Origin of the sequence: Bradyrhizobium sp. 191 (assembly GCF_023100985.1) — a bacterium.
In the GTDB taxonomy this organism is placed as follows: Bacteria; Pseudomonadota; Alphaproteobacteria; order Rhizobiales; family Xanthobacteraceae; genus Bradyrhizobium; species Bradyrhizobium diversitatis.
This window is the reverse complement of record NZ_CP064692.1, coordinates 2442768-2671778: the sequence shown is the minus strand read 5'-3', so window position 1 is coordinate 2671778 and position 229011 is coordinate 2442768. Positions and strand designations below refer to the sequence as shown.

Sequence of the window (229011 nt, the reverse complement as noted above, 5' to 3'; positions counted from 1 at the left end):
GATGGGAACGGCGAGCGCGGCCTGGTACTGCGCGAACTGGCTGGCCTCGCCCGAATGCAGGTAGCGATTGAGGAAGTAGACGGCATTCTTCTGCGAGCGCGACCATAGCGCTTCGCCCGCGACATAGGCGCGGACCGACGACATCACCTCGAGGCTGAATCCCGCGATCGTCGCCTGGAGCACGACGACCATCACGAAAGGCGAGACGAGCTTGATGACGTGAAGGAAGCAGCGTCCCTCCACCGACGTCGCTGTTCTGCGAAACACCTTATTCCCCAAGTCGATCAACGATCCCAACGGAACGTTGCGCCTGCAACGCCAAGTAGACGGGATGGTTGCTTAACTCGACCTGAAAGGTGCGAAGGACTCCGTCGCAGGGTGAAGCCGTCGTGAAGCAGGTGCCCGCAAATCGCTTCAAATGCCGGCGAACCGGGACCGGCGCGGCACCGGCGAGCCGATGCAGCGCACTCGTGGTGCGCGATTCACCTGATCAAGGGGAGATCGGCTAGACCAGCACCGGCTTGCGGACGCGGCCCGCGTCACCGAACACGCGCAGGTAACGCTCGATCTCCGAGGGAAGGCCGGTCGCCTTCTCCGGATTGTCGGAGAGCTTGACGGCCGGATGGCCGTCGACGGACGAGACCTTGCAGACCAGCGAGATGGGATCGAGGTTGAACGAGCCGTCCGGCGTGCAGCCGACGAAGTCGTTGGTGAGGTTGGTGCCCCAGCCAAAGGAGAGCCGCACGCGCCCGGTGAAGTGGTGGTAAGTCTCCTCGATCGAGCCGACGTCCATCGCGTCGGAAAAGACGAGCAGCTTGTCCCTGGGGTTGCGGCCCTTCTTGTCCCACCAGGCGATGATCTCCTCGCCGGCCTGGATCGGCGGCGCGCTGTCGGGGCGGAAGCCGGTCCAGTCGGCGACCCATTCCGGCGCATCGCGCAGGAAGGCCTTGGTGCCGAAGGCGTCGGGCAGCGCGATCAGGAGGTTGCCGCCATAGGTCTGGCGCCACTGGTCGAGAATGCGGTAGGGCGCCCAGCGCAATTCCTCGTCGTCCCTGGCGAGCGCGGCCGCGACCATCGGCAGCTCATGCGCGTTGGTGCCGATGGCTTCGAGATCGTTGTCCATCGCGAGCAGCACGTTGGACGTGCCGATGAAGGACGAGCCCAAGCCTTCCTTCACCGCCTCGACGCACCAGCGCTGCCAGAGGAAGCCGTGGCGGCGGCGGGTGCCGAAGTCGGACAGGCGCAAGTTCTCGAGCTTGCGCAGCCGTTCCACCTTGGTCCAAAGCTTGGCCTTGGCGCGGGCGTAGAGCACGTCGAGCTCGAAGCGGCCGCGGCCCTTCATTGCCGCACGCGAGCGCAGCTCGTTGAGGATGGCCAGCGCCGGAATCTCCCACATCGTGGTGTGGGTCCAGGGGCCGTGGAAATGCAGCTCGTACTGGCCGTCGACCTTGCGCAGCTCGTATTCGGGCAGGCGGAATTCCGCCAGCCAGCGGATGAAATCCGCCGAGAACATGTGGGTCTTGCCGTAGAAAGTGTTGCCGGCAAGCCAGATCAGCTCTTTCTTGCTGAAGCGGATGGTGCGGGCGTGATCGAGCTGGGCGCGCAGCTCGCCCTCGTCGATGATCTCGGCGAGCCGCACATGGCGCGAGCGGTTGATGACCGAGAAGGTCACCTGCTGATCCGGATAGTCTTCCCGAATCATCTGCAACATCAATAGCTTGTAGAAGTCGGTATCCAGCAGGCTGCGGATGATGGGATCCAGCCGCCAACTGTGATTGTAGGTCCGGCTCGCAATGTCGGTCACTGTCATAGGGGGATTTTAGCGTGGCTCCCCTTGCGCAACCAGTGGGTTTGGCGGGAATCAGGTTTTGCAGCGGAGGGCCGGCCGTTCAGGCGGCGGCCGTCGCCGCGACAGTCTCGAGCTGGCTCCTGATCCAGCGATGGGCCGGGTCTTTCTGATAGCGCTGGTGCCAGACCATGAACATCGGCAGCTCGGCCAGCGTTCGCGTGCGGGAGGCCAATGGTATTCGCGTTTGCGCGAAACCGCGCATTACGCCGGGCGCGAGCAGGCTCGGCATGCTCGCCAGCATCTGCGAGCCGCGCAGGAACGAGGGCACGCCGGAGAAGCTCGGCACGGAGATCGCGATGTCGCGGTGCAGCCCGTTCGCTGCCAGCCGGCGGTCGAAGTCGAGCCGCTCATTATCGGTATAGACCACCGTGATGTGACGCGCCGCGAGATAGGCGTTGCGGCTGGCAGGCGCGGCACGCGCCTTTGCATCATAATAGCAGACATAGTGATCCCTCAGCAGCCGCTTCTGCACGATGTCGACGCCGGAGGGCGGCAGCGGCGTGATCAGGAGGTCGCAGCGGTTCTCGCGCAGCATCGCGGGCGAAGGCGATTGCGAGGGGATCACGCGCAGGTTCAGGCTCTTCACCTGTCCCGCTACATGATCGAAGAAGCGCGGCAGCAGCAGGTCGCGCTGGAAGTCGTTGGCGGCGATCGTCAGCGATAGCTGGGCCTGCGCCGGCGCGAAGCTGACGCCGCCGGCAAAGCTGCGCATCTCGTCGATCAACGCGCGCGCCTTCGCGGCGAGGGCCTGGGCGTGCGCCGTGGCGACGATGCCGCGGCCGGATTTGGCGAACAGGGGATCGCCGGCAATCCGCCGCAGCTTGTTCAGCCCGTGGCTGACCGCCGATTGCGTCAGGCCGAGCCGTGTCGCCGCCGCCGTCACCGAACCTTCCTCCAGCACGGCGAGGAACAGCTCGAGCGCGTGGCCGTCGAGGGCCAAATGATCGATTTCCTTCATGCAATTCATTATAATCGATCTATTTATCTTGAGAATAGACCGTTCCATGATCTCCCGACAAGCCGCGCGCCCGGACCCGGGCGCCACAGGGAGAGACAACGCCGATGAATGCCCAGGCGCCAGCCTTGCGGGATCCCCGCCTCAATCGTCCCGAGCCCTTTACGCCGCCGCTCGGCGACGGCGGCTTCTTCCAGCGCGACCGTTCCATCCATCCGCCGGCGCATGCGCCGGGGTACAAATCCTCGGTGCTGCGCTCGCCGCGCCAGGCGCTGTTGTCGCTGGAGAACTCGGTCTCGGAGATCACGGGGCCGGTGTTCGGGCACAATGATCTCGGCCCGCTCGACAATGACCTGATCCGCAACTACGCCAAGGACGGCGATCCCGTCGGCGAACGCATCATCGTCCATGGCCGCGTGCTGGACGAGACCGGCCGCGGCGTTCCGAACACGCTCGTCGAGTTCTGGCAGGCCAATGCCGGCGGCCGCTACCGGCACAAGAAGGATACCTATCTGGCGCCGATCGATCCCAACTTCGGCGGCTGCGGCCGCGCGCTGACCGACGACAGCGGCTACTATTACTTCCGCACCGTGAAGCCGGGCCCCTATCCCTGGCGCAACTACGTCAACAACTGGCGCCCGGCCCACATCCACTTCTCGGTGTTCGGCTCGGGCTTCGCGCAGCGCCTGATCACGCAGATGTATTTCGAGGGCGATCCCTTGATCCCGGTCTGCCCGATCCTGACGACGATCCCGGACAAGGACGCGCTCGACCGCCTCGTGGCGCCGCTCGACCTCAACGCTTCGACGCCGTTCGACTCGCTCGCCTACCGCTTCGACATCGTGCTGCGCGGCAAGCGCTCCACCTATTTCGAAAATCGTACCGAGGGGAACTGAGCCATGCCGCAGCCGCTCAACTATCTCAAGGAAACCGCCTCGCAGACGGCCGGGCCCTACGTCCATATCGGCTTGATCCCGGCGATGGCCGGCTTCGACATCTTCGAGAAGAACTTCTCCAACGTGCTGGTGACGCCGAACACCGCAGGTGAACGCATCACGCTGGAAGGCAAGGTGCTCGATGGCACCGGCACGCCGCTGCGCGACGTGCTGCTGGAGATCTGGCAGGCCAATGCGAGCGGTCGCTACAACCATCCGGCCGATCGCTCGGCGGGCGCGCTGGAGCCGGAGTTTCGCGGCTGGGGCCGCGCCGGTTCCGACTTCGAGAGCGGCCTCGTCACCTTCGAGACCATCAAGCCGGGCGCGATCACCGACAAGGCGGGCCGCAAATGCGCACCGCACGTCAATGTCTGGATCGTCGCGCGTGGCATCAATATCGGCCTCAACACGCGGCTCTACTTCTCGGACGAAGAGGCGGCCAACGCCGCCGATCCGGTGCTCAACCTGATCGAACAGCCGACCCGTCGCAAGACGCTGATCGCAACGCGCAGCGAGCGCGCCGGCAAGATCGTGTACTCCTTCACGATCAATTTGCAGGGGCCCGAGGAGACGGTGTTCTTCGACGTCTGAGGTGCCGGCGGGGCCGTCCCCGGTTCATTCCACCCGGTCGCTCCGAATGATTGATCCGCGCGCGAGGAATTGCGGTGGCTGCCGCACCTCGCGCGTTGCCGGCCGGTCGATCGGATCGCGCGCCACTTTCGGTTTTAGGTCTGCCAGGTCGATGAACACGTCCGCCTGCCGGCGCAGGTCGTCGGCGACCATGGGCGGCTGAGTGGAGAGTGTGGAGACGACCGTCACGCGGACACCGCGGCGTTGCAGGGCCTCGACCAGCGACCGAAAGTCGCCATCGCCCGAGAACAGCACGATCTGATCGACGTGTTCGGCGAGCTCCATCGCACTCACGGCAAGATCGACATTCATGCTGCCCCTCACCTTACGGCGGCCGGTGGTGACGTCGACGAACTCCTTGGTGAGCTTGGTGACGACGGTGTATCCGTTGTAGTCGAGCCAATCGATCAACGGGCGGATTGACGAAAACTCCTGATCCTCGACGACGGTCGTGTAGTAAAAGGCGCGCAGCAGCGTACCCCGGGCTTGAAACTCGCTGATCAACCGCCTGTAATCGATGTCGAAGCCGAGCGCCTTGGAGGTGGCATAGAGATTGGAGCCATCGATAAAGAGCGCGATCTTCCCAAACGAAGACATTATGTACAAATCCCGAGTTCGACACGACGCGATCCGGCCGAAATGGCGCGATGTGTCGGCCGAAAAATACTGAAGGCGCCGATGGCTTGCCGAAAAGGCGGCGCAGACGACCGGACAGGGGGGTCGCCTTGCGCCGAGGTTAGGGAGGTTCCATGCCACCAGCGCCAGGGCGCCGAATGCAGACACGCTAAGGCGCGCGCATTCGCCGCTCAATTGTACAGAGGTAAAGGACCTATATACGAAGGTAAGTGGGGCGCGCCGGCAACCAACGCGACTGCGGCGTGGCCTCCGACCATCAGCGCGCGTGGTTTTTCGTCCGGTGGTTCAGGCTTCGCCGTCATGCAGCTGCGCACGAAACGCGCGCGGCGACAATCCCGTGGCGGCAGCATAGACGCGGCTGAAATAGGCGGGGTCCTCGAAGCCGAGCGCGTAGGCGATCGTCGAGACCGGCAGGTTGGTGTAGACGAGGTTGCGCCGCGCCTCGCGGATCAGCCGGTTGAGGATCAGATGCGAGGCGGTGTCGCCGGTCGCTGCCCGCGTGATCCGGTTGAGATGGGTCGGCGTGATCGACAGCGCGCCAGCGTAGTCCGAAACGCTCCAGCGTTCCAGATGGTGCTGTTCGAGCAGCGCCTCGAAGCGGCGGAATAGGCCGGATTCGGCAGTGCCATTGCCGCCGCTCTGGCCCGCGAGCGCGCGCGCCACGAGCCCGATCATGGCCGACGACAAGGCGCGGAGCACGTGGGCGCGGCCGAACTCGCGCGCGGCGTGCTCGGCGAAGATCTGCTTCATCGTCGCGCGGATCTGCGGCGTGCCGCGCACCACGGCCGACCGCGACAGCGCCCCGCGCAACCCCTCGGCGGCGAGCAGCGCTTCATCTAGAATCTCGGCGGCGATGGTCAACACCCAGCCTTGCGTATCGGGCACGAAGCGGAACCCGTGGACGTGGCCGACCGGCACGTTGACGATCTGCATCGGCTTGAGCGGCACCGCGCGCCCGTCGAGCGTCGCCTCGCCGCCGCCGCGCTCGATCAGCAGCACCTGGTGCAGCCGGGCATGGCGATGCACGGCCAGCGTCCAGTCGTGCAGCACCGAGCGCGACGCGATCGTCTCGCAATGCACGACGTCGGGCAGATCGCCGGATTCGCCGAACAGATTGTAGACCCGGATCGCCGGGGCGGGGGCTGCGCTTCTCATGTTCGAATAGTACAAGACAAAGGCAAAACCCTCCATCGGTTTGCAGCGCCCGATCTGCAAAAAAGTGCCGACGGGAGGATGCAAAAATGAAAGTTCAGGTCTGTATCATCGGCGGTGGACCGTCCGGGTTGTTGCTGTCCCAGCTTCTGCACCTGAAGGGCATCGACACCATCGTGCTGGAGAAATACAGCCGCGAGCACGTGCTCGCCCGCATCCGTGCCGGCGTGCTCGAGCACGGCTTTGCCAAGCTGATGCGCGAGGCGCAGTGCGGCGAGCGGATGGACCGCGAGGGCGAGATCCACCAGGGCTTCGAGATCGCCCATGACGGCGTGCTCTCCAAGATCGACCTGCACAAGCACTCCGGCGGCAATTCGGTGCTGGTCTACGGCCAGACCGAGCTGACGCGCGACCTCTACGAGGCGCGCGACCGGCTTGGCGGCAAGGTCGTGCACAATGCCGAGGACGTGACGCCACACGATCTGACGTCGGACCGGCCCTACGTGACCTATCGCTCGAACGGTGAAACGATCCGCATCGATTGCGACTACATCGTCGGCGCTGACGGTTTCCACGGCGTCAGCCGCAGGTCGATCCCGAAGGACGTGCTGCGCGAATACGAGAAGGTCTATCCGTTCGGCTGGCTCGGGGTGCTGTCGCGCACCAAGCCGGTGTCGCCGGAGCTGATCTATGTAAAGCACGATCGCGGCTTCGCGCTCTGCTCGCTGCGCTCGCAGGTGCTGAGCCGCTACTACATCCAGGTGCCGCTCGCCGACAAGGTGGAGGACTGGAGCGACGATGCGTTCTGGGCCGAGCTGAAGCGCCGCCTGCCGGAGCAGGTCGCCGGCCGTCTGATCACGGGACCCTCGATCGAGAAGAGCATCGCGCCGTTGCGCAGCTTCGTCGCCGAGCCGATGAGCTATGGCCGGCTGTTCCTCGCCGGCGATGCGGCCCACATCGTGCCGCCGACCGGCGCACGCGGACTGAACAGCGCCGCTTCCGACATCTACTATCTCTACCACGCCTTGCTCGCGCATTATCAGGGCGGCGACGATTCCGGTCTCAAAGGCTATTCCGCCAAGGCGCTCGCGCGGATCTGGAAAGCACAACGCTTCTCCTGGTGGATGACGATGCTGCTGCACCGCTTCCCCGACCGGCTCGAATACGAGGACCGGCTTCAGCAGACGGAGCTGGACTATCTGCTCACGTCCGAGACGACGCAGCGGTTGCTCGCGGAGAACTACGTGGGCCTGCCGTTTTAGGCGATCATCACTCTTACCCTCCCTGGAGGGGGAGGGTCGATCGCGCGCAGCGCGAGCGGGGTGGGGTGACGGTCTCTCCGCATCGAACAATGCCGGTGGGGAGAGATCACCCCACCCCGGCTCACATTTCGCTGCGCTCCATGTGAGCCGACCCACCCCCTCCAGGCAGGGCTATCGCATTTGCACCTTCACCAGAGGTCGTCATGCCCGGGCTTGTCCCGGGCATCCACGTTCTTTGTGCTGCGTGGCAAGGCGTGGATGGCCGGGACAAGCCCGGCCATGACGATGTGGAGATTGTCGTGCCCAAAGGTGTACTGCTCATATGCGATAGGCCTGCCCACAAGGGGAGGGTAAGAGGTGAGCCGCGCTACTTTCCTTCCAGCGTATTGACCGGTGTCCAATCCGGCGGCGGCGGAGTCTCCGTCAGCACTTTCGCGCGCCTGGCGAAGCGGGCTGACGCAGGATCGATCTTCGCGACGCCGTCGAACACATCAGCCGCTTTCGCAAACTCCCTTGCCCGCCAGCATGCCAGCCCTTCCGCATACGCCGCGGCGACCTTCGCCTGCTCGTCGCTCTCTGCGTCCTTCTCCGCCAGCGGCTCGAACACCCTGATCGCCTCGCCGCGCCCCTGGACCCTGATCGCATCGAGCTCGCGCCAGGCGAAGGTATCGCCGGTCTGCGCCATCGTGGTTTCCGATGCCATGATCGCGGTGCCGTAATATTTGTTGGCGCCCTCGAGCCGCGAGGCGACGTTCACGGTGTCGCTCATCACAGTGTAATTGAAGCGGCGCCGCGAGCCGATATTGCCGACCACGGCTTCGCCGCTGTTGAGTCCGATGCGATGCGACAGGCCGTGACCGGCGAAGGCGGGATTGTAGGCATTGAGCTCCGCCAGCTTCTCGTGGCACTTCAGCGCGGCACGAACCGCATTGCGCGCGTGCGCGGGATCGTCGGCCGGCGCGCCGAACATGGCGACGATGGAATCGCCGATATATTTGTCGACGTAGCCGCCATGGCTTTCGATGATGTCGGTCATGGCGGAGAGATATTCGTTCATCAGCGTGACCAGCTCGACCGGCGTGATGGTCTCCGCGATCGAGGAGAAGCCGCTGAGATCGGAGAAGAACATCGTCACGTTGCGCATCTCGCCGCCGAGCGCCGGCATCTTGCCGGACGCCACCATGTTATCGATGACCTCGGGCGCGAGATAATAGGCAAAGCTCTCGCGGAGGAAGCGCTCGTCGCGATCGGCCAGCACGAACCGGTAGCCGATCATCATCGCCAGCGCGGCGAGGCTTGCCAGGGCCGGTTCGGCAAGAGGCAGCGCCAGCGCATGCGCGAACGCACCGACGGCGAAGGCTGTGTAAATGGCGATGACGGCGAGCCAGGCGGTCATTGCGCCGACCGGTGCAAGCATGCAGGCCACGCAGGCGATGATCGCCGCGAGCGCAATCGTGAGAGCGGTCCGCGCGGCAAAGCCGGGCTCGGTCACCGCGTCTTGCTCGATCAGATTTCGGACCGCAGCGGCATGCACGAACACACCCGCGATGTCGCTACGGGCCTGCTGCGCGGTGCCGGCGCGGGCGGGCAGGGCGCATCGTGGCGCGGGCGAGCCGTCATAACCACCGGACAATCGCATCGAGGTCAGCTTGCGGTCCTCGAAATTGAGGATGGTGCCGAGCAATACCACCTTGCCGTCGAAAGCGCGGCGGAAGAAATCGCGGTCGCCCTTCTCGGCGCAGGCGCGCAGGTCGGCGAAAGAATAGGTCGGGACGTCGCGGCCCAGGCCGCGAAAGTTGAGCGTCAGCGTGTTGGGCACCGCGCTGGGAATCGCATAGCTGGACAACTCCATCGCGCCGGATGGGCCGATCTCGGGTTTGGCGCCGAGTGCCCGCGCGGCGAGTTCGACGGCCATCGTGGGCACCGGCTTGCCATCGATGGAGAAACTCAGCGGCATCCGCCGGATCACGTCGTCGGGGTCGGTATGGACGTTGAGAGCGCGGATGTTGTTCTTCACCGCCAGCTGCTGCGCGCGGTAGGGCCTCTCCGGGTGGTCGTTGCTCAGGATTTCGCCGAGCACCAGCTTGCCGGTGTCGGAGATCTGCCGCAGGGCTATCAGGTAGTCCCGGTCAAAGCCCTTCATGCGCGTGCCGAGCGGCGCGTCGCCAAAGGAAATCTCGGATTGCTCGATCGAGCTCGGAAAGATGACGTCGAAGCCGATCACCTTGGCCCCGCCCTCGGCGATGCTCCCGAGCACCCGGCCGATCTCGCGCGTCCAGGTCTGGGTCGGCGATCCCTTGAAGGGCGGTGTGTCGTAGGTCTCTCCGTCGATCGCCACCACGACGACGGGCGAGGTGGCGGGATCACGGCGATCGCCAATGATCTTGCCGCGCAGCGCCGTGAGGATGTCGAGGGAGAGACCTTGCAGCGCCTGAAGCGGCGGTGACGTGAAGACCGCGCCCGCAAGGAGCGCAATCAGGATCGTCGCAACGATGTCCCGCCTGCCGATCCGCCGCATCGCGCCTTCGCGGAGCCGCCTATTCGAGCCGCAGCAGGCGGCCGATGATCGGCGTCGGCGATGACGTGGCGCTGGCGTCGATCTGGAAGGCGTAGCGCTTGGCGCCGAGAATGGCGAGATAGCTGCCGCCCGGGGTCAACGATTTCCCGGCCTTGGCGAAGTCATAGAACTTGCCGCCGACCATGGTTTCGTTCCTGAGCGGCACGGTGATCGTGGGCTCCTTGCCGTCGGTGCGTTCGATCACCAGAGTGCTCCCGCTCCTCGCCTGCACCAGTGGTGCGACACCGTAGAGCGTCGGCAGCTTGGACGGGGTGCTCTTGGCGTCCGGCCCCACGCTGCGGAAGGACGTTGCGGCACTCTGGTTCGCCTGGCGCTCCGACAGTTTTGCCGCATTGGTATCGCAGGGCACCTTCTCCCGCTTGACCTCGCCCAGCTGTACGATGCTCTGCTCGGTGCCGACCAGAACGACGCCCTCGCTGATCGTCTCGCGCTCACACGATTTGAGGTAGCTGAGCGTGATGCTGGCCTTCGGTCCGAGCTTGATGATCTTGCCCGGCGCCACATAGTCCATGAACGCGATGCCGTCGACCTTGCCTTGAACGTCCTCGACGATCGCGGCAGGAGTCTGTGCCAAAGCGGGGGCCGCAAGGCAGAACGCGCCGACGAAGGCGCCGATCAGGCTTTTCATGGGAAGTCTCATCCAATTCGACGATGCTCTATCGGCCCGTCCCGGTTCGATGCCTACAGCAGGGTGCCCCAAGCAAGTGTGACCAAAATCACTCTTAGTTGTTGGTGCCACTCTAGCAGGAACAGGTTCAAACCGGCGACTAGAGAAAAAATGGAGCCGCGACAGGCTGTTGGCCGGCTGATCAGGTCACGCGGTCGGGGCGGCCCCGGCCGAACGGCCCTCGGTCGAACCGCTCTCCGCCGCACTCACTGCGACGGAGCGAGAGGGGCCTCGGTCCACTGAAAAGGAGTCGTCCGCTGGCCGGCGGCGATCTCGACCACCTCGTCCCAGCGCGACAGGAAGGCCTCAACGCAGGCTGGATCGAACTGCCGCCCCGCGTTCTCAGCCAGGTAATTGCGCGCCGCCTCGAGCGGCATCGGCTCCTTATACGGCCGCCGCGTCGTCAGGGCATCGAAGACATCGGCAACCGCAACCACGCGCGCGGCGACCGGGATTTCATCCGCCTTGAGGCCGTTCGGATAGCCCGCGCCGTCCCAACGCTCGTGATGGCCTGCGGCAATTTGCGCGCCGAGCTGGATCAGCTCGCAGCTGGAATCGGCCAGGATCCGCTCGCCGATCGTCGCATGCGTCCGGATCACCGCCATCTCGTCGTCGGTGAGCTTGCCCGGCTTGAGCAGAATATTGTCGGGAATGGCGACCTTGCCGACATCGTGCAGGGGAGCGGCCAGATAGATGTCGCGGCACAGCCGGGCCGGCAGGCCGAGCTGGTGGGCGATGATACGGCTGTACCTGGCGACCCGCAGCGTGTGCTCGCCGGTGTCGTTGTCGCGGTATTCGACCGCGAGCGCGAGTCGCAGGATGATCTCCTCCTCGCGCTCGCCGAGCTTTCGCGTTGCTGCTGCGACGTCACTGGCCAGATGTGCGGCGCGGTCGTTGAGCTTGCGCACGGCTGCACCAAGCTGAACCAAATTCCGAAGGCGCACCGTCATCTCGAGGCTTTGTGGCTGCTTGGGTAAAAAATCGGTTGCACCGGCCTGCAGCGCTTCCATCTTGACGTCATCGGTCTGACGCGAGGTGATCATCGCGATCGGGATGTCGGTGCAGCCGGGAAGCCTGCGAAAGGCGCGGATGAAGCCGATGCCGTCCATATGCGGCATTTCGTAGTCGACCAGCACCAGATCGAAGGGGCGCTCCTGCGCGCAGGCCAGCGCCTCCACGGGATCGAGGAAGGTGGTGGCCTCGACCAGACCTTCAGCCTCGATGTGACGTTTCAGAAAGTTGAGGACGGAGCGGCTGTCATCAACCACGAGCGCTTGGGTCAGCATCGGTGGCCGGGGCTCTCTTCGCTGGCAAAGACACGAACCCCAGCCATAGCCCAGGCGAATTTAACGCGAAGCAAACGGCCGCACGGATGCGCACGTCTCGATGACATCTCAGCAGGTTGTGCACGCTTGCGTACAGTTGCGCGAATTCCGAACGAGTGTCACCCGTAGTTGTACGGATGCCCGTGTTAGGGGTTTGCTCACTCGATTCGCGTCAAACGAGTGTCGGAATTTTAGCAAAGGCGGGGCAGCGATGGCGCTCAATCCGACGGAGCCGAAGTGGTCGTTGCGGTTACCCGCGGACTGCAGCATCGCAGCCATTCGCAACGTGTATGAGCTCATTCGCGAGGCGTTCGGCCGCCAGGAGCGACTCGAGATCGACTGCTCCAGCGTCGACAAGGCCGACGTGACCTCGATCCAGCTTCTGCTATCGACCGCCAGGACGGGCGAGGCCCAAGGCCGCCCGGTGGTGCTCACATCATTCTCTCAGTCTCTGCGCAACACTCTTCGCCGCGCCGGCTTCGCCAGCGAGGCGATGATCGATCAGCACTTCCCGCAAAAGAAAGATGGCACCTGATGGCCACGATTCTTACCGTCGACGATTCCCCCAGCATCCGGCAGATGATCAAGGTCGTGCTCGAGCCGGCCGGTCACAACGTGATCGAGGCGGGCGACGGCGCCCAGGGGCTCGCCAAGGCGCAAGCCGGCAAGCTCGATCTCGTCATCACCGATCTCAACATGCCGGTCATGAACGGGCTGGAGCTGATCCGGGCACTGCGCAAGCTGCCGAGCGCAGTCGGCATGCCCATCGTGTTCCTGACCACCGAATCCAACGACACGGTGAAGCAGGAAGCCAAGAGCGCCGGCGCTACCGGCTGGATCACCAAGCCCTTCAAGCCTGAGCAGTTGCTCGCCGTGGTCGCCAAGCTGGTGCGCGCATGAGTGCGATGGATCCGACCGAGATCTTCCGCCAGGAAGCCAGCGAGCTGTTCGAGGTTCTGGAAGGAGCCCTGCTCGACCTCGGTCAGCGTCCCGACGACCGCGAACTGGTCGATTCCGCCTTCCGCGCCCTGCATACGATCAAGGGATCGGGCGCCATGTTCGGCTTCGACAAGGTCGCCTCCTTCACCCACGAATTCGAGACCGCATTCGACCGCGTCCGCAAGGGCGAGATCAAGCCGACGCAGGAGCTGATCTCGGTCGCGCTCGCCGCCAAGGACTACATCCGCGCGCTGATCGAGGATCCGCAGTCGACCGACGACGTCATCGGTGAAGCCATCCTCGACGACCTCAAGCGCTTCGTTTCGTTCGACCAGCCCGCCGCTGCGGTCGTCGAGATCGCCGAGGCGCCGCCGCTGGCACCTGGCGGAAGCAAGCAGGCCGGCTGGCACCTCTATCTGGAGTTCGAATCCCACATCCTGCGCAACGGCTCGAATCCGCTCGACCTGTTGGAGGATCTCTGCAAGCTCGGTCCGTGCTTCGTCGTGCCTGTCACCGACGGCATCCCGTTCCTCGACGAGATGGAGCCGGAAGACTGCTACCTGAAATGGGACGTCAAGCTGCACGCGGCCTGCGACAAGGACGCGATCGACGACGTCTTCATGTTCGTCCAGGACGAGTTGAAGCTCACCCTCTCGCCGCTCGAGCATGTCGAAGCGCCCGCGCCTGCACCGCTCTTTCAGCTCCTCGACGAGGAGCCGGCACCCATGGCCGAGATGCCTGCGCCCCCGGTCGAGCTTCCCGCCGCGCCGGTCGCCGAGCAGCCCGTCGTCAAGTCCGAGCCCAAATCTGAACCGAGGCCGGAGCCGAAACCCGAAGCCAAGCGCGAAGAGCGCGGCATCGCCACCGTCCGCGTCCAGGCCGAACGCCTCGACGAGCTGATGGACCGCGTCGGCGAGCTCGTCATCGCCCAGGCGCGGCTGACCCAGCTCGCCGCCTCCGGCTCCGACCTCTCGATCAAGATGATCGCCGAGGAGATCGAGCGCCTCGCTTCCTCCTTGCGCGACACCACGATGGGCGCCCGCATGGTGCCGATCGGCTCCTTGTTCGGCCGCTTCCGTCGGCTGGTGCACGATCTGTCGCGCGATCTGTCCAAGCCGGTCGAATTCGTCACGTCGGGCGAGGACACCGAGCTCGACAAGACCATGATCGAGTGCTTGGCCGATCCGCTGGTGCACCTCATCCGCAATGCCATCGACCACGGCATCGAAGACAACGCCACGCGCGCTGCCAATGGCAAGACCGAGCAGGGCCGCATCGAGCTCGCCGCCGTGCATTCCGGCGCGCAGGTGCTGGTCACCGTGAAGGACAATGGCGGCGGTCTCAACACCGCGCGTATCCGCGCGAAGGCGGAAGAGCAGGGGCTGATCGCGGCCGGCGCCGTGCTGACCGATCACGAGATCCACCAATTCCTGTTCCATCCCGGCTTCTCGACCGCCCAGACCATCTCGGCGCTGTCGGGCCGCGGCGTCGGCATGGACGTCGTCAAGCGTACCATCGAGAACATGCGCGGCTCGATCGATTTGTCGACCAGGCCGGGCCAGGGCACCACCGTGACGCTGCGCCTGCCGCTCACACTCGCGATCATCGAGGGCCTCCTGATCCGCGTCGGCGAAGGCCGCTACATCATTCCGCTGCCGGCGGTTGAGGAGTGCGTCGAGCTGACGGCCGAGGACGAACGTTCGCGCGGCCGCAACTTCCTGAATGTGCGCGGCAATCTCGTCCCGTTCTTGCGGCTGCGCGAGATCATGTCTTCGTCGGGTTCGCCCGACAAGCACCAGAAGACGATCATCATCTCTACAGGCGAGACCCGCGTCGGCCTCGTCGCCGACCAGATCATCGGCAACCACCAGACCGTGATCAAGTCGCTCTCCAAGCTGCACTCCGACGTCACGATTTTCTCCGGCGCGACGATTCTCGGTGACGGCACGGCGGCTCTGATCCTCGACGTCGCGCAGCTCGTCGCAATGGCGCAGTCGAAGGTCGAGAAGCAGCATATCAGCGAGGCGGCGTGATGGACGGGAATTTGGCGGGCGAGCATCAGAGCGGCGCAATGCAGGTCGTAATGATCGGCCTCGGCGAGGAGAAGTTTGCGCTCGATGCGGGTCTCGTGCGCGAGATCATCGATCCCGTCCCGGTGACCAAAGTGGCGGGGGCGCGTGCCTTCGTTCCCAGCGTGATCAACGTGCGCGGCAACGTCATTCCGCTCGCCGACCTGCGCATCCGCTTCGGCATGCCGCAGCTCGACAATTCGGCCGACACACGCATCGTCGTCATCGAGCTCGATTTCGACGGCGAACCGGTTCTGGTCGGCCTCACCGCCGACAAGGTCTATGAAGTCACGGAGATCGCGCAGACGGATGTGCAGCAGACGCCACGCGTCGGCATGCACTGGAAGCCGGAGTTCATTCGCTTTATCGCGAAATGGCGTGAAGAGTTCGTCATCGTTCCCAACATGGAACGCATTCTGAATTGAAATGAGGTCTCGGGCGAGACTTGGGTAGGGGCTGGAAATGAGATTTACCGTCAAGGCAAAGCTGGCCAGTGCGTTCGGCTTGATCATCGTCCTGTCGGGAGTGGCGGGCGGCGTGGCCTACTTGAAGCTCGGCGACATGATGGCGACCGCTGACAACATGGTCCTGCGTGCAAACCGGATGGAGAAGGCAACGCAGATCGAAAAGGACATCCTGCTTCAGCTTCGCGCGGAAAAGAATTCGATCCTCGCTACCGATGCGCAGACCGAACAGTTTGCCGCCGAGGCAGCCAGACTTCGCGAGCACGTGACGAAGACCAAGGATGAAGTCTACGCGTTGGCGAGCGAGGGGGGCCGGAAGCTACTCGACAGCTTTGCAGCCACATACGCGAAGATGAATACGTATCAGGAAGAGACGATTCGGCTGGCGAAGACAGACAAGACGAAAGCTACCGAGCGTTCGACAGGCGACGGCCGGAAGGCCGTCGCAGATGCGATGGAGGCGATGGGTGCCTACGTCGTCAACACGAAGAAGCAGCTGGCCGAGCAGGCGGCTCGATCCAAGGAAGAAGGACATCAGGCCCAGTTCCTGCTGATGACGTTGATCGGCATCTCGCTGGCGATCGCGATTGGGGCCGCGCTGTGGATCTCCATCTCGATCAGCCGCTCGCTCGGAAGAGCGGTCGGCCTTGCGGGCGCCGTGGCGGACGGCGATCTCAGCCAGACCATTCCCTCGGCGAGCAACGATGAGATCGGAGATCTCGTCAGGTCGCTGAACGTGATGGTCGAGAAGCTTCGGCAGATCGTCACCGAGGCGATTACGGCGGCGCAGAACGTTTCCGCCGGGAGCCAGGAGCTGTCCGCGAGCGCCGAGCAGCTCTCCCAGGGCGCGACCGAGCAGGCTTCGTCTGCCGAGGAAGCCTCCTCTTCGATGGAGGAAATGGCCTCCAACGTGAAACAGAACGCCGACAACGCCAACCAGACCGAGAAGATTGCGGCGCAATCGGCCAAGGACGCCGAAGCCAGCGGTGTCGCCGTCGGTCGTGCCGTCGAGGCGATGCAGACCATCGCCGAGAAGATCACGATCGTGCAGGAGATCGCGCGCCAGACCGACCTGCTCGCGCTCAACGCGGCGGTGGAAGCGGCGCGCGCAGGCGAGCACGGCAAGGGCTTTGCGGTGGTCGCCTCCGAGGTGCGCAAGCTCGCCGAGCGCAGCCAGGCGGCCGCGGCTGACATCGGCACGCTCTCGACCGAGAGCGTCAAGGTCGCGCAAGAGGCGGGCCAAATGCTGTCCAAGCTCGTGCCCGACATCAAGAAGACCGCGGAGCTGGTGCAGGAGATCACCGCGGCCTGCCGCGAGCAGGACGTCGGTTCGGCCCAGATCAACCAGGCGATCCAGCAGCTCGACAAGGTCGGCCAGCAGAACGCCAGCGCGTCCGAGCAGGTGTCTTCCACTTCGGAGGAACTCGCTTCGCAAGCCGAGCAGCTCCAGTCCACCATCTCGTTCTTCCGGATCGAGCACGCGGCACGCAAGGCGATTGCCGCGGCCGAGCCGATCGACCGCGCCGTCGGTCAGCTCCGGGCCAAGGCTGCGCACATGGCGGCTGTGGATCGCGAGACGAAGAAGCCGGCCCCCGTCCGCAAACCGGCACGCGCGATGAAGGTCGCCGGTGGCGGTGGTGGCTTCGCCTTCGACATGCACGACGGCGAAGACGACCGCGACGCCGACTTCCAGCGCTGATCAGCCGGTCCGGCCTTTATGCCGGACCGCATTCATTTGCCAACCTTCGGATCATTGGACTGCATCATGGCCGCAACCTCGCAATATCTGACGCTCGGGCTCGCCGGCGAGACGTTCGGCATCAGCATCCGCAATGTCCGCGAGATCCTCGACATGCGGCCGATCTCTCGGCTTCCGCACGCTCCGAACTTCCTGCTCGGCATGATCGACGTGCGCGGCAGCGGCTATCCGATCGTCGACCTCCGGACCAAGCTCGGCCTGCCCAGCGTGCCGGCCACCGAAGCCACCCGCATCATCATCCTCGACGTGTCGATGAAAGGCCGCCTGGTCGGCGTCGGCTTCGTCGCCGACTGCGTGTTCGAGGTCACCGACATCGACGAGCAGGCGATCGAGCCGATTCCCGAGGTCGGCGGTAGATGGCAATCCGATTATGCCTCCGGCATCGGCCGCAAGGGCGAGAAGTTCGTCGTCATCTTCGACCTCGCCAGGCTGATGGCGAACGACAGGATTCCGGATGGGCGCGATGCCGGCGCGGATGCGCCGCGCGCCGCCTGAGTCTGCAAGAGTGAAGCGTAGTCGCGCGTAAGCACCCCAATTCGAACCAACGAGACTGACATGAGATTCACCGTCAAAGCCAAGCTTGCCACCGCCTTCGGCGTCGTCATCCTGCTGTCCATGATCGCCGGTGGCGTCGCGTATCTGAAGCTGAACGACATGGTCGCGACGGCCGAGCATCTGTCTGCCCGTGCCGGCCGGCTGGCCAAGGTTGGCGAGCTTCAGGAGGCCGTCCTGCTTCAGGTGCGGGCCGAGAAGAACACGATCCTCGCGGCGGAAGCCGACCAGGACAAGTTCATCAGCCAGATCGCCCAACTGCGCGAACGTGCGATGAAGGTAAAGGACGAGGTCTACTCCAGCGCGAGCGAGACCGGCAGGAAGTTGATCGATACTTTTGCCGTTGCCTACGCGAACTCCAACGCGGTACAGGACCAGACGCTTGCGCTTGCCAAACAGGACAAGGCCAGGGCGACCGAGCGGTCGATGACCGAGGGCCTGAAGGCCTCCACGCCGGCACTCACGGCGGCGAGCGACTACATCAATTATGTGAAGAAGCAGATGGCCGCGGAGAGCGAGCAGGCCAAAGTCGATGGCGGCCGCGCCACCCTGATTCTCATTTCCCTGATCCTCGCGTCGCTCGTCATCGCCATCGCGGCGGCGGTCTGGATGGCTCTGAGTATCAGCCGTTCCCTTTCCAGCGCGGTCGGCCTTGCCGATGCGGTGGCGATCGGCGATCTCAGCCAAAAGATCGATTCGTTCAGCAATGACGAGATCGGCGACCTCATCAAGTCGCTGAATACGATGACGGTCAACCTCAACCAGACCGCGGCCGTCGCCAACGAGATTGCGCAGGGCAACCTCACGGTCGAAGCCAAGCCGCTGTCGGACAAGGATACGCTGGGCCTCGCGCTCGAACGCATGATCGAGAAGCTTCGCCAGATCGTGTCGGAGGCTTTGACGGCCGCGCAGAACGTTTCCGCCGGCAGCCAGGAGCTCTCCGCGAGCGCCGAGCAGCTCTCGCAGGGTGCGACCGAGCAGGCCTCCTCCGCCGAGGAAGCCTCCTCCTCGATGGAGGAGATGGCCGCGAACGTGAAGCAGAACGCCGACAACGCCAACCAGACCGAGAAGATCGCCGCGCAGTCGGCCAAGGACGCGGAAGCCTCGGGCGCAGCCGTCGGCCGTGCCGTCAGCGCGATGCAGACCATCGCCGAGAAGATCACGATCGTGCAGGAGATCGCGCGTCAGACCGATCTGCTCGCGCTCAACGCCGCAGTGGAAGCCGCGCGCGCAGGCGAGCACGGCAAGGGCTTTGCCGTGGTCGCCTCCGAGGTGCGCAAGCTCGCCGAACGCAGCCAGGCGGCAGCGGCCGAGATCGGCACGCTTTCGACCGACACCGTCAAGGTGGCGCAGGAGGCCGGCGCCATGCTGTCCAAGCTCGTTCCCGACATCAAGAAGACCGCTGAGCTCGTCGAAGAGATCACCGCGGCCTGCCGCGAGCAGGACGTCGGTTCGGCGCAGATCAACCAGGCGATCCAGCAGCTCGACAAGGTCGGCCAGCAGAACGCCAGCGCATCCGAGCAGGTGTCCTCGACCTCCGAAGAGCTCGCCTCGCAGGCCGAGCAGCTCCAGTCCACCATCGCGTATTTCCGCATCGACCACGGCACAAAGAGCCAGGCGGCCGCGCCGATCGACCGGGCGGTCAACCAACTGCGCGCCAAGGCGGCCACCATGGCGGCGGTCGAACGTCCGGCGAGGAAGCCGCTGGCCAAGCCGGTGCGCGCCGCGAAGGTTGCCGGCGGCGGCGGTTTCGCGTTCGACATGAACGACGGCGAAGACGATCGGGACGCGGATTTCCAGCGCTAGGATTCTGACGGATCGGCCCCCCATCGGCGGGCCGATCCGTCTTCGGCAATTTTAGTTAAAGTGTAGGATTCAAGATGCTCCGTATGGCCGGTTATGCAATGCAGGCGGCCGTCCCGGACGGGAGCCGCCGGCCATGATGCCTGCCATGCAGGATACGGCCGTGCACCTGTCCGACCGCCATTTCCGGACCATCGCCGAATTGATCGAGGGCCAGGTCGGCATCAAGCTGCCGCAGGGCAAGCGGCTGATGCTGGAGGGGCGGCTGCACAAGCGCGTGCGCGCGCTGAATTTCTCCGACCTCAATGAATATGTCGAGAACCTGTTCGAGGCGGACCATTTCGACACCGAGCTCACCCATCTCATCGATGTGGTGACGACCAACAAGACCGACTTCTTCCGCGAGCCGCAGCACTTCACTTTCTTGCGCGAAGTCGCGATTCCCGCCCTGCTCAAGGCGCGTGGACGGAGGAACGCGAATCTGAAGATCTGGAGCTCGGCGAGCTCCACCGGCATGGAAGCCTACACGACCGCGATGGTGCTGGACGACATGACGCGGAGCGGCTCGCGCTTCCAGTACCGCATTCTCGGGACCGACATCTCGACCGCGGTGCTGCGCCTCGCCAGGACGGCGATCTACAGCCGCGACGTGCTCGCCCCGGTGCCGGAGCAGTTCGTGAAACGGTATTTTTCGTCGTCGCGGGACAAGTCGCGCGGCGAAGTGCGGATCGTACCTGAGCTACGGCGCATGACGCACTTCATGAGGATGAACCTCATGGACAAGTCCTATCCCGTCGACCGTGACGTCGATATCATCTTCTGCCGCAACGTCCTGATCTATTTCGAGCGCGAGACCCAGCGCAAGGTGGTGGAGCAATTGTGCAGCCATCTGCGTCCGGGCGGCTATCTGCTGGTCGGGCATTCGGAATCGATGATTCACAGTGCAGTGCCTGGGCTGAAGCAGGTTCAGCCAACCATCTTCCAGGTCTAGCCGGAGCGCAACCAGAATGCCGAGGGAGAAAGTTCGCGTGCTGATCGTGGACGATTCGGCGTCGGTGCGCCAAATCCTGCTGACGATCCTGAGTGAAGACCCTGATATCGAAGTGATGGCGACCGCGTCCGATCCGTTCGTGGCGGCCAAGCGGCTCGAGAAGGAGCTGCCTGACGTCATCATCCTCGACCTCGAAATGCCGCGTATGGACGGCATGACCTTCCTGCGCAAGATCATGGCGCAACGTCCGATACCGGTGATCATCTGCTCCTCGCTGACCGAGGAAGGCTCGAACGTGATGTTCGAGGCGTTCGAGGCGGGGGCGGTCGACATCGTGCCGAAGCCGAAGATCGACACGCGGCAGGCGCTGCTCGAATGCTCCACGCGGCTGCGTGAGGCCGTGAAGTCGGCCGCCCGCGCCCGGGTGCGCCCGCGCGCGGAGCGTCGCGCAATCGAGAAGAAGCTGACCGCCGATGCCATCATCCCGCCGCCGGTGCAGGGCAAGGTCCGGCCGACCACGGAACGCATCGTGTGCATCGGTGCCTCGACCGGCGGCACCGAAGCGCTCAACGACGTCCTTGAAATGCTGCCACTGCACTGTCCGCCCATCGTCATCGTCCAGCACATGCCGGCAGGCTTCACCGCGGCCTTTGCCAGGCGTCTCGACGGCGTCTGCCAGATCCGGGTCAAGGAGGCCGAGGACGGCGAACCGGTGCTGCCGGGTTGCGCCTATATCGCGCCGGGAGCCCGCCACATGCTGCTCCAGCGCATCGGCCTGCGCTACCAGATCGCGATCAAGGATGGGCCGCCGGTGTCCCGGCATCGCCCGTCCGTCGACGTGTTGTTCCGTTCGGCGGCCCAACATGCCGGCGCCAATGCGCTCGGCGTGATCATGACAGGCATGGGCGATGACGGCGCGCGCGGAATGCTGGAGATGCGCAAGCTCGGCGCCTCGACGCGGGCTCAGGATGAAGAGAGCTGCGTGGTGTTCGGCATGCCCAAGGAAGCCATCGCCCATGGCGGCGTCGAGAAGGTCGTATCGCTGCACCATATCCCGCGCGAAATCATGCTCTGGTATCAGACCGGGCACGTTGCGGCGGCAGGTTGAGCGCAATGTCAGTCATTCCCGCCGACACGCTTGCCGAGGCGATCGCCGCAATCGAGGACGTCTCCTCGCGTATCGAGGACGTGTTCGCGCGCGTCGGTCACGAGCTCGGGCGCGGACATCTCATCTTCAAGGAGCTGAACCAGGGCCTCGCAACGCTTTCCTCGGAACTCTCCGGCGCAGAGATCGAGGGCGCCGCGACCGCGCTACAGGAAATCGCAGCGCGGCTCAGCGACCTGGCGCAGGCGCTGCCGGCCGAAAGCGCCCTGCTCGAGACGATCGGCAAGAGCACGGCGGAGGCGTCCGCCTTGCTCAAGCCGTTGTTCAAGCACATCCAGATCATCACCATCATCGCCCGCAGCGCGCGGATCGAGGCAGCCGCGCTCGACGGCGATCGCGAGGGCTTTCTCGCCTTCACGCAGGAGGCCTATGATCTCGGCAAGGCCGTGCAGGGCGCGATCGAGGGCTGTGCGCGGGATCAGCAGCGCCTCTCGGAGGCGGTCGCCACCGCATTCGGCCGGCAGAAGGAGTTCGAGAGCCGCTACCGGAATCAACTGGCGGCGGAGAGCGCCGAACTCGGCTCCGCCTATTCCGGATTGCATGACCAGCGCCGCAACAGCAGCCATCTGGCCGACCGCGCAGGTTCCAGCACCTGGAAGATCGCCGAGGCGGTCGGCAGCGCGATTGTTTCCCTGCAGGCGGGCGACAGCACGCGTCAGCGTCTCGAGCATGTCTCCCACGGTCTCGGCCTTGTGGCTGGAGCCGCCCCGAGCCTCGTTCCCGGGCCGATCGCGAGCGATGACGGCGCGCGTGCGATCTGCCAGCTGCAGGCGGCCCAGCTCAGGGATGCCCAGCGCGAGTTCGGCGGCGACATCGGCCAGATCGTTCGCGCGCTGACCGCCATCCTGCACGATGCGGGCAGCGTCGTCGGGCACGGCCGCACGTTGTTTGGCGGCGAGGATGGCGGCTCGTCGTCGTTCCTGACGCGCATCAAGCAGACGCTGGCGCACGCATCGACCCTGATCGCCACCTGCGAGGGGGCGGGCCGCTCGGTCGACGAGGCGCTCGCGATCGTCGAGGATACGCTGACGAAATTTCGCCAGGCGATCGCCGGGCTGGCCGAGGCGACGATCGACATCACGCTGATCGGAATGAATGCGGGCCTCAAGGCCAGCCATCTCGGCAGCCGCGGCAGCGCTTTCGTCGTCATTGCCAACGAGCTCAAGGCAACGGCCGACCATGTCTCGGTGGGAGCGGGGCGTTTGAAGCCCGTGCTCGACGGCATCGAGCGATCGGCCGGGGAGCTGAAGGAGCTCCGTGTGCAGGGCGATCCCACGCAGCTCGCCAAGCTCGAACCGCAGATCCTTCAGGCACTGCGCGAGGTCGAGGCCGGCAATGAACGGCTCGGCAAGCTGATGAGCCGGCTCGTCGATGAAGGTGCGGAATTCGAGGGCCTGATGAATTCGGCGCTAGGCCTGATGACCACGCTCGGTGAAGGCTCCGCGGCATTGCCCGCGGTCGCGGCGCGGCTCGAGACCGCGAGCGCCGCCGCGCAGCAGCCGCGGCCGCAAGCGCAGGACGAGGCGGTGCTCGACCAGCTCTTTGCGCGCTACACGATGGAACGCGAGCGCGACGTGCACCGGGAGTTCCTGCAAACCTTCGGGCTGGCGTCGAGAGCCGCCGTGCGCTCGGTCGAGGCAGTCGAGACCGCGGACGACGGAATAGAGTTGTTCTGATCCTGCTGCGGGGCGCCGCCTCCCGCGCCGGTGGAAATTTGACGGATTGACTTTGCACGGCGTTAACCGTGGCGGAATGCTCGCCGCGCCGGTCATTGTCGCGGCCCCACGGTTCGTTGCAAATACGCATGGAATTCATGGGTGGATGTTTCCATGCTGAAAGAGGGCAATTACGCGGCGTGGTTCAGAACCGCGCAAGCGCAAGGCACCGGTATCGTGCATGTGGCCCAGGGTCGGATTTCCGGCAGTGACAGCTTCTTCACCTACGGCGGCTCCTATCAGTTTCACGACGACCAGCGTTTCACGGCCGTTCTAACCACACGGCGACATGCCGACGGCCCGCCGACCGTGTTCGGGCTCGACGAAGTCGAGGTCGAGCTCTCCGGTGTGTATACCGGCGCGATGGCGACCTGTTCGGGAACGGCCCGGGAAGCGCCTGACGTGAAGTTCGAGGTGACGCTGATCTACAGTCAGGAAGATCCGCCGGTTGCCGACGCCCGCAGCGCGGTCGTGAAGCTCAAGTCCGACAAGTTGCCCAAGGGGCTCGACGGCCGTTCCCGCCCGCGGCGTCCTTTCACGGCTGGCTCGCCCAAGTAAGAGCCAGATCGATGACGATCCGCGCAGCGCCACACGAAGCTCGCACCTGTCGCCCTGATTAGCGTTGCATTGACGTTGTTGTCTCGAAGTCGCGTCGCAGCCGCGCTGAAGCAATGCTGCCTTTACGACCGAGAGCTAGTATTGCGGCCGGTCAAGCGTGGTGGAAGAACATGCCTCAAATCTGGATGACATACGACGAACTCGGTGCGCTTTGCGGCTGCGGCGCCATGGAGGCCCGGGACCGTGCCATCCATTTGTCACTCGATCGTCGCAAGAGCCGCGATGGGATGACACGCGTCAAACTCGATCCGGCGCTGATGGTCGAATTCTTTGCATCCATTCGCGAGACGGATTTCGATCTCGATCTCGCCATTGAAGCGCTGCAGAACACCCATCGGCAGATGGCCGGACTCCTCGCTCCCTCCGAGTCCCGCAACAGGCGCGGGGTGGCTTGAGCCGGCCGCCTTAGGAAGGTGGTCTGGGCAAGAACGCCAAGATCATCTGGGCGAGCATGACGCCCACGGTGCCTCCCGCCGCCTTCTGCAACACGTCGAGGAAACCCGGATCGCGGTCGGGTATGAACGCCTGCATCAGCTCCAGCCCCATAGCGACCGCGACGACGAGAGAGCAGGCAAGAGCGAACCGTCCGGGCAGCAGGAAGGAAAGCAGGAAGCCGAGCAGCCCGTAGGCGCTGAAGCGCTCGATCACGACGACCCAATAGGCCTCGTGATGCCCCATGAGTGCGGGTCTACCCGCCAGCCTTGCAAGGGTGGCATAGACGATCAGCGCAAGACAGATGCTCGCAGCTGCTATGAGGTGGTTCCTGCGCATGACGCCAACATACAAGGTTTGGTTGTCCGTCAGGTTCGAAAGCCGAAAATATCGTTAAAGGGGTGTCTGCTGCACACGCCTGCTTTCAACGTGATACGTTCGGGCAGTTCAACGTTGCTGGCTCCGCGCAGCGACGGACTGTGAGGCGCGAGGCGAGCGCTGTCGCGCCGAAGTCAGGTCTTCTTGCCCGTCTTCGGCTTTAACGAAAGGCCAAGCCGTAGCGCCATGCGCTTGACTGCATCGGGTGAGCGCCCGAGAATTTTCGCTGCTTGTTCCAGCGAGGCTGAAGACTTCGCCAGCTCCATGAGCCGGCGGTCTTCCTTGAACGACCAGGGCCTGCGCGCCATAGCGAAATGATCCTCTCGTCGACACAACGACAAAGCCGCCAAGCGGACCCATTCGCTCGACGGCTTTGCTTGGGCGGGGCCGGGCCTTGGGGAAGCCCGGTGCGAGAGATGGATAAGGAAAGCGTGAAAATTCGCAACAAACAACGCGGATTAAGCTAACCTCTCAACCTTACCGGGATGAAGTTGGTGAATGACGCTCCGTATACCACGGATGTTTCGTTAATGTCGTCTGCAACCGGGCAGCGACCGCATTCGAAATCCGTCGAAGCCGTCTTCATCAATGCGAAGAGCAGACGTGCTCGGCCACCGTGCGCTTGCCGCTTGCGGCCGCTTGCCGAGAGGAACACGGGATTCGGCTTCCGTCTTATGTCCACCCATGCCTAAGATCTTCCGCACATGAATGAGGGAGATTAGGGGCTGCCGCCGCGGACGAAGTTCGATGGCTCCAGCGTGATTCCAAGCAGGAAGAGGCTTGGCTGGTCTGGATCGCACAAAGCCGGTTGGGCGGGTGCAAGCTTTAAGCTTTGTTAACTATGCCTGACCGATGGTAGCGGCCCAGATCTCGAATGTGGGATGGCCCAAATGTTTCAGCTGTTCCTGAGAGCGCGCGCACACAATCTTCTCGGCTCCCGCCGCGAGGACAAGGGTTTCAAGGCCCGCTCCGTCGAGCGTGATGCGGCAACCGACCGCGTGCGGATCGGTGCCGTCCTGGCGGCGATCGATACGGCATTGCAGGAGTCGGAGAGGGAGCAGGCCGGGCTCAACCGGCGCGTTGACGATGCCCTCGCGCGTGCATCCGTCACGTTCGGAAACGGGACCGATGAATATCTCGAGCGGGAGCCGCTCGACAATCATCATCAGGATCTCTTCGCGGCCGACATCTCGAACGGCCAGCGCCGGCTCAAGGAATTGGCAAGCGCCATTGCTCACTTGAAGTTCGTCAAGACCGCGATGCTCACGCGTTTCCCGGACTTCAAGCCGCCGCAGCTCGATAGCTAGTATTGCGGATCTTGCTGCGCGCTCTGCAGCCATCGCTCGCCTCGAGATGAGGACGGAGTGCGCGACAGCAGTTTCAACGGCCACGGACGCCGAATGGCCTCATCCTGAGCCGCCAGCGCCGAAAGCGGACGCTGCACATGGAGAGGAGGCGCGTAAGCGCCGTCTCGAAGAACAGGCGTGCCGTCAGGATGCCGCCAAGAGTCCTATGCGGCACCCAGGGTAGAGCGCGTGACAATTCAGCATCGCTTTGCGGTTTGGTGCTGCGGCCCTTTTTGCTATGGTTCCGGCAAGCATTCACGGATTTGAAGGAGAGCAGAGGTGCCGGTCAAAAATCTACAGACGTTGGTTGGATTGGCAGGTGTGTTGACTCTGGCTGCGCCGGCGACGGCTTCGGCCATCACCGCCGAAGTGGCGCGCGCATGCGATGCTGCGGTCGCCAAGGCCTTTCCGCCCAGACAAATCGGCAATCCCGCAGCCGGCAGCGCCAAGGGAACGGGAAAGGATCAGCGCGAATACTTCCAGAAATGCGTCGCCAATAACGGCAAGGTCGGCGACATGCCGGCGGATGCGCCAAAGGACAACAAGCCGTCCAAATAGAAAACAGAAAGGCGGCGAGAGCGTTTTCGAGCGAGTGGATGACGGCTCGCTTGAAGAAGACGTATCGAGACAGGAATCGAGGGCTTCGGTTCCGAGACAATCAGAACCCATGTTGCTCTAGCTTCGTGTTGCTCTAGCGTCGTGTTGCTTTAGCGTCGTGGCGGCGGACAGGGCGAGTAGAACGCGCCGTTCGCCGCATTGATGCGTTCGACGCATTGATTGGGATCAGTGACCGTTCCGGCGACCGTGAAGTCGTAGCCCATCCCCTTGACCACGACGATGTAGCGGCCGGGAGCGAGCGTGAAGCCGTCCTGCTCCGGCTGGAGCAACAGCATTCGCGACTGCTGTTCGATCGGACCTACCTTGTAGGGGTACGACATGCTGCGGATGACCCAGGAATCGCCGGCGTTGACCATGGCGGCTTTCCCGCTGGCATCGACGCCCAACGCCCGGGAAACTTTCGCGACGACCCGAACTTCAGTCCCGCTTGCGTCGACGCCCCCATCGGGCCTGAACACGACGAATTTGACATCGCCGTCCATCAGTGTGGTCACGCTCGGCGCGTTGATGGCTGCCGAGATCGCGACGCGCCGGTCCGGAATCTTTCCGGGCACCGGCTTGAGCTCATGGAGTTGGCCCTCGCTCAAGGCGTAGACGCCGAACGTCGTCGGCAAAGGCATCGAGGGGTGCGCAATCGGCGCCGGCTCCTTTGGATTCTCCGGCGTTCGTTCCAAGGTCTCGCCCAGCGAGGGACTTGGAATCGTGGTCGGTTGAGGCTCCGAAGTCTTCGCCCGCTCGGACGGCGGCGCTACCTGCGACAATGCGGTCAGTTGTGTCCTCAGCCGTGGCCAAGAGACGATCGCGGTCCCGGCGCCCGCAATGAGCAGGAGGATGGCGGTCAAGCGAATGAGAGAATTGAAGGCCCCCCGCTGTTTGGGATGGTCGGGCGACCTCGGCGATGCGACAGGACGACGTGCCGTTTCCGCAGCCATGGAAGGGGTCGGGGAAGCCAAAGCAGGCGACGTTGGAAGGGGCGGAGGAGTAACCCGCGCGTGAGGAGGGACATCCACTTGCGGAGAATGCGACGCGACGGTGGCACTCGCCTTTGCTGATGAGGAAGTTCCGTCTCGCTCAAACGACCGCTCGACCTCCCGAATGGCGCGTTCGAGGACCTGCTGGAGCTCTCGTGCTTCCCACGCACTGGCGGGGGTGAATTGTTCCAGAAGCTTGACGCGGGCCAACTCGTAGACGATATCCCGCATCTGCCGCGGGTCGTCGGAGATCTCGCGGATCCGCTCCGATAGCAGGCGGACGAGTCCGGCCTTGATCTCTTGCGCCTTCGAGGCGTTGGCTGCTGTGTCGCCGGTCTCGGTCATCAAGGCCGATCAACTAGCCCGGATATTGCTGTTTCGCTAGGCTTTTCACCCCGGCTCCCCTCGGCCGGGGTGAGCGCTTTATGGCCGCCCTGCAAAGGTCCTGCGCGATCGTCTCGAAGCGCTTGCTTTTGGGCAGAAACCTGTGACATTTCGCCCGGCTCCTCATTCCGGTGTTTGACCATGCGCGGCGTTTTGACAGCAACCATGTTTTTGGCCTTCCTGGTTCAGTCCGCTTCTGCGCAGGGGACCAAGGATCAGGCCAACACCACCAGCTCCAGCATCATCACGACCCCGACGAAAAAAGCGCAGACCACCCAAGCTGCGTCCCGGCCGACCGCAATCCGGAACGTGACGGGGAGCCTTCCTGCCGGAAGGGCCGCCCAAGGCGTTTGGAGGGATGGCAAGCTGGTCGCCGTGCCCAGGTGAGGTCACGCAACGAACTGTCAAGCAGCCGTGAAGGAACGGTGTCCGCCTCCCTGACGTTGTTGATCGGGAGATATCGCATGAAACGATTGGTTTTGATCATACTCGCGTTTGCCGTGCCTGCCAGCGCTTCGGCCCAGGGCGTCAATGACCCCTCGTCGCCCAATCGCAACGTGATCATCGTCAACCCCTCGCAGCCCGCGCCTCCCAACGCGACCCGGAATATTCCGAGCCGCATCGAGCCGCCGGTCACGAGCGGCGGACGCGCCCGGCCCTATCACGGGAACAGAACCCGGGGGAGCGGGTCGAGCCGCTATTAGCCGCTTCGGCGGCGCTGTGAGACAAGCTTTATTGCGGGTTGACCTCGACCTCCAGGGTCGAGGTGCCGGGGTCGTGCCGGTTCTTGCCCGAGATCAGCAGCGTGAACCTGTCGGCACCGCGCGCCGTGCTTTCGGCCGAATAGCGGAAGCCTGACCCGACCACCGCCAATTGCCCTCGCGATGGTCCGCTCACGACCGAGACGTTGAAGATCTGCATGTACGACCAACGTAGCCCCTGGATGCAGTCGGCTCCGGGTTCGATCGACATCGTCCATCTCACCGTATCCTGCGATAAGGCGAACGGCGTCCGTTCCTTGATGCAGAGGGGGCTGGCGTGCGCCGCGGGGCCAGATATGACCGCAGCCGCAACGACGACACCTGCCAGCAATACCGGACTTGCGCGCATTCTCAGCAACTCCACGGGGCGGATGCCGAAAGTTAGCAGCAATGACCTAATGAGGTCTTAGAGCAGAGCCGTCTGCCCTTGGGCCGATCCCGTGACGCGGATCTCAGGTCCTTCGGTCATCCGGTCGACCGCTCTCCGGACCATGCCATTCTGCCCCTGTTTTGCCCGACAGGTCAATTTCATTTCGGAAAACTGTAACCCATTGATCCGACTGGCTCCGGCTACTGTGCATGGGGTTGTTTTTCGATTTTTGCGGGAAGGCCCCAGGGAAGTTCGCCCGCGAACTGGCTTTCCTGCCATCGGCAAAGGTGTAGGCTGAGGAATGGAAGACGAGGACATTGGCCGATGGTCGTCCTTATCGTTCTGTCAGGGAGGCACCAGCGTGCGAACGGGTCGACGTGGCCACTGTGAAAAGCGGTTTGGGAAGCTGTCTCGGACGGTCGCAACCATCGCCGGTATACTCGGCCTTGGACTCGCCTGTCCGGCCTTGGGTCTCGCTCAGACCGAACTGGCGCCCTCACTCAACGACTATCTTCCATCCAGCGAGCCGGAAGTCACGCGCGACGAATTGCGCCAGCGGATCGAGGACGCACGGCGCCGCGCCAAGGACGTCTTGCGCGAGCGGCGGGAGCATCCCGAGCTCTCCAAGCCCATTCCGGTAGATCCGGACCTTGTCGCGACCGAGAGCCTGCTCAACGATGAAAGCCTGCAGCGAGGCGACATCGTTGCGACCAAGAAGGGCATGTTCGTCTACAAGGGGCGATCCGATCAGCCGCGCCGCGACGAGGACTTTGTGCCCGTCAATCCGAAATCGGTACGCTGAAGAATTCGCTGCAGCCCCGGATGCGATAGCCACAAGGCTGGCGCGGCTCAGTACCGCCGCAAGATCTCGTTGAATTTGGGATCGGTGATCTTCGTCGTCTCCAGCAGCAGCGATTTGCCTTGCGGTGTTGCCTGCACATAGGCCGCGATCAACAGAGGCTCGTAACGCGAGCGACTGGCCAGCGCCGACCGGATGTCCGATTGCGCCAGGAGCTTGATCTCCTCATCGGTCGCCGCCGCGCTCGACGTCACGGTCCGGACGCGAGAGAAGGCAACGTCGATCGGCACCGATCCGGTCAAGTAGGACATCTTCACCGCCGGCGTGACCGCTTCGCCGGATTGGGCCTGTAGCATGCCGAGCGTGAGCCACAGCGCGGGCCGGATCGGTGAGATTTTCAAGGCAGCCAAGACGGCGGCCTGGGCTGCCTTGTTCTCGCTGGCCCTGCCGCCCGCCGCGGTCGACGGACCTTGAAGAACGTCAGCGGCCATCGCCGCCGCGTAGTTCGCAAGCAGATCGCCGTCCCATGAAAACGCAGCCAAGCCAGCGGCGGCTGCCAGCTTCGCCTTGTCGGGCGGAAGCTTGCCCGAGAACAAATCGCCGGCGCGAAAGTTCGGCCTTGTCAGATCGCCATAGAACGCCATGCCGGCGTGAAGCGCCAGCACGATTGCGGTGCAGATGCCGACGACGCGAAGCAGGATCATGCGGTTCATGGAGGAATTGACGAGGCCTGTGCGGGCGGGCCCGACGACGGGACCGAGGTCTAGCCAGAGCCCTTTAAATTGCCAGCAGACTATCGCCCTGGATGGTCAGCAGCGTCAAGTTTCCGGTCGCGTAGGCTCCGGTGTCGATGTTGATGCGGTTCGGGCGGATATCGGGCGCGCTGACCGGCGTATGACCGTGAACGACATATTTGCCGAAGCGCTCCTCGGAGGTCAGGAATTCCTCGCGGATCCAGAGCAGATCCGCATCCTTCTGGCGATCGAGCGCGACGCCCGGCTTGACGCCGGCATGGACGAAAAAGAAGTCGCCGCAGGTAAAGGAGGAAGGCAATTGCTGGAGGAAGGCCAAGTGCTCCGGCGGCAGCGCACGTTTCAGTCCCTCGATCAGTTCGACCTGCTGCTCCGCGGACGGATTCATGGTCGGCGTGATGCCGTAGGAGACCAGCGTCAGCAGGCCGCCATAGTGGCGCCACTCCTGCAGGCGGGCCGGGTTCTTGAGGACCTCGAGCAGGAAGACCTCGTGGTTGCCCTTCAGACAAACCGTCTCGTGCGATTTCGAGCGTTCGATCAAGAGATCAAGAACGGCGCGGGAGTCCGGGCCGCGATCGACATAGTCACCGAGAAAGACCTGAATGGCCCGTTCGGGGGCCGAGCGGGCGAGATCGACGTCGATCACGGTTAACAGCGATTGAAGCAAATCGGCGCGGCCGTGCACGTCGCCGATGGCATAGACGCGAACGCCGTCGGGAAGCCGAGGCTTGGCCTTCTTTCGAAAATGGCTGGAAAAACCCATCAGGTCGGTCGAATCGCTTCTGGCGTCACGAGCGGATCATCGCGACCGCTCTTAGCAGAAAAGTCACACTTCGGTATTCTTAATTATTTCCGACCGCTTAGCCCGCATTTTGATTAAAGGGTCGCGCGGCGTTTGAGCCGTATTTCAAGGCGTCTCACGTACCGTCCCCTCAACAAGAACGGGGAGCGCAACATGCGCAAAGTCGTGAAATTCCTGGCGGCCGTGGCCGCAATCGTCGTTGCTGCGGGGGTGCAGCAGAATGCGGACGCAGCGTTCGTCGGCGCGCCCATGGGGCTGCGCGGTACCATCCAGTACATCAAGTTCGACCGGCCGACGCTGGCGCCGATGGCATTCACCATCTTTTGCCTGAAGTACAAGGACGAGTGCAAACCGCGGCCGCAACAGATCGTCTTCCGCGGCGGACGCCTGAAGCTAACGGCCCAACGCCTGGCGCAGATGCAAGAGGTCAACCAGCGGGTCAACAGCGCGATCCGTTCCGAACCCAATCTGGAAGGGCTGCGCGGCGAAAAGTGGCTGCTGCATCCCGCGAGCGGCGACTGCAACGACTATGCTGTGACAAAACGCCATGATTTGATCGCCAAGGGCTTTCCGGCGCGCTCGGTGCTGCTCAGCGAGGTCGTGACCACCTGGGGCGAGCATCATCTCGTGGTCGTGGTGCGGACCTTCTCCGGCGATCTCGTGCTCGACAATCTCTCCGGCCATATCATGCCATGGTCGAAGAAGCCCTATCGCTGGGTCCGCATTCAATCGCCCAAGAACCCGAACTACTGGGCCTCGCTTGGCGATCGCGCAGTCTGATCACCCGCGCTCTATCGTGATCCGGATTGGCTGACGCTCTGCGACAGCCCCAGCCCCACGATCACCGAGAGACACAGGATTGCTGCCGGGCGCAGCAATCCGGGACCTGCAAAGCTCTGGACGAGCGCAAAGAGAACACAGGCCGCGGCTGCCGCGGGAAAGAACGAGTCGCGTCCGCGCTGCAGAGCGCCGAAGAATAGGCGGACCAAAGCGATCAGGCTCACTGCTATCATGGCAGCCAACCCAATCCATCCCATCCCCGCAAAGACGGCCGTGGCCGCCGAGGGCGCGTTCAAGACAGCTCCGGCATCGCTCTGATAGATCCTGCCCACCGCAGCAAAGGTCCCGGCACCAGCGCCGAACCAGCGCGTGTCGGCCAACATGCGCTCGAGGGCGGCCTTGGTCTCGGCTCCCATCTCCGGGACGAGCCGCATCAGGACCGGTCCGGAGCTCTGCTCGAACAGGAAGGTGAGCACGATCGCGGCGCCGACCAGGGCTGCCACCGACAATGCGCTCGCGGCCAATGGTGACAGATCCAACCTGCGGATGACGAGGATCAGCAGCATCAGCACAACGCCAAAAGCCGCTGCGATTGCGCTGTTCGTTCCGGAAAACCCAAAGATCGCGGCGGCGCTGACCAAAGCTCCGACCAGGCCACAAAGGCCGATCGCGGCCGAGCGCAGTACCGAGTGATGCGTTTCGGCCCGTTCAGCGGCGAGCTGAATGACCGCCAGATTGAGCATGAGGCCAAGGCCGGCCAAGGTCGTCGTGAGGTCATGCGGTATGTCTGCAGCAAACGCCGGCAACAGCCGATGCAAGTCGAGAATCAAGGCTGCGACCGCGGCGACGCCGCTCAGCACAAAGAGGATCAACTGGGCACGGCTGCGGTTGCGCACGACTAGGACGGTGACGCCGAGCAACGAGATCGCCGCAAGCGCCAGCAGCAGCGCGTTCAGGGTCAAGCCGATGTCGGCTGTGATCGGCCCGAGCGGCAGACCGCCGAGGACATCGTGAGCGCTCGCCCAGATCGGATGCGCCGAGCTGAGCGGAAGAGGGACCAGTTGGGCGGCGATACACAGCGGAATGGCGATCAGGAGCCACCGGCCCCACGAGGTCGCGCGAACACAGTGATCGTAGCCGGCCTTGCGCGTGCTCGAGGCTGCCGCCAGCAAGCTCAGTGCTGCGGCCATCGTCGCGAACTGTGCCCCGAACTTGACGCCGGCGATTTCGAGAGCGGAAGCGGAAACGATGGAAACGAGGAGGGTAAAATAAGCGAAGGACAAACGGCGCTCGAAGGGAATCCTGAAACGGTCAGGTCACCATACAAGCGAGCGGTGGGTTTTCAAGCAGAGGTCTTTGCCGGCAACCCGCCTGGCTTTCGCGCGGCCTGCGAAGGCTGGTGGCAGCCTCAGCCCGGCGTCATCAGCGCACAGACTTGACCGGGCGGGCGAATACGCGCCCGGTACGCGCGGCAGCAAGGCCAAAGCGGGCCCCTGACCCGAAGAGATAGCCACCCTGCAGGGCAATGGCTGCGAACACCATGCCTTTCAGGCTCTCGATCACCGTGAGACCGATCATCAAGCCGACCGGGACGGCGGCGAGCAACATGACGAAGGTCAACGGCACCAGCACCAGGACGCGAAAGCGCTGCCCCAGCACGGCACCGACGAGAAAGCTGAAAATCAAAAACGCGGTCATCCGAAACACTCTCCGTGCTCCGGACACTAGGTTCCCCTCCCTAAAAAGACCCTTAAGTAGTATGGCTAAATTTGGCCTATTGGCTGCAACTTGCCAGCAGCGAATGATAGGCCTCTCGCAGCCCGTTCAGCGCTACTACGCCCCTGATTTCGCTGTCGCCTTCGCTGACCGCCACGGACAGCGAGGCCGCTGTCTGCCACTTGCCGGCGGCAAAGGCAGAGACCTCGTCCGGTAGCAGCACGGTAGCGCCTGCGGCCGCCACGCGCGCGTCGAAGTTCAAGGTGCCGCCGCCGGTCGCGGCGATCGTGACCTTCGGGCGGCTCCGTGGCGGGAAGGGCCGGATCAAGGCCACCATCACGTCGATCTTGCCCTGTGGCGCACAGCGGACGATCAGGCCGGCAAAGTCCGGGTCCGACTGGGCCGTATCCGCGGTCTTCATGATGGCGGCGAAGCTCTCGCCGTCCTTGGCCCCCTGGGTCCGGGTGAATTTCCAGACGGAGGAGGGGTCCGGTTGGGCGACCGCAACAAGTGGCGCTTCGTGGCACGACGATTCTGGGCTGCCGGGGCAGGGGGCGGGAGGGCTCCAGGGGCGACCAGCGGCGCCAAGGAGGGAACCTGCCAACAGCGGGATCAGAAGGAGGCCAGACACGGGGGAGTCCTATCCTGAATGGACCCAGCTTTGGCGAAGGGCGGCGAGGCCTCCGCCCGACATGCTGAGGCCTCAACTTGCGCATTTTGCCCGCCCGCCGGGCACACGAAATACAACAAATAGTCACAAAGGGTTAAACCAAGCCTCCAAGAGTGGCTCGCAGGCAACACTAGCCAACGGATCGCTCTGTTAACCGCCCGGAACGCTTGTCGCACCCACCCCCTAGGCCGTACCAACTTACGTCAATTGGGACTATCGGGCGCGATTCATGTCATCTATTGCCAAGACCTATGTTTTGAAGCCTGCGTTTCTGGCGGTCGCTTTAGCGCTCGGGGCCTGTTCGACCAATCCCGGCTCGGGTCCACTGACGGACGACGTCAACAACAAGATCCAGACTGAGAACGCGCCGGCCTACGAGCTGGTGCCGCTCAATCCGGCTACGGTGAAGATCCTGCACACCCATGAGCCCAAGGGGCTCGCCGGCGTGTTCACCGATCGCCGTCCGCCCGCCAGCATCGTGTTCGGCATCGGCGACGTCGTCAGCGTCACCATCTTCGAAGCCGCGGCGGGCGGTCTGTTCATACCGGCGGAAGCCGGCGTCCGTCCGGGTAACTTCGTGACCATCCCGGACCAGGCGGTGGACAATGACGGCTTCATCACCGTGCCCTATGCCGGCCAGGTCAAAGCCGCGGGCCTTACAGCGGTCCAGATCCAGCGCTCGATCATCGAGAAGATCGGCAACCGCGCCATCGAGCCGCAGGCGGTCGTTGCGATGTCTTCGCAGCGCACCCAGCTCATCAGCGTGCTCGGCGAAGTCAATTCGCCGGCGCGTTATCCGGCGAGCGCGGCGGGTGCGAAGGATCGCGTACTCGACGCGATCACTCGCGCCGGCGGCATCAAGGGCCAGGGCTTCGAGACCTGGGTCATGCTGGAGCGCGGCGGCAAGCGGGCGACCGTGCCGTTCGAGAATCTCGTGATGGCACCCGAGAACAACGTCTACGTTCGTCCCGACGACAGCATCTACGTCTATCGCGAACAGCAGAAGTTCCTGGCGTTCGGTGCCAGCGGCCAGAGCGGCGAGTTCAACTTCGATGCCTGGCGCATCAACCTCGGCGAAGCGGTCGGCAAGGCCGGTGGTCTGCTGGATGGCCAGGCCGATCCGGCTGCGGTTTATCTCTATCGCCGCGAACCGCGCGAGGTCGCTGCCCAGCTCGGCATCGACGTGAGCAAGTACACGTCAGAGACGATCCCGGTCATCTTCAACGTGAACTTCCGCGATCCGGGCGGCTTCTTCCTCGCCACCAAGGTCATGATGAAGAATCAGGACATCATCTACGTCTCGAACTCGCGCAACGTCGAAGTCGCCAAGTTCCTGACCTATCTGCGTGTGATCATGGCGACCGGCAGCGATGCCGTGAACCTCTCCAACGATGCCCTGATCTTCCGCAACAACATCAAGCTGGCGCCGTAAGACGCCAACTTGATCGACCAAGACCGATGGCACCGGGCCTTTGTCCCGGTGCCATTTTCGTTTAGCAATCGAAGCGGTTCTGCCGGGGCTACCAGTTCGGGATTTGGATCAAGGCGCCACTGAACGCGGCGTGCCGGTCGTCGGTCCACCCCGCAGTGTTGCAAGAGGCTTCATGCGGTTTCGAGCATTCTGGCGTCTTCTGGCGCTCGTTCTTCTCGCCTTCGGGCTTGCACCGATCGGAAAGGCTCTCGGGGCTGCCGCGGAGCTGGGCGTCCGCCATCGGATCGACGTGCTGGTCTCAGCCGAGCCCGATGCTCCGATCCTGTCGCGCCTGAGGGGGGCCAAGGGCGAGCTGTCCTTGACCGTCCGTCTCTCGGCGAACTCCAAGGAGAGCAAATTCTTCGGAATGTTGCGCCCGTCTTTTCCCGATATCGTCGTTCCCGATGGCGCCGGCAAACCGCTGGTGCAACAGACCAAGCTCTGGGAGGAGGATGTCTGCCATCAGCGCCGCGGGCTGCCGAAGGTCACCGTGACCCAGGTCAGCGGGCATTTTGCGGACGGCGAGGGGCGGATCGAGATCTCCGCCCTCAACCGGCACATCGGCCTTCTGGTCCCGCCCGACGAATTAACCCCCGGAATAAAACTCGACCCCGGGAACGATAGCCTCGGGGCGTTCTATGCCTTCCGGGCACAGACCCGGAACAGCCGCCTGAATGTGGATCTTAGGATCTACTCGATCGATTGCCCTCTTTAGTTCGGGCAAGGCGCAATCAGCCTCGGCAAATGAGCTGGCGCTTCCCGATCTGATCTGCTCCCGACGCGCTATCGCGCTGCGTGCGTGTCGTACCAACCCGCTGGAGGAAAGTCCGGGAAGCGGTAATCCTTTCGCCCGGCCGCGCGCACCAGCGCGGCCTGAATCCCGCCAAGCATGCGGAATACGCTCTTTCGTCCCTGGAAGATGCCGGCGTCTCCCGCCAGCGCATAGCCGCGGAAGATCCCCTTGTAGACCTCAAGCGCATCGAACATGTCCATCCACCGCCCGGGCAATTCGTTGCCGAACAGTCCGCTGCTGCCTTGTTCGAATCTGTGCGGCTGGAAACAGCCTTCGGTCGCTGGCTGAGGCGGCTCCTGCAGGGAGACGAGGCTTTGATCCACGATCTTGTATTTGGAATAGCCCAGGTTCCTGAGCAGTTCGAACTCCCTTACGAGATCATTCCAATTCTTCTTCTCGGACTCGATCGACACAAATCGCGGCGGTTCGGAAATGTTCTCGAGCGATGACAATGCGTCAAAATCGTTCCCTTCGATATCGATCTTGCAATATCTGGGAATGCCGTGGTCGCGCATGATATCGGCCAGCCGCTCGGCTTTGACCGTTATCTTTCGCACGCTCGCTGCGCCCAGCATCTGGTTTCGCTTGACCCACTCGAGATTTGCCGTTCCCCAAACCGAGTGCTCGGTGTTGACGTAGAAGTCGATATTCCCCGGCGTCCTGGCGACGGCCAGGTTGAGGATCTTCAGTTGCCCTGTGGCAACCTGCTGGGAAAACTGCTGGCCAAGAGCGCTACAGAATTCCGGTACAGCTTCGATGGCAACGACCTTGAATCCCTTTTTGAGATAGAACCCGGTGTCTTCACCCTTGTGGGCGCCGAGATCGTAAATGAGGTTTTCGTCAATCATGGTTTTCGTACTCGTGTCCAGAGCGTGATGAGCGTCGTGCGCAATGCGTTTCTAAAGCGCGATGTGATTAGGGCTAATCGTCATGGCGCTTTAGTTGTTGTTTAAGCATGGTCTTTCGGAAAACCGCTGCTCGCTTTTCCGGATCATGCTTCAGCGGTGGAAGGACAAGATGTTGGTTGGATGAATTGATCCGGCAATCACATCCGCCACTGCAGCCATGTTTCCGGCTAGCCTGCCTCGATAATCGATCATCGGATGCTCGCGAAATGAGCGCAGCGCGTTGGACGCGAGCGCTCGTGTCCAAAAGTATGCGCATTTTCCGAGGGTAATTGTTCCTTTGCGCGCAAGGTAGAGCGGATTGGCGAGCTGCGAGTAACCATATTTGTAGCCGCTGACCCGTCCGGACTTTGACCCGAGATGTACACCGGTCAAGTTTGAAGCTCGATAGATGTCCGAGAACTTCCTGATCTGTCCGGAAAAATCCGTATCCTCCAGCCATCCATAGAGCGGCAGATTCTCGTCGAATGCACATTGGTCGAAGACTGTCGCTCTGAAGGCCATATTGCACCCGTACAGGCCCTCCTTCGACTTGCTGTATCCGGTCTGATCGCTCGCCCGAGGCAGCGCCAGCGCATCGGAAGCCTGATCCTCGGTGATTGCGATGCTGCCTCTTGCCCCGTCCATGATCACCGCTCCCGTAACGGCGAGGACCTGTGGACTTGCAGCAAACAGCGCTTCGCATTTCTGCAGCCAATCGGCTGCGGGCCTGAAGTCATCGTCGAAGAAGACAATGATCTTCGCAAGCCAGGCCTCGGGAGTGCTTATCTTCTTGGCCGTTTGTACGCCGTGGTTTCTCTGCGACGTCAGTCCCGGTCGAGGAGAAACCAGTCGGTGCACGCTCGGATCATTCGGGACGGCGGCAGCATCGGGCAAATCCTTGGGTTCAGCGCCCACAAGCATGACGCGATCAGGCGCGCGTTCTTGAAGTCGAAGCTGGTCTAGAAGAACTTGAACGTCTGCCGGTCTGCCGCGTGTCGCTAAGATGACGTCAATATTCAATTTACCCTCGCAGAGCTACGGCCAGCAACGCTGGTCGTCTGACATAAGAACTTCGTGGAAACGTTCGATCGGAAGCAGGAATTCTCCCGGAAACAATCCGCCGGCAATTGGCGACGTGGGCTTTCGCAAGCCTGGGGATACGGTGCGGGCGAAGCACTACTGGACCACGTTGCGGAAATCCAGCGTAGACGATTGAAATCGGGACCGTCCAGCCCCTTCATCGGATGAGATCCGCGCTTGGGGCGAACCGTCCTGTTAACGAACTCGAGGCCGCCAGGATGGGGACGCATTGCGGAGCAGGGCCGGCAAAGCGTTCTCCCTCTTTACTGTGCTCCCGCATGAGTTGACGCCGGAAATTAACCTCTGTAGGCGGGGTACGGTTCAGAATGGATCATCCACCGCCGTCTCTGCCGAGTGCGGCACTTGCTGGACGCCTGCGGGATCATCCGCTCTAATGTATTCTCCACTGGGAGGCGTCAGACGAAAGCGATGGGCCGTGTTTCGATGAACATTCGCTGGTCGGCCGATCTCGTATCCAGCTGTGTGCTGTTCTTTGTTGTAGCGAGCGCGCCGTTCCCGTTTGGGTCGACCAACAATCTTGCCATTGCCTTCTGGTGCGCTTGTCTGGGAACTGCCCTGGTCTTTGCGCCGGCGAACGCGCTGCGTCGTCCCCATCTCTGGATCATCGCAGGCATCTTCATCGTTGTCGCCGCTTACGGCTTCGCGCTGCACGAACAGTTGTCTGACAGCCCGTGGATTGCGCCATATCATCCGATCTGGAAGCAGCTCGGCTCGCTGTTCGATACGGCCGTTGCGCCATCGGCCTCGATTGTCAGGTACGAAGCTCTCTTTGCTGTGGGGGCGCCACTTGCAAACATCTTGGCTATTCTGGTGGGGCTCGTCATTGGCGCCGACGCGAGGCGTGCACGCCAGGTAATGCTGGTGATTGCGCTCTCAGGCAGCTTCTACGCTGCATATGGCGTCTTCTCGTTTCTCATCGAACCGACCATGATTCTGTGGCGCGACAAGACCGCCTATCTCAGCAGCGTCACCGGCACGTTCATCAACCGCAATACCGCCGCGGCCTATTTCGGCTCATGTGCGGTCATCTGGATACTTCTGCTTCTTACGGACGTGCGCCGCCACCTTCCCGGAGGACGTTTCAGATGGAGCAATCTCTCCCGCGATCTGGCTAAAATTCCCCAGGCTTCGATAGCTCTGAAATTCGCCGCGCTCCTGATCTGCGTCATGGCGATGTTCATGACTGGCTCGCGGGCGGGCGTGGCTGTTTCGCTCCTCTCCATGATCTTCGTCTTTGTCGTCTTCCTCCGGAAGGACCTTCGGCCGCGCACCGGCGTCTGGATGGCCTTGGCGGCCGCCGCCTTGGTCGCTCTCGTTCTCTTGGAATTGCTCGGTGGTCGTGTCGTGGGCCGCTTCGATAGCCAGGGGCTGACCGATAGTGGCCGGCTTGAGGGGTGGAAGTCCTCGCTGCTCATCATCGCCGATACCCCCTGGTTCGGTACTGGGATGGGGACTTTCCAGTCGGCCTTTCCAGCCTTCCGCAGCCCGAATATTTCTATGCGCGGTACCTGGAATGCAGCCCATTCGACCCCTCTGGAGGTCGCTTTGGAGGCCGGAATTCCGATGACGCTCCTCCTGGCGTCTGCTTGGGCGGTCATGCTCACGGTGCTTGCGCGCGGGGTGCTCAGCCGCAAGCGTGACGCTTCGATTCCCCTGGCTGCCATCGGCACTGCGCTGCTGGCATTGCTCCATTCCGGCCTCGATTTCACGTTGCAGATACCGGGTTACAGCATCCCCTTCTTTGCGCTTTTCGGGGTCGGCCTGGCGCAATCCTTTCACTCCGGCGAGGGGAGCATCGAGCCGAAAGGGGCTGCGGCAAATGCGCTGTCGACCCGTGCTCACACTTCGGGATCGCCAAAACAGTCCTCTTTCCAGGTACTTGGGCCTTAACTATTCCTTTAGATTTGGTGGACAGGACTGCCTCTTTCGACTACTTTCTCATCGTTTCGTTCGGGCCATAAAGGCAAACTAGTTGTTGAGGAAATTATGAACCTTATCAGGTTTACGGTTCGAGCCGCTGTGGTGATTGCGATCGCAAGCTCGATATCCTCCGCCGCCAGCGCGGCTGTTTATCCGCCCAGCCGGCAACTGCAGGCTCAGATCATCTCCGATTTCAAGGGATCTCCTGCAACGCTTTTGCAGCAATATCCTGACGGCGGTCCGCAGTTGATTTCGCGCGTCCGCGACCTTGGAGCGTCGGATCCGACGACAGTGCCGGGTCTGATCGAACTGTTGAAGAACCCGGCGACATCGAAGGACCAGTTGCGCGCGATCGTCGCTGGACTTGCCCAGGTCGCCCGCATGGCGGCACAGACCGATCAGGCGTTTGCCAATGAGATTCAGGCCGCCGTCGCCGGAACAAACAATCCGGACGTGATTGCTGCCTATCAGGCCGCAACCGGTGATGTTGCAATCGCTGCGGCGGGCGGTGCCGGGGGTGGTGGCTCCGGTGGTGGGGGCCCGACGACCGGCTTCGGATTTGCCTTTGGTGGCAGCGGCTCCGGTGCCCAGAACTTTGGTGGCCTGCACTACCCGAACAGTGTGACGACTTATACGGGTTCGGTGACTCCCTCGACCGCCTATCCTGCGGTCAGTCCGACGCAATAACGTCCGGGCCTCTTGCGCCGGCATCCCCTTAGAGAAAATAAACCAAGGCAGCGTGTCACGCGCTGCCTTTGATCTTCCGCGATGACTCGCACGATATACTGCCCGTGAAGCACGTGGTGCGTCCATGCTTCGATGACTAGGCGTGATTGCGGACACGTGAAATCACGTCGCCGCGCGCTTGTCGGCCCAAGTACGGGCATTGATTGATTTCAGGATTTACCGGATGTTGCAGCTGAACAAGTCCACCTCAGAGATCAATCGCGAATTCGCCGAGACTCAAGGCTCCCCGTTTCAATCGCTGACTCTGCATTTGGATGTCATCCGGCATCAGTTCCCAACAATTGTCGCGATCATATCCGCCTCTGTGATCTTGGCGCTTCTCTATCTCTTTACCGAAGCTCCGCAATTCACCTCTACGGCGTCGATCGTCATCGACACCCGCAAAGTACAATTGTTCCAGCAGCAATCGATGCTCGGTGACGTGGCCCCGGACTCCGCGTCGGTGGAAACGCAGGTCGAAATTCTCAAGTCCGAGAATATCAGCTTGGCGGTCATTCGTGACCTGCACCTGACGGAAGATCCGGAGTTCCTCGGCAACGGCGGAAGCTTGATCGGGTCCATCGGCAATTTCTTTTCCGATCTGTTTTCCAGTGGCCGTGCCGGTTCCGAGTTCAGATTGCAGCGCAAGGCTCTGCAACGCTTTGAGAGCAATCGTACCATCAAGCGTCTCGGTCTCACATACGTCATGGAGATCGGCTTCACGTCGCGTGATCCAGCGAAAGCGGCGCAGATCGCCAATGCGATCGCTGACGCCTACATTGTTGACCAGCTGGAAGCCAAGTACCAATCGACGCGTCGCGCCAGCGTCTGGTTGCAGGATCGCATCAAGGAGTTGCGCGCTCAGGCATCCGCGGCACAGAAGGCGGTTGTCGATTTCAAGACCGCCAACAACATTGTCGATACCGGCGGGCGCTTGATGAACGAGCAACAGCTCGCCGAAGTGAATAGCCAGCTGGTCGGGGCGCATGCCTCGACGGCCGAGGCCAGGGCGCGGCTGGACCGCATCAACGATATTCTGAAGCGCGAAATACCGGACGCGGCAGTGGCGGATGCTCTTCGGAACGAGACCATCGTCAAGCTGCGAGGCCAGTATGTCGACATGGCCGCCAAGGAAGCGATCTGGGCCGCCAAGTATGGCCACGATCATCTTGCCGCGGTGAACCTGCGTCGCCAAATGGACGAGATCAAGCGGAACATGATCGACGAGCTCAAGCGCATTCAGGAGTCTTACAAGAGCGACTATGATATCGCCGTCACGCGCGAGGAGAGCATCAAGGCCAGTTTGGCCACCGTGGTCTCGGAGTCTCAGCTCACCAATCAGGCGCAGGTTCGGCTACGCGAGCTCGACAGCAATGCGCAGTCGTATCAGGCGATGTACGACAATTTCCTGCAGCGCTACATGGAATCGGTCCAGCAGCAATCGTTCCCCATCAGTGAAGCGCGCGTGATCAGTGCAGCAACGACACCGCTGGTCAAGAGCTATCCAAAGACTCTCATCGTGCTGGGCGTGGCTCTTTTTGGCGGTTTGGTGCTGAGCTTCGTCCTGGCGATCGTGCGTGAAATGATGGACCGGGTGTTCAGGACGACTCAGCAGGTCGAGGAGGTGCTCGGCGCGAGTTGTATAGCGCTGCTGCCGACGGTGAACGCAGCTGCGACCAAGGACGCAAGGCCGAAATTGCTGCGTTATGTCGTTGATCATCCTCTCTCGCGCTTCTCCGAAGCGGTGCGCTCGACGAAGGTGGCGGTCGATCTGAACTCGATTGTTCGAGAGAACCGCGTGCTGGCGGTTACGTCGACTCTTCCGAATGAAGGCAAGAGCACGCTGTCTGCCAACTTGGCGCAATTGATGGCCCATGGCGGTGCGCGCGTCCTCCTGATCGATTGCGATCTCCGCAATCCCTCGCTCTCTCGCGCGCTGACGCCCGACGCGGAGTTTGGTTTGGTCGAGATCCTCGCGCATAAGGCTAAACTGGAGCAAGCGTTGACGGTTGATGCGCAGACGGGGCTCTCGATCTTGGCTGCAGGTACGACCTCCAAGCTTCTTCATACCAACGAGATATTGGCATCCAAGATGATGCATGGCCTGATTGGCGAGCTGAGGGACAAGTTCGATTACATCGTGCTCGACATGCCGCCCATGGCGCCGGTCGTGGACGTGCGCGTGACGTCGACTTTCGTTGACTCCTACATATTCGTCGTGGAGTGGGGCAAGACCCTGATGGACGTCGTCAGGCACAATCTGCGTGGTTCTCAGGAAATCCAAGACAAGCTGCTTGGCGTCGTTCTCAACAAGGCAGATACGAAGCGCCTTGCTCGCTACGAGTCGTACCACAGCCGTTACTATTACAAGAAGAACTATGCCCGTTACGGCTACGTCGATTAACGTGGGCGGGATCTGGCGGAAATGTTGCAGGGGCGTATTGCTTCTGACGGGTATCGCTGGAGTAGCCTGGTCACTGGTCGTGTTGCCATCGTTCTGGACCGATCTGCAGGTCAGCTCCATCGCCACGCATATTTTGGTCGGTGAACAGCTCAAGCCGGGGATCGTGGAGTCGATCGCGGTTCGTATGGACGCGGACTCGCCATCGAGCCTTCCCTACCCCAGTCTGGTACGAGCCCGAGCGCTGATTGCGCTTCGCTCGGCCGAGGAGGGCCTGCAGGGTAAAGGTTCCCAGGACCTGGAGCGCAGATTGTCGGCCGCGGAGACCAAGCTGAAGTCGTCGTTGATGCTCGATCCGGCCGACGCTTTTCTTTGGCTGTTGCTGTATTGGGTGAAGAACGAGCGAGACGGTTTCGACGCGGGAAATATTCGCTATCTTGAACAGTCATACGCGGCTGGACCATACGAAGGCTGGATCGCGCTCCGTCGCAACAGGTTGGCGCTGGCGATATTTCCACTGCTTGGGGAGCAGCTGCAGCAAAAGGTCGTTGCCGAGTTCGCTGGCATGGTCGAAAGCGACTTCATCGATGATGCGGCACGCAACCTGACGGGAGTCGGCTGGCCTCAAAGGGATAGATTGCTGGCGAGCCTCGGGGGCGTTCGCCTGGTCGCCCGTGAAGCTTTTGCGAAGCGGTTGGCATATGACGGCGTGAAGGCCACTGTGCCGGGAGTCGAATTACCTGAAAGGATGTGGCGGTAATGGTTCGATCGCTCTTTCGGCTTGTCCTGCTGATCTGCATGGCTCCGGCCTGGACATTGATCCAGAACGTTCCGTCGGCTCACGCACAAAGCACGAAATCAAAATTCACGATGCAGGGCGCCGCCGACACATCGGAATCGCCCGTCATCCGTGACGGCGCCAATCGTCCCTGCCTCAATGTTGAGGCGGCTGCCAAGGGGCACGTCCAGAACGGCGAGCTGATGGATCATATCGTGAGCGTCAAGAACAACTGCTCTCGAATGATCAGGGTCAAGATCTGCTACTACCATAGCGATCACTGCAAGGATGCGACCGTCTACGGCTATCAGCGCGTCGACACGATTCTGGGAACGATGAAGATGTCGATGTTTCGATATTCACTGTCTCAAAAATGAGCTCGCCGAGCGCCCTGCTCATCTGATCGCGGGGGCCCCGAAAAGGTCTACGAACTTTCTCGCGTCATCTTCGCGCTGAACGAGCAGCGCTGCGCGATTACGCTCGGCCTCGTTCAGGGCGGCTTGAAAGTCAGCGACCGACTTTTCCCACGCGAGGATTTGTTCCGCGATCCCGTCGAGATCTGACGCGCGCGGATCGAGCAGCAGTTCTTCCGGCACCATGTTGGCGATGCATCCGCGGTTGGAGGCAGCGACGATGACACCCGCCATCTGCGCCTCATAGATCACCACAGGCTGCGCCTCGTTGACGTATCTCGTCGGAAATACCAGGACGTCGATCGAGGAGAGAAAGTGGACCTTGGCGTCGTCATATACGGGCCCCACATACTCGATCCCACCGATCTCGTTCGCGCGGCGCTTGATGTAGTGCTCAATCTCGAGATCGGCGCAGGGACCAGCGATTCGTGCCGTCAGGCCGGATCCACTCTCTCGCAGTCGAGCCATCAGGTCGAGAAAGCGGTCGATGCCTTTTTCGAGCGAGATGTTCGATAGATAGCCAATCGAGCCGAATGTCCGGTCACAGCTCCGTAGTTCGACGGCGGGCAAATCGATAAACGCCAGGTTGGAAATGACGAGCGTCCTTAGATGCTTGCCATACAGCTCCGAAAGTGTCGTGGCCATCCTGCTACAGAGCGCGATATGAAACTGGTTGGCGCCGGCCATGCGAACAATGGACGCCAAGATGGCGCTACGCTTCGTCAGGTAGGCGAAGCTGTGATGATGGAACGCGATCGTCTTCCCCGCCCACCGCGCAAGGATGACGACCAGCAGGTCATAGAGCAGTCCATAGCCGCCGGACAGAGAGAGGTAGAGTATCGAGGCCTCCGGGTGGCGAAGGACAGTTCGTCCGCATCGGACGTATGCGCGTGCGCGATTGAAATGATGCCGCCACCGATCGGGAGCATCGCCTGGTGAGGTGTTGCCGAACGCGAGTTGAAATCCGGCAGCGCGCAGAGTGTCGGCCGCCCGCTTGGTGATGAGAGCTGCGCCATGAACCGGCGGAGGAAGGGGGCCCGCCACAACGATCATTTTACCGGGCACGAGGTCGTCGGTCCTTCAGCAATGTTAGCCAATGAATAATTGGTGGCGAGCGCAGCATTTGGCGGAGCAGCGCCGCGGATCCCTGATGTCGCCCGACGGGCCGTGGAGGCCAAATCATTGTGTGCGACACGTGGGCCGAGCCCGGGATACGGCTACGAGCCGCGTTTGAATATCAGGTGACCGTGAAGGCCGTTCGGTGAAAGATCTTTGCGGTCTTGGGGATGTCTCGCTGGTGAACCGCGGGGTTGCCGCCGATCATCGAGTATTCTTGGGGCGCGACGTGGGTCACGACGGCGCCCGAAGCCACAACGCAATAGTCCGGGATGGTGACGCCCTGCAGAATGATCACGCCGGTGCCGATCATCGTGTAGGCTCCTATCGTGATTGGAGAGCAGGTCTGCCGGGCGGACATTGGATTGACCCCGTGGGTCAACAACTGGCTGCGGAATCCGGCGAGACCGCAGAATTGACGAAACTCGATCCGGTCGGTGCAATCAATGTAATGCTGGCTCATCACCAGACTCGCCTTGCGCATGATAAGATCTGAACGTCGCTTCGTCCTGTTTCGGAAGGCCGGCGAATTCAGGCGAGTTGACAGTCCACCGATCCAGTTCAGATTGCCGATGACCGCATCTTCATCCATCTGCAACCGATCAAGCCGGCCGATATAGTTGAGATGACCGATGTAGGTCTTCGCTTCCAGGACGCATTCGTCGGCCAGAATCAAGGACAGACCGATCCGCGCGTCGCGATGGATCGAAAAACCGGGGATCGCGTTGAGGACCAGCCGACGGACTCTCCAGGGGAAGAAAAGAAACAAAACTTGAATAACAATCTTCAGCATAGTCGTTCCTCGCGCCCACCCAAAATAACCGAAAGTGCTGCGGTTTGGTCAAGATCTCGGCTTTAAGGTTTATTTCGATAGTGTATCGCCTCGAGGACGCGAATTCACCAGCGCACCAGCTAGGCGGCTTCCGCCGGACAGTCGAGCTTCTTCCGGATGAAGACCATCAAGACGGTCTTGAAGGCCTGAGGCGTAAGCGACTGAACGAGTTGGAACGCACGGTAGAGGCCACGGTTGTTGGCGTGGTAGGATGGCTCCGCATCCCAAGCATATACAAAATGGTCGAAACGCGCGGGTGGGAAATACCTCCGTAGCGTAGCCGGCGTATTCAAACGATAGACCGCCGGAAAAATGTCCTCATCCTTGCGCTCGGGTTGTGCCGAGCTGAGTATAGTGCGGCTAATTCCGCTGGGGACCAGGCGGTTGGCCAATGCGATGTAGCCGTACCTGTTTGGAGTTCGCGCGCAGATCCAGCCGCCGGGCTTCAAAAGTCTGTCCATCTCGGCGGTGCTTTGAGCCGGATCCGGAATGTGCTCGAACGTGTAATCCGACAGGATGATGTCGGCGCAATTGGCAGGCAGCGGCGCACGTCCCGTCGGATCCAAGAGCATCGCCTCGTCCAGCGACGGATTGGTGAAGACGGCTTCGTCGACGTCCAGTCCGATGACTTCGGCAACGCGTCCCTTGAAATTGCAGAGATTGCGCCGGTACTCCGAGCTGGCGTCTTCATGGATCGAGCCGCGGCCTGCGCCGAAATCGATCATTCTGGTGCTCGGCGTCACGAGGGCATTCACGCGTTGGTAAAACGCGATCGTGCCGTCGATTCTGGAAAATCCGCCGGCAGCCAATTCCGGGAAGAAAGTTGAATGCATGGGACTCACTAACGCTGGTGCGCTCAAGAGAAATGACGGCCAATATCCAGGCAGTCCTCGCCTGAACCACGACCGGAATATTCTAGACCGGTGGACGGGACGACGATCCGCCGTGATACAGCAAATCCTGATAGGCCGAGGTCTCACGAATTTCGAACGCGCTCGGGAGGTCTATGACGCTGGCGTCTCCGCGGCTGAGGCGAAAACTCACTTTGCCCGGCACCAGCGGAATTCGAAACGACGTGATTCCAGCTTTCGCCTTCAGGCTCTTCGCGCCTTTCGCGGTCACTATCGTGAGCTCGCCCGGCTCCTTCAAGAACGCAAGCAACTCAATGTCGTTCTGAGGCGGATCGGCAAAGCGGCTGACCAGATTTGTCGCGAACCTAAACGGTTGAGCAGAGCCGGTCCCAGCCGCCTCGGTGGACTCGATTCGGTGAAAATAGTAGAGCACGTCTTCGGTGATCGGCGGCATCGTGCCGTTCTTGAACCAAGCGATATAGAACGCAGCGAGATCATAAAAAGCATATTGAATGCTGGTGGACGGTCGAATTTCGGATCCTTCGGAATAGTCGTTCCAGGTGGCGATGTTGACCGCGTCGGAGCCGATTTCCATCGCCGCGGCCCATGAAGCCCGGAATAATTCACTGTTGTGGCATTCCGAGAACCAGCGATTGTGCGGCCGGAAGTCCTGGGGCCACACCACGGATGCCCAGACCTTACCGGCCTGCTTCGCCAACTTTCCTACTTTCTTGAGAAGAGGGATGTCGCTCAGTTTGTCGACCCCCCACATCGATGCGCCATCGATCAAATCCATGAAATCGATCGTTCTGCGCACATCGAGAAATGTAGGATAGAAGAAGACCTTCTCTCCGCTGGCCGTCAGTCGTTGCAACAGTTCCTTCCATCGGCCAACGTCCCATTGCTCGGGAGAAAAGGCCCCCAGGATCAGTCGGCCGTCGGATTGACGCGCAACGTGGGAGTTCCGCGCCAGCTTGAGGATTGCGTCGGCGATCGCGTCGACCGGTGTCTTCACCAGAATTACGGTATCGATCGATAGTATGACTTCAAATCCCGGCGGGCCCTGTTTGGCGGCCTCGAGCATGTTGCGCAGGTGGATCATGTACGGGGAGCCGTCGTCTATGCCTCCCATGTTGAACAGGAAACCATCCAGCCCGATGTGACGAGCGGCTTTGATCTCATCGAGCATGTCGAGCACAGCCCAGTTTGCCTCTGGGCGTGGAGGTCGAGGCAGGGGCCGTTCGCGAACGAAGCCGCCTTCGGCCCGAAGTTTACCTTGGGTCCCGTCTGGCGACATATAATCGGCATACTGATCTTTGTCCGCCGGCCAGTTATCGAACGAGGTCGGAAACCAATGCCAATGAGCGTAAACTTTCTTCGCCTTTGCTCCTGAACTTGTCGCGGCCGCCACCGAGGCCGGCATTGAAGATGCTCCCGCGAGGAGGATGCCGGCGGAGAGAAGCCGACGCCGGTCCATACGGGCGTGCAGCTTTAGGTCGTCGTTAATCCGGGCCGGAAAAAAGGACATTCAAGTAAGTATTCCGTTGATATCTTCTATATATTACAAGGATATCTCACCTGAGATTTGGCCGCAAGGTGAGCGAGTTCGAAGCGTTAACGCGACCGAGATATGTATTGTACGATCTGCACCGAGGCTGAACTGCGGTGGGATGTGCTCTTTCCAGAGCCGGCGCCGCAACGTGGAGCTTGGCGAACTCTAATGTTTTTTAGGTTATGAACCAGTTCTCGCGTAGTGCAGCCGCTTCCCAGTTGTATGTGACGCCGAAGAGCGTCTTCGACTATGTCGTTATCGGCTCGGCCGGAGCCTACTTGCTCCTCTCGTTCGCCCAGGCCTGGTCCAGCCCGCGTGCTTCGTTGATCGCTGCCATGATACTGGCGGTGAACGGGATCGTTTCCCTATTCGGACTGAAGATTGCTCTGGCCAGATCTTACCTGCTGTTCGTTGTCTTCTTCGTCTTCAACCTTCTGTTTCTGGCCGTGGCGCCTCTTCAGCAGATCGGAAACGACTTCGATCCAATTCTGGCTGATGTAAGTCTCGTTGTGCCGGCCAGCGTCCTTTGCGCATTCATGACGATCGTGGGCCTCTGCTTCGTCGTCTATCGTCCCTCTCGAGCTCCCGAACCCCGCCATAACCGGTTTCTGGACAGAAGCCTCGCCGCCGAGCCGAACCCGAACTACACCCTTCTGGCCGCTGCCTCGATGGTCGTATCGCTCGGATTGGTTGGTTATCTTGGCTCGTCATTGCTTCAGGTGAATCGCGAGGCCTTTGGTTCGGTGGTTGGCGAAAGCAAGATGATCAACATTCTGGTCACGGCATTCTTCCGGCCATTCACCCTGGTTGCTCCCGTTATCGGTGCCAGTGTCGCCTTGGCTCGCCGGAACACGGGCTGGGTGACATGCTTTGCAGTTCTGCTTCTGGCGGGTCTCTTCATCAACAATCCGCTCATTTCCGCACGTTTTCGCTCCTCGACATTGATCGTATTCTGCGTGCTTGCGATATTTGGTCCAAGAAGCGTTCGTCTGTTTCTTGTCACCTATTTCGCCGGATTGCTGGCGTCGCCCATATTCGGATCCATTTTCCGGTACGCAAACGTCTCTCTCGATCAGCGGCCGTTCTCCCAGTTCTTCGTCCATCCTGATTTCTCAGGCCTGGATCTGTTCTGCTATGCCATCATGTGGGTCGAAATGAAGGGCTTGGAATGGGGATCGAACATCATGGGGGCACTGCTGTTCTTCGTTCCGCGCGATCTTTGGGCGGGGAAGGGAAGAACAGTCGGCGAGATCATGCATGACTACATCTTCATCCTGAAAGGCTTCGGCACCGATAACGTTTCGGCTCCGCCGCCGATCGAGGGCTATTTCAGCTTCGGGATTGTTGGGGCGATGCTGATGTCGGTTGCGATCGTCTATGTTCTCGATCGGGTAGAACGTCGCGGCCTCGCTGCCCAAAGGCTGTCGCCGCTGTACTTCATTCTCTGTCTTTCGCCGATGCTTTGCATGATCTTGCTTCGCGGCCCGTTTCAAGTGGGGTGGTCGGAATGGGCAATCCATAGCTCTACCGTCGTTGCTTCGGCGGTCATGCTCCTCCTCACCAAACGGACGGTCCATATTCCTGCGCCCCCCTCAATTCGCCGCGGCTCAATGCCGGAGACGTCGCAGAATTGAGCGGCTAACCGGGCTGCGTTCGGATACGGCCCGAGGTTCCCTTGACTGCCACCCAAAGCGCCGCGGCGCCATTGGCAATCGCGAGCGACACGAACGCGCCGGTAACGCCAAGAGCCAGGCAACTGGGAATCGCGATGACGGCGGTGATCGCCGCGGAGATCAAGCTGCCGGCCTGCATCAGGCCGAGCCGGTGATTGGCCCTCAGCCACATGCTCACGGTCGCGAGTGCGAGGGCGAAGCTCGTCGAAATCAATGCAACGGGGATTGATCCTCCGAGCGCGACATACTTGGCTCCGAAGATGAGAGAGGCCGCGTCGCTGCCGAACCAAATTGCCATGACGGCCAACGGAAGCGGAGCAAAGACGATCAGAGCCAGGATCAGCAGGTGAGGCGTTTCAATCTGGCTGATCCTCGCGACCGCAATGCGCGGCGTGATGAATCCTGAGAGCCCGCCAAGCAACTGCGCGAATGGAGCTATCACGGCGAACATCAGCCGATAGCTTGCAACGGCTTCAGGCGAGTTCAGAAACACGAACACGAACGGATAGATATTTGTCGTCGCCAGGCCGAGGAGGTTGTTGATCAGGAACGAATATCCCGCCCGGAAATGGGACTTCAGGGAGATGTTCTGGTTGTCGTTGAGCTTGCGTGGGATGTTTCGCCAAGCTGAGACAAGGAAGACCAGATTGCCGAGGATGAACGGTACGGTATATGCAAAGTGCGATTCCAGATTGACGTGGGGCAGCATCCAGGCTGACACGATCAGGACCGTTGCGTAAGCCGCTGCTGCGACGGCGGATGCCTGCACGTGTCCCTGAATGTGCATAATTCGCCGAACGAACTGGACCGGACCGGCAAAGCTGAAGAACAGGCAGGCGAGAGCTACAACGGTGAGCGTTTGCATCTCGTGAGTGCTGCTGGTCAAGACGAGTGCGCATCCTGCGGCCAGTGCCAGGCAGCAAAAGGATACATTGATCGTCCACAGGCGCCGTAACAATGATCGTTGACTGTCCTGTGCGCTGATTCCGGTCGCGATGATGGGATCGCAGATGACCGCGTGATGAGCGCCGATGAGAATGAGATAGCAGGTATATCCAAGGCTCAGCTCGGCGAATTCGGCCAGCGGCAGCCGGCGCGCGACCACCGCCAGGTAGAAGAAATTGGAGAAGCTGAAGATGACCTGCTCGCTGCCCAGAACGAAATATTTGATGAGGTAGGTTTTCATCTTCCTGAAATTGGATTGCTGCTGGCGGGCGCTAGGGCCTTAGCGGTGGTGCCCTCTTTGCGCAACGTTATAGGATGATGCGCAGCCCCGATGCGAGCTTGTTTGAGGACAGAGTTAATTGCCTGATTCTCATTCTGGGCGAACGAATCCACGATCAGGCGCGTGCCCATACGATTGGCGGCATCGCTGAATGAATGGAATGCCTCTACCGGATGGGGCGGGACAAGACATCAGTAGGCCACGGGATCGCGAGTCACTTGTACCACGGTGCGCAAGATGATCTTCGCGTCGAGCCAGATGCTCCAGTTGTTGATGTACCACAAGTCCAGGTCGACCCTGGATTTCATCATGTTGACGGTCAGCGTTTCGCCGCGGTAACCGTTGACCTGGGCCCAGCCGGTGATGCCTGGTTTGACGTGTTGGCGAAACGCGTAGTTGCTGATGACCTGCTCATACTCCGAGTTGTGCGCAGCCGCGTGGGGGCGGGGGCCGACCAGCGACATGTCGCCCAGCAGGACATTGAGGAGCTGCGGCAGTTCGTCGATCGAGGTCTTACGTAGCCATCTGCCGACCGGGGTTACGCGAGGATCGTTCCTGCGCGCCTGCAGAATGATCGGTCCATCTTCCAGCACGCGCATCGTCCGAAACTTGTAGATCTTGAAGGCGCGACCGTTGAAGCCGTTCCGGGTCTGCCGAAACAGCACCGGGCCGGTCGACGTGCATTTGATCAGGATCGCGGTCATCAGCATGACCGGTGCGAACACCAGCAGGCCGAGGCTGGCACCGATCAGGTCGAACGCGCGTTTGAGAGCCTGTTCTTGTCGCGAAATTGGTGCACGCCGTATCTCTGCAATCATGCTGCTTCCGGCAGTCGTGACCGGGTAGCGCAAGAACCTCGAGACATCCGGATCGGAGACGAGATTTACCGGTATCGGAAGGATTCTCAGCGCGTCCGCGATCATGTCGATCGCGTGCCAATGATCCCACTTGAGCAGCAGGAACACCTGTTCGATCTGGTTCTCCCGCGCGTAGGCGATGAAGTCGTCGAGGCGCGGTCCGATCGACGGGATCAGCGCCGGCGAAGTCAGGCACTCCGGGCGGAGCTCCATGATCCGCGTGATCCGGTAGCCATGCTGTGTGAGCTCTGCCATTGCCTCCGATGACAGCAACCCGCGCTCGGCGATCGCCACGGCGCGGCGCCTGGCGAAGGCACCACCGTTCCGCAACGCCGTCGTGACAAATCGCGCAATGGCTGCCTTCGCCAGCAGAAGCAGGACTGGAGTGACCAGGTAGAACGAGATTATCGTGCCGCGCGAGACTTGATTGCTGGCCTTCATGGCGAAGGTGATAACGATCAGCGCGCTGAACAAGGCGGTCCACGTTGCCAGTGTCTTTTTGAATAGCCGCGGCAGGTCAGTAAAGTTTTTGAGAGCGTAGCCGTGCTGAACCTTGATCAGAAGTATAAAGTTGAGCGCAACGAGGAAGCTGAGTGCGGTGTAGACGTCGAGTTGGTCGTGCTCAGGCCGTGCATAGATCTGGTATCCGGCAGCGCAGCCGACGCCGCTTGCGACGATGATGATAGCGTCGGCCACAAGAGCCAGCAGCTCGACAATGTTGGGTCGCCACCATCGCACGACTAAACTTGCACGTGCCGGATTCGTCTCATCGAGAACGTGAATCTCTACCGGACTGTCCGCGGCGCAGGTCGGGCGAGCCGATGCAATTGTCATAATATCAACTCAGAAAAAGGAAGATCCGGTTGGGTGCTATCAGGAAAGGCCGTAGTCGAAACAAGACGAATGAAAAAATAACCTTACTTCTTGTGCTCTTATTATCCTAATTCTGCCATTTGGAATACAAAATTTCGAAGGTCGGAAGGGGATACGTTCATGCGTCACCGACGACGGCGATCGGGATCAACGGTGACGCGCCGGGTGGCGATCGGTCTCGCGGCGCTGTCCGCAACCGGCCTTGTTGTCTTCGCCTTGATTCCCGACGTTGCGCCCGTCCATACCCCCGCCGATTCCTCGTTTCACGCCAGCTTCTTCCTGGATGGGCCCTACTCCGCTCGCTTCGCCGGCGAGATGATTGCTGCCAAGGAGGGCTATTTCAAGCGAGGCGTCGCAATGAGAGCCCTTCCAGACGATCCCAATTTCGTCGAAACGGTTGCGAGGGAGAACGCAATCGGCGTGACGACGGGCCAGAAGTTCTTGCTTGCGGTTTGGCGAGGGGCTCCTGTCACTGCCTTTGCAGCCAGCTTCCTTGACACCTCGGTGGCGATTTTCGCGCTGGAGCGGTCGGGCTTGCATCGGCCGGATGACCTCATCGGCAAGCGCATCGGTTGCCGCGAGGGGAGTGAGGCAGAGGTCGTCTTCGACGCCATGATGGCCAGGCTTCGATTGCCACGTAGCCAGATCGTCAAGGTTTCCGACCGGGCCAGCTTCCAGGCACTGAGATCTGGGGATGTGGACGCGATCGTTGTCCCGATCGATCAGCAGCCTAGCCAGACAAGCGCGGACTACGTCCCATTGAGCGTCATGAAACCCCAGGACTACGCAATCCACGTGCCTGGGCAGGTTTATTTCGCCAGCAATGATCTGATTCGAGAGCGGCCGTCCGCAATTGCCGATCTGTTGCACGGCTTGGTTCGGGGGTGGCAATTTGCCTATGCCGATTACAGCCGGGCGATTCCGATCATTGTCGATTTTGACCGGTCCGGCCTCGCTCCCGAGCGCGTCAAGTTCGAAATGGAGCAGCAGCGGTCGCTGGTGCTGCCTGTCGGCGCCCGAATCGGCGAATACGACGAAAGTCGGTGGCGAACCCTGCGCGATATCCTGGTCTTCGCGGGTCTTGGCAGGGAGAACGCCCCGCTGTTTCAGGCTGTCAGCACACAATTCATCAGGGGCGAGTACCGGCGAGCGCCGGAAAAGGAGGGTGCCGGCGCCTTCTAGCGGCCCCGATTCGATATTCCGGGCTGGTGGATGAATACGCTATGGTCCGTTGCCTTTTTCCGATCCCGTTGATAAATAATCTGCTCGATATCCGGCTGAATTTTGAAATATTCTGATTTGGCGCATTTCGTCGCCGGTTGGCGAGCGCAGGGGAAGGTGATGGCAAAGCAGACTATCCGGCGTTTGGGGTTGTTGGTATCGGCAATGGTCTTGTTGGCCGGGCCGCAGGCAATCGCTGCGATGCAGTTGCCGGCACCCGTCGTCCCGACGCCGGCCGAACACGTATTCCCGGTTACCTTCTGGGCTCAACCATATCCATACCGCTATGTGCCGCGGCGGCGTTGCCCTCAAGTCCGCGTGGAAACTCCCTACGGTTGGTATTGGGATCGGGTCTGTATAGCGGAGACCAGCCCGGTCCTTCGCCGGCCTTACTAGGCGGGGCGTTTCTCGGAGAGCTTGCGTTGCTTGTCGCGCTTGACGGCTCTTGACGGTACGCGTTCATCATTAAAATGATCCTTTCTTTACTCCGTTAATGAGAGCTGCCACCACCTCGCAAGCGAAAGTGCGGGGAGCGACAGACTGGTACCTTGCGCAAGCGCACGTACTGGCCCGGAGCGAAGTTTTTCTTTCCGACGATTGGCGGGCCTTACCGAGCGTAGTCCCCTCGATTTCGCACCGGAGTTCAAGCGGCGATTAGCCGCCGCGGCAGCGATCGTTTCAGCGGAGGCTGCGAAGCCAAAGCGGTGATCCTTGGCTGTCTCGGGTTCTTTGGATACGAGTTATCGTTTAGGATTTGGATTGAATGCGTATTCTTTTGGTCGGCATCAATTACGCTCCCGATCTGATCGGCGTGGCCAAATACAATACGGAGCTTTGCGAAAGCCTTGTTGCCGAGGGCCACGAGGTGAGGGTCGTTACGGCGCCTCCCTACTATCCGGCCTGGAGCATCCCAGCCGGTTTGAGTGGCTCCTATTTCAGGCGCTCGATGATGGGGGGCGTGGGCGTCATGCGAGCGCCGATCTACGTTCCCAAGCAGCCGACTGGTGCAAAGCGTCTGATTCACCACTTGTCCTTTGCACTGACAAGCTTGGTGCCGGCGCTGATCGATGCATATTCCTGGCGGCCCGACATCATAATTTCCGTCGCGCCGTCGTTGATGTCGGCCCGGTTTGCTTCCTTTGTTGCTCGTCGCACCGGTGCTAAGTCGTGGCTTCATGTGCAAGACTTCGAAATTGATGCCGCATACGGTCTAGGACTGCTCCGGAATGCTTCCCTACGGAAGGTGATGCTCAAGGCGGAGGCGGCGGTCCTCAGGTCGTTTGATCGAGTTTCCAGCATCTGTCCGCAAATGGTGGAGCGTTTGTGGGACAAGGACGTCGATCCGAAAAGAACGACCGAGATCCGAAACTGGATCGACACGGATGTGATATTTCCCCGTCCGAAGCAGACCAAATATCGCGCATCCCTGAATATCGACGAAGATGACGTCGTTGCTCTCTACTCCGGGACCATGTCGGCCAAGCAGGGACTCGACCTCCTCGTCGAAGCCGCCGCTCTTCTTCGGCGTAATCCGCGACTGCATTTCATTCTGGCTGGTGAAGGGCCGCACAAGGCAAGACTGGTGGACATGGCCTCTGAGAATCCGAGAGTTCATTTCCTGGGACTCCAGTCGAACGAAAGTTTCAACGAATTGTTGGCGACGGCTGACCTTCACGTAGTCCCGCAGAGGGCGGAGGCGGCCGACCTTGTATTGCCGTCCAAGTTGGGGGCGATGTTTGCGTCCGCGCGCCCCGTCGTCGCGATGGCAGAACGGGGCACGGGGCTTGCTGCCGAAGTGCAGGGTGCCGGTTTGCTCGTTGCGCCGGGAGACGTTCGATCGCTTGCAGATGCCATTCTTCAGCTAAGCGAAGATCCTTCTCTTAGCGAGAGGCTTGGCGCAGAGGGACGAAAGCGTTCCATCGAACGTTGGGACCGCCGCACCATCGTGCGTCGCTGGATCGAGAGCATGAGTTCGATTTGCGATCTGCCGGGTAGATCTGAACACGGGACGGGTGTGGTTTCCGAGAAGGCGACGACATCGATCAATGACGCTCTTCGTCTGTCCTGACGTGACACGTCAGAATGTCTCCGGCGTTAATGATCAGTCCCTGCCACGATTGACCTGCATGGAAGGTCGCTTCTACATGACAACGGTGGTTGAGCCGTTCCATCGTTATCGTATTTGTTTCCAATCCCGGCGGTCAACGGCAGGTTTTCGCATATGAGTGGGCGTGTTGCGCTAATTACGGGCGTCACTGGACAAGACGGTGCGTATCTCGCCGAGCACCTTATATCGCTCGGTTATGTCGTTCATGGCATCAAGCGGCGTTCGTCTTCCTTCAATACTGCTCGTGTCGATCATTTATATCGCGATCCGCACATTGGCGATGTGCCGTTCCTGATGCACTACGGCGACATGACGGATTCCACCAACCTGATCAGGCTCGTGCAGCAGATCAAGCCGACGGAGATCTACAATCTCGCGGCGCAGAGCCATGTCGGCGTCAGTTTCGAGAGTCCCGAATACACCGCTAACGCCGACGCAATCGGGGTACTGAGGCTTCTGGAGGCGATCCGCATCCTGGGCATGGAGAAGGAGACGCGGTTCTATCAGGCATCCACGTCCGAACTGTATGGGCTGGTGCAGGAGATCCCGCAGAGGGAGACAACGCCGTTCTATCCGCGCTCGCCCTATGGTGTCGCGAAGCTCTACGGATACTGGATCACGGTCAACTACCGCGAGGCCTACGGGATGTTTGCCAGCAACGGCATCCTGTTCAACCACGAGAGTCCCATCCGCGGTGAAACGTTCGTAACCCGCAAGATCACGCGCGCCGTGGCCCGCATCGAGGTCGGGATCGAGGATACGCTTTACCTGGGCAATCTCGAGGCGAAACGAGATTGGGGGCATGCCAAGGACTATGTCGAAGGGATGCACTTGATCATGCAGGCGGACAAACCGGACGATTTCGTGCTTGCCACTGGCGAGACCCGCTCGGTGCGCGAGATGGTCGAACTCTCCTTCAGGGAGGTAGGACGCGAGATCGAATGGCGCGGCAAGGGCGTTGATGAGACTGGCATCGACAGAAGCACCGGCAAGACGGTGGTTCGAATCGACCCGACCTATTTCCGCCCGACCGAGGTGGACATTCTGGTTGGCGATGCGAGCAAAGCGAACAGGGTGCTGGGTTGGAAGCCGAAGCGGACGTTCGGCCAGCTCGTGCACGAGATGGTGGCAAGCGATCTGAAGGATGCAAGGCGGGAGCTATCGAGTGCCAACCACAAAGTTTGATCTGAATGGCAAGAGCGTCTACGTCGCCGGGCATCGGGGGATGGTCGGCGCTGCGCTCGTGCGCAGGCTCGCGCAAGAAAACGTCCGGTTGCTCACCGCGAAGCGAACCGAAATCGACCTGATCAACCAAGCTCAGGTGTCCGATTGGTTCGCAAGGATGCGGCCGCAGGTCGTGTTCGTCGCAGCGGCCAAGGTGGGAGGAATTTCGGCGAACGACAAGCTTCGCGCCGAGTTCATCTACGAGAACATCGCAATCGCGGCTAACGTCATCCACGCTGCGCATACAAGCGGTGCCGAGAAGCTGATGTTTCTCGGTTCATCCTGCATCTATCCAAAATTTGCGCCTCAGCCGTTGCGCGAAGACTCGATCTTGACTGGTCTGCTTGAGCCGACCAACGAGCCCTATGCGATCGCCAAGATCGCCGGCATCAAGATGGCAGAGGCTTATCGGCGCCAATATGGCTCCGACTTCATTAGCGTGATGCCGAGCAATCTCTATGGCCCCGGGGACAACTATCACCCGGAATATAGCCATGTCGCAGCGGCCCTGATCCGACGCTTTCACGAAGCCAAGGTCGTCGGAAGCAAGAGCGTCGTGGTCTGGGGAAGCGGTTCGCCGCGTCGCGAGTTTCTCTTCGTCGACGACATGGCGGACGCCTGTATTCACCTGATGAAGAACTATTCCGACGAGATGCCGATCAACATCGGGACCGGCAGCGACATCACCATCGCTGCGCTCGCCCGTATGATCGCCGGTATCGTCGAGTATCGGGGGGATATCGTCTTTGACCCGACACGCCCTGACGGAACGCCGCGCAAGCTGCTTGATGTCAGTCGCCTCTCAGCACTCGGGTGGCAGGCCAAGACTCCGTTGGAGGCCGGGATCCGGCGCGCCTATGAGGCCTACCTGACGACCCAGGCATCCGCCATAGACGACCGGTGAAACATAGTCCTCCCTCTGTCGGCCGAACTTACCAGAATGCGCGAGTTTCAGAAGCTGGATCAGTTTCGTGTACCGCCGGGGTTTCGCGGACGGGGAGCGGTCGTCGTGCTGCTTTGGCAGGTCGTTCAATCGACACTCTTTGCACTTTCGCCTCAGCCCTTTTTTGCATGGCGGCGCTTTCTGTTGCGCCTGTTCGGAGCAAAGATCGGCCGCAAGGTGCTGCTGCGCCCGACGGTGCGCGTGACCTACCCCTGGAAGACTGAGATAGGGGACTATTCCTGGATTGGTGATCACGTCGAGCTGTACAGCCTGGATTGCATTTCAATCGGTTCTCATTCGGTCATTTCGCAGCGATCCTACCTCTGCACGGGATCGCATGACATGGCCGATCTCGCGTTCAGCTACATCACCGCCCCGATCACAGTCGCAGATCAAGTTTGGATCGCCAGCGACGTATTTGTTGCGCCGGGCGTGAAGGTCGGCAGGGGCGCCGTCGTCGGCGCGCGGAGCACCGTACGCGAGGACGTTCCTCCCGAGGTCGTGGCCATTGGCGAGCCCGCGCGGGTCGTGCGCGATCGCCTCGCGTCCGATGGGGACAAGTCCTGCAATGCAATCTCGGAGCCATCCGATCCGTGCCGCTGATTGGCTCGAGCCACGGGCCTCGGATTCCTGATCCTGCGTCGTCTTCCGGTGGACACGTGCAGATCATGATGCAGATCCAGTACAACCTGGCTGACCAAAGGGCCGTTGATGTGCCAACCATGGAGCGATTGCCTGGAGCGGCGATGCGATCAATAAGCTCGGGCGTCTAGGCCGACTTCATCGCAGAGATCCATATGAGCAGTAGCGGTTCGTCGCGGCTTTCGGCGCTTCGGTCGTGGCGAAATCGACGACCGGACGGATGCCGCGCTGCGCCTTCAATTCCAGAGCGCTCACGGACCGGCACAGGTCTGAGTTGCAATCGGTTATGAATTCAATCTTAAGCTATATATGTAGGCGGCTCCTGGGACCTGTTCTCAAGTCGAGAAATCTGCAGCAATCTTGTTGCCCTCGTGGTCCGGATCCGGCGGCCCCGTTCCAGATCAAAAGTTGCGTCGCAGCCGTCCTCGTTTGACCTCAATCGAGAAATAAGGATATCTACACCTAGAAATGCAACCTGCGGTGATGTCTGAGCGACGATCCATGCGCCCGAGGCGAGTGAATGCCTGTTGATCGCTACGCCGAATACACGGAAAATCGAAATGGGCTAGAGGCAGAGCCGAGGGAACGGCTGATGCCAAGAACTCTGCAGGAACAGCTGGACCAGGTTGAGCGCGACATCAAACTCTTCACCGAGTTTGATAGGGCAGAGAAAGCTCGGTTGAATTGCGAGTCTTACCTGTGGACTGCCGAGGACCGCATCGAGTGGCAGGAGACGCAATCTGACAATGCTCGACGACTACGAGAACTTCTCGACGAGCGTGAAGCTTTGCGCCGCCAACTGAATCTGTAAAACCGGCGGTTGTGGATGCTGCAAGCCGCAAGGGAGAAATGGCAGCCCTCCCTGGTCCTGCTTCAAGAATGTCCTCGATTCGATCTTACCCGCATTCGTCTTTTGATTGCTTTGCCGTGAGCGATGTTCTTGGGAGGCACGCGGCACCCCGCAATCGGAATTGATTGATCAATCCGGCAGCGGACCGCCGCCGACGGATGGCGATCGTCAGTGCGGATGATGCGGGTTCGAGCGCACCTGGTCGCGCAGGCGTACGATCTTGAGAAGGTCGATGACGGCAGCCGGATACAGCTAGCCTTTTCAGTCGGGATGCAGGTGATATCTGTGAGCCAGAGCCGACCCCGGGGCGGTGAAGTCGCGCGCCATGACGTATTGCGCATGACCCACCTCAAGTACGATCCGTCGGTCCATGCCTTCGGGTTGCAAGCCAGCCTGCTGGCACTTGCGAGGCATGTGGGCGATACTGGCCCCGAGCCAGAATGACGAGAAGCAGCCTTGGAGAATGCGCTGGCTCAAATCCGGCGACCGCTCCCCGGTCAATCCAGCGCCTTTGGCGTTTAGCGCAAAGTCGCTCAAGTCAATTCGCTTCGGTCTCCTACCGGACGTACCAATATCCCCACCAGCGCTGGGACACCGGGCGCGCCTGTGCCTTCATGGCCGCGACTTCCTCGACCGGGCGAAGCTGGGGGCCGTAAATTGCGGGCGGGTAGACGTCATCCCATAGCACAACTCCGCCTTGAACGTGGGCTGCCCGCTGATGTGCCGGAGCAAGGGCTAGCTCGGCGGCTGGAGCCACCGATACCGTCAAGCCGAGGCCGAGGGCAGACAGGGCAATGGATGGAATAAGGACGCGGACCTGCATTGGATTGAATCCCCTCGTGAGTAAGATGCGAAATAATGCGACGGGTTCCAGATGGTTGCAAGGGCATGGGCTGGCCCGGTTGTCCTAAATTTCATTGCGCGAGGAAGAGGCGTTTGCTCGACGGCAACAGGATACGAAGGCCAAGAGCACACTCTCTATATCAAGAGCACACTCTCTATATAGAGGGTGGCCCTTTTAGAAAGATCACGAACGTTGCGGCCGAGATGAGATGCACGGGAGGCCCACAGGGCCGCCACTAGCGCTGCATGCTCACGAGAGGTCACGCCTGAACAATCTTTCGGCGCCAGGAATCGCCGAGAACCATGATGTCGACACACTGCTTGGCCTTGATAAGTCCTGCACTATCCGGGACGACTCCTATGGCTTCTGCACTTGTCTCCGCTTCCATTTTCGGCACAGGCCTCATCTTGGGATACGTACTGCGCGCCTGGCGCGTCCAGCGAGGACCTGCGAACTCATCCCGCGGTACTTCGCGTCGAGCGGCCCAGCCGAATCCCACCTCGACATTCGGCCATGCCCGGCGAGCCTTTTAGGTAAGGTCAGGCATCTGGGGTCTCACTGACAGAATGGGGCATGAGGTATGAGTGAACCCAAGAAGGACGCGCCTCGGCGCTACATCGTCGATGGCGCCGGACAACGTGTGCTTGTTGGGTTGACGATCTCGGAGACGATCGAATTCGAAACCCTGGACAATCCTGATGCCCGCTTGAGCGCTGGTTTGGCTGGCGAGGAGCGTTGTGTTCGCGAGGGCGAGAACGAGCGTTGGCTCGAGCTCTACGTCAAACATGAGCGGGCCTGGAACGATTGGATGGCCGAAACCCGGGCCCGGGTAGAGAAGCCCCGCTTGCTCAACTAGGCGAAGCGTTTCGCCATGGCGGCACGCCGCGTCCGTATCACACCGCGAGCATGCGGCTTCCCTGGATGCTCATCAGCGTGAGGTTGCCGGTCGCATAGGCGCCGGTGTCGATGTTGACGCGGTTGGTCAGGAATTCCGCGCTGCGCACCGGCGTGTGACCATGGACGATATACTTGCCGAACTGCTCTTCGCTCCGGAGGAATTCCTCGCGAATCCAGAGCAGATCGCGCTCCGTCTGCTCGGCCAACGGCACGCCCGGGCGAACGCCGGCATGGACGAAAAAGAAGTCTCCGCAACTGAAACTCAACCGCAGATTGTCCAGGAATTCCAGATGCTCGGTCGGCATCGCGCGAATCAAATCGCGCAGGATCGATGCCGGCTCGTCGCGCTTGAGGTCCGGCGGCGCAAGCCCGTAGGACATCAATGTCTGGGTCCCGCCGACGGCAATCCAGTCCTCGAATAGTGAAGGGTCTTCGAACACCCTGACCAGGAAAGCCTCGTGGTTGCCCTTGAGGAAAACCGCATTTCCTCGGCGGCTCCGCTCGATCAGGATGTCGAGGGTGGAGCGCGTATCCGGGCCGCGATCGATGTAATCGCCCATGAAGACTTCGACGGCATAGCGTGGCCGGCTGCGCGCGACGTCGGCGTCGATCACCCGCAGCATCGGCTGGAGCAAATGCGCGCAGCCGTGAATATCCGAGATCGCATAGATCCTCACTCCGTCCGGCAATTGCGGTTTGGGAGCGGGCGGGCGTGGTCGCACGAGGGATATCATGGCGCTCAATCGATCCGGTGGTCGAAACAATATCCCCAAGTCGTCGGCACCGGAGAGCTTCCATCCAACTCGAATAACGTGAATTCGGTGGGGCCGCGTCTTGTTCTCCGACCTGATCACGCCAAAAGAAGGGCGCGGCATTTTTTGCCGGCCTTGGGTCGGGGGCGCAGGAACAGCGCATGCAGGAACAGGAGCGATCCGCGGGAATTGCATCGCTGCGCCGAAGCTTGCGGCAAGTCTGCATCACTCGGCAGAAATCTTCGCATGCATCCACAGATTGAAGCCCGAGGAGATTCTCGTGTCGACCCGGCTTTGCTTTCGGCGGAAGCAACGCGCCGCCTCAAAGTTGAGCGAAGTCGCGTGATGCAACGACTGGCATCGCATTGGACGCGGAACTTGATTCAAAATAGGGCAGTCCGTCCGCTCATATGTCAGCACTGTGACGACATTTTCAGCGCGTCGAATTTCGCTGCGCATTTCAACACGACGCGTCATCCGTGCGCCGCAAAAGTTTTGCGTGCAGCGCCACAATGTCGCTGCGATCAAACAACACTTTCACTGCGGGGAAGTGACGAGTCTTCAGCATCACGATGAGCGTCAGGCACTCTCTCGATAGGCAGAGGTTCGAATGGCTGTTGCAACTTATGGTTCTGAGAATGCTCATGCGCTGTCATCTGCGCGCGGCAGCGCTCTTCAGAGGCCTTTTCAGATCGTCGTCATCGGTGCTGACTTTCTGTTGATCCTGCTGAGCTATGCGGCGGGTGCTTCGCTGTATGGTATGGCCGTCGCTTCGCCTCCCGATGGCGCGTCGGTGGGAGCCGGATTGTTTGTCGGCGTGGTGTTCGTCGGGGTAGCCTATTTCCGCGACGTCTATTCCACGCACCGCCTGCTCAATCTCGTATGGCAGCTTCGAATGGCGGTGTTTATCTGGCTGACGTCGCTCACGATCCTAGCCGTTGCGGCCTTCTTGCTGAAATCGACCGACAACCTATCGCGTGGCGCCGTCATCGTGTTCGCCTTGATCGGCGGCCTTGGCTTGATCAGCCTCCGCTTCGGCTGGCAGGCCGTGTTCGGCATGAGCTTTGCGAGAAGCCGGCTGGTCGACCGCAAGGTGATCCTGCTCAGCCTGAAGCCGCTCGACTTCACCTCGAACCGCTTCAAGGATCTGCGGAGGAATGGCTTCGACGTCACGCGCCATTTCGTGCTCGGAGCCGACCGGGATGATGGGCACTGGGAGCGTCAGATCCGCGACGTCATCCGCCAGTCGCGTTCGGCTGATGTCGATGAATACCTGCTTGCGATCGACTGGAACGAATTGCCGATGCTGCGCAAGCTCGGGCCATATTTGCGCGCCGTCCCGCAGCCCATTCGCCTGCTGCCGGACGACCCGGTCGCTGACTTGGTGACCCGTCCCTTTCTGCCGGTCAGCGGAACCGTCGCGGTCGAGATCCAGCGGCCCCCGCTCACTATCCTCGAGCGGCTGCAGAAGCGCTGTCTCGACGTCGGCATCGCTGTGTTCGCGCTTGTGATGCTGACGCCGCTGTTGCTGACCGTTGCCGTGCTGATCAAGCTGGATTCCCCGGGAACCGTCATATTCCGGCAGTCGCGCCGCGGCTTTAACGGCAGGCCGTTCGAGATCTGGAAATTTCGGACGATGACCGTCAGTGAGAACGGCGAGACAGTGACGCAGGCGACCAAGAGGGATGCTCGGGTCACCAAGATCGGGCGCTTCCTGCGCATGACGAGCATCGACGAGCTGCCGCAGCTCTGGAACGTGCTGCGTGGGGACATGTCACTGGTTGGCCCGCGCCCGCACGCGCTCGCCCACGACAATTACTACGACGAGCTCATCAGCAAGTACGTCTACCGCCATCACATGAAGCCGGGCCTGACCGGCTGGGCCCAGGTGAACGGATTCAGGGGAGAAACGCCGACGATCGACCTGATGGAGAAGCGGGTCGAGTACGACGTCTGGTACGTCAGCAACTGGAGCATCTGGCTCGACCTGAAGATCATGGCCCGCACTGCGTCCGCAGTGATGTTCCAGGAAGCCTATTAGTCGGTCGATTTCTGAATTGGCTGGAACCTCCGGCCTGAGGGCCTTAGGTTCCGCTGCGCGGCGGCCTGCCGAAGAGCCGCATGATTGCATCGCGCAGGGCGAGCAACGGCGGCACGAGCACGAAGAAGGCCCCCATTGCAACGGAGACGATGACATGGCGGATCGAGAAGGGTTCGTCATGCTCGATCTCACGCTGGCTTGGGTCGATGGGCGCCGGTGAGAGCGTCGTCGTCATAGGTTGCCGAAGCGGCTTGCGCGGGGGAACTACAATCAACACGAATAGAATGTTGAGCAGAACCCAAATCGTCAGAATCGTAAGTACGATCAGCATCCGAGCCACCGGAAAAGGAACTGCGAATATGAGGCGAGATTAGCCTCAGGATACCGAGAAAGAAAGATGCCTAAAGTTTCAGCATTTTGAGGCATCAAGGCCAGGATTGTCTCGTCTTTTCCGACGGAGGTCGCGCCGATGGTGGCATTGTCTGAGCCACCATTTTGTCGCCAATCCTTGCTTTTGGCTAGAGCAATAACCGCAAGTTGTGGATTCCGGACGAATACGGAGGCCCGAGCAGCCCGGGCGTGCCTGGCACAATCTCCTATCGCCCGACGGGCTCGAGCTGTCTCGTGCGCGAAGACGCACCCGATGGCCTTTCGCGCGGCAATCCCGCTAAGCACGAATAAGGCCCGCCGCCAACCGGTAACGGGCCCGGGGTCGTCCAGTTCGGCTAAAGCGCGATGAAATGAGGATTGATCGGCTGCGACGACGGTAGTGGCCCCCTCTCTCGCTTGCGGGAGAGGGGGGTTCCGCAATGGGACAATCCCCAAGAGGAGAAGCCCTCACCCGGCGCTTCGCCATAGCCGAGGCTTTGCCTCGGCGTCTTTTGAGACGACGGCCGCTGGAGGCGGCCTACGCCTCTCCCGCAAGCGGGAGAGGCGACCGACCCGCGGCAATCAATTCAACCTAAAGCCAGTCGCCGCGCCTGCGCTTCAGGCATGCTCGACGTAATAGCTGTTGTGGTGCTTGCCCTTGTAGGCCTCGATGCGCTTGAGCATCTTCGGGTTGGCGCGGTTGAGCACGGCGCCGAGCAGTTTCTTCTGAAGGACTTCCGAGCCGGAAACCGACTCCTGAAGAGCGCTTCGTGTCGTCTGTCCCCATTCGATGACGTAGACCATGGCATCGATCAGGAAGCTCACGGCCTTCGAATCCGCCACCGGCATCACCGGGGCAAGATCGATCACGATGTACTCATAGTGGTCTCTCAGCACCTTGAGCAGTTCGGCCATCGCCTTCGATCCGATGACGTCGGCCGAATTCACCATGCGGGAAGCTACGACGGAGGGGAGGAAATCCAGTCCCGTTTCCTTGCTCCGCTGCACGTGGTAGCCGAGGCTCGCGGGATCGTTCAGCGCCTCCACCAGTCCGCTCTTGGCATTGGGCGCGAGCTCTCGCGTCAGCGAGCGCGTGTGCAGATCGCCGTCGATCAGAACCGTGCGGTGCCCCGTCAGGGCGACCAACTGCGCGAAATTGGCGGCGACAGTCGTTTTTCCTTCCTTGGGAAGGGAAGAGACGATGCCGATCACCTTGATCTCGCGGGTCAGGCGGGCAACGTCGATCGACACCTTGATGTTGCGCAGCGTCTCGGCAAACCGCGAGAATGGGTGGTCAACGACGTAGCGGGACAGATCGGATGGGCCGGCCTTCGTGGACGACCGAATATCGGGCAGGACGCCGAGACATTTCACGCCGAGCTCGTCCTCGACCTCGCCGGGGGTCCGCAGCACGTCGCTCAGCAGCTCCCGCGCAAAAGCGACGCCGAAGCCGAGACAGAGACCGCCCACCAGGCCTCCCACCAGCGCCAGGACCGTGCGCGGCGAACTCTTGCGATCCGGCTTGGCGGCGGTGCTGATGAGACGCGCCTCGCTGAGCGGGAAGCTCTGGTTCTGCGTCGCGCTCTGCAGCTTCTCGAGGAAGTTGTTGTAGAGATTGCGATAGGTGTCGGCGGCGCTTTCGAGATCGCGCAGCTTGACTTCGGCCTGGCCGGTGTGGCCCGCCTGGGCAACGAGCTCCTTCACGTTCTTTTCGAGCGACGCCTCGCGGCTCTTTGCGATCTCGTAGTCGCTGCGATAAGCGTCGCCGATCCGACGCAGCTCATCGGCGATATTCTTGCGCAGCTCCTCCATCTTGTTGGCCAAATTGACCGCCGCAAGATGTTGCTTGCCGTAGCGCCTGGACCAGTCGGAATATTGGGCCTGGAGGTCGAGATATTGGGCGCGGAGACGGGTAATGACCGAGTTGTTGAGAGCGTCCGTCACCGTCGGCTGGGCGAGATCCTGATCGGAGATTGCGTCGATCCGGTCGAGCCGGGCCTTGGCCTCGGCGGTCGCAGCCCGCGCCTGAACCAGCTGCGTGTTCAGGTCCGACAATTGCTGCTCGGACATCAGGCCGCGGCTGGTACCGACGATGTTGTGCTCGGCCTTGAAGGTCTGCACGGCGCGGTCGCTGGCCGTCGCCTGCTCGCTCAGCTCGAGGCTGCGCTGCTGAAGCCACTCGGTTGCCCGCTTTGTGGATTGATATTTGGCTTCGAGGGCGCCGACAAGGTAGGCATTGGCGACGGCGTTGGCGATCTTGGCGGCCTTGTCGGGGCTCCGCGAGCGATAGCTCAGCGACAGGACATATGTGGCGAGGACGCGCTCCGTTCGCAGGTCCTTCTGAATCTGCTCGACCACGGCATGTTCGATTCGTTCCTGGGACGCGGGCTCGCGGGAGCCGAATAGCGACGTGACCTTGCCGATGATGAGGGAGAGGAGGCCCGGACTCGAACCATTGAACTCCGGATCCTCCGTCAGCTTCAGGCGACGGACAACGGACAGAATCAGGTCGTCCGAGTTGATGATTTCGACCTGGCTGTCGACATAGCCGGTATCGATCAGAGCGCTGCTGGTGTTGCTGTCCTTGTCCAGCACCTGCGCCTGACGCGTATCCATCATGATGCGGGCATTCGCCGTATACATGGGTTGCGCCGTGGCCAGGTACACGATCACCAGGGCCAGCGAAGCTCCGACGCACGCCGCAATGATCGGCCACTGGCGGCGCAGCACATCGGTCACGCGCTCGAAGCTGAGGACCGCTCCGCCGAACTCGATACCGAAACGGTGGCCCGACTGAAAGTGCTCTCTAGGCTGATACATCTGTGAATTCGCTGCCTTTGACGGTCGCTGATCAATTCGGAAGGGGGACGGGTTTGAACGGGTCGGCCAGCTTGGTCTTCCATTCGCCCTCGAGAAGGGCTCCGCCTCGGCGCGGCTGTGCAAGTCCCTTGCCTTGCGATTGGGCCTGCTGGGCGCCGGAGTTGTCCTCTCCCGCTGCGGAATAGCCTGCTTGCACGTTGAGATCTCCGATCCGCTGTGCAAAATCCCTGATCTTGCGCGCCGCGTCAGGCTTCGTCGACGTGCACCGCCCTTCGGCTATCCGCAGCGCGGCGCCGATGCCTGTCCGATCGGCTGAAGCCGATGCGGAGATGAGCGTCTGCACGGACGGCAACACTGATGGATCCGTCGCGATATAGGTGGAGAGCCGAAATCGCAACTTCTCCTTGTCATTGCGCAGCCGCTCCAGCAGCGAGGAGGGCGACTTGACGAAGGTGTCGAGTTCGAGCTGCGAGGCGCGGTCCGAGAATTCGACGCACTGCGCATGGCAAGCATCGACGCTGATGAGAATCAGGGCAGAGCCCGCGAAGGCGATCGGGAGCCATCGCGGCTTCATGTGACGACGTGTCGCTCCGCAGCCCATCCGTGTCCCTTCGTCGTCCCTGTTGCAGTAGGAGAACACGCGAAACTTGCCAGTCAACTGTGTCAATTTTTGTGCGGCGCAAAAGCTCGATACACCGATCGCCCACAACGAATGCGTTAGCTGCTTCCGATCGGTTGCAAGAGCGGGAGATGCAATGCCTGCGAGATCGGCATGCTTGCGCCCAGGAATGTTGCAACCTGAAAACAAATGAGGCGTTCGCCCGTCAAAGCGCCGCAAGCACGCGTCGCAAAACGGACACAAGCGCCATACGCGGACATTGTTCCCTTCCTGCCGAAAAATGTCCGCGCGACATATGCGACATCTGCATGCGAAGAGATCCGGGATCAATGTCGCTGCGCCCCACCGCAACAGCGCCGAATTTCGCGCACACTTTCCACGCAAATACTCGCAATCATCACGGCTCATGAAATTTGCGCCCGAAGCATGCGCGCCCTCGAACAAAAAGTGGCGTGAAGTTGGCGCTCGCATGTCGGAATGATCTGCGAGCATTGAAACTATCGTCGATCGTCATGCATCGAGCGCGAGTCCGCGATCGCGAAGATTGAACATGCGCGAGACCTGATACACACTGCTGCGGTGCAATAGCTATGGAATGTTGATGTGACGGAGTCGGTTCATCGTGAGAAGACGCATGTCCTGCCGCTCGACAGCATTCGGGGGATCGCCGCGACTTCGGTGGTGATTCACCACCTGCTGCTGATGCCGACTTTCCTCGCGGCGTTCCCGCACAATGCGTGGATCAACTGCTCGTTCTTCAGGAGCGCTTGGCTGTTGGTCGATTTGTTCTTTGTTCTCAGCGGGATCGTTATGTCGCTCAGCTATGTCGAGAGCGACTTCGGGCGCTTCTCGTTGCGCGAATTCATGGTGCGGCGCCTGGCGAGGGTCTATCCGCTGCACATCGTCATGCTGTTGGCAAATCTGTTGTTTCGCCTCCTGCGCATCAGCCTGGTCATGGCCGGCGTCGTGGTGGCCGCGCCGGCGGCCTTCGAGGTGAACAACGCCTATTCCTTCGTTCTCAACGTCCTGCTGCTGCACTCCATGGGGTTCATCGACTATCTCAGCTGGAACGCGCCGAGTTGGAGCATCAGCGTCGAGTTCTATACCTATCTGGTGTTCGGTCTGATCGTACTGCTGGCCCAGCGCATGCGTTCCTTGTTGTGGTTCTACGTCCTGTGCGGGGCGCTTGCCGTCGGCAGCCTGGTCTTCATCATCTTCGTGCTCGACAAGAGGAGCCTCGGGCTTCAGACCGATTTCGGGATCCTGCGCTGCTTCGTGAGCTTCTTCCTGGGCGTGCTGACGGTCAGGATCGTCGATCGCCTGCCGGCGAAGCCGGGTCCTGCCGTGCAGGGCATGCTGCAATTCGTCGCCATGATCGCCAGCATCGTCCTGGTGTCCCTGGCGGAGACCAATCCTGCGGCAACTTTCCTCGCGCCGGTGACGTTCGCGGTCTTCCTTGGCAGTCTGCTGGCCTTTCCGGATGCGCTGCTGGTGCCGCGGATGCTGGTGGCCAAGCCGCTGGTCTGGCTCGGTCGCCGTTCCTACTCCATCTATATGGTGCACGCGCTCGTGGTGCTGCTGGCCGAATATTTCGTACGGGCCGTGGGAGCCGGGCGGATCGCTGCGCTGGATTCGGTCTGGGCGGGCCTGCCGGCCACGCTGAACCTGGTCGTCTCGCTGGCCGCGGTGCTCGTGGTTTCGCACTTCACTTATCGCTACGTCGAGATTCCCGGCGGCAAGTGGATGCGGAACGCTCTCGGGAGCCGGACCGATTTCTCCGCCTCACCGGCGCCATCGGCGCGGCCGACGAACTGAGCCGGACATGACCATCCTCGCGCTGAACCGGCCGAAAATCACGCTGATCAGCCTCAACATCGAGGCGATCGCGCTCGGCGCCTATCTGGTCCGCGACGCCTTCGGCGGCGTGATGCGCTACTATACCAGCATCTATCACATGGATGCGCTGTGGTATGTGCCCGACGGCGTTGCGCTCCTGTGCCTCGCCCAGTTCTTCGTCCATTGTGTCCTGCGCAGTCGCAGCACGCTGGCTCTGCTGGTGCTCGTGCAGATCATGCTGTCGCTCGTGCTGGGCTACTTCATGATGGGGACGATGAACGCAGCGATCTCATCGTTCAAGATGATGCTGCCGGTCTTCGTCGGATTCTGCTTCTGCGATTCGAGCCTGGGCTCATACCGAAAGCTGCTGTCGGTCATCGCTGTGACTTTCTACCTGTCCGTGATCGGCGTTTTCCTGACGAAGTTCTACCTGATGCCTTGGGTGGGCTACAAATACGAGGCCTTCGGCGCCGTACGCGAGGCCGGCCGGTTGTGGTGGGCCTATGGCGGCGACGACCAGCGCCTCATGGGCTTTGCAGCCGACAATACCATGGCGGCCTTCTTCATCCTGGTGTCGTTCGCGATCACCTCCATTCGCATGAGCACGACGTGGTGCCTCCTGTTCGGCTCCATCGCGATCTATGCCACCAAGCTGACCACGAGCAAGACGACCATGATCGTCCTCGTGCTCTATTTGCTCTTGCTGGTGTTCGTGCGGATGTTGCCGGAAAGATCGCGCTTCCCCGCGATCCGGTCCATTGCACAGTGGTCCTTCGTCGCGATCTTCGTGCCGTTCTTCATGATCGTGGTCGCCTCCGGCACCGCCGCCGTGCCGCACTCGACCTTGTTCAGCATTCTCGATCGCATCAACAACAGCTGGCAGTTGCCCTTCGTCTATATGAGCCAGCTCATGCCGATAGGCCTCGTGACGGGTTGCGGCGCGGGCTGCTTCAACTATCCGCAGAAGCTGTTCTCGCCGCTTTCGCCCTACTGGGTGCCGGTCGACAATTTCTACATCGGGACGTACCTGATGTTCGGTCTTCCCTTCGTCGCGTTCATGGTGATGGTGTTTCGGGCAACGTTCGGTGCGACCGACGTGTACAAGCTGACGCTTCTCTTCGTCGTCAACCTGTTCACGATCACGGTCCTGAATTACGGCCCAGCCTCCGGCCTGCTGATCATCGCATTGAGTTTCAGCGAAGTGTTCTCGCGGCGTGCCACCTCCGCACGCGGGGCCGACGCCGTGCCGATCGTCATGCGGCCGCCGATACGACCATTGGATGGCTTCGGTCCGGATCTACCGGCGGCGAGCGGAAGCAGGTGAGAACGAACGATGCATAGACGGCTCGCATTCATCGACACGCTGCGCGGCATCGCCGTGCTGTCGGTCCTTGTTCAGCACGTATTCGAGGTGATCGTCGAGCAGCACCCGACGGGCGCCTTTTACCGGCCCATCCATGACGTGTTCGGCTACTACATGAACTTCGGCCGGTTCGGCGTCGTCCTCTTCTTCTTCGTCAGCGGCTTCGTCATTCCGTTCAGCTTTCCGGACAGCGCCACGCCCGTGCGGGACTTTACGATCAGCCGCTTCTTCCGGCTCTATCCGGCCTACTGGACCTCGCTCGTCGTCGGGCTCGTGACGATGCAGCTGCTCAATTCGAAAGTCTATCCGCTGGGGCAGGTCGCCGCCAACGTGACGATGCTACAGACCTTCGTGAACGTCCCGAACCTCTGGGTGTTCTACTGGACGCTGGCGATCGAGCTCTTGTTCTACGTCGGATGCACGATCCTCTTTGCGATGGGACTGTTGAACCAGCGCTTCACGGCGGTGACGATCGTCGTCGCGGCCGCGCTGGTCGGAACGACCGCTGCGCTTCTGATCGAGAACAGAACCGTATCCTCCGTGATGGAGGTCGGGTTGAACCTGTCGGCGATGTTCCTGGGCAAGATCATCCGCGACACCGTCATTGGCGGCAAGCTGCGATGGACCCATGTGGCCGTCTGCACGCTGCTGTATGCGATCTTCGCCGCCGCCCTGTCCGATCGGCGTTTCGGAGGCGTCTATCACGAGAATTTCTTCTACAGCTATTCGATCGGATCGGCCTATGTCTGCGCGGCGCTGGTCTTCATCGCCTTTGCCGTGTTCGGCGAGCGAATGGCGTGGCGTCCGATGGCGTTCGTCGGTGTGATCAGCTATTCGGTCTACCTGATGTCGCCGTTCGTGATCGTGGTCGTCCACCGCCTGTTCTGGTTCGGCGACGGGCCGCTGGGATGGTCGATCTTCCTGGCCGTGATCCTTGCGTTGTCGATCCTGGTCAGCTGGATGACATTTGCCTTCATCGAGAAGCCCAGCATTTCCTTCGGGCAGAGGTTCCGCTCGGCGCGGAGAAAACCTGTCATTCTCGAGCCGGCCCTCAGCACCCAGGGTGCCGCAGAGTGATCAAAACACCCCACCAGCCGGGCACTGCCTATGACGGATCGTTCGTTCCGTCGGTCCAGGGCCTTCGCGCGATCGCTGCGCTGAGCGTGCTGATGGATCATTTCTACGACATGCCGAAGGGGGGCATGTACGACATCCCGGATCCCGGCTTCCTGCCGCCGCTCTGGCCCTGGCTGCAATCGGTGATCAATGTCGGCGGGCACGGCGTCGAACTATTCTTCATGATCAGCGGATTCCTGATCCCGGCGAGCCTGGTGCGGCACGGGTCGCTGTCACGGTTCTTCTTCGACCGCGTCCTGCGCATCATGCCGGTGTTCGTCGTGCTGCATCTTGCGCTGTTCGCGATCGGTCCGATCGTGGCCTACAAGTTCTTCCGCGGCATCGATCTGAGCAGCTACCTCGCGATCTTTGCGGCCAATCTGTTCTTCGTGCAGGACGCGCTCGGCCTGCCCATCGCCCAGCAGAACGCCTGGACATTGACATACGAGTGGGCGTTCTACATCTGGTTTGCGCTGACGTTCTCGGTGTGGCGCACCGGTGGCAGATTGCTGGCGGCGCCCCTGGTCCTGCTTGGCATCGCCTGCCTGATGCACTGGCCGATCACCGCCTTCTTCTGCATCGGCATGCTGTTCAGCGCCACGGGATTCCGCATCTCGATTCCGGGACGCATCGGCTTGCTCGCGGGCCTTGCTTGCGGAGCTGCGCTGTATGCGAGCCTGGTGCTGTTTCACCCCTTCGTCGGGCTCATTCCGGGATTTCTGCTGTTTGGCATGGTGCTCGCTCCGGACTCGGGCCTCGGCAGGGCTCTGAGCCTACCGGCGCTGCAATATGTCGGCAAGATCAGCTACAGCCTCTATCTGGTGCACCCCTTCGTGCTGTTCCCCCTGCAGGTGATCGGCCTGAAGCTGGTCGCCGCCGGCGTCGACCGCTGGCTGCTGTGGACCGCCTTCATCGGGCTTGGGCTGGTGGTGTCGCTGGTTGCAAGCGCGATCAGCTATGAGCTGATCGAGGTCAGGCTAAGGCGATTGCTGGACGGCGCGATCCGCAGCATGTTCTCCCGGCCGCAGATCGAGCAATCGGTTTGAGGGCGCCGCTGAAGCGCGATGCGATAAGGATGAATCGTCATCGCGCTTTGGATTGTCGTTTGAGCATGAGCTTTTCGGAAAACCGCTGCGTACTTTTCCGGATCATGCCGCTCAGCTCACGGTGCGACCGGCGAGCTTGTGATAGGACCCCAGCAGACCTTCAGCGATGCGATCCCAGTTGAGGAGGCCGGCCGCGGTTTGCCGTGCGCCTTCGGTCAATGTCTCGGCCAGAGGCTTGGAGGTCAGCACGCGTTCGAGCGCGTCGGCCAGTGCCGTGGCATCGCCGGGCGGGACCAGCAGCCCGTTGACGTCATCGGTCACGACGTCGGGAATGCCGCCGGTCGCGCTGGCAACGACGGGCCGGGAGTTGCCATAGGCAGATGCAAGCACGCCGCTCTGCGTTGCATCCTTGTAGGGCAGGGCGACAACGGTCGCGGATTGAAACAGTCGCCCGGTATCGGCAGGCGAGATGTAGGCGTTGATGGTCTTGACCGTCGGCATTGCCTCCATCCGCGCGCCGAGCCGTGTCATCTCGGGGCCGCGGCCGGCGACGATCGCTTCATGGGCCACACCGCGCCTGGCCAACATGTCGAGCGCATCGATGAAAACGTCGAGACCTTTGTAAGCCCACATCCGCCCAAAAAACAGGATGCGTGCAGCTTCAGGCGCGGTGACCGCACTCCCGGCCGGTGGAACCATGAGCACGCCGTGCATGCTGGAGACGGTTTCGCCTTTGAAGTCGGGCGAGGCGCGGCGAAAATCGGCGATGCAGCTCTCACCATGCGTGGTGACGACGGATGCTGCTGCCCGCATGCGACCCCGCCATGAATCTTCACGCGGCGACGTACCGGAGCCGCCTTCCGAATGCGGGATCGCATCGTGAACGGTCAACACCAGCGGAATGCCGAGCGGACGAATTAGCTGGATCAGCCTGGACGTGTAGATCTCCGGAACTTCGTGACAATGAATCACGTCGGGACGAAAGGAAATTATGTCCAGGAAGGAGGCCGGGATGCCGATCGCGCCGCCGCGGCGCAGGCTCAGGTCGCGAACTCTCGTCTCGAATGGAGCGGTCACGGCGATATCGGCCAGTTCCCATTGCTGGTTCGCGTCTTTGCGGTTGAGCGCCAGCCGGACGTCGCAATGGCGAGCCAATCCCGACGCGAGACGATAGGAATATTCCGCAAAATGCGGTGCGTAGATGGCGACGCGGAGGCGCTTGGCCATGTCAGCTGTTTCCGCTCCAGAGGTCGATCGGGAATGCACTCATCAGGGCACGATGATCGAAGTTGAGGCGCTCAGCCCCACCCATTTCACGACCTTCGTCAATGCTCGAGGCAAACTCGACGGCAAACCGGCCGGTGCCTTCGTAATAGTCACGATACTTGAACTCGGATTCTCCGCTGCTCAGACGCACGTAGCGAGCCGGTATCCCGAATGCCTCGGCGACAATGATGCCGTGGAGCGAGCTTGCCAGAACCAGCTCCGCTTCGAGAATGGCGTCAATTCGTCGGTTCCATGATCCCAGCGGTGAGACCACCGTATCGGCGCCACGGTCGATAAGACTCAAATCGTGCAAATTCGGAACAAACACCCACGGCTTCTTGGCGGTGGGGCGAAAGCGATTCGGAAACAGCTGAGGGAGCAGCAACGCAGGGTCCCCGAACACTTCGGGTACCGCGATGCCCCGGCGCCGCAAAATCTCCTGTGTACGAGGGCCGCGCACCGCTCGCACGTCCAGGTTCTGCACGCGGCGATTGAGGTCATCCTGGCCGGGGCGTCCGTTCACGCCGCTGCCCCAGATCACATCGTCATTTCGCGCGTAATGGAGCACGGAGCCGATCGCGAACAAGCGCGTTTGCCGCGGCACCTCGTCGGCGAGCGTATAGCCGAAATGCCGCAAGAGATGGTCAACGACGACGACCGAAAGATAGTCACCGAAATTTATCGTTCCGTCGTCGGGACGCCAGAAGAACAAGTCCACGTGCGGATACGGCAGCTGATGAATAAAGTCGCAACCGACCTCGTTCATCAACCGTCGTAGATTGGTCCGAAAAATCATGCTGCCTCGGATTGTAGCTGCTTTCTTGCCGTAGTGTCCTCGTAAACAAGGCGACTATTGGACCATTGCAGCCAATGGCTCAACGACGAAAGTCGGCCTAACCGGAAATTGTGACAGGCCTCCAATTGCGCCACGAGAATATCAAGCCGCGCTCGATCGTTTCGGGCGTCATTTGGTCCGCACTCGATTCCGCAGTCGGGCAGGCTCTCACGCTCGCGATCTACATGATCATGGCGCGGCTGCTGTCGCCGCAGATTCTCGGCATCGTGGCAACGGGGGCGCTGGCGCTCGAATTCTGCCGGGCAGTCCTGATCGAGAGCATCGCGATAGCGGTCCAAGCGCGTGCCGAGCCGAAGGACGAGGATTACACTGCCTCGTTCTGGCTCATCGCGGGCCTCTCCTTGTTTGCAGCGCTCGCACTGTTCGCCTCGAGCGGCGCAATCGAACGATTCTCGGGTCTTTCGGACATTGCCATCGTTCTCAAGGGGTTCTGCATCGTGGTGGCCGTACAGGGCCTGTCACGGACGCACGAAGCCTGGTTGATGCGCAATCAACTGTTTCGATCCCTCGCCATCCGCTCGCTTTCTTCAATCTCGGTTGGCGGGGCGGTTGGGATCGGGCTGGCGATCCAGGGGTACGGGGTCGTTGCGCTGGTCGGACAGCTCGTTTCGACGTCGTTGATCTCGCTGGTCAGCCTTTGGATCCTGACGCCCTGGCGCCCTCGGCTCAGGGTCAGCCGGCAGGCAGTGATCGAACTCCTGAGCTATGCGCGCTACGTGGCGCTGACGGGAATCACGAACTTCGCCAATGCCAATTCCGATCTGATTTTCGTTACCTGGTATACCGGCGCCGCCGGCGCGGGCTTGTACAGCCTGGCCAAGCGCCTGGTCAATGCCGTGAGTACCGTGATTGGGAATGCGTTGAACCGGGTGTTCTTTGCGACCATCGCTGGCCTCCAGCATGACCGTGAAGCATCGCGTTCGACGCTGGTTGCCTTCGTCATGTACACGTCGCTGCTGACGGCTCCGATCTTCGCCGGCATAGCGGTTCTGGCGCCGGATCTGATCACTGCTTTCTTCGGGTCCAAGTGGAGCGAGGCCGCGCCTCTGCTCGCGATCATGTCGGTCACCGGATTCCTGACCACGATTGGCCTCTACAATCACTCCGTTATCCTGGCGTTCGGCAAACCGCATTGGCAAACCTGGCTGACGCTGATCTACGCGGTTTCGAACATAGCAATCTTCATCCTCGCTGCGCCGTTTGGCCTTATCGCGATTGCTGTCGGCTACGTCGCTCGCGCCTTGTTGCTGTATCCGCTATCCGCCGGAGCCTCGATGCGGATCCTGTCACTCGGTATCAGGCCCTATGCCGCGGCGCTGATGCCCGCACTTGCGGGCTCCGCGGTGATGGCATGCGCGGTGGCTGCTGCCTCCGTTGCGATGCCGGCCACGTCGCCATGGCTGCGTCTCGCGGCGCTCGTGCTGCTCGGTTCTTCGGTATATCTCGTCGTTGTTGTCGCGATCGCCCGGCCGGCCGTGGTGCGGATATGCCAGGAAATCCTGGGCCGTGTGCGGCGATCCTCGAGAACCTAGCTGCAAGATCCGCCCTGCAGACACCTAGCTCGCGTTGGCCGCTTGCCGGGTCTCCGAAAGATCGAGCGGCTCGGCCTTCGGGATGCGGGCCGACCTTGCATCGCCCGGCGCAAGCCGGTTGATCAATTTTCGAGCGGGATTCTCGACATAGTGATACGTCACGTCGGCGACGACCGTCAGAATGATGCAGCAGACCAACGCAAACACTGGAAACATGCTTGGTTGAAGTCCGAAATAGTGCCACGCTGGCTTGAAAAGCAGGATCAGCAGCACTTCGTGAACCATGTAGATCGCGTATGACGTGTTGCCGAGGCGGCCGAGCCAGTCAGAGCCGGGAAACCGGGCGAAGGCGCTCTCTCCGGTGGCTGTGACGAGAATCGCGAGAGAGAACACTATGATTGCAAGGTCGGGCTTGGCATAGAGGTTGAGGATCAGGACCGAGCCGGCGAACAGTGCTATTCCGGCGAATGCGACGGGCTTCCTGCGATAGTCGCTCGAGAGCCTGAACAGGACGGTCAGGAGAATCCCGTTCAGGAAGCTCGGAAGGGCCCGCAACATCCCGAAATCGAAGGTTGCTCCGTACATCTGCGAGCGTTCCTGCCAGATCGGCAGGTGAGCGTGGGCGAGGATTCCGTAACAGAGCGCGACGATGATCGCGAGCATCAGCGGCGAGACCCTGCCGGCCAGCAGCATGAACAGTGGGAATAGAACGTAACAGAACAGCTCGGCGCTGATGGACCAGGCCGGCGAGTTGAAGCTGAGGTGATCTGTGACGCCCCACGCCTGCACGAGGAGGAGGTTGTGAAGGAAGTCCAGCCAGCTCGCGTGCGAGGTCGGCCCGGATATACCCACGAGAGCAAGGACCGCGAATATCAATAATGTGAGCAGATGCAAGGGGTAGATTCGCGCGATCCGCCTGACGAGGAAGCGCACATAGGTGCGCAGGCCTGTCGAGGTCGCGGGATAGGAATAGGAGATCACGAAGCCGGACAGGATGAAGAACATGTCGACAAACAGGCCGTAAGAGCCGTTCCAGACCGGCGAGATGCCTTTGTCGATGTTCTTCAGATGAAAGATGAAGACGCCTAGCGCGGCGATGAACCGGTAGAAGTCGAGAAGAACGAATCGCTTTGGTTCGCGGACTTCCATGTCGGCGTCGATATCCCTGCAGCAAGAAGGTCTCTTCTAGACAGCAATTGTGACGCAAGTTCGCAACCAGCGCCAATCATGTGAAGTGCTGATGTGCCTCTGAACGAGCCAGGGTCGGTCCGGAAGTATCAGGTGAGTAGGTCGAAGGCGATCCTTGCCTGTTGAAAGGGCATTGGCTGTCAGCTGTGCGTGGGAGAGGGGCTCCTCCCATCCCACGCTGTCTCGATGGATGCCAATCTGCCGCGATTCTAGACGAACAGGAAATCGTGGCTTGTCAGGTTGCTGACATACACGTTCTTCAGCAGGATCGAATCGTTGGCCGAGAACGTGATGAGCGCATTCGTGCCGGACTGCGTCATCTGCAGGTGACTGTAGTCTGCCGCCAGCAGCTTCGAGATCTGGATCACGTCGTGAGTCGTGCCGTCGCCGGCCTGGAAGTTGAGGATCTGGTCCTGGCCGTGATCGTAGGCGATGGTGGTCGAATTCGGCGCGGCCGAGAACACGTCGTTGCCGGCTCCGCCCTGGATCGTCACGCCGCTCCCAACCGCCGTGACGTTATGGGTGCCGTCGGTCTTGGTCTGATCGATGAACTGCAGTGCATTGGCGGTGTTGTAGTTCTCGTGCTGCGTCGTGCCGGCCTGTCCGTTGAAGTTGAACAGGAACACGTCCCTCGAGCCGTCGGCGTTGTTGGCGATCTCCTGGGTCTTGACGCCGGCGCTGTTATAGATGTCGGTCAGCTTGCTGCCGTCGTCGTGGATGACCTGGGTATAGTCCAGCGTGCCGTCGGCATGGGTCCGGGTGAGCTCGACCAGCTTGCCCGAGGCATCGAGGTGCTGGTGCTGGGTCGTATAGGACTGCCCGGTGACGTTGTAGTTCCAATTGTCCGACGTGCCGTCGGCGTTCTTGATATAGGCCGCGGTCTTCACGCCGCCGGTATAGACGGTCGTGGAGTTATAGCCATCGCTCTTGGTCGTCACCTCGCTGGTGATGACACCCTTCGCGTCATACCACTCGGAGGTCTTGGTGCCGTCAGCGCTCTGCACCAACGTGAATGCCAGGCTGTTGTCGGCGTGGGTGCGCACGATGTGGGTGAGGAAGCCGGTGGAATCGTAGGTGTCGTGCTCCGTCGTGTAGTTCTGACCGACGACGTTGAAGAGATGGACATCCCTCGACCCGTCGGCGTGATAATCGGTCTCCGTCTTCTTGATGCCCGAGGCGTCGTAGTTGGTCACCACGCTGCTGCCATCGCTGCCGACGACCTCGGTATAGTCGAGCGAGCCGTCGGCATGCCAACGGGTTACCTCGGTCGTCCGGCCGGCCGGATCGATGTGCTGGTGCTGCGTGGTGTAGCTCTGGCCGGTGATGTTGTATTTGTGAATGTCTTGGCTCTGGTCGGCATTGGTGATGTAGGCCGCAGTTTTGAGGCCGTTGGAACAGGTCGTTGTCGAACTGTAACCGTCGGCCTTCGTGATCACCTCGCTGGTGAGGACGCCCTTGGCATCGTACCAGTCCGTCGTCTTGATCCCGTCCTTGCTCTGCACCAGCTTGAACGCCATGCTGCCGTCGGCGTGCCTGCGGACCAGCGTGGTGAGGAAGCCGGTCGCATCGTAGATGTCGTGCTCGGTCGTGTAGTTCTGGCCGGTGATGCCGAAGAGATAGACGTCCTTGCTGCCGTCGGCGTGATAGTCGGTCTGCTTGGTTCGCACGCCTGCAGCGTCGTAGTTGGTGATGACGCTGCTTCCGTCGGCATTGATGACCTGCGTATAGTCGAGCGTGCCGTCGGCATGCTTGCGGGTCACCGCGGTGACCTTGCCGGACGGATCGATGTGCTGGATCAGCGTGGTGTAGCTCTGGCCGGTGACGCCATAGGCATAATTGTCAAGACTACCGTCGGCGTTCTTGATGTAGGCCTTCGTCTTCACGCCATTGCTGTAGAGGGTCGTCGAGGTGAATCCGTCGGCCTTTTGGACCACCTCGCTGGTGAGGCTGCCGGAGGCATTGTACCAGTTGGTCGTCTTGGTGCCGTCCGCGGTCTGCATCAGCTTGAAGGCCAGGCTGCCATCGGCGTGCCTGCGGACCAGCGTGGTGAGGAAGCCGGTCGCATCGTAGACGTCGTGCTCGGTCGCATAGGTCTGGCCCTTGATGTTGTAGGTCCAGACGTCCTTGCTCTTGTCGGCATGATAGCTGGTCTCGACCAGCTTGACGCCCGTGGCGCTGTACAACGCGATCACGCTGCTGCCGTCGCTTTTGTAGACCTGGGTCGAATCCAGCGAGCCGTCGGCATGGCTGCGAACGACCGAGGTGACCTTCCCCGACGCGTCAAGGTGCTGAACCTGTGTGGTAAAGCTCTTTCCGGTGATGTTGTAGGAATAATTGTCCTGCGAACCATCGGCGTTCTTGACGTAGGCGGCGGTCTTCACGCCGTTCGTGTAGAGCGTGGTGGAGTAATAGCCGTCCGACTTCTGCACGATCTCGCTCAGAAGGGTTCCGGCCGTGTTGTAGGTATCGGTGGTCCGGGTCGCATCGGTGCCGACATGAACGAATTTCGTCTTCACACCATTGGTGTAGCTGATCAGGTCCTGGGAACCATCGCTGTAGACGACGGTGGTCGAGGTCGGCTGTCCACTCGAATTGAGGCCGGTGTCGGACTTCGACAGCAGCTTCCCGCTCGCGTCGTAAGTCTTCGTGTTGGTCCAGGTCGCGGCGGTATTCGTCACGGAGAACGAGTAGCCGCCCTGGATCTTGGACAGCGCGCTGCCGTAATGGGCAATGATGTAGTCCATCGTCGCTTTCGAAGCGACCGGCAGGACGTGCGAATCCGTCAACGTGATGGTTTGCAGCGCCGTCGACTCGCTCAGGTCGGACAGTTGCGGCACGATCTCGGCAGCCGTGCCCGTGACGCTGGCCCGGCTGTCAGGCGGAGTCGGCGTGGTCGGAGGCGCGTCGATCTCGATGATCAACGGGTGATCGCTGACCGGAATCGTGATCGAGCTGACGTCGGTGTAGCTGGCGATCGCCGTGGTTCCCGTCAGCGTGTCGTAGACCTTCACCGTATGATGCACGCCGCCGAGATTCACCGTGACCGTCTGGGTGCTGTTGGTTACCTCGGTGTCGGTGGCGTCGTTCCAGAGCTTCGGCTCGGCCCAGACGACGAGCTCGTAGGCGCCATTGCTCTTGCCGAGCACCATGCTGTTGCCTGTGGCCGGTATGTTGCTCAGGGTGTAGTTCAATGGATCAGTCGGCTGCAGGCCGCCCTTGCCGTCGTCGGCCAGAATGGTCGTCAGGTTGTGAATCGCCGTCGCCGCGAGCTTCGGCGTGCCGTCGGAATTGAACAGTCCGAAGTTCGCTTCCGGGTTCGTATTGGCGGCCGACGAGTCACGGTCGAACAGCTCGTAGAGATAGGTCGCGCTGACACCGGCCTTGTAGGCATCGACCAGTGTGTTCAGGATCGATTTGGCCTGCACGGTCTCGTTGACGCCGAGATATTGGGTGTTGGCTTGCGTGGTATAGCCGGTCTCGGTGATGACGACGGGCTTTCCAGGTGCTGCGGTCATGACGGCGCTCAGCGTCGCCGCAATGGAGCTGCTGGGGGTCAGGCTGGTGCTGACATAGGCGTGGGCGTTGGCATAGTCGACCGAGCCGGACATGTTCCCGAGCTGGTTGTAGCCCTGGGGATCGTTGTAGGCCAGTGACAGATTGTAGACGGGAATGCGGCCGAGGGCGGCGTTGGCATTGACCGCTTGATAAAGCGCGCTCTGGAACTGGGCTGCGGCACTCAGGCTGGAGCTGCCATTGTAGCTGAAGGGCTGGTGATTGGCCTCGTTGAGACCCTCGATGGCGCTGATGCTGCCCGGATGGCTCGCCACGAATTTCTCGAGCGACACGATATACTTCTGCAGTCCGGTCGTGCCCATCTGGGGCAGGGCGGACGATACGAGGAAGTCGAACTTGTAGCCGGCAGCGGCGAGTCCCTCGACCACCGGTTGCGCAGCCGGGCTGGTTCCCATGGCGTCGCGGAGATGGGTGACGCCGAGATACTCCAGATTGTCGACCATCAGCGCGAGATTGTTGTAGCCGGTCCACCCGAAGCCGGCATGTGTATTGACGCCGATGGAGTTGATGAAGCCGCCGGCGGAGAGGATTGTTTGATCAGGCATTGCACACTCGATTTCAGCGCGAACCAAATTGCTCGCAGGGATTTGCGTTCAAGCTTCTCTGGCGAGTGTGAATTTCAGATAAAAACCAAAGCTACAAATAGCGAGCGAAACGTGTTCCTTGTGCAGGAACAGACTCGCTCTGTTGCAGCAGAACGTTGACTGCGATGCCGGAGCAGGATGGCGTGAGGAAGGCGCTTTCAAGAATTTTGTCGATCTGATTGCTGAATGTATGCGCAGCATATGCCGATTGGATCCATGCGACAGGTCGGGAAGGGGAACGATGCTGCACGCTTGCAGTGCGTGATGTCGGCAAAGGGTTGTGCAGCGTCCGCAATCCTACGGAGTGTCATCCGCTCTTCGTGAAACTTCCTGCACAGAACGTTTGCAGATGCCGTTTCTATGGTCGTTTAAAATATAGGATATACCCGGTATGGTTGTGGTCGCTCGTGACGGTGCACGCACCCGCTGCGGCAGTTGGTAGCGAGGCCCGGTTCAGTCTCGGACGTCGGATCTGATTTTGGCAGACTTGCGGGTGCGGCGAATCAGCCGCGGCGAGCCAGCATGAGAAAGTCCCCGCGCCATGCGATGATCGCCGTTGCGAGCGCGGCGATCATGATCTTGCCGGCGAGCCATGCAGCGGGCTCCGTCGGCATCGAACCGAGCGATCCGATCAGGATCGCGGCCACCAGCGCCTGCATGACCAAGGACCAGCGCGGGAATGCCTCGAACCGCAGCGTAGGACCGAGCGCGACCAGAATCGTTGCGAGGGTGGCGAGCGAAGCACAGCCCACCGCCGCTCGCGGCGACAGGCCGGCCGACACGGCGACCAGGGAGAGGGCGACAACGAGGGCGAGCTGCCCGGCGGCGACCAGGACCAGCCTGGTCGCCAGCTTCTCGAGGTGGGGGACAACGGCTATCGTCGCCTGCAAATGGGTATGCAGGAAATAGAAGGCGGCGATCGCCGGCGCCGTCGCCAGGAAGCCATCCAGGCTCTCCCGGGGCACCAGGATGCGCGCGGCATCCGGAATGAAGCCGACCAATCCGCCGAGTAGCACGAGGGTCGTGCAGATCATGAACTCGAACATGCGGCGTGCAGATTGCAGGGATTTTGTGCCGGTCCCGTGCTCGAAATCGTTGACCACTTCGGGATAGCTCACGGTGTGGATCGCTGCATTGAGGACCCAGAAGGGACGTTGCAGCAGGTCGAGCGCGATCGAAAATCCGGCGCCAGCCCCCGTCGCACCCAGCCGGCCGATGACGATGACACGGAGCAGCACCGGCACCGACAGATGGATGACCGACGCGCCCGCGGCGAGCATGCCGTAGCGGGAGAAATCCTTCCAGTCGGCGAGCGTCGTTTGCAGCGAAGCGCGCTCCAGGGGAGTGCGATAGACCACCAGCCCGGCGAGAAGGCCCAGCATGTGGCCGGCGGCAACGCCGAGCAGCGCCGCTTCGGCCGTTCCCGAGATCGCTGCGCCGGCGGCGGCCGCGGTCAGAAGAGCGGTGGCACGAAACGCAAGAAGAAAGGACGCGATGCCCAGCCGATCGGACAGGCGGACCGACAGGAAATAGAGATCCGTCAAGCCCTGGAGCACGGATATGCCGAGGCCCAGGGCGACGATCCCTGTCGGGAGCACGCTGGCCAAGGATGCGCAGCTCCCGACGAGGACGAGCGCGCCCGCACTCGACAGGCCCGCCGCAAGCAGCGACCATCTCAACCGAGCCGCTTCGTCTTCCTTCGCTGCCGCCAGAAAGCGCAGTCCGGCGAGTTGCAGCCACTCGAACATCAGGACGCAGAGCAATTGGCTCGAGGCCAGTGCCAGGGAGAAATTGGTATAGTCGGCGGCGGGCAACAGGTGACTGATCGCGAAGATCAGGACGATCGCCGCGGCGCTTTGATAGACGTAGCCCGCCATCGCCAGGAGGCGTGTCATCTCGGAATGAGGCGCTCCTTGCCGACGGTCCGTCCCAGCGGCGCCTCGGCCGTTGCTGCGCGCATGCGCGACATCCGTTGTTCGCGCAATTGCTCATACAGGTTCTTGTATGAAGACAGCACGTCGGCAAATACCCATTTGTTGGTATCCGCAATGAGGCGCCGGCTGATCTCGTCGATCTTGTGCGGATCCGCCGCGATTGCGAGCATGCTGTCGGCCAGGGAATGCGGATCGGCTTCGGTCAGCCAGCCCGTCACGCCGTGCTCGATGACCTCGGGCATGCCGCCAAAGGGCGTTCCGAGCAGCGGCCTGCCAGCCGCCTTGGCGTCTGCGACGACGAGTGGACCCGGGTCGTGCCAGATGGATGGCGCGACCACCACATCGACCTGCCTGTAGAAATCGTCCGGCGCCACGAAGCCCATGAACTCTATTCGCGCATCCCGCGAGAGGCCCCGGAGGCGTCCCTGCTCCTCGTCGCTGACCCGGCCGGCGATCATCATGCGGATGCGATCGCGGGGCAGCAGAGCAAGAGCGCGCATGAGGTTGTCGATGCCCTTTTCCTCCGTGAGGCGGCCTATGAACCCGAACGTCACTTCAGTGGTGCAGATCGGACGAGGATAGGGCTCACGTGGCGGCTCGGTCGAGGCGTTGCGGATCACGGTACGGATCGGCGTCTCGGTGAACATGCCCATGTCCGTATGAATGGACAGAACGCGCTCGCTCACGCCGACCACGGCACTGAGCCAATGCGTGGCGCGCTTGCGATGATAGCTCAGGATTCCGCAGCTCGTGCAAGTGCGCTCGCAAGACCGTCCCTTGTCGAAACGCGAGCAGCGCGGACAGGTCAGATAATAGTCGTGAAGCGTATGGAGCACCGGGACGCCGAGCTGGGCGGCAACGCGCCAGATCGCGGTGGTGAGACCCGACAAATTGTTGGAGTGCAGGACGTCCGGCTTGAAGGCCCGGACTCGTTCCGCGATCAGGGGCGCCTGCATCTGCCAATCGTCGACCGCGTGCCAGATGCTGCGCAGCGCGATGTTCTTCTGTTCGGTGAAAGGCAGATAGATATTTTGCACCGGCGCGGAATAGATGTCGATGCCGTTGCAGGATTCGCGAGCCTGGTGGGGTGCCGGTGCGGCCCGTATCACCTCGACCTCGTCTCCGCGCTGCACCAGGCCTTCGGCGAAACGTCGGGCGAAGACCTCTGCACCGCCAACGATCTTTGGTGCCTGAGGTGTCGGATAAAGCGTGGACGTCAAAAGAACTTTCATCGCGTAACCTCGTGTTTTGCAAATTCACGCCTACCGCGCCGGCCGGATCTCCAGGGCGGGAATGGCACCGTTGTTGACTGCAATAAGAACCGGTGTGCTCGAAACCGGAATCCAGGCCCTGGACGCCGGTCTTGCCGCCGAATCGCACGGCATCGCAAAGGTTGCTCCTTCCTGATCGTCCTTGAGCCGGATTTCGTAACGTCGGTCCGGGGCCTCGGACCAGACTGCAATTCTGCCGCCGGAAGCCGTTGACGCATTGATCGACACGACGCCGCTGGCGAGTTCTCGTCGCTCGGCACTCAGGCTGGAGCGAATGAAAGCCCAGGCGCCCTGGGCCGCACAGGCGACGGGTTTGGGCGAATTGTCGAAACGGTAGAGGCCGAAATTGTCCTCCAGCTCCGATGGATTCCTGCCGCTGTCCTTGAGCTCATAGAGCCACATGCCCTTGAGCCAGCGTGCCGCGGTCGACGCCCACAGGATGAGCTGTGCCGTATTGTCGGCCTGGGCCTGTTCGCTGACGCCGCATTTGTTGGTGGCCGTGGTCCAGCCGGTCTCGGTGACATAGATCGGGAAGTCGGCGTTTCCGCTCGCCTGACTCACGAGCCGATGGAACGCGGTGAGCCGATCGATGATCTCGGCGGAGGTGCGTTTGCTTGGGCCCATGCAGAAATTGTAGAGATGGATCGAAGCGCCGTCCGCGTACTGGAGAACGCCGGTTCGCAGCATCTTCTCCGTCCATGTCCAGCCCGGATCGTCGCCGAGCGCCCCGACCAGGAAAGGCGCATTCGGCGCGACCCGCTTCACCGCCGGGCGTGCGACCTCCGCGAGCGCCAGATAGTTTTCCGGTGAGAACGCGGCATCTTTCTTTGCCGCCAGGTTCCATTCGTTCCAGAGCTCGAACAGGGGGTGTTGCGCCACGACCGATTGCGCCGCGGCCGCAGCATAATCGGCGAATCGCTGCCGGGCTTCGTCGGTCGTCGGTGGCGAGGAATTCGGAACGAGATGATGGCCGAACGCAAGGATCAGGAGCGGGCGCGCGACGCCGGACCTCACCTGCGCCTCCAGCCTGCCGAGTCTGGGCGTGAAGCCCATCCGGCGTCCTGCCGTTTCGAACTCGGACCAGGGGAAGTCGTCGCGGAAGGAATTGAGGCCGAGTTGCTTGATCTGGGCGACGTTCTCTGCGGGTACGTACCCGCGCGCGCTCACCGGCCCGCCCAACCCCTGATGGGTGCCGACACCCAGCAGGAATCGGGCATCGAGCGGTTGAGCGTGCTGAGCGCAGGCCGGCACCGACAGCAGAATGGACGAGATGAAGCCCGCGAGGCGGACACTGTCGCGAATCAAGGTGCGTGGGCGTGTCATGGTCTAGGTCATGCCCACGCGCGATACACCGGCGGCGACACCAGACCGGGCTCGGTGGATCGCCATCGCGATCTCCGGCATCTGCGCGGGCAAGCGTGCATGCTGTTCGTCACTTTGAGAGATCCGATTGCAGCCCCGCCTTCGTTGCGACCGGTGTCCGGTCGTCCTGAAGCAGCTCGGCATAGACCTGCTGCAATTGTCCATGCGTCTTCTGAACGTCATACAGCTGCTTGAAGCGGTCGTAGCCGCGCTGCCCGAGCACCTTGAGATCGAGATCCAGTGCTCGCCGGAAACCGTCGACCAACGGCTGGACGGCGACCGGCTCGCACAGCACGCCGGTGACGCCATCGACGACGATCTCGGGCAATGCGCCGCTGCGGAACGCCAGAATGGGCTTGGCTGCGCGCATCGCCTCCAGGGCAACGAGGCCAAAGGCTTCCCATCGTGACGGGATCACGACGAGGTCGGCGGCCTCGAGCTGGGTCTCGATGGTTGGGCGGTCCAGCCAGCCCAGCAGGGACACGTTGGAAGGGACGGTCGGGCCTTCATATTTGTTGACGACGGAGGCGCCGATCATGCGGACGTCGAGGACATCCTCAAGCGAGCGAGCTGCTTCGATCAGGAGATCAAAGCCCTTCTGCCGGTCCAGACGACCGATGAAGAGGACCTTGACCTTCTTGGAAGTCCATTCCGCCGCAACGGGCTGCAGCGTGCGGCTCTTCGAGATGCCATTGTGGACGACGGTGAGGCGGTCGGCGGGAATTCCGGCGCGGACCGCCTCGTTGAACTCGTCGACGGAGATGCAGATGATCCGGTCCGACGTGCGCGCGAGAAGGTTCTCCGCCGCCTTTGTCACCACATGACTGAGGCGGCCGGTCTCACGCGAAAACGCCCAGCCGTGCGGACAATAGACGACGCGCGGTCCGTCCGAGCGGGCCGCCAGCGCGGGCCGGAGCACGAGGCCCGCAAACGAGGAATGCAGGTGCACCACGTCCGGTCTGAAGGCATCCAGCGTCTGCATGCTTGCGCGCAGCATCTGCAATAGCCCGGCGATGCTGCGGCCGGATCGCTCGAACGTCGTAATCTGTTTGTCATCGACGGCGGCGAGATCGCCTCGATGATCCGAGGGAACGACATAGTGCACGTTCTCGGCGCCGAAGCTCGCCTGTTGCTGCGGATGTAACTCATTCAGGTAGCTCGCAATCCCGCCACGAATCGTCTCGGCGACGTGCAGCACCTTCATCGTCTGTCTTGCATAAGGCTGCGTCGGAGAGCCGGGCATCGTGCATCCTCGTTCTGAGCTTCACTGCTGGCGGAACAGTTCCTCGAATACGTAGCGATATTGGGGCAGCGATGTGGTGTTGTTGCGCCGCGATAGCTGCAAGAGCGAAAAAAGTTTCTCATGGAACTGTGCAGGGGAGCCGCGAGTTGCAAATGGTTTGTGCAAGAACCATTGCGCGCAATAGGCGAGCTGCGCCGAGCTTCAGGCAGCGCTGGCGATGTGCGCCGGTCGTTCGAGGTGATCGAGCAGCGCCTTCGCCGACTTTTTCCACGAATAGAAGGCAAGGCGATCCTGCTGCCGCATGCGTTCCTGGTCCGAGATCGCGCCGATTGCCAGTCTTTCGAGCATCAGCTGCTTCAGCGCGTCGGCATCGGTGGCGCGAAAATACGCAGCCGCGTCACCGCACGTCTCCACGACGGCGTCAGCCGTCGAGGCGATGACCGGACAGCCGAAGATCATGGCCTCGAGCGGCGGTACGCCGAACCCCTCGTAGAGCGAGGGAAACACGAATGCCGATGCATGCGCATAGAGAGCTGCAATCTCGCCGTCCGTCAGACGCCCGGCAAGCAGCAGGCCGGAAACCCCTTCGCCCGAATTGTCCTGAAAGACCTTGCTGTTATCGCCTCCGACGATGACCAATGGAACGTCGGCCCGGTCGAGCAATTGGACGGCGCGAATCGCAACGGAGAGATTCTTGTTCTTGGTCTTCGAGCCCACGAACAGGAAGAATTTCTGCGGTTGAATGCCCAGTCGCGAAAGGATGCCGGGATCGGGCTTCGTGGCGGCGAAATGTTCGGCACTGTTGGGGAAGACGGGAATGTTCGTTGCCGATAGATTCAGCACCTCGGCAAGTTCTCTGCGGGAAAATGCCGACACCGTCGCGATGGCTGCGTGACGGGCGAGTAGCCGCCCCATTGTGCGATGAACGGTCAAGTAGCGCCAGTTGAAGAAGTCGGGTCTGCGAAAGACCTGGGCATCGTGGAGCACGACAATGTGGTCGCGATGGAAGACGGGGCCGGAATTGGCCAGACTGATCAAGCGGCCTCCGGCCGCGACGCGAGCGAGGTCAATCTGATCCCAAGCGTGCCCATGCAACCGGCCGACCGCGCGAATCTTGATCCGATCGAGTTGAAGGGTCTCGCTTGCATCCGCTGGCGTCAGCAACTGCCACTCGGCGTTGCGCAGCGAGGCGGGAGTCTGCTCCGACGCCAGCAGCACGTCGATCGCCTTGACCATTTCAGCGGCATAACGCTGAACGCCGGTGAGCTTTTGCGACAGAAAGCGGCCGTTGATGAAGAACTTCAATTGGCTACCACGGGATTTCATCGGCTTCAGATCGGATCGGCCTCGGGGAGGCAGACGGTGATTGAGCCAGCAGAGCAATCGTTGGGTACGGAAATATGACGTAGCGCTCGATCGGCGCCAAAACGCTCGAGTTGCATGATCGGCGCTGCCTTGCTGCGGGTGGGTTGGGGGTGTAGACGTCCGGACATGCGTGACGATACCTATTCTCTCCGCAGCGGCTCCCTCACGGCGACCATCAAGGCGCACGGTGCCGAGCTGTGCTCGCTGAAGGACGACAGCGGCATCGAATTCGTTTGGCAGGCGGGGCCGGAATGGCCGCGCCACGCGCCGCTGCTGTTTCCGATCGTCGGGCGCCTCGCCAACGACGAATTGCGGCACCGGGGCAAGACGTATCGGATGACCCAGCACGGCTTTGCCCGCGACAGCCGCTTTGCGTGGGCGGAACGCGGCGAGAGCCGCTGCACCCTGGTGCTCGATGACAGCGCGGCGACGCACGCGCTCTATCCGTTCGCTTTCCGGCTCACGGCCGCCTACGCCATCGATGACACCGGCCTCGACCTGACGTTCACGATTGCCAACACCGGCAAGGAGACATTGCCCGCGTCGCTTGGTGGTCATCCCGCCTTCAATTGGCCGCTCCAGCCCGGTCTGGCAAAGGAGAGCTATGCGCTGACTTTCGCGCGCGCGGAGTCGTCTCCCGTCCGCCGTCTCGATGGTGGGCTGCTGCGGCCGGCAGCGGAGCCGAGCCCGGTCAAGGGCAGCTCGCTTCCTCTGTCCGACTCCCTGTTCACCGACGACGCCATCATCTTCGACCGGATCGAGAGCACGTCGGTCCGCTATGCCGCGGGGCAGGGTGCATCGACTGGGCCGTGGCTGGAAATGTCCTGGCGCGGCTTCCGCGAGCTCGGCGTCTGGTCGAAACCGTCAGGCGCGCCGTTCCTCTGCATCGAGCCGTGGCGCGGCCATGCCAGTCCCGCCGGCTTCGACGGCGAGTTCACCGACAAGCCGGGCCTGATGCACATTGCGCCGGAGGCGCAAGAGCAGCTGTCGTTCCGGATCGAGGTCGGATCGTCCTGAGGCCGGACGGCCGATGGTCTCAGACCTCGATCCGCGTGAGATCCTCGCCGAGCACGACCGGCCCTGAATAGTCCTGACGCACATCGTCAAGCAGCGCCTTCAGCATGGTGTCGTCGGTGCGCGGCCGGTGATGGGTCAGCGCGAGCTTCCTGACGCCGGCCTTGGCCGCGACCTTGCCGACCGTGTCACCACAGGCGATCGTGTATTTCGCAAGGCGGCGGAGGTGCTCGTTGTTGATCTCGGGCGTTGCGAGGAAGCAGCACTGGACGAGCAGGTCGGCGCCCTCGGCCAGCCGCTCGAGACCGGGGCAAGGGACAGTATCGCCGGAAATCGCAATGACCTTGCCTTCCGCCTCGAAGCGGTAGCCGAGACACATCCAGCGCGCGAGGAAGGCCGGCGGCATGTCGAGGCCGTCGCCGTGCGAGACCGGCTCGGCCCTGATCTTCCAGCGGCCGGTGTCGAGAACAGGACCCGGTACGATGTCCGTTGCAACGACAGGCTTCCAGCCGCCGAAGGCGGGCTCGCCCTTATCCCGCCAAATGATGTCCTTGTCGTAGACCTGCGTGATCAGCGTGCTGACGAGCCGCTCGGTATCCGGCGGTCCATAGATGCGCAGCTCGTCCTTGCGCCCGTGCATCCATGAATTCAGCATCACATCATAGAGGTCGCCGATGTGGTCGAAGTGATGGTGCGTGAGAAAGACCGTGTTGATGGTGCCGAGCGGCACGCCGGCCTTGCTGAGCTGCACCACGACGCCGCGGCCGGCGTCGAACAGGATGTTCGCGTCGCCGAGCCTGATCAGCGTGGTGGTCGCCATGCGGTGCGGGTCCGGGCGCGGGCCACCGGTGCCGAGCAGTATGACCTCCATGACGCGACCTCCAGGTACGTAACTTTTGCGACACACAGTAGATGCGGAGCTCGCGGCGGGGCAAGCCGGCTCGCCGTCAACGCGATGCGACGCGCTTCCATCTGGCTTCGATGCGCGCCTTGATCTGGCTGATCCGGGCCTCGTGCGCGGCCCAATAGGCGCGGCTGGCGGCCGCGGTGCCCTGACGATAGCGGGCATAGACCGCTTTGGGCTGCACCGGCATCTTCGGGCGGCTCGCAGGTTTTGCCGGAGCCGCAGCAGCGACCGGGGACGCCGCATCGGGGGCAGCCGCAGCTGCGGTCCCTGGCGGCATCGCGTTCATGGCGAGGAGACGGTTGCGGGCTCGGTTGCAATAGACCTGCGACCGCGTGGTCATCTCTTCTTCGCCGTGACCTGCCCGGTACTTCATCAGGGCGCGGCAGAGATCCCCGCCCGCCAGGTGCCAGGCCCGGCTGAGATAAAGCACCCCGTAATGGATATTGACGTCCAACTCCGCGAGTTCCGCATTGCTTCCGCGGAATCCCAGCATCGCCGCCGTCTCGGGCCGCACCTGCATCACGCCGATTTCGCCAACGCTGCCGATGACCGCCGGGTTATAGCCGCTTTCGACAAAGACGACGGCTTCGGCGACATCGGCCGGCAAATTGGTCTTTGCGGTTTCTCTCTCGATGATCCTTCGGATCATGGCCCGGGATGACGGCGTCTCGCCGGCGCCGAGGTCGGTCCCGGCGCTGGAGATCGTCGAAATCGTGCGCGGCCCGTCGCTATCGCCGTCGCTCGCATGTGCGCCGATCGGGGCCGACAACAGCAGCGCGACCGCCACGTGCGTCCACGTTGCGCCGAGATTGAAGCGTGCCCGATCCCACAGCATGGCTCTGTCATAGAGCTCCGGAGTTAACAAACCGGCCATTGGCGCAGTCACTGCCGCGCGCGGGCGCTCACCCCAAGGAACGCCTTCCCTGTCGTGCGTGTTGTGGCCTTGGCGGGGGCGCGGCCGATGCTATGGTGTCCCGCTATTTCCGTGACGACAGGACGAGGATATTTCAGTGGCTGATGTTCATCCCGCGGCGGGCAAGCAGGCCTCGCCGGACGCGCTCACCAATATTCCACGGCTGGTGACGGCCTACTTCGCAGGCAAGCCCGACGCATCGGATCCGGCGCAGCGCGTGGCGTTCGGCACCTCGGGCCATCGCGGCACCTCGTTCAAGAACACGTTCAACGAAGGGCACATCCTCGCGACCACGCAGGCCATTTGTGATTACAGAACAGAAAAGGGGCTGACGGGTCCCCTTTTCATCGGCATCGACACCCACGCGCTGGCCGAGCCGGCACTCGTCAGCGCCATCGAGGTGTTCGCCGCCAACGGTGTCGATGTCATGATCGACAAGGACGGCGGCTACACGCCGACCCCCGTCATCTCGCACGCCATCCTCACCTACAACAAGGGCCGCAGCTCGGGCCTCGCCGACGGCGTCGTCATCACGCCCTCGCACAATCCGCCGGAGGACGGCGGCTACAAGTACAATCCGCCGCATGGTGGCCCGGCCGATACGGACGTGACCGCTGCCGTCGAGAAGCGCGCGAACGCCTACCTCGCAGGCGAGCTCGAGGACGTGAAGCGCATCGACTATGCCAAGGCGCGCAAGTCCGCGAACGTCCACGCCTACGACTTCATCACCCCTTACGTCGCCGATCTCGGCAATGTCGTCGATCTCGACCTCGTCAAATCCGCCGGCGTCACCATCGGCATCGATCCGCTCGGCGGTGCCGCCGTGCATTACTGGCATCCGATCATCGAGCGCTACGGCCTGAAGGCGACGGTGGTAAACGAGGCGATCGACCCCACCTTCCGCTTCATGACGGTGGACTGGGACGGCAAGATCCGCATGGATTGCTCCTCGCCCTACGCCATGGCGAGCCTGATCGCGATGCGCGACCGCTTCGACGTCGCCTTTGCCAACGACACCGATGCCGATCGTCACGGCATCGTGACGCGCACCGGCGGCCTGATGAATCCGAACCATTATCTGGCGACCGCGATCTCCTATCTGTTCGCGCACCGCCCGCATTGGGGCAAGGATGCCGCGATCGGCAAGACCGTGGTGTCGAGCTCGATCATCGATCGCGTCGCCAAAAAGCTCGGCCGCAAGCTGGTGGAGACGCCGGTCGGCTTCAAATGGTTCGTCGACGGCCTCCTCACCGGCGGCTTCGGCTTCGGCGGCGAGGAGAGTGCAGGCGCCTCGTTCCTGCGCCGCGACGGCACGGTGTGGACCACCGACAAGGACGGCATCATCCTCGGCCTGTTAGCTGCCGAGATCATGGCGAAGACTGGCCGCGATCCCAGCCAGATCTTTGGCGACCTCACCGCAGAGTTCGGCATGCCCCATTACGCGCGCATCGACGTCGCCGCGACCGGGCCGCAGAAGAACATCCTGAAGTCCGTCACGCCCGAGCAACTCGGCCTGAAGGATCTCGCCGGCGATCCGGTTCGCGCGACGCTGAGCAAGGCGCCCGGCAACGGCCAGCCGTTCGGCGGCATCAAGGTGGAGACCGACTATGGCTGGTTCGCCGCGCGGCCGTCGGGGACGGAGGACGTCTACAAGATCTACGCCGAAAGCTTCCGCAGCACCGAGCACCTGAAGAAGATCCAGGAAGAGGCGACGGCGGGGCTGGCGAAGGTGTTCGGGGCGTAGCTGCCCTAAGAGCAGAACAAGATCACATGCGTTCACGATAGGTCGTCATGCCCGGGCTTGTCCCGGGCATCCACGTTCTTCGTACCGCGTGGCAACGCGTGGATGGCCGGGACAAGCCCGGCCATGACGCTGTTGAGGCGCGAGTGCCTACGCTCGCAGGCCTCGTGCGGTGAGGCTGTATACCAGATACTCATTAAAGGTAATTCAGTAAGGAAATACAAGCTTGTGCGGCCTATCCTCCGCTGATATTGTATACATAACGCATACATAAAGCCGTGGGAGCGAGACCGATGACAAAGCCCTTCCCCATGAAGGCCTGGTACGCCGCCGCCTGGGACGCCGAGGTGAAGGCGGCGCTGCTGCCGCGGACGATCTGCGGCAAGCATGTCGTGATGTACCGCAAGGCTGACGGCACGGTGGCCGCGCTGGAGGACGCCTGCTGGCATCGCCTGGTGCCGCTGTCCAAGGGCCGGCTCGAAGGCGACACCGTCGTCTGCGGCTATCACGGCCTGAAGTACAATGCGCAGGGGCGCTGCACCTTCATGCCTTCGCAGGAGACCATCAATCCGTCGGCCTGCGTGCGCGCTTATCCCGTGGTCGAGCGTCACCGCTACATCTGGCTCTGGATGGGCGATCCCGCGCTGGCCGATCCCGCGCTTGTGCCGGACATGCACTGGAATCACGATCCGGCCTGGGCGGGCGACGGCAAGACCATCCACGTCAATTGCGACTACCGCCTCGTGCTCGACAATCTCATGGACCTCACCCACGAGACTTTCGTGCACGGCTCGTCGATCGGCAACGACGCGGTCGCCGAAGCGCCGTTCGACGTCACCCATGGCGAGAAGACGGTGACGGTGACGCGCTGGATGCGGAACATCGAGCCGCCGCCGTTCTGGGCCAGGCAGCTCGGCAAGCCCGGCCTCGTCGATCGCTGGCAGATCATCCGCTTCGAGGCGCCGTGCACCATCGCAATCGACGTCGGCGTGGCACCTAGCGGCAGCGGCGCGCCCGAAGGCGACCGCTCGCAGGGCGTCAACGGCTTCGTGCTCAACACCATCACGCCGGAGACCGAGAAGACCTGCCACTATTTCTGGGCCTTCGTCCGCAACTACCGCATCAGTGAGCAGCGCCTCACCACCGAGATCCGCGAGGGCGTCTCCGGCATCTTCCGCGAGGACGAGCTGATCCTCGAAGCCCAGCAGCGGGCGATGGACGAGAACCCCGATCGCATCTTCTACAATCTCAACATCGATGCCGGCGCGATGTGGTCGCGCAAGCTGATCGACAAGATGATTGCCAGGGAGAATGCGCCGCAACACCTCCAGGCCGCGGAGTAGGGACATGGCCGAGCGCGAGGTCGACCGCTCAGTCTCGCAGACCGTGAAGGCGCAGCTCGCGCTGCGCGACCAGATCCTGTCGGGGGCGTTGCGCCCGGGCGAGCGCATCTCCGAGCTTCAGGCGGTGGAGACCACCGGCGCCTCGCGCACGCCGGTGCGCATGGCGCTGGTGCGGCTGGAGGAAGAGGGCCTGCTGGAGGCGATCCCTTCCGGCGGCTTCATGGTGAAGGCGTTTTCGGAGCGCGACATTTCCGACTCCATCGAGCTGCGCGGCACGCTGGAAGGCCTGGCTGCGCGCTTTGCGGCCGAACGCGGCGTCTCCGCGCGCGAGCTGGAGCCGCTGAAGGAATGCCTTGCGGCGATCGACGAATTGCTCCGCCAGGTGCCGATCTCGGTCGATGCCTTCTCGTCCTATGTCACGCTGAACGCGCGCTTCCACGCCGTGCTCACGGAATTGTCGCGCAGCCCGCCGCTGATCCGCCAGATCGACCGCGCCTCGGCGCTGCCGTTTGCCTCCCCGAGCGGCTTCGTGATGGCGCAGTCGGCATTGCCCGAGGCGCAGCAGATCCTGATCATCGGGCAGGAGCACCATCGCGTCGTGATCGACGCCATCGAGAACCGCGAAGGCGCTCGCGCCGAGGCCGTCATGCGCGAGCATGCGCGGCTCGCGGTGCGAAACCTGCGGCTCGCGCTGCGCAACCGGACCCATCTCGACCTCTTGCCGGCGCTCGCGCTGATCAAGACCGCAACCGATTGAGGGCAGTCATCATGCGCTTCATCGAAACCTGGATTCCTGCAACGCTCGTCACGACCCGCGACCTTGCGCCCGGAATCCGCGAATTCCTGATCAGGCCGGATCAGCTCGACGTCACGGCCTATCCGGTCGGCAGCCACATCAATGTCAGCGTGACCATCGACGGCCAGCCGGAGACGCGGTCTTATTCGCTGGTCGGCGAGGCCGCTCCGCGCGGTTTCAGAATTGCGGTGCGCCGCACTGATGATTCCCGCGGCGGCTCCCGCTACATGTGGTCCCTGCAGCCGGGCGCGCGGCTCGACATCACGCAGCCCGCCTCGCTGCTCGCCGTGGACTGGACGCGGCAGAACTATTGCCTGATCGCCGGCGGCATCGGCATCACCCCGATCCTCGGCGCGGCGCAGGCGCTGGCGCGCCGCGGGTCGGATGTCGTGCTGCACTATGCGATGCGCTCGCGCCGCGAAGCCGCCTATCTCGACGAGCTCGCTGCGATGCTTGGCGATCGCCTCGTCGTCCACGCGAGCGACGAGGGCAGGCGGCTCGATCTCGACGCGTTGTTCGCCTCATTGCCGCAAGCAACGCTGGCGCTGTTCTGCGGCCCGATGCGGCTGCTGGACGCCGCGCGTCATGCCTGGATCGGCGCCGGCCATGCGCTCCCCGATCTCCGCTACGAGACCTTCGGCTCCAGCGGCACGCTGCCGACCGAAGCGTTTCGCGTGCGATTGAAGGACTCGAATATCGAGCTCGAAATCCCGCGCGAGCGCTCGATGCTGGACGTGCTCAACGCCAGCGGCCATGACGTGATGTTCGACTGCAAGCGCGGCGAATGCGGCCTGTGCGTCATCGACGTGGTCGAGGTCGACGGCGAGATCGACCACCGCGACGTCTTCTTCAGCGACCACCAGAAGCACAGCAACCAGAAGATCTGCGCCTGCGTCTCCCGCGCCCGCGGCACCATCACGGTGGACACGCTGCTGCGGGCGGACGCGGTCTGATCGAGCCCGGGGCGGAATTTTCGTTGGAGCAATCGGGCGCCGCGGTCTCCACCTCTCCCGCTTGCGGGAGAGGTCGCGCCAAAGACGCGGGTGAGGGCTCTCCCCTCTGGGGGAATCCCGCCGTGGAGACACCCTCTCCCCAGCCCTCTCCCGCAAGCGGGAGAGGGGGCTCACCGCCGCCGTGGCTGCTACTTTGCGCCAATCACCTACGCCGCGTAAGTCGCCCGATACTTCTTCGTATCCAGCAACGCCAGCACGCCATTGGCCGACACCGGCCGGCTGATCAGATACCCCTGCACCTCGTCGCAACTGATCTGGCGCAGGCATTCGAGCTGGTCGGCAGTCTCGACACCCTCCGCCACCACGCCGATCCGCAAATCGCGCGCGAGCCCGATCACCGACTTGACGATCGCGGCGCAGTCCGGCTGCACCAGCATGTCGCGGATGAAGGACTGGTCGATCTTGATGCGGCTGAACGGCAGCTTGCGCAGGTAGGTCAGCGAGGAAAAGCCGGTGCCGAAATCGTCCAGCGCCACCGTGACGCCGAGCTCCAGCAGCGCGTTCAGGACCGTCGCGGCCGAGCCGTATTTCGACAGCAGCATCGATTCCGTGATCTCGATCTCGAGCCGGTTTGGGGCGATCCTGGCATCGGCGAGCGCCTGCACGATGATCTGGAGGATGCCTGTGTTGTGAAATTGCGCTGCCGAGAAATTGACGGCGACCCTGATGTCTTCCGGCCACTCGGCAACACTTGCGCAGGCACGTCGGATGACCCATTCGCCGATCTCGTGGATCAGCCCGGTCTCCTCCGCGATCGGGATGAATTCGCTTGGCGGCACCAGCCCGCGCGAAGGATGCTGCCAGCGCAGCAGCGCCTCCAGGCCGGTGATCCGGTCGGTGCCGAGATCGAGGAATGGCTGGAACACCAGGAACAGCTCGTTTCGCGCGATCGCACCTTCGAGGTCTGATTGCAGCGCCTTGCGGTCGCGGGACAGCCTGTCGTCGGCTTGTTCGAAGAAGCACACCGTGCCCGGCCCTGCCTTCTTGGCGCGGTAGAGCGCCGTGTCGGCGTTCTTCATGATGTCGAGAGCGGTGTTGCCATCGCGTGGCGCCAGCACGATGCCGACGCTGGTCGCGCCGACGATCTGGCGGCCCTCGATCCGGAACGGTTCGGTGAAGGCCGCGACGAAGCGCTCGGCGATTTCGAGCGCATCCTCCGGCCGCGCCAGATTCATGACCAGCGCGAACTCGTCGCCGCCGATGCGCGCGACGTGCTCCGCCGCGCGCGTGCAGCGTTGCAGGCGGCTTGCAACCTGGACCAGGAATTCGTCCCCGGCGGGATGACCGAACTGGTCGTTGACCTCCTTGAAGCGGTCGAGGTCGAGCAGCAGCACCGCGAATTCCTCACCCGACAACGCCAGCCGTTTGAGCGCCGCATCGAGCGTTTCGTTAAAGGCGACGCGGTTGGGCAGATGGGTGAGGGGATCCTGCCGCACCGTGCGCTCGGCTTCGATCTGCCGAATCACGCGCCGCGCGAACGCGAACGAATTGACGAACACGCCGCGCAGCAGCACGCTGCCATAGACCACGACGAGAAAGGCGATCAGCAGGAAGGCCAGGTCGCCGTTCCTGCCGAGGCAGATCGCGATCCCGACGAAGATGGGAGCCGTGAAGGCGATAGCCGCGATCGGGATGGTGGCGAAGGCCAGCGCGCCGCCGGCCAGCATGCCCGAGCAAAGGCAGGTGATGACGAGCTGGCCGCCGGTCGAAGCGTCGGCGAAGAAGGCGACCGGGACAGTGCCCCAGGCGGCGCCGAGGATGAAGGCGTTGCGCACCAGCCGGTGCATCGCGCGACGCGAGACGAATTGCGGTTTGGTGATGCGGCGTGACGCGCGCGATTGCAGGCCGAATCCGATAGCGGCGGCGGCGACGGCGCCGGCCCAGATCAGGGCAAGGGTTCTGTCCGGCGACTGCCACAGTGCGATGGCGAGAACGATGGCGTTGCAGGCATTGGCGAGCATGATGCCGACCGAATAGCCGAGCACGAGCGACATCTGTTCGGCCCGGATATGCCCGGCCACGGCCTCGTCGGTTGCGGGACCGCCAAAGGCCGACAGATCGCCGGCGAACAGCCGTGCGACATAGTTGGTCGTTTGAGTCCGCATGCGATGGCCTAGCAGCACCGGCCGTTGTCCGGCTCGATCAGGAGAATTCGTTGCAAACCTTTGACGAACTATGAATTATCCCCGTTTGCCACGACCGGCGTGACCACATCTGCGTGTTCAATTCACGGTATCGGTAACAAAATCGATACAACGCGCGGCGACCGCGCCGTGCTCGTATCCTCCTGAACTCGTGCGGCAGCAGCCCGGGCGACGTTCGCTTGACCCTGGCCGCGAAGCCCCGCAGGTCACCGCGAGGGGGCGTCCGGGATCAAATTGAGCGAGCGCGCGGCCTTACTTGTGTGATGCCGACCCCGGAAATCGCGAGCAGCCCGCCGATGATCAGCTTTGGCGTCATGCGTTCGCCAAGAAAGACAACGCTCGAAAGCAACGCAAATACCGGAAGCAGCAGACCGAAGGGCGCGACGCGAACCATCGAGCAACGGGCGATCAGCCAAAACCAGAGGCCAAACCCAATGATTCCGCCGATGAAGACCGTGTAGGCGAGCGCCAGCCAGCCCCGCTCGCCTGCCGTCACGAGGCTCGCCGCCTGTCCATATTCGAGCAGCAACGACATCAACATGACCTGCGGCACCGTGAGCAGCGACGACCATCCCATCAGCATCAAGGGATCAAAGGGGCCATAGCGTTTCGTCAACACGTTGGATACCGCGAAGGCGAAAGCTGCTCCAACCACAAGCAGCAGCGGAAGCGGGTTGGCGGACTGGCCCGGCTCCGCTGCCAGCACGGTCACGCCGACGAATGCAAGCAGCACTCCGGCACAGGTGGCGAGTGACGGCCTCTCCGCGAGCAGCGGCCAGGCCAGCAGGACGGTGAAGGGCGTGGCGAGTTGGTACGCGACCGCCGACATGCTTCCCGAGCCGAGTCCAAGGCCCACATAGAAGAGCCCGAAATTCAGTCCGCCAAGGAAAAGCGAAATGGCCGCGACAGGGCCGAGCTGCCGACGCGTGGGCCTGTCGACGAACGGAACAAGCAGCAGCGTAATGGCCAGAAAGCGCAGTGCGAGGAAGAAGAGCGGCGGAAACTCCGCAACGCCCACTTTGATGGCCACGAACTGATAACCCCAGATCAGGGGAACGGCGACCGCGCAGACGATCTGGATGGCAGACATGGCGCACGTCCCTTTCAAGACCGATCAGTCCAAATATAAGCCCGGCATCAGCGGAAGCGTTGCGGTGTCCTTACCTGACGAAACGGCCGATGAGAGCGTCGACGGCGGCCTGCGATGTCGTCCGTGTCGGTGCCGTCTTGCCGACCACGCGCAGCCCTTCAACGAAACAGACGAGAACCCGGGCGGCCGTTGCCGGCTCGACACCATCGGCCAACCTGCCCGCCGCTTTCGTGCGGGACAGTGCATTGGTCACTTTGGCCTCCATCGCCTTGAAGAAGCCCGCAACGCGTCGACCGACTTCGGCATCCCCGCCAGCCAATTCCATGGCCGTGGCCACCAGGAGGCATCCGCGCCGGCCGTTGCTCCCGCTGGTGCGATCGACGTAGCCGGCAAGGTAGGCCCGCAGGCCGTCGACCGGGTCGTTTCGGGGATCGAATTCGAGATCCATCCGCGCCAAGGCATCCGCAATGTAACGATCAAGCGCGCGCAAGAAGAGCGAATGCTTGCCGCCGAAAGCGGCGTAGAGGCTACCCCGCGACAGCCTGGTCGCACGAAGGAGATCGGGCAGCGCCGTGGCGTGATAGCCGCGCGACCAGAACACATCCATCGCGCGTTCGACTGCGGCGTCCATGTCGAAACTTCGCGGCCGGCCACGGGCCAACGGCGCTGGGGTGTTTTGCCTCATGCTGATATATAGACCGACCGGTCCTTAAATGACAAGCCCCGCGCAGGCATCGCCGGGCACCGAGCTTCGGGTGATCTCCAGCCTCCGGTCCGGGCGTCAACACCGCCGTCCGCGCTGATGTGTGCCTCGCGTCAGCGTCCGAGCTGCTTCGGATCGTAGTAGAAGCGCTCCTCGACCAGTTTGTCGCCCCGCCAGGTCTGCCAGGCGATCTCGTCCAGCGTCCGCGTGACGCCTTCGGCATTGGTGAAGCTGAAGCGCCAGCGGGTTGCGACATGGTCGCCTTCGATCAGGCTCGGTCCCACGCGGACGGCCTTGACCTCCCTGGACGCCGCCAGCACGCCGCGCTCCTTGGCGACGAGCTTGTCGCGCCCGACCGTCGGGGCGGCGTTGTTCTCGTAAGTCACGGCATCGGGCGTGCAGGACTGTTCGATGGCACCGATGAAGTCCCCGACTTCCAGCCGTTGCGCGAAGGCTTCGACGACATCGCGGCTCGGCATAGCGTGCTCCCGGGAAAAACCGACTGATGGTCGGTAAATACCGACCAATGGTCGAAAAGTCAACTGGTTGGCTTCGCTCAATTGGACTAAAGCGAGAGTGAGTTGAATCAATCCGGGCCGAGAACACAGAACGCCTCTTCCGAGCGGGAGAGGCGAAACTCAGACGAGAGTGATGGCGAAGCAAGCGGAGCGACGGGCGGCGACCACCGAAGCGATCCTGACGTCGGCACGCCGTCTGTTCGGGACGCAAGGATTCGCAGCCACCACCATGGACGAGATCGCCGAGGCAGCCGCCGTCGCCAAGGGGGCGGTCTATCATCACTTCAAGACCAAGGAGGCGGTGTTCGAAGCCGTGTTCAACGAGGTCTCGCGCGACCTCGTTGCCGAGATCGACCGCACCGCACGGGCCGAGAAGGACGTCCTCGCCGCAATGGTTGCCGGCACCCAGCATTACTTTGCGGCGACCGCGAAGGGCCCGACCGGCCAGATCATTTTGCGCGATGGTCCCGCCGTGCTCGGCTGGGAACGCTGGCGCGAGATCGACGCCAGGCATTTCGGCGGCAAGCTGCCGCGCGCGATCGCGGCGGCGATGGAGGCCGGCCTGATCGCCCGTCAGCCGGTCGAGCCGCTGGCGCGGCTGCTGCTCGGCGCAGTCACGGAAGCGGCGGTCGCCTGCGCCGGACGCGCCGACATCGCAAGGGCAGGCGCGGAATACGCCCGTGCGTTCAAGTCGCTGGTCGAGGCGCTGCGCGTGCGCGAATGATTGTGCTAAGTGAACGACGGAAACGCCCACACCAACAAGAAGAACAGTAGCGCATGAACGCAAATTCCTCCCCCGCGCCGGCCGATCCCGAATTCGACTACGTCATCGTCGGCGCCGGCTCCGCCGGCTGCGTGCTCGCCAACAGGCTGTCCGCGAGCGGCAAGCACAGCGTGCTGCTGCTCGAAGCCGGCCCGAAGGATTCCAACATCTGGATCCACGTCCCGCTCGGCTACGGCAAGCTGTTCAAGGAGAAGACGGTCAACTGGATGTACCAGACCGAGCCGGAGCCCGAGCTGAAGGGGCGCCAGGTGTTCCAGCCGCGCGGCAAGACGCTGGGCGGCTCGAGCTCGATCAACGGCCTGCTCTATGTCCGCGGCCAGCACGAGGACTATGACCGCTGGCGCCAGCTCGGGAATACCGGCTGGGGTTACGACGACGTGCTGCCGTATTTCAAGAAGGCCGAGAACCAATCGCGCGGCGCGGATCAGTATCACGGCACGGGCGGTCCGCTGCCGGTGTCCAATATGATCGTGACCGATCCGCTGTCCAAAGCCTTCATCGACGCCGCGGTCGAGGCCGGTCTGCCCTACAATCCTGATTTCAACGGCGCCACGCAGGAGGGCGTCGGCCTGTTCCAGACCACGACGCGCAACGGCCGGCGTGCCTCGACCGCGGTGGCCTATCTCGGGCCCGCCAAGACGCGCGGCAATCTGAAGATCGAGACGTCCGCGCTCGGCCAGCGCATCCTGTTCGAAGGGCGTCGCGCGGTCGGCGTCGAATACCGCCAAGGCGCGGCGTTGCGCCGCGTGCGGGCGCGGAAGGAGATCGTGCTGTCGAGTGGCGCCTACAACTCTCCGCAGCTGCTGCAGCTCTCCGGCGTCGGTCCTGCCGACCTCCTGCGCAAGCACGGCATCGATGTGGTGCTGGACGCAGCTGGCGTCGGGCGCGACCTCCAGGACCACATGCAGGTCCGCATCGTGATGCGCTGCTCGCAGAAGATCACGCTGAACGACACCGTCAATCATCCGCTTCGGCGCACCATGGCCGGCGCACGCTACGCGCTGTTCCGCAAGGGCTGGCTGACGATCGCGGCCGGCACGGCGGGCGCGTTCTTCAAGACCAGCCCGCGGCTCGCCTCGCCCGACATCCAGGTCCACTTCCTGCCGTTCTCGACCGACAAGATGGGCGAGAAACTGCACGATTTCTCTGGCTTCACGGCGTCTGTGTGCCAGCTCCGGCCCGAGAGCCGCGGCTCCTTGCGCATCAGGAGCGCGGACCCGAGCGTGCCGCCGGAGATCCGCATCAACTACATGTCGACCGAGACCGACCGCACCACCAACGTCGAGGGCCTGAAGATCCTGCGCAAGATCCTGAACGCGCCGGCGCTGAAGCCGTTCGTGGTCAGCGAGTACGATCCCGGGCCGAAGGTATCGACGGACGCCGAGCTCCTGGATTATTGCCGCGAGCGCGGCAGCACCATCTATCATCCGACCTCGACCTGTCGTATGGGCAACGACGCGCTCGCGGTGGTCGATCAGCGGCTGAAGGTGAGGGGGCTCGACGGCCTTCGCGTCGTCGACGGCTCGATCATGCCCGATCTCGTCTCGGGGAACACCAATGCGCCGATCATCATGATCGCCGAAAAGGCTTCCGACATGATATTGGAGGACGCGCGCTGAGCGCGCGTCCCCGATGGAGAACGACTTGGCTACACGACTCAGGATCGGCACCCGCAAGAGCGCCATGGCGCTGGCACAGACGGAAGAAATCGCGCGCCGTCTGACCGCCGCCGTGCCCGGTCTCGATGTCGAAATCGTCAAGTTCGACACCACGGGCGATCTCGACCAGACCAGCAAGCTCTTGCCGCATGGCGGCAAGGGCGGCGCCTTCGTGGCGCAGATCCGCGCTGCCGTGCTGTCGGGCGAACTCCAGGCAGCGATGCATTCGCTGAAGGACATGCCGGGCAACGAGGATACGCCCGGCCTCGTCATCGGTGCCACGCTGTCGCGCGATCCGCCGAGTGATGCGCTGGTGCTGCGCGACGGCGTGACCCTTGAGGCGCTGCGCCAGTCCCGCGGCAAGGGCTTCAAGATCGGCACGAACGCGGTGCGCCGAGCGGCCTATGCGCGGCGGTTGTTTCCCGATGTCGAGGTCATCCACTTCCGCGGCGCCGCCGACACGCGCGTGCGCAAGCTCGACAATGGCGAGAAGCAGCGCCTGCCGGATGGCGGCGGGGTGGGGCCTGCCGATGCGCTGATCATGGCGCGCTCGGGTCTGGACCGTGTCGGCCTGTCCCATCGCATCGCCTACGAATTCTCCGCGGCGGAGATGCTGCCGGCGGCGGGGCAGGGCATCGTCGCCGTCGAATGCGCGGCACAGGATTGGCAGACGCGGCAGATCCTGTCGTCGATCGACGATCCCGCCGCGCACGCCTCGGCCGATGCCGAGCGCGAGGTGCTGTGGGTACTCAACGGCCACTGCAATTCACCGGTCGCGGGGTTCTCGACCATCACGGGCGATCAGATGTCGCTCACCGCCTCCGTGCTCGACCTTTCCGGCAACACCATCATCGAGGCCTCGCGTACCGGGCCCGCCAACCGTCCGCGCGAGCTCGGCCGCGCGGTGGGATTGGACCTGCTGGCGAAGGGTGCGGGGGAGATCATCGAGCGCAGCCGGCCTAGGTAAGCCCTGCCGAAATCACGATTTTGATGATGCCATTCTGCGCCTGTTTTGCCCGACAAGTCAAAACGCACAGGCGCGTCATGCCCGTCCAAGGTTTTCAATGACTTGGCTACTGTGCATGGGGTTGTTTTCGCACTTTTTGTAAGACCCGATCACAACGGCTCGTCATGCCCGGGCTTGTCCCGGGCATCCAAGTTCTTCGTGTCGCATGGCAAGTCGTCATGGCCGGGACAAGCCCGGCCATGACGACGTGGGTAGACGGCTTGTCTTGTCCCTCAGCCCCGCACGCGCCGGATCATCTGCTCGACATGGGCGATCGGCGTTTCCGGCTGGATGCCGTGGCCGAGATTGAAGATCAGCCGTCCTTGCGCAAAATTGGCCAGCACGTCGTCGACCGCGCGGTCGAGCGCGGAGCCGCCTGTGATCAGCACCAGCGGATCGAGATTGCCCTGCACGGCGACCTTGCTTTGCACGCGCTCGCGGACGAAGGCCGGCTCCGCGGTCCAGTCGATGCTGACCGCATTGACGCCGGTTGCCTCGACATAGCCGGGCAGCAGCGCACCGGCCCCGCGGGGGAAGCCGATGATCTTCGCGTCCGGCACCCTGGCCCTCACGCCCTCCACGATGCGCCGCGTCGGCTCGGTCGACCAGCGCGCGAACTCGGCGGGCGGCAGCACGCCGGCCCAGGTGTCGAAGATCTGTAGCGCGTCGGCACCGGCGGCGAGCTGCGCCAACAGATATTCGATCGAGCTGTCGACCAGCACGTCGATGATCTTCGCAAACGCCTCCGGATGACGGTAGGCCATCATCCGCGCCGGCGCCTGGTCCGGTGTGCCGTGGCCGGCGACCATGTAGGTCGCGACCGTCCACGGCGCGCCGCAGAAGCCGATCAGCGCGGTCTTCGGGTCCAGCGCGCCGCGCACGATCGTCAGCGCCTCGAACACCGGCGCGAGCTTGCCCAGGTCGGCGCGCGGCGCCAGCGTCGCGACCTTGGCTGGATCGTCCAGCGGCTCGAGCCGCGGGCCCTCGCCGACCTCGAACCGCACCTCACGTCCGAGCGCGTAGGGGATCACCAGAATGTCGGAGAAGATGATCGCCGCATCGAAGCCGAACCGGCGGATCGGTTGCAGTGTCACCTCGGCGGCAAGCTCCGGGTTGAAGCAGAGATCGAGGAAGCCGCCTGCCTTGGCGCGCACCTCGCGATATTCCGGAAGGTAGCGCCCGGCCTGGCGCATCATCCACACAGGCGGGATGGTCTGGCGCTGGCCGGAGAGCACGTCGATGAAAGGCTTTTTTGCAGACTGGGGCACGAATGGTCCTGAAGAAGGTTATCGCTCCTGATACACCGCCGCGGCCCTCAGCGGAACAGGGGAACCTGTGCAATCGGACCGCGTTGACAGTCCATGGAGGAGATCATGGCTGAGACATTCAATCCCGCGCCGCACGACAAGCATGCCGACGATCTGCACGAAGCCCTTGCTGCCGACCGGCAATCCAAGCTCGACGCCGGGCTGAAGGATACGTTCCCGGCTTCCGATCCTGTGAGTGCCGCGCAACCGACGCCCTCGAAGGCCGATGCCGATGCCGACCATCCCTCGCTCTGGGACAGGGTTAAGGCTATCTTCAGCTAGTGGCATCGGGCGCGCCGGTTTCCGATAAGCCTGCTAATGTGTTGTTAGCGATGCGCCGACCGCCGCGTCCGTAGGACTACTGGAAAGGGCGGGAATCGCCGCGTAGTCCGGTAGTGACTTCAGGATTAAATAACAGAAGCGGCAGAGTTTCCGAGCGATCGGAGGACCTGCCGCATGAGTGCTACCCAACGAGCCGGATGGAGCCGCTTGCCACTGCGCGCAGCGGCTTTCGTCGCGCTGACCTGCGCGACCATCCTCGGCGTCAGCGGTTGGCGTGAATGGACGGCCCGCGATGCGGTGCTCAAGGACGCCGAGCTGGAGATGGCGAACGTTGCCCGTTCGCTGACCCAGCATGCCGAGGACAGCCTCGATCTCCTGGATTCCGGCGTCGTCGGCGTGGTCAGCCGGTTGGAGATGGACGGCACGGCACCGGTCACGATCGCGAAGCTGCGTATCTTGCTGGACGCGCGCAAGAAGGCGATCGCGCGCATTCACAGCCTCGCCATCATCGACGATCAGGGCAACTGGCTGACCTCACCCGGTACGATCGGCGCGACCCTCAGCGACGGTGCCTTCTTCCGATATCACCAGCTCTCGCCGAAGCGTGAGGCCCATGTCGGCCGTCCCGTGAAGAGCCTGCTGGATGGCGAATGGGTCGTGACCCTGTCGCGCCGCTTCAGCAAGCAGGACGGTAGCTTCGGCGGCGTGGTGGTCGCGACCATCAGCTCGAAATATCTCTCGCACTTCTACGAGCAGTTCGAGATCGGCCGCAACAGCTCGGTGTCACTGGCGCATGGCGACGGACTGATCGTCGCGCGCAATCCCAGCAACGAGACATTCGTCGGGCGTAGTGTCGCCGACAAGCCGTTGTTCCGGGAGCCGAGCCTGCAACGGCCGAGCGGCGCCTATCATTTCACCTCGCCGCTCGACGGTGCCGAACGCGTCAGCTTCTTCAATCGCAGCAATCGTTTCCCGCTCCTCCTGCTCGCCACCGTCGACAAGGACGAGCTGCTCGCGCCCTGGCGCGCGGCGGCAATCTCCCGCATGCTCTACGTGCTCGCGCTGGTGATGCTGATCGCGGTGATCGGCGGTGTGCTGGTGCGGCAGTTGCAGCGCGGCCAGCGCATGGCCGTCGCGCTTGCCGAGACCGAGGCGCATTTCCGCCTGCTGGCCGAAGGCTCCAGCGACATGGTGACCCGCATCGGCCTCGATGAGCGGCTGCGCTATGTCTCGCCCTCGTCGGCACGCGTCGTCGGCTGGCGTCCCAATCAGCTGATCGGTTCGCCGGCGCTTGCGGGTGTCAATCCGGAGGATCTGCCGGAGGTCCAGGCGATCGTCGACGCCATGAAGCGCGGGGAGAGGGAGGAGGCGCGTCTCACCTATCGCAACCAGCACCGGCAGAACGGCGAGATCTGGCTCGAATCGACCATGCGGGTGACGCGCAGGGACGATGGCCGCGTCGACGGCGTGGTCGCGATCTCCCGCGACATCACCGAGCACAAGAAGCTGGAAACAAGGCTCGAGACGCTGGCGATCGAGGACAGCCTCACCGGCCTTGCCAATCGCCGCCGCTTCGACGAGCGCCTGAAGGAGGAATGGGCGCGCGCCTATCGCGACCGCTCCAGCCTTGGTTTGCTGATGATCGATGTCGACCACTTCAAGGCCTACAACGACGAATACGGCCATCCCGCGGGCGATGCCTGCCTGCGCCTGATCGCCAAGATCATCGCGGCCGAAGCGCAGCGCGCCAGCGATCTGGCGGCGCGTTATGGCGGCGAGGAGTTCGCCATGCTGTTGCCGAATATCGATGCCGCCGGCTGCGCCCGGGTCGGCGAACGGATCCGCAGCGCCATTCACGAGGCCGGCCTCGCGCATGGCAGCAATCCGGCGGCTGGATGCGTCACCGCGTCGCTTGGCGGCGCAGTCTGCCGGCCGGCCTTCGAACGAACCGCAGGAGTCGCTGCCCTGGTCGAAGCTGCGGACCAGGCGCTCTATGCCGCCAAGGCCGCAGGCCGCAACCGCCTGCTGATGTCCGGCGAGGTCATGGACCTGCTGCCCAAGGCGTCCGGCCAGTAACGCCGCTCAATAGTGCGGCGGAGGCTCGTTGGCAGGCCCCGGCGCATTGGCTTCGGCCTCCTGCAGCCGAGTATTGAGCTCGGTGATCTGCCGCGTCAGCCTGTCGATCTGCTTCCACTGTGCGGTGATGGTCTGGTTCAACGTCTCGATCGTGTCGTCCTGGTAGGCGAGGCGCGTCTCCAACGTGTCGATGCGCTCGCTCAGCGTCTTGATCTCATTCGTCACGCGTTACGTCCTTATTTCGCTCGCGCAGACCGTGGCCGAGCGCCACGCGCTCGTCGAACACGAAGCATTCGCCGCGCCAGCGGCTCTCAAGCTCCGGCACCTGCTCGAGATATTTGAGGATGCCGCCTTTGAGGTGATAGACCTCGGTAAAGCCACGCGCGAGCAGATGCGCGCTCGCCTTCTCGCAGCGAATTCCGCCGGTGCAGAACATCGCAATCCTGCGGTGTTTGGCCGGATTAAGCTCAATCGCGGCGAAGTCCCTGAACTGGCCGAAGCTCTTGATGCCGGGGTCGACCGCGCCCTCGAACGTCCCCATGGCCACTTCGAAGGCGTTGCGGGTGTCGAGCAGCAGCGTGTCGGGCTTCGCAATCAGCGCATTCCACTCGGTGGCATCGACATAGGTGCCGACCTGGCGGGTCGGATCGGCAGTCTCGTCACCGAGCGTGACGATCTCCTTCTTCAGCCGCACTTTGAGCCGCCCGAACGGCATCGCCTCCGCGGTCGAGAATTTCAATTCGAGCTTGTTGAGCCTGCCGCCGAACATGTCGCCGTGTGCGAGTTCATGGGTGAAGGCATCGATCGCCTCCGGTGCACCGGCGACCGTGCCGTTGATGCCCTCCTGCGCCAGCAGCACGCTGCCCTTCAGCCCGAGGCCGGCGCAGAACGCGCGCAGCGGCTCGCGCAGTTCGCGGTAATCGGGGAGGGCGACGAATTGATAGAAGGCCGCGACCTTGGTCGCCGAATTCAGATCAGACATGGCGGCTCGTTTAGCAGGCGGCAGCCATCCGGAAAACCCGCATGGCTGCCGGCGTCGAAAACTCCATACGCCCAGCAGATGGCAGCCATTTTCCTGGTATGCCAGCATTGCCCCGCCGGGCCGGAATGTGTCATGTAGACGCGGTTTTCGAGATGGCGCGCCACTCGCGCCCACGGCCAAGAGAGCAAGAAATTCGATGAGAAACTTCCATTTCCCCGGCAGGTCCACGGTCCACGCCACCAACGCGATGGTTGCGACCTCGCATCCGCAAGCCTCGCTCGCGGCGATCGAGGTGCTGCGCGATGGCGGCACGGCAGTCGACGCGGCCGTTGCCGCCTCTGCCCTGCTCGGCGTGATCGAGCCGCAATCGACCGGCATCGGCGGGGACTGTTTTGCGCTGATCCAGCCGCGCGGCGAGGGCAAGATCATCGCCTATAACGGCTCCGGCCGTGCGCCCAAGGCGGCGAACGCCGACTGGTATCTCGAGCGCAAGATCAACTCCGTGCCGTTGACCTCGGCGCATGCGGTCTCGATTCCAGGCGTGATCGATGCCTTCGCGACGGTCCTGCGCGACCACGGCAAGTTCGGCTTCGACCGGCTGCTTCAGCCCGCGATCAAGGCGGCCGAGGAAGGCTACGTCGTCGCGCCCCGCATCGCCTTCGACTGGAAGAACCAGTTCGAGAAGCTGAAGAATGGCACCAACACCGTGCGCTACCTTCTGCCGGGCGGCAAGCCGCCGGTGGCCGGCGACGTCATTCGCCAGGCCGAGCTCGGCAAGACCCTGCGCGCGATCGCCAAGGACGGCCGCGACGCCTTCTACAAGGGCGCGATCGCGGAGGATATGGTCGAGACCCTTAGGGGCATCGGTGGCCTGCATACGCTCGACGATTTTGCCGCGCATACCACTGAGGTGACGACGCCGATCGGCACCATGTACAAGGGCTACGACGTCTGGCAGTGCCCGCCGAACGGACCGGGCCTCACCATGCTGCTGATGCTCAATATCCTGTCGCGGTTCGATCTGACCAAGTTCGCGCCGCTCAGCATCGAGCGTTTCCATCTCGAAGCCGAGGCCGCACGCATCGCCTACATGCAGCGCGAGGTGCATGTCGCCGATCCCGACCATATGCAGACCGAGGTCGCCAAGATACTCGCCAAGGAGTTCTGCGACGAGCACATCGCCAAGATCCGCATGGACGGCATGCTCGACCTGCCGAATGTCGCGCCGCCGATGAACCCTTCGACCATCTACATCACGGTCGTGGACAAGGACCGCAACGTCTGCTCGTTCATCAACTCGATCGCGCACTCCTTTGGTTCCGCCATCGTGTCGAACAAGACCGGCGTCTTGTTCCAGAATCGCGCCGGCGGCTTCCGCATCCAGCCGGGTCACCCCAACTGCATCGAAGGCGGCAAACGTCCGTTGCATACGATCATGCCGAGCCTGCTCACCAAGGGTGGACGCTCCGTGATGCCGTTCGCGGTGATGGGCGGCCAGTATCAGCCGACCGGCCAGACCCATGTCTTGACCAACATCCTCGACTATGGCTGCGACGTGCAGGAGGCGATCGACATGCCGCGCGGCCTGCACTACGAGGGCCAGTATCAGCTCGAGGACAGCGTGCCGGCTGCGATCGTCGAAGGCTTGAAGAAGCTTGGCCACAAGACCACCAGCGTGGTCGGCCCGCTCGGCGGCGCCCAGGCCATCTGGATCGACTGGGACAAGGGCACGCTCACCGGCGGGTCCGATCCTCGCAAGGACGGCTGCGCGCTGGGTTATTGAGCTCGCAGCGGGGGGGCCGCGCGAAAAGATCAGGAAAAGTTGACGAAGGGCGGCGCGGTATTTACTGCGCCGCCCTTTCTCATTCGGAACTGCGCTCATTGCTCAAGGTTAAGGGGCGATGAGCGGTGCAGGTGTGCGCTGCTCTTGCAGATAGCGGCGGAGGCCGGCCCATGTCCGACAAATCAAGTTCCAGAACATCGACATTCGATCGCCGCGCCTTTATGGCCGGTGCTGCCGGAACTGCGCTGGTTCCGATGACGGCGCGCGCGGCTGCGCAGGATGCGAATGTGCCCGTCGCGCGGGATCCGTCACTTCCCGTTGAGGTCACGCTGCGCGTCAACGGCAAGGACAAGCGCCTGCTCATCGACGCGCGCACCACGGTGCTCGATGCGCTGCGTGAACATCTCAAGCTCACCGGCAGCAAGAAGGGCTGCGACCACGGCCAGTGCGGTGCCTGCACGGTACTGATCGATGATCGCCGCGTGGTGTCGTGCCTGACGCTGGCGCTCGCAGCCGAGGGGCAGGAGATCACGACGATCGAGGGTCTGGCCACCGACGACCGCCTGCATCCCATGCAGCAGGCCTTCGTCGACAACGATGCGTTCCAGTGCGGCTACTGCACGCCCGGCCAGATCATGTCTGCCGTGGCCTGCGTGAAGGAGGGACACGCGGGGAGCGAGGCCGACATCCGCGAGTATATGAGCGGCAACATCTGCCGCTGCGCTGCCTATCCCAACATCGTCGCTGCCGTGAAGCAGGCCGCACCCGAGATCATGAAAGGCTAGGCGCATGCGATCGTTTTCGTATCAGAGAGCATCAGACCCCGATATGGCCGTGCGGGCGCTCGCCGCCGGTGCCGCCAACGATCCGCTGACGAAGGCGGCGGCACAGCCGCTTGCCGGCGGCACCACGCTGATCGATTTGATGAAGCTCGACGTGATGCGGCCCGCCGCAATCGTCGATATCAATCCGCTGGCCCACGCCTGGTCGGCGATCGAGCCAGGCGGCGGAAGCTTGCGGCTCGGCGCGCTCGCAAGGATGTCCGACGTGGCCGCGCATGCCGAGATCCAGCGCAGCTATCCCGTGATCGCGGATTCGCTGAAGCTCGCCGCCAGCGCTCAGCTGCGCAACATGGCGACGCTCGGCGGCAACGTGATGCAGCGGACGCGTTGCAACTACTTTCGCGATGTCTCCTATGAGAACTGCAACAAGCGCAATCCCGGCTCCGGCTGTGCCGCGATGGACGGCGTCAATCGCATGCATGCGGTGCTCGGCGTCTCCGACCAGTGCATCGCGACCTATCCCGGCGATTTCGCGCAGGCGCTGATCGCACTCGATGCCGTGGTCGAGATCACGGGCAAGGCCGGCACGCGCGGCATACCGTTCGCGCAGCTGCACAAGGCACCGGGCAGCACGCCCGAGATCGAGACCACGCTTCAGCCCGGGGAGCTGATCTCGGCCTTCTCGATCCAGGGCCGGTGGCCCCGTTCGGTGTATCTCAAGGCGCGCGACCGGCAATCCTACGAATTCGCGCTGTCCTCGGCTGCGATCGCGCTCGACGTGCAGGACGGCACGATCAGGGACGCACGCGTCGCGCTCGGCGGTGTCGCCACCGTGCCGTGGCGGGCGCGCGAGGCGGAGGCGCTATTGAAGGGACAGAAGTTCGACGAAGCGCTGGCACGGCGCGTGGCCGATGCCGCCTTTGCGGACGCCCGTGGCCGTCGGCACAACAGCTTCAAGATCGGGCTCGGCAGGCGCGTGGTGGCACGCGCGCTTCAGCAGGCCGCAACGATGGAGATCTGATCATGACCGCTGCAGCTCCCGAGCCCAAGGCGAATATGGGGCAGCCCGTGCCGCGCTACGATGCGGCCGCAAAGGTCACGGGGCGTGCGACCTACGCCTCCGACATGCCGCTGGACAATCCGGCCTATGCGTTCCTGGTCACCAGCGCTATCGCCAAGGGCCGCATCGACCGCTTCGATCTCGACGACGCTAGAGGCGTCCGCGGCGTGATAGACATCATCACGCACGAGAACGCCCCGAAGCTGAAGGAAACGAAACTGTTCAGCAATGGCGGCTATGCCGGCACCACGATCCAGCCGCTGAAATCGGCCGAGATCGCGCATGACGGCCAGATCATCGCTGTGGTCATCGCGGAGAGCTACGAGGCGGCGCGCGAGGCCGCCAATCGCGTCAAGGTCAGCTATACGGCGACGGCGCCGAGCGCCAGCTTCGAATCGCCGGGAACGACCACGGCAGCCGCAAAGGGACAGAACGCGCAGTTCAAGGAAGATCCCGAGGTCGGCGACTTCGCCAAGGCCTTCGATGCGGCCGAGGTCAAGCTCACCGCGTCCTACGAGACGCCGACGCAGCACCACAATCCGATGGAGCTGTTCACGACCAGCTGCGTCTGGATGGGCGACAATCTCGTCATCTACGAGGGCAGTCAGTATGTCTATGGCCTGAAGAACGGCGTGGCCGAGCAACTCGGCATCGACGCCGACAAGGTGCGCGTGGTCAATCCCTATGTCGGCGGCGGCTTTGGCTCGCGCGGCTCGATGACGCCGCGCACCGCCATCATCGCCGGCATTGCCAAGCGCCTGAGCCGTCCGGTCAAGCTGGTCCCGACCCGCGACCAGGGCTTTACCATCGCGACCTACCGCGCCGAGACGCGGCACGAGATCAAGCTCGGTGCGAGCCGGGATGGCAAGCTGGTCGCCTTGAGGCATGAGGGAGCGGAAATCTCCTCGCGGCCCGACGCCTATTGCGTCGGCGGCACCAAGACCACGACGCGGCTCTATGCGTGCCCGAATGTCGAAAGCCTGGTGTCGATCGTGCGCGCCGACCGTAACACGCCCGGCTTCATGCGCTCGCCGCCGGAAGTGCCCTATCTGTTCGCGCTGGAAAGCGCGATGGACGAACTCGCCGTGAAGCTCAACATGGATCCGGTCGAACTCCGTCGCATCAACGACACCACCACCGAGCCCATTGGCGGCAAGCCCTACACGTCGCGGTCGCTGATGGCGTGCTTCGACGAAGCCGCCAAGGCGTTCGGCTGGTCGCAGCGGACGCCGCAGGCAAGATCGATGTCCGACGGGGATTGGCTGGTCGGTTACGGCTGTGCCGCCACCTGCTATCCGACGCAGATGGCGCCGTCCGCCGCGCGCGTGCGCCTCCAGCGCGATGGCCGCACCCGTGTCGAGATCGCCGGCCACGAGATCGGCACCGGCGCCTATACCGTCATCGCCCAGACGGCGGCCGAGCGGCTCGGCGTGCCGCTTGAAAAAGTGGCGGTCTTCATCGGCGACAGCGACCTGCCGCCCGCGCCGGTTGCCGGCGGCTCCAACTCGACCGCCAGCACCTGCTCCGTGGTGATGATGGTGTGCGATCAGATCCGGCAGCGCCTGTTCAAAGCGGTGAGGCCGAGCGACAGCCTCGCCGACAAGGCCAAGGAGACTGTCGGCATCAGCCCGGCGCCGTCGATCCAGGCGACGAAGGGCGACCGTCCGCTCGATATCGAGAAGGCGTTCGATGCGCTCGGTGTCGGCGTGGTCGAGGAATATGGCGAGTGGAAGCCGGAAGGCGCACCGCTCGACTCGTTCAAGGCCTTGCATGCCGGGCAGCCTCGGTTCGTCGGCGGTCACCAAATGAAGGACAAGATCGCCTACGCCTTCGGCGCCGAGTTCGTCGAGGTCCGCATCAACCGCTTCACGCACGAAATCCGTTGCCCCCGGCTGGTCGGCGCATTCGCGGCAGGCAGGATCATGAATCCGCGCACCGCGCGAAGCCAGCTGATGGGCGGCCTGATCTGGGGCATGTCCTCGGCGCTGCTGGAGGCCACCGAGATCGACGAGCGCAATGCGCGCTACGTCAACGACAATCTTGCCGACTATCTCGTGCCCGTGAATGCCGATGTGCCCGGCGTCGAGGTCATCATGCTCTCCGAGCAGGACGATCACATCAACCCGGTGGGCGCAAAGGGTCTCGGCGAGCTTGCCAATGTCGGCACCAACGCCGCGATCTGCAACGCGATCTATCACGCTACCGGTCAGCGCATCCGCAAGCTGCCGGTACGACTGGAAAATATCGAGGTCTAAAGGGGTGGAAACGGCGACGGCGTTGGGTTAGACACCTCCCGCCTCTAATGGAAGGTGCCCTATGCAGCGTTTTCAGCGCATGCTCCTCGCTATCATGTCGGCACTCGCGATCACCGTGATCGGTGGCGTGTCCGATTTCGTTTCCACCACGGCCTCGGCCCAGACCGCAGGAAAGACCATGACCACAGCTTCAGGCCTGCAGATCATCGACTCCACCGTCGGCACCGGTGCCTCGCCGCAGCCCGGTCAGATCTGCGTGATGCACTATACCGGCTGGCTCTATGAGAACGGCCAGAAGGGCAAGAAATTCGACTCCTCTGTCGATCGCAAGGAGCCGTTCGAATTCCCGATCGGCAAGGGCCGCGTCATCGCCGGCTGGGACGAGGGCGTTGCCTCGATGAAGGTCGGCGGCAAGCGCACGCTGATCATCCCGCCGCAGCTCGGCTATGGCGCGCGCGGCGCCGGCGGCGTGATCCCGCCGAACGCGACCCTGATGTTCGACGTGGAATTGCTCGCGGTGAAGTGACGGCGTAGCCGTCACTCCGGGGTCGGCACTGCGCGCCGCCCCCGAATGTCTGGACAAATAAGAAGACCGGCCTTTCGGCCGGTCTTTTCGCTTTCAGTTCTAAGCGCGTCACTCCGCTGCGCGCTTTGCGGCAGCAGCAGCGCGATCCATCGCTTCCTTCGCGGCGTCCTTGGCGTCGCCCATGGCCTGCTGGCCCTTGCCCTTGACTTCCTGGACCACGCCTTCGCCCTTCATGCGATCGGACCCGGTGGCTTCGCCGATGCCCTGCTTGGCCTTGCCGATCGCCTCGTTCGCGGTGCCCTTGATCTTGTCAGTGGTGCTGCCCATGAAATTCTCCTCTCGGTTTGCTCGCGATGACAACACCGAGCGGCTACGAGGGTTCCATTTTTGGTATGGCTTGCGGCTGCGGCTTTGGGTTAGTTTGCCGCGTACGGAACCAACAGAAAGCAAGTCCCATGACCGGCCATGACCACTCGCATTCCCACCATGACCACGATCACGATCATGATCGCTGGAAGCATGACGGCGTGCGCGTCATTCCGGGTAACCAGCTCGACACGAACGTGCCCTCGACGGCTGGCATGGACCGCGCGGCCGCCATCAATTTCGCACGCGTCGGCGCGCAGAAATTGTGGGCGGGCACGGTCAGCATCAAGCCGGATGCCAAGACTGGCGCGCATCATCACGGCCATCTCGAAAGCGTCATCTATGTGGTGAAGGGGAAGGCGCGGATGCGTTGGGGCGAGAGCCTGCAATTCACCGCGGAAGCCGGCCCGGGCGACTTCATTTTCGTTCCGCCCTACGTGCCGCACCAGGAGATCAACGCCAGCCCGGACGAGGTGCTGGAATGCGTGCTGGTGCGCAGCGACGGCGAGGCGGTGGCGATCAACCTCGACATCGAGCCGGTGGAGAAGCCCGAGACCGTGCTGTGGATCGACCCGGTGCACCGCGATCCCAACGAGAAGAAGTAAGGCTGCTCGGCGCTGCGGGGTTCGGTGCGACAGAACCCCGCAGATCGGGGTCCGAAAAAATTAGTTGGAAGCGGTGTCGGATGGCGGCCTGGCCGTCCGTCCTTGGGCAGACCCACCCGAGGAGCTTCCGATGCCCAAGATGATCTTCGTCAACCTGCCGGTGACCGACCTCAAGCGCGCGACCGCCTTTTATGAGGCAGTCGGTGCGGTCAAGAATCCGCAATTCAGCGACGAGACCGCGAGTTGCATGGTCTTTTCCGAGACCATTTTCGTCATGCTGCTGACCCACGACAAATTCCGCCAGTTCACGCCGAAGCCAATCGCGGACGCCAGGACCTCGAACCAGGCGCTGTTCTGCCTGTCCGCGGACAGTCGCAGCGACGTCGACGATATCGTCGGCAAGGCCGCGGCGGCGGGCGGCGTGGCCGATCCCGGTCCGAAGGACGAATACAGCTTCATGTACGGCCGCAGCTTCGAGGATCCCGACGGCCATATGTGGGGTGTGAACTGGATGGATCTCGCGGCTGCCCCTCTGCAGCCCGAGATGGCGAACGCCTGATCCGAGCCCGGAAGATCTGAAGAGGAGCATTCACGATGTCCAAGCTCGTGCCCTGCATGTGGTTCAACGGCGATGCCGAGGACGCTGCAAAATTCTACGTCTCGCTCGTTCCGAACTCGGAGATCACGCACGTCCAGCGCAACGTTTCGGACGGCCCCTCCGGCAAGGAAGGCTCCGTGCTCGTCGTCGAGTTCACGGTGGCCGGACAGCCGCTGGTCGCGCTCAATGGCGGCATGAAGATGGAGTACACTCACGCGATCTCGCTGATGATCCATTGCGACGACCAGGCCCAGGTCGACAGCGTCTGGAACGCGTTCCTCGCCCACGGCGGCAAGGAAGAGCAGTGCGGCTGGCTCCGGGATCGCTGGGGCGTGGCCTGGCAGGTGGTGCCGAAAGTGATGTTCGAGTTCCTGTCGAGCCCGGACAAGGCAGCGGCCGCGCGCGCGATGCAGGCCATGATGAAGATGGTGAAGCTGGACGTCGACGTGTTGCGTCGTGCGTTCGAGGGCAAGTCGGCGGCGTGAGGTCACAAGCTCCTGCCACATGCTCATTGTCATCGCCCGGTTCGACCGGGCGATCCAGTGCTCCGAGACGGCAGTGATTGAGCGGATGGGCTGCGGCGTACTGGATGTCCCGCCTTCGCGGGACATGACGGCGGAATTTGCGGCGAGATCTCCGTCCTAATAATTGATCCGCAGCCCGACGCCGCCGTGGATCGTGTTCCCGACCGGCTGCGGGCCCAACGTGCCGTTGGCGAAGAGATCCACGATCCAGCCCTTTTGCACGCGGAAGCCGAGGCGACCGCCATATTCGAACCAGCCCTGGTTGCCCATGGTCGGCACCACCGTGCCGTTGCCGGTCACGGTGGCGACAATGCCGCTATGGCTCGCAAACGACTGCACCCAGCCGCCATTGATGTTTGTCTCGATGCTGCTGCCGAAGAGATGCGTCCACTGGCCGCCGATCTTGACGAGGCTGGTGCGGTCGGTGCCATCAGCGATGCTGGCGTCGAATGGATTGAAAGCGACCGTACTCTCGCTATAGCCGGAGACGCGCTGCCAGAGCTGCCAGACCTCGATCGAGGCCGCGACCTCGTCGCGTGGCGAGAGGCGACCTATCCAGCCGGCGCGACCGTAGACAGCGTAGTTCGAGGCGTTGGTCGAGCTGGTCACGCTCACCGGGCCGAGACTGGTATCGTAGCTGCGCGTGTAGCGCGCCTTCTCCCATGGCGTCAGGATCGTGCCGACGTCGAAGAACGGCCGCGACGAGCCCCAATCGGTAAAGTCATAGCGCAACGCGAAAGCGCCGATCGGTGCGCTCGTGATCTTGTAGCCGCCCTCGTCGTAATGCGTGTAGGCGATGCCGGCGAGCAGCGACAGATTGTTGGTCAGCGCCTTGCGGCCGTGGATGCCGGCCGAGAACGAGCCGGCCGAGCCGAATGCGCTGATGCAGTCGCCGCAATTGATCTGCTCGTTGACGCCGAGCAGCACCGTGCCGAGCACCCGGTTGGTAATCATCTGATTGAAGCGCTGGTTGGCGAGGCCGCCGATCGAATTGCCGCTGGAAGCCGCGCCGGTCGGTGTCGGGCTCGGCGACGGATATGGGCTGGGAGAAGGATACGGGCTCGGCGACGGTGAGGGTGCAGGGCTTGGTGAGGGCGCAGGACTCGGGGAAGGCGCAGGACTCGGGGAGGGCGCTGGCGAGGGCGAGTAGGTCGGCGATGGATAAGGCGTCGGCTCGCCGCACTCGGACCCGCACTCCGACGTCTGCGCAGCCGCCGGGCGGGCCCCCGAGGCGACAAGCGCAAACGCGGCCAATGCGGTGAGCACGCCGATGAGGATGAGGCGCTGGAAGCGGTATTTCGTCATCGTCAACGCCCGCACAGCATGCCGTCGTCCTGGACGGCAGGCATGATGGTCGGCGAGGCGCCGGCGTACTGGTTGACCGCACACAGTCCGGCACTCGCGGCGCAATTGGCGGCAAACGTCCAGGGCGGCGTATTGGACTTGGTGATGCTCACCTTGCCGCCGGTCGAGGTGATGATCGCGGTGTCGCCTGGCTGGGTGAGCTGCACGCACTGGGAGCTCTTGGTGCAGACGCTGGCCGCGCCGTCCTGAAGCACGACCACGGAGCGCCCGCGTTGCGAGAGGATGTCGAGCGTGGTGCCGCGCACACCGATGGTCGCAAGCGGCGTCGTGATCTTGTAAGCGGCCTTGTCGGAACGCCCGGTGACGAAGCGGAAGGCGCCGGTGGTCATGCGGATCGCGACGTCGCGATAGCTGCGCTCGTCGTTGAAGACGGTGCGGTCGAGCTTCAGCGTGGCGCTCGGGCCGAGCGACAGATTGGTGCTGTCCGCCATCACGAAACGCGCCGCGCTGTCGGCGCCGGTCCGCACGGTCTCGTCGCGCAGCATGCTGTCGCCGACATTGATCGGCGTCGTGGTCGCGGCCACGCGCACGACCTCGTTCTGGATCACGACGGCTTCGCCGACGCGAGTCTGCGCCTGCGCGCTGGAGCCGGCGCACAATGCGGCCGACGAGAGGATGGAGAAAAGCCAAAAACGCAAATTCATTTCGCAACCGATCGATGTGCCCCTGATCGTACCGGATCGCGCTCGCTTGCGATGTGGCGTAATTATCACAAGCGGCGCGGGACGTGCGCTATGCTTAGTGACAGTTGCGGCAGAATGCGTTCAATGAAAACGACGATCCTTGTTTTTGTCCGCGGTGACGCAAATTTGCCACGCAAGATATCTCAACAGCAGCCGTTCGAGGCGTTCGCAGTTCCAAAACTGTCGCGGAGCGCAGTGCTTGCTGTCGCGATTTTCCTGGTAGCGCATCTGGCGCTGCTGATCGGTCTCGCCACGCCGGAAAAATTCGTCTTCGACGAGGTGCATTACGTCCCGGCGGCGCGGCAGATGCTGGCTCCCGTGATGTCGCAGCCGATGCTCAATCCGATGCATCCGCCGCTCGCCAAGGAGCTGATCGCGGCATCGATCGCAACCTTCGGCGACAACGCGCTTGGCTGGCGTTACCCCGCGACGTTGTTCGGCGCATTGGCGATCGTTGCAATCTATCTGTGCGGGCTCGCGCTGTTCTCCGCGCAAGGGCCCGCGATCGCCGCGGCGCTGATTGCGGCGTTCAACCAGATGCTGTACGTGCAGGCGCGCATCGCGATGCTCGACATCTTTGCGCTCGGCTTCGGCCTGCTTGCGACCGCCGCCTTCATGCATGGTTTTCGAAGAGAGCGGCCGCATGCCTTGTTTGCCGCGGCAGGAGCTCTGTTCGGACTTGCTGCAGCCTGCAAATGGAGCGGCCTGTTTCCGCTTGGCGTCTGCATCGTCATCGTTGCGGTGATCCGCCTGATGCAGGGCTGGCGTACGCTGTTCGCCGACGCGAGGCCGGACGACTGGTATCGGCCGGAGCTGTGGCCCGGCTTGAGGCTGCATCATGTCGCGCTCTGCTTCGTCGTCTTGCCGATGGTGACCTACCTTGCCGCTTTCGTCCCGTTCCATGGCGTGTCGCTGCCGGATCTGATCGAGGCGCAGCGGCGGATCTTCGCCGACAACGCCACGACGGCCATCGCCGGCCACACCTATATGAGCGCATGGCCGTCCTGGCCGTTGCTCGCGCGCCCGGTGTGGTTCCTGTTCGACAAGACGGGAGATGACAACGTCGCTGCGATCGTCTTTCTTGGCAATCCGCTGGTGCTCTGGCCGGCTCTGATCGCGCTGGTCATCGTGTTGCGGGATTTCATCCTGGCGCGGCGGTGGGATGCATTCCTGATCGCGGCATTCTATTTCGGTCCCTGGCTCGCCTGGGCGTTGCTGCCGCGTACCCTGGGCTTCATCTACTACTACCTGCCGGCCGCGACCGCGGCGTCGCTGGCGCTGGTCTATGTGCTGCGCCGGGAGGGGCTGCCGCGCTGGCTGCTGTGGGCCTATGTCGGCGTCGCTGCGGCCGGCTTTGCGGTGATGCTGCCGATCTCCGCCGCCTTCATCGGCACGTCCATGCGAACCTTCGGCCGCCTGATGCTGTTTCAAAGCTGGATATGACATCGCCGCCTGCCGGGTTGCGGCAGGCGGTGTGTCTCTTGCGCCACGATCGCGCGTTACTTCGCTGCGGTCTTGGTGTCCATGTTCACGACCTGGACGCGGCGGTTGATCGCGTCGGTGCCGTTGGCGGCATCCTTCAGCTTGGTCTCGCCGTAGCCGACGGTGACGAGATCGGTGCCGTTGAGGCCGTAGTTCTGCACCAGGTATTTCTTAATGGTGTCGGCGCGCCGTTCGGAGAGCCCTTGATTGTACTCTTCGCCGCCGGTCGCGTCGGTGTGGCCGGCGACCACGAAGGTCGAGCCCTTCAGCGCCGGATCGGACAGCGCCTTGCCGAGCGCCTGCACCGATGCCACCGACGTCTTGGCGATGTCGGCCGAGTTGTAATCGAACTGGATCTCCAGATCGATCTTCGGCTTGGTCGCAGCTAACTCGGCGATCTGCTCGCGCTCGCTCGTCGAGAGCGACCGGGTCGAGCGGTTGCGCACGGTGTTCAGGAAGGTCGCTTCCTTGGCTTGCGCGGTCGTGTCGGCCTGCGGACCGACGGACAGGCCGCGGGTTGCCGGCTTGGGCTTCAGTGCGTCCAGGATCTTGTCGGTGGAGACATTGTTGTCGCCAGCCAGGGCCAGTCCCGCCGTCATCGACAGGGCTGCGGAAAGGGTAATCGCCTTCAATGCAAAAGACTTATCAAAAAGGGTCATTGTCGAATCCTCGCTGCTACGCCTGATGGCGATTTGATGCTGCGAGCCTAGGGGAGGTTCAAAAGCCTCGATGTGATCTTCCTCACATTCGAAATTGCCCGCGGAGACTCTGATCTGGCTCGATCGTCTGCGGCTTGGGGCGGAACTGGGAACCCCGGAAACCGCCGTTCCTGATCGTCGAAAGAGCGTCGGGGGAGCGCCCAAAAGCCGCACGCCAAGAGCGGGCTGATTCGGCGGTGCAGCAGCGAACTGTCTTCTCCCTGAAAAACTTGCCGTTGAAGAATGGCAGTCGTGGTGGCCGGCATCAGGCCGGCTGCCTTTCCTGGAGGAGAAGATTGATGAAGACCCTGTTGCTCGCGACGGCATTCGTGGCGCTTGCGCTGTCCCCCGCATCCGCCGCCAAGATGGCGTGCACCAGTGCAAATATGGCCAAGCTCGTTGCCGGGATGGGCGGCGAAGACACGCCGGGCAAGATCGCAGCGAGGAAGTCGATGGCCGCGGCCAATTCCGACATGAGCAAAGGCAACATGCACGGCGCCTGCAAGCATTATATGAGCGCCGAGAAGGCGATGGCGATGAAGTAGGCTCCCGCGATCCCGGACGTGATGGCCGCGCTGGCAGCAGATGGCAGCGCGGCTTTTTCGTGTCCCAGCTTCTTTGCCTCGCGGCGAATCCGGCTACATTGCATTCCGCAATGCCCCGCGCCCCGAAACCACTTCCGCTCTCGACCAAACAGGCCCGGCAGATCTGGCTGCATGCCCAGCGGCTCGACGTGCGCGAGCCGTTCGGGGAGGGCGCGCAGGCCGTCGCCGACGCGACGGCTCATCTCGGCTATGTGCAGATCGACACCATCAACGTCATCGAGCGCTGCCATCACCACATTCTGTTCAGCAGGATCCCGTCCTACCGCCGCGCCGATCTTCGCCAGGCCCACAGCGTCGACAAGAGCGTGTTCGAGTATTGGACGCACGCGCTCTCCTACGTGCCGGCCGCCGACTTCCGCTTCTTCCTGCCGGCGATGCGCGAGCACCGGCGCGAGGGACACAGATGGTTTGGCTCGGTGAAGCCGGCCGACACGCGCAAGGTGATGCGACTGCTGCGCGCCGGCCCGCTGACGATCCGCGACATCGAGGATGACGTGCTCGTCGAAAAGGAGCACCTCTGGCAGAGCCGCAAGCCGTCCAAGCGCGCGTTGCAACTCGCCTTCTATACCGGCGCCGTCACCATCAGCGAGCGCCAGGGCATGCTCAAGACCTATGAGCTGATGAACCGTCATTTCGGCTGGGACAAGCTGCCGAGGCCGGCATCGGCAAGGGAGATCACGGCCTATCTGCTCGACCGCGCGCTGCGCTCGCAGGGCGTGGTCAGTCTCGATTCGATCTGCCATCTCGACGCGCCGAGCAAGAAGCCGGTCGCGCGCCTGATGGCCTCGCGCGTCCGCCGCGGCGAGCTCGTGCCTGTTACGCTCGAGGGCGCCGGCAAACAGGAGCATTGGACCTCGCCCGCAGCGCTGGAGGCTGGCGGCGAAGGGCCGCCGCCCGATCTCGTCCACATTCTTTCGCCGTTCGATCCCCTGATCATCCAGCGCAAGCGCACCAATCTCATTTTCGGCTACAACCATCTGTTCGAAGCCTACGTGCCGAAGGCCAAGCGCAAGCTCGGCTACTTCGCGCTGCCCGTGCTGGTCGGCGACGAGATCGTCGCCGCGCTCGATCTCAAGACCGACCGGCAGGCGAAGAAGCTCTTGATGCAGAAATGGACCTGGGTCGGGCAGGGGAGAAAGGCCGCGGGGCGCAAGGAGCTCAAGCGTGTGATCGAGGAAGAGCTCGACCGCTTCGAACGGTTTCAGCTCACGGAGTGAGCGTCGTCGTCGTCCGGTCTACGGCCTGTCTTCGAACTCGGCCGAGGCTCCGGACACGACATGAGCGTATCGGTCCAGCACCTCGTCGGCCGAGTAGCTAGAGCGTTCCGCGAATTCCTCCCGCAGGCCCAGGCGCGCGGAGACCTTCAAGCGCGTCGCCGTGGCAGTCGTCATGACGGGATCAAAGCCCAATTCGCGCAGGCCCGCTGCCACGCCGTCCATTTCCACGGCACGGCGTTCGGCATGCAGCACGTCGGAGCGGACGCACATGTCCAGGAACTTGCTGAACGTGGTGGCATCCATCGAGGCGCATAGCCCGCGCATGGTTTCGTCGCGCACGCCGGCGAGCGTCGCGGCGGTCAGAGCCTCGACCAGCAGCGCTTCCATGCCTTTCGTCACCACGCTCCGCAGCATTTTCACGGCCGCTGCGGTCCCGGCTTCGGGACCGGCCACCTCGATGCGGAAGCCGAGTGGTTTGAAGGTGTCCGCGAAGCGTGCGGCGCCGCTGCCGGATGTGTAGAGCGGGACCGCAGCGCCGTAGAGGTCGACCGATCCCATCAGATTCGCATCTGCGAACAGGCCGCCGCGCGCCTCGACGGCTTCGGCGACACGCTTCTTCGTTCGCGGGGTCGCAGCGTTGATGTCCACCACGAGACAGCCGGGACGGACGATCTTCGAAATGGCCTCACCCGTCTCAGCCGCGACGGCAACGACGACGGCGGAAAAGATCACGTCCGCGTCCGTGAGGTCCTCGAGCCGGTCGGCGAGCGTGACGCCACAATCCGCCGCCACCGCACGAAAAGCCCGAGAGTAGGGCGGCGCGTTCGTCTTGCCCTGACAGAATGCGACGATCCGCGCTCGGGTCTGGGTCGCGAGATGCTTTGCGAAGCATTGCGCGGCCTCGCCAAATCCAACGAAGGCGATCTTGGGCTGCTGCATGGCTGAGCTGTCTCCTGTCTCCGACCGGTCCGATTCCGATGGAGGGCGAGGTCTCCTCGCGCGACTTCCCCACCGCCGCCATTGTGCTGAGTTCGACGCCGGAGTCAATGAACCGGTTCATTTGCGGGGCGATCACCGGAAGCAATTGTTGAGCAGATTGCTCAATCGAACGGCAAATGTCGGTGAGGCGGCCTTGCCAGCGAGCGTGAACCGGTTCATATAGTGCTATGCCCGCGCAGGCTCGCCGATCGCAAACCGTGAAGGTCAGGGACGTCGCCCGGGAGGCCGGCGTCGCGGTCGGCACGGTATCTCGTGTGCTCAACGATCATCCTACGGTGACCAGGGAGCTGCGCGAGCGCGTCGAAAGGGCGATGGCGCATCTCGGCTATGAGGTCGACGTCACGGCCCAGAGCATGCGCGCGGGCCGGTCGCGGCTCGTCGCCTGCGCCATTCGTGATTTCGACATCCCGCGCTTCGCGCTGTTCATCAAGGAGGCCGAAGCGGTCCTGCGTGAGGCCGGATACACCTTGCTGCTGGCGAGCACGACCAATCGTCCCGAAGTCGAGATCGCCCTGTTGAGCGCTTTCCGCAGGCGCCGGGTGGATGGCGTGATGATGACGCTGAGCGATGAGCAGCATCGCGACGTGCGCGAAGCGCTGTCGGAGGCGCCGATGCCGGTCCTGCTCATCGACCGGAATCGTATCGAGGCGCTGGATCGCGTCACAGCCGATCATCGCCAGGGCGCGCGCCTCGCTACGAGCCATCTGCTCGGCCTTGGGCACCGGCGAATTGCCGTGCTTGTCGGCGACACCAAGGCCTTCCCGTCGCGCAGTCGCCTCGAGGGACTTCGTGAGGCCTATGCGGCGGCGGGCGTCATGCCAGATCCGAGGCTGCTGCGCGACAATGTGCTCTCGAGTGAAGAAGCCTATCGGGCGACGGCGTCGCTGATGAGCCTTGCCGATCCCCCGACGGCGCTCTTCGTCGCGGCGATGGACATGCTCGGCGGTTGCCTGAGAGCGCTGCGAACGATGGGCATCGCGGTCGGGGACGGGATTTCGGTGGTGGCCGGCAGCGATTCGGATCTCGCCGAACTGCATACGCCGCCGATTACGGCGATTGCGTGGGATCTCGCGGCGATGGGCCGCCATGCCGCGACCATGCTGCTCGAGCGTATGCGCGGCGACGAGATCGAGCGTGGCCGTGGTCTCACCGTGCCGACGGAACTGATCATTCGCGGGTCGACGCGGCCTGTTGCGAATTGAGCGTGTTTGGCTGGTGCTGAATCCGGTTTCTCGCGACGCGGCTGTCGAGGCAGATGCCGACGACGATACCGATGAGGTAGGCGACCAGATTCCACAGCGAGAATATGCGACCGAGCAGCAGCGCGCCGGCCGCTGTCAGCCGGAACGCATCGAGCCATGGCGAGTGCACCAGGCGGGAGAATTCCACGATGATCGCAATTATCACCGCGATGGCCGCAATCTGCATCCGCGACAGCCTCGGCAGCACAACCCCGACCAGCAAGAACACCATCGTGGCCCACAAGAGCGAGCCGCCATATTTCACCACGAAGGCCGGAAGCCCGAGCGGAAAGCCGTACCAGCGCAGCGACAGCCCGCAGACGATCACCATCGCGGCGAGGCCGGCGCGGATCAGCGATGTCAGGAGCGGCGCAACAGGTTGATCCGGCTGCGCCCCGCGCATTGCTCGCTCCATTGACTCTTTGCCCGCGATGCTCAAAACCGCCACTCAGCCCTAGAAAAGCAACAACCCGGGGGGAAGCCATGAGCCAGACCACCTATGCCGGTGCTGCCGGCGGTGCCAAGAGCGCCAGCAAGAGCGACATCGAGACCTCGACCATCCGCGCCATCTCCTGGCGCCTGATTCCGTTCCTGGTGCTGGCCTACTTCTTCTCCTATCTCGACCGCGTCAATCTCGGCTTCGCCGCGCTGACCATGAATGCGGAGCTGAAGTTCACGCCGCTGATCTTCTCCTGGGGCGCCGGCATCTTCTTCATCGGCTATTTCATCTTCGAGGTGCCGAGCAACCTTGCGCTGGAAAAATTCGGCGCGAGCCGCTGGATCGCTCGCATCATGGTGACCTGGGGCATCATCTCGGCCCTGATGGCGATGGTCAGCGGCGTGACGAGCTTCTACGTGCTGCGCTTCCTGCTCGGCGTCGCCGAGGCCGGCTTCTTCCCCGGAATCATCCTCTATCTCACCTATTGGTATCCGGCCCAATATCGCGCCCGCTTCCTCGCGGCCTTCGCCATCGCCGTTCCGGTCTCGACCGTGATCGGCGCGCCGATCTCGGGCCTGCTGCTCGGGCTCGACGGCATGATGAGGCTGAAGGGCTGGCAGTGGCTGTTCATCATCGAGGGCGTTCCTTCCGTGCTGCTCGGCATCGTCACCTGGTTCTATCTCACCGACAGACCGGAGAAGGCGGACTGGCTCTCGGCCGAGCAAAAGGCCTGGCTGAAGGCGAAACTCGATTCGGAGATCGCGGCAAAGCAGGCGGTGAAGCACTTGTCGCTGGGCGAGGCGCTGTCCTCGCCGAAGGTGATCGCGCTTAGCCTGATCTATTTCGGCTTCGTCGGCGCGCTGTATGGCATGCAGTTCTGGTTGCCGCAGATCGTCAAGGCGTTCGGCCTCACCAACGCGCAGACCGGTTTCGTCACCGCAATCCCCTATCTGTTCGGCACCATTGCCATGGTCCTGTGGGCGAGGCATTCGGATGCGAGTCGCGAGCGCGTCATGCATGTCGGCGCACCGCTGCTGCTCACAGCCGTCGCTCTCGGCATCTCCTCCTCTCTCTCAGATCCCACCCTGACGATGGTGGCGCTGACGGTCGCCGCGATCGGCGTGTTCTGCTGCTTCGGGGTGTTCTGGACGTTGCCGACCGCCTGGCTGTCCGGCACGGCGGCGGCGGGCGCGATCGCCCTGATCAACTCGATCGGCAATCTCGCCGGTTTCGGCGGGCCCTATCTGATCGGCTGGGTCAAGGAAGCCACAGGCCAGACCTCGACCGGTCTGCTCGTCCTCGCCGTGCTGCCCCTGATCGCCGGCATTTTGGTCTTCGTCGGCGGCCACGACAGCAAGCACGAGTTCGCCGAGCAGGGGCGGTAGGGGCACTAGCCTTGTAAGCCTTATAGGGAGGGCAAAGGCGCGCGCCCTTGCGCGCCGTGCCCACCATCTCCCTACGCTGGCCGGGTTGGGGGGCACGCTCCGCGTTGCCCGCCCTACAAGCGCACCTTCGCAACATGGCCCGTCCCAATCCTTACCACCGCTTAACGATCACGCTTTCCTGATGACTGACGATTATTGACTTTCGTCAGTGATTAGTCAACATTCCTCAAATCGAGATGCAGGAGTGTCCTTCGATGTTCGTCCGGTCGGTTTTATCCAGCTATTCCAGGCTCTTGGCGGGTGTGTCGCTGGCTCTGATGGCCGCAGCCCTGGCCGGGTGCAATGATACTGTTGCCGAGAAGGCGGAGCCGCCGCGGCCGGTTTTGGTTGCGACCGCGCATTATAGTGCGGAGACGCCGGAGCGCAGCTTCGTCGGCACCATCAGGCCGCGGATCGAGAGCGATCTCGGCTTCCGCGTCGCCGGCAAGGTTGCCAAGCGCCTGGTCGAGGTCGGCCAGACCGTCGAAGTCGGCCAGCCATTGGCCACCCTCGACGAGGTCGACCTGAAGCTCCAGGCCGAGCAGGCCGTCGCCGAGCAGACCGCCGCGACCGGTGTGCTGGCCCAGGCCGCCGCCGCCGAGCAGCGCGCCAAGGACCTGAAGGCCAAGGGCTGGACCACCGATGCGCAACTTGATTCGAGTCGCGCCGCCGCCGATGAGGCCCGTGCGCGCCTGAACCGGGCCGAGCGCTCGGTCGAACTGACCAAGAACTCCCTTTCCTACGCGACGCTCAACGCCGACGCCCGAGGCGTCGTCACCGCAACGCTGATCGAGCCCGGCCAGGTGGTTGCCGCGGGCCAGGCCTCGATCCGTGTCGCCCGCTTTGCCGAAAAGGAAGCGGTCGTCGCGATCCCTGAGACGCTGGTCGGACGCGCCAAGTCGGGCGTCGCCAGCGTCACTCTTTGGTCCGAGCCGAACAAGCAGTATGCGGCCAAGCTGCGCGAGATCGCGCCGGCGGCCGACCCGGCCACGCGCACCTATCTGGCAAAGTTCTCGCTGCCCGAGGCCGACGACAAGGTCGCGCTCGGCATGACGGCGACGCTGACGCTGTCTGACGCCGCGACCGAGCGCGTCGCCCGGCTGCCGCTGTCGGCGCTGTTCAACGAAGGCGGCAAGCCGTCCTTCTACGTCGTCGACGACAACGGCGGCGTCACGCTCAAGCCGGTGGCGGTGAAGTCCTACGAGAGCAAGGACGTCGTCATCACGGGCGGTGTCGAGGAGGGCGCGAAGATCGTCGCCCTCGGCGTGCAGAAGCTCGATCCGGGCCAGCGGGTGCGGGTCGTGTCGTCGCTGAGTTTTTAGTTTGTCATTCCGGGGCGGTGCGGAGCACCGAGCCCGGAATCTCGAGATTCCGGGTTCGCCTATGGGCGCCCCGGAATGACAAAGAGAAATCGAGTTACGTCGTGTGAGGTGAGTTTCGGCCCTTGTCCCTAAGCAAAGGCTGAAGCGGCGAAGCGATCCAGAACCTGCCCAGCCCCCTGGATTGCTTCGCTGCCTCGCGACGACGGGGTGAATAGAGCGGCTGTCGTATTTGCAACTGGATCTTCTTTTCGGAGAGAGCGATGAAGCGCTTCAACCTTTCGGCCTGGGCCGTCAGCCATCCGACGCTGGTTCTCTTCCTGATGATCGTGCTCGGCGTCGCCGGCTTCTTCTCCTATGAGAAGCTCGGCCGCGCCGAAGATCCGTTCTTCACCGTGAAGGTGGTCAACGTCTCCGTGATCTGGCCCGGCGCGACCGCGCAGGAGATGCAGACCCAGGTCGCCGATCCCATCGAGAAGAAGATCCAGGAGCTGCCCTATTTCGAGAAGGTGCAGACCTATTCCAAGCCCGCCTTCACCGCGCTCCAGGTCACGTTCCGCGACAACACGCCGCCGAAGGACGTGCCCTATCTCTTCTACCTCCTGCGCAAGAAGCTGGTCGACGTGCAGGGCCAGCTGCCGTCCGGCATTCTCGGGCCCGTCGTCAACGACGAGTTCTCCGACGTCGATTCCATCCTCTACATGATGACCGGCGACGGCGCCGATTATGCCCAGCTCAAGAAGGTCTCCGAAGGTTTCCGCCAGCGCCTGCTGAAGGTGCCCGGCGTCACCAAGGTCGACGTCTACGGCAATCAGGACGAGCGCATCTTCGTCGAGTTCAGCCACGCCAAGCTCGCCACGCTCGGCATCACGCCGCAGGCGCTGTTCGATTCGCTCGCCAAGCAGAACAACGTGACGCCGGCCGGCACGGTCGAGACCTCCTCGCAGCGCGTGCCGCTGCGCGTCACCGGCGCGCTCGACGGTGCCAAGGCCGTCGCCGAAACGCCGGTCGAGAGCAACGGCCGTGTGTTCCGCCTCGGCGACATCGCCACCGTCACCCATGGCTATGTCGATCCGCCGAGCTTCGTCGTGCGCCAGGAAGGCAAGCCCGCCATCGGCATCGGCGTCGTCACCGCCAAGGGCGCCAACATCCTCGAGCTCGGCAAGGAGGTGGAGAAGGCGACCAACGAGTTCATGAAGGCCGTGCCGCAGGGCGTCGACGTCAAGCTGATCGCCGATCAGCCCAAGGTGGTCGAGCACGCCGTCGGCGAGTTCGTGCACTCTTTCATGGAAGCGCTCGTCATCGTGCTGTTCGTCTCGTTCCTGGCCCTCGGCTGGCGCACCGGCATCGTGGTCGCGCTGTCGGTGCCCCTGGTGCTCGGCATCGTCTTCATCGTCATGAACACGATGTCGCTCGACCTGCACCGCATCACGCTCGGCGCGCTGATCATCGCGCTCGGCCTGCTCGTCGACGACGCCATCATCGCGGTCGAGATGATGGTGGTGAAGATGGAGCAGGGCTGGGACCGCATGCGCGCGGCGTCCTTTGCCTGGGAATCTACTGCGTTTCCGATGCTCACGGGAACGCTGGTCACGGCCGCTGGCTTCCTCCCCATCGGCTTTGCCAATTCCGCGGTCGGCGAATATGCCGGCAGCATCTTCTGGATCGTGGCGATCGCCCTGGTCGCCTCCTGGTTCGTGGCGGTGATCTTCACGCCCTATATCGGCGTCAAGCTGCTGCCCGAGATGAAGGCGCACCACAACCATGATCCGCATGCGGTCTACGAGACCCGCATGTACCGCGGCTTGCGCGCCATCGTGAAATGGTGCGTCAACCACCGCATCACCGTGGTGGCCGCGACCGTCGGCGTCTTCATCGCGTCGATCGTCGGCTTCGGCCAGGTCCAGCAGCAGTTCTTCCCGCTCTCGGAGCGGCCCGAGCTGTTCCTCCAGTTGCGCCTGCCCGAGGGCACCGCCTTCAACGTCACCGAGAAGGCGGTGAAGAAGGCCGAAACGCTGCTGAAGGACGATAAGGACATCGAGACCTATACCGCCTATGTCGGCCAGGGCTCGCCGCGCTTCTGGCTCGGCCTCAACCCGCAGCTTCCGAACGAGGCCTTTGCCGAGATCGTCATCGTCGCCAAGGGCGTCGAGGCGCGCGAGCGCATCAAGGCCAAGATCGAGACCGCGGCTGCCGAGGGCTTCCTGACCGAGGCGCGCGTGCGCGTCGACCGCTTCAACTTCGGTCCGCCGGTCGGCTTCCCCGTGCAGTTCCGCGTGATCGGCCCCGATGCCAACAAGGTCCGCGAGATCGCCTACCAGGTCCGCGACGTCATGCGGGAGAACAAGAGCGTCAAGGATGTCCAGCTCGACTGGAACGAGCAGTCGCCCTACCTCAAGCTCGTCGTCGACCAGGACCGCGCCCGCGCCATGGGTCTCACCCCGCAGGACGTCTCGCAGGCACTGGCGATGCTGATCTCGGGCTCGCAGGTCACCACCGTGCGCGACGGCATCGAGAAGGTCGGCGTAGTCGCCCGCGCGATCCCGTCCGAACGCCTCGACCTCGGCGGTGTCGGTGATCTCACCATCACCTCGCGCAATGGCGTTGCCGTGCCGCTGCAGCAGATCGCCAAGATCGAGTATGCCCACGAGGAGCCGATCATGTGGCGGCGCAACCGCGACATGGCGATCACCGTGCGCTCCGACGTCGTCGACGGCGTGCAGGCGCCCGATGTCACCAACCAGATCACGCCGAAGCTGAAGGCGATCAAGGACCACCTCGAGCCGGCCTACCGGATCGAGCCGGGCGGGGCGTTCGAGGAATCCGCCAAGGGCAACGCCTCGATCTTCATCCTCTTCCCGGTGATGGTCATGGTGATGCTGACGCTGCTGATGATCCAGCTGCAGAGCTTCTCGCGCCTGATCCTGGTGTTCCTGACCGCGCCGCTCGGCATCGTCGGTGCCTCGCTCGGCCTCAACGTCGCCAATGCCCCGTTCGGCTTCGTGGCGCTGCTTGGCCTGATCGCGCTCGCCGGCATGATCATGCGCAACACCGTCATCCTGGTCGACCAGATCGAGACCGATGTCTCGCACGGCCTGACCCGGCGCGAGGCGATCGTGGAAGCCACCGTCCGCCGCGCCCGTCCGGTGGTGCTGACGGCGCTCGCCGCCATCCTCGCCATGATCCCGCTGTCGCGGTCGGCGTTCTGGGGCCCGATGGCGATCACCATCATGGGCGGCCTGTTCGTCGCGACCTTCCTGACCCTGCTGTACCTGCCGGGCCTCTATGCCCTCTGGTTCCGCAAGAGCCTGGACGAGGCCGGTACGCCCGAGCAGCCCGCCGCGCCGCAGCATGGCAGTGATGAACATCCAGCAATTCCGCTTGCTGAAGCGGCTGAATAAGTGAGATGAAGTGCTGAGCGATGAGTCCTGACTGATGGCCCTTATTTCGGAACATATCGAAGGCGACACCCGGGATCGTATCCTCGAGGTGGCCGAGCGGCTGTTCCGTCAGATCGGCTACCAGAAGACCACGGTCGGCGACATCGCCAAGGAGCTCAGAATGAGCCCCGCCAACGTCTATCGCTTCTTCGAATCGAAGAAGGCGATCCACCAGGCGGTCGCCCGTTCGCTGATGGGCGAGGTCGAGCTCGAGGCGCAGCGGATCGTGGCCCGGCCCGGCCCGGTCAAGGAGCGCTTCCGCGAGCTGCTCACCACCATCCATCGCATGAACACCGAGCGCTATGTCGGCGACAACAAGCTGCACGAGATGGTCGCGATCGCGATGGAGGAAGACTGGGACGTCTGCGTCGCCCATATGGAGTGCATCGCCGGTGTCGTCGGCCAGATGATCGCCCAAGGCGTCGCCTCCGGCGAGTTCGAGGCGCCGGACCTGCAACTGGCCGCGCTCTGCTCGTGCACCGCGATGATCCGCTTCTTCCACCCCCAGATGATCGCCCAGTGCGCCACCAAGCCGGGCCCGAACATCGACCAGATGATCGATTTCGTCATCGCGGGTCTGTCGCCGCGCCACTGACGGGCGCAGCGTTTTCTCCTATAAGCTCACCTGCCGTCATTCCGGGGCGCGCGAAGCGCGAACCCGGAATCTCGAGATTCCGGGTTCGGTCCTGCGGACCGCCCCGGAATGACGGAGAGCGGAGAGCCAGCGTGACCGACAAAGATCTGTACTTCTATGAGCCCTCCAAGGGCCACGGCCTCAAGCACGATCCCTTCAACGCCATCATCGCGCCGCGGCCGATCGGCTGGATCTCCTCCCGCGATACCAACGGCCACGTCAACCTCGCGCCCTACAGCTTCTTCAACGCGTTCTGTTACGTGCCGCCGATCATCGGATTTTCTTCCACGAACTGGAAGGACACGGTGTCGAACATGGAGCAGACTAGGGAGTTCGTCTGGAATCTCACCACCATGGATCTCGCCAAGCACATGAACGCGACCGCGGCGCATGTCGCGCCTGAGGTGGACGAGTTCAAGCTCGCCGGCCTTACCGCCGTCCCCGGCAAGCTCGTCAACGTGCCGCGCGTGGCTGAGAGCCCCGTCGCCTTCGAGTGCAAGGTGTCCGACATCGTCCGGCTCAAGGGCGCCGACGGCAAGGAGGCCGCCGCCTGGCTGACGTTAGGGGAGGTCGTCGCCGTCCACATCGACAAGGCCTTGATCAAGGACGGCGTCTACCAGACCGCCGCCGCCCGCCCGATCGTCCGCGCCGGCCGCCGCGGCGATTATTTCGAGATCAAGCCGGAAAACATGTTCGAGATGGTGCGGCCGGATTAGGACCGTCTCCCTCAACGCCGTCATTCCGGGGCGCGCCGTCAGGCGCGAGCCCGGAATCCATTCCTCCACCGACTCTGCTGCACGATGGATTCCGGGCTCGACGCTACGCGTCGCCCCGGAATGACAGCGGAGAGACATTCAGCTCCCCACCCCCTTCCCGGAACCGTCCCCGCACCCTGGCCGTTATGGCCGGGGGCCGCTCGGCCGCGTCAATTTTGCAGCCGAACCTTTCACGCAGCCGGCCACTTTCCGCTAAAATGCCCAATAACCGCGCCGATGCATGAGGTCTGCCATGAGCTTCCGCCGCGACACCCTGACAAAGCCGATCTTCTCCTGGGCGCGCGGCGTGCTGCCGTCGATGTCCGACACCGAGCGCGAGGCGCTGGAGGCCGGCGACGTCTGGTGGGATGCCGATCTCTTCACCGGCAACCCCGACTGGTCGAAGCTGCTGAAGGTGCCGCAGGCGAGGCTGACGGATGAGGAGCGGGCCTTCCTGAACGGTCCCGTCGACGAGCTCTGCGCCATGCTCGACGAGTGGAAGATCTTCTGGGAATTGCGTGACCTGCCGCCGGACGTCTGGCACTTCGTCAAGCGCGAGAAATTCTTCGGCATGATCATCCCGAAGGAGTTCGGCGGCCTCGGCTTCTCGCCCTACGCGCATTCGGAAGTGGTGCGCAAGATCTCGACCCGCTCGATCGCGGCGGCCGTCACCGTGATGGTGCCGAACTCGCTCGGCCCGGGCGAGCTCCTGATGCGCTTCGGCACCATTGAGCAACAGCAGCGCTGGCTGCCGCGCCTCGCCGATGGCCGCGACATTCCCTGCTTCGGCCTCACCAGCCCGGAAGCCGGCTCCGATGCCGCTTCGATGGTCGACACCGGCATCGTCTGCAGGGGCGAATTCGACGGGCGCGAGGTCGTCGGCCTCCGCCTCAACTGGCACAAGCGCTACATCACGCTCGGTCCCGTCGCGACGCTGCTCGGTCTTGCCTTCAAGGCCTGTGATCCCGATCATCTCGTGGGCAGCCAGGAAGAGCTCGGCATCACCGTGGCGCTGATTCCGACGAACTTGCCCGGTGTCGAGATCGGCCAGCGCCATCTGCCGTCGATGCAGGTGTTCCAGAACGGCCCGAACTGGGGACGTGACGTCTTCATTCCGCTCGACTACGTCATCGGCGGCAAGGAGCGCCTCGGGCAGGGCTGGAAGATGCTGATGACGGCGCTTGCCGCCGGCCGCGGCATCTCGCTGCCGTCGCTCTCTGCTGCGGGTGCCGCCTATGCGGCGCGCACCACCGGCGCCTATGCCCGCATCCGCGAGCAGTTCGGCATCTCCATCTCCAAGTTCGAAGGCGTCGAGGAGCCGCTCGCGCGAATCGTTGCGACCGCCTACCAGCTCGACGCCGCGCGCCGGCTCACCTGCGCGGCGCTGAATGCCGGCATTCATCCCGCCGTCATTTCCGGCATCATGAAGTTGCACGCGACTGAGCGGATGCGCACCGCGATCGATGACGCCATGGACATCCATGGCGGCAAGGCCGTGATCGACGGTCCGCAAAACTATCTCGGCAATCTGCACCGCGCCGTGCCGGTCGGCATCACTGTGGAAGGCGCCAATATCCTGACCCGCAATCTCATCGTGTTCGGGCAAGGCGCCATCCGCGCCCATCCTTACCTGCTCGACGAGATGAATGCGCTCGCCGATAGCGACCGTGCGCGCGGGCTCAGCGCGTTCGACAAGGCGTTCTGGAAGCATGTCGGCCACAGCTTCCGGACACTCTTCCGTGCCTTTGGCCGTAGCTGGACCTTTGGCGCATTGGCGCCGGCGCCCGATGCGGGTGATGCGACGCCATTCTATCGCCAGCTCTCGCGCTACTCCGCGGCCTTTGCGCTCTGCGCCGACATGGCGCTGCTGACGCTCGGCGGCGCGCTCAAGCGCAAGGAGACGCTGTCGGCCCGCTTCGGCGATATCCTGTCCGAGCTCTATCTGCTCTCGGCCGCGCTGAAGCGTTGGCAGGACGAGGGCCGGCAGAAGGAGGATTTTGCCGCGCTGGAATGGTGCATGGCGACCGGCTTCCGGACCATCGAGAACCGGCTCGCCGAGATCCTCGCCAATCTGCCCAACCGCTTCGTCGCTGGTTTCCTCAGGCTCGTGGTCCAGCCGTTCGGCGCGCGCGTGCTCGGCCCCTCCGACCGCGTCGTGCACCAATGCGCGAGTCTGGTCCTGGAGCCGTCGGCGGCACGCGAGCGCCTCACGCCGGATCTGGCCCGGGTCGACGACGACGGCGGTTTTGCCCGGCTGGAGCGCGCGTTCGAGCTGGTCGCCGGCACGGACGCCATCGCCAGGCGCCTCCGGGCCGCTCAGATCCGCGACTGGAAGGAAGCGGTCGCTAAGGGCGTGATCACGCAGGCTGAGGGCGAGCAGCTCGCCGCCGCCCGTGAAGCCGTCACAAAAGTGATAGAGGTCGACGATTTTGCGCCGGAGGCGCTGTCGCCGATTTACAAGAAAACCGTCAATGTGCATCAGTTCTTCCAGGAACTCGGTGAACAGAGGGCGGCGAGCTGATGGCACGACCGGTTTTCATCGTCGACGGCAGCAGGACGCCGTTCCTGAAGGCGCGTTCGGGGCCCGGTCCGTTCACGCCGGTCGATCTCGCCGTGCAGTGCGGCCGGCCGCTGCTGGCGCGCCAGCCGTTTGCGCCCAACGCTTTCGATCAGGTCATCCTCGGTTGCGTCAACGTGATCGCGGACGAGATGAACCCGGCCCGCGTCGCCGCGCTCCGGCTCGGCATGGGCGAGGACATGGTCGCCTTCACCGTGCAGATCAATTGCGGCTCCGGCATGCAGTCGATCGACACCGCCTACCGCTACATCCGCGAGGGCCATGCCGACATGATCCTTGCCGGCGGCACCGAGGCGCTGAGCCACGCGCCGCTGGTCTGGTCGAACGCGGGCGTGCGCTGGTTCGCCGGCCTCGCCACCGCCAAGGGCGTTGCCGCGAAGCTGGCTGCAGCCTTCAAGCTGCGGCCGCGCTATCTCAAGCCGATCATCGGCCTCGAGCGCGGCCTGACCGATCCCGTTACCGATCTGAACATGGGCCAGACCGCCGAGGTCGTCGGCCATCTCTTCGGCATCACCCGCGCACAGTCCGATGCCTATGCCGCCGAAAGCCATCGCCGGCTCGCGCATGCGCAAAGCGCGGGTTATTTGAAGGGCGAGGTCGAGACCGCCTTCTCCCGCGACGGCAAGTTCTTCGACCACGATGACGGCGTGCGTCCGGATTCGACGGTCGAGTCGCTGGCAAAACTCCGGCCGGTGTTCGAGCGCCCCTGGGGACAGGTCACGGCGGGCAATTCCTCGCAGATCACCGACGGCGCGTCCTGGGCGATCCTCGCCTCAGACGCGGCAGTGGCAAAGCACAAGCTGACGCCGAAGGCTGCGATCGTCGACAGCCATTGGGCGGCGCTTGATCCCAGCATCATGGGGCTCGGGCCCGTGATGTCGGCGACGCCGCTGCTCACGCGCAACAATCTCACGATCAAGGACGTCGAGACCTGGGAGCTGAACGAGGCCTTCGCAACCCAGGTGCTCGGCTGTCTCGCCGCCTGGAACGACGACAAGTTCTGCCGCGAAATATTGCGGCTCGACGGCGCGGCCGGCGAGATCGACCGTGAGCGGCTGAACGTCGACGGCGGAGCGATCTCGCTCGGCCACCCCGTCGGCACCTCCGGCAACCGCATCGTGCTGCATCTCGTCAACGCCATGAAGCGGCTCGGCACGCGACGTGGCGTTGCCACCGAATGCATCGGCGGCGGGCTCGGCGGCGCCATGCTGATCGAGGCGGTGTGACCATGGATTCCAAGATTATGACCGCGCTGGGCGACCGCGTCCTGACGCTCGGGCCTCCGCCCGCGGCGGACAGCCCATACAGGCATTTCAAGCTGACGCGTGACGCCGATGGCGTCGCCTGGCTGCTGTTCGACCGCGCTGATGCAAGCGCCAACACCCTGTCCTCCGATGTGATGGAGGAGTTCGACGCCGTGCTTGCCGCGATCGAGACCGAGCGTCCGGGCGGCCTCGTGATCCGCTCGGCCAAACCCTCCGGCTTCATCGCCGGCGCCGACGTCAACGAATTCCGCGGCGCGTCTGATCCCGCCATGGTCGAGACGCGCATCCGCGCCGCGCATGCGGTAGTCGACCACCTGGAAGCCTTGAGGCTGCCGACGGTCGCGGTCATCCACGGCTTCTGCCTCGGCGGCGGGCTCGAGGTCGCGCTGGCCTGCCAGGCGCGCATCGCCATCGAGGGGGCGCGCTTCGGCTTCCCGGAGGTGATGCTCGGCCTGCACCCCGGCCTCGGTGGCACGGCGCGGTTCACCGCGCTGGTCAATCCGACCCAGTCGATGGCGCTGATGCTGACCGGCCGCATCATCGATGCGCGCCGCGCCAGGGCGCTCGGCCTCGTCGACACCGTGACGCAGGAGCGGCATGTCCAGGGCGCGGTGAAGGATGCGCTGTTCGGCCGCCTGAAGCGAGCCAAGCCCGGTCTGCTCACGCGCGCCGCCAACCTCGGACCGGTGCGCGGCCTGCTGGCCAAGCGCATGCGCGCGGAGGCCGCGAAGGCTGCATCGCGCGAGCATTATCCAGCGCCCTATGCGCTGATCGATCTCTGGGAAGCGCATGGCGGCAGCAAATCCGCGATGCTGAAGGCCGAGCAGGCCTCGTTCGCCAAGCTGATGGTGACGCCGACCGCGCAGAACCTGATCCGCGTCTTCTTCCTGCGCGAGCAGATGAAGAAGGCGGCAGGCGCCGGCAGCACGGTGAAGCATGTCCATGTCATCGGCGCCGGCGCGATGGGCGGCGACATCGCGGCCTGGTGTGCGGGGCAGGGCCTTCGCGTCTCGCTCGCCGACATGAAGGCCGAGCCGATCGCGGGTGCGGTGAAGCGCGCAGCCGAGCTCTACGGCAAGATCATCCGCAAGCCGACCGAGGTGCGTGACGCGCTCGATCGCCTCGTCCCCGACATCGACGGGGAGGGCGTCCGCAACGCCGATCTCATCATCGAAGCGGTGCCCGAGAAGCTCGAGCTGAAGCAGAAGGTCTATGCCGGCCTCGAGCCGCGGATGAAGCCCGGCGCGATCCTTGCGACCAACACGTCGAGCATTCCGCTTCAGGACTTGCGCACCACTCTGGCGCGTCCGGAGCGGCTGGTCGGCCTGCATTTCTTCAATCCGGTGTCGCGGCTGCAACTGGTCGAAGTCGTCAGTCACGACGGCAACGATCCGCAGGTGCTGACGGACGCGCTCGCCTTTGTCGGCGCGATCGACCGCCTGCCTTTGCCTGTGAAGAGCTCGCCGGGCTTCCTCGTCAACCGCGCGCTGACGCCTTACATGCTGGAAGCGATGGTGATGCTGGACGAGAAGACCGACCAGCGCCTGATCGATGCCGCGGCCGAGCAGTTCGGCATGCCGATGGGGCCGATCGAACTGGCCGATCAGGTCGGCCTCGACATCTGCCTCGACGTCGGCGACATGCTGCGAACCAAGTTCGGCGATCTGCTGCCGCCGACGCCGGCCTGGCTGCGCGAGAAGGTCGCAAGAGGCGAGCTCGGCCGCAAAGCCGGCAAGGGCTTCTACACCTGGAAGGACGGCAAGGCGGAGAAGGCACCGCTTCCCGAGACCGGTCCGCGCGTCACCGACCAGATGATCGACCGCCTGGTGCTGCCGATGTCCAATGTCTGTGTTGCCTGCTTGCGCGAAGGCATCGTCGACGATGCCGATGCGGTCGACGGCGCCATGATCTTCGGCACTGGCTATGCTCCGTTCCGTGGCGGTCCATTGAACTATGCGCGCACGCGCGGCGTGGAGAACGTCGTGTCCACCCTGCGCGGGCTCGCCGATCGATTTGGCGGGCGTTTCGCGCCGGATGCGGGCTGGGACAGTTTGCAATAGAGGCTGCCGGTAAAAAAGATGCTATCCTGGGTGGTGGAGCCTGTGGGGAGTATCGCCGATGCCGACGATCCCGTTCTTCAAGCATGCGACCCTGCGCGAGATCATCGTCACGCGGTTGTGCTGCGCGGCCGATGTCGTCGTGATCCTATGTTGTGCAGGCTATCTCGTCGCGCGCTATCCCGAGGTGGGATTGCACTGGTCGTGGTTGATCGTGGCGCTCCTGGCCGGATATTTCCTCGCTGACCTTTTTTCGGGGCTGGTGCATTGGGTGGTCGACACCTGGCTCGACGAGGGGATGCTTGGCCGCGGCATCGCGATCACGCGAGAGCATCACACCCACCCCAGCCACGTTCTGCTCTACGGCTTCCTCGACCAGGCGTCTCTCGGTGCGGCGCCGGGCGCTGTGGTGGTCGGGGGCGCGGCCACCGTCACGGCGTTGTTTCCGGCTTCCGCGCTCACCTATGCGCTGATGATCGTCTGGTTCGTGATCGCCACCTGCATGCTGTTTGGCATGGGCTTCCACAATCTCGCGCACCGGCCGGTCCGCCCGCTGCCCCTGCGCGTGGCTCAACGGCTGCATCTGGTCTGTTCACCCGAGCATCATTGGCGTCATCACGGTGACCACACCATCCGCTATTGTGTCATCAATGGATGGGCCAATTATCCGTGCGACCGTTTCCGGCTATGGAGCAGGCTGGAGCGGCTGGTAACGGCAACGACCGGACGCGCGCCGCGGGCCGACGATGCGGAGTGGCAACACAAGCTGAACGGTGCCGGAATCGTCGTCGGGTCGCCGCGGCCGAATGGATAGCGCAAGCTCGTCTCGTGTCGATGTTGCGCAAGGCGCCGAGGCTTTGTATCCAGAGCCGAGAGCCGCGGGAGATCAACGATATGACCGACACGCACGTCCACGCCCCTATCAGCTCCGACACCGGGCCGAGCGGCGATCTCTGCATCCGCACGCTGGCGATGCCGGCCGACACCAACGCAAACGGCGACATCTTCGGCGGCTGGCTCCTGAGCCAGATGGACGTCGGCGGCGGCGTGTTCGCCTCGAAGGCAGCGAGGTCGCGCACCGTGACGGTCGCGATCGAGGCGATGAATTTTCGCAAAGCGGTCTATGTCGGCGATCTCGTCTCGGTCTACGCCAATCTCGTGCGCGTCGGGCGCACCTCGCTGACGGTGCATCTCGAGGCCTGGGCATTGCGGCGCAAGGAGCTTCATCCGTTCCTCGTCACCGACGGCAATTTCACCTACGTCTCGATCGACGACCACGGCCGTCCGCAGGAAATCCAGCGAAACGATCCGCCGATCGCGACGTAATCGCGCGCGACGCTCTGCCTCATCCTGCGAGACGTGGCAATCGCTGCAAAACGCGGCGCGGGTGAGTCATCCTCGTCGCGGCTTCGCCAAGAACCAGTCATAAAACGGATGAGGTCCCGGCGTACTCAATTGCGTGTCGATTCGGGGTGGAAACGGCCTCAAATGCCTGGGAACCTTTGGGCATGAGTGTCGTTATTTGCCCGCACTGAGGGATCCACGGACCATGCCGGACAGCTACATCATTGAAGTCAATTCGCAGACCGCAGGTATCGTCGTTCGCTCTCAAGGAGGCTACTGCTTCTTCGCCTCGTCCCACCGCTTCAACCGTCTCGAAGGCCAGCTCTTCCGCAACGCCCGCGAAGCCGAGCGCGCTGCGCGCAGGCTGGTTAACGGCGAGGTGAAGGAGGCGGCGTAACTGTCGTCATTCCGGGGCGCGCGTAGCGCGAACTATGGTGCGCAATCGCGCACCTGAGCATCTATCGTGCTGCAGAAATTGCCGACCAATGGATTCCGGGCCCGCGCCTTTCGGCGCGTCCCGGAATGACGTCGTTGATCACAACTTCGTCGCGGCCCGCGACAAGAGCTTCCACTCGTCGCCCTGCCTCTGCCAGTTCATCAGGATGTGAAGGTTGGTTGATACTTTTTTCCCATCGGCCGCCATCTCCTGCTCGCCCAGCCAGTGGAAACGCACGATCGCTGCGGGGCCGACGACCTTGATGGTGGGGTCCTTGTATTCGATCGACAGGAATTTCGATTTGCCGTCGGTTGCGTTGGCGATGAAGGTCGCCTTGTCCTCGACCTTGCCGCTGGAATGGCTGTAGCTCAGATCGTCCCAGCACAGCGCAGCGAGCGCTTTCGGATCGGCCGCGATCTGGGCAAGGCGGAAGGCCTCGACCTTCTTCGCCACGGCTTCCTCGTCCGCCGACGCGGCGAGCGCCGGCGTGGCGAACGCAAGCGCGGAGACGGCGAGAGTGGAGAGAGCCAGATCGCGTCGGTTGATGGTCATCGTTTCCTCCTTTTTGATCTTGCACCGAGTGTTGCAGCCGCGCGTGACTTTGTCGAGAGTCGCATTGTCGTCATGTGAATGCGTGATTGCGCGATCGGGGCCGTATTGATACGTCTCGCGCATCGATGCGTCGCGCATTTGGGAAAGTACGGAAATGATCGAGGCCAGCTACGATGCGATGGGCAGGGCGTTGTTGTTCGACATCGACGGCACCCTCGCCGACACAGATCCGCTGCACTTGAAGGCGTTCAACCAGGTACTCGGCCCGCGCGGCCATATCTTCGACCACGCGCGCTTCTCCAGGGAGCTGCAAGGTTTCGCCAATGTCGCGATCGGCGAGCGCTTTCTGCCCGACGAGGCGCCGGAGCGGCGTGCCCTGATCCTCGATGAGAAGGAGGAGGTCTTCCGCACGCTCGTGGCCGGGCAGATCGCACCGCTGCCGGGCCTGATGGCGCTGCTCGACCGGGCCGACAGCGCCGGCATCCCCATGGTCGCCGTGACCAATGCGCCGCGCCTCAACGCCGAGCTGCTGCTCTCGGGTCTCGGCATCACGCATCGCTTCAAGGCGCTCGTGATCGGCGCCGAGCTGCCGCACGGCAAGCCGCATCCGCTGCCCTATCAGGAAGGGCTGCGTTGCGTCGGCGCGAGGCCGGAAACCTCGATCGCATTCGAAGACTCCCGCACCGGCGTCCAGTCCGCCACGGCGGCCGGAATTCCAACCATCGGCATTCGCACCAGCCTCAGCCACGCCGACCTGGTTGCATCAGGCGCAGTCGCGTCCGCCAGCGCCTTCGACGATCCGGCGCTGCTCGCGCGTCTTGCGAACGCTATGGCGTGGTAAGAAATGGCGTGGTGAGGACCCCTCATCCGTTAACCGTGATCAGCGTGCGCATTGACCGAAGGCGCGAACCGCCGCACCATGCATCACTCTGATTTGAGGCCGTTGCCGTGACCGGACTGACCCATCGCCAAGCCGAAATCCTCAACATCGCGCGCGCTTCCGGCCGCGTCATGGTCGAGGAGCTCGCGCGCCGCTTCGAAGTCTCGGCGCAGACCATCCGCAAGGATCTCAACGACCTCTGTGAGCGGAGATCGCTGACCCGCATCCATGGCGGCGCCATCATCGCCTCGGGCGTGGAGAACCTCGCCTACGAGGCGCGCCGCTTCGTTGCCGCCGACGAGAAGAAAGCGATCGGCGCGGCCGCCGCGTCGCTGATCCCGAACGGCTGCTCGCTGTTCATCAACATCGGCACCACGACGGAGGAGGTCGCGAGCGCGCTGACCTCGCACGAGGACCTGCTCGTCATCACCAACAATCTCAACGTTGCCATGCTGCTCTACCGCCATCCCCGCATCGAGGTGGTGGTCGCGGGCGGCACGGTGCGGCGCGCCGACGGCGCAGTGGTCGGCTCGACCGCGACGCAGCTGATCGGCCAGTTCAAGGTCGACTATGCCATCATCGGCGCGTCCGCGATCGACGAGGAGGGGGCGTTGCTCGACTTCGACTATCGCGAGGTGCAGGTGGCGCAGGCCATCATCGCCAATGCCCGCAGCGTCATGCTGGTCGCCGATTCCACCAAGCTGCGCCGCAGCGCGCCGGTGCGGATCGCCCACATCACCCAGATCCAGACCTTCGTCACCGACCAGGAGCTTCCCGAGCGCCTCGCCACCATCTGCCACAGCAAGGGCATCGAGGTGGTCGAGGCGATGCCGAAGGGCGCGGATATCGACGATTCCCCGGCCGAGGTGCAGGATGCTGCGCCTGAAGCCGCACCGGTCGTTCGGCTGAGATAGGTCTCAGGCATCATCCCAAGGATTGAGCAGCGGAACGCCGAACGCCGCAAAATCCTTCACATTGCGCGTGACAAGCGTGAGGTGGTGCACGAGAGTGGTGGCCGCAAAGAAGCCGTCCATGACAGACAATGCGACGCCGCCCATGCGGCTCTGCGCCATGAGGTCGCCCCAGCGCTCGGCGACCGCATGGTCGATGGGCAGAACGCGGTCGGCAAATCGCGCCGGTAGATCATGCGCCAGCCAGGCGGCCAGCGCCGTGCGCCGGCGGCCATCGTCCAGCAATGCGATGCCGCGGCGAAGTTCGGCGATCGTGGCAACGCTTATGAATGCCCGATCTTCGTCGATCGTATCGAGCCACGCCAAGACCTTCGGCGAAGGCGCTGAGCGCCGAACCTCCGACAGCACGTTGGTGTCGAGCAGCAGATTCACGGCATCTCGTCGCGTGGCGCGTCCTGGACCCGTTCAAGCTCGAGGTTGGCGCCGCGCAGCGGCGAGCCCAGAAGGAATTCGGCCAGCGTGCCGTTGCGTGCGGTCTTGCGCGCCCATTCGTCGGCGGAGACGACAACCGCATTCGGTTTGCCGTGTCGTGTGATGACCTGCGGGCCGGCTTGAGCGCGATCAATCACCTCGGACAACCGCGCCTTGGCGCTGGCCAGCGTCCAGGTGTCATCAGCAGGAAGGGTGCGGGGCGCAGTAATACGATCGGTCATGCGCATGAACCATTTTGACTATAATGACTATATTGCTCCAAAATTGGCCGCGCAAGAGCCCCTTGGATCCCCACAAGATAGGCCAACTTTCGCTTCTCCTCCTCTCTCTTTCATCTTGCTTTCGTTTTCCTGTATGATCTAATCAAAAGCGAAAGTAGCCGCTCGACGGAACGAGCGGTCGCCGGGGGATGCGTCTGTTGGAGCGTATTTTCGATCTCGCCATCATCGGAGGCGGTGTTAACGGCTGCGGCATCGCGCGCGATGCGGTGGGCCGTGGCAATACGGTTTTCCTGTGCGAAATGAACGATCTGGCGAGCGGGACGTCGTCCTGGTCGACCAAGCTGGTGCATGGCGGCCTGCGCTATCTCGAATATTACGAGTTTCGGCTGGTCCGCGAGGCGCTGATCGAGCGCGAGATCCTCTGGGGCATCGCGCCCCACATCATCCGCCCCCTGCGTTTCGTTTTGCCGCATCACGCCGGCCTGCGCCCGGCCTGGCTGCTGCGCCTCGGCCTCTTCCTCTATGATCACATCGGCGGCCGGCACCTGCTGCCGGCGACCCGCTCGGTGGATCTCAAGCGCGATGAGGTCGGCAAGCCGCTGATCCCGAACCGCTACAGCCGCGCCTTCGAATATTCGGACTGTTTCGTCGACGACGCCCGCCTCGTCGTGCTCAACGCGCGCGATGCCGCCGACAAGGGCGCCGAGATCCGCACCCGCACCCGCGCCACCGAGATTCGCCAGTCCGGCGGCCTCTGGATGGTCAGCATGGTCAATACGCTGACCGGCGAGCGCTCGCAGGTCCGGGCGCGCGCGCTCGTCAATGCCGGCGGTCCCTGGGTCGAGGACGTGCTCGGCCGCGGCGCGGGTGTCAATGCGAAGGCAAAAGTCCGCCTGGTGCAGGGCTCACATATTGTCGTGAAGAAACTTTACGATCACGACCGTGCCTACATGTTCCAGAATGCCGATGGCCGCATCATCTTCGTCATCCCGTACCAGGACGATTTCACGCTGATCGGCACCACCGATCGCGACTATGACGGCGATCCTGCCAAGGTGAAGGCGACGGCCGAGGAGATCCAGTATCTCTGCACCGCGGCGAGCGAATATCTCGCCAAGCCGGTCACGCCGGATGACGTGGTCTGGACCTATTCCGGCGTGCGGCCGCTCTATGACGATGGCGCCAGCGAAGCCAAGGCCGCGACGCGCGACTACGTGTTCGAGCTCGACACGCCCGGTGGTGTGCCGCTGCTGTCCATCTATGGCGGCAAGATCACGACCTATCGCAGGCTCGCCGAAGAGGCCCTGGAACGCCTTGCGCCCTATCTTCGCAGCGCGAAAGCGCGCGAGGGGTGGACCGGCAAATGGCCGCTGCCCGGCGGCGACATGGATGTGTCGGATATCGACGGCCTGATCGCCGAGCTCCAGCGTGGCTATCCCTTCCTCAGCCATGAGCATGCAAGGCGGCTCGCGCGCGCTTATGGCACGCGGGCGATCAAGCTGCTCGGTGATGCGAAATCGGCGGCCGATCTCGGCCAGTCCTTCGGTGCGACGCTGACTGAACGCGAGGTCCGCTACCTCATCGCCAATGAGTGGGCGGTCACAGCGGACGACGTCGTCTGGCGCCGTTCCAAGCTCGGCCTGCGACTATCTGCCGACGAGATTGCGGCACTCGACGACTGGATCAGGACCCACGCCGTGCCGCAAAGTCCCCTGCTGGAAGCGGGAGGACGCTCATGACCGTGACACTCGATCACGTGACCCGGACCGTCGAGGGTGTCGAGCACATCCGCGATGTCTCCCTGACTCTCGAGAGCGGTACGCTCAACGTCCTGCTCGGGCCGACGCTGTCGGGCAAGACCTCGATCATGCGGCTGCTCGCCGGTCTCGACAAGCCGACCACGGGCAAGGTGCTGGTCAACGGCAAGGACGTCACCGGCGCCGACGTGCGCCAGCGCTCGGTCGCGATGGTCTATCAGCAGTTCATCAACTACCCCTCGCTCACGGTCTACGAGAACATCGCCTCGCCCCTGCGCGTGCAGGGCAAGCCGCGCGACGAGATCGAGGCGCGCGTGGCGGAGGCGGCAAAACTGCTGCGGCTCGAGCCGTTCCTGAAGCGCACGCCGCTCCAGCTCTCCGGCGGCCAGCAGCAGCGCACCGCGATCGCACGCGCGCTGGTCAAGGGCGCCGATCTCGTGCTGCTCGACGAGCCGCTCGCCAATCTCGACTACAAGCTGCGCGAGGAGCTGCGCGCCGAATTGCCGCGCATCTTCGAGGCCTCGGGCGCGATCTTCGTCTATGCCACGACCGAGCCGACCGAGGCGCTGCTGCTCGGCGGCAACACGGTGTGCATGTGGGAGGGCCAGGCGCTGCAGATGGGCGAGACCGCCAGCGTCTACCGCCGGCCGCAGACCTTGCGCGTCGCCCAGGTGTTCTCGGATCCGCCGCTCAACCTCGTCGCCATCGAGAAGAAGAACGGCTCCGTGCAATACGCCGGCGGAACGTCCTCACCGGCCTCGGGCCTCTATGCCTTGCTCGCCGACGGAACCTATCGCGTCGGCTTCCGCGCCCATCAGCTCGGGCTTGCCAATGGCGAGACCGATCGCCACGCCTTCCACGCCACTGTCACGGTGACCGAGATCACCGGTTCGGAGAGCTTCGTGCATTTGACCCGCGACGGATCGAACTGGGTGGCGGTGCTGCACGGCGTGCACGAGTTCGAGCCCGGCCAGATGCTCGATGCCGTGCTCGATCCCAATGATGTCTTCGTCTTTGACGCGGCGGACCGGCTGGTCGCTGCGCCGGGCATAGCGTTTTCAAGCGAAGTGCGTAGCGGTTCGCGTGAAGAAAACGCGTCAAACAGACAAAGCTCCTGAGGGAGGTGCGCCATGGCCCGCATTGACCTCGTCGATCTCGCCCATTCCTACGGCGGCAACGACGCGCCGCAGGAGAGCTTTGCGCTGAAGCCGGTGACCATGACCTGGCGGCAGGGCGGCGCCTATGCGCTGCTCGGCCCGTCCGGCTGTGGCAAGACCACGCTTCTGAATGTCATCTCCGGCATCATCACGCCGTCGCGCGGGAAAATCCTGTTCGACGGCAAGGACATCACGCCGCTGTCGACCCAGAAGCGCAACATCGCGCAGGTGTTCCAGTTTCCGGTGATCTACGACACCATGACGGTTGGACAGAACCTGGCGTTTCCGCTGAAGAATCGCGGCGTGCCGAAGGCCGACATTGACAGGCGCGTCGCCGAGATCGGCCGCCTGCTCGACCTCGAGCCCTATCTGAACCGCAAGGCCACGCGCCTGACCGCCGATGCCAAGCAGAAGATCTCGCTCGGCCGCGGCCTCGTCCGCTCGGACGTCGCCGCTGTGCTGTTCGACGAGCCGCTGACGGTGATCGATCCCGAACTGAAATGGCAGCTCCGCTCCAAGCTGAAGGCGCTGCATCGTGAGCTCGATCTCACGATGATCTACGTCACCCACGACCAGACCGAAGCGCTGACCTTCGCCGACACCGTCGTCGTCATGCACGACGGCCGCGTCGTGCAGAGCGGCACGCCCGCCGAACTGTTCGACAAGCCGGCGCACACCTTCGTCGGCTATTTCATCGGCTCGCCCGGCATGAACATCCTGCCGGCGGAGGTGCGGGGGCGCGAGGCCAAGATCGGCGGCCACGTCATCGCGCTCAATCGCAGCTACGACAATCTGCCTTCGGGCGCCAAGATCGAGATCGGCGTCCGTCCCGAATTCGTCGAGGTGGTCGCGCCCGCGCCCGGCCTGCTCACCGCCAGGATCGAGCGCATCGACGATCTCGGCCGCATCCGCTTCGCGCGCGTGCGCGTCGGCGACGCGAAGCTGGCCGCGCGCGCACCGGCGGGCTTCACCAGCGCCGACGGCAGCGCCGGGCTGAAATTCGATCCGTCGCACGTGCACGTCTACGCCGACAGCCTTCTGGTGGAGGGAGCCGCCTGATGGATAAGACCGTCAACCAAAAAGCCTGGTTCCTGGTGCTGCCGGTGTTCCTGGTCGTGGCCTTCTCGGCGGTGCTGCCGCTGATGACGGTGGTGAACTATTCGATGCAGGACACCTTCGGCAACAACCAGTTCTTCTGGAACGGCGTCGGCTGGTTCAAGGAGCTGCTCGATCCCTCGACCGATCTCGGCGGTCGCTTTCTTGCTTCCCTCGGACGCAACCTGTTCTTCTCGCTGGTGATCCTCGCCATCGAGGTGCCGCTCGGCATCGTCGTCGCGCTGTCGATGCCGCGCGAGGGCTGGACGGTTGCTGCCTGCCTGATCATTCTCGCGCTGCCGCTGCTGATTCCTTGGAACGTGGTCGGCACGATCTGGCAGATTTTCGGCCGGCCCGACATCGGCCTGCTCGGCTATACCCTCAACGCCATCGGCATTGACTACAACTACGTCGCCAACGAGTTCGATGCCTGGGTCACCGTCATCGTGATGGACGTCTGGCACTGGACCAGCCTCGTCGCGCTGCTCTGCTACGCCGGCCTGAAGTCGATTCCCGAGGCCTATTACCAGGCCGCGCAGATCGACGGCGCCTCGCGCTGGGCCGTGTTCAAGGCGATCCAGCTGCCGAAGATGAACCGCGTGCTGCTGATTGCGGTGCTGCTCCGCTTCATGGACAGCTTCATGATCTACACCGAGCCGTTCGTCGTCACCGGAGGCGGGCCGGGCAACTCCACGACCTTCGTGTCGATTGAGCTGGTCAAGATCGCGCTCGGCCAGTTCGACCTCGGCAAGGCCGCGGCGCTGTCGCTGGTCTACAACCTCATCATCCTGATCGTGTGCTGGATCTTCTACACCGTCATGACCAATGCCGGCGTCGAACGCAAGATCCAGGCTTCGAGCGAGCCGGCGGTGGAGCCCAAGCCTTCGGTCGGGCTCAAGCCCATGCCCGCACTCAAGCCAAAGGAAGGAGTGGCCTGATGCATTCGATTCCCGGCCGCCGCCTCATCATGGGGCTATTCCTGGTCTTCCTGCTGCTGCCGATCTACTGGCTCGTCAACATGAGCTTCAAGACCAACAGCGAGATCGTCTCGACGATGACGCTATGGCCGCACACTCCGACGCTCCAGCACTACAAGCGCATCTTCACCGACGAGAGCTGGTACTCAGGCTACATCAACTCGCTCCAATACGTCATCCTCAACACCATCATCTCGATCTCGGTCGCGCTGCCTGCGGCCTACGCGTTCTCGCGCTACCGCTTCCTCGGCGACAAGCACCTGTTCTTCTGGCTTCTGTCGAACCGCATGGCGCCGGCTGCGGTCTATGCGCTGCCGTTCTTCAACCTCTATTCGGCGATCGGCCTGTTCGATACGCCGTGGGCGGTCGCGCTGGCGCACTGCATCTTCAACGTGCCGCTGGCGGTGTGGATCCTCGAAGGCTTCGTCTCCGGCGTGCCGCGCGAGATCGACGAGACCGCCTTCCTCGACGGCTATTCCTTCCCGCGATTCTTCGTCAAGATCCTGGTGCCGCTGATCGCGAGCGGGATCGGCGTCGCCGCCTTCTTCTGCTTCATGTTCTCCTGGGTCGAGCTGCTGCTCGCGCGCACGCTGACCTCGGTGTCGGCGAAGCCGATCGCCGCGATCATGACGCGCACGGTCTCGGCCGCCGGCATGGACTGGGGCCTGCTCGCCGCCGCCGGCGTGCTCACCATCATTCCGGGTGCGCTGGTGATCTGGTTCGTCCGCAACTATATCGCGCGCGGCTTCGCGCTCGGTCGCGTGTAGGGAGGCAACCATGGAATCTATCGCATGGATGGCCTGGACGCTGCCGACCGCGATCTTCTTCGTCGCGCTCGCCTGCACCCTGGCCGTGATGACCTGGCTCGCTGCGGTCTATCCGGAGGCCGAGCGCGTCGGCGTGCTGCGCATCCCCACTACGCGCGGCGATCGCCTGTTCATCTCGCTGATCGCCGCCGCCGTCATCCACCTCGCGTGGATCGGCCTCGTCGGCACCGACCCCATCGCCACGGTGCCGATCGGAGAGGAGGGCTTCGAGATTTCGAGCCTGTGGCTCGCAAGCGGAATTTCGCTGGTCACGGCCGTGCTCATCTTCCGCACGGTCTGAAACTCGCGAAGGGACGGCCAGATCCGGGACCAACCCGGGCCTGTATAAAAGTTTGTCGCTGCAACGGAGGAACAACATGCGACAGTTTAGGAGAAGGAAAGGTCCATTGACCAAGAATAGCTTTTTGACCATGTCCAGCGCCGCCGCGATCGTTGCGGTGTCGCTTGCGGTCTCGGCGCCGGTCCGCGCCGCCGACGAGGCCGTGATCCAGAAATGGATCGCGGAATTCCAGCCCTCGACGCTGTCGAAGGAAGACCAGAAGAAGGAGCTGGAGTGGTTCGCCAAGGCCGCCGAGCCCTTCAAGGGCATGGAGATCAACGTCGTCTCCGAGACCATCACCACCCACGAATACGAAGCGCAGACGCTGGCGAAAGCGTTCTCCGAACTCACCGGCATCAAGCTCAAGCACGACCTCATCCAGGAAGGTGACGTCGTGGAGAAGCTGCAGACCCAGATGCAGTCCGGCAAGAACGTCTACGACGGCTGGATCAACGACTCCGACCTGATCGGTACCCATTTCCGCTACGGCCAGACCATCGCGCTGTCGGACTACATGACCGGTGAGGGCAAGGACGTCACCGACCCCATGCTCGACGTCAACGACTTCATCGGCAAGTCGTTCGGCACCGGGCCGGATGGCAAGCTCTATCAGCTGCCCGACCAGCAGTTCGCCAACCTCTACTGGTTCCGCTACGACTGGTTCACCAATCCCGACTTCAAGGCCAGGTTCAAGGCCAAGTACGGCTACGAGCTCGGCGTGCCCGTGAACTGGTCCGCCTATGAGGACATCGCCGAGTTCTTCACCAACGACGTGAAGGAGATCAACGGCGTCAAGGTCTATGGCCATATGGACTATGGCAAGAAAGACCCCTCGCTCGGCTGGCGCTTCACCGACGCCTGGCTGTCGATGGCCGGTAACGGCGACAAGGGCATTCCGAACGGTCTGCCGGTCGACGAATGGGGCATCCGCATGGAGGGCTGCCGTCCGGTCGGCTCTTCCGTCGAGCGTGGTGGCGACACCAACGGTCCGGCGGCGGTCTACTCGATCACCAAATATCTCGAGTGGATGAAGAAGTACGCGCCTCCGCAGGCCCAGGGCATGACCTTCTCCGAGTCCGGTCCCGTGCCGGCGCAGGGCAACATCGCCCAGCAGATGTTCTGGTACACCGCCTTCACCGCCGACATGGTGAAGCCGGGCATCGCCGTGATGAACGCGGACGGTACGCCGAAATGGCGTATGGCTCCGTCGCCGCACGGCTCGTACTGGAAGGAAGGCATGAAGCTCGGCTACCAGGACGCCGGATCGCTGACGCTGCTGAAATCGACCCCGGCGGATCGCCGCAAGGCAGCCTGGCTCTATCTCCAGTTCATCGTCTCCAAGTCGGTGAGCTTGAAGAAGAGCCATGTCGGTCTCACCTTCATCCGTGAATCCGACATCTGGGACAAGTCGTTCACCGAGCGTGCGCCGAAGCTCGGCGGCCTGATCGAGTTCTACCGCTCGCCCGCGCGCGTGCAGTGGACCCCGACCGGCAACAACGTGCCCGACTATCCGAAGCTCGCGCAGCTCTGGTGGCAGAACATCGGCGATGCGTCGTCCGGTGCGAAGACCCCGCAGCAGGCGATGGACGCGCTCGCCGCGGCCCAGGACTCGGTCATGGAGCGCCTGGAGAAGTCCGGCGTGCAGGGTGCCTGCGGTCCGAAGCTCCACAAGAAGGAGAAGCCGGAGTACTGGTTCGCGAAGGCCGAGAAGGACGGCACCGTCGCGCCCCAGCGCAAGCTCGCCAACGAGAAGCCGAAGGGTGAGACGGTCGACTACGACACGCTGATCAAGTCGTGGCCGGCGAGCCCGCCCAAGCGCGCGGAAGCGAAGTAAGCGGCGCGTAACGTCGTCAAATGCGAAAGGCCGGGAGCGATCCCGGCCTTTTTCTTTCCGTTTGTGGCGCCGCCGCCTCTCCACTTCATTGCGAGCGAAGCGAAGCAATCGAGAGTCTTTCCGCGGATGCAGTCTGGATTGCTCGTCGCAAGAGCTCCTCGCAATGACGGCGGAGAGCGCGGAGCCTCACTCCGCCGGCTCGGCCGCGAGCGTCGGGTAATCCGTATACCCCTTGGCGCCGCCGCCGTAGAAGGTGTTCTTGTCCCATTCGTTCAGTGCCGCGCCCCGCTTCAGCCGTTCGACGAGGTCGGGGTTGGAGATGAAGGGCTTGCCGAAGGCGATGAGATCGGCTGCGTTTGTGTCCAGCACCTTGGTCGCGAGGTCGAAATCGTAGCCGTTGTTGGCGACGTAGGCGCCGGCGAAGCGCTTGCGCAAGGATGCATAGTCGAACGGGGCGATGTCGCGCGGGCCGCCGGTGGCGCCTTCGACGACGTGGAGATAGACCAGCTTGAGCGCGTTGAGCCCGTCGACGATGTGATCGAACAGCGGCTGCGGGTTGCTGTCGGAGAGATCGTTGGCCGGCGTGACCGGCGAGATGCGGATGCCGGTGCGATCGCTGCCGGCCTCGGTGGCGACGGCCTTGGCGACTTCCAGCATCAGCCGCGCGCGGTTCTCGATCGAGCCGCCATAGGCGTCGGCGCGCTTGTTGGCGCCGTCCCTGGCGAACTGGTCGAGCAGATAGCCGTTGGCGCCGTGGATCTCGACGCCGTCGAAGCCGGCTTCCAGCGCGTTCTTCGTCGCACGCTTGAAGTCGTCGATAATCCCGGGAATTTCGGAGAGTTCGAGCGCACGCGGCTCGGAGACGTCGGCGAAGGTGCCGTTGACAAAGGTCTTGCCCTTGGCGCGGATCGCGCTCGGCGCGACCGGGGCGGCGCCATTGGCCTGAAGGTCGACATGCGAGATGCGGCCGACATGCCAGAGCTGGATGAAGATCTTGCCGCCACGTTCATGCACCTTGTCGGTGACCTTGCGCCAGCCGGCGACCTGGTCCTTGCTGTAGATGCCGGGCGTGTCCTGGTAGCCCTGACCCTGCTGCGAGACTTGGCTCGCTTCGGTGATCAGGAGCCCTGCGGAGGCGCGCTGGCCGTAATAATCGGCCGCCAGCGGACTCGGAACGAACGTGCCGGGCGCTGCGCGGTTGCGCGTCAGCGGCGCCATCACCAGACGATTGGCCAGCGTGATCGGCCCGAGCTTGTAGGTCTCAAACAATTTCGTCGAACGGCTCATTGGGAATGCTTCCAGGCGGTGAGAGATTTCGAACACTTGTGCATCGCGACATCAGGCGCAAGGGATGAGCCATTCGGAAAGTGCAGGCGAGCTACGCAGCAGCGCCCGCGTAGCATAAATCATGTGCAATTCCGGCTGCGACAGCGAAATCCCGCTGTGCAGCCGTGCGATTTCACAACTCAGTTCGCGCCGAGGAAATCGCGCTTTCCGATCTCGACGCCGTTGTGTCGCAAGATGCCGTGGGCTGTCGCCGCGTGGAAATAGAGGTTCGGCAGCGAGAACGAGCTCAGGAATTGCTGTCCCGTCATGGTGATGGTCTTGCCGGGGCCGACCGGAAAGGTGACGTCCTTGGCGTCGGCGCCCTCAAACTGCTCGGGCTTGAAGGATTTGACATAGTCGATCGTCTTCGCCAGCCGCTGCTTCAACTCCGCAAAGCTCGTTTCGGTGTCGGGCGTCGAGGGCACCTCGCTTTGCGTCAGCCGCGCACAGCCTCTGGTTGGATAGTCGCTGACCAGCTGGACCTGCCGCGACAGCGGCAGCATGTCCGGGAACAGGCGCGAGCCGAGCAGGACGCCGGGATCGATCTTTTTCGCCGCGCAATGCGCCTCGGCTTTGGTGAGCAGCCCGGTCACGCTGTTCAGCATCTGCAGATAGGCGGGGACGACGGCGTCGTAGAAGGACATATGATGCTCGCTTCAATGGTGGGAAATCTCAGGAGAAAACCTGAGCCACTCACATGGGAGCCTCATGGAAAAATACAATCGTCGCAAGTGGCCTGTGCGGTGCGAAAATTCTACCGAACCGTCGCCTGGGGCTGCGCCTGCGCCGTGCCGCCGCGCATTCGCGCCAGCAGCTCCGCCGTTGGCCAGGAATCGGCCGGCAGGCCGTATTTGATCTGCATCGCCTTCACGGCAGTGCGGCTCTGCTGGCCGAGCACGCCGTCGACCTTGCCGACATTGTAGCCGGCACGCACCAGCAGCTGCTGCAATTCCTTCAGCTCGTTGAACGGCAGCTGCGCGACCGACGCGGAGGGCTTGCGCATCGGCGCGGCGCCGGCGATGCGCGAGGCGAGATAGCCCGCGGTGGTCGAGTAGATCAGCGAGTTGTTCCATTCAGTGTAGGCCGCGAAATTCGGATAGGCGAGGAAGGCCGGACCAAAGCGGCCCATCGGCAGCAGCACGGATGCCGCAAGATTGTCATTCGGCAGCGGACGTCCGTCGGGATAGGTGACGCCCAGCTGCGCCCATGTGGAGCGCGGCTCGCGCACCGTGAGATCGGTCTTGTCCCACGGCAGGTCCGGCGGCACCTTGATCTCTTCCAGCCACGGCTCGCCGCGCCGCCACTTCAATCCGTTGGCGATGTAGTTCGCAGTCGAGCCGATCACGTCGGCTGGCGAGCGCAACAGGTCGCGCCGTCCGTCGCCGTCATAGTCGACCGCGTAGTTGACGTAGTGCACGGGCAGGAATTGCGTCTGCCCGAGCTCGCCGGCCCAGGAGCCGATCATCTCGTCGGGGTGCAGATCGCCGCGATCGATGATCTTCAGCGCGGCGATGGTCTCGCCCACGAACATCTCGGAGCGGCGGCAGTCATAGGCGAGCGACACCAGCGATTTCAGCGTCGGCAGATTGCCCATATTGGCGCCGAAGTCGCTCTCGAGGCCCCAGAATGCGGCGATCACGGCCGGTGGCACGCCATATTCCTTTTCGGCGCGCGCAAACGCCGCGGCGTATCGCTTGATATGCTGCTGTCCGTTCTGCATGCGATAGGGCGCCGCCATGCGGCCGGCGAATTCGGTGAAGAGCTGGCCGAACACGCGCTGGCCGCGGTCGCGGTTGACGATGCCCTGGTCGTAGACGAGATACGGCGAAGCCTCCGCGATCGTGCGCTGCGACACGCCGGCAGCCACCGCCTGTTGCTTCACATCCGCCAGGAAGCGATCGAAGCTCGCACCATTGTGGCACGATGCTGTGCGTGGCGAGGCGGCGGTGGCTTTCGGCGCGGCCGGCTTGGCCGGTGGCGGCGCGAACTGGGCGGAGGCGGGAGCGGAGAGCGCGAGAAGAGCGGTGGCCGCGATCGAAAATCGGGTCAGGAGCATGAGGTTTCCGCTGGGGGAGGGGACGCCGGGATTCTAGACGAAGTTTAATGGAATGATGGCGCTCAGACCAGTGCCGCGGCTCCGCGACGCACCCGGAAACCTTGCATCCCGGCCGGGGTCATCCCTACCTGATGTTTGCCGGCCTGCAGGCGCTTCCAGCGGCCGCGACCGGCCTGGAGAGACGGCCATGAACTATTTTCGTACCGCAATGCTGCTCGCAGGCCTGACCGCCCTGTTCATGGGCGTCGGCTATCTGATCGGCGGCGCCTCGGGCGCCATGATAGCGCTCGTCATTGCCGCCGCGACCAATCTCTTCACCTACTGGAACTCCGACCGCATGGTGCTGTCGATGTACGGCGCCCATGAGGTCGACCGTTCGACCGCACCGGAGCTGGTCGGCCTCGTCGCCGAGCTTGCCGGGCGCGCCGGCCTGCCGATGCCGCGCGTGTTCGTGATGGACGAGGTGCAGCCCAATGCGTTCGCGACCGGCCGCAACCCGGAGAACGCCGCAGTCGCCGTCACCACCGGCCTGATGAACCAGCTCAGCCGCGAGGAGCTAGCCGGCGTGATCGCGCACGAGCTCGCCCACATCAAGCATCACGACACGCTTCTGATGACCATCACTGCGACCATCGCGGGCGCGATCTCCATGCTGGCCCAGTTCGGCATGTTCTTCGGCGGCAATCGCGAGAACAACAATGGTCTGGGCATCGTCGGCTCGATCCTGATGATGATCCTCGCTCCGCTCGGCGCCATGCTGGTGCAGATGGCGATCAGCCGTACACGCGAATACGCCGCCGACAATCTCGGCGCGCGCATCGTCGGCCAGCCGATGTGGCTGGCCTCGGCGCTGGTCAAGATCGAGGGCGCCGCGCATCAGGTGCCGAACTACGAGGCCGAGCGGAATCCGGCGACCGCGCACATGTTCATCATCAATCCGCTGTCGGGACATGGTGTGGACAATCTGTTCGCGACCCACCCCTCGACCCAGAACCGTGTCGCCGCCCTCCAACAGCTCGCGTCCGAGCTCGGCGGGCGGGCGGCGCCGTCGGTCGGGGCCAACGAGAACTACCCGCCGCGCGGCCCCTGGGGCCGCTCCTCGTCACGTGGATCTTCCCGCGGTCCTTCCCGCGGTCCTTGGGGCTAGTCCCTGGGGCTAGCCAACGGAACCGGTGAGGATTTGCGGCTTTGTGACCTGGCGCACATAGGGTCATCCCGGCCGGTGCTAATACCTCGACGTGACCATTCCTTCGAAAGGGGATGCGTGGCCGGCCCGCTTCCGGCCACCGTCGAAGATGACCAGAGCAGCCGTACTCTTGCTGATCGTTCTTTGCGTGCTCGTCGGCCTGTCCACGCACATGGTCGTCAATTGCGGCGACGAGGACGATCCTGACATCTGCTCGGCCGTGATCGGCTTCTCGCCGCTTCGCGGCTCGCTGATCGCTTTCGCCTATGCGGGGCGCGGGCGGATCGCGCTGCGTCACGGCGACTTCAGGCGGGCGATCGCCGATTTCGACGAGGCCATCCATCTCAATCCCAACCGCGGCTCGCTCTATCGCGACCGGGCGACGGCCCGTCGGCTGAACGGCGAGCTCGAGGGTGCCATTGCGGATTATGACGAGGCGATCGCGCATGATCCCAAGCTCGCCGCACCCTATCACCAGCGTGGTCTTGCGCTCGCCGCCATGGGCGATCTCGATCGGGCCATCCTGAGCTTCAACACGGCGGTCCGCCTCGACCCCTCCGATGCGCAGGCCCGTCTCGATCGCGGCCTCGCGTTCCTCGCCCGCGGTCAGGCCGACGATGCCCGCGCCGATTTCGAGGCCGCGCTGGCGCTGCCCGCCGGCAAGAACGGCGCCGCGCGAGAGGCAGCGCGCGCCAAGCTCGCCGAACTCGCCAGCGCCGAGCCGACACAAGTGTCGGCGCCGAGCCGGTAGAAACATCCAGAGCTGCGGGCTCTTCCCCTTGTGGGAGAGGATGGCTCGTCGCGAAGCGGCGAGACGGGTGAGGGGTATCTCTCCGCGAGTGAAAATCTCGCAGTCCAGTTTGCTGAAGCAACCCCTTATCCGGCGCCGTAGCCGAAGCTTCGCTTCGGCGTTCTTTAAGAACGACGGCCGAAGGCCGCCTACGCCACCTTTTCTCACAAGGGGAGAAGGAAGAAAGCGCTTACTTCGCCTTCCCGGCCTTCGCCTTCTTCGCCTTGGCCTTCTTCTCGGGCTTGTCCTTCGCCTTCTTTTCCACCTTCACCGCAATCGGCGCACTGGCGGCCAGGCGCATCGATCGCGCGTAGCTGTCGGCGACGTTGTCGGCGGACATCTGGAGGCGCTTGGCGGCGGCGGTGGCCTGCTCCATGGTGGCCTTGGCCATCATCTTGAAGCGCTCGCCGGTCTCCTTGCCCTTGGCCTTGGCCGCAAGGCCGTTGAAGCGATCCCGCCGCTCCTTGGCGCGGGTCATCAGGCCCGTATGCAGCTGTCTGGCCAGTTGCCGGATCACGACATCCAGGTCTGCGTCCGCCATGTTCTCTCATCCTCTTCGAAAAACGGTATCGATGCGGCGGGACTATGCAGATCGGGCCCTGCCTTGGCAATTCCCGCCAGCGCGTCATCCGCAGCTTCCAGCTTGCGAAGCAAAAAAAGCCACGCATATTGCGCGGCTTTTTGGCTGGCTTGCTTGGGGAAACGCGATGTCTGCTTTACTTCAGCGAGGCCACCGGGCCGTTCGCCGCCGCCGGCTCGGGGTCGAAGCCGAACACGCCGACCAGGTACTTGTAATAGTCCGGCATCTTCTCCTTGAGCGCCTCGCGCGACTTCGGGTCGTGGAATTCGCTTTTTCCGGCCAGGAAGATGCTCGCGGTCACGGCAAAGAATTCCATGGGATTCTTCATCGCGTAGGAATCCTTGGGCAACATGTCCTTGGACTTGGCCAGCGCGTAATAGGCGATCACGCCCTTGTTGGCGTAGCCGTCCGGCAGCAGCCGTGCGTGATAGGCATGGAGAAGCTCGTGTAGCAGCACGGCCTCTTTCTCGTAGCGCATCATGTCCGGGCGCAGCATGATCACGCCGAGCCCCGAGTCGACCGCGAGGTCGACGGCGTTCGGATTGGTCCAGCGCTGCTTGTCGTGGTCCCACACCGTCAGCGTCCGCGGCACGCGGCGCTCGACGTTGGGAGCGACGCGGCCGTAACAGGCGGTCGCGGCGCCTTCGTCGAGGCAGGCGAGCTCGCTCGCGATGATCGGCACGGTGCGGAAGAAGCGCAGCACGCGCGGCGACAGGCCGGCCGCTTCGACGGCATCGATCTGCTGCTTCAGATTGTCGGCGAGCTTGTCGACGTCCTTGCGGTCGGAGTTCTCCGACAGGTCGAACATGTAGCCGCGGTAGCCCTGGAACCCCGGTGGTAACGACGGCGCTGCGTCGGCATCGAGCGAACCGGCATGAGATGGATTGGCGAAGAGCGCGCCGACGATGGTTGCGGTCAGCAGCAACGCAATGCGCATGATGAAGCCCCCTGATGTCACTTCGCCCGGCAGAATAGGCCGCCGTTGCTTGCGAAACGTGAGTGGGGCGAGACTAAGGCGCCGATGTTGAGGCGTGCTTAATCTCTGGTTGCAGATCGCGCAGGCGGATTAGCGCGGGGTTAACCAAGCGTGGATCAGCCGCCTGCATCGGCGTATCATCGGCTCCGGGTCACAGGCCCAAAGTCCAGATAGCCGGAGGAGGATGCCATGTATGCCGCCATCCGTCAGGCCAAGGCGAAAAGCGGGAGTGCGGAAGAGCTGGCGCGCCGCATCAAGGACGGCGCCGTTCCGATCATCAGCGACGTCGATGGCTTTCGCGCCTACTACGTCGTCTATGCCGGCGACGACACGGTCACCGCGATCTCGATCTTCGACAAGTTCGAGCAGGCCGAGGAGGCGAACCGGCGCGCAATCGCCTGGATCGAGCAGAATCTGGGCCCGCTGCTGGCCGGCGACGCGCGCGCCGTGGCGGGGCCGGTGATCGTGCATACGCTGGCGTAGTTGGGCGGGTGCCTTCGCCTCTCCCCGCTTGCGGGGAGAGGCCGGAATTCGAGCGCAGCTTGAATTCCGGGTGAGGGGGACTCTCCGCGAGTCCAACTTGTACCGTCCTCGCGGAGAGTCCCCCTCACCCCGACCCTCTCCCCGCAAGCGGGGAGAGGGAGAACATGTCCTCACAGCTCCCGTGCATTCGAGAACGCAAAGCTCGACACCCTTCTCGTCGTCTCGTCCAGGATCAGCGTGCGCGTGATCGGGGGCTCGGCGCGCTGGGCGCAGTTTTCGCGCTCGCACAGACGGCAGTTGACGCCGATTGGTGTGCCCTCGGTTTTCTCCAGGTCGATGCCGGCGGCATAGGTCAGGCGTGCGGCGTGACGGATCTCGCAGCCGAGGCCGATGGCGAAGCGCGGCTGCGGCAGCGGGTGCGGCGCGACGGGGCGGCGCACCATCTGCGCGATCGAGAAATAGCGCGTGCCGTCCGGCAGCTCGATCACCTGCTTGAGCAGGCGGTCCGGCGTGTCGAAGGTCGAGTGCACGTTCCACAGCGGGCAGGTGCCGCCGAATTTCGAGAACGGGAAGGTGCCGGAGGAGAAGCGCTTCGAGACGTTGCCGGCGTTGTCGACGCGCAAGAGGAAGAACGGAATGCCGCGCGCGTTCGGCCGCTGCAGGGTGGTGAGGCGGTGGCAGACCTGCTCGAAGCCGGAATTGAAGCGCTGCGCCAGCACGTGGATGTCGTAATTCAGCGCTTCGGCTGCGGCAAGGAAGGCCGGATAGGGCATCATCACCGCCGCTGCGAAGTAATTGCCGAGGGTGATGCGAAACAGGCGGCGCGGCGCGTCGTCCAACGGGCCGGCGCGGCCGACGATGGTCTCCAGGGCTTGCGCGCATTCGCCAAGGCCAAGCTGGAAGGCAAGCTGGAACGCGCGGCCGGGCGGGTCGACCAGCTCGGAGATCAGGAGCTGGCGGCGATGGCGGTCGAAGCGCCGCAGCGTCTCGCGCATCACGTCCACCGGCATGATGCGGGTCTGGATCGAATGCTTTTCACGCAGGCGCGCCGCGAGCGCCGCATACAGCCCTTCGGCCGGCACGTTCAGTTCGTCGCGCAGAGTCTCTGCGGCCTGCTCGAGCTCCGGGAAATAGTTGCGGTTGGCCTCGATCAGTTCACGCACGCGCTCGACCGGATTGGCCTCATAGCGCGTGCCGACGTCGCGGTCGGCCATTTGCGCGGCGGCCAGCGTCTCGCCTTGGCGCGCCTCGGTATAGGCGGCGTAGAGCCGCTGCAGCGCGTGAGTGACGCCGGGGCAGAGCTCGGCGAGGTCGCGCAGCTCCTGCTTAGGCAGGTCGATCTGGCGGAACAAGGGATCGGAGAAGATCTCGTTCAGCTCGGCGAAGAAGCGGTCCTCGTCGGCGGTGGCGAGGTCGCGCAGGTCGAGGTCATAGGTCTCGGCAAGGCGCAGCAGGATTTGCGCGGTCACCGGGCGCTGGTTGCGTTCGATCAGGTTGACATAGCTCGGCGAGATCCCGAGCCCCTCGGCGATCTGGGTCTGCGACAGTCCCAATTGCTGCCGGATCCTCCGGAAGCGCGGGCCGACGAACAGTTTCTTGCCGGTCTCGGCGGCCATCAGCGGCTCCTCTCTTCGCCTCTCCCCGCTTGCGGGGAGAGGCCGACACGCGAAGCGTGGCGGGTGAGGGGGAGCTTCCGCAGGGGAGGTGAGAGCCGAAGTCGAGGAGAGAGCCCCTCACCCCGACCCTCTCCCCGTAAGAACGGGGATAGGGAGAAAAAGTCGGACTCGGCGGCCATGTCGTTTGATCTCCATCAGGACAGTTCTACTGACCTTTTATTCACAAGATTTACAAAATAACATCTATTACATGTTCTGATGTTACATGACATCACCAATCAGAAACAAGCCCTCTATCCGAATTTTCCGTTTTCGCGTTTACCTCCTGACACGCATCTCGCAATGCACTGTCAAGAATGTCGATGGCCAGCCATCGCCATCGTCAGCGAAAGGATCAGGCACATGAACTACCAGCCCCGCGGCATCAGCCCCCTCCTGCGTCCGGCCTCCTATCAAAGCGAGGTCGAGGCAGCCCAGGCGCTCCTCGAGACCCAGCCAACCTGGAACGGCGTGTCGGCCGAGGCCGTCGCGCGCATGCGCCTGCAGAACCGCTTCAAGACCGGCCTCGACGTCGCCCGCTACACCGCGGCCTTGATGCGTGCGGACATGGCCGCCTATGACGGCGACCCCACCAAGTACACCCAGTCGCTTGGCTGCTGGCACGGCTTCATCGCCCAGCAGAAGCTGATCTCGGTCAAGAAGCACTTCGGCAAGACCGATCGCACTTATCTCTATCTCTCGGGCTGGATGATCGCCGCGCTGCGCTCCGAGTTCGGTCCGCTGCCCGACCAGTCGATGCACGAGAAGACCTCGGTGCCGGCGCTGATCGAAGAGCTCTACACCTTCTTGCGCCAGGCGGATTCGCGCGAGCTGAACGACATCTTCCGCAGCCTCGACAAGGCGCGCAAGGAAGGCGACAAGACTCGTGAGAAGGAGCTGATCGAGAAGATCGACAACTTCCAGACCCATGTCGTGCCCGTCATCGCCGACATCGACGCCGGCTTCGGCAATGCCGAGGCGACCTATCTGCTCGCCAAGAAGATGATCGAGGCGGGCGCCTGTGCGCTGCAGATCGAGAACCAGGTCTCGGACGAGAAGCAGTGCGGCCACCAGGACGGCAAGGTCACCGTGCCCCATGAGGTCTTCCTGGCGAAGATCCGTGCCTGCCGCCACGCCTTCCTCGAGCTCGGCGTCGAAGACGGCGTCGTCGTGACCCGCACCGATTCGCTCGGCGCCGGCCTGACGCAGCAGATCGCCGTCAGCCACAAGCCCGGCGACATCGGCGACCAGTACAACAGCTTCCTGGATTGCGAGGAAGTCACGGCGGAGAACGCCAGGAACGGCGACGTCATCATCAACCGCAACGGCAAGATGATGCGTCCGAAGCGGCTGCCCTCCAACCTCTACCAGTTCCGTCCGGGCACCGGCGAAGACCGCTGCGTGCTGGACTGCATCACCTCGCTGCAGAACGGCGCCGACCTGCTCTGGATCGAGACGGAGAAGCCGCATATCGAGCAGATCGCGAAGATGGTCGACCGCATCCGCAAGGTGGTTCCGAACGCGAAGCTGGCCTACAACAACTCGCCCTCTTTCAACTGGACCCTCAATTTCCGTTGGCAGGTCTTCGACGCCTGGAAGGAGGCCGGCAAGGACGTCGGCAAGTACAACCGTGCCGAGCTGATGAAGGCGGAGTACGACGATACGCCGCTGGCCAAGGAAGCCGACGAGCGCATCCGCACCTTCCAGGCGGATTCGGCCAAGCGCGCCGGCATCTTCCACCACCTGATCACGTTGCCGACCTATCACACGGCAGCGCTCTCGACCGACAATCTGGCCAGGGAGTATTTCGGCGAGCAGGGCATGCTCGGCTACGTCAAGAACGTCCAGCGCGCCGAGATCCGTCAGGGCATCGCCTGCGTGAAGCATCAGAACATGGCCGGCTCCGACATCGGCGACGACCACAAGGAGTACTTCGCCGGCGAAGCGGCCCTGAAGGCGGGCGGCGCCCACAACACCATGAACCAGTTCGGCTAACGAACCACGCACCTCTCGATAGGAGACTGACAATGACCAAAGGCAGCAATTTCTGGGTGATCGGCGGCGAGTTCGGTTCGATGAACTTCCACAAGCTCGTGGAAGGCTCGGCCCAGGTCAAAGGTCCGTTCAAGTCCCGCAAGGAGGCTGAGGACTGCTGGCGCGAGGTGTCGGAAGAGAGCCGCCACAAGGCCGGCGTCCGCTTCTCGATCGTGGAAGAGCCGCAGCGCGCCCCGGCAGCCTGATCAGGCGGCTGCCGAACTCACCTAAGAAGACGTCCAAGGACGGATGGTCCCATCCAGGCCTCAGGCTTGGGTGGGATCGTCTGTTTTTGGCACAAGTGTAAAGGCTGTGGCGCGCTGTAAGTATCTGGAATTGTGGGCCTTTGCGGAGGGGATGGTTGCTGATAGGTTAATGCAGGAAAGTCGAGGACGAGGCCGACTATGTCAGAGCCTGAGATCAGCGGGATCCATCCCGGCCAGCCGCGCCCGGTGCGGCTGCGCGATGCACTGCTGCGCGCACGGATCGAGGCCGCCGACCGGACCGGCGTCGTGGTCGATCTCAGGGACGCCGAGGTGGCGCGGCTCGAGATCCTCAACGATGGGCTCGATCCCCTGTTCGCGCAGGTGCCTGATCAGATCGACCTGTTCGACCGCGGCATCAGCCAGGGCGATACGCCGAGGCTCTGGATCGACGTCGTCGCCCACATCGTGATGGGGCGCGACAAGCGGATGTACCGCTTCGTCCAGGACACCCGCTTCGGCCGTATCGTCCTCGCCGAATCGCACGACACCGCCGTGATCGTCGAGGCGGTCACCGACTATGTCGCGCGCCGCATGGTCGAGCGCGAGCGCGCGATGGTGGTCCCGCCCGAACCGCAAGCACCGGCCGCCGTGCCGCCGCGCCGCTCGCGCGTCTGGCCGTTCGTGTTCGGATTTGTGCTCGGCGCCGCCGCGTTGTTCGGGGTCGCGGTGCTGGCTGCTTTGCGGAGCTGGTGAATTTTTCTCTTTCGTCATTCCGGGGCATGCGAAGCATGAACCCGGAATCTCGAGATTCCGGGTTCGATGCTGCCGCATCGCCCCGGAATGACAGCGGGTCTAAATCAACCTCGCATGCTTGATCTGCCCGATCTGGAATCCGGCCCCCAGGCTCCGCACCGTCTGCTCGCAGCGCCAGCCGGCATTGTCCTTCTCGATCGTCAACAGATTATACGCCGCCGCCGGGTAGCGTCCGTGCGCGAGTGCGGAGGCCGAGGGAACGCCGAGCGCGGGAATGTTTCCGTTGGGACCTTCGATCCAGATCGTCGAATGAACGTGGTCGTGCCCGTGCAGGATCAGCTCGACGCCGTGGCGCTTGAGCAGCGCCAGCAAAGCGGGCGCGTCCGTCATCCGCTTCTGGCGGGCATCGGATTTTAGCGGATGATGCACCAGCAGCACGCGGAAGACGTCCTCCGCCGCGAGCCGTTCGAGCACCTGTTCGAGCGAGGCGAGCTGATCGGGCCCGAGCGTGCCGGTCGCCATCAGCGGCAGGGTCGGTACCGCCGTGGACAGGCTGATCAACGCAAGCGGTCCGCGCCGGCGCACGGACGGAAAACCGATGCGGCCGTCGTCGCCGGCAAGATAGGGCGCAAACGTCTCGCCGAAACGATGAGAGGTGGCACGGACGTAGGCGTCGTGGTTGCCGGGAATCGCGGTCACGCGCTCAGGCGGGCCGACGCTCTCGAGCCAGGCGAGGGCCGGCGCGAATTCCGCCTCCAGCGCGAGGTTGACGAGATCGCCCGTCACCGCGACGTGGTCGGGCGACTGCGCCTTCATGTCGGCGACGAGTGCATCGAGAACCTCGCGGCGCTGGTATTTGTGGCGGTTGCGCGTCCAGTTGACATAGCCGAGCGCGCGCTTGCCCGCGAGCTCGATCAGCCGGGGCTTCGGCAAAGGCGGCAGATGCGGGTCGGACAGATGGGCGAGCGTGAAGGGAGCCAGCGTGTTGGGAGTCATGACGCGCGATTGCCTCGCTATTGCTCTACCGTAATGGCAAGGTCGCGCCCGGCGCGCAAGCAGGGCCTGAAACGGGGGCGGCAGGGAAGTCTGATGGGAGAAAGTCTGAACCGTGTCCGACGGAAAGCCGAGCGGCTGCTGCGGCGGCTCTTCCACGCCTACTTCCTGGTCGTCCGCGGCATGACGCTCGGCGTCCGCGCCGTGGTGCTGGATGCCGAGGATCGGGTCTTCCTGGTCAGGCACAGCTACGTCAGCGGCTGGTATCTGCCTGGCGGCGGCGTCGACCACGGCGAGACCATGGAGCAGGCGATGCGGCGCGAGCTCAAGGAGGAGGGCGACATCGATCTCACCGGAGAGGCCATGCTGCACGGCATCTTCCTCAACAGCCACGTCTCCCGCCGCGACCACGTCGCGGTCTACGTCGTCAGGCAGTTCAGGCAGGACCGCGTCCCTGAGCCCAACCGCGAGATCGTCGAATGCGGGTTCTTCGCGATCACCGCGCTGCCCGAGGGCACCACGCCCGGCACGCGGCTGCGGATCGCGGAAGTGCTCGACGACCGGCCCTTGATTGCGACGTGGCGCTGAGGGCGGCCTGTGCCAGTAACCGGCTCGACCGCCGCCACGGAAAGCCGGATGAAGATTACCAAACCCGCTTTCGGCCTGACCTGCCTTCCGGTCCTCGCGGGCAACATCGGAATCCTGCTGGCGCTGGTCTCGATCATCTTCGCGATCCCGATTGTAAAACGGGACTGAGGTGGGTGCCACGCCCATGGACCTCCGCATTCGCAGATGCTACTCCGCCGGATGACATGACCGACCTCTCACTGACCATCCTTCCCGAGGCCGCCGGCGACGCTCAGGCGATCGAGCGGCTGCACGAACGTACCTTCGGTCCCGGCCGCTTCGTGCTGAGCGCCTATCGGATTCGCGAGCACGTCGACCATCTGCTCGAACTGTCCTTCACCGCCCGCATCGGCACGCTGCTGGTCGGCTCGGTCAGGCAGTTGCCGATCCTGATCGGCGAGACGCCCGCGCTGCTGCTCGGTCCGCTCACCGTCGAGCCGCCGTTCCGCGGCCGCGGCGTCGGCCGCGCGTTGATGAAGCGCGCGTTGAAGGATGCGAAGGCGAAAGGCCACCGCCTCGTGCTGCTGGTCGGTGACGAGCCCTATTACAGCCGCGTCGGTTTCAAGCCGGTCCCCAAGGGCCGCGTCACCATGCCAGGCCCGGTCGATGCCGCCCGCATCCTGGTGTTCGAACTCGTCGACGGCGCCTTCGAGGGCGTGTCGGGCCCGGTCGGCCCCGACTGGAGCAAGGCGCGGGGGTAGCCGCAGCTCCACGCCCGGATGGAGCGTCCGCCGTAGCTCGAAGGGCGAAGCGCAATCCAAGGCCAGGCAGACAAGTCCCGGCTCTCGCTCCGCTCGATCCTGGCTATGAGACTTCGCCAGGGGATCTGACGACACCTATCGTCGCGAGAAGTGCGGCAAGCTCAGCCTGACCTCTTGTGTCGGTTTTGGCAAAGACTCGCCTGAGATGCGTTTTGACCGTATTGGCGGACAGCCCCAGCATGACGGCTGCTTCGGATGTCGTCCCGCCGGAGGACGCTGCAACTGCCACGCGTGCTTCCGCCCTGGTCAAGCCATATGCGTCCGTCAATTGCTGCGAGCTCGCCGTTCCTCTTTGCGAGGGATCGATCACGAAGGCGGCGCAGGCCGCGTTGCGGATGAAGGCCCCACCGAGCATCGCGACTTCTTCGCTGCGCAGTCCCACGACGACAATAGTCAGAAGCCGCGTTCCGTCCACCGCGGGAACACTCATCGTTCCGCCGGCTCCGCCGGCCAATGTCGACCGTACAAGGTTTGCGAGACGTTTCGAATGCGGGGCTGACCAGGTCGCCATCGCAGGCTTGAGCTTGAGCGTCCCTTCTGCTTCCAGCGAACAGGCCGTCTGGTTCGCAAAGACGACATGTGCCTTGGGACCCATGACGACGACGCCGTCCGCCAGTTGATCGAGCACGTCGAACGCGGCTCTCCTCAATGCGTGATACCCGGTCAGGCGAAATCCCAATGTGACGGATCTCCGCAGATGGGGAGCCAGCATTTCGATGTGCTTGCGGCCGGCTGCGTCGAATTCGCCGCGGCGCCTGCTGCGGCAGATGTTGAAGGCCACACGGAAGTCGTCCTTCGCCGCCAGCGCAATCATCGCGTTGTGTCCGATGCCTTGCGGCCTGAGGACCTCGTCGTAGAAGACCGATTTTTCGAGCTCGCGCAGCGGCACCACTTCGTCCGACAGGACCACTTGCCCGATCGGCTTGTCCTCCATCGCCTCCGACCAGGCATTCTGCATATGGCGTTCCTGGTAGACTTGACTGCATTGCTGGTTCAAGCGGCCGTTGAAATCGAAGTAGACTTGCTCGGCCGTGACCGATTGTCCGAACAATACCCCGCCTTCGCTTCCTGTGAGATCGGCGATAGCGGTGAGAACGGCAGGCCAGAGGTCTTGTTGGCCGGCGGCCTCGTATATCAAATCGAGGATGCGTTCCATTATTGCGATCCGGGATGCGCCAGACGAGCGCTTCTACTTCTTCAGAGACGCGAGAGGCACGCTCGTGCCTGCAGTTTGAACATCATGATCGGTCGTCAGCGCCAGCATCAGCATGACGGCCAGCAGCGATCCATAGAAGCTGACGACCGCAAGCCGCCATTTGCGCACCACGGGGTGGTCTGATCGGGGGAGATCCTGCGGGGATTTCTGCATGGGATGCTCCGAACCTTCAGAGGGGCCTGACAAAACCGATCCCGGCAGCCATCAGCAGCAGGCCCACGATGCGGTTGAACGTGGCGGTATCGACGCGGTTGAAGATAATCAGCCCGACATAGGCGCCGAGCACGGCGGGGGCTGCATAAAAGAGGAGGCCGAGCGGCATCACCTCTGACGGCCGCAAGACCATCAGCAAGGACAGCGACAGCAGCTGGTTGACCAGGATGAAGGGCTGGATGATTGCGCGGGCCCGGTGCTTGTCGAAACCTTGGACATGGCACCACATCGAAACGAAAGCGGCAGGAAATGCTGCAAGGCCTCCGGTAATGCCTCCCAGCGCGCCAACCGTGATGCGTCCCCACAAGGGATTCTTCCCGGACCGCAGAGTCGGCTTCAGCGCCGTGAAGGCGCCATAGGTGATCAACAGAGCTCCCAACATCGGCAGCAAGGTGGACGCCGAAGTGTTGCAGAGGAGATGAAGGCCGATGGGCAACGTCAAGATGCTGCCCAAGAGGTAGGGAGCGCACCGGCGCATCTCGATCGATTCACGCAAGCGCCAGACGCAGTAGACTTGTTGGGCGATCGAAGCCACCAGGAGAATCCGGACGATCGTGATCGGCTCGCTCAAGCTATGGAAGAGGAAGGCGCCGGCGATCGGCGAGAATGCGAAGCCTGCGATACTCGAAACCAGCGCGGACAGCAGCACGACCCAGCAAGCTGCTTTCGTCGCACTCGACGAGATGGCAAGCGCGACGGCGAAGATTCCGAGACAGACCGTGGGAATTGCTGGAAATGATTTGACGACGGAGAAAGTGGAAGCTGCCTTTGGATCGACAGGCGGCATGAAAACCTCCGACAACAAGACTTTGGTGGCAATCGCGGGGATCGATCTCCGATGACCCTACCCGCGCGGCAGAACAATGCGTGTGAACCAATTCACGACGTCGAGCCGAATATCGGGCTCGGTGCTTCTGATGCTAACGACTGCGAAGCAACGCAGCGTCACCCGACCGGGTGACAAATGGTGGAACACCGGCAATCAAGCACGCGCGGTGAATGTCGCGTCACGTTGCTCGAAAATTGTGCGCTTCGGTCGCAAATCTGAAATGTTTAATAGAATTGTATTTCATGGATATGCAATCAGGACGAGAGTTTCCCTTTCCGTCATAGTTTCGCTGCTTAGTTTGGCAAAGCAGAACCCATGTTCGCGCCGACGATGTCGGCGCCACGATGTTGGCCGCAATGTCGAGGATGGAATGCGTCCTTCTCTGGTCAGACTGCTGGCGGCCACGATCGGCTTGGCCGTTGGCATTGCGTTGATTGCAGGAAAGCCGCCGGCCGACGGCCATCACAAGGGCCTTCGCCACGCGCACTTCGTTGCCAACTAGCTAGAGCTTGATCGAGGTTCTGTATTCCGCGCACGCGGGAGGGATAGCCCCTCCCGCACAATTCATGGCGTATAAGTGCTAGAACTTGAAGTTCGCGAACGCCCGCACGCCGATTCCGGGCAACAGCACCTGGTCCTTGTTGAAGGAGACGGCATTGCGGATGTTCTCGTTCAGCAGGTTGTTGCCGACGAGCCCAACATACATCTCGCGCGCGCCGAACCAGCTTTGATGGAGCTTCGTCCTGTAACTGACCTCGGCCTTCAGCAGGTTGTAGCCGGGCGTCGGCGTCTCCGCGATCGGTGCGATGTCGTTTTGCGCGAACGCGTGCAGCAGGTTGATCCGGGCAAACCAGTCGGCGTCGCGATAGTACACACCACCGCCCAGCCGCTGGGGCGGAATGCGTGGCACGTTGGTGCCGTCGTCGAAGGTCGCGCGCACGATGTCGTACTGACCCTCGATGCCCCAGATCCCGTTCCAGACCGGCATTACGTCGTACTGGAACTGGAATTCGCCGCCACGAAATGTCGCGTCGCGCTGCGAATAGACCGCCTGATTCAGTTCGAGGCCCGCGCCAAGCTGGCAAACGCCGTCCTCACACGTGTTGCCGGTCAGGCGCCGGTAGATAAAACCGTTGAACTTGGTGTAGTAGCCGGTGATTTCGAAGCGAAGCGGCCCTACCGCCCGTCGCAGTCCCGCCTCGACCGACTTGGCGGTCTCGATGCCGAGATTGGGATTGCCTATGTCGAAAGTAGTGGTGGCATCGTGGCCGCCGCGCGAAAACAATTCCGCCGGTTTCGGCGCACGCTCGACATATTGGCCGGTAATGCTCGCGACCAGATCCCAAGGAAGGTTGTGGATCAGGCCGATGCTCCCGCTCACCGGCGTGAAGTTGCGGTTGACCGCCGATGCTGGGCCGATCGCGGCAGGATCGACAGTGAGGTCGAACACATCGGGGACGAAGGCTGGCGCCGTTCCGCTCAACCTTGCGTTCTCGACGCGCCCGGCGATCTGAGCCTTGGTGGCTTCGCTGAACTTGAACTCGTTGAAGATGTACCCGGCGACCTTTGTGTTCTTGTTCGGATCGAATAGTCCGTTGATCGGGCTACCTGGATCGTCCGGACTCGGCGCGGTCAGCTTCTGGTGCGACGCCTGAACGCCCACAGCGGTGGTCAGCGCAGCAAAGCGGACGTCGAACGGCGCAAGTTGGACCTCGACGCGGCCTTCCTGTTCCTTGTTGGTGAAGGTTTGTCTCACGCCGAGGGAGGTGAGATCGGCAGAGTCGGCGAGCCCGATCTCATCGTGTTTATAGTCGGTGGCCCCAGCCCAGAACCGGATCGCATCGATCGCCGCAGCGTCCGGCCGATACTCGCCTTTTGTCGTGAACTTTGTTTGTCGTCCGTCGATCCGCGTCAGGAACTCGCTGCCTTCGATACCGGGAATGTGGTAGAGCGCGTTATGCTGCGTGATCGCCGCGCCAACGTAGCCGCCATCGAAGATGTAGGAGCCGCCGACAGATCCGCCGTAGGCCTGCGATGCCGAATTCGGCTGGCGTCCGTTGAACGGCAGCGTCGGGTCGGTCAAGAACGGGTAGCTCGGGATGTTGTAGTCGCCGGCCTTGCGGCCAAAGGCATCGGCATGGACGGCAAAGTTACCGCCGCCGGCGTCGAGCAGCATGGCACCTTCGACCCCGCGATCGACCGACGTCACTGCCGTCCGTGTTTCCGCGGTGATGCAGCCAGGCGATCCGACGTTTGCCAGCGGCGCCTTGGTCGGGAGTCCGTAAGTCGGAAAGGGCGCCGTGCAGGAGGGCAAGGCATCTGGAATTCGATTGTTGGTTGCGCTGACCACGCCGCCGATCGCGGTGGAGCCATAGCGTAGCGTCGCCGGTCCGCGGATGACCTCCACCTGGTTGGTTGCCAGCGGATCAATCGGCACGAAGTGATCCTCGCCGAGGTCGGACGCGCCGTTGCTGCCCGTTCCGTTCTCGACGATGCCAACACGGTTGGTGTCGAGGCCGCGAATGATAGGGCGGCTGGATGCGCCGGGTGCGAATTCAGAGCCGGTGATGCCCGGCTTCGAGAACAGGAGGTCGCCGAGCGTGCCGCCGCCGTTGCGGCGAATCTCCTCGTTCGGCACCACGGTGACGGTCGCGAACTGATCGGTCACGATCGGCAGCACGCCTTGCTGAGGCGCGGCAGGCGCCGGGGCTGCCGGCGTTGCTTCCGCCGTTTGCTCGCGGCTGCGCACCCGCGCGGTCCGCGTGCCGCGGCCGGCGTTGCGGGACGGCACCACCGCTCTGCGCACGATCGGGCTCGGCGCCGTCACGGTGACGGCTGGGATTTCCGTCGATGATTTGTCTTGGGCCGGCTCTTGAGCGAAGGCGGGCGTGGCGGCAGCGCCGAGCAGGAGCAGGCTTGCTCCGCCAAGACGTTGCGCGCGTCGCGATTTGAATGACATTGTCCTGATTCCAGTCAGGCGCCGTCCGGATGATGGTCTGCTGATCGGAGGCGGCCTGCCGTCGCGGCGCGACGGAATTCGACTTCAACTTGTCCCGGCCATTCGCCTGCAAGCGGCGAGGCTGGGCGTGATCAAGCGTTGGAAGTCAGGACGCGGGAGGGGCGCGAGGCTGGAATGCTGTGCCTGCGGATCTCAGATGGACGAATTCGGCATCCGTGGTGCGGCGGAGCAGCTCGATCGCCTGCGGCAGCTGCAACAGAGGCGGCGTCGCGAACAGGATCGTGCCCGCCATCGCGACGACGGCGCAGATCGCGCAATTGTCGTCGGCGGGATGCTCGCGGTCGGGTCCGGCGGGCGATTGTTTCTGGACGGCTGCGCGGTCGACCGCAGCTTGATCCTTGGCACTGTCTTTGAAGCCGTCGGTCTGCTGCAGCGAGGATTGGGCGAGGGGCGCAGCCTGCGCGAACCAGTGGCTGTGGCCGAATGTCAGCGCGAACTGCACCAGCATCGCGAACAACGCGAGCCGGGCGCCGTGCCTGATATGCGACCGGAACCACTTCATCTGGAAACGCCACCCCCACGTCGCGGGGCATCAATTCCTGATGTCGCGACGTTATAATGTAACATCGCTCGATCGGTCTGCAGATGTCAACGGCTGGTCGGGCTGCGCATGCAGTCGGCCTGTCCGATGTGTCGTTCGGGCAACTAGCGCCCCTCGCGGACCCAGGTCGCGGCGAAGGCGCCGAGCAGCAGCAACAGGCCGATCAGGCCGGAGAAGATCGGCAGCACGCCGACGCCCTTCACCACGCTGGCGTCGCGCATCCGCACGCCCATCCAGCCGTCGCCGTGGAACACGCTGGCCGAGCGCACCGGCAGGATGCGCGGCAGCTCGACGCTGGAGCCACTGGCCACGCGCACGGCGTCGCCGCCCGTTGCCTGCGTCAGCGGCCTCAAGGTATCGACCGTGGAGGTGACTTCCGAAAACTCCTTCGGATTGGTCGGGCCGACATTGATCAGCGCCTTCAGCGTGCCGTCGGTCGCCTGCCACAGGCCGAGCTCGTTCGCCGGCAGGCTGGCGCGCCACTCGCCGGGATCGGCAGCAGCCAGCGTCAAGTCGTGCGACACGCCCGATGGCGAGGTCACGCTCACCGGCTGGACGCTGTCCGCCATGGTCTGACGCATCACGACGAGGTCCTTGCCCTGCACCTGGAGCCGCAGCGCTTCCTCGTCCAGATCAGGCTGCTTCATCAGCCAGTGCGACGTCCGCCTGAGCAGATCGAGATGTGGTCCGCCGCCCTCATAGCCGCGCGCCCAAAGCCAGATGTGATCGGAGAGCAGCAGCGCGACGCGGCCCTCGCCGAAGCGCGACAGGAACAGAAGCGGCTTGCCGTCGGCGCCGGTCATGACGGGCGGGTTGACGGCATTGCGGGTGTCGACGGTGCGGAAGAACCGGCTCCAGTGCGGCGGCTCGCTCGCCGAGCCCTCCAGCCCGCGCGTGACCGGATGGCGTTTGCCGACGTCGGACAGATGCGCATAGAACGGCTTTTCCGTCACGCCGACCGGCTCGGCCGGCAGCACCGAATCCAGCGGCGTGCGCCAGATGCTGGTGTTGGAGGCGTAGTCGGGCCCGGCCGAGACCAGCACCGCGCCGCCAGAGCGGACATAGCGCGCGATGTTGTCGAAATAGGCGATCGGCAGCACGCCCTGGCGGGCGTAGCGGTCGAAGATGATCAGCTGGAATTCGTTGATCTTCTGCTGGAACAGCTCGCGCGTCGGAAACGCGATCAGCGACAATTCGTTGATCGGCGTGCCGTCCTGCTTCTCCGGTGGGCGCAGGATGGTGAAGTGGACGAGGTCGACGCTGGCGTCGGACTTGAGCAGGTTGCGCCAGGTGCGCTCGCCCGAATGCGGCTCGCCCGAGACCAGGAGCACGCGCAGCTTGTCGCGCACGCCGTCGATGGCGACGACGGCGCGGTTGTTCACCGGCGTCAGTTCGCGTTCGAGCGGCGAGGCCTCGATCTCGACGATGTTCGGACCGGCATGCTTGATGTCGACATCGACGCTGGCGGCCTGGCCGCTTCCCAGCGTGCGCTCGTTGATGACCTCGCCGTCGCGGCGGATCGTGACCCTGGCGCGCTCGCCGGAGACGCCCTGGTCGTCGAGCCGGTAGTTGATGGTCTGGGTCTGCCCGACGATGCCGAAGCGCGGCGCCGCCGTGATCGCGATGCGGCGATCGCGCTCGTCCTTCTGCCCCGTGACCAGCGCGTGCACCGGCGCCCGGAAACCGAGCGCGGCGGCGTTCGCCGGAATGTCGTGGACGCGGCCGTCGGTGATCAGGAACCCGCCCGCGACGCGGTCGACCGGCACGTCCGCCAAGGCCGAGGCGAGGGCGCCGAACAGTTTCGTGCCGTCGGTCTCGCCGTCGGCCTGTCCGGCCTCGACGACGCGGACTTCGAGGCCCTTGATCTTCTTCAGGCTGTCGACCAGCGCTTCCTGCGCCTGGGCGGCCTCACGGTTGCGGTTGCCGAAATTCTGGCTCGGGCTCTTGTCGACGACGACGGCCGCTACCGAGGTGAGGGGATCGCGGTCCTCGCGGGTGAAGGAGGGATTGGCGAGCGCCAGCAGGACCAGCGCCAGCGCGGCCACGCGCACCGCGGCGCCGCGCGCGCGTGCCAGCAGCAGCACCAGCGCAATGACGACGATCGCGGCGAGCGCGAGCCACAGCACGATCGCGGGAACAAGCGGCGTGAATGCGATGCCGTAGTTCATGGCGTCACTCTCTCGGCATCGTCATGGCCGGGCTTGTCCCGGCCATCCACGCCTTGCCACATGGCACGAAGAACGTGGATGCCCGGGACAAGCCCGGGCATGACGGCTTCTGTTTGACGGATATCGAATTTCAAAGCTCGCATCATTGCCCCAGCCGTTCGATCAGCGCCGGAGCGTGCACCTGGTCGGCCTTGTAGTTGCCGGTCAGCGTGTACATCACGATGTTGGCGCCGGCGCGGTAGGCGAATTCGCGCTGGCGGGGGTCGCCGCCGGTCACCGGCAGCATGGCCTGTCCGTCGGGCCGCACCGCCCAGGCGCCGGCAAGGTCGTTCGATGTGATGATGATCGGCGAGACGCCGTCGCCGCCGCGCGCCGGCCGCTGTGCGCTGTCTTCGTCCTCTTCGCGCGGCAAGGTCTCGACCCAGGTCTGGCCGGCGGTGAAGCGGCCGGGGAAGTCGCGCAGCAGATAGAAGGTCTTGGTCAGCACGTGCTCGCGCGGCACCGGTTCGAGCTCGGGCACGTCGAGCGAGGAGAGTATCTCGCGCAGTGTCTGCATGCCCGGGGTCTGCGACGCCCCGTTCGCGCCGGGCGGCGCCTCGATCGCGTCGCGGGTGTCGAACAGCACGGTGCCGCCCTGCTTCATGTAGGCATCGATCTTGTTGATGGCATCCTGCGGCGGCTTCGGTGCGCCCGGCACGATCGGCCAATAGATCAGCGGGAAGAAGGCGAGCTCGTCGCGCGCCGGATCGACGCCGACGGGATCGCCGGCCTCGAGCGCGGTGCGCTGGGCCAGGAACAGCGTCAGCCCGTTCATCCCCGCCTTGACGATGGAATCGACATCGGAATTGCCGGTCACGACATAGGCGAGTCGCGTCTGCGACACCGCCTTCATCGCGAACTCGTCCGCGGCGCTGTCGGCGCGCGCCGGCGTCGGCGCAAACGACATCAGGCCTGCGAGTGCCAGGACGAACACGATCATTGCGGGCGCGGCGCGGCGGCGCAGCAGCGCGGCAATCCCGCCGCCGAGCACCGCGACGATGATGGCGTCGACCAGGAACAGCGCGAGCGCGGTGGACAGCAGCCAGCCGCGCAGGTCCCGCGGTTCGGCATTGGTGTAGGTGGCGTGCCGGGCGCGCAGGCTCGCGGTGTTCAGGGCCGCGATGCGGTCGGCGGCAGCAAGCGTGTTCACGGCAAGCGGTCCTTCTGCCGGACCATAGAATCCCGGCGGATGATCGGGTGTGGCCCGATCACGATAATCGGCAGGTAGTGGTTTTGCGGTCGCCGGCGGCGGGCCGAACGCGCCGAAACCGTCGAGGATGTGCAGCGGCGCCACCGTTTCAGTGGTCGCCTCGCTGGCAACGCCGGCGCCGGGCTTGGCGGTGTAGCCGGACATGTCGACCACCCGCCGCAGCATTTCGACGAAGGTGCCCGACATCGGCAGGTCCGACCAGCGCATGTCGGCGCTGACGTGGAACAGGCTGACGAGGCCCTTGCCGCGATGCTCGCCGGTCACCAGCGGCGTGCCGTCTTCCAGCGAGGCCCAGCTCTTGGTGGCGAGCACGGCGTCGGGCTCCGCCAGCACCTGGCGGCTCACGGTGACGTCCTTGGGGACCACGACGCCGGCAAACGGGCCGTCGGCCGCGAACGAGGCCAGATGCTGCGGCTTCTCCCAGGTCAGGCTGCCGCCGAGCGTCCGGCCGCCCTTGCGCAGCTTGACCGGCACGAGGTCGTCCTCGGCCTGTGCCAGCCGGGGGCCGGCGAACCGCACCAGCACGCCGCCCTGGTCGACCCAGGCATTGAGGCGCTCGCGGAGTTCAGGGGAGATGGTGCCGACATCGGCGAGGATGATCATCGGCAGCTTCTGGTCCAGAAATTGTGTGATGCCCTGTTGCGGCGAGCCCTTGTCGGCAAGCCGGACGTCGGCGAACGGCGCCAGCGCGCGGGTGAGATAGAAGGTCGGCGCCAGCAGCGGCTGCGCGGTCTCGCTGGTCGAGCCCGAAACGATGCCGATGGCGCGGCGGCGCCAGCGCTTGTCGAGCAGCTGCACCGCGCCGGCGGAGCGCTCGCCGGAGATTTCGAGCCGGGTGATGTCGTTGCGCAGCTCGACCGGCAGATCGAATGCGGCTTCGGTCTCCTTGTCCTGCGGGCCGAACGAATAGCGCGCTTCTCCGATCGGCGAGGCCTTCTGGTCGAGTGCGCGCACGGTGCCGACCGCGATGCCGCTGTCGGTGCGCAGCACCTTCACGGTCATCTTCGCCGCGGCGTTCTCGGCCGCGACCAGCGCCAGCGGCGAGGAGGTGCCGCCTTCGAACACGGTCAGGCTGCGATCGCCGATGGTCTTGCCGAGGCCCTGCACGAAGTCTTCGCCGCGGCCGGTGTCGACACCGTCGGAGAGCCAGGCGATCTCGCAGTCGCCGGTGACTTTGAGGAAACGGTCGACCGCGGCCAGCGTCTCGACGCGGTCGATCGAATAGGGCTTCGGCGCGAGTTGCCGCAGCGCGACGCGCGCCGCACCCGCCGGCATCAGGGTGATGTCGCGGTTCGGCTCCGACAGCGGCACCAGCGCGATGGCGCGGCTGTCGTTGTCGGCATTGGCGATCAGCTCGTCGGCGGTCCTGATCCTGACGTCCCAGTGCGATGCGGCGCTCCAGCCGTCGTCGAACATGATCATCAGCGGCGCCTTGCTGCCGGCGCTGCCTGTTTGCGGATTCCAGATCGGGCCGGCGGCGGCGAAGATCACCAGCGCGGCGGCGAGCAGGCGGAGCGCCGTCAGCCACCACGGCGTCCGCGAGGGCGTCTCCTCCCTGGGGGCGATGTCGAACAGCAGGCGCGTCGGCGGAAACTCGATGCGGCGCGGCCGCGGCGGCATCACGCGGAGCAGCCACCACAGCACGGGCAGGCTGACGAGGCCGATCAGGAGCAGCGGTTGGGTGAAGGCGAGCGGCAATCCCATCATGCGGCCGGCCCCGCCTTGATCGTCGTGGTGCGGGCGCCCGACTTGCTCACCTGCATGCCGGCATGCAGGAACAGCAGCAGCTCGGCGGCCGAGCGGTCGGTCGCGTGCGTCGTGAACAGCCAGTCGAGCTTGCCCGTCTCGGCGCGGATCTGGTCGCGGTGCAGCGCGAGGCGTGCGGTGTAATCCTGAGCCCAGCTCTCGGCGCGGCCGGCGGTGATCACGCCAAAGCCTTCTGGCTCGACGAACTCGACGCGGCCGGAATAGGGAAACGACTCCTCGGCCGGATCGACGACCTGCACCATCGTGCCGTGCGCGCCGGAGCCGGAGAGCCCTGCGAGCATCGTCCTGATCTCGGAGATCGGCGACCAGAAATCCGACAGCACGATGATCTCGGCCAGCGCGGCCGGAACGAAGGACGGCGGCAGGCTCAGCCGGTCGGCATCGTCATGCAGCATCGCCTGCGCCATCCTGTCGATCACGCTGCGGCTTGCGGTCGGCGCCATCAGCCCGGGGATGCCGACGCGCTCGCCGCCGGCGACGAGCAACTCGGCCAGCGCGAAGGCCACGATCAGCGTCCGCTCGAGCTTGGACTCGCGCGCGGTCTTCGAGGCGAACGCCATCGATGGCGAGCGGTCAGGCCAGATCCAGACCGTGTGCGAAGCTTCCCATTCGAGCTCGCGGACATAGAGATGGTCGTCACGGGCCGAGCGGCGCCAGTCGACATTCTGCGACGGCTCGCCCGAGACGAAGCGGCGGTACTGCCAGAAGTTTTCGCCGGCGCCGGCGCGGCGCCTTCCATGCAGGCCGTGGATGACGTTGGCGGCGATGCGGCGGGCCTCGAGCACCAGACGCGGCAAGGAAGCTGCGAGCGTGCGACTTTCGCCATCGGCACGTCGGATCGCCAGTGTTTCCTTCGCTGCGCGTCCGTTCTCCGCTGCCATCAACCGATCCGTGTCTTCAATTGCCGGATCACGTCCGGAATCGTGCGGCCTTCGGCGCGCGCCTGGAACGTCAGCGCCATGCGGTGCTTCAGCACGGGTTCGGCGAGGTCGAGCACGTCGTCGACCGAGGGCGCGAGGCGTCCGTCGATCAGTGCACGTGCGCGTACGGCCAGCATCAGCGATTGGCTGGCGCGCGGGCCAGGTCCCCAGGCGATGAACTTGCCGGTTTCGCCGGCGTCCGGACCCGGGCGGGCCGAGCGCACCAGCGACAGGATCGCCTCCACGACGGAATCGCCGACCGGCAGGCGCCGGATCAGCCGCTGCGCGGTGATCAGCGCATCCGCGGTCATCGAGCCCCTGGCCAGCGTTTCCTCCGCGCCGGTGGTCTCGAACAGGATGCGGCGCTCCGCATCGCGATCGGGATAGTCGACGTCGATCTCCATCAGGAAGCGGTCGAGCTGGGCTTCGGGCAGCGGATAGGTGCCTTCCTGCTCCAGCGGGTTCTGCGTCGCGAGCACGTGGAACGGCTTGGGCAGATCGTGCCGCGCGCCGGCGACGGTGATGTGCTGCTCCTGCATCGCCTGCAAGAGCGCCGATTGCGTGCGCGGGCTGGCGCGGTTGATCTCGTCGGCCATCAGCAGCTGCGCGAACACGGGGCCGGCGATGAAGCGGAAGGCGCGCCTGCCCGCGGTGCTCTCGTCCAGCACCTCGGCGCCGAGAATGTCGGACGGCATCAGATCGGGGGTGAACTGGATGCGCTTGGCGTCGAGACCGAGCGTGACGCCGAGCGTCTCCACCAGCTTGGTCTTGGCGAGGCCCGGCACGCCGATCAGGAGCGCATGGCCGCCGGAGAGAATGGTGACCAGCGTGTTCTCGATCACGCGATCCTGGCCGAAGATGACGGAGGCGATCGCTTCCTTTGCGGCCCGAATCTGGCTCGACACCTGCTCGGCCGAACGGACGATCCCGTCCTCGAGTTTCTCGACACTCTCCGCCATTCGCTCGCTCCTTCAGCCTGCCACGCGGCTTGCCTGCATCGTCACGTCAGCACGTCACGTCGGGTCATCACGTCACGTCATCACATCACGTCATGGCCCCATGCTAGACTTGCAGGAAGGCCATGTATTCGTTGAATTAACCTATCCCCACCTTATCGGCTTCGGGGTATGTACTGCATCACGAAGTGGCGACCTCCACACCGGACTATTCCGGATGGAACCGCACACCCGAGTACAACGTAGACCTGCACCAATCGTGCCAATCACAGAGTCAGGGCAAACCATGGCGAACCAAGGGCAGAGCGCCGATCGCGGTCTCGAGGGGCTGACTGCGGCCGCCAAAAGCGCTGCCAATGCCGAAGGCGCCAAAAAGGGGCTGCCTCCGGTGCATCTGTGGAATCCGCCGTTTTGCGGCGATCTCGACATCCGAATCGCATCCGATGGTACTTGGTTCTACTTGGGAACGCCAATCGGACGTCCTGCTCTGGTCCGCCTGTTTTCGACCATCCTCAAGCGCGAGGGCGACAAGCATTTCCTGGTCACGCCGGTGGAGAAGGTCGGCATCCGCGTCGATGATGCGCCGTTCATGGCGGTCGAGATGCAGAAGGACGGCGAGGGCAACCATCGCGTGCTGCGCTTCCGCACCAATGTCGATGACTGGGTCACCTGCGATGCCGGGCACCGGCTGCGTTTCGAGCAGGCACGGGATGGCGGGCTGACGCCATACTTGCACGTCCGCGCCGACCTCTGGGCCAAGGTCACGAGGGCGCTCTATTACGATCTGGTTGACATGGGCGAGGAGCGGATGGTCGATGGCCAGCCGATGTTCGGCGTCGAGTCGGCCGGCGAATTCTTCGCCATGGCCGATGCGGAGCAGGTGAGGGCCGCGCTTTGAATTTGAACAAGCCTATCCTGACGAACGCGCCCGTCGCGATGGGAGCCGAGGATTTCTTCGCCCGCTCGCGGGCGAAGCTCGGCTTCGACGTGCCACCGGGCCTGTACGATCCGAACATCATTCCCGCCTCGGGCGATCCCGGCACCGACAAGATGCTCGAGATCATCGCGCGCGAGCAGCCGGTGCGGCCGGCGGCGGTCCTGATCGCGGTGGTCGACCATCCCGAGCCCACCATCCTGCTGACGCAGCGCTCGGCCCATCTCAACGACCATGCCGGTCAGATCGCGTTTCCCGGCGGCAAGATCGACGCGACCGATTCCTCGCCGCTGGATGCGGCGCTGCGCGAGGCCGAGGAGGAGGTCGGGCTGTCCAGGGACTTCGTCGAGCCGCTCGGCTATCTCGATCTCTACGGCACCGCCTTCGGCTTCCGCATCCTGCCGACGGTAGCTAAGGTCAGGCCCGGATTTTCGCTGACCATCAACCATTCCGAGGTTGATGATGCGTTCGAGGTGCCGCTATCCTTCCTGATGGATCCGGTGAATCACCAGGTGCACAGCAAGGAATTCCGCGGCATGGCGCGGTCCTATTACGCGATGCCGTTCGCGGAACGCTACATCTGGGGTGCGACGGCCGGAATGTTGCGTGTGCTGTATGAGCGGATCTATTCATCATGATCCGGACGGTTCTGACCGAGATCGGAATCTTCCTTATCCCCTTTGCCGTCTATGCCCTATTCCTGGCCGCAACGCGGTCAGGCCTGTTCGAACGCTCCTCATGGCCGGTCACCGTCGTTGCGCGCCTCACCCTGGTCGCGCTCGCGCTCGTGATCGCCGGCCTGATCGGCCTTGCCCAGTACTCCGGCGCGCCGCCGGATTCGACCTACGTTCCCGCCCATATCGAGAACGGCAAGCTCGTGCCGGGCGTAGAAAAATAGGGGCCCATCGATGAGCGCCGAGCCGCTACTCGCCCATGCGCCCTGGCTGACCGCAGGCGGGACCGCGCGTGTCCTGCAACTGCTCGGCACCGATGGCGAGCAGGCGCGGGTGGTCGGCGGCGCCGTCCGCAATGCGCTGCTTGGTCTCTTGCCTGGCGACATCGACATCGCGACCACGGCGCGGCCGGACGAGGTGATGCGGCGTGCCAAGTCCGCCGGCATCAAGGGCGTGCCGACCGGCATCGACCACGGCACAGTCACGCTGGTGATCGACGGACATCCCTATGAAGTCACCACGCTGCGCGAGGACACCGAGACCTTCGGCCGCAAGGCCAGGGTCGCGTTCGGCCGCGACTGGATGAAGGATGCCGAGCGGCGCGACTTCACCATGAACGGCTTGTCGGTCGATGCCGATGGTGTCGTGTACGACTATGTCGGCGGCATCGCCGATGCGAGAGCCCGCCGCGTGCGCTTCATCGGCGATCCCGGCCAGCGCATCGCCGAGGATTATTTGCGCATCCTGCGTTTCTTCCGCATCCACGCCGCTTTTGGTGCCGGCGAGCCCGACCGCGACGGCTATCTCGCCTGCATCCGCGGACGTGCGGGCCTGGCTAGCCTCTCGGCCGAGCGGGTGCGCATGGAGATGCTAAAATTGCTGGTGGCCGGCGGTGCAGCCGCGGCCGTGCTGGCCATGGCCGAGGGCGGACTGCTGCAGGCGCTGATCGGCGGCGTCGTCTATACGGGCCCCCTGGCGACGATGATCGCGATCGAGCGCGAGCTCGGCCTCACCGCGAGCAGCACGCGGCGCCTGGCCGCGCTGTCGGTCGCCGTCACCGAAGACGCCAAGCGCGTCGCTGCGCGCTTGCGGCTCTCCAACGCCGAAACCAAGGCACTGGATTCGATGGGGCACCGCTGGTGGCGCCTGGCCGCCAAGGACGAAGCCAATGCACGGCGGCTGCTCTACCGGCTCGGGCCTGAGCGCTATCACGATCGCGTCTTGTTGGGCTGGGCGAGGAACGGCGGCGACGTCACCTCGTCGCGCTGGCGGGCGCTCGCCGAGCTGCCGCAGCGCTGGACCGCGCCGAAATTTCCGCTGAAGGCCGCCGACTTCATCGCACGCGGTCTGGCCGAAGGACCCGCGCTCGGACATGTGCTGGCGCTCGCCGAGGACGCCTGGCTCGCGGCGGATTTCCCCCTGGACGAAGCCGCGCTCGCCGCTATCGCCGACCAGGCTGTGGCCCGCGTGAGCCGCGATCAGACAACGTGACCATCGTCTCAGGCTTCGCCGACATCTCGCTTCTGCAGCTCCTGCTGGTCGCAACGATGGCGTTGTTTGCATCGGTCATCGGTGGTCTCGCCGGCTACGGCACCGGTGCCCTGATGCCACTGGTGCTGGTGCCGATGGTCGGCGCCGAGCCCGTGGTGCCGATCATCGCGATCTCCGCGATGTTCACCAATCTCAGCCGCGCCATCGCTTATCTGCGCTACGCCGACCGCCGCCGCGCGCTGATCGTGCTCGCCTGTGCGGCACTGACGACGGCGCTCGGCGCCTACGGCTATACGCGCCTGACCAGTGCGGGCGCGGCGCTCGTGATCGGCACCATGCTGATCCTGAGCGTGCCGCTGCGCCGCGTGCTGCGACGGCGCAGCGTGCGGATCGGCGACACCGGCCTCGCCGCCGGCTCCGTCGGCTACGGCGTGCTGGTCGGTGGCACCTCGGGTTCCGGCGTGATCCTGCTGTCGCTGTTGATGGCCACGGGGCTCGAAGGCGCCGCCGTGATCGCGACCGATGCGATGATCTCGCTCGGCACCGGCCTCATCAAGATCTCGGTGTTCGGCCTCGCCGGCGCCGTGACGGCGCAGGTGCTCGCCTTCGCGCTTCTGATCGGCGGCATCGCAATCCCCGGGGCATTTCTCGCAAAGGCCTTCGTCGAACGGATGCCGGTGCACATCCACGCCGCGATCCTCGACGTTGCGGTCATCACGGGCGGGCTGGTGATGATCTCGGCCGCGGCGAAGCAACTCGTCGCGTAGATGACGCCGGTCGGCGTTCGCGCCCGGACCGCCGTACTCGCAGACGTCGACCCCGAGCACAAGCCGGAAGCGGCCTGGCCGTCCTCGGCCGCTTGGTTCCGTCAGGCCGTGTTCGCTTGGCGGCTAACCTGATGTGGCGCCCCGCGAGTTGACCTTCGTCAATAATCCCGCTCCGATTTGAGCATCATGCGCGTTCTGGGGTGGTCGTCTGAAGCGCGGAGCTTGCCATGTTCAAGTTTAAGCGCGTTCCATTTACCCCTGGTGATCTGACCAATCATCAATGGGGTACCGATGACGTCCTCGTGGGTGACCCAACTCAAATGATCTTGATCGGCGATGCTGGCGGCAGCATGTTCGATTTTTCGAGGGGCGGCAACGATACCTTCACCGGGCCCTCGTTAGCGGGGGGCGCCCCCATCCACTACACTTTCTACGGTGACGCGGCCGGCGACTTGTTCGATTTTGCTCGTGGCGGCGACGATACCTTCACGTTCGCTTCCCCGAGCAACACCGCTTACGGCGACGCGGGCGATGACATGTCCGACCACAGTAAGGGCGGCAACGACATTTTCAGCGGAACTGGCCCCGCGACCAACACTTTCCATGGCGATGCGGGCGGCGATATGTCCGGCCATGCTCGTGGCGGCGACGATACCTTCACGGGCGGCAGCGGTGGCGGCACCAATACTTTCTACGGCGATGCGGGCGGCAGCATGTCCGGCCATGCTCGGGGCGGCAACGACACTTTCACGGGCGGTGCCTTCACCTCAAACGTCTCCTATGGCGATGCTGGCGGCAACATGTCGGGCCACGCTCGGGGCGGCAACGATACCTTCACGGGCGGCGCCTTCTCGTTCAATACTTTCCATGGTGATGCCGGCGGCGACATGTCCGGCCATGCTCACGGCGGGGACGATATCTTCACGGGCATCATCGACCTCCCTGCTCCCTCCTCCAACACGTTCTATGGCGATGCTGGCGGCAACATGTCAGGTCACGCTCAGGGCGGCGGCGATGCCTTCACGGGCTCCAGCAAGGCCTCCAACGCCTTTTACGGCGATGCGGGCGGCAGCATGTCCGGCTATGCTCAGGGTGGCAACGACGGCTTCACCGGCGGCAGTCTTGCCTCTCACGTTTTCTATGGCGATGCCGGCGGCGACATGGCCGGCCATGCTCGGGGCGGCGACGACATTTTCACCGGAGGTAACGACTCTACCAACACTTTCCATGGCGATGCGGGCGGCGACATGTTGGGCTGTGCTCGGGGCGGCGATGACACCTTCACGGGCGGCAACAGCTCCCTTACTGGCTCCACCACCTTCTACGGTGACGCGGGCGGCGACATGTCCGGCCGTGCCCAGGGCGGCAACGACGCCTTCGCAGGCGGCGACAGCTTCGGCCCTGGCTCGACGAGCAACATTCTTCTCGGTGACGCGAAATCCATGTCCGGCTGCGCCGAGGGCGGCGACGATACTCTTGTCGGCGGCAGCAACTTCGGCACTGGCTCGGCCAGCAACATTCTCTTTGGTGACGCGGAATCCATATCCGGCTGCGCCGAAGGCGGCGACGATATCTTGTTCGCGGGAACCGCGGCCCCCGGCGGGACAGTCAGCAATGAGATGTGGGGTGACGGATTGTTGCTGGGCGACGCTGATGGCGGCCGAGACCTGTTCGTGTTCAAGGACGATGGCCCGGCGACAGTCGGGACCCAGAACACCATCGAAGACTTCAGCCAGAGCCAGCATGACCGGATCAAGTTCAGCAATGTGGCGGGCGTGCACTCGTTCAACGATCTCGTCATCACCCAATCCGGAACTGACACCCTCGTTACCGCGGGAGCGGATCAAGTGACTCTGCACAACTTCGCAGGTTCGCTCACGGCAAACGACTTCCTGTTCGCCTGAAGACGAGATGCATTGGCCCGAACCCATCGAACTGGGCCAGGACACTGACGGAGCACAAGGACGCTCGTGGTTGTCGCTTAGCCGGTGTTTCTGACCGCCTCGGCCAGAATGGCGTAAAGCTGCTGCCTGCTGAATTCCTTGGGCTGCTGCCTCTCCGCTCTCCTCGACGACACCTTGTGTGTGACCGGACGGGGGCAGGGTGCCGACGACGGCCTCAGCTTCGGGGCCGGCCTTATCTTGGGCCGTGCTGTGGGCGACTTGTGGCCACGCTTCAGGCCAAGACGGGTCAGCATGCCGCAGACCGCGTTGCGACTGCAGCCGAGAGGGCGCGCAATCTGCGCCGCGCTCTGTCCTTCGAACCAGAGCCTTTTGAGAAGCGCTATGTCTTTTGCATCCCAGCTCATGAGAGAGATTATAGCGCCGACTGCCGGATGCGGGCTAGTCTAGTCTTCATCGGGCTCGCGCACGACCGCCGGTTCGTCAGCATCCCCGTCCTCATCGTCCTCATCGTCGTCTTCGTCCTCCTCGTCTTCATCGGGATCCCGGGGCGGCATCACGACGCCCATGAGCATGAGTGGTGTCCAGCCGTTCGCTGCGGTGGAAAATGGTTCGGAGGTGTGTTGCTTCATGTCGTTGCTGCTCCTCGAAAAGCACGCGCCGTCGAATATTCCCGCCGGGCGGTGCGCGCATGTCCAGGGCGCGATCGGTGCAGGCGCGAGGTCGACATCAGGTCGATGACGCGAGCAACGGCCGCACCCACCACGCAACTGGTGACGTTTGGGCTATTTTCAAACCCGAAGCCCATTTTGCTCTATGTCCACCAAGACCTCGCCGGTGGTGACTTCGGGAACCCCAAGATCGAGGTCATGCAGACTCGCCTGAACAAACGCGAGTATCTTGGCGTTCGCTGCGTTGGCGCTTTCGCGGTCATCAAATATCATCACGGCGATACCGACACCGTCGCCCGCGTCCATCACATGGTAGGATCTGAATCCCTGCGATTGCCTCAGGATCTCACCGACGCCGCTCTTGGCGCGACGCGCGGCGTCCGCGACCGAACGAACCCTGGTGTACTTGCGAATGACCATGTACATGGGGCCACCACGCGCCACACGCCCCTCGCATCAAAGCATATCGTCCCAGTCGGACCAGGGCAACTTTCGGTACGGGCGACATCGTCCGGCCGGGCGCTGCGCAACGCACCCTTTCCAATGAGCCATCCTCGCCCCGCAAGTGGGGGCGAGGTGCCGAGGCTCAGGAGCCCTCGAACTTGAACGATACGTTGAGCTTGGCGCGATAGGCCTCGACCTTCCCCTTGTCATCCAGTTGCATATCGAGCTTGACGACCTCTGCAACTCGAAGATCTCGGAGAGATTTTGCAGCGCGTTCGACCGCATTGGCGGCTGCCTTCTCCCATGAGTCCGTGCTGGTACCGACCAGTTCGATGACCTTGTAGACGCTATCGGGCATGTGGTCCTCCTATTGGGCAGGAGCAGGAAATCTAGCATCGGTATCTCGACGCTGATACGTCTCTGGAGATGATGCCGAAAGGGTCTGATTGGCTGTCACTTTCCTGCTTGCCAAACCTGGCGTCCGATCAAGCTCACCGGAAGCCAGGAGATTGCCTGTTGTAGTGGGCGCAACGTCACGCGAAGCAACCCCTGTCGCAATCGACCATCGGCCAAGATTGGCCTCGCTAGTTGGTGAGGGGGGTGCTACACAGCCGGCATCACCGCACGCGACGTGGCTGTTATCGGTGACTGAGAGCTTTGCGCTCCCGCCTCCACCCGAAAGAAGGCGGTCAGATGTCCAATCAGGTCAAATTCGACATTCGTGAATGGCTGGTGCCACCGCTGTTGGTGCCGATCTTCCTCGTGTTGCTGATCGCGATCGTGGCCGTTCTATGAGCGGCAGGTCCGTTCCATGGGAGCCGCTTTCAAGCAAGGACTTGAGCCAGGGCGTGAACCGAGACAGGAGGCGGGAATGGCAAATACAGCAGTGATCAGGGATGCCTACGGCGTTCCGGCGATTTTCGTGGGTTCGAAAACAGGTCGGGACGATGCGCCCTTTGTTTTCGTCAGGGTCGGAGGCGAGGAGCGCAGGATGCGCTGGTCCGAATGGGATGCTCTACCGGCCTGGACCGGCGAGCGCCCCGTTTGGGCGAGCGGAACCAAATAGCGATGGAGTTCAGCATGAGGATGGCTGGACCAGGCACATGGATCGCGGCGCTTTTGCTGGCATCGGCGCTGGGCACACCCACGCCTGCAGCTCTTGCCGCGGAGCCGAACTGCCGTGCGATCGAAAGCGCCAACGCGCGCCTCTCCTGTTACGATGCGGCTTTTCCTCCCAAAACAGGGCGGCCCGCCAAAACCACCGTCGATTCGTCGTCCGGCTACAAGGACCCGTTTCTCGACGAAGAAGCCCGAACCGCCGCGAAGCTGAAGAATATTTGCCGCGATTGCTGAGTGGCACCGACCGCGGCGCGCTCCTGAACGTCGCGCTCCAATTCAGAGGGCCAGCTGAATGACGAAAGAAGATGCGAAGGGGAGCCGCGTGCTTCACCAACGAAAGCGCGCGGTTCATCTGGCCGGTGCGGTACTGGACGACAGGGCCGACGGTTCCGCGAGCTCGAAGGACCAATCGACGAGAAAGCAGCACCTGCTTGATGGGCCCACGGAATTCAGAGAGGTCCGGGTCGATCGTTCAAACGAGACTTCAAGCGACGAGGATTGATCCAATCAGCGGCAAACCCGTGCATCTGCGGTTGGGTTCCTGCGCGACGCGAAACAAAGCGCTCGCTATCCAGCAGATAAGGGAGCATTGTCTCGCTACCGCCGAGCGGCCCGCAGCATTTACCGGTGGTGTGAACGCGAGTTGCGCTCCCGCTCAACCCCGCAGCGGAGCATCAAACATGTCGGCTCGCCGATCCCCGGAACCAACATCGACATTCGAATACCGCCTGGCACAAGAGGCACTCAACCTTCGTCAGCAGGCCAAAGGGATGCCCCTTGGCATCCGCCGCACAGAGCTCTTGCGGAAAGCCCGGCAGATCGATGCTGCCGGGGAGGTCAACAAGTGGCTGACCTCTCCGGGACTGCAGCCGCCAAGTTGAAATCTGCAGCATGATCCGGAGAAGTGTGCATCGGCTTTCCGAAAGCGATCATGCTCAAACGACAACCTGGAGCGCGATGACGATTCATCCTGATCACATCGCTTTTTAGGTCGCGCTATGGCCCGATGTGATGAACCTTGGCACGCAACGCGGCGACTAACTCTTGTCGGGATTTTACTCTCACCCTCCCGGGGCTGGAAGGACGCCGCCTGCGCTTTATTTCAAGCGGGCGGCGTTTTTGCGTGCGTCGGCAGCCGCCCGATGCGACGTCTGGAGGCTGAAAGCGATTTCATGCGGCTTTCGAGGAACGCCGCTTGGAGATCGGCTTTAAGCTCAATCACCTTTTCGGATTCCTGGGCTGCTATGGGTGACTGAGAGCTCGTTGCTCCCGCCTGCAAGCCGCGGGATGCACATGTGCAACAAGTGCGACCAGATCGACAATGAGATCGAACAGTTCCGCCGATTGATATCGCCGGGAATGGACGCTCTCAGCCTTTCGATGATCCGATGCGCCATCGAATTGCTGGAGGCTGACAGGGCGGCCGTTGATTGCAGCGGCAGTCTGCACCAGCCAGCGCGCCGGAGTTCGCGACCGTCTTAGATTGCCCTGTTGCGAAGCAGGCACGCGCGCTTCCGGCGCCGAAGGCGCGGATCAGATGGCCCATCGCCTATGCAGCTCTGATGGATCAGTTGGTGGATCCTGGCTGAACAACGAGGCGCTCACCGTCACGTCGGCTGTCAGTGGTGAACCGGACGCGGCGCTGACTTCGCCTCGACTACCGCTGACCCAAAGCGAAAGTTCCGCTCGGTTCGAACACCTCGAGCGAGCCACACGCTCACGGTATGATTCGCTTCTCTCGCAGAGTCGTGAACAGGTCGAAAAAACTTTCGTCCGTCGCCTGATAGTCGAGGAATCCGAGCCGACGACTCTTGCCCATGTCGGTGACAACCTCGATCGGCCGGCCGAGGTCCCCATCGGTGTGCCACGCAGACGCCAGTCGGTTGAGATCCGGTTCTGCCAAATGATGCTTCCGGGCGATGTCGGACCAGATCGGGGGAGCGTCGCTCATCTGTCGCTCAAGCGGAAGGCGCTCGCTCGGAAACGCTGCTGGCTGCAGTCCGAACCAGGCTGCCAGGCGCCCCCACATCCACTTCCAACGGAACACGTCCCCGTTGACGACATTGAAAGCCTGATTGCGGGCAGCCTCTGTCGTGGCCGCCCATTCCAGATGTCTGGCCAACAGTCTGGCGTCCGTCATGTCCGTTAGCGCGTTCCACTGAGTTGCGGAGCCTGGAAACAGAAAAGGCCGTCCGATCTCGCGGCAGATCGTGGCATACGCAGCGAGCGTCGTGCCCATGTTCATGGCATTCCCGACGGCATAGCCTATGATCGTATGTGGCCGGTGAATGCTCCAGCTGAAGCCGTCTCGTTTCGCCGCCGCGAACACCGCATCTTCCTGGGCATAATAGAAATTCTCAGTGTCGAGCCGAGGCTGGTCCTCTCGAAACGGCGTGGCGATCAAGCTGCTTTGACCATAGGATTCGAACGGCCCGAGATAGTGCTTGAGGCCGGTTACGAGTGCGACGTGCCTGACCGACCCGGCAGATGACAATGCATCCAGCAAGTTGCGTACCATCGCAGAGTTGATCAGGATATTCTCTGCCTCCGTTTTCTGTCGAAGCCACGTGGTGAAGAAAACATGCGTGGGATGCAGATCGCGCAGCGCCGATCCGAGCGACGCTGGATCCAACAGATCAGCGGCGATCGGCAACATACCCGCGATATCAATTCCTGGCCTGCGCGCCAGCCCGGACACTGACCACCCGCGCTCCAGGAGATGTCGGGCAAGGTTGTTGCCCACTATGCCGGTTGCTCCTGCGACAAGTGCGGAACGTTCCATCTTCGGACCCTTTGCGATCCATTCGAGATGGGGCGCCGATGAAGCGCGAGCAATCCAAATCCCTGTTTCGTGATGTTGCGAGTTGGTCCGGTTTTGGCCCGTGGCCGATCTTGGTCGACGCGCGGCGAGGCCTGCGTCCTGAAGGTGACCCGAACCGCGTCAGGCTAGGAGCTCATGACCCGAAGCAGACTTCGATCTCTTACTGACTGCTCTCACGAGGTTCGTTTCCCTAAGCGATAAAGCAGCACCTCATGAAATTTGATCTGCTGCTCGTGACGAAAAATCTGCAGGAAAAACGAAATGGCTTCGAAAGTAAGCTTGACGGCAAACACAGTTTTGAAGGGTTGATGCGCAGTTCTTCTTAGTTGTGCAAGCTTAGCGAGCTTGCCGCCGCGGAAGCCGTTATTGTAAGACCGGTCGTACCATACCGCGGCTCTCAATTGGTCCAAACGCCCGTCACGTGACTGATAGTGCGTAGCGAGCCAAAATTGCGCGTTCCAGTTGCCTTTGACGGCAAGCTTACGAAGTTCACGTACCCCCTCCGGCACGCCGCGAAGCTGAAGGAAACGGGCGCGATGCAAAACACCGTTCTCCTGACCGGATGAGGCGGCTCGATCAAACCAGTCCCACGCCGTCACGAAATCTAGGTCAACGGCATCGCCTCGGGCATACTCCCAGGCGAGGGCCAACTGAGCATCAACGTCACCGGATGTTGCCGCAGCGGTCCATTCAGGAATTTTCCTACGCCGTTTAGCGCAATCGTCGGCGCGGCTCGGTAATGCAAGTCGCATCGTTTTAAGAATACCCCTGCGATTCTCGAATTTCTCACATACCGAAATTAAGGAAACATCACTCCTTAGCCAACAAAGCGACGCATGTCGGCTTCTGACCCTGGCTGTGTGAAAACACTGGACTGCTGTTATGATTCTCCTGTGATTCTTTGGGGGAATCGATGAGGCGCTTCGTTGAAGAGGCGGATCGTGGGCAGCGGACGCTGTTGCCCGAATGCCTCGATGACTTCATTGACGAGAGCAACCCAGTTCGCGTGATCGACGTATTTGTCGATGCGCTCGGTTTGGCTGAGATGGGCTTTGAGGGTGTGGAGCCGGCGGCCACGGGTCGGCCGTCGCACCATCCCTCGGTGCTCCTTAAGCTTTACATCTACGGCTATCTGAACCGGATACAGTCGAGTCGGCGGCTGGAACGAGAGGCCGGGCGCAATGTCGAGGTGATGTGGCTGCTGGGTCGGCTCGCTCCCGATCACAAGACGATTGCGGACTTCCGGAAGGACAACGGCCTGGCGCCGCGCAAGGTATGTGCGCGCTTCGTCGAACTCTGCCGAGACATTGGTCTGCTGGCGACGGCGAGCGTCGCCATCGATGGCAGCAAGTTCAAGGCCGTGAACAACCGGGACAGGAACTTCACGCGCGCGAAGATGGAGCGACGGCGTGCTCAGTTGGAGGAGAGCGTCGCGCGCTATCTGAGCCAACTTGACACGGCCGACCGCCAGGAGCCGACGGAGGCGCTGGCCACGAAGGTGACGAGGCTTACCGAGAAGCTGACAAAGCTGAAGGAGGAAATGGGCAAGCTTGCCGTCTACGAGAAGCAAATGCTTGCTTCGCCTGACCAGCAAATCTCGCTGACCGACCCCGACAGCCGCTCGATGGCAACGAGCGGCCGCGGCTCTGGCGTTGTTGGCTACAACGTACAGGTCGCCGTAGACACCGAGCACCATCTGATTGTGACGCATGAGGTGACGAACAGCGGCTCGGATCGGGCACAACTTGCCAATATGGCCAAGCAGGCGAAGGCTGTTCTCAAGACCGAGACGCTCGAAGCGGTAGCCGATCGCGGCTACTTCAACAGCCCAGAGATCCTCGCGTGCCACGAAGCAGGCATCACAGTAACTCTGCCCAAACCGCTAACGTCCGGCGCTAAGGCAGACGGACGCTTCGGTAAACAGGACTTTGCCTATTTGCCAGAGGAGGACGCCTATCGCTGCCCGGCCGGGGAGCGGCTGTCATATCGCTATACGAATGAAGAAGACGGCAAGGTGCTGCGGCGCTACTGGACGACGGCCTGTCAAAGCTGTTCGCTCAAGACCCAATGCACGCCTGGGTCAGAACGGCGGCTTACGCGATGGGAGCATGAGCATCTGCTCGAGGCTGTGCAGCATCGCCTTGATGCAAACCCGCACGCCATGCGTCAGCGTCGCGAAACAGTCGAACATCCGTTCGGCACCATGAAAGCCCGCATGGGAGCGACACACTTCCTGACCAAAACGCTTCCGAAAGTGGCGGCCGAAATGGCGCTCTCCGTCCTGGCCTACAATCTGACACGGGTCATGAACATCGTCGGGGTCAAGCCGCTGATGGCTGCGATCGCGGCCTGACACCAAGCGATCATGACTTCCGCTCGACTGCCTAGCGACCGGCGTTTTTACACGACCAAGACCCCGAGCGGACTTCAGCGCCTGCGAACCAGGCCTCGCTTCGCACGTTTCCCAAGCCATACGCTGTGTCGAACAAATCCACAGACGGTGAGCAGGATGATGAGAAGGCCAATCTCCCAACGACCGGCGGCAAATAGAGCGATGCAAATCAGATAGACCAAGAAAAACAGGACCGTCCAAGCCAGGGCAAACCCAAGATAGGTCCGTCCGGTCGGGATGTTGCTTTTTTTATCCGCCATGACCAAGCACAGCATTCGATCATCTTTCCCGGCCAGAACCTCGTTCAACGCGCCGCTCTCGCCTTCATCAAGACAAACAGGTGAGAAATGGCGGCGGCCAGCGAGAAAATGATTATCCCCAATTCAACCCCGTGCACATGCTGCGGCGCATATGTTGAAGCCAGCCAAATGAAGAGCCGGACGGCCGCCATGAAGGCAATCATCCCCCACATAGTGAGCCATTTTGGGGCGTACCAAGTTGGCTCGCCGTTGGGACCCCATTGCATAGCAATGCGCTCGCTCGCGATCCGCGGGCCAAGATAAAGGTTTGCCCCGACGACGACCGCGATAGCGAAGCCAAAGACGTAGTCTGCTGGCACCATGTTTTCCGCCTTCCAAACACCAGCCCGAGATTATCCAAAGGCGGGGAAGCAATCCATTCTTGTTAAGATGGAACCGTTCGCGTCTACTTCCTTATGGTTGCTGGTAGATTGACTGGATGTTACGACCGCTTCTGGGCCCCAAAGCGGACGTCGGCCCAATTCGGGCAACGAAGCTTTTGGGCGCCGCCATGCGCCGGCCGATTTCACTTGGCCCGAAACCGCGTCGCCACCAGCGGGGAGTAAAGGTTCGAGGTCGCGTCCATCCGCTCGCACTCGTCAACCGCGTTCCAGAACGTCTCCTCGCACTTCTTCGGCGCGCCGGCGACCTGCTTCCAGGTGACCACGAGCGTCCTCGGCGAGGTGCGAACCCAAGTGCCGGTGTTGTGTACCTTTGTCTTGGCGGGCGTCTCGGTATTGGACGGCGGCGTCTTGCTCGACATCGCGACCCCATTGTCGCCGAGGTAGTAGTACCATGTGCCGCCGTCCCACACGCGCCACCAGCCCGTCGGCCACGGCAGCGGGTATTTCTTGACCACTCCGTCCGATGCGAGAACGAGTTCTTTTGGATTTGATTCCAGCCGCCTTCCTATGGTTTTTGGGTCGCGCACATACATTGGGTCTACGCGGCCCATTGGACCCGTGCGCCGAAGATTCAACATTGTCACCAACATCGACTGATTGGGGCCAACGGCGGGATCATGGTAGAAGACATCCTTCTCCAGGACTCCGACGATGACCGACACGTGAAGGCCGCGACTTGGGGCCCACCAATTGACCATGATCGGCCCGCTATTGGTCAGCACCGCGTCGAAATCGTCGGGCGTGGTCAACCGCGTCGTGACCGGAAGCAATCTTTCATTTTTGAGGAAGATGCTTAACTCCTTCCCCGCCATCGGCAGCCCCTTGTGAGTGCCGTCCGGGTTGTCGAGCTCCGGCACCTCCTTGCGTGAGGAATAGGGCCCCCCGTAATAGACGCTTATCATTCGTGCGGATGCGTACCAACAACCTGTGGGATCATCGATCTTGGGCCCGCTTGGGCCGGCGTTTTGGGAGAAAAACGGCACGGGGCGGTCCAACGGCATGATCGGCCCTCCTGTTTCCGCAATGCTCAATAATACTCGTTCAACCTAGAGATGCTACCCCGGTACAGGCGAATAGCTCCCGGTGACCTGCCTTGTTGGGTGCGGCGTGGGCATCTCCGCGCTGGAACCGTCCTATTCAACTGTTCAAGTCGTCGTTTGAAGTCAGCTCGTGTGCCCTCCTGCGACATCCAGCGATGTCCTCTGCTGCACTGCTGTTGGCAGAGAAGCGGAGATCGAGAGCGTCGCAGCGGAACGCTCCGATCCAACGAGGACGCAGTGTCAGGCGAGCCTACTCCTCGTCCTCCTCTTCATCTTCATCCTCTTCCACCTGCACGAGCACGGCCAGCGGCAGCGTCTCGCGGAACAGGTCGCCTTCCATGCCCATCCACAGGCACAGCACCTCGTCCGTCTTCGCCTCCGCGACGGTCAGCGGCTGGCCGCCGGATTTCAGCATCACCACGTCGCCGGCTTTCAATTCCATGGATTGTCCTTTCGGGTTGATCGGCCGTGAGGCTAGCAGGCCGTCATGACATGCCGATCACGCCGGCTGCGCGTTCCGGGAAATTCGGCAGGCGCGTTGCGCTACGGTCTCAGGCTCGCGCGCTGGTGATCGGCGGGTTCGGCTGGCACTGGTTGCTGATGCGGCTCACGCAGAATCCTGTCCATCACAAGCCCGCGACGATGACATCATACCCCTGTTTTGCCCGACGGGTCAAAGCGGATTTCGCAAAATCCGGAAATCCTTGATTTTGCAGCAGCCGGCTACTGTGCATGGGGTTGTTTTCGCAGTTTTTGTTTTGCCGGGTTACGCCTGGTCAGGCAGCAGCTCGCCGAGCGAGCGGATGATGCGGTCGGGCTTGACCGTCGAGCCTTCGGGCAGGCCGTCGCCATGCACGTCCATCCAGATCGAGTAGATGCCGAGACGCTGCGGCGTCACGACTTCCCATTCCAGGTTGTCGCCGATCATCCAGGTCTCCTCGGCGGTGACGCCGAGCGCCTGCATGGCGTGCAGATAGGCGCGCTCCTCGGGCTTGCCGAAGCCGTGCTCGCCTTCGATCTGGATGTGGTGGAAGCGGTGCGCCAGCTCGAACCGCTCGACCTTGGCGCGCTGCATGTCCGCGGCGCCGTTGGTGACCAGCGCGAGCTTGATGCCGAGCGCCTTGAAGCGGTCGATCGCCTCATGCGCACCGGGAAACACGAACATCTCCTCCTCGCGATAGGCGGTGAAGCGGTCGGCGAGGCGAACGGCGAGATCGTCGGGCAGGGCGCGATGGCCGGCCGCCGCAAGCGCGGCAAAGCCGCCCTTGACTGTCAGGTGCCGCGCCTCGGCGAGCTTCATCCGCCACGCCGCTTCCGCGTTCGCCCAGAAGTTTCGCGCGAAAGCCAGCACCGCGGTTGCGACCTTGGCCGGCGGCAGCGGCGCAAGCTCCTCGGCAAACTCGTTCGCGATCGTGTTCCAGGCGATCTCGGGCCGGCCATAGGCCGACAGGATGGTGTCGTCCATGTCGATCAGCATGGCGCGCGGCAGCGGCCTCACGGCGAGCTTCATCGTCGTCATGGCCACTTCACCTCCGGGGGCAGCGACGACAGGATGGAATCCACATTGCCGCCGGTCTTGAGTCCGAAGATGGTGCCGCGGTCGTAGAGCAGGTTGAACTCGACATAGCGGCCGCGCCGGATCAGTTGCTCCTCGCGATCCTCCGCGGTCCAGCCTGTCGCGAAATTGCGCCGCACGATCTCGGGATAGATCTTCAGGAAGGCGCGGCCGACGTCCTGGGTGAAGGCGAGGTCGGCGTCCCAGTCGCCGCTGTCGTGCCAGTCGTAGAAGATGCCGCCGATGCCGCGCGCCTCTTTCCGGTGCGGCAGGTAGAAATATTCGTCGCACCACTTCTTGTACTTGTCGTAATCGGCAACGCCATCCGGCTGCGCGCAGGCCTGTCTCATCGCGGCGTGGAAGGCGATCGTGTCGGCATCCTCCTGCGTCCGCCTTCGCTCCAGCACCGGCGTGAGGTCGGCGCCGCCGCCGAACCAGGCCTTGGTGGTGACGACGAAGCGGGTGTTCATGTGCACGGCGGGCACGTTCGGATTGCGCATATGCGCGATCAGCGAGATGCCGGAGGCCCAGAATTTTGGATCCTCCGCAGCACCGGGGATCTGGGCCCGAAATTCGGGGGCGAACTCGCCATGCACCGTCGAGCAGTGCACGCCGACCTTCTCGAACAGGCGGCCGTGCATGATCGACATCATCCCCCCGCCGCCGGCCGCGCCGGTATGATCGGTGCGCTCCCAGGGCGTGCGCTTGAAGCGGCCGGCTTCGCCGGGATAGAGGCTTGGCGGTGCGTCGTCCTCCAGCCGCTCGAAGCTCGCGCAGATGTCGTCGCGCAATCGCTCGAACCAGGCGCGGGCGCGGGCCTTGCGGTCGTCTATCGTTGAGGCGTCCATCAGCATTCGTGGGGCGCGTCCTATCTGATGCCGAGCGATTTATGCGTCTGCACGCTGAGCCGCCATTGCGGATGGCGCAGACAGTACTCGATCGCGCGCGCGGTGTTCTCGTTCACCTCGGGCCCGTCCATCGGCTGCAGCGAGAAGCGCTCGAAGGCCAAATCCTCGAAAGTCTCCGGCGCGGCCAGCGCCTGGGGATAGACCAGCTTCAACTCGTGGCCCTGGCGCAGGACCAGCTCGCTGCCGCCCTTCGGGCTGACGCAGATCCAGTCGAGGCCATCAGGCGCAGCGATCGTGCCGTTGGTCTCGACGCCGATCTCGAAGCCGCGGGCGTGGAGCGCTTCGATCAGCTCGGCATCGACCTGGAGCAGCGGCTCGCCGCCGGTCAGCACCACGTAGCGATTGCCGCCTGAGGCGGTCCATTGCGCAGCAATGGTGTCCGCGAGTTCCACGGCCGAAGCGTAACGGCCGCCGAGGGTGCCATCGGTGCCGACGAAATCGGTGTCGCAGAACTTGCAGGTCGCGTCGGCGCGGTCGGCCTCGCGGCCGCTCCAGAGATTGCAGCCGGCAAAACGGCAGAACACGGACGCACGCCCGGCATGGGCGCCTTCGCCTTGCAGGGTCAGGAAGATCTCCTTGACCGCGTAACTCAATCGTCTCTCCTCAACCTGTCAGACTTGAACCCTGTCAGACTTGCGGGTTCCGGATCTGCCGCAGCGCCTCGCCTGCGGCCATGGCCGCGCTCATCGCCACATTGAGCGACCGCAGTCCCGCCTCGATCGGGATCACTAGTCGCGCATCGGCGGCCTCGACCACCGCGTCGGTGACGCCGGCGCTCTCGCGTCCGAATAGCAGGATGTCCGACCTCTGGTAATGAAAATCGCGGTAGTCGGTCGCAGCCTTGGTGGTGAACAGCAGCAGCCGGTAGCCGTGTGCGGCGCGCCAGTCCTCGAATTTCGACCAGGAGTCGTGGCGGGTCAGCCGGACATGGTCGAGGTAATCCATTCCCGCCCTGCGGAACAAGCGGTCGGAGACGGGGAAGCCCGCAGGTTCGATGATATGGGCGTCCATGCCCAGACAGGCGCAAAGCCTGAGAATCGTGCCGGTGTTCTGAGCGATGTCAGGCTGAAAAAGCGCTATCTGCATGGGCTGTGTCGGGGGTCGATGCGGGCGGGAATGTCTCAATAAAACATCGCCCGCCCGGGAATTGGTGCATGGCACGCTCCCACGCCGTTAGCGGGCTTGCGCTCGCCCGGCAAGGGTGCCAATAGAACGATTCTGGACTGCTGTTTCACCCGTTTAGAGGTGGACAAGCGAAGTTCTGCCGCCGCGGGGGGCCGCGGGCGCCGGCAGCCTTTCCGGGGACCTCTTGGGCGCCCCTCGGAGCGGTTCCACCGGTAGCACAAGAAGAAAGGGTTGGAATCGTGACGACAGCGTCTTCGGCGGACCATCCGACACGCCGTGATTTCTTATTCGTTGCAACCGGGGCAGCTGCAGCAGTAGGGGGCGCGGCTGCGCTCTGGCCCTTCATCTCCCAAATGAATCCTGACGCCTCGACCATCGCCGCCGGTGCGCCGATCGAGGTCGATCTCAGTCCGATCGCCGAGGGCCAGGACATCAAGGTGTTCTGGCGCGGCAAGCCGATCTACATCAGCCACCGCACCAAGAAGCAGATCGAGGAAGCGCGCGCCGTCAACGTGGCGAGCCTGCCCGATCCGCAGTCCGACGAGGCCCGGGTCAAGTCCGGTCACGATCAGTGGCTGGTCGTGATCGGCATCTGCACCCATCTCGGCTGCATCCCGATCGCTCATGAAGGCAGCTACGACGGGTTCTTCTGCCCCTGCCATGGTTCGGTTTACGATACGTCCGGCCGCATCCGCCAGGGCCCTGCGCCCTCGAACCTGGCAGTGCCGCCGTACCAGTTCGTTTCCGACACCAAAATCCAGATCGGCTGAGCTTCGGACTTTCGTCCGAAGCTTCGCGCCGTCTCGTCGTACTATTTCCTCAGGATCGCATCATGAGCGGACCATCCGACTACCAGCCGAGCAATCCGGCCCTGCAATGGATCGAGCGGCGTCTGCCGATCTTTGGTCTCATCCATTCCTCCTTCGTCGCCTATCCCACCCCGCGCAACCTGAACTATTGGTGGACCTTCGGCGCCATCCTCTCTTTCATGCTGGGGATGCAGATCCTGACCGGCGTGATCCTGGCGATGCATTACACGCCGAACGCCGATCTTGCCTTCAAGTCGGTCGAGCTGATCGTCCGCGACGTGAACTACGGCTGGCTGCTGCGCAACATGCATGCGGTCGGCGCCTCGATGTTCTTCGTCGCCGTCTACGTCCATATGTTTCGCGGCCTCTACTACGGGTCCTACAAGGAGCCGCGCGAGGTGCTGTGGATACTCGGCGTCATCATCTACCTCCTGATGATGGCGACGGGCTTCATGGGCTACGTGCTGCCCTGGGGCCAGATGAGCTTCTGGGGCGCCACCGTCATCACCAACCTGTTCTCCGCCGTTCCCTATGTCGGCGAGAGCATCGTGACTCTGCTGTGGGGTGGCTATTCGGTCGGCAACCCGACGCTGAACCGCTTCTTCTCGCTGCACTATCTGCTGCCCTTCGTGATCGCGGGCGTCGTCGTGCTGCACGTCTGGGCGCTGCACGTCGCCGGTCAGAACAATCCTGACGGCGTCGAGCCGAAGACGGAAAAGGACACGGTGCCGTTCACGCCGCATGCCACCATCAAGGACATGTTCGGCGTTGCCTGCTTCCTGCTGCTGTACGCCTGGTTCATCTTCTACATGCCGAACTATCTCGGCGACGCCGACAACTATATTCCGGCGAACCCGGGCGTGACGCCGCCGCACATCGTGCCGGAATGGTATTACTTGCCGTTCTACGCGATCCTGCGCTCGATTCCGGACAAGCTCGCCGGCGTCATCGCGATGTTCGGGGCGATCATCATCCTGTGCTTCCTGCCCTGGCTCGACAGCGCCAAGACCAGGTCGTCGAAGTACCGTCCGCTCGCCAAGCAGTTCTTCTGGATCTTCGTCGCGGTCTGCATCCTGCTCGGCTATCTCGGTGCGCAGCCGCCGGAAGGCATCTACGTCGTTGCCGGCCGGGTCCTGACGTTCTGCTACTTCGCCTACTTCCTGATCGTGCTGCCGCTGCTCGCGCGCATCGAGAAGCCGCGGCCGGTGCCGAACTCGATCTCGGATGCAGTCCTCGCCAAGACCGGGAGCAGGTCGACGCCGATGGTCTCCACCGCGATCGTGCTGGCGCTCGCCGGTTCGTTGTTCGCTGGCTCGATCGACAGCGCGAAAGCGTCTGAAGGCAGCGATACGCCGCCCGGCAACAAATGGTCGTTCTCGGGCCCTTTCGGGACGTTTGACCGCGGGGCGCTGCAGCGTGGCCTGAAGGTCTACAAGGAGGTCTGCTCCAGTTGCCACGGTTTGTCTTACATCGCCTTCCGCAACCTCGCCGAGGCCGGCGGTCCTGGCTATTCGGTGGCGCAGGCGTCGGCGTTCGCGTCGGAGTACAAGGTCAAGGACGGTCCGAACGATGCGGGTGACATGTTCGAGCGGCCGGGCCGGCCGGCGGACTATTTCCCCTCGCCATTCCCGAACGAGCAGGCCGCGCGTGCCGCGAACGGAGGCGCGGCGCCGCCCGACCTGTCCCTGATCACCAAGGCGCGCTCTTACAAGCGCGGTTTCCCCTGGTTCATTTTCGACGTCTTCACTCAGTACCAGGAGCAGGGGCCTGACTATGTCACCGCGCTGCTCCAGGGCTATGAGGAGAAGGTGCCGGAGGGAGTGACCATCCCGGAGGGCTCCTACTTCAACAGGTACTTCCCGGGCCACGCCATCAAGATGCCGAAGCCGCTCAGCGACGGGCAGGTGACCTATGACGACGGCTCGCCGGCCACGGTCGCCCAGTATGCCAAGGACGTCACCACGTTCCTGATGTGGACGGCCGAGCCGCACATGGAAGCGCGCAAGCGCCTCGGCTTCCAGGTCTTCGTGTTCCTGATCGTCTTCGCGGGCCTGATGTACTTCACCAAGAAGAAGGTCTGGGCCGCCTCGCACTGATCAGTGCAAGACTCGATGAAATGAAAAGCCCCCGTAAGGGGGCTTTTTTGTCGGCCCAACTCTCCGTCATTCCGGGGCGCGCGATAGCGCGAACCCGGAATCTCGAGATTCCGGGTTCGGTGCTGCGCACCGCCCCGGAATGACGGGAGTGTGGATTGCGTCGCACCCGTCTAGACGCCACAATAACCCTCAACCGCTCCCCCAAAAATGCGTCGGAGGACACCATGGGAACCACCATCACGTTCAAGCGCCCGGACGGCAAGGACGCCTCGGGCTATCTCGCCAACGCCGCACGCGGCAACGCGCCGGGCGTGGTCGTGATCCAGGAATGGTGGGGGCTGTCGGACCAGATCAAGGGCCTGTGCGACCGCTTTGCGCTGGCCGGCTTCGACGCGCTGGCGCCCGATCTCTACAAGGGCAAGGTGGTGCCCTATCACGACACCGATTCCGCCAACAAGGAGATGAACTCGCTCGACTTCATGGACGCGACCACGCAGACCGTGCGCGGCGCCACGCAATACCTGTCGCGCAACGGCGCCAAGGTCGGGCTAACCGGCTTCTGCCTCGGCGGCGCCGTGACCATCATCGGCGCGACCAAGATCCCGGAGCTCGCGGCCGGCGTCGTGTTCTACGGCATTCCGCCGGAGCAGGCGGCCAAGCCCGCCGACGTCAAGATCCCGCTCCAGGCCCATTTCGCCAACAAGGACGATTGGTGTACGCCGGAGCTGGTCAACGGCTTCGAAAAGGCCATGAAGGCCGCCGGCAAGTCGCTTGAGCTGTTCCGCTATGACGCCGAGCACGCCTTCGTCAACGAGCAGCGCCAGGCCGTGCACGACCGCGAAGCCGCCGAGCTCGCCTGGGGCAGGGCGACGGAGTTTTTCCGGAAACATTTGGGATGATGCGAAAGAAGGCAGCCGGCATGTCGACCTCGTCTTTCTCGCACCGCCTCGTTGGCCGGATCGTGCGAACGAGCGTGGCCGCTGTCGGCGTGCTCCTGGGGGCGGCGACTCACGCAATGGCGCAGCAGGCTTTCGTGACGCTGCACGGCGATCCCAAGAAGGAGGCCTGGTGGCTCATTGCGGATTTCCATCCGTTCACGACCGAGGTTCGCGGCATTCCGGCGAACCAGATCCGCAAGAACTGGTGCAAGGCGACCGAATTCCGCAAGGACCTCATTCCCAGGGACTTGCTCTTCGAGGACGGCACGGATGCGATGGAGGAGAGTAAACTGTCCTTCGCGATCGAAGGCCAGTTCGACGGGACGGCCACCAGACAGGTCGCGTTGGTCGGCGTCTTCCAGGAATGCGCAGGTCCGAAGGGCAGGTTCATCCTGATCCTGGACCAGCCGACCGTTGGGACGCCGAATATCCGCTTTGTGAGCGCGGTGCGCGAGGACCGTCAATTTGGTGTCTTGCAGAAGGGAAAGGACAGCAGCATCGTCGTCTTGACATGCATGCAGTGCGACGACTTTTCGATCCTGAAATGGGATCGGAAGAAGCGCAAGTTCGGCCGTCAGCCTGACCCCGGCGTGCAATAGTCGGCAACTCGGCTCCCAACAAGCGGCTCTTGACGTCGTCCGTCCGCCATGGTGAGTATCCGCCCATGAGCACCGCCGTCCGCCCAGCCCGTCTCTGGTGGCGCACCTCCTGAAGAGGCGGCCGGTGCGATTTCTTTTCTCAAAATCGTCGAAGGTCGCCCACGCGGTGCGGCGGCCTGATCGTTTGTCCTGTGTGGCGTTCCCTCGGCAAGTCTCGTAAGAGGACCCCATGAACAGGACCGTCTTTGCCCTCCCGGCCCGAAGCGACTATGTGACCCGTGCGGGTCTTGCGATCACGCGCGTGGCGGAGCAGTTTACCGGCGGCGCCAACAGGCTCGACGACCTCGTCAACCTGCTCGACCGCCGCCGCGGCGTGGTGCTGTCCTCGGGCACGACCGTGCCGGGCCGCTATGAGAGCTTCGATCTCGGCTTCTCCGACCCGCCGCTCAAGCTCGAGACCACAGGCGTCAATTTCAAGCTAGAAGCGCTGAACGAACGCGGGCAGGTGCTGATCGCCTTCCTCGGCGACGTGCTGCGCGAGCCCTGCGTGGTGATCTCCGAGAAGTCGGCCACACGCCTTGCCGGCCACATCATCCGCGGCGATGCCCCGGTCGAGGAGGACCAGCGCACGCGGCGCGCCAGCGTGATGTCGCTGGTGCGTGACCTCGTCGCCGCCTTCTCCGCCAATGATGACGGGCTGCTCGGCCTGTTCGGCGCCTTCGCCTACGACCTCGTCTTCCAGATCGAGGATCTCGTGCAGAAGCGCCCACGTGAGGCGGACCAGCGCGACATCGTGCTCTATGTGCCCGATCGCTTGCTGGCCTATGACCGCGCCACCGGGCGCGGCGTGGTGCTCACTTACGACTTCGCCTGGAAGGGCCAATCCACCGAGGGCCTGCCGCGCGAGACCGCCGACAGCCCGTACTTGAAGACGCCGCGCCAGGGCTTCGCCGATCACGCCCCCGGCGAATATCAGGCCACCGTCGAGACCGCGCGCGCGGCCTTTGCCCGCGGCGATCTGTTCGAAGCCGTGCCGGGGCAGCTCTTCGCCGAGCCGTGCGACCGCTCGCCGGCCGAAGTGTTCCAGCGGCTCTGCGTCATCAACCCGTCGCCCTATGGCGCGCTGATGAATCTCGGCGAGGGCGAGTTTCTGGTCTCGGCTTCGCCGGAAATGTTCGTGCGCTCGGACGGTCGCCGGGTCGAGACCTGCCCGATTTCGGGCACGATCGCGCGCGGCGCCGACGCGATCGGCGATGCCGAGCAGATCCGCCAGCTGCTGAACTCGGAGAAGGACGAGTTCGAGCTCAACATGTGCACCGACGTCGACCGCAACGACAAGGCGCGCGTCTGCGTGCCGGGCACGATCAAGGTGCTGGCGCGCCGCCAGATCGAGACCTACTCAAAGCTGTTCCACACCGTCGATCATGTCGAGGGCATGCTGCGCCCCGGCTTCGACGCGCTCGACGCCTTCCTCACCCATGCCTGGGCGGTAACCGTCACAGGCGCGCCAAAGCTCTGGGCGATGCAATTCGTCGAGGATCACGAGCGCTCCCCGCGACGCTGGTATGCGGGGGCGATCGGCGCGGTGAATTTCGACGGCAGCATCAACACCGGCCTCACCATCCGCACCATCCGCATGAAGGATGGGCTTGCCGAGGTGCGCGTCGGCGCCACCTGCCTGTTCGATTCCGATCCTGCCGCGGAGGACCGCGAATGCCAGGTCAAGGCTGCCGCGCTGTTCCAGGCGCTGCGCGGCGATCCGCCAAAGCCGCTGTCGACCTTTGCACCCGATGCCACCGGCTCGGGCAAGCAGGTGCTGCTGATCGACCACGACGACAGCTTCGTGCACATGCTCGCCGACTATTTCCGCCAGGTCGGCGCCAGCGTCACCGTGGTCCGCTATGTGCATGCGCTCGACATGCTCAAGCAGAAGAGGTGGGATTTGCTGGTGCTGTCGCCCGGTCCGGGCAGGCCCGAAGATTTCGGGATCAGGAAGACCATCGATGCGGCGCTGGAGAACAAGCTGCCGGTATTCGGCGTCTGCCTCGGCGTGCAGGCGATCGGTGAATATTTTGGCGGCGAGCTCGGGCAGCTCACCCATCCCGCCCACGGCCGGCCCTCGCGGGTCCAGGTTCGCGGCGGGCGCTTAATGCGCAATTTGCCGAACGAGATCGTCATCGGCCGCTATCACTCGCTCTATGTCGAGCGCGACAGCATGCCGGAGGTGTTGTCCGTCACCGCCAGCACTGAGGACGGCGTCGCCATGGCGCTGGAGCACAAGACCCTGCCGGTCGCCGGCGTGCAATTCCACCCGGAATCGCTGATGTCGCTCGGCGGCGAGGTGGGCTTGCGTATTGTCGAAAATGCGTTCCGGCTGGAAGCGGGGGCGAATTGAGTAAGGACCGTCATTGCGAGGAGCCCGCGACAAAATTGCGAAGCAATTTTGCGCTGGCGACGAAGCAATCCAGACTGCTGCCGCGGAGAAGATCTGGATTGCTTCGCTTCGCTCGCAATGACGGTGGAAAAGCCAGAGCGAGATAACCATGACCTTTGACCACGACATCAAGGCGAGCGTCCGCACCATTCCCGACTATCCCAAACCGGGTATCATGTTCCGCGACATCACGACCCTGCTCGCGGATGCGCGCGCCTTCCGCCGCGCAGTGGACGAGCTCGTCAATCCCTGGGCCGGCAACAAGATCGACAAGGTCGCCGGCATGGAAGCGCGGGGCTTCATCATCGGCGGCGCGGTGGCGCATCAGCTCTCGGCTGGCTTCGTGCCGATCCGCAAGAAGGGCAAGCTGCCGCACACCACCGTGCGCATCGCCTACTCGCTCGAATACGGCATCGACGAGATGGAGATGCATGTCGACGCGATCCAGCCAGGTGAACGCGTCATCCTGGTCGACGACCTCATCGCCACCGGCGGTACTGCGGAAGGCGCGGTGAAGCTGCTGCGCCAGATCGGCGCCAACGTCGTCGCCGCCTGCTTCATCATCGACCTGCCCGAGCTCGGCGGCGCCGCCAAGCTGCGCGCCATGGACCTGCCGGTGCGCACGTTGATGACGTTCGAGGGGCATTGAGCGGGGCGGGCGAGGATACGCCCGGATGGATTGCGATCAGGACCGCTGCAGGATCAGGCTGAGCTCAAGTTCCCGGAAGGCGATGTAGTTCCGCCGGGTCCACTGGTGCAGCTCGGTGGAAGAGTCCTTTTCCTGGCGCAGATAGCCGGTGAAGGAGAAATTCAGCCGGTCGATATAGGTCTTGAGGAAGCCGGGCAGCGCGGGCAGGCGGAACAGCCGGCCGCCTTCCATCGCGGGCGGCAGCTCGCCGCGCACGACATATTCGTTGTCCACGGTGATCAGGTTCATGCGCGGGATCTGCCCGCGCAGCATCTCATGGGCGCGGGCCGAGACGCGGTCGGTGTCGGCGACGAACAGGATCTGCGGTGCGACATGGCGGCGCGCCGCCTCCTTCAGGAGGCCGATCTCCTCGGTCATCTTGAAAAACTCGTCGAAGGCGTGGAAGCCGAGGTCGATGACCTTGGCAACACCGTCATCGAGGATGACGCGGTCCATCAGCTGCATCTTGCCATAGGTGTCGATCACGTCCGCGGTTTCCGTGACCTTCGGCAGATAGTCGAGCAGCGACGGCTCCTTCAGGTTGACGTCGAAGGCCGCCACGTTGCCATTCTTGAGCAGCAGGAATTCGCTCAAAAGCCGCGCCAGCAGGGTCTTGCCGACCTGCGGGCGGGGCGAGCAGATGATGTAGACGGGTGTCGCGGGCATTGACAGCTATATCAGGCCAACTCACCACCCAATCCAGCCGTATCCGCCCGGGCTGCGCAACTATTTTTCGCTGTTGCGGGTCGCCGGCTTCGAACCGACGATGTCGGTCAGCCGGATGCGGTCGAATTCGCTCCAGACATTGGCCAGCCAGTGCCGGACATAGCCGCGCAGCACGAAGGAGTAGTTGGCGGCCTCGTCGTTGATGCCCTTGTTGGCGACGAATTTCAGGAACGGGACGGAGGAGACCTCGACCTGCTCGTAGGCCATTTCGTTGAGCTTTGGGATGGTCAGCTCGGTCGCGTCCTTGATGCGGTGGAAGTAGGAATTGTAGGTCGCCTGGTCCCACTGGAAGAACTGGGTGTCGTTGATGAAGTTCTTGACCAGGAAATATTTCGCGCCGCCCATGAAGCCTGCGGTCTCGGCGATCTCCTCCAGCGAGGCGATCGAGGGGCCCAGGATGTGGAACACCGCAAAGGTGATCTGCCCGGCCTTGGCGGCGTCGAGGAAGCCGATGTCGCGGAGCGAGGCGAGGGCTGGCGAGAGCAGGCCGGCGCGGACGTCGATGACGGTCACCGACGGGCTCACCGCATTGAGCGTGTCGAAGATCTTCATCTGGTCGGCCGTGGTCGTCATGTCGACGATCTCGGTGATGTCAGGGTGGAAGCGCTTCAGGGTTCCGCGCGGGGACTCCGTGTCGAACGCGCGGGTCGGTACGTTGTTGGCCGAGAAATAATCGAGCAAGGTCCGCGACACCGTGGTCTTGCCGACCCCGCCCTTGTCCGCGCCCACCACAACCACTGCCGGCTTTGCCATTGCTGTCCCCTAACGCGCGCCCCCGATCGCGAGGTCGCAATCGGCCGGGCCCCAAATCGATGTCCCGAGTCTGCTGTTGGGCGCGAACATGGCAGAAACAAGGGAGAATTCAATTCCTTGGGCCGCAGTTGCGGCAATTCCAGTGGTTTTTCCGGAGCACCCCGAAAACCGCCGCGTGTAGCGGTAAATCACGCGCTCAATGGCGGCCCCAAGGTCCCATCGCATTGCCCGCCGGAGCTCCTGAGGGGCCTGGGGCCGGCACGGGCGGCGGTCCAGCCGGGTTGCCTGCGTCGTTCCACGGCCCGCGCGGCGGCTGCGCATCCTGCGGGTTGGCCTGTGCCTCCGGTTGTTCCGTTGCGGGTTGATCCGTCTCTTCGGCGGGGTCTGGCAGCGGACCGGGGTCGTGGCCACCAGCGAACTTGACCAGCGCATCGACCCGGGACTGCACGGAAGGGTGGGTCGCGAACAGATCGGCAAAGCCCTCGCGCGGATTGTCGACGCAGAGCTCCATCGCCGCCGAGGTCGCGCCAGGCAGCTCGCCGCGGCCTTCGATCTTGCGCAACGCCGAAATCATCGCATCAGGATCTTTCGTCAGCTCGACGGAGCCCGCGTCGGCGAGAAATTCGCGCGACCGCGACAGTGCGAGCTTCACCACCTGGGACAGCAGCCAGGCCACCACGATCAGCACGATCGCGATGATGATCACGATCACCGCGCCGCCGCCGGAGCTCTTGCTGTCGCTCGATGACGAGGACGACCGGGAGGAGGAGCCCGAGCTTCCGGAGCTCCAGTTGAAGTTCGTGAACAGGCGGAAGAACAATTCGCCGAAGAATCCAACCACGCCGGCAATGATGACGGCGACGACCATGAGCTGCACGTCGCCGTTCTTGATGTGGGTCAGCTCGTGGCCCAGCACCGCCTCGATCTCCTTGTCATTCAGTGTTGCGAGGAGACCGGTGGTGACGGTGATGGAATATTGCCGCGGATTGAGGCCGGTCGCGAACGCGTTCAGGGCCGGGCTCTCCATGATCTTCAGCTTCGGCATGGTGATGCCGCGCGAGATGCAGAGGTTTTCGAGCAGATTGTAGAGCCGCGGCTCCTCCTGCCGCGTGACGCCGTGGCCGCCGGTTATGGCATCGATCATCGACTGGTGGAAGAAATAGGCGATCACGGTCCAGAGCGCCGCCGCGATCGTCGCGAACGGTGCGGCCTTGAGCAGGTCGGTGAAGGCGCGGCTCAGATAGTAGGCGACTGTGCCATTGCCGTTGATGACGACCTCGGCAACCAGTGCGCCGGCATAGACCAGCACGTAGACCAGCATGAACAGGCCGGCGAGCAGCAGCATCGAACGAAACTTGTTCGAGGCGACGTGCGTGTAGAGACCATACGCGGCCATGACGGGTCTTCGTCAAAGTCCGTCGTTCCGGGGCACGCCGAAGGCGTGAACCCGGAACCTCGAGATTCCGGGTTCGTCGCAATGCGACGCCCCGGAATGACGGAGAAGAGCAATGAACATGCCGGCAATCAGAACTTCACCTGCGGCACGGCCTCGACCTCGGTACGGCTGGCGCCGAGATCGAAGAAGTCCTTCCTGGTGAAGCCGAACATGCCGGCGAACAGGGCGGCCGGCATCTGCTGGATGCCGGTGTTGTATTCCTGGACCGCGTTGTTGAAGAAACGGCGGCTCGCCGCGATCTTGTTCTCGAGGTCGGAGAGTTCGCTGGCGAGTTGCTGGAAATTGGCGTTGGCCTTGAGGTCGGGATAGGCCTCCGACAGCGCGATCAGCCGGCCGAGCGCGCCGGAGAGCTGGTTCTCGGCCGCGGACACCTGCGCCGGTCCCTGTGCCGACATCGCCGAATTGCGCGCCTTGATGACGTCGTCGAGCGTGCCGCGCTCGTGCGAGGCGTAGCCCTTCACCGTCTCGACCAGGTTCGGGACCAGGTCGTGACGCTGCTTGAGCTGCACGTCGATATCGGCAAAGGCCTGGCCGACGCGCTGGCTCAGCGCCACCAGGCGGTTATAGGCGCTGAAGGCGAACAGCACGAGGACGACGATGACGCCGAGAACGATCCAGCCGGTCGACATGGAGAACTCCTGAAGAGGGAAGAAGGCGGGCGCCAGGGTAGACCAGATTGGCGCAGGATGAGAGCCCGATGCAGAGGGAGGTTAGACTTGGTCGAACAGGGAGGCGTCCGAGTTCAAGGCGAAAGCCCTTAACAGGGTTAACTTTCGGCAATGACGGCGTCGCCCCAGCGCCAGCGCCGGGCACGTGCATAGGCGGTCTTGTCGCGGCGGGGCACCTTCGCAAGTTCAACGCCGCCCTGGCTGCAGAGCTTCGCCGTGATCTCGGCCTTGCCGACATCCGGCGGGGCCAGCACGCGCGCCGCGCGCGTAGTGGGCTGCGCGCGGGTCAAGGCGACGTAGATGAAGCGCTCGTCCTCGAACGGCACCTCGGCACCCTTGATCTGGCGGTGCGCCTGCGAGCGCGGCAGGCGCTGGCTGAAATGGCACCAGTCGGGCGCGATGAGCGGGCACGACCTTTCGTGCGGGCAGGGCGCGGCGACGTAGGCGCCTGCCGCGATCAGCTGCTGGCGCAGTGCGAGGATGCGGGTATAGCCGGCGGGCGTGCCGGGTTCGATCACGACCAGCGCGTGGCGCGCCTTCGCCCACATCGCATCTGTGAGCTTGCGCTGATCGGCCTCGTTGAGCTCCCCGATGACGTAGCTTGCAATGACGAGATCGGCTGGCGAGACTTCAGCGAGATTGCCGCCGGCATCGCCCGGCAGATAACGGCACTCCGCGAGGCGCGAGCTGTTGCGTGCGAGTTCGAGCGCGAGTCGGCTCAGCGTGGCGTTGGCGTCGAGCAGGGTAAAGTCTTGCAGCGACGGAAAGGCTTCGGCGGCCGCCCAGCTCGCGGTGCCCGGGCCTGCGCCGACGTCGAGCAGCGTTTCCGGGGCGAGATCAGGCGCGATCTCGGTCAGCGCATTGAGGCTGGCCGCCACCGCCGCGTAGGTCGCGGGCATGCGCGCCAGCGCATAAGCGAGCGCATCGGCCTCCGACTTGATCGTGCCGGAGCCGCCGCCGGCGCGATAGGTGGTCGAGATTTTCTGTGACCGTTGTGCCGCATCAGTGCGGGAGAAGCCCTGAAGCTTGCGGTCGAGAGCGGCCTTCAGTTCGGCAGGGAGGGTGGGGGCTATCATCATCCGCAGTCATGCCCCGCGAAGGCGGGGCATCCAGTACTCCGAGACAGCGCCCTCAACCGAGAAGCCGCGGCGTACTGGATCATCCGCCTTCGCGGATGATGACGCAATGGGTGTGGCGCGACTGCGGACTCACGCCACGTTCTGGTCGAGAATGTCCACGGCCTCGGCGAGGCTCACCGACACCAGCTGCGAGACGCCGCGCTCGGCCATGGTGACGCCGAACAGGCGGTTCATCCGCGCCATCGTGATCGGATTGTGCGTGATGATGATGAAGCGCGTGTCGGTCGAGCTGGTCATCTCGTGCAGCAGGTTGCAGTATCGTTCGACGTTGTGGTCGTCGAGCGGCGCGTCGACTTCGTCCAGCACGCAGATCGGCGAGGGGTTGGTGAGGAACACCGCGAAGATCAGCGCCATTGCGGTCAGCGCCTGCTCGCCGCCCGAGAGCAGCGACAGCGTCTGCGGCTTCTTGCCCGGCGGCTTGGCGATGATTTCGAGGCCGGCCTCCAATGGGTCGTCGCTCTCGATCAGATGCAGCGCGGCCTCGCCGCCGCCGAACAGCTCGACGAACAGGCGCTTGAAGTGGTTGTTGACGACCTCGAACGAGGTCAGGAGCCGCTCGCGGGCCTCCTTGTTGAGGCTCTGGATGCCCTGGCGCAGCCGCTTGATGGCTTCGACGAGGTCGTCCCGCTCGGTGACGAGGCCGGTGTGCTGGGTCTCGACCTCGCGCAGCTCTTCCTCGGCGCGCAGATTCACGGCGCCGAGGCGCTCGCGGTCGCGCCGCATCTTCTCGAGGTCTTCCTCGATGTCGTGCAGCGGCGGCAGCTCGGCGCCCGGCTCGATCTCGGCAAGGCCGGCGACGGCCTGCGGCTCGACCTCGAGCATGTCGCGGATCTCGCGCTCGATATCCTCCAGCCGGCGCCGCGCGCCTTCCATGCGCTCCTCGGCGCGGGCGGTGGCCTCGCGGGAGCTCGACAGTGCCTCGAGCGTCAGCTTGGCGACGCGATCGGTCTCCGCCATCGCACTTTCCGCGGTAGCGAGCGCGTCGGCAGCCATGCGGCGGTCGTTCTCGGCGTACTCGATCTCGGTGATCAGCGCGCTGCGCTTCTCCGCGAACACGGCCGGCGCGTTCTCGAGCTCGCTGCGCTCGATCGTGAGCTCGGCGATACGGGCCTGGATGGTGTCGATGTGGGAGGCCGCGCTCTCCTTGCGGTTCTGCCACTCGGTGCGTTCGGCGAGGATCGCCTGCACGCGGCGGTCGGCGAGCTCGGCCTCGCGTGCCAGCGCCTGCGCCTCGGCGCGGACCTGGGCGGCCATGCGGCGGTGGCCTTCGATGTCGCTGCGGACGGCGGCGAGACGCGTTTCGGTGTCCTCGCTCGACGGCAGCTCGGAGATGCCGGCTGCGGCATATTCGTAGGCGGCCTCGGCTTCGGCGCGGTCGGCGGCGAGGCGGCTGTGCGCTTCCGACAGCGTGGCCTTGCGCGCGGCGTGGCGGCTGATCTCGCGCTCGGCATTGGCGTGGCGCTCGCGCGCGACGTTCAGCTCGCGCTGCGCGGCACGCCAGGCTTCGCGGCTGGCGCCCTCGGTGCTCGCCGCCATCTGCAGCTCGGACTCGGCGTTCTCCAGCGCCTGGCGCTTGATCTGCGCGTCGATGCGGGCCTGCTCCAGCTCGTTCTCGATGTCGACGAGGCGGGCGCGCTCGGCAAGGCGGCGTGCGGCACCGGTCGGGGCGTGAGCCGCGGCGACAAAGCCGTCCCAGCGCCAGACGTCGCCCTCGGGCGAGACCAGCCGCTGGCCGGTCTTGAGCTGGGAGACCAGCTCCGCGCCGCGCTCGCGCGGCACCACGCCGATCTGCGCCAGGCGGCGCGCCAGCTCGGCCGGCGCCTGCACGTGATTGGCGAGGGGCACGACGCCTTCGGGCAGCGCCGGGTCGCCTTCGGTGTGTCCGACATTGGTCCAGCGCATCGGCGCCGACGGGTCGATCGGGGCGTCGAGATCGTCGCCGAGCGCGGCGCCGATCGCCTTTTCAAAGCCCTTGTCGACGTTGATGCCGTCGATGATCGGCGGCCACAGATTCTTGGTCTCGCCATTGACGATCTTGGAGATCGTGCGCGCCTCGGTCTCGAGCCGCTGCACGCGCTTGTCGGCCTCGACCAGCGGCGAGCGGGAGGATTCCAGCGTCTGGCGCGCGGCCACGTGCGCAGCCTCGCTCGCCTGCGCCGCAGCTTCGGACGCAGCCAGCGTCTGCTCCGCGGTCTCGACCAGCGCGGTCAGCTCGTCGAGATCGCCGAAGCCACCGGTCTCGGCGGCAAGCTTCTGCTCTTCCGCGGCGACGTTGGCGATCTCCTGGTCGAGCCGGGCGAGCTTGTCGCGATGGGTGCGGACGTTGGCCTCGAGCTGGTTGCGCTTGGCGGTGAGGTCGGCGAGCGCGGTGGTGAGCTCGGCGAACTTCTGCTCGGTTTCGGTCAGCACCGCCTCGGCTTCGGCGACGCGTTCGTCGACGCCGGAGCGCTTCTCGACGCGCGACTTGATCTCTTCCTTCAGCTCGGCGTCTTCTGCGTCGAGCCGCTGCAGTGCGACGTCGGCGTCCATGGTCTGCTGCTGGGCGCGGGAGATGTCGCCTTCGAACTGGGCGAGGCGCCGCTCGAGCTCGGCGACGCGCTCCTTGGCGCGCTCTTCCTCGCGATCGAGCAGCTCGCGGGCATTGGTCAGGCGCTGCAGGCCGGCCGCGGCGCGCGCCTCGGCATCGCGCAGCGCCGGCATCTCGGCGGCGCGGATGGCCTGGATGCGGGCGGCTTCGGCCTGGTGCTGGGTGCGCTCGGCCATTTCGCGCACCGCGAGATCGTGGGTCTGCCCGGACTCATTGACGTCGGCATGCGCGCCGATCCAGCGCAGATGGTACAGCGTGGCTTCGGCCTTGCGGACTTTGGCTGCGACCTCGCGATAGCGCACCGCCTGGCGGGCCTGCTTCTTCAGGCCTTCCATCTGGCCCGAGAGCTGGCCGATCACGTCCTCGACGCGGGTAAGGTTGGTTTCGGCCGCCTTCAGCCGCAGCTCGGCCTCGTGACGGCGGGCGTGCAGGCCGGCGACGCCGGCGGCGTCTTCCAGCACGCGGCGGCGCTGTTCCGGCTTGGCCTGGATGATCTCGCCGATCTTGCCCTGGTGGACGAGCGCCGGCGAGCGCGCGCCGGTGGCGGCGTCCGCGAACAGGATCTGTACGTCGCGGGCGCGCACGTCGCGGCCGTTGATGCGATAGACCGAGCCGGCCTCGCGCTCGATGCGGCGGGAGACTTCCAGAAGCTGGCTGTCGTTCATCGCCGCCGGCGCGGTGCGATCGGCATTGTCGATCGTCATCGTCACTTCGGCGTGGTTGCGCGCAGGACGGTTGCCGGAGCCGGCGAAGATCACCGCGTCCATGTCGGCGGCGCGCAGCGATTTGTACGAGGTCTCGCCCATCGCCCAGCGCAGTGCTTCGACGAGATTCGACTTGCCGCAACCGTTGGGACCGACCACGCCGGTCAGGCCGGGCTCGATGACGAAGTCCGTGGGCTCAACGAAGGACTTGAAGCCGTGAAGGCGCAGGCGGGTGATTTTCATAAACACGCATCTCTGTTGGCAGGCGCGAATCTCCCTGCCGGGACAATACCATGGAAGGCAATGTCGCTGTCTGGGTGAGTCGCGCGAGGCGGCTCATGCGGCTGGACAATGGCCGCGGTGCGCCGCGAGGGCAACCAGCGAAAGCCGCTTTTCCCAAGGGATTTATGCCGGGAAGAATGCGGCTCGAGATGCGCGAATCAGGGTTGTCGCGTGCGAATCAGCTCTTGAGCAGCGGATTGATCTTCTTGGCGAATTCCTCGAATGAGGCCTCGCCCTTGATCTTCTCGCCGTTGATGAAGAAGGTCGGTGTCGAATCGACCTTCAGCACGTCGCTGGCATATTTCTGGTCGGCAGCGATCTTGTCGAGCAGCGCCTGGTCCTTCAGGCAGGCCTCGACCTGCTGCTGGGTGAGGCCGGCCTGCTTGCCGATCCGCGTCAAGGTCTCCGTGGTGTTCTTCAGCACCCAGTCGTTCTGCTGGCGGAACAGCATGTCGGTGACGGCGAAGTATTTCGGCGCATCGCCATTGGCGATGCAGCGCGACAGCATCGATCCGGCGGCGGCTTTGATGTCGAGCGGGAACTCGCGGAAGATGTAACGCACCTTGCCGGTGTCGATGTATTCCTTCTTGATCTTCGGGAACACCTGCTCGTTGAAGGCGGCGCAGTGCGGGCAGGTCATCGAGGCGTATTCGGTGATGGTGACGGCGGCATCGTTCGGCCCGAGCGCCATGTCGGGCAGGGACACGGGCTTGGCCACATCGGCGGCGGACTGCGCCATGGCTTCAGGGATCATGGCTTCCGAGACGAACCGCAGCGGCGGGAGTCCGGTGAGCGCGGCAAGCCCGGTCAGCGACAGCATCGTGGTGAAGGCGCGGCGGGTGATGATCAAGGTCGGCTCCCGAGATTGGCAAGGTTGTCCGAGGTTCCCGCCCGGACGGCCTGTCGCTAGCTTGAAACGTCGATTGAGGCAATGGCGGGCCGCACGGAGGGGTCCAGTTTGGCGGCGGAATGAGGCTCAATTTCGCTTGATGGCGGCCCCCAGCCGGGCCAGCGCCGACTTGAGCTCGTCATCCTCAATGCCACCCAGGCTCTCCGCCACCTTGGCGACGCTTTTGGGGTCCGGCGGGCCGGGCCGCACCCGGCGCTGGACGCGCGACAGAGGAGCCTGGCGGAAGGCGAGCTTGCCGACCGCGTTCCAGCCGAAGAAGCGGTTGACCCGCTCTAGGATGACATCGGCGGAGTGCTGGATCTCCAGCGCCATCGGTCCTTCGACCCGCAGCACCAGGGTCGCCGGCTCCTGCGGCTGGCCCTCCACCGGGCGCGGCCATTGCATCTTGAGCGGCTCGGCATGGGCCGCGATCTCCGGTCCCGCGATCTGCGCCCACCGCGTCACCAGTTCGCGCGCGGCAAAACCCTGCTTGGCATAGGCCTCGGCAAAGACGTCGTCGAGCAGGATGCCGAGCGGCTTGGCGCTGATGGGGCCGGGCTTGGGAGGGAATTTGGACATGGGACCTTATAGCACTGTGCGCGACGCGTCAGGAACTGCTGCCGTCATGGCCGGGCTGTGCCGGCCATCTGCGTCTCGCCGCGAATAAAGACGTGGATGCCCGCGACAAGCGCGGGCATGACGTGGAGAGATCGGCCCCACGTCGTTACAGTGCGAGTATGCCCCTCAAATCGGCCCGCAGGGCGAAATCGGAACCAGTTCAACCGGAACGTCTGGCTCGACCGCTGGCGCTCCTCCAATGGTACGACCGCCACCGTCGCCGCCTGCCCTGGCGCGCGGCTCCCGGTGAGACATCGGATCCCTATCGCGTCTGGCTGTCGGAGATCATGCTCCAGCAGACCACGGTGAAGGCGGTCGGCCCCTATTTCGAGAAATTCGTCGTACGCTGGCCGGATGTCGCGGCGCTGGGGCGGGCTTCCCAGGACGACGTGCTGCGGATGTGGGCGGGGCTCGGCTATTACTCGCGCGCGCGAAACCTCCATGCTTGCGCGGTCGCAGTGACGCGCGAGCATGACGGCGTCTTTCCCGATACGGAGGAGGGCTTGCGCGCGCTGCCGGGGATCGGGCCCTACACGGCGGCGGCGATTGCCGCGATCGCGTTCGACCGTCGCACCATGCCGGTCGACGGCAATATCGAGCGTGTGGTGTCGCGCCTGTTCGCGGTCGAGGAGGAGCTGCCGCAAGCCAAGCCGCGGATCCAGCAACTCGCCGCGACGCTGCTGGCGGATTCTCGCGCCGGCGGCGAGACGTCTCGCGCGGGGGACAGCGCGCAGGCGCTGATGGATCTGGGCGCCTCGATCTGCACGCCGAAGAAGCCGGCCTGTGCGCTGTGCCCGCTGAGCGAGGATTGCATCGCGCGTGCGCAGGGCACGCAGGAGACCTTTCCGCGCAAGGCGCCGAAGAAGAGCGGGACGCTGCGGCGGGGGGCGGCTTTCGTGGTCACGCGCGGCGACGAGCTGCTGGTCCGCTCGCGGCCCGACAAGGGCCTGCTCGGCGGCATGACGGAAGTGCCGGGCTCGGACTGGCTCGCCGGCCAGAACGATGCGGCGGCGAAGCAGCAGGCGCCGGAGCTGAAGGGGCTGTCGCGCTGGCAGCGCAAGGTGGGCGTCGTCACCCACGTCTTCACGCATTTTCCGCTGGAGCTGGTAGTCTACACCGCGAAGGTGGAAGCCCGCGCGCGCGCGCCCGAGGGCATGCGCTGGGTGCCGATCGCAACCCTGGCCGGCGAAGCGCTGCCCAACGTCATGCGCAAGGTGATCGCGCATGGATTGGGTCTCTAAAGCATGATCCGGAAAAGTGTGCAGCGGTTTTCCGAAAAGATCATGCTTAAACAACAACCTAAAGCGCGATGACGATTCATCCTAATCGCATCGCGCTTTAGGACTCCATCCTGCTGACAACAGGCTGTCAGCAGCCTTGCGTTACCAGCGGGCAACAGGAGATCTCGCATGGTCAAGACCGCGCTCGACAACTTCCGAAGGCCACCCTGTGCCGAACTGCTGGGATGGCGTCTGCTCGATGCTCGCCCGCAGGAGGGCTGGATCAAGCTCGGTTTCGAAGGCAAGCCGGAGTTCTGCAACCCTGCGGGTTTCATTCAGGGCGGCATGCTCTCGGCCATGCTCGACGACACGATGGGTCCGGCGGTGCTGGTGATGAGCGAGGGCCGGCTCTACACCACCACGATCAGCATGACCGTGAATTTTTTGGCACCCGCAAAGCCCGGCCCGATCATCGGCGAGGCGAGGGTGACGCAACTCGGCAAGACGATTGCCTTCGTCGAAGCCAAGCTGATGGCGGAGGACGGCACGCTGCTGGCGACGGCCAGCGCGAGCGAGCGGCTGCTGGAGGCGGCGAGGGTGGTGGGTAAATAGTTTAGCGTTGCGCACTGCTCTTCCTTCACCCCTTGTGGGAGAAGGTGGCGCGAGGCGCCGGATGAGGGGTTTCTCTCCGCGAGTCTAAACTGCGAGTTGGACTCGCGGAGAGATACCCCTCACCCGAGTGAGCTTGCGTCTTCCGGCATCGCTGCCCTCTCCCGCAAGGGGCGAGGGCACATCAACGGGCATCTCGCCTCGTGCGAAAGCTCACGCACTCGGCCGCGCGTCCTTGCTCACGATCGGCGGCTTCGCATTCAGCGCGTCGACCTGAAAGCCCGCGACGCGCTTGTAGTTCGCGGCGATGCCTTCCAGCTCCTGCTGGGACAAGACGTCGGTGACGACCTCAAAGCCATCCGGCGCGCGCTCCTCGACGAGCTGCATCACCTGCTCAGGGCCGTTCTTGCGGTTGAGCAGGACGAGGTCGGTGGTCGCGGGCCTCCGCTCGGCTTCATAGGCGAGCAGCGCGGCGCTCGTCGGACCATGCGCGAGAATCTCGCGGGTGATGACGCGGGCGTCGAGGATCGCTTGCGAGGCGCCGTTCGAGCCGATCGGGTACATCGGATGCGCGGCATCGCCCATCAGCGTGACGCGGCCGAAGGTCCACTGCGACACCGGATCACGGTCGACCAGCGGATATTCATAGGCGTGCGGGCAATTCTTGATCAGCCCGGGCACGTCAAGCCAGTCGAACGTCCAGCTTTCGAACCATGGCAAAAACTCTTCCAGCCGCGCGGTGCGGTTATAGTCCTCGCGCCGCCACTGATAGGTCGGGGGCATATGCCGCTCGGCGACCCAGTTGATCTGATAATTGCCCGCCGCATCCGGCGCCTTGCTGATCGGATAGCAGACGAATTTCAGGACCTCGTGTCCCGCCATGATCATCGTACGGCCGCTGAGGAAAGCCTTTGCGGGCGTCACGCCGCGCCAGAGGATGCGGCCGTTCCAGATCGGCGGGCCTTCGCCCGGATAGAGCTTTTCGCGCACGGCGGAATGGATGCCGTCAGCGGCGATCAGAATCGCGCCGTCGTAGGTCCCGGCGGCTTTGCCGGTCGCCTTGTCGATGAATTCGGCGCGCACGCCGTCCGCCGTCTCGGTCCAGCCGGTCAGATGGTGGCTGGTGAGGATGTTCTCGCGGCCGAGCCGCTCGATCGCTGCGTCGAGCAGGAGCTGCTGCAGCGTGCCACGGTGGATCGAGAATTGCGGCCATTTGTACCCGGCCTCCAGTCCGCGCGGCTCGCTCCAGATCGGCTTGCCGTGCTTGGAGAAATAGGCGAGCTCGCGCGTCCGCACGCCGCTGGCGTCCAGCTTGTCCATCAAGCCGAGCTCGATCAGCTCGCGCACCGCATGCGGCAGCACGTTGATGCCGACGCCGAGCGGCTTCAGTTCCGCCACGCTCTCGAACACTTTTGCGGGAATGCCGATTCCGTGCAGGCTGAGCGCAAGCGTCAGCCCGCCGATGCCGCCGCCGGCGATGAGTACGGTCATGAGATCCCCCCTCCGATTGCAGGCGTCTTGGCACAGGCGGGCCGCGGTGGGCAACTGCGAAGGGGATGTTGTGCTATGGACGTCGGGCTCGACAGTCGTTAATTTTCGGCTTTCCCATGAGGTCCGACATGCTCAAGCTCTACTACGCCACCGGCACCTGCGCGCTCGCCACCTACATCACCCTGGAAGAGGCTGGAGCCGACTATTCGGCCGAACGGCTGAGCTTCAAGGACAACCAGCAGAACAGCCCGGACTATCTCGCGATCAACCCGAAGGGCCGGGTGCCGGCGCTGGTCACCGACCGCGGCGTCCTGACCGAGACGCCGGCGATGCTGGCCTACATCGCGCAGACCTTCCCCAAGGCGAAGCTCGCACCGCTCGACGACCCCTTCGACTTTGCCGAGGTGCAGTCGTTCAACTCCTATCTCTGCTCGACCGTGCACATCAACCACGCTCACAAGATGCGCGGCGCGCGCTGGGCGACGGAGGAGAGCTCGTTCGCCGACATGAAGGCAATGGTCCCGAAGACCATGGCGGCCTGCTTCAAGCTCATCGAGCAGAAGATGTTTCGGGGGACCTGGGTCATGGGCGAGCAGTTCACGATCTGCGATCCCTATCTCTACACGCTCTCGACCTGGCTCGAAGGCGACAGCGTCGATATCAATGCGACGCCGAAAATCGCCGATCACTTCAAGCGCATGTCCGACCGCCCCGCGGTGAGCAAGGTGATGGCGGCGCAGAAGGCGTAAGGGCTCCTGTAGGGTGGGTTAGCCGCGCAGATGCGCAAAGCGCATTTGCGCGGCGTAACCCACCATGCATCGGCAATCGCAGACGAAGTTGGTGGATTACGCCTTCGGCTAATCCACCCTACGACCCCTCTCCAATTCCCGTCCCGTCTGAAGCATCAGCCGCCGCAGCCAGATCGAGCCGGGGTCCATCTGCGCGCGGGTCGGATGGAACATGAACTGTTCGTCGATCCCGGGGTCGAGCGGCGGCGTCACCGTGACGAGGCCGAGCTGCTTCGACAGCGCTGCGATCAGCCGGCGCGGCACGAAGGCGACGAGGTCGGTGCGGGCGGCGACGTGCAGCGCCTCGAGATAGCCTGACACCACCAGCGAGATATGCCGCTCGACGCCCTTGGCTCGCAGCCAAGGGTCGATCAGGTCTTCGGCACCGCCGCGGATGATCACGCCGACATGGCGCGCGGCCAGGAACGTCTCGCGCCGCTTCAGCTTCGCGCCTATCGGATGGCCGCGCCGCACCGCCAATGCGTCGCTGTCGGTATAGAGCAGCTGGCGGTGAAAACCCTTGAAGGCGTTTCCGATCGAGATCACGAGATCGATGGTGCGGGCGAATTCGGCATGGAAGATCGCCGATCCCCGCCACGGCACGACGTCGATGCGGACATTGGGCGCGGCCTGCGTCACCTTCTCCATGAAGCGCGGCATCAACAGCTCGACCGCGAGATCCGGCATCATCAGGCGGAATTGCCGCTCGCTGCGCGCGGCGTCGAAATCGTCGGGCACGAACAGCCCGCGCACCTGGTCCAGCGCCTGCGCCAGCGGGGCGCGCAGCGCCAGGGCCCGTGGCGTCAGCTCCATCCGCGCGCCGGTGCGTACCAGCAGCGGATCGCCAAAAATGTCGCGCAGGCGCTGCAGCGCATGGCTCGCCGCCGGCTGCGACAGCCCGAGCCGCAGCGCGGCGCGGCTGACATTGGCCTCGCGCAGCAGCGCATCGAGCGCGGTCAGCAGATTGAGGTCAAGCGAATTCAAATTCATAAGGTGAATATATATCATATTCACTATCGATTTGAAGAATGCTGATCGGCCGGTGATGATCTTCGCGATGTCACACCACGGAGATGCCGCCATGAGCGCTGCCGCCAACAAGAAACTGATGCAGGATATCTTTGCCGCCGCCGCCAATCCCGATCCGGCCGCGCGCGACCGCGCCTTGTTCACCGCCAGTCTTGCCGACGACGCCAAATGGATCGTGACCGGGCAATATTCCTGGTCCCGCACCTTTTCGGGCAAGGAGGCGATCCTCAACGATTTGCACGGCTATGTGCGCACGCGCCTGCGCGACCGGACGCGGACAATCGCTCACCGCTTCATCGCCGACGGGGACATCGTCGTCGTGGAAGCCAAGGGCGACAACGTCACGCCCGAAGGCGTGCGCTACGACAACGACTATTGCCTGGTGTTTCGCCTCGCGGACGGCAAGATCAAGGAGATCCGCGAGTACTGCGACTCGATCCTGACCGAGAGGGCGCTCGGTCCGTTTCCACAAACGGTCGCGAGAGCCGCGGGCTAGCGGTTTGAGCACCGTCTGGTCTGCCGGCTGGCGCCATTCGTTCCGGTCTGCGAGGGTCGTGTGGGTCTGGCGAAAGCTGGCGGAGATCATCCGGCTCCGGCGAGAGCGCACGCGGATACACGGCCAGCGCGCCGCGATGAGCGAGCGGGAACTTCTGGATTGCGGAATGACGCGGTCGGAGATTGCGTACGAGCTGAGAAAACCTGTCCGGCGGAAATAGAGCGGAGGCGCCTCTACTTCCTTCCGAGCCCGGCGGAACCTTCGGTTTCCGCCGGCGTTCCCCTCGCTCGGGAGCGATCGCGCCCCGGCAACCTGCATTTCCGGGAATTTCATGCTGGCTGGGGCTTCGCACGTTTCGACACAGGTGGGCTGCAGCTTCTCCGGACTCCGCGAACGACTGAGAGAAGCGACCTCGGCTGCGCACCGCGCGCTCGACACCCGGCTCTCCGCATTCGATCTCGGCGGCCTCGCCGGCTATGGCCGCTTTCTTCAGGCCAGCGCCGGAGCTCTTCTTCCGCTCGAAGCCGCGCTCGTCGAGGCGGGCGTGGAGCGCATGTTTGCGGACTGGCCCGAACGGTCGCGCAGCGCTGCGATTGCGGTTGATCTCGGACGCCTCGGCACGAGCGCGGCGTCGACAGTGTCGGTGCCGCGGCTGACGCGCAGCGGGGTGCTTGGCACGATGTATGTGCTGGAGGGCTCGCGGCTCGGCGCGAAGTTCCTGCTGAAGACAATCGCGGATGCGGGCGATCCGCGCATCAGTGAAGCCACCACCTATCTCCGCCATGGCGCGGGCGAGCGGCTCTGGCAGAGCTTTCTGGTGAAGCTCGCAAGCGAAGAACCGGGTGACGAGGACGAGATCATCGATTCCGCTCGCATTGCTTTCGACGCATTCGAGCGGGCGGCGGACCGGGCATGAACGAGGCGGTCAATCTCACCAATTGCGACCGCGAGCCGATTCACATTCCCGGCAGCGTGCAGCCGTTTGGCTTCCTGCTGGCCGTGTTGCCGGATTTCACGATCTGCATGGCATCGAACAACGTAGGGAGCTTCCTTGGGACGGATGTTGCCGACCTGCTCCAGCAGCCGCTGTCGAGCGTCGTCTCTGCGACGGCGGTCGAAACGATCCGCGGACGCGTTGATCATCTCGGTGGTCCGGACGCGACCGAACGCCTGTTCGGCGTGGAGCTGCAGCCAGGCAGGCCGCCCTTCGATCTCTCGATTCATCTTTCCGGCGTTTATCTGATCATCGAGGCGGAGCCGAGCGCGCACGAGCCCGGCTTCAATTCGGGCGAACTCGTGCGCTTGATGCTCGAGAGGATCCGCAAGACGCGCGGCATGGCCGATCTGGCGCGGGAGGCGGCGCGCCAGCTCAAGGTGCTGACCGGATTCGACCGAGTCATGGTCTATCAGTTTCATCCGGACGGATCAGGCGAAGTGATCGCCGAGACCGCTGAGGCGGAGCTCGAATCCTTCCTCGGTCTGCGTTATCCCGCGTCGGACATTCCGAGGCAGGCGCGGGCCCTTTACCAGCGCAACTGGCTGCGCATCATCGCCGACGTCAATGCCGGGCCGGCCGCGCTGGTGTCGACAGCTACGCACAACGCAGGGCTGCTCGATCTGTCGATGAGCGTGCTGCGCTCGGTCTCGCCGATCCACATCGAATATCTGCGCAACATGGGCGTTGCCGCCTCCATGTCGGTGTCGATCCTACGCGACGGCAAGCTGTGGGGTCTGTTTGCCTGCCATCATTATTCGCCGCGCTACATCTCGTTCGACAAGCGCACCGCCTCCGAGCTATTCGGGCAGATGTTCTCCTGGATCGTCGAGGGGCGCGAGCGCGAGGGCGACGTCGCCTACGAGGCCCGCGCTCATCAAGTCCAGGAGCGGCTGATCGAGATCGCGGCCTCGCACGAGCACAGCCGCCGCGCCATCGTCGACTTCCTCGGCGACTACCGCAAGATGATCGAATGCGACGGCGTCGCGGTGTGGTCCGACAACAGCATCGTGCTGCAGGGCGATACGCCGACCGAGGACGAGGTCAAGGACCTCGTCGCCTTCATCAACCGGACCTCGCCGGGACGAATCTTCGCGAGCGCAGAGATCGCCAAGGTCTATGCCGCCGGCGAGGCGTTCCGCGACCGCGCCGCGGGCTTTCTGGCCATCCCGATCTCGCGCACCCCGCGCGACTGCCTGATCTTCTTCCGCCGCGAGCTGACGCGCTCGGTGAACTGGGCCGGTGCTCCCAACAAGGTCTACGACGAGGGGCCGAACGGGCCTCGGCTGACCCCGCGCAAGAGCTTCGAGCTCTGGCAGGAGACGGTGGCGGGCCAGTCGAAGCCGTGGTCGGCGGCCGACTTCCGCATCGCCGAGAGCCTGCGAGTCACGCTGCTGGAGGTGATCCTGCAATTGTCCGACCTCGCCGCGCGCGAGCGCCGTGGGGCGCAGGAGCGGCAGGAGCTGATGATCGCCGAGCTCAATCACCGCGTCCGCAACATCCTGAGCTTGGTGCGTGCGCTGGTGGCGCAGAGCAAGGACACCGCGACGAGCGTGGAGGAGTTTGCCAGCGTGCTCGGCGGCCGAATCCAGGCGCTGGCCCGCGCCCATGACCAGATCACCAATCTGAACTGGGCGCCGGTGGCGCTGCGGACCCTCGTCGAATCCGAGGCCGGCGCCTATCTCGGCGCGCGCGCGGAACGGGTGAAGATCGGCGGTCCGGACGTCGCGCTCGATCCAAAGGCGTTCGCGACGCTGGCGCTCGTGGTCCATGAGATGATGACCAATTCCGCCAAATACGGCGCACTTGCCGATTCCACCGGCAGTGTCGAGGTGGTCTGGCGTCTTGACCCATCCTCCAGCCTCGTCATCGAATGGAAGGAGAGCGGCGGCCCGCCCGTGCAGCCGCCGTCGCGGCGCGGCTTCGGGACCACGATCATCGAGCGGTCGGTGCCCTTCGATCTCAAGGGCGATGCCGAGATCCGCTTCGATCTTCTGGGGGTGCAGGCGAGGTTCGTCATTCCCGCCAATTTCGTCGAACTTGTGCCGTCAATAGCAGGAGCCGCCATGCGGATCGAGGAGCAGCAGGCCAACCGTCCCCGGATCTCGGAGACCGCGCTGATCGTGGAAGACAATCTGATCATCGCCATGGCGGCGGAGGTCATCCTGCTCGATCTCGGCGCCCGCCACGTCGACACCGCCGCGACCGTCGATCAGGCGCTGCGGTCGATCGAACGCACCCGGCCGAGCTTTGCCCTGCTCGATCTCAATCTCGGCAGCGAGAGCAGCATCAAGGTGGCTCAGAAGCTCAAGGAGATCGGGGTGCCCTTCATCTTCGCGACCGGCTATGGCGAGCGCGCGCCGCTCCCGGAGCAACTGGCATCGTCGCCGGTGGTCCAGAAGCCCTACACGCTGGAAGTGGTCGAGCATGCACTCGAAAAATTGCAGAAGGCCGGCGCCTCGTGAGCGTTCGCATGCCGCGCTCTGCATGACGCTGCGCGTCGCCGCGCGATCTTTGCATGGCTGCCGACAAAAGCAGCAGGGTGGGTGCCGGCCAATCTCAATCGCGCGAAAAATTTGAAGGTTCAATTAACGAGTGTCCTCCATTGTGTCGCGGTGCAGCGTGGGTCGCGAGAATGCGACGCGCGGCTGCCGGGGTGGCCGGTGACGATCGCCGGCGTTGTTCGGCCGCCCGAAGTGGAATGCATCTGGGTGGACAGTGGGAATGCCGAAATTTCGTTTGCGGATCAGGGGACGCCTGTACGCAGGCTTCATGGCCTTGGTGGCGGTCGGTCTCGTGATGGCAGTGGTTGCCGTCTGGAATTTGCAGGACGTGCAGGATCAGGTCGCAAGACAATCCGCGCTCTCGGACAGCACGGCGCGGGTGCTGGAAATCTCGACCAACCTTCAGGCGATCCAGCGGGCCAATCTTCGCTACGTCTACGACGCCAACGAATCCGCGATGAAGGAAGCGGCGGAGCGGGAAACCGCGGCGACCGAGCTGCTGCGGGTCGGCGCGAAGGGGACGATCTCGGAGGAGCGGCGAGCGCTCTATAACGGCCTCATCGACGACATCGCCAAAATGCGACGCCTGCGTGACAATCTCGGCGACGCCGTCAACGAGGCGAGAACGGGCAAGGCGACGCTGCTGCCGAGCGGGGAGGATCTGGCCGTCAAGACGGGCAAGCTCGTCGACGTGGCGCGCGCCGCCGTCGACGAAGATACGGCGGCCCTCGTCGCCGATCTCGAATCGCGAATCCTGCTCGTGAGGATCGCAAACTGGCGTTTTCTCGCACTTCGCGATACCCAGGGCCCTGCGACCTTCAGGGCGAGCGTCGACAGGGCCGCGCAACGGCTCGCGGCACTCGAAAAGAGCCCGCAGGCGACGGAGTTGCGAGCCACGCTGGCGCCGGTGAAGACCTCGCTCGGAATCTACAAGTCGGCGTTCGAGGCGACCTCCGCAGCGATGCTTCAGGCGGACGAGATCTACCATAAGAACCTCGCGCCCCTCATCGTCGACAGCATCGCCAAGCTCAAGGTGGCGGAAACGACGCTGAAGCAGGACTACCAGCAATCGCGGACCACCGCTGAATCCGTGATCGCCGGAACGACGACCGTTCAGGAGATCGCCGGCGGCCTCGCTATCCTGTTCGGCGGCATCGTCGCCTTCCTGATCGCCCGCAGCATCGTCGGTCCCCTGACCTCGATGACAGGCGCGATGGGGCGGCTTGCCGGCGGCAATCTTGAGGTCGAGATTCCCGGCCGCGGCAGGGCCGACGAGATCGGCGACATGGCCAAGGCGATCCAGGTGTTCAAGGACAACATGATCGAGACCGAGCGCATGCGCGCCGAACAGGCCGAGCTCGAGGCGCGGCAGGCCGAGAACCGCAAGAAAGACATGGCCCGGCTGGCCGACCAGTTCGAACAGGCGGTGGGCGAGATCGTCAACACGGTGTCATCGGCGTCGAACGAGCTGGAAGCCTCCGCGGGTACGTTGACCACGACCGCCGCGCGCGCCCAGGACCTGTCGACCGAGGTCGCCAGCGCCTCGCAAGAGGCCTCGGCCAATGTGCAGGCGGTCGCTTCGGCGACCGAGGAGCTCTCGTCCTCGGTGTCCGAGATCGCGCGCCAGGTGCAGGAATCCGCCCGCATCGCCACCGAGGCCGTCGGTCAGGCAAGCCGGACCAACGAGCGC

Annotated in this window: 210 protein-coding genes (2 of these 210 running past the window's edge); 114 read left to right on the top strand and 96 right to left on the bottom strand. The window is 63.5% G+C overall.

Translation table 11 applies throughout. The features are described from left to right. The 3 genes from IVB23_RS12335 to IVB23_RS12325 form a co-directional block, all read right to left on the bottom strand. Positions 1–267: the beginning of a GGDEF domain-containing protein gene (locus tag IVB23_RS12335; protein WP_247803705.1), read on the bottom strand. 1038 nt of this gene lie to the left of the window's left edge; only the first 267 of its 1305 coding nucleotides appear in the window; it begins with the start codon at positions 265–267; its stop codon lies beyond the left edge, outside the window. Positions 268–505: 238 nt separating this feature from the next. Continuing rightward, the gene (gene pncB / locus IVB23_RS12330; protein WP_028178239.1) at positions 506–1810 is read right to left on the bottom strand and encodes a nicotinate phosphoribosyltransferase; all 1305 of its coding nucleotides are present in this window, start codon (positions 1808–1810) and stop codon (positions 506–508) included. A gap of 79 nt (positions 1811–1889) precedes the next feature. Further along, positions 1890–2816 (bottom strand): LysR family transcriptional regulator, encoded by a 927-nt coding sequence (locus IVB23_RS12325; RefSeq protein WP_247803703.1) that lies wholly within the window; start codon positions 2814–2816, stop codon positions 1890–1892. 95 nt (positions 2817–2911) lie between these two features. Here IVB23_RS12325 and pcaH point away from each other — a divergent pair, with 95 nt between their 5' ends. Continuing rightward, positions 2912–3700, top strand: a complete 789-nt coding sequence (pcaH, locus tag IVB23_RS12320; protein ID WP_247803701.1) for a protocatechuate 3,4-dioxygenase subunit beta — start codon at positions 2912–2914, stop codon at positions 3698–3700. A 3-nt stretch (positions 3701–3703) separates the two neighbouring features. Beyond that, entirely contained in the window at positions 3704–4330 is a 627-nt protein-coding gene (pcaG, locus tag IVB23_RS12315) for a protocatechuate 3,4-dioxygenase subunit alpha (protein WP_247803699.1), read from the top strand. A 24-nt stretch (positions 4331–4354) separates the two neighbouring features. On the opposite strand, the gene IVB23_RS12310 is transcribed toward pcaG, so the two are convergent. Both IVB23_RS12310 and IVB23_RS12305 read right to left on the bottom strand, forming a co-directional pair. Next, positions 4355–4966, bottom strand: coding sequence for an NYN domain-containing protein (locus IVB23_RS12310; RefSeq protein ID WP_197967456.1), 612 nt, complete (start codon positions 4964–4966; stop codon positions 4355–4357). A gap of 324 nt (positions 4967–5290) precedes the next feature. After that, entirely contained in the window at positions 5291–6196 is a 906-nt protein-coding gene (locus IVB23_RS12305) for a helix-turn-helix domain-containing protein (RefSeq protein ID WP_247803697.1), read from the bottom strand. 50 nt (positions 6197–6246) lie between these two features. Between IVB23_RS12305 and pobA the strand changes: the two genes are divergently transcribed. Then, positions 6247–7419: a 4-hydroxybenzoate 3-monooxygenase gene (gene pobA / locus IVB23_RS12300; protein WP_247803695.1), complete on the top strand. Its 1173-nt coding sequence runs from the start codon at positions 6247–6249 to the stop codon at positions 7417–7419. Positions 7420–7786: 367 nt separating this feature from the next. On the opposite strand, the gene IVB23_RS12295 is transcribed toward pobA, so the two are convergent. From IVB23_RS12295 to IVB23_RS12285, 3 genes are all read right to left on the bottom strand, one after another. Then, positions 7787–9937, bottom strand: a complete 2151-nt coding sequence (locus IVB23_RS12295) for an adenylate/guanylate cyclase domain-containing protein (protein WP_247803693.1) — start codon at positions 9935–9937, stop codon at positions 7787–7789. A 19-nt stretch (positions 9938–9956) separates the two neighbouring features. Then, positions 9957–10625, bottom strand: a complete 669-nt coding sequence (locus IVB23_RS12290; RefSeq protein WP_197967452.1) for a hypothetical protein — start codon at positions 10623–10625, stop codon at positions 9957–9959. A 245-nt stretch (positions 10626–10870) separates the two neighbouring features. Further along, positions 10871–11950 (bottom strand): HD domain-containing phosphohydrolase, encoded by a 1080-nt coding sequence (locus IVB23_RS12285; RefSeq protein ID WP_197967451.1) that lies wholly within the window; start codon positions 11948–11950, stop codon positions 10871–10873. A gap of 250 nt (positions 11951–12200) precedes the next feature. Here IVB23_RS12285 and IVB23_RS12280 point away from each other — a divergent pair, with 250 nt between their 5' ends. The 12 genes from IVB23_RS12280 to IVB23_RS12225 all read left to right on the top strand — a co-directional run bounded on the left by IVB23_RS12280 (position 12201) and on the right by IVB23_RS12225 (position 24459). After that, entirely contained in the window at positions 12201–12524 is a 324-nt protein-coding gene (locus IVB23_RS12280) for an STAS domain-containing protein (protein ID WP_061878760.1), read from the top strand. Beyond that, positions 12524–12889 (top strand): response regulator, encoded by a 366-nt coding sequence (locus IVB23_RS12275; protein ID WP_061878761.1) that lies wholly within the window; start codon positions 12524–12526, stop codon positions 12887–12889. Before IVB23_RS12280 ends, IVB23_RS12275 begins: the two co-directional genes overlap by 1 nt. Continuing rightward, complete coding sequence (locus tag IVB23_RS12270) at positions 12886–14961, top strand: chemotaxis protein CheA (protein ID WP_247803692.1); 2076 nt, start codon at positions 12886–12888, stop codon at positions 14959–14961. Before IVB23_RS12275 ends, IVB23_RS12270 begins: the two co-directional genes overlap by 4 nt. Further along, complete coding sequence (locus IVB23_RS12265) at positions 14961–15422, top strand: chemotaxis protein CheW (RefSeq protein ID WP_061878763.1); 462 nt, start codon at positions 14961–14963, stop codon at positions 15420–15422. Before IVB23_RS12270 ends, IVB23_RS12265 begins: the two co-directional genes overlap by 1 nt. 37 nt (positions 15423–15459) lie before the next feature. Beyond that, positions 15460–17160, top strand: coding sequence for a methyl-accepting chemotaxis protein (locus IVB23_RS12260; protein WP_061878764.1), 1701 nt, complete (start codon positions 15460–15462; stop codon positions 17158–17160). Positions 17161–17226: 66 nt separating this feature from the next. Further along, positions 17227–17715 (top strand): chemotaxis protein CheW, encoded by a 489-nt coding sequence (locus tag IVB23_RS12255; RefSeq protein WP_247803690.1) that lies wholly within the window; start codon positions 17227–17229, stop codon positions 17713–17715. A gap of 60 nt (positions 17716–17775) precedes the next feature. Beyond that, positions 17776–19578 (top strand): methyl-accepting chemotaxis protein, encoded by a 1803-nt coding sequence (locus IVB23_RS12250; RefSeq protein ID WP_061878766.1) that lies wholly within the window; start codon positions 17776–17778, stop codon positions 19576–19578. Between the two features lie 133 nt (positions 19579–19711). Further along, the gene (locus tag IVB23_RS12245) at positions 19712–20566 is read left to right on the top strand and encodes a CheR family methyltransferase (protein ID WP_247803688.1); all 855 of its coding nucleotides are present in this window, start codon (positions 19712–19714) and stop codon (positions 20564–20566) included. 16 nt (positions 20567–20582) lie between these two features. After that, complete coding sequence (locus IVB23_RS12240) at positions 20583–21674, top strand: chemotaxis response regulator protein-glutamate methylesterase (RefSeq protein ID WP_061878768.1); 1092 nt, start codon at positions 20583–20585, stop codon at positions 21672–21674. Between the two features lie 5 nt (positions 21675–21679). Then, on the top strand, positions 21680–23407 hold the full coding sequence (locus IVB23_RS12235; protein WP_247803687.1) for a chemotaxis protein: 1728 nt from the start codon (positions 21680–21682) through the stop codon (positions 23405–23407). Between the two features lie 153 nt (positions 23408–23560). Then, positions 23561–24004 (top strand): hypothetical protein, encoded by a 444-nt coding sequence (locus IVB23_RS12230; RefSeq protein ID WP_061878770.1) that lies wholly within the window; start codon positions 23561–23563, stop codon positions 24002–24004. Between the two features lie 170 nt (positions 24005–24174). Then, positions 24175–24459 (top strand): hypothetical protein, encoded by a 285-nt coding sequence (locus tag IVB23_RS12225; RefSeq protein ID WP_061878771.1) that lies wholly within the window; start codon positions 24175–24177, stop codon positions 24457–24459. 10 nt (positions 24460–24469) lie between these two features. On the opposite strand, the gene IVB23_RS12220 is transcribed toward IVB23_RS12225, so the two are convergent. Both IVB23_RS12220 and IVB23_RS12215 read right to left on the bottom strand, forming a co-directional pair. After that, on the bottom strand, positions 24470–24835 hold the full coding sequence (locus IVB23_RS12220; protein WP_061878814.1) for a VanZ family protein: 366 nt from the start codon (positions 24833–24835) through the stop codon (positions 24470–24472). Positions 24836–25008: 173 nt separating this feature from the next. Then, entirely contained in the window at positions 25009–25182 is a 174-nt protein-coding gene (locus tag IVB23_RS12215) for a hypothetical protein (RefSeq protein ID WP_197488678.1), read from the bottom strand. 582 nt (positions 25183–25764) lie between these two features. Between IVB23_RS12215 and IVB23_RS12210 the strand changes: the two genes are divergently transcribed. Next, positions 25765–26181 carry a hypothetical protein gene (locus tag IVB23_RS12210; protein WP_061878772.1) on the top strand — a complete coding sequence of 139 codons (417 nt, stop codon included), beginning with the start codon at positions 25765–25767 and terminating at the stop codon, positions 26179–26181. Between the two features lie 318 nt (positions 26182–26499). Continuing rightward, positions 26500–26778, top strand: coding sequence for a hypothetical protein (locus IVB23_RS12205; RefSeq protein WP_245311995.1), 279 nt, complete (start codon positions 26500–26502; stop codon positions 26776–26778). A 149-nt stretch (positions 26779–26927) separates the two neighbouring features. Here IVB23_RS12205 and IVB23_RS12200 read toward each other — a convergent pair whose 3' ends face one another. Then, positions 26928–28154: a hypothetical protein gene (locus IVB23_RS12200; protein ID WP_197967444.1), complete on the bottom strand. Its 1227-nt coding sequence runs from the start codon at positions 28152–28154 to the stop codon at positions 26928–26930. A gap of 503 nt (positions 28155–28657) precedes the next feature. Between IVB23_RS12200 and IVB23_RS12195 the strand changes: the two genes are divergently transcribed. Beyond that, entirely contained in the window at positions 28658–28897 is a 240-nt protein-coding gene (locus tag IVB23_RS12195; RefSeq protein WP_156504929.1) for a hypothetical protein, read from the top strand. A 28-nt stretch (positions 28898–28925) separates the two neighbouring features. Here IVB23_RS12195 and IVB23_RS12190 read toward each other — a convergent pair whose 3' ends face one another. Further along, the gene (locus tag IVB23_RS12190; RefSeq protein ID WP_197967443.1) at positions 28926–29165 is read right to left on the bottom strand and encodes a hypothetical protein; all 240 of its coding nucleotides are present in this window, start codon (positions 29163–29165) and stop codon (positions 28926–28928) included. A gap of 460 nt (positions 29166–29625) precedes the next feature. On the opposite strand from IVB23_RS12190, the gene IVB23_RS12185 reads away from it, so the two are divergent. Then, positions 29626–30126: a hypothetical protein gene (locus tag IVB23_RS12185; protein WP_247803685.1), complete on the top strand. Its 501-nt coding sequence runs from the start codon at positions 29626–29628 to the stop codon at positions 30124–30126. Between the two features lie 47 nt (positions 30127–30173). Here the strand turns inward: IVB23_RS12185 and IVB23_RS12180 are convergent, their stop codons facing one another. Both IVB23_RS12180 and IVB23_RS12175 read right to left on the bottom strand, forming a co-directional pair. Continuing rightward, on the bottom strand, positions 30174–30836 hold the full coding sequence (locus IVB23_RS12180) for a hypothetical protein (RefSeq protein ID WP_247803684.1): 663 nt from the start codon (positions 30834–30836) through the stop codon (positions 30174–30176). 64 nt (positions 30837–30900) lie between these two features. Next, on the bottom strand, positions 30901–31638 hold the full coding sequence (locus IVB23_RS12175) for a metallophosphoesterase family protein (RefSeq protein WP_197967441.1): 738 nt from the start codon (positions 31636–31638) through the stop codon (positions 30901–30903). A 192-nt stretch (positions 31639–31830) separates the two neighbouring features. On the opposite strand from IVB23_RS12175, the gene IVB23_RS12170 reads away from it, so the two are divergent. Next, the gene (locus IVB23_RS12170) at positions 31831–32457 is read left to right on the top strand and encodes a transglutaminase-like cysteine peptidase (protein ID WP_247803682.1); all 627 of its coding nucleotides are present in this window, start codon (positions 31831–31833) and stop codon (positions 32455–32457) included. 11 nt (positions 32458–32468) lie between these two features. Here the strand turns inward: IVB23_RS12170 and IVB23_RS12165 are convergent, their stop codons facing one another. The 3 genes from IVB23_RS12165 to IVB23_RS12155 form a co-directional block, all read right to left on the bottom strand. Beyond that, complete coding sequence (locus IVB23_RS12165) at positions 32469–33377, bottom strand: hypothetical protein (protein WP_247803680.1); 909 nt, start codon at positions 33375–33377, stop codon at positions 32469–32471. A 502-nt stretch (positions 33378–33879) separates the two neighbouring features. Then, positions 33880–34155, bottom strand: coding sequence for a hypothetical protein (locus IVB23_RS12160; protein WP_247803679.1), 276 nt, complete (start codon positions 34153–34155; stop codon positions 33880–33882). A gap of 76 nt (positions 34156–34231) precedes the next feature. Then, the gene (locus IVB23_RS12155; RefSeq protein ID WP_247803677.1) at positions 34232–34594 is read right to left on the bottom strand and encodes a hypothetical protein; all 363 of its coding nucleotides are present in this window, start codon (positions 34592–34594) and stop codon (positions 34232–34234) included. A gap of 478 nt (positions 34595–35072) precedes the next feature. On the opposite strand from IVB23_RS12155, the gene IVB23_RS12150 reads away from it, so the two are divergent. After that, positions 35073–36275 carry a polysaccharide biosynthesis/export family protein gene (locus IVB23_RS12150; RefSeq protein ID WP_061878780.1) on the top strand — a complete coding sequence of 401 codons (1203 nt, stop codon included), beginning with the start codon at positions 35073–35075 and terminating at the stop codon, positions 36273–36275. Positions 36276–36405: 130 nt separating this feature from the next. Continuing rightward, on the top strand, positions 36406–37029 hold the full coding sequence (locus tag IVB23_RS12145) for a hypothetical protein (protein ID WP_247803675.1): 624 nt from the start codon (positions 36406–36408) through the stop codon (positions 37027–37029). A gap of 68 nt (positions 37030–37097) precedes the next feature. Here IVB23_RS12145 and IVB23_RS12140 read toward each other — a convergent pair whose 3' ends face one another. Then, positions 37098–37955: an FkbM family methyltransferase gene (locus tag IVB23_RS12140; protein ID WP_247803673.1), complete on the bottom strand. Its 858-nt coding sequence runs from the start codon at positions 37953–37955 to the stop codon at positions 37098–37100. A gap of 150 nt (positions 37956–38105) precedes the next feature. Continuing rightward, entirely contained in the window at positions 38106–39014 is a 909-nt protein-coding gene (locus tag IVB23_RS12135; RefSeq protein ID WP_247803672.1) for a glycosyltransferase, read from the bottom strand. 489 nt (positions 39015–39503) lie between these two features. Between IVB23_RS12135 and IVB23_RS12130 the strand changes: the two genes are divergently transcribed. The 5 genes from IVB23_RS12130 (at position 39504) to IVB23_RS12110 (ending at position 45297) form a co-directional block, all read left to right on the top strand. Further along, positions 39504–40985, top strand: a complete 1482-nt coding sequence (locus IVB23_RS12130; protein WP_247803669.1) for an O-antigen ligase family protein — start codon at positions 39504–39506, stop codon at positions 40983–40985. A gap of 96 nt (positions 40986–41081) precedes the next feature. Further along, a complete protein-coding gene (locus tag IVB23_RS12125; RefSeq protein ID WP_061878785.1) occupies positions 41082–41702 on the top strand; it encodes a hypothetical protein in 621 nt (206 codons plus the stop codon). Between the two features lie 223 nt (positions 41703–41925). Beyond that, complete coding sequence (locus tag IVB23_RS12120; protein WP_131873773.1) at positions 41926–44145, top strand: polysaccharide biosynthesis tyrosine autokinase; 2220 nt, start codon at positions 41926–41928, stop codon at positions 44143–44145. A 37-nt stretch (positions 44146–44182) separates the two neighbouring features. Then, complete coding sequence (locus IVB23_RS12115) at positions 44183–44902, top strand: hypothetical protein (protein WP_247803668.1); 720 nt, start codon at positions 44183–44185, stop codon at positions 44900–44902. Beyond that, a complete protein-coding gene (locus IVB23_RS12110) occupies positions 44902–45297 on the top strand; it encodes a hypothetical protein (protein ID WP_247803667.1) in 396 nt (131 codons plus the stop codon). The genes IVB23_RS12115 and IVB23_RS12110 overlap by 1 nt, the downstream gene beginning before the upstream one ends. Positions 45298–45315: 18 nt before the next feature. On the opposite strand, the gene IVB23_RS12105 is transcribed toward IVB23_RS12110, so the two are convergent. From IVB23_RS12105 to IVB23_RS12090, 4 genes are all read right to left on the bottom strand, one after another. Further along, positions 45316–46386: a glycosyltransferase family 4 protein gene (locus tag IVB23_RS12105; RefSeq protein WP_247803665.1), complete on the bottom strand. Its 1071-nt coding sequence runs from the start codon at positions 46384–46386 to the stop codon at positions 45316–45318. Positions 46387–46570: 184 nt separating this feature from the next. Then, positions 46571–47242, bottom strand: a complete 672-nt coding sequence (locus tag IVB23_RS12100; protein ID WP_061878790.1) for a DapH/DapD/GlmU-related protein — start codon at positions 47240–47242, stop codon at positions 46571–46573. 119 nt (positions 47243–47361) lie between these two features. Continuing rightward, positions 47362–48114, bottom strand: coding sequence for a methyltransferase domain-containing protein (locus IVB23_RS12095; protein WP_061878791.1), 753 nt, complete (start codon positions 48112–48114; stop codon positions 47362–47364). An 82-nt stretch (positions 48115–48196) separates the two neighbouring features. After that, the gene (locus IVB23_RS12090; RefSeq protein WP_197967429.1) at positions 48197–49660 is read right to left on the bottom strand and encodes an endo-1,3-alpha-glucanase family glycosylhydrolase; all 1464 of its coding nucleotides are present in this window, start codon (positions 49658–49660) and stop codon (positions 48197–48199) included. A gap of 206 nt (positions 49661–49866) precedes the next feature. Between IVB23_RS12090 and IVB23_RS12085 the strand changes: the two genes are divergently transcribed. Next, positions 49867–51318, top strand: a complete 1452-nt coding sequence (locus tag IVB23_RS12085; RefSeq protein ID WP_247803664.1) for a hypothetical protein — start codon at positions 49867–49869, stop codon at positions 51316–51318. Between the two features lie 4 nt (positions 51319–51322). On the opposite strand, the gene IVB23_RS12080 is transcribed toward IVB23_RS12085, so the two are convergent. Both IVB23_RS12080 and IVB23_RS12075 read right to left on the bottom strand, forming a co-directional pair. Next, positions 51323–52543 carry a hypothetical protein gene (locus IVB23_RS12080; protein WP_061878794.1) on the bottom strand — a complete coding sequence of 407 codons (1221 nt, stop codon included), beginning with the start codon at positions 52541–52543 and terminating at the stop codon, positions 51323–51325. Positions 52544–52773: 230 nt separating this feature from the next. Beyond that, positions 52774–54273, bottom strand: a complete 1500-nt coding sequence (locus IVB23_RS12075; protein ID WP_247803662.1) for an undecaprenyl-phosphate glucose phosphotransferase — start codon at positions 54271–54273, stop codon at positions 52774–52776. Positions 54274–54465: 192 nt separating this feature from the next. Here IVB23_RS12075 and IVB23_RS12070 point away from each other — a divergent pair, with 192 nt between their 5' ends. The 7 genes from IVB23_RS12070 to IVB23_RS12040 all read left to right on the top strand — a co-directional run bounded on the left by IVB23_RS12070 (position 54466) and on the right by IVB23_RS12040 (position 62999). After that, entirely contained in the window at positions 54466–55494 is a 1029-nt protein-coding gene (locus tag IVB23_RS12070) for an ABC transporter substrate-binding protein (protein ID WP_247803661.1), read from the top strand. Positions 55495–56296: 802 nt separating this feature from the next. Continuing rightward, positions 56297–57601, top strand: a complete 1305-nt coding sequence (locus tag IVB23_RS12065) for a WcaI family glycosyltransferase (RefSeq protein ID WP_247803659.1) — start codon at positions 56297–56299, stop codon at positions 57599–57601. A gap of 153 nt (positions 57602–57754) precedes the next feature. After that, positions 57755–58825, top strand: coding sequence for a GDP-mannose 4,6-dehydratase (gene gmd, locus IVB23_RS12060; protein WP_131873797.1), 1071 nt, complete (start codon positions 57755–57757; stop codon positions 58823–58825). Then, complete coding sequence (locus tag IVB23_RS12055) at positions 58785–59768, top strand: GDP-L-fucose synthase (RefSeq protein ID WP_276578576.1); 984 nt, start codon at positions 58785–58787, stop codon at positions 59766–59768. The genes gmd and IVB23_RS12055 overlap by 41 nt, the downstream gene beginning before the upstream one ends. 36 nt (positions 59769–59804) lie before the next feature. Further along, positions 59805–60410 carry a WcaF family extracellular polysaccharide biosynthesis acetyltransferase gene (locus IVB23_RS12050; RefSeq protein WP_061878799.1) on the top strand — a complete coding sequence of 202 codons (606 nt, stop codon included), beginning with the start codon at positions 59805–59807 and terminating at the stop codon, positions 60408–60410. Between the two features lie 559 nt (positions 60411–60969). After that, positions 60970–61260, top strand: a complete 291-nt coding sequence (locus IVB23_RS12045) for a hypothetical protein (protein WP_245312002.1) — start codon at positions 60970–60972, stop codon at positions 61258–61260. A 1463-nt stretch (positions 61261–62723) separates the two neighbouring features. After that, entirely contained in the window at positions 62724–62999 is a 276-nt protein-coding gene (locus IVB23_RS12040) for a hypothetical protein (RefSeq protein ID WP_061878803.1), read from the top strand. Between the two features lie 37 nt (positions 63000–63036). Here IVB23_RS12040 and IVB23_RS12035 read toward each other — a convergent pair whose 3' ends face one another. Continuing rightward, a complete protein-coding gene (locus tag IVB23_RS12035) occupies positions 63037–63774 on the bottom strand; it encodes a metallophosphoesterase family protein (protein WP_061878804.1) in 738 nt (245 codons plus the stop codon). A gap of 628 nt (positions 63775–64402) precedes the next feature. Between IVB23_RS12035 and IVB23_RS12030 the strand changes: the two genes are divergently transcribed. Beyond that, positions 64403–65833: an undecaprenyl-phosphate glucose phosphotransferase gene (locus IVB23_RS12030; RefSeq protein WP_061878805.1), complete on the top strand. Its 1431-nt coding sequence runs from the start codon at positions 64403–64405 to the stop codon at positions 65831–65833. A 43-nt stretch (positions 65834–65876) separates the two neighbouring features. Here IVB23_RS12030 and IVB23_RS12025 read toward each other — a convergent pair whose 3' ends face one another. The 3 genes from IVB23_RS12025 to IVB23_RS12015 form a co-directional block, all read right to left on the bottom strand. Beyond that, positions 65877–66164 (bottom strand): hypothetical protein, encoded by a 288-nt coding sequence (locus tag IVB23_RS12025; protein WP_061878806.1) that lies wholly within the window; start codon positions 66162–66164, stop codon positions 65877–65879. A 656-nt stretch (positions 66165–66820) separates the two neighbouring features. Then, on the bottom strand, positions 66821–69022 hold the full coding sequence (locus tag IVB23_RS12020) for a Wzz/FepE/Etk N-terminal domain-containing protein (protein WP_247803657.1): 2202 nt from the start codon (positions 69020–69022) through the stop codon (positions 66821–66823). A gap of 31 nt (positions 69023–69053) precedes the next feature. Beyond that, the gene (locus IVB23_RS12015) at positions 69054–70133 is read right to left on the bottom strand and encodes a hypothetical protein (RefSeq protein ID WP_246515576.1); all 1080 of its coding nucleotides are present in this window, start codon (positions 70131–70133) and stop codon (positions 69054–69056) included. Positions 70134–70244: 111 nt separating this feature from the next. Between IVB23_RS12015 and IVB23_RS12010 the strand changes: the two genes are divergently transcribed. The 4 genes from IVB23_RS12010 to IVB23_RS11995 are packed head-to-tail and all read left to right on the top strand — an operon-like array spanning position 70245 to position 75002. Then, positions 70245–71456 (top strand): acyltransferase, encoded by a 1212-nt coding sequence (locus IVB23_RS12010; RefSeq protein WP_197967420.1) that lies wholly within the window; start codon positions 70245–70247, stop codon positions 71454–71456. A gap of 7 nt (positions 71457–71463) precedes the next feature. Then, positions 71464–72801, top strand: coding sequence for a hypothetical protein (locus IVB23_RS12005; protein WP_061878631.1), 1338 nt, complete (start codon positions 71464–71466; stop codon positions 72799–72801). A gap of 9 nt (positions 72802–72810) precedes the next feature. Next, entirely contained in the window at positions 72811–73917 is a 1107-nt protein-coding gene (locus tag IVB23_RS12000) for an acyltransferase (protein ID WP_197967419.1), read from the top strand. Further along, positions 73914–75002: an acyltransferase gene (locus tag IVB23_RS11995; RefSeq protein ID WP_061878629.1), complete on the top strand. Its 1089-nt coding sequence runs from the start codon at positions 73914–73916 to the stop codon at positions 75000–75002. The genes IVB23_RS12000 and IVB23_RS11995 overlap by 4 nt, the downstream gene beginning before the upstream one ends. A 111-nt stretch (positions 75003–75113) precedes the next feature. Here the strand turns inward: IVB23_RS11995 and IVB23_RS11990 are convergent, their stop codons facing one another. Both IVB23_RS11990 and IVB23_RS11985 read right to left on the bottom strand, forming a co-directional pair. Beyond that, a complete protein-coding gene (locus tag IVB23_RS11990; RefSeq protein WP_061878628.1) occupies positions 75114–76229 on the bottom strand; it encodes a glycosyltransferase in 1116 nt (371 codons plus the stop codon). Between the two features lies 1 nt (position 76230). Then, positions 76231–77034 carry a polysaccharide pyruvyl transferase family protein gene (locus tag IVB23_RS11985; RefSeq protein ID WP_061878627.1) on the bottom strand — a complete coding sequence of 268 codons (804 nt, stop codon included), beginning with the start codon at positions 77032–77034 and terminating at the stop codon, positions 76231–76233. A gap of 140 nt (positions 77035–77174) precedes the next feature. On the opposite strand from IVB23_RS11985, the gene IVB23_RS11980 reads away from it, so the two are divergent. After that, entirely contained in the window at positions 77175–78656 is a 1482-nt protein-coding gene (locus IVB23_RS11980; RefSeq protein WP_247803655.1) for a lipopolysaccharide biosynthesis protein, read from the top strand. Positions 78657–78680: 24 nt separating this feature from the next. Here IVB23_RS11980 and IVB23_RS11975 read toward each other — a convergent pair whose 3' ends face one another. The 7 genes from IVB23_RS11975 to IVB23_RS11945 form a co-directional block, all read right to left on the bottom strand. Next, on the bottom strand, positions 78681–79805 hold the full coding sequence (locus IVB23_RS11975; protein ID WP_061878625.1) for an acyltransferase: 1125 nt from the start codon (positions 79803–79805) through the stop codon (positions 78681–78683). A gap of 248 nt (positions 79806–80053) precedes the next feature. Next, positions 80054–83962 (bottom strand): RHS repeat protein, encoded by a 3909-nt coding sequence (locus IVB23_RS11970; protein WP_247803653.1) that lies wholly within the window; start codon positions 83960–83962, stop codon positions 80054–80056. Between the two features lie 542 nt (positions 83963–84504). Then, positions 84505–85896 carry a hypothetical protein gene (locus IVB23_RS11965; protein ID WP_247803652.1) on the bottom strand — a complete coding sequence of 464 codons (1392 nt, stop codon included), beginning with the start codon at positions 85894–85896 and terminating at the stop codon, positions 84505–84507. Continuing rightward, positions 85893–87167: a glycosyltransferase family 4 protein gene (locus tag IVB23_RS11960; RefSeq protein ID WP_247803650.1), complete on the bottom strand. Its 1275-nt coding sequence runs from the start codon at positions 87165–87167 to the stop codon at positions 85893–85895. Before IVB23_RS11960 ends, IVB23_RS11965 begins: the two co-directional genes overlap by 4 nt. A gap of 30 nt (positions 87168–87197) precedes the next feature. Continuing rightward, positions 87198–88529, bottom strand: a complete 1332-nt coding sequence (locus IVB23_RS11955; RefSeq protein ID WP_247803648.1) for a hypothetical protein — start codon at positions 88527–88529, stop codon at positions 87198–87200. A 109-nt stretch (positions 88530–88638) separates the two neighbouring features. Further along, positions 88639–89811, bottom strand: coding sequence for a glycosyltransferase (locus IVB23_RS11950; RefSeq protein WP_247803647.1), 1173 nt, complete (start codon positions 89809–89811; stop codon positions 88639–88641). 201 nt (positions 89812–90012) lie between these two features. Beyond that, complete coding sequence (locus IVB23_RS11945) at positions 90013–91116, bottom strand: glycosyltransferase family 1 protein (protein WP_061878619.1); 1104 nt, start codon at positions 91114–91116, stop codon at positions 90013–90015. A 186-nt stretch (positions 91117–91302) separates the two neighbouring features. Here IVB23_RS11945 and IVB23_RS11940 point away from each other — a divergent pair, with 186 nt between their 5' ends. After that, complete coding sequence (locus tag IVB23_RS11940; protein ID WP_247803646.1) at positions 91303–92193, top strand: aldose 1-epimerase family protein; 891 nt, start codon at positions 91303–91305, stop codon at positions 92191–92193. A 19-nt stretch (positions 92194–92212) separates the two neighbouring features. Here the strand turns inward: IVB23_RS11940 and IVB23_RS11935 are convergent, their stop codons facing one another. Together IVB23_RS11935 and IVB23_RS11930 are read right to left on the bottom strand one after the other, a co-directional pair. Then, entirely contained in the window at positions 92213–93061 is an 849-nt protein-coding gene (locus IVB23_RS11935) for an MBL fold metallo-hydrolase (RefSeq protein WP_247803644.1), read from the bottom strand. A gap of 76 nt (positions 93062–93137) precedes the next feature. Further along, the gene (locus IVB23_RS11930) at positions 93138–93932 is read right to left on the bottom strand and encodes a transglycosylase SLT domain-containing protein (RefSeq protein ID WP_247803643.1); all 795 of its coding nucleotides are present in this window, start codon (positions 93930–93932) and stop codon (positions 93138–93140) included. A gap of 175 nt (positions 93933–94107) precedes the next feature. Here IVB23_RS11930 and pgm point away from each other — a divergent pair, with 175 nt between their 5' ends. The 4 genes from pgm to IVB23_RS11910 all read left to right on the top strand — a co-directional run bounded on the left by pgm (position 94108) and on the right by IVB23_RS11910 (position 98843). Continuing rightward, positions 94108–95754, top strand: a complete 1647-nt coding sequence (gene pgm, locus IVB23_RS11925) for a phosphoglucomutase (alpha-D-glucose-1,6-bisphosphate-dependent) (protein WP_247803641.1) — start codon at positions 94108–94110, stop codon at positions 95752–95754. A gap of 290 nt (positions 95755–96044) precedes the next feature. Beyond that, a complete protein-coding gene (locus tag IVB23_RS11920; RefSeq protein ID WP_247803640.1) occupies positions 96045–97094 on the top strand; it encodes an aromatic ring-hydroxylating dioxygenase subunit alpha in 1050 nt (349 codons plus the stop codon). Positions 97095–97098: 4 nt separating this feature from the next. After that, positions 97099–97851 (top strand): GntR family transcriptional regulator, encoded by a 753-nt coding sequence (locus tag IVB23_RS11915; protein WP_131866054.1) that lies wholly within the window; start codon positions 97099–97101, stop codon positions 97849–97851. 11 nt (positions 97852–97862) lie between these two features. Beyond that, positions 97863–98843: a PDR/VanB family oxidoreductase gene (locus IVB23_RS11910; RefSeq protein WP_247803638.1), complete on the top strand. Its 981-nt coding sequence runs from the start codon at positions 97863–97865 to the stop codon at positions 98841–98843. A gap of 206 nt (positions 98844–99049) precedes the next feature. On the opposite strand, the gene IVB23_RS11905 is transcribed toward IVB23_RS11910, so the two are convergent. From IVB23_RS11905 to IVB23_RS11890, 4 genes are all read right to left on the bottom strand, one after another. Next, positions 99050–101008 (bottom strand): EAL domain-containing protein, encoded by a 1959-nt coding sequence (locus IVB23_RS11905; protein WP_247803637.1) that lies wholly within the window; start codon positions 101006–101008, stop codon positions 99050–99052. Positions 101009–101276: 268 nt separating this feature from the next. Next, entirely contained in the window at positions 101277–102137 is an 861-nt protein-coding gene (locus tag IVB23_RS11900; protein ID WP_197967405.1) for an EamA family transporter, read from the bottom strand. 70 nt (positions 102138–102207) lie between these two features. After that, positions 102208–102768: a TetR/AcrR family transcriptional regulator gene (locus IVB23_RS11895; RefSeq protein ID WP_247803635.1), complete on the bottom strand. Its 561-nt coding sequence runs from the start codon at positions 102766–102768 to the stop codon at positions 102208–102210. A 185-nt stretch (positions 102769–102953) separates the two neighbouring features. Next, a complete protein-coding gene (locus IVB23_RS11890; RefSeq protein ID WP_247803634.1) occupies positions 102954–103319 on the bottom strand; it encodes a nuclear transport factor 2 family protein in 366 nt (121 codons plus the stop codon). Between the two features lie 172 nt (positions 103320–103491). Between IVB23_RS11890 and IVB23_RS11885 the strand changes: the two genes are divergently transcribed. Genes IVB23_RS11885 through hemC form a run of 3 tightly spaced genes read left to right on the top strand, consistent with a single transcriptional unit; the run spans position 103492 to position 106767 of the window. After that, positions 103492–104082: a TetR/AcrR family transcriptional regulator gene (locus IVB23_RS11885; RefSeq protein WP_061878607.1), complete on the top strand. Its 591-nt coding sequence runs from the start codon at positions 103492–103494 to the stop codon at positions 104080–104082. Positions 104083–104135: 53 nt separating this feature from the next. After that, the gene (locus IVB23_RS11880; RefSeq protein ID WP_247803632.1) at positions 104136–105761 is read left to right on the top strand and encodes a choline dehydrogenase; all 1626 of its coding nucleotides are present in this window, start codon (positions 104136–104138) and stop codon (positions 105759–105761) included. Positions 105762–105786: 25 nt separating this feature from the next. Further along, complete coding sequence (gene hemC / locus IVB23_RS11875) at positions 105787–106767, top strand: hydroxymethylbilane synthase (protein ID WP_247803630.1); 981 nt, start codon at positions 105787–105789, stop codon at positions 106765–106767. Between the two features lie 272 nt (positions 106768–107039). Here the strand turns inward: hemC and hemE are convergent, their stop codons facing one another. After that, positions 107040–108074, bottom strand: coding sequence for a uroporphyrinogen decarboxylase (gene hemE / locus IVB23_RS11870; protein WP_061878604.1), 1035 nt, complete (start codon positions 108072–108074; stop codon positions 107040–107042). A gap of 105 nt (positions 108075–108179) precedes the next feature. Between hemE and IVB23_RS11865 the strand changes: the two genes are divergently transcribed. After that, positions 108180–108395 carry a hypothetical protein gene (locus tag IVB23_RS11865; RefSeq protein WP_061878725.1) on the top strand — a complete coding sequence of 72 codons (216 nt, stop codon included), beginning with the start codon at positions 108180–108182 and terminating at the stop codon, positions 108393–108395. A 174-nt stretch (positions 108396–108569) separates the two neighbouring features. Beyond that, positions 108570–110471: a diguanylate cyclase gene (locus tag IVB23_RS11860; RefSeq protein WP_247803629.1), complete on the top strand. Its 1902-nt coding sequence runs from the start codon at positions 108570–108572 to the stop codon at positions 110469–110471. A 6-nt stretch (positions 110472–110477) separates the two neighbouring features. Here IVB23_RS11860 and IVB23_RS11855 read toward each other — a convergent pair whose 3' ends face one another. After that, positions 110478–110696, bottom strand: a complete 219-nt coding sequence (locus tag IVB23_RS11855) for a SlyX family protein (protein ID WP_247803627.1) — start codon at positions 110694–110696, stop codon at positions 110478–110480. After that, a complete protein-coding gene (locus IVB23_RS11850; protein ID WP_247803625.1) occupies positions 110686–111453 on the bottom strand; it encodes a rhodanese-related sulfurtransferase in 768 nt (255 codons plus the stop codon). Before IVB23_RS11850 ends, IVB23_RS11855 begins: the two co-directional genes overlap by 11 nt. A 196-nt stretch (positions 111454–111649) precedes the next feature. Here IVB23_RS11850 and ggt point away from each other — a divergent pair, with 196 nt between their 5' ends. The 5 genes from ggt (at position 111650) to IVB23_RS11825 (ending at position 117859) form a co-directional block, all read left to right on the top strand. Further along, a complete protein-coding gene (ggt, locus tag IVB23_RS11845; RefSeq protein ID WP_061878600.1) occupies positions 111650–113236 on the top strand; it encodes a gamma-glutamyltransferase in 1587 nt (528 codons plus the stop codon). A gap of 170 nt (positions 113237–113406) precedes the next feature. Continuing rightward, entirely contained in the window at positions 113407–114021 is a 615-nt protein-coding gene (locus tag IVB23_RS11840) for a (2Fe-2S)-binding protein (RefSeq protein ID WP_061878599.1), read from the top strand. Positions 114022–114025: 4 nt separating this feature from the next. Then, positions 114026–115039 (top strand): xanthine dehydrogenase family protein subunit M, encoded by a 1014-nt coding sequence (locus tag IVB23_RS11835; protein WP_061878598.1) that lies wholly within the window; start codon positions 114026–114028, stop codon positions 115037–115039. Positions 115040–115041: 2 nt separating this feature from the next. Continuing rightward, positions 115042–117333 carry a xanthine dehydrogenase family protein molybdopterin-binding subunit gene (locus IVB23_RS11830; protein ID WP_247803624.1) on the top strand — a complete coding sequence of 764 codons (2292 nt, stop codon included), beginning with the start codon at positions 115042–115044 and terminating at the stop codon, positions 117331–117333. A gap of 61 nt (positions 117334–117394) precedes the next feature. After that, positions 117395–117859 (top strand): FKBP-type peptidyl-prolyl cis-trans isomerase, encoded by a 465-nt coding sequence (locus IVB23_RS11825; protein ID WP_061878596.1) that lies wholly within the window; start codon positions 117395–117397, stop codon positions 117857–117859. 108 nt (positions 117860–117967) lie between these two features. Here the strand turns inward: IVB23_RS11825 and IVB23_RS11820 are convergent, their stop codons facing one another. Further along, on the bottom strand, positions 117968–118186 hold the full coding sequence (locus tag IVB23_RS11820) for a CsbD family protein (RefSeq protein WP_028179717.1): 219 nt from the start codon (positions 118184–118186) through the stop codon (positions 117968–117970). Between the two features lie 128 nt (positions 118187–118314). Here IVB23_RS11820 and IVB23_RS11815 point away from each other — a divergent pair, with 128 nt between their 5' ends. From IVB23_RS11815 to IVB23_RS11805, 3 genes are all read left to right on the top strand, one after another. Then, complete coding sequence (locus tag IVB23_RS11815) at positions 118315–118830, top strand: cupin domain-containing protein (RefSeq protein ID WP_197967394.1); 516 nt, start codon at positions 118315–118317, stop codon at positions 118828–118830. A gap of 130 nt (positions 118831–118960) precedes the next feature. Beyond that, positions 118961–119389 carry a VOC family protein gene (locus tag IVB23_RS11810; protein ID WP_061878724.1) on the top strand — a complete coding sequence of 143 codons (429 nt, stop codon included), beginning with the start codon at positions 118961–118963 and terminating at the stop codon, positions 119387–119389. Positions 119390–119424: 35 nt separating this feature from the next. Further along, positions 119425–119913 carry a VOC family protein gene (locus IVB23_RS11805; protein ID WP_131866084.1) on the top strand — a complete coding sequence of 163 codons (489 nt, stop codon included), beginning with the start codon at positions 119425–119427 and terminating at the stop codon, positions 119911–119913. Positions 119914–120069: 156 nt separating this feature from the next. Here the strand turns inward: IVB23_RS11805 and IVB23_RS11800 are convergent, their stop codons facing one another. Beyond that, positions 120070–121257: a hypothetical protein gene (locus IVB23_RS11800; RefSeq protein WP_197967391.1), complete on the bottom strand. Its 1188-nt coding sequence runs from the start codon at positions 121255–121257 to the stop codon at positions 120070–120072. Between the two features lie 2 nt (positions 121258–121259). Beyond that, entirely contained in the window at positions 121260–121961 is a 702-nt protein-coding gene (locus tag IVB23_RS11795; RefSeq protein ID WP_165935710.1) for a FecR domain-containing protein, read from the bottom strand. A 51-nt stretch (positions 121962–122012) separates the two neighbouring features. On the opposite strand from IVB23_RS11795, the gene IVB23_RS11790 reads away from it, so the two are divergent. Continuing rightward, entirely contained in the window at positions 122013–123443 is a 1431-nt protein-coding gene (locus IVB23_RS11790) for a phospholipid carrier-dependent glycosyltransferase (RefSeq protein WP_247803622.1), read from the top strand. 56 nt (positions 123444–123499) lie between these two features. Here IVB23_RS11790 and IVB23_RS11785 read toward each other — a convergent pair whose 3' ends face one another. Continuing rightward, complete coding sequence (locus tag IVB23_RS11785; RefSeq protein WP_247803621.1) at positions 123500–124141, bottom strand: OmpA family protein; 642 nt, start codon at positions 124139–124141, stop codon at positions 123500–123502. 338 nt (positions 124142–124479) lie between these two features. Here IVB23_RS11785 and IVB23_RS11780 point away from each other — a divergent pair, with 338 nt between their 5' ends. Then, complete coding sequence (locus IVB23_RS11780) at positions 124480–124725, top strand: hypothetical protein (RefSeq protein ID WP_247803619.1); 246 nt, start codon at positions 124480–124482, stop codon at positions 124723–124725. 110 nt (positions 124726–124835) lie between these two features. Continuing rightward, positions 124836–126002 carry a crosslink repair DNA glycosylase YcaQ family protein gene (locus IVB23_RS11775; protein ID WP_247803618.1) on the top strand — a complete coding sequence of 389 codons (1167 nt, stop codon included), beginning with the start codon at positions 124836–124838 and terminating at the stop codon, positions 126000–126002. Between the two features lie 18 nt (positions 126003–126020). Here the strand turns inward: IVB23_RS11775 and IVB23_RS11770 are convergent, their stop codons facing one another. Further along, on the bottom strand, positions 126021–126941 hold the full coding sequence (locus tag IVB23_RS11770; RefSeq protein ID WP_247803617.1) for a DUF1932 domain-containing protein: 921 nt from the start codon (positions 126939–126941) through the stop codon (positions 126021–126023). Positions 126942–127198: 257 nt separating this feature from the next. Between IVB23_RS11770 and IVB23_RS11765 the strand changes: the two genes are divergently transcribed. Continuing rightward, the gene (locus IVB23_RS11765; protein WP_247803616.1) at positions 127199–128203 is read left to right on the top strand and encodes a substrate-binding domain-containing protein; all 1005 of its coding nucleotides are present in this window, start codon (positions 127199–127201) and stop codon (positions 128201–128203) included. On the opposite strand, the gene IVB23_RS11760 is transcribed toward IVB23_RS11765, so the two are convergent. Then, positions 128169–128645, bottom strand: a complete 477-nt coding sequence (locus IVB23_RS11760) for a DUF2809 domain-containing protein (RefSeq protein ID WP_247803615.1) — start codon at positions 128643–128645, stop codon at positions 128169–128171. The genes IVB23_RS11765 and IVB23_RS11760 overlap by 35 nt on opposite strands. 80 nt (positions 128646–128725) lie before the next feature. On the opposite strand from IVB23_RS11760, the gene IVB23_RS11755 reads away from it, so the two are divergent. The 11 genes from IVB23_RS11755 to IVB23_RS11705 all read left to right on the top strand — a co-directional run bounded on the left by IVB23_RS11755 (position 128726) and on the right by IVB23_RS11705 (position 143894). Beyond that, positions 128726–130066 (top strand): MFS transporter, encoded by a 1341-nt coding sequence (locus tag IVB23_RS11755; protein ID WP_247803614.1) that lies wholly within the window; start codon positions 128726–128728, stop codon positions 130064–130066. Between the two features lie 254 nt (positions 130067–130320). Next, on the top strand, positions 130321–131427 hold the full coding sequence (locus IVB23_RS11750; RefSeq protein ID WP_247803613.1) for an efflux RND transporter periplasmic adaptor subunit: 1107 nt from the start codon (positions 130321–130323) through the stop codon (positions 131425–131427). 260 nt (positions 131428–131687) lie between these two features. Continuing rightward, positions 131688–134825: an efflux RND transporter permease subunit gene (locus tag IVB23_RS11745; protein WP_061878581.1), complete on the top strand. Its 3138-nt coding sequence runs from the start codon at positions 131688–131690 to the stop codon at positions 134823–134825. Positions 134826–134859: 34 nt separating this feature from the next. Continuing rightward, complete coding sequence (locus IVB23_RS11740; RefSeq protein WP_061878580.1) at positions 134860–135459, top strand: TetR/AcrR family transcriptional regulator; 600 nt, start codon at positions 134860–134862, stop codon at positions 135457–135459. A gap of 131 nt (positions 135460–135590) precedes the next feature. Then, positions 135591–136214: a flavin reductase family protein gene (locus tag IVB23_RS11735; protein ID WP_061878579.1), complete on the top strand. Its 624-nt coding sequence runs from the start codon at positions 135591–135593 to the stop codon at positions 136212–136214. A gap of 292 nt (positions 136215–136506) precedes the next feature. Then, on the top strand, positions 136507–138774 hold the full coding sequence (locus IVB23_RS11730) for an acyl-CoA dehydrogenase (RefSeq protein WP_247803612.1): 2268 nt from the start codon (positions 136507–136509) through the stop codon (positions 138772–138774). After that, positions 138774–140057, top strand: a complete 1284-nt coding sequence (locus IVB23_RS11725; protein ID WP_247803611.1) for an acetyl-CoA C-acetyltransferase — start codon at positions 138774–138776, stop codon at positions 140055–140057. Before IVB23_RS11730 ends, IVB23_RS11725 begins: the two co-directional genes overlap by 1 nt. 2 nt (positions 140058–140059) lie before the next feature. Then, positions 140060–142156, top strand: coding sequence for a 3-hydroxyacyl-CoA dehydrogenase NAD-binding domain-containing protein (locus IVB23_RS11720; protein WP_247803610.1), 2097 nt, complete (start codon positions 140060–140062; stop codon positions 142154–142156). A gap of 58 nt (positions 142157–142214) precedes the next feature. After that, positions 142215–142967, top strand: coding sequence for a fatty acid desaturase family protein (locus tag IVB23_RS11715; RefSeq protein ID WP_247803609.1), 753 nt, complete (start codon positions 142215–142217; stop codon positions 142965–142967). Between the two features lie 80 nt (positions 142968–143047). Then, the gene (locus IVB23_RS11710) at positions 143048–143479 is read left to right on the top strand and encodes an acyl-CoA thioesterase (RefSeq protein ID WP_061878723.1); all 432 of its coding nucleotides are present in this window, start codon (positions 143048–143050) and stop codon (positions 143477–143479) included. Positions 143480–143702: 223 nt separating this feature from the next. Then, positions 143703–143894, top strand: coding sequence for a hypothetical protein (locus IVB23_RS11705; RefSeq protein ID WP_061878574.1), 192 nt, complete (start codon positions 143703–143705; stop codon positions 143892–143894). 138 nt (positions 143895–144032) lie between these two features. Here IVB23_RS11705 and IVB23_RS11700 read toward each other — a convergent pair whose 3' ends face one another. Beyond that, positions 144033–144485: a nuclear transport factor 2 family protein gene (locus tag IVB23_RS11700; RefSeq protein WP_061878722.1), complete on the bottom strand. Its 453-nt coding sequence runs from the start codon at positions 144483–144485 to the stop codon at positions 144033–144035. A 154-nt stretch (positions 144486–144639) separates the two neighbouring features. Here IVB23_RS11700 and IVB23_RS11695 point away from each other — a divergent pair, with 154 nt between their 5' ends. Beyond that, positions 144640–145326 (top strand): HAD-IA family hydrolase, encoded by a 687-nt coding sequence (locus IVB23_RS11695; RefSeq protein ID WP_197967376.1) that lies wholly within the window; start codon positions 144640–144642, stop codon positions 145324–145326. 107 nt (positions 145327–145433) lie between these two features. Then, entirely contained in the window at positions 145434–146279 is an 846-nt protein-coding gene (locus IVB23_RS11690; protein ID WP_131866116.1) for a DeoR/GlpR family DNA-binding transcription regulator, read from the top strand. A 3-nt stretch (positions 146280–146282) separates the two neighbouring features. Here IVB23_RS11690 and IVB23_RS11685 read toward each other — a convergent pair whose 3' ends face one another. Both IVB23_RS11685 and IVB23_RS11680 read right to left on the bottom strand, forming a co-directional pair. Next, complete coding sequence (locus IVB23_RS11685) at positions 146283–146708, bottom strand: type II toxin-antitoxin system VapC family toxin (protein WP_247803606.1); 426 nt, start codon at positions 146706–146708, stop codon at positions 146283–146285. Then, entirely contained in the window at positions 146705–146989 is a 285-nt protein-coding gene (locus IVB23_RS11680) for a type II toxin-antitoxin system Phd/YefM family antitoxin (RefSeq protein WP_247803605.1), read from the bottom strand. The genes IVB23_RS11685 and IVB23_RS11680 overlap by 4 nt, the downstream gene beginning before the upstream one ends. A gap of 188 nt (positions 146990–147177) precedes the next feature. On the opposite strand from IVB23_RS11680, the gene glpD reads away from it, so the two are divergent. The 7 genes from glpD to IVB23_RS11645 all read left to right on the top strand — a co-directional run bounded on the left by glpD (position 147178) and on the right by IVB23_RS11645 (position 154955). Next, positions 147178–148728, top strand: coding sequence for a glycerol-3-phosphate dehydrogenase (gene glpD, locus IVB23_RS11675; protein ID WP_247803603.1), 1551 nt, complete (start codon positions 147178–147180; stop codon positions 148726–148728). Next, on the top strand, positions 148725–149864 hold the full coding sequence (locus tag IVB23_RS11670) for an ABC transporter ATP-binding protein (protein WP_061878569.1): 1140 nt from the start codon (positions 148725–148727) through the stop codon (positions 149862–149864). The genes glpD and IVB23_RS11670 overlap by 4 nt, the downstream gene beginning before the upstream one ends. A gap of 12 nt (positions 149865–149876) precedes the next feature. After that, on the top strand, positions 149877–150962 hold the full coding sequence (locus tag IVB23_RS11665; protein ID WP_061878568.1) for an ABC transporter ATP-binding protein: 1086 nt from the start codon (positions 149877–149879) through the stop codon (positions 150960–150962). Then, the gene (locus tag IVB23_RS11660) at positions 150962–151936 is read left to right on the top strand and encodes a sugar ABC transporter permease (protein ID WP_247803601.1); all 975 of its coding nucleotides are present in this window, start codon (positions 150962–150964) and stop codon (positions 151934–151936) included. The genes IVB23_RS11665 and IVB23_RS11660 overlap by 1 nt, the downstream gene beginning before the upstream one ends. Next, the gene (locus tag IVB23_RS11655; RefSeq protein WP_197967370.1) at positions 151936–152742 is read left to right on the top strand and encodes a carbohydrate ABC transporter permease; all 807 of its coding nucleotides are present in this window, start codon (positions 151936–151938) and stop codon (positions 152740–152742) included. Before IVB23_RS11660 ends, IVB23_RS11655 begins: the two co-directional genes overlap by 1 nt. A gap of 10 nt (positions 152743–152752) precedes the next feature. Continuing rightward, the gene (locus IVB23_RS11650) at positions 152753–153082 is read left to right on the top strand and encodes a DUF2160 domain-containing protein (protein ID WP_061878566.1); all 330 of its coding nucleotides are present in this window, start codon (positions 152753–152755) and stop codon (positions 153080–153082) included. Between the two features lie 130 nt (positions 153083–153212). Further along, on the top strand, positions 153213–154955 hold the full coding sequence (locus IVB23_RS11645; protein ID WP_061878565.1) for an ABC transporter substrate-binding protein: 1743 nt from the start codon (positions 153213–153215) through the stop codon (positions 154953–154955). A 186-nt stretch (positions 154956–155141) separates the two neighbouring features. Here IVB23_RS11645 and IVB23_RS11640 read toward each other — a convergent pair whose 3' ends face one another. The 3 genes from IVB23_RS11640 to IVB23_RS11630 form a co-directional block, all read right to left on the bottom strand. After that, entirely contained in the window at positions 155142–156242 is a 1101-nt protein-coding gene (locus tag IVB23_RS11640) for an alkene reductase (RefSeq protein ID WP_061878564.1), read from the bottom strand. A 179-nt stretch (positions 156243–156421) separates the two neighbouring features. After that, positions 156422–156925, bottom strand: coding sequence for a DUF1993 domain-containing protein (locus tag IVB23_RS11635; RefSeq protein ID WP_061878563.1), 504 nt, complete (start codon positions 156923–156925; stop codon positions 156422–156424). A 110-nt stretch (positions 156926–157035) separates the two neighbouring features. Beyond that, positions 157036–158337, bottom strand: a complete 1302-nt coding sequence (locus tag IVB23_RS11630; protein ID WP_247803600.1) for a lytic murein transglycosylase — start codon at positions 158335–158337, stop codon at positions 157036–157038. A 187-nt stretch (positions 158338–158524) separates the two neighbouring features. On the opposite strand from IVB23_RS11630, the gene htpX reads away from it, so the two are divergent. Together htpX and IVB23_RS11620 are read left to right on the top strand one after the other, a co-directional pair. After that, positions 158525–159484 (top strand): zinc metalloprotease HtpX, encoded by a 960-nt coding sequence (gene htpX, locus IVB23_RS11625; protein WP_197967367.1) that lies wholly within the window; start codon positions 158525–158527, stop codon positions 159482–159484. Between the two features lie 148 nt (positions 159485–159632). Further along, positions 159633–160274: a tetratricopeptide repeat protein gene (locus tag IVB23_RS11620; protein ID WP_247803598.1), complete on the top strand. Its 642-nt coding sequence runs from the start codon at positions 159633–159635 to the stop codon at positions 160272–160274. Between the two features lie 229 nt (positions 160275–160503). Here IVB23_RS11620 and IVB23_RS11615 read toward each other — a convergent pair whose 3' ends face one another. Both IVB23_RS11615 and IVB23_RS11610 read right to left on the bottom strand, forming a co-directional pair. Then, positions 160504–160854, bottom strand: coding sequence for a hypothetical protein (locus IVB23_RS11615; RefSeq protein ID WP_247803594.1), 351 nt, complete (start codon positions 160852–160854; stop codon positions 160504–160506). Between the two features lie 175 nt (positions 160855–161029). Then, positions 161030–161830 carry a hypothetical protein gene (locus IVB23_RS11610; protein ID WP_247803593.1) on the bottom strand — a complete coding sequence of 267 codons (801 nt, stop codon included), beginning with the start codon at positions 161828–161830 and terminating at the stop codon, positions 161030–161032. A gap of 228 nt (positions 161831–162058) precedes the next feature. On the opposite strand from IVB23_RS11610, the gene IVB23_RS11605 reads away from it, so the two are divergent. After that, entirely contained in the window at positions 162059–162352 is a 294-nt protein-coding gene (locus IVB23_RS11605) for an antibiotic biosynthesis monooxygenase (protein ID WP_061878557.1), read from the top strand. Between the two features lie 170 nt (positions 162353–162522). Here the strand turns inward: IVB23_RS11605 and IVB23_RS11600 are convergent, their stop codons facing one another. Continuing rightward, the gene (locus IVB23_RS11600; protein ID WP_061878556.1) at positions 162523–163968 is read right to left on the bottom strand and encodes an XRE family transcriptional regulator; all 1446 of its coding nucleotides are present in this window, start codon (positions 163966–163968) and stop codon (positions 162523–162525) included. 402 nt (positions 163969–164370) lie between these two features. On the opposite strand from IVB23_RS11600, the gene IVB23_RS11595 reads away from it, so the two are divergent. The 3 genes from IVB23_RS11595 to IVB23_RS11585 all read left to right on the top strand — a co-directional run bounded on the left by IVB23_RS11595 (position 164371) and on the right by IVB23_RS11585 (position 167000). Further along, the gene (locus tag IVB23_RS11595) at positions 164371–166002 is read left to right on the top strand and encodes an isocitrate lyase (protein ID WP_247803592.1); all 1632 of its coding nucleotides are present in this window, start codon (positions 164371–164373) and stop codon (positions 166000–166002) included. Positions 166003–166034: 32 nt separating this feature from the next. Continuing rightward, positions 166035–166247, top strand: a complete 213-nt coding sequence (locus tag IVB23_RS11590) for a hypothetical protein (RefSeq protein ID WP_027575539.1) — start codon at positions 166035–166037, stop codon at positions 166245–166247. A gap of 198 nt (positions 166248–166445) precedes the next feature. Next, positions 166446–167000 carry a hypothetical protein gene (locus IVB23_RS11585; protein ID WP_247803591.1) on the top strand — a complete coding sequence of 185 codons (555 nt, stop codon included), beginning with the start codon at positions 166446–166448 and terminating at the stop codon, positions 166998–167000. A gap of 99 nt (positions 167001–167099) precedes the next feature. On the opposite strand, the gene IVB23_RS11580 is transcribed toward IVB23_RS11585, so the two are convergent. After that, positions 167100–167981, bottom strand: a complete 882-nt coding sequence (locus tag IVB23_RS11580; RefSeq protein ID WP_197967521.1) for a metallophosphoesterase — start codon at positions 167979–167981, stop codon at positions 167100–167102. 108 nt (positions 167982–168089) lie between these two features. Here IVB23_RS11580 and IVB23_RS11575 point away from each other — a divergent pair, with 108 nt between their 5' ends. Together IVB23_RS11575 and IVB23_RS11570 are read left to right on the top strand one after the other, a co-directional pair. Next, a complete protein-coding gene (locus IVB23_RS11575) occupies positions 168090–168581 on the top strand; it encodes an NUDIX domain-containing protein (RefSeq protein ID WP_247803590.1) in 492 nt (163 codons plus the stop codon). A gap of 224 nt (positions 168582–168805) precedes the next feature. After that, positions 168806–169321, top strand: a complete 516-nt coding sequence (locus IVB23_RS11570; protein ID WP_247803589.1) for an N-acetyltransferase — start codon at positions 168806–168808, stop codon at positions 169319–169321. 103 nt (positions 169322–169424) lie between these two features. On the opposite strand, the gene IVB23_RS11565 is transcribed toward IVB23_RS11570, so the two are convergent. From IVB23_RS11565 to IVB23_RS11555, 3 genes are read right to left on the bottom strand one after another with little or no spacing between them, the layout of a single operon-like run. Then, positions 169425–170537, bottom strand: coding sequence for a helix-turn-helix transcriptional regulator (locus IVB23_RS11565; RefSeq protein ID WP_247803588.1), 1113 nt, complete (start codon positions 170535–170537; stop codon positions 169425–169427). Positions 170538–170570: 33 nt separating this feature from the next. Next, on the bottom strand, positions 170571–170750 hold the full coding sequence (locus IVB23_RS11560) for a hypothetical protein (protein ID WP_156504893.1): 180 nt from the start codon (positions 170748–170750) through the stop codon (positions 170571–170573). 16 nt (positions 170751–170766) lie between these two features. Continuing rightward, on the bottom strand, positions 170767–171459 hold the full coding sequence (locus tag IVB23_RS11555) for a sulfite exporter TauE/SafE family protein (protein WP_247803587.1): 693 nt from the start codon (positions 171457–171459) through the stop codon (positions 170767–170769). On the opposite strand from IVB23_RS11555, the gene IVB23_RS11550 reads away from it, so the two are divergent. Both IVB23_RS11550 and IVB23_RS11545 read left to right on the top strand, forming a co-directional pair. Then, on the top strand, positions 171365–171652 hold the full coding sequence (locus tag IVB23_RS11550; RefSeq protein WP_197488676.1) for a hypothetical protein: 288 nt from the start codon (positions 171365–171367) through the stop codon (positions 171650–171652). The genes IVB23_RS11555 and IVB23_RS11550 overlap by 95 nt on opposite strands. 27 nt (positions 171653–171679) lie before the next feature. Then, positions 171680–172141, top strand: a complete 462-nt coding sequence (locus IVB23_RS11545; protein ID WP_247803586.1) for a hypothetical protein — start codon at positions 171680–171682, stop codon at positions 172139–172141. Between the two features lie 78 nt (positions 172142–172219). Here IVB23_RS11545 and IVB23_RS11540 read toward each other — a convergent pair whose 3' ends face one another. From IVB23_RS11540 to IVB23_RS11515, 6 genes are all read right to left on the bottom strand, one after another. Beyond that, positions 172220–174598, bottom strand: a complete 2379-nt coding sequence (locus IVB23_RS11540) for a TonB-dependent receptor (protein WP_197969532.1) — start codon at positions 174596–174598, stop codon at positions 172220–172222. Between the two features lie 145 nt (positions 174599–174743). Continuing rightward, on the bottom strand, positions 174744–175160 hold the full coding sequence (locus IVB23_RS11535; RefSeq protein WP_247803583.1) for a DUF2946 domain-containing protein: 417 nt from the start codon (positions 175158–175160) through the stop codon (positions 174744–174746). A gap of 143 nt (positions 175161–175303) precedes the next feature. Next, positions 175304–177367 (bottom strand): hypothetical protein, encoded by a 2064-nt coding sequence (locus IVB23_RS11530; protein WP_247803566.1) that lies wholly within the window; start codon positions 177365–177367, stop codon positions 175304–175306. 142 nt (positions 177368–177509) lie between these two features. Continuing rightward, complete coding sequence (locus IVB23_RS11525; protein WP_247803565.1) at positions 177510–180323, bottom strand: DUF4159 domain-containing protein; 2814 nt, start codon at positions 180321–180323, stop codon at positions 177510–177512. Continuing rightward, positions 180320–181264 carry a DUF58 domain-containing protein gene (locus IVB23_RS11520; RefSeq protein ID WP_061878545.1) on the bottom strand — a complete coding sequence of 315 codons (945 nt, stop codon included), beginning with the start codon at positions 181262–181264 and terminating at the stop codon, positions 180320–180322. Before IVB23_RS11520 ends, IVB23_RS11525 begins: the two co-directional genes overlap by 4 nt. After that, positions 181264–182262, bottom strand: coding sequence for a MoxR family ATPase (locus tag IVB23_RS11515; RefSeq protein ID WP_061878544.1), 999 nt, complete (start codon positions 182260–182262; stop codon positions 181264–181266). The genes IVB23_RS11520 and IVB23_RS11515 overlap by 1 nt, the downstream gene beginning before the upstream one ends. Positions 182263–182545: 283 nt before the next feature. On the opposite strand from IVB23_RS11515, the gene IVB23_RS11510 reads away from it, so the two are divergent. The 6 genes from IVB23_RS11510 to IVB23_RS11485 all read left to right on the top strand — a co-directional run bounded on the left by IVB23_RS11510 (position 182546) and on the right by IVB23_RS11485 (position 188029). Beyond that, entirely contained in the window at positions 182546–183157 is a 612-nt protein-coding gene (locus tag IVB23_RS11510; protein ID WP_061878543.1) for a DUF1285 domain-containing protein, read from the top strand. Positions 183158–183159: 2 nt separating this feature from the next. After that, a complete protein-coding gene (locus tag IVB23_RS11505; RefSeq protein ID WP_197969537.1) occupies positions 183160–183831 on the top strand; it encodes a CoA pyrophosphatase in 672 nt (223 codons plus the stop codon). After that, positions 183828–184091, top strand: a complete 264-nt coding sequence (locus IVB23_RS11500) for a DUF6111 family protein (RefSeq protein ID WP_061878541.1) — start codon at positions 183828–183830, stop codon at positions 184089–184091. The genes IVB23_RS11505 and IVB23_RS11500 overlap by 4 nt, the downstream gene beginning before the upstream one ends. A 10-nt stretch (positions 184092–184101) precedes the next feature. After that, on the top strand, positions 184102–185358 hold the full coding sequence (locus IVB23_RS11495) for a CCA tRNA nucleotidyltransferase (RefSeq protein WP_247803564.1): 1257 nt from the start codon (positions 184102–184104) through the stop codon (positions 185356–185358). Beyond that, complete coding sequence (locus tag IVB23_RS11490; RefSeq protein ID WP_061878539.1) at positions 185355–186125, top strand: sulfite exporter TauE/SafE family protein; 771 nt, start codon at positions 185355–185357, stop codon at positions 186123–186125. Before IVB23_RS11495 ends, IVB23_RS11490 begins: the two co-directional genes overlap by 4 nt. 227 nt (positions 186126–186352) lie before the next feature. Continuing rightward, positions 186353–188029 carry a hypothetical protein gene (locus tag IVB23_RS11485; RefSeq protein WP_247803563.1) on the top strand — a complete coding sequence of 559 codons (1677 nt, stop codon included), beginning with the start codon at positions 186353–186355 and terminating at the stop codon, positions 188027–188029. A gap of 77 nt (positions 188030–188106) precedes the next feature. Here IVB23_RS11485 and IVB23_RS11480 read toward each other — a convergent pair whose 3' ends face one another. The 4 genes from IVB23_RS11480 to IVB23_RS11465 all read right to left on the bottom strand — a co-directional run bounded on the left by IVB23_RS11480 (position 188107) and on the right by IVB23_RS11465 (position 189499). Beyond that, positions 188107–188433, bottom strand: coding sequence for a GcrA family cell cycle regulator (locus tag IVB23_RS11480; protein ID WP_197969541.1), 327 nt, complete (start codon positions 188431–188433; stop codon positions 188107–188109). A 39-nt stretch (positions 188434–188472) separates the two neighbouring features. Continuing rightward, positions 188473–188658, bottom strand: a complete 186-nt coding sequence (locus IVB23_RS11475; RefSeq protein ID WP_247803562.1) for a hypothetical protein — start codon at positions 188656–188658, stop codon at positions 188473–188475. A 159-nt stretch (positions 188659–188817) separates the two neighbouring features. Next, entirely contained in the window at positions 188818–189123 is a 306-nt protein-coding gene (locus IVB23_RS11470; RefSeq protein WP_061878535.1) for a hypothetical protein, read from the bottom strand. Between the two features lie 160 nt (positions 189124–189283). After that, entirely contained in the window at positions 189284–189499 is a 216-nt protein-coding gene (locus IVB23_RS11465; RefSeq protein WP_061878534.1) for a dodecin family protein, read from the bottom strand. A gap of 722 nt (positions 189500–190221) precedes the next feature. On the opposite strand from IVB23_RS11465, the gene IVB23_RS11460 reads away from it, so the two are divergent. Then, positions 190222–190494 (top strand): type VI secretion protein, encoded by a 273-nt coding sequence (locus tag IVB23_RS11460; RefSeq protein WP_247803557.1) that lies wholly within the window; start codon positions 190222–190224, stop codon positions 190492–190494. Positions 190495–191977: 1483 nt separating this feature from the next. On the opposite strand, the gene IVB23_RS11450 is transcribed toward IVB23_RS11460, so the two are convergent. Next, positions 191978–193042: an SDR family oxidoreductase gene (locus IVB23_RS11450; RefSeq protein WP_247803556.1), complete on the bottom strand. Its 1065-nt coding sequence runs from the start codon at positions 193040–193042 to the stop codon at positions 191978–191980. Positions 193043–193254: 212 nt separating this feature from the next. Continuing rightward, a complete protein-coding gene (locus IVB23_RS11445; RefSeq protein ID WP_247803555.1) occupies positions 193255–193731 on the bottom strand; it encodes a hypothetical protein in 477 nt (158 codons plus the stop codon). 263 nt (positions 193732–193994) lie between these two features. Here IVB23_RS11445 and IVB23_RS11440 point away from each other — a divergent pair, with 263 nt between their 5' ends. Beyond that, positions 193995–195434 (top strand): IS1182 family transposase, encoded by a 1440-nt coding sequence (locus tag IVB23_RS11440; protein ID WP_247803554.1) that lies wholly within the window; start codon positions 193995–193997, stop codon positions 195432–195434. A gap of 74 nt (positions 195435–195508) precedes the next feature. Here IVB23_RS11440 and IVB23_RS11435 read toward each other — a convergent pair whose 3' ends face one another. The 8 genes from IVB23_RS11435 to IVB23_RS11400 all read right to left on the bottom strand — a co-directional run bounded on the left by IVB23_RS11435 (position 195509) and on the right by IVB23_RS11400 (position 200765). Beyond that, complete coding sequence (locus tag IVB23_RS11435) at positions 195509–195781, bottom strand: hypothetical protein (RefSeq protein ID WP_247803553.1); 273 nt, start codon at positions 195779–195781, stop codon at positions 195509–195511. Next, the gene (locus IVB23_RS11430) at positions 195778–196095 is read right to left on the bottom strand and encodes a DUF1648 domain-containing protein (RefSeq protein WP_247803552.1); all 318 of its coding nucleotides are present in this window, start codon (positions 196093–196095) and stop codon (positions 195778–195780) included. The genes IVB23_RS11435 and IVB23_RS11430 overlap by 4 nt, the downstream gene beginning before the upstream one ends. Positions 196096–196298: 203 nt before the next feature. Continuing rightward, positions 196299–197177 (bottom strand): papain-like cysteine protease family protein, encoded by an 879-nt coding sequence (locus tag IVB23_RS11425; RefSeq protein WP_247803551.1) that lies wholly within the window; start codon positions 197175–197177, stop codon positions 196299–196301. Between the two features lie 289 nt (positions 197178–197466). After that, complete coding sequence (locus IVB23_RS11420) at positions 197467–197658, bottom strand: DUF2158 domain-containing protein (RefSeq protein WP_247803550.1); 192 nt, start codon at positions 197656–197658, stop codon at positions 197467–197469. 324 nt (positions 197659–197982) lie between these two features. Beyond that, positions 197983–198735 (bottom strand): HAD family hydrolase, encoded by a 753-nt coding sequence (locus IVB23_RS11415; RefSeq protein WP_247803548.1) that lies wholly within the window; start codon positions 198733–198735, stop codon positions 197983–197985. Then, a complete protein-coding gene (gene hemF, locus IVB23_RS11410; protein ID WP_247803547.1) occupies positions 198732–199619 on the bottom strand; it encodes an oxygen-dependent coproporphyrinogen oxidase in 888 nt (295 codons plus the stop codon). Before hemF ends, IVB23_RS11415 begins: the two co-directional genes overlap by 4 nt. A gap of 20 nt (positions 199620–199639) precedes the next feature. Further along, positions 199640–200272, bottom strand: a complete 633-nt coding sequence (gene queE, locus IVB23_RS11405) for a 7-carboxy-7-deazaguanine synthase (RefSeq protein ID WP_247803545.1) — start codon at positions 200270–200272, stop codon at positions 199640–199642. Positions 200273–200306: 34 nt separating this feature from the next. Next, positions 200307–200765: a tRNA (cytidine(34)-2'-O)-methyltransferase gene (locus IVB23_RS11400; protein ID WP_131867384.1), complete on the bottom strand. Its 459-nt coding sequence runs from the start codon at positions 200763–200765 to the stop codon at positions 200307–200309. 278 nt (positions 200766–201043) lie between these two features. On the opposite strand from IVB23_RS11400, the gene petA reads away from it, so the two are divergent. The 6 genes from petA to IVB23_RS11370 all read left to right on the top strand — a co-directional run bounded on the left by petA (position 201044) and on the right by IVB23_RS11370 (position 208329). Next, a complete protein-coding gene (petA, locus tag IVB23_RS11395) occupies positions 201044–201574 on the top strand; it encodes a ubiquinol-cytochrome c reductase iron-sulfur subunit (RefSeq protein WP_197968009.1) in 531 nt (176 codons plus the stop codon). Positions 201575–201636: 62 nt separating this feature from the next. Continuing rightward, positions 201637–203709, top strand: a complete 2073-nt coding sequence (gene fbcH, locus IVB23_RS11390) for a cytochrome b/c1 (protein ID WP_061878521.1) — start codon at positions 201637–201639, stop codon at positions 203707–203709. A gap of 224 nt (positions 203710–203933) precedes the next feature. Next, entirely contained in the window at positions 203934–204608 is a 675-nt protein-coding gene (locus IVB23_RS11385) for a dienelactone hydrolase family protein (protein ID WP_061878520.1), read from the top strand. A 20-nt stretch (positions 204609–204628) separates the two neighbouring features. Then, positions 204629–205246, top strand: a complete 618-nt coding sequence (locus tag IVB23_RS11380; RefSeq protein ID WP_247803544.1) for a hypothetical protein — start codon at positions 204629–204631, stop codon at positions 205244–205246. Positions 205247–205475: 229 nt separating this feature from the next. Beyond that, a complete protein-coding gene (locus IVB23_RS11375; RefSeq protein WP_247803543.1) occupies positions 205476–207641 on the top strand; it encodes an anthranilate synthase component I in 2166 nt (721 codons plus the stop codon). Positions 207642–207789: 148 nt separating this feature from the next. Beyond that, on the top strand, positions 207790–208329 hold the full coding sequence (locus IVB23_RS11370) for an adenine phosphoribosyltransferase (RefSeq protein ID WP_247803542.1): 540 nt from the start codon (positions 207790–207792) through the stop codon (positions 208327–208329). Between the two features lie 36 nt (positions 208330–208365). Here the strand turns inward: IVB23_RS11370 and IVB23_RS11365 are convergent, their stop codons facing one another. The 8 genes from IVB23_RS11365 to IVB23_RS11330 form a co-directional block, all read right to left on the bottom strand. Beyond that, positions 208366–209034: a hypothetical protein gene (locus tag IVB23_RS11365; protein WP_247803541.1), complete on the bottom strand. Its 669-nt coding sequence runs from the start codon at positions 209032–209034 to the stop codon at positions 208366–208368. A 60-nt stretch (positions 209035–209094) separates the two neighbouring features. Further along, positions 209095–209847: a hypothetical protein gene (locus tag IVB23_RS11360; RefSeq protein WP_028179390.1), complete on the bottom strand. Its 753-nt coding sequence runs from the start codon at positions 209845–209847 to the stop codon at positions 209095–209097. A 196-nt stretch (positions 209848–210043) separates the two neighbouring features. Continuing rightward, positions 210044–211243: a M48 family metallopeptidase gene (locus IVB23_RS11355; protein ID WP_247803540.1), complete on the bottom strand. Its 1200-nt coding sequence runs from the start codon at positions 211241–211243 to the stop codon at positions 210044–210046. A gap of 128 nt (positions 211244–211371) precedes the next feature. Next, positions 211372–211932 (bottom strand): LemA family protein, encoded by a 561-nt coding sequence (locus tag IVB23_RS11350; protein WP_247803539.1) that lies wholly within the window; start codon positions 211930–211932, stop codon positions 211372–211374. A 137-nt stretch (positions 211933–212069) separates the two neighbouring features. Next, positions 212070–213050: a small ribosomal subunit Rsm22 family protein gene (locus IVB23_RS11345; protein ID WP_247803538.1), complete on the bottom strand. Its 981-nt coding sequence runs from the start codon at positions 213048–213050 to the stop codon at positions 212070–212072. A gap of 129 nt (positions 213051–213179) precedes the next feature. After that, positions 213180–216644, bottom strand: coding sequence for a chromosome segregation protein SMC (gene smc / locus IVB23_RS11340; RefSeq protein ID WP_247803537.1), 3465 nt, complete (start codon positions 216642–216644; stop codon positions 213180–213182). Between the two features lie 217 nt (positions 216645–216861). Next, a complete protein-coding gene (locus tag IVB23_RS11335; RefSeq protein ID WP_061878513.1) occupies positions 216862–217533 on the bottom strand; it encodes a DsbA family protein in 672 nt (223 codons plus the stop codon). A gap of 126 nt (positions 217534–217659) precedes the next feature. After that, complete coding sequence (locus IVB23_RS11330; RefSeq protein ID WP_247803536.1) at positions 217660–218151, bottom strand: DciA family protein; 492 nt, start codon at positions 218149–218151, stop codon at positions 217660–217662. Between the two features lie 158 nt (positions 218152–218309). On the opposite strand from IVB23_RS11330, the gene mutY reads away from it, so the two are divergent. Both mutY and IVB23_RS11320 read left to right on the top strand, forming a co-directional pair. After that, on the top strand, positions 218310–219431 hold the full coding sequence (mutY, locus tag IVB23_RS11325) for an A/G-specific adenine glycosylase (RefSeq protein WP_247803535.1): 1122 nt from the start codon (positions 218310–218312) through the stop codon (positions 219429–219431). A 168-nt stretch (positions 219432–219599) separates the two neighbouring features. Then, the gene (locus IVB23_RS11320; RefSeq protein ID WP_247803534.1) at positions 219600–220022 is read left to right on the top strand and encodes a PaaI family thioesterase; all 423 of its coding nucleotides are present in this window, start codon (positions 219600–219602) and stop codon (positions 220020–220022) included. 210 nt (positions 220023–220232) lie between these two features. Here the strand turns inward: IVB23_RS11320 and IVB23_RS11315 are convergent, their stop codons facing one another. Then, a complete protein-coding gene (locus IVB23_RS11315) occupies positions 220233–221510 on the bottom strand; it encodes a flavin-dependent oxidoreductase (RefSeq protein WP_247803533.1) in 1278 nt (425 codons plus the stop codon). A 128-nt stretch (positions 221511–221638) separates the two neighbouring features. Between IVB23_RS11315 and IVB23_RS11310 the strand changes: the two genes are divergently transcribed. Next, positions 221639–222259, top strand: coding sequence for a glutathione S-transferase family protein (locus tag IVB23_RS11310; RefSeq protein ID WP_247803532.1), 621 nt, complete (start codon positions 221639–221641; stop codon positions 222257–222259). Positions 222260–222367: 108 nt separating this feature from the next. Here IVB23_RS11310 and IVB23_RS11305 read toward each other — a convergent pair whose 3' ends face one another. Further along, on the bottom strand, positions 222368–223288 hold the full coding sequence (locus tag IVB23_RS11305; RefSeq protein WP_061878508.1) for a LysR family transcriptional regulator: 921 nt from the start codon (positions 223286–223288) through the stop codon (positions 222368–222370). A 91-nt stretch (positions 223289–223379) separates the two neighbouring features. Between IVB23_RS11305 and IVB23_RS11300 the strand changes: the two genes are divergently transcribed. From IVB23_RS11300 to IVB23_RS11285, 4 genes are all read left to right on the top strand, one after another. Then, positions 223380–223823: a nuclear transport factor 2 family protein gene (locus IVB23_RS11300; RefSeq protein ID WP_061878716.1), complete on the top strand. Its 444-nt coding sequence runs from the start codon at positions 223380–223382 to the stop codon at positions 223821–223823. Positions 223824–224154: 331 nt separating this feature from the next. Then, on the top strand, positions 224155–224739 hold the full coding sequence (locus tag IVB23_RS11295; protein WP_061878506.1) for a biliverdin-producing heme oxygenase: 585 nt from the start codon (positions 224155–224157) through the stop codon (positions 224737–224739). Next, the gene (locus tag IVB23_RS11290) at positions 224736–227282 is read left to right on the top strand and encodes an HWE histidine kinase domain-containing protein (protein ID WP_061878505.1); all 2547 of its coding nucleotides are present in this window, start codon (positions 224736–224738) and stop codon (positions 227280–227282) included. The genes IVB23_RS11295 and IVB23_RS11290 overlap by 4 nt, the downstream gene beginning before the upstream one ends. A 259-nt stretch (positions 227283–227541) precedes the next feature. Continuing rightward, positions 227542–229011: the 5' portion of a methyl-accepting chemotaxis protein gene (locus IVB23_RS11285; protein WP_247803531.1), read on the top strand. 540 nt of this gene lie beyond the right edge of the window; 1470 of the gene's 2010 nt are visible here — the first part of the coding sequence; its start codon is at positions 227542–227544; its stop codon lies off the right edge, out of view.

Excerpts from the sequence above, each read along its gene's own strand:
- pncB (WP_028178239.1), bottom strand. The coding sequence starts at position 1,810 with ATGACAGTGACCGACATTGCGAGCCGGACCTACAATCACAGTTGGCGG.
- IVB23_RS12325 (WP_247803703.1), bottom strand. The coding sequence starts at position 2,816 with ATGAATTGCATGAAGGAAATCGATCATTTGGCCCTCGACGGCCACGCG.
- pcaH (WP_247803701.1), top strand. The coding sequence starts at position 2,912 with ATGAATGCCCAGGCGCCAGCCTTGCGGGATCCCCGCCTCAATCGTCCC.
- pcaG (WP_247803699.1), top strand. The coding sequence starts at position 3,704 with ATGCCGCAGCCGCTCAACTATCTCAAGGAAACCGCCTCGCAGACGGCC.
- IVB23_RS12310 (WP_197967456.1), bottom strand. The coding sequence starts at position 4,966 with ATGTCTTCGTTTGGGAAGATCGCGCTCTTTATCGATGGCTCCAATCTC.
- IVB23_RS12305 (WP_247803697.1), bottom strand. The coding sequence starts at position 6,196 with ATGGAGGGTTTTGCCTTTGTCTTGTACTATTCGAACATGAGAAGCGCA.
- pobA (WP_247803695.1), top strand. The coding sequence starts at position 6,247 with ATGAAAGTTCAGGTCTGTATCATCGGCGGTGGACCGTCCGGGTTGTTG.
- IVB23_RS12295 (WP_247803693.1), bottom strand. The coding sequence starts at position 9,937 with ATGCGGCGGATCGGCAGGCGGGACATCGTTGCGACGATCCTGATTGCG.
- IVB23_RS12290 (WP_197967452.1), bottom strand. The coding sequence starts at position 10,625 with ATGAAAAGCCTGATCGGCGCCTTCGTCGGCGCGTTCTGCCTTGCGGCC.
- IVB23_RS12285 (WP_197967451.1), bottom strand. The coding sequence starts at position 11,950 with ATGCTGACCCAAGCGCTCGTGGTTGATGACAGCCGCTCCGTCCTCAAC.
- IVB23_RS12280 (WP_061878760.1), top strand. The coding sequence starts at position 12,201 with ATGGCGCTCAATCCGACGGAGCCGAAGTGGTCGTTGCGGTTACCCGCG.
- IVB23_RS12275 (WP_061878761.1), top strand. The coding sequence starts at position 12,524 with ATGGCCACGATTCTTACCGTCGACGATTCCCCCAGCATCCGGCAGATG.
- IVB23_RS12270 (WP_247803692.1), top strand. The coding sequence starts at position 12,886 with ATGAGTGCGATGGATCCGACCGAGATCTTCCGCCAGGAAGCCAGCGAG.
- IVB23_RS12265 (WP_061878763.1), top strand. The coding sequence starts at position 14,961 with ATGGACGGGAATTTGGCGGGCGAGCATCAGAGCGGCGCAATGCAGGTC.
- IVB23_RS12260 (WP_061878764.1), top strand. The coding sequence starts at position 15,460 with ATGAGATTTACCGTCAAGGCAAAGCTGGCCAGTGCGTTCGGCTTGATC.
- IVB23_RS12255 (WP_247803690.1), top strand. The coding sequence starts at position 17,227 with ATGGCCGCAACCTCGCAATATCTGACGCTCGGGCTCGCCGGCGAGACG.
- IVB23_RS12250 (WP_061878766.1), top strand. The coding sequence starts at position 17,776 with ATGAGATTCACCGTCAAAGCCAAGCTTGCCACCGCCTTCGGCGTCGTC.
- IVB23_RS12245 (WP_247803688.1), top strand. The coding sequence starts at position 19,712 with ATGATGCCTGCCATGCAGGATACGGCCGTGCACCTGTCCGACCGCCAT.
- IVB23_RS12240 (WP_061878768.1), top strand. The coding sequence starts at position 20,583 with ATGCCGAGGGAGAAAGTTCGCGTGCTGATCGTGGACGATTCGGCGTCG.
- IVB23_RS12235 (WP_247803687.1), top strand. The coding sequence starts at position 21,680 with ATGTCAGTCATTCCCGCCGACACGCTTGCCGAGGCGATCGCCGCAATC.
- IVB23_RS12230 (WP_061878770.1), top strand. The coding sequence starts at position 23,561 with ATGCTGAAAGAGGGCAATTACGCGGCGTGGTTCAGAACCGCGCAAGCG.
- IVB23_RS12225 (WP_061878771.1), top strand. The coding sequence starts at position 24,175 with ATGCCTCAAATCTGGATGACATACGACGAACTCGGTGCGCTTTGCGGC.
- IVB23_RS12220 (WP_061878814.1), bottom strand. The coding sequence starts at position 24,835 with ATGCGCAGGAACCACCTCATAGCAGCTGCGAGCATCTGTCTTGCGCTG.
- IVB23_RS12215 (WP_197488678.1), bottom strand. The coding sequence starts at position 25,182 with ATGGCGCGCAGGCCCTGGTCGTTCAAGGAAGACCGCCGGCTCATGGAG.
- IVB23_RS12210 (WP_061878772.1), top strand. The coding sequence starts at position 25,765 with ATGTTTCAGCTGTTCCTGAGAGCGCGCGCACACAATCTTCTCGGCTCC.
- IVB23_RS12200 (WP_197967444.1), bottom strand. The coding sequence starts at position 28,154 with ATGACCGAGACCGGCGACACAGCAGCCAACGCCTCGAAGGCGCAAGAG.
- IVB23_RS12195 (WP_156504929.1), top strand. The coding sequence starts at position 28,658 with ATGAAACGATTGGTTTTGATCATACTCGCGTTTGCCGTGCCTGCCAGC.
- IVB23_RS12190 (WP_197967443.1), bottom strand. The coding sequence starts at position 29,165 with ATGTCGATCGAACCCGGAGCCGACTGCATCCAGGGGCTACGTTGGTCG.
- IVB23_RS12185 (WP_247803685.1), top strand. The coding sequence starts at position 29,626 with ATGGAAGACGAGGACATTGGCCGATGGTCGTCCTTATCGTTCTGTCAG.
- IVB23_RS12180 (WP_247803684.1), bottom strand. The coding sequence starts at position 30,836 with ATGAACCGCATGATCCTGCTTCGCGTCGTCGGCATCTGCACCGCAATC.
- IVB23_RS12175 (WP_197967441.1), bottom strand. The coding sequence starts at position 31,638 with ATGGGTTTTTCCAGCCATTTTCGAAAGAAGGCCAAGCCTCGGCTTCCC.
- IVB23_RS12170 (WP_247803682.1), top strand. The coding sequence starts at position 31,831 with ATGCGCAAAGTCGTGAAATTCCTGGCGGCCGTGGCCGCAATCGTCGTT.
- IVB23_RS12160 (WP_247803679.1), bottom strand. The coding sequence starts at position 34,155 with ATGACCGCGTTTTTGATTTTCAGCTTTCTCGTCGGTGCCGTGCTGGGG.
- IVB23_RS12155 (WP_247803677.1), bottom strand. The coding sequence starts at position 34,594 with ATGAAGACCGCGGATACGGCCCAGTCGGACCCGGACTTTGCCGGCCTG.
- IVB23_RS12150 (WP_061878780.1), top strand. The coding sequence starts at position 35,073 with ATGTCATCTATTGCCAAGACCTATGTTTTGAAGCCTGCGTTTCTGGCG.
- IVB23_RS12140 (WP_247803673.1), bottom strand. The coding sequence starts at position 37,955 with ATGATTGACGAAAACCTCATTTACGATCTCGGCGCCCACAAGGGTGAA.
- IVB23_RS12130 (WP_247803669.1), top strand. The coding sequence starts at position 39,504 with ATGGGCCGTGTTTCGATGAACATTCGCTGGTCGGCCGATCTCGTATCC.
- IVB23_RS12125 (WP_061878785.1), top strand. The coding sequence starts at position 41,082 with ATGAACCTTATCAGGTTTACGGTTCGAGCCGCTGTGGTGATTGCGATC.
- IVB23_RS12120 (WP_131873773.1), top strand. The coding sequence starts at position 41,926 with ATGTTGCAGCTGAACAAGTCCACCTCAGAGATCAATCGCGAATTCGCC.
- IVB23_RS12110 (WP_247803667.1), top strand. The coding sequence starts at position 44,902 with ATGGTTCGATCGCTCTTTCGGCTTGTCCTGCTGATCTGCATGGCTCCG.
- IVB23_RS12105 (WP_247803665.1), bottom strand. The coding sequence starts at position 46,386 with ATGATCGTTGTGGCGGGCCCCCTTCCTCCGCCGGTTCATGGCGCAGCT.
- IVB23_RS12100 (WP_061878790.1), bottom strand. The coding sequence starts at position 47,242 with ATGCTGAAGATTGTTATTCAAGTTTTGTTTCTTTTCTTCCCCTGGAGA.
- IVB23_RS12095 (WP_061878791.1), bottom strand. The coding sequence starts at position 48,114 with ATGCATTCAACTTTCTTCCCGGAATTGGCTGCCGGCGGATTTTCCAGA.
- IVB23_RS12090 (WP_197967429.1), bottom strand. The coding sequence starts at position 49,660 with ATGTCCTTTTTTCCGGCCCGGATTAACGACGACCTAAAGCTGCACGCC.
- IVB23_RS12085 (WP_247803664.1), top strand. The coding sequence starts at position 49,867 with ATGAACCAGTTCTCGCGTAGTGCAGCCGCTTCCCAGTTGTATGTGACG.
- IVB23_RS12080 (WP_061878794.1), bottom strand. The coding sequence starts at position 52,543 with ATGAAAACCTACCTCATCAAATATTTCGTTCTGGGCAGCGAGCAGGTC.
- IVB23_RS12075 (WP_247803662.1), bottom strand. The coding sequence starts at position 54,273 with ATGACAATTGCATCGGCTCGCCCGACCTGCGCCGCGGACAGTCCGGTA.
- IVB23_RS12065 (WP_247803659.1), top strand. The coding sequence starts at position 56,297 with ATGCGTATTCTTTTGGTCGGCATCAATTACGCTCCCGATCTGATCGGC.
- gmd (WP_131873797.1), top strand. The coding sequence starts at position 57,755 with ATGAGTGGGCGTGTTGCGCTAATTACGGGCGTCACTGGACAAGACGGT.
- IVB23_RS12055 (WP_276578576.1), top strand. The coding sequence starts at position 58,785 with ATGCAAGGCGGGAGCTATCGAGTGCCAACCACAAAGTTTGATCTGAAT.
- IVB23_RS12050 (WP_061878799.1), top strand. The coding sequence starts at position 59,805 with ATGCGCGAGTTTCAGAAGCTGGATCAGTTTCGTGTACCGCCGGGGTTT.
- IVB23_RS12045 (WP_245312002.1), top strand. The coding sequence starts at position 60,970 with ATGCCTGTTGATCGCTACGCCGAATACACGGAAAATCGAAATGGGCTA.
- IVB23_RS12040 (WP_061878803.1), top strand. The coding sequence starts at position 62,724 with ATGAGTGAACCCAAGAAGGACGCGCCTCGGCGCTACATCGTCGATGGC.
- IVB23_RS12035 (WP_061878804.1), bottom strand. The coding sequence starts at position 63,774 with ATGATATCCCTCGTGCGACCACGCCCGCCCGCTCCCAAACCGCAATTG.
- IVB23_RS12030 (WP_061878805.1), top strand. The coding sequence starts at position 64,403 with ATGGCTGTTGCAACTTATGGTTCTGAGAATGCTCATGCGCTGTCATCT.
- IVB23_RS12025 (WP_061878806.1), bottom strand. The coding sequence starts at position 66,164 with ATGCTGATCGTACTTACGATTCTGACGATTTGGGTTCTGCTCAACATT.
- IVB23_RS12020 (WP_247803657.1), bottom strand. The coding sequence starts at position 69,022 with ATGTATCAGCCTAGAGAGCACTTTCAGTCGGGCCACCGTTTCGGTATC.
- IVB23_RS12015 (WP_246515576.1), bottom strand. The coding sequence starts at position 70,133 with ATGCTCGCAGATCATTCCGACATGCGAGCGCCAACTTCACGCCACTTT.
- IVB23_RS12005 (WP_061878631.1), top strand. The coding sequence starts at position 71,464 with ATGACCATCCTCGCGCTGAACCGGCCGAAAATCACGCTGATCAGCCTC.
- IVB23_RS12000 (WP_197967419.1), top strand. The coding sequence starts at position 72,811 with ATGCATAGACGGCTCGCATTCATCGACACGCTGCGCGGCATCGCCGTG.
- IVB23_RS11990 (WP_061878628.1), bottom strand. The coding sequence starts at position 76,229 with ATGGCCAAGCGCCTCCGCGTCGCCATCTACGCACCGCATTTTGCGGAA.
- IVB23_RS11985 (WP_061878627.1), bottom strand. The coding sequence starts at position 77,034 with ATGAACGAGGTCGGTTGCGACTTTATTCATCAGCTGCCGTATCCGCAC.
- IVB23_RS11975 (WP_061878625.1), bottom strand. The coding sequence starts at position 79,805 with ATGGAAGTCCGCGAACCAAAGCGATTCGTTCTTCTCGACTTCTACCGG.
- IVB23_RS11970 (WP_247803653.1), bottom strand. The coding sequence starts at position 83,962 with ATGCCTGATCAAACAATCCTCTCCGCCGGCGGCTTCATCAACTCCATC.
- IVB23_RS11965 (WP_247803652.1), bottom strand. The coding sequence starts at position 85,896 with ATGACACGCCTCCTGGCGATGGCGGGCTACGTCTATCAAAGCGCCGCG.
- IVB23_RS11960 (WP_247803650.1), bottom strand. The coding sequence starts at position 87,167 with ATGAAAGTTCTTTTGACGTCCACGCTTTATCCGACACCTCAGGCACCA.
- IVB23_RS11955 (WP_247803648.1), bottom strand. The coding sequence starts at position 88,529 with ATGACACGCCCACGCACCTTGATTCGCGACAGTGTCCGCCTCGCGGGC.
- IVB23_RS11950 (WP_247803647.1), bottom strand. The coding sequence starts at position 89,811 with ATGCCCGGCTCTCCGACGCAGCCTTATGCAAGACAGACGATGAAGGTG.
- IVB23_RS11940 (WP_247803646.1), top strand. The coding sequence starts at position 91,303 with ATGCGTGACGATACCTATTCTCTCCGCAGCGGCTCCCTCACGGCGACC.
- IVB23_RS11935 (WP_247803644.1), bottom strand. The coding sequence starts at position 93,061 with ATGGAGGTCATACTGCTCGGCACCGGTGGCCCGCGCCCGGACCCGCAC.
- IVB23_RS11930 (WP_247803643.1), bottom strand. The coding sequence starts at position 93,932 with ATGCTGTGGGATCGGGCACGCTTCAATCTCGGCGCAACGTGGACGCAC.
- IVB23_RS11920 (WP_247803640.1), top strand. The coding sequence starts at position 96,045 with ATGACAAAGCCCTTCCCCATGAAGGCCTGGTACGCCGCCGCCTGGGAC.
- IVB23_RS11915 (WP_131866054.1), top strand. The coding sequence starts at position 97,099 with ATGGCCGAGCGCGAGGTCGACCGCTCAGTCTCGCAGACCGTGAAGGCG.
- IVB23_RS11910 (WP_247803638.1), top strand. The coding sequence starts at position 97,863 with ATGCGCTTCATCGAAACCTGGATTCCTGCAACGCTCGTCACGACCCGC.
- IVB23_RS11905 (WP_247803637.1), bottom strand. The coding sequence starts at position 101,008 with ATGCGGACTCAAACGACCAACTATGTCGCACGGCTGTTCGCCGGCGAT.
- IVB23_RS11900 (WP_197967405.1), bottom strand. The coding sequence starts at position 102,137 with ATGTCTGCCATCCAGATCGTCTGCGCGGTCGCCGTTCCCCTGATCTGG.
- IVB23_RS11895 (WP_247803635.1), bottom strand. The coding sequence starts at position 102,768 with ATGGACGCCGCAGTCGAACGCGCGATGGATGTGTTCTGGTCGCGCGGC.
- IVB23_RS11890 (WP_247803634.1), bottom strand. The coding sequence starts at position 103,319 with ATGCCGAGCCGCGATGTCGTCGAAGCCTTCGCGCAACGGCTGGAAGTC.
- IVB23_RS11885 (WP_061878607.1), top strand. The coding sequence starts at position 103,492 with ATGGCGAAGCAAGCGGAGCGACGGGCGGCGACCACCGAAGCGATCCTG.
- IVB23_RS11880 (WP_247803632.1), top strand. The coding sequence starts at position 104,136 with ATGAACGCAAATTCCTCCCCCGCGCCGGCCGATCCCGAATTCGACTAC.
- IVB23_RS11865 (WP_061878725.1), top strand. The coding sequence starts at position 108,180 with ATGGCTGAGACATTCAATCCCGCGCCGCACGACAAGCATGCCGACGAT.
- IVB23_RS11860 (WP_247803629.1), top strand. The coding sequence starts at position 108,570 with ATGAGTGCTACCCAACGAGCCGGATGGAGCCGCTTGCCACTGCGCGCA.
- IVB23_RS11850 (WP_247803625.1), bottom strand. The coding sequence starts at position 111,453 with ATGTCTGATCTGAATTCGGCGACCAAGGTCGCGGCCTTCTATCAATTC.
- ggt (WP_061878600.1), top strand. The coding sequence starts at position 111,650 with ATGAGAAACTTCCATTTCCCCGGCAGGTCCACGGTCCACGCCACCAAC.
- IVB23_RS11840 (WP_061878599.1), top strand. The coding sequence starts at position 113,407 with ATGTCCGACAAATCAAGTTCCAGAACATCGACATTCGATCGCCGCGCC.
- IVB23_RS11835 (WP_061878598.1), top strand. The coding sequence starts at position 114,026 with ATGCGATCGTTTTCGTATCAGAGAGCATCAGACCCCGATATGGCCGTG.
- IVB23_RS11830 (WP_247803624.1), top strand. The coding sequence starts at position 115,042 with ATGACCGCTGCAGCTCCCGAGCCCAAGGCGAATATGGGGCAGCCCGTG.
- IVB23_RS11825 (WP_061878596.1), top strand. The coding sequence starts at position 117,395 with ATGCAGCGTTTTCAGCGCATGCTCCTCGCTATCATGTCGGCACTCGCG.
- IVB23_RS11820 (WP_028179717.1), bottom strand. The coding sequence starts at position 118,186 with ATGGGCAGCACCACTGACAAGATCAAGGGCACCGCGAACGAGGCGATC.
- IVB23_RS11815 (WP_197967394.1), top strand. The coding sequence starts at position 118,315 with ATGACCGGCCATGACCACTCGCATTCCCACCATGACCACGATCACGAT.
- IVB23_RS11810 (WP_061878724.1), top strand. The coding sequence starts at position 118,961 with ATGCCCAAGATGATCTTCGTCAACCTGCCGGTGACCGACCTCAAGCGC.
- IVB23_RS11805 (WP_131866084.1), top strand. The coding sequence starts at position 119,425 with ATGTCCAAGCTCGTGCCCTGCATGTGGTTCAACGGCGATGCCGAGGAC.
- IVB23_RS11800 (WP_197967391.1), bottom strand. The coding sequence starts at position 121,257 with ATGACGAAATACCGCTTCCAGCGCCTCATCCTCATCGGCGTGCTCACC.
- IVB23_RS11795 (WP_165935710.1), bottom strand. The coding sequence starts at position 121,961 with ATGAATTTGCGTTTTTGGCTTTTCTCCATCCTCTCGTCGGCCGCATTG.
- IVB23_RS11790 (WP_247803622.1), top strand. The coding sequence starts at position 122,013 with ATGTGGCGTAATTATCACAAGCGGCGCGGGACGTGCGCTATGCTTAGT.
- IVB23_RS11785 (WP_247803621.1), bottom strand. The coding sequence starts at position 124,141 with ATGACCCTTTTTGATAAGTCTTTTGCATTGAAGGCGATTACCCTTTCC.
- IVB23_RS11780 (WP_247803619.1), top strand. The coding sequence starts at position 124,480 with ATGAAGACCCTGTTGCTCGCGACGGCATTCGTGGCGCTTGCGCTGTCC.
- IVB23_RS11775 (WP_247803618.1), top strand. The coding sequence starts at position 124,836 with ATGCCCCGCGCCCCGAAACCACTTCCGCTCTCGACCAAACAGGCCCGG.
- IVB23_RS11770 (WP_247803617.1), bottom strand. The coding sequence starts at position 126,941 with ATGCAGCAGCCCAAGATCGCCTTCGTTGGATTTGGCGAGGCCGCGCAA.
- IVB23_RS11760 (WP_247803615.1), bottom strand. The coding sequence starts at position 128,645 with ATGCGCGGGGCGCAGCCGGATCAACCTGTTGCGCCGCTCCTGACATCG.
- IVB23_RS11755 (WP_247803614.1), top strand. The coding sequence starts at position 128,726 with ATGAGCCAGACCACCTATGCCGGTGCTGCCGGCGGTGCCAAGAGCGCC.
- IVB23_RS11750 (WP_247803613.1), top strand. The coding sequence starts at position 130,321 with ATGTTCGTCCGGTCGGTTTTATCCAGCTATTCCAGGCTCTTGGCGGGT.
- IVB23_RS11745 (WP_061878581.1), top strand. The coding sequence starts at position 131,688 with ATGAAGCGCTTCAACCTTTCGGCCTGGGCCGTCAGCCATCCGACGCTG.
- IVB23_RS11740 (WP_061878580.1), top strand. The coding sequence starts at position 134,860 with ATGGCCCTTATTTCGGAACATATCGAAGGCGACACCCGGGATCGTATC.
- IVB23_RS11730 (WP_247803612.1), top strand. The coding sequence starts at position 136,507 with ATGAGCTTCCGCCGCGACACCCTGACAAAGCCGATCTTCTCCTGGGCG.
- IVB23_RS11725 (WP_247803611.1), top strand. The coding sequence starts at position 138,774 with ATGGCACGACCGGTTTTCATCGTCGACGGCAGCAGGACGCCGTTCCTG.
- IVB23_RS11720 (WP_247803610.1), top strand. The coding sequence starts at position 140,060 with ATGGATTCCAAGATTATGACCGCGCTGGGCGACCGCGTCCTGACGCTC.
- IVB23_RS11715 (WP_247803609.1), top strand. The coding sequence starts at position 142,215 with ATGCCGACGATCCCGTTCTTCAAGCATGCGACCCTGCGCGAGATCATC.
- IVB23_RS11710 (WP_061878723.1), top strand. The coding sequence starts at position 143,048 with ATGACCGACACGCACGTCCACGCCCCTATCAGCTCCGACACCGGGCCG.
- IVB23_RS11705 (WP_061878574.1), top strand. The coding sequence starts at position 143,703 with ATGCCGGACAGCTACATCATTGAAGTCAATTCGCAGACCGCAGGTATC.
- IVB23_RS11700 (WP_061878722.1), bottom strand. The coding sequence starts at position 144,485 with ATGACCATCAACCGACGCGATCTGGCTCTCTCCACTCTCGCCGTCTCC.
- IVB23_RS11695 (WP_197967376.1), top strand. The coding sequence starts at position 144,640 with ATGATCGAGGCCAGCTACGATGCGATGGGCAGGGCGTTGTTGTTCGAC.
- IVB23_RS11680 (WP_247803605.1), bottom strand. The coding sequence starts at position 146,989 with ATGACCGATCGTATTACTGCGCCCCGCACCCTTCCTGCTGATGACACC.
- glpD (WP_247803603.1), top strand. The coding sequence starts at position 147,178 with ATGCGTCTGTTGGAGCGTATTTTCGATCTCGCCATCATCGGAGGCGGT.
- IVB23_RS11670 (WP_061878569.1), top strand. The coding sequence starts at position 148,725 with ATGACCGTGACACTCGATCACGTGACCCGGACCGTCGAGGGTGTCGAG.
- IVB23_RS11665 (WP_061878568.1), top strand. The coding sequence starts at position 149,877 with ATGGCCCGCATTGACCTCGTCGATCTCGCCCATTCCTACGGCGGCAAC.
- IVB23_RS11660 (WP_247803601.1), top strand. The coding sequence starts at position 150,962 with ATGGATAAGACCGTCAACCAAAAAGCCTGGTTCCTGGTGCTGCCGGTG.
- IVB23_RS11655 (WP_197967370.1), top strand. The coding sequence starts at position 151,936 with ATGCATTCGATTCCCGGCCGCCGCCTCATCATGGGGCTATTCCTGGTC.
- IVB23_RS11650 (WP_061878566.1), top strand. The coding sequence starts at position 152,753 with ATGGAATCTATCGCATGGATGGCCTGGACGCTGCCGACCGCGATCTTC.
- IVB23_RS11645 (WP_061878565.1), top strand. The coding sequence starts at position 153,213 with ATGTCCAGCGCCGCCGCGATCGTTGCGGTGTCGCTTGCGGTCTCGGCG.
- IVB23_RS11640 (WP_061878564.1), bottom strand. The coding sequence starts at position 156,242 with ATGAGCCGTTCGACGAAATTGTTTGAGACCTACAAGCTCGGGCCGATC.
- IVB23_RS11635 (WP_061878563.1), bottom strand. The coding sequence starts at position 156,925 with ATGTCCTTCTACGACGCCGTCGTCCCCGCCTATCTGCAGATGCTGAAC.
- IVB23_RS11630 (WP_247803600.1), bottom strand. The coding sequence starts at position 158,337 with ATGCTCCTGACCCGATTTTCGATCGCGGCCACCGCTCTTCTCGCGCTC.
- htpX (WP_197967367.1), top strand. The coding sequence starts at position 158,525 with ATGAACTATTTTCGTACCGCAATGCTGCTCGCAGGCCTGACCGCCCTG.
- IVB23_RS11620 (WP_247803598.1), top strand. The coding sequence starts at position 159,633 with ATGACCAGAGCAGCCGTACTCTTGCTGATCGTTCTTTGCGTGCTCGTC.
- IVB23_RS11615 (WP_247803594.1), bottom strand. The coding sequence starts at position 160,854 with ATGGCGGACGCAGACCTGGATGTCGTGATCCGGCAACTGGCCAGACAG.
- IVB23_RS11610 (WP_247803593.1), bottom strand. The coding sequence starts at position 161,830 with ATGCGCATTGCGTTGCTGCTGACCGCAACCATCGTCGGCGCGCTCTTC.
- IVB23_RS11605 (WP_061878557.1), top strand. The coding sequence starts at position 162,059 with ATGTATGCCGCCATCCGTCAGGCCAAGGCGAAAAGCGGGAGTGCGGAA.
- IVB23_RS11600 (WP_061878556.1), bottom strand. The coding sequence starts at position 163,968 with ATGGCCGCCGAGACCGGCAAGAAACTGTTCGTCGGCCCGCGCTTCCGG.
- IVB23_RS11595 (WP_247803592.1), top strand. The coding sequence starts at position 164,371 with ATGAACTACCAGCCCCGCGGCATCAGCCCCCTCCTGCGTCCGGCCTCC.
- IVB23_RS11590 (WP_027575539.1), top strand. The coding sequence starts at position 166,035 with ATGACCAAAGGCAGCAATTTCTGGGTGATCGGCGGCGAGTTCGGTTCG.
- IVB23_RS11585 (WP_247803591.1), top strand. The coding sequence starts at position 166,446 with ATGTCAGAGCCTGAGATCAGCGGGATCCATCCCGGCCAGCCGCGCCCG.
- IVB23_RS11575 (WP_247803590.1), top strand. The coding sequence starts at position 168,090 with ATGGGAGAAAGTCTGAACCGTGTCCGACGGAAAGCCGAGCGGCTGCTG.
- IVB23_RS11570 (WP_247803589.1), top strand. The coding sequence starts at position 168,806 with ATGACCGACCTCTCACTGACCATCCTTCCCGAGGCCGCCGGCGACGCT.
- IVB23_RS11565 (WP_247803588.1), bottom strand. The coding sequence starts at position 170,537 with ATGGAACGCATCCTCGATTTGATATACGAGGCCGCCGGCCAACAAGAC.
- IVB23_RS11560 (WP_156504893.1), bottom strand. The coding sequence starts at position 170,750 with ATGCAGAAATCCCCGCAGGATCTCCCCCGATCAGACCACCCCGTGGTG.
- IVB23_RS11540 (WP_197969532.1), bottom strand. The coding sequence starts at position 174,598 with ATGTCATTCAAATCGCGACGCGCGCAACGTCTTGGCGGAGCAAGCCTG.
- IVB23_RS11535 (WP_247803583.1), bottom strand. The coding sequence starts at position 175,160 with ATGAAGTGGTTCCGGTCGCATATCAGGCACGGCGCCCGGCTCGCGTTG.
- IVB23_RS11530 (WP_247803566.1), bottom strand. The coding sequence starts at position 177,367 with ATGAACTACGGCATCGCATTCACGCCGCTTGTTCCCGCGATCGTGCTG.
- IVB23_RS11525 (WP_247803565.1), bottom strand. The coding sequence starts at position 180,323 with ATGATGGGATTGCCGCTCGCCTTCACCCAACCGCTGCTCCTGATCGGC.
- IVB23_RS11520 (WP_061878545.1), bottom strand. The coding sequence starts at position 181,264 with ATGGCAGCGGAGAACGGACGCGCAGCGAAGGAAACACTGGCGATCCGA.
- IVB23_RS11515 (WP_061878544.1), bottom strand. The coding sequence starts at position 182,262 with ATGGCGGAGAGTGTCGAGAAACTCGAGGACGGGATCGTCCGTTCGGCC.
- IVB23_RS11510 (WP_061878543.1), top strand. The coding sequence starts at position 182,546 with ATGGCGAACCAAGGGCAGAGCGCCGATCGCGGTCTCGAGGGGCTGACT.
- IVB23_RS11500 (WP_061878541.1), top strand. The coding sequence starts at position 183,828 with ATGATCCGGACGGTTCTGACCGAGATCGGAATCTTCCTTATCCCCTTT.
- IVB23_RS11495 (WP_247803564.1), top strand. The coding sequence starts at position 184,102 with ATGAGCGCCGAGCCGCTACTCGCCCATGCGCCCTGGCTGACCGCAGGC.
- IVB23_RS11485 (WP_247803563.1), top strand. The coding sequence starts at position 186,353 with ATGTTCAAGTTTAAGCGCGTTCCATTTACCCCTGGTGATCTGACCAAT.
- IVB23_RS11480 (WP_197969541.1), bottom strand. The coding sequence starts at position 188,433 with ATGAGCTGGGATGCAAAAGACATAGCGCTTCTCAAAAGGCTCTGGTTC.
- IVB23_RS11475 (WP_247803562.1), bottom strand. The coding sequence starts at position 188,658 with ATGAAGCAACACACCTCCGAACCATTTTCCACCGCAGCGAACGGCTGG.
- IVB23_RS11470 (WP_061878535.1), bottom strand. The coding sequence starts at position 189,123 with ATGTACATGGTCATTCGCAAGTACACCAGGGTTCGTTCGGTCGCGGAC.
- IVB23_RS11465 (WP_061878534.1), bottom strand. The coding sequence starts at position 189,499 with ATGCCCGATAGCGTCTACAAGGTCATCGAACTGGTCGGTACCAGCACG.
- IVB23_RS11460 (WP_247803557.1), top strand. The coding sequence starts at position 190,222 with ATGAGGATGGCTGGACCAGGCACATGGATCGCGGCGCTTTTGCTGGCA.
- IVB23_RS11450 (WP_247803556.1), bottom strand. The coding sequence starts at position 193,042 with ATGGAACGTTCCGCACTTGTCGCAGGAGCAACCGGCATAGTGGGCAAC.
- IVB23_RS11440 (WP_247803554.1), top strand. The coding sequence starts at position 193,995 with ATGAGGCGCTTCGTTGAAGAGGCGGATCGTGGGCAGCGGACGCTGTTG.
- IVB23_RS11430 (WP_247803552.1), bottom strand. The coding sequence starts at position 196,095 with ATGGTGCCAGCAGACTACGTCTTTGGCTTCGCTATCGCGGTCGTCGTC.
- IVB23_RS11425 (WP_247803551.1), bottom strand. The coding sequence starts at position 197,177 with ATGCCGTTGGACCGCCCCGTGCCGTTTTTCTCCCAAAACGCCGGCCCA.
- IVB23_RS11420 (WP_247803550.1), bottom strand. The coding sequence starts at position 197,658 with ATGGAATTGAAAGCCGGCGACGTGGTGATGCTGAAATCCGGCGGCCAG.
- IVB23_RS11415 (WP_247803548.1), bottom strand. The coding sequence starts at position 198,735 with ATGACGACGATGAAGCTCGCCGTGAGGCCGCTGCCGCGCGCCATGCTG.
- hemF (WP_247803547.1), bottom strand. The coding sequence starts at position 199,619 with ATGGACGCCTCAACGATAGACGACCGCAAGGCCCGCGCCCGCGCCTGG.
- IVB23_RS11400 (WP_131867384.1), bottom strand. The coding sequence starts at position 200,765 with ATGCAGATAGCGCTTTTTCAGCCTGACATCGCTCAGAACACCGGCACG.
- fbcH (WP_061878521.1), top strand. The coding sequence starts at position 201,637 with ATGAGCGGACCATCCGACTACCAGCCGAGCAATCCGGCCCTGCAATGG.
- IVB23_RS11385 (WP_061878520.1), top strand. The coding sequence starts at position 203,934 with ATGGGAACCACCATCACGTTCAAGCGCCCGGACGGCAAGGACGCCTCG.
- IVB23_RS11380 (WP_247803544.1), top strand. The coding sequence starts at position 204,629 with ATGTCGACCTCGTCTTTCTCGCACCGCCTCGTTGGCCGGATCGTGCGA.
- IVB23_RS11375 (WP_247803543.1), top strand. The coding sequence starts at position 205,476 with ATGAACAGGACCGTCTTTGCCCTCCCGGCCCGAAGCGACTATGTGACC.
- IVB23_RS11370 (WP_247803542.1), top strand. The coding sequence starts at position 207,790 with ATGACCTTTGACCACGACATCAAGGCGAGCGTCCGCACCATTCCCGAC.
- IVB23_RS11365 (WP_247803541.1), bottom strand. The coding sequence starts at position 209,034 with ATGCCCGCGACACCCGTCTACATCATCTGCTCGCCCCGCCCGCAGGTC.
- IVB23_RS11360 (WP_028179390.1), bottom strand. The coding sequence starts at position 209,847 with ATGGCAAAGCCGGCAGTGGTTGTGGTGGGCGCGGACAAGGGCGGGGTC.
- IVB23_RS11355 (WP_247803540.1), bottom strand. The coding sequence starts at position 211,243 with ATGGCCGCGTATGGTCTCTACACGCACGTCGCCTCGAACAAGTTTCGT.
- IVB23_RS11350 (WP_247803539.1), bottom strand. The coding sequence starts at position 211,932 with ATGTCGACCGGCTGGATCGTTCTCGGCGTCATCGTCGTCCTCGTGCTG.
- IVB23_RS11345 (WP_247803538.1), bottom strand. The coding sequence starts at position 213,050 with ATGATGATAGCCCCCACCCTCCCTGCCGAACTGAAGGCCGCTCTCGAC.
- smc (WP_247803537.1), bottom strand. The coding sequence starts at position 216,644 with ATGAAAATCACCCGCCTGCGCCTTCACGGCTTCAAGTCCTTCGTTGAG.
- IVB23_RS11330 (WP_247803536.1), bottom strand. The coding sequence starts at position 218,151 with ATGTCCAAATTCCCTCCCAAGCCCGGCCCCATCAGCGCCAAGCCGCTC.
- mutY (WP_247803535.1), top strand. The coding sequence starts at position 218,310 with ATGCCCCTCAAATCGGCCCGCAGGGCGAAATCGGAACCAGTTCAACCG.
- IVB23_RS11320 (WP_247803534.1), top strand. The coding sequence starts at position 219,600 with ATGGTCAAGACCGCGCTCGACAACTTCCGAAGGCCACCCTGTGCCGAA.
- IVB23_RS11315 (WP_247803533.1), bottom strand. The coding sequence starts at position 221,510 with ATGACCGTACTCATCGCCGGCGGCGGCATCGGCGGGCTGACGCTTGCG.
- IVB23_RS11310 (WP_247803532.1), top strand. The coding sequence starts at position 221,639 with ATGCTCAAGCTCTACTACGCCACCGGCACCTGCGCGCTCGCCACCTAC.
- IVB23_RS11305 (WP_061878508.1), bottom strand. The coding sequence starts at position 223,288 with ATGAATTTGAATTCGCTTGACCTCAATCTGCTGACCGCGCTCGATGCG.
- IVB23_RS11300 (WP_061878716.1), top strand. The coding sequence starts at position 223,380 with ATGAGCGCTGCCGCCAACAAGAAACTGATGCAGGATATCTTTGCCGCC.
- IVB23_RS11295 (WP_061878506.1), top strand. The coding sequence starts at position 224,155 with ATGCTGGCTGGGGCTTCGCACGTTTCGACACAGGTGGGCTGCAGCTTC.
- IVB23_RS11290 (WP_061878505.1), top strand. The coding sequence starts at position 224,736 with ATGAACGAGGCGGTCAATCTCACCAATTGCGACCGCGAGCCGATTCAC.